The following is a 222,744-nucleotide window of genomic DNA, read 5'->3' on the forward strand; positions in this document are numbered from 1 at the left end:
GCAAGTCCTTGTATTCGGTCTTGATGCCTTCTTTCTCGGCTTCCTCTTCGCTCTTGAGGTATTCCTTGTCGCGCAGGTCGGCGATCACCGCTTCGCGTTCATGAGTCTTCTTGATCGCGGTGCGGGCGCCGTCGAAGTCGTTGACCGCCAGCAGGTTCAGGGCCATCTGCGTGGTCAGCATGACTTTTTCGTAGTCGTAGCCTTCGTAGCGGCGGACCTTGTCGTTGACCAGGAAGCTGCCGAACTGGGCCAGGTACTTGTCGGTGTCGAGCTTGACCGAATCTTCCCACTTGCCCACCACCTGGTCGGCGATGGTCCAGGCATTCTGACTGCCGGACAGATCGCCCTTGGCGCGCAGCAGTTCACCCTTCTCGAAGTAATAGAGCAGGTCCTTGTCCGGGCCGGTGTTGTTCTTTTCCAGCAGGGTCAGGGCGGCGTCGACGTTGCCGGTAGCCAGTTGCTGGTTGGTCTGGGCCAGTTCGGAATCGTAGTTGCGAAACGCCGAACAGCCGGACAGCAGGGTGACAGCGCTGAGCGCGATCAGAGTGGGAGCGCGGAATGCCATGGGGGTACTTCTTCCATGAGTAGCGACAGCCTCGGGTGCGGGTCGGGCTGCTGGGACCGATCGGCAGTGGCGCTGGCCTCCTGCCAATTCCTCATAAAAAGAGGAGCTTTAATGCCGCAACGCGATAGCGCGGGCGCGGCATTATAAGCGGGCGATGCTGGCTATGTAATAGCTTTTTAATTGCATGGTTTAGTTGGGTGCCATTACTTATCCGGCAATCTGGCATTGCCGATGACGTTGGCGACATCTCTCAGAACTCGCAGGTTGACCAACTGGTGATCGCGGTCGATGCGCAGGATGACCGATGACGCTCCGGGCGCATTGGGTGCATTGAATCGATGATCGCCTTTCTTCAGTCTAATGCGTGCCACCAGTGTCTTGTCGGGGAGCGTGCGCCAGGTTCTGGTATCGGCCTCCTCAAAGGGGTCGTGCTCGGTGACAACCAGCGAGGCCTTGGCCGGATTGCGTTCATTTTCCTGGGCCTGGGAAATGGCGGCCATGTTGGCGCGGAACATCGCCCGGGAAATGATCGCCGGCATGTCATCGCGCAGCGTACGAAACGCCATGTCGGTGACGCTGTTGATCACGGTCAGCGGGCGTTTGCGGCCATCCACCAGGATGTGGTCGAACGCCGGTGTGATGGTGTCCGGCACCAGGATGGGAAACGAGATCGGCGCGGTAATGACCAGGTTTTCATTGAGCCGCACCGGGATCGGCACCGTTACCGAGCTGCGGGCCGGCGCCAGACCGCTCTGGACGACGATCAGAACATCGCTTTCATCATCCTTGGCCGGCGGTTTGTCGAGATTGCGCAACGCCTGTTCGAGGAAGGGCGTGTTCGGGCGCAACTCGATCGCCTGGCGATAACCCGGTGCGGCCAGATCCCGTTCACCCAGCGCTTCATAGGTGAATCCGGCCAGGTAATGGCTGAAAGCACTCTGGTAGCCGTTCTTCAGTTCAATCACCGCCGGCGCATCCAGGGTGGTGACGGGATAGCCCTGCAGATCTTTGTATTGCACGATGATGCCTTGAGCTTTGGCCTGTTCCTCGAGCTCTTCATACTGGCGCTCCCGCTGGCGGGCGATCAGTGCTTCACGTTCGTGGGTCTTCTTGATGTCTGCCCGGGCGCCGTCGAAATCACTTTCACCCAATTGGTTGAGGGCCATCTGTGTGGTCAGCATGACTTTTTCGTAGTCATAGCCTTCGTAGCGGCTGAGCTTGTCATTGACCAGCATGGTGCCCATTTCATAGGCAAACCGGTTGAGCAGCTTCATGGGGGCGGAAGGCACGGCTTCTTCACGCTGGAACACCATCCGGTCGGCGCTGCGCCAGGCTTTCTGGCTCTGCGGGCGGGCGTTGGCGAAGCTGAGAATCGAACCCTTCTCGAAGTAGTAGAGCAGGTCCTTGTCTTCCCACGGGTTGTGCCACTCCAGCACATCCAGGGCGCCCTGATAGTCGCCGAGCATCAACCGGTCATTGGTCTGCTGCATTTCCAGATCGTAATTGCGATAAGCCGCGCAGCCGCTCAGTTGCAGGATCGCGCTGATTAATACCGGGAGCAGCAAGCATTGGCGCATGGAGTGCAGCTCTTCCTTGAACAGAGAGGCGATAGGTGACGGATTATAGGGGCGGGCAATGGCCATGTGCCGGGTATTGGAGAGAAAGCTTGAGGGAATCGCGCTCGAAGTGAACAATATGTAACTTCGCATTTCCACTTGAGACTCATTCATGACTGCCGCGTCCCGATTTCTGGCCTGGCTGGTGTTCCCGTTGTGCGCCCTGAGCAGCTTCAATCTGCTGGCCGACACCGTGGAAGGCGCGCCGCAAGCGCTGCACCTGCTCGATTACATCAGCGCCGATTACCCGCCGACGGTTGAGGCAGGCAAGGTCACTGACGACGGCGAATACCGCGAGCAGCTGGAATTCACCCAAGTGCTGCAAGGGCTGATCGCCGGCCTGCCGGCCAAGCCGGAGAAAGTGGCGCTGGAGCAGGGCGTCACTGCCTTGCACGCCGCGATCACGGCGAAACAGGATGGCGCGGACGTCGCCCGTCAGGCCCGGCAACTGGGGGCGAAACTGGCGGTGGCCTATGAAGTCAGCCAGGCCCCGATCATCACGCCTGATCCGACCCGTGGTGCGCCGCTCTACGCGCAAAACTGCTCGGTGTGCCACGGCGACGCGGGTGCCGGCGACGGCCCGGCGGGCCTCGGCATGACGCCGGCACCGGCCAATCTGCGCGACGCTGCGCGGATGGATCACCTGAGCCTGTATGCGATCTACAGCACCCTCGGCCAGGGCGTCGAAGGCACTGACATGCCAGCCTTTGCCGATCAACTGGACGACCGTCAGCGCTGGGATCTGGCGACCTATATCGCGCAGTTCAGCGCCGATCCGGCCACGGCCAAATCCGACAAGACCTACAATATCGCCGACCTGGCCCGCCAGACCCCGGCCGAAGTGCAGGCCGCCGAAGGCCCTGAAGCCGCGGCGATCTTCCGTGTACAACGGGCGCAGCCGCCGCAGGTCAAACGCGGCCCGGCGCAGTTGCTCGACTACACTGCCGCGACGCTGGACAAGAGCCTGGCGGCGTACCGCGCCGGTGAACACGATCAGGCTTACGACCTGTCGGTGGCGGCGTATCTGGAAGGCTTCGAACTGGTCGAGAGCTCGCTGGACAATGTCGACGCCAACGTGCGCAAGGACACCGAAAAATCCCTGATGGCCTATCGGCAATCGCTGCAGGACGGCTTGCCGGTGGAGCAGGCCGAACAGCGTCTTGACGCGGCCAAGGCCAAACTCAAGGAGTCCGCCGGCTTGCTGGGCAGCGACGGTCTGAGCTGGTCCCTGAGCTACATCTCCGGTCTGTTGATTCTGCTGCGCGAAGGCCTGGAAGCGGTTCTGGTGCTGGCGGCGATCCTCGCGTTCCTGCGCAACACCGGCCAGCAATCGGCGGTGCGCAGCGTCAACGTCGGCTGGGGGCTGGCGCTGCTGGCTGGCCTGGGAACCTGGGCGCTGGCGGCCTATGTGATCGATGTCAGCGGCTCCCAGCGTGAGCTGTTGGAAGGCGCCACGGCGCTGTTCGCCAGCGTCATGGTGTTGTGGCTCGGGGTGTGGATGCACGACCGTCGGCACGCGGCGGCCTGGCAGGATTACATCAAGCAGAGTCTGGTTGGCGGAGGCGGGCGTTTCGGGTTTGCGATCCTGGCATTCTTCTCGGTGTACCGCGAACTGTTCGAAGTGATCCTGTTCTACGAAACCCTGTGGCTGCAGGCCGGTCCCGCCGGGCATAACGCGGTACTTGCTGGTGGTGCGACGGCATTGGTGTTGCTGTTCGGTCTGGCGTGGGTGATCCTGCGCGGCTCGGCGAAACTGCCGCTGGCGCTGTTCTTCAGCATCAACGCAGCGCTGCTGTGCGCGTTGTCGGTGGTGTTTGCCGGCCACGGCGTGAAGGCGCTGCAGGAAGCCGGGATCTTCGGTACCCGGCCGGTGGCGTTCTTCGATTTCGACTGGCTGGGGATTCACGCCGATGCGTATTCGCTGACGGCGCAGGCCGTGGCGATCGCGGCGATCATCGTGCTGTACGGTCGCAGTCGGGTGGCTGAAAAGCGCCGAGTGGCGGCTTGAGATGATGCGCGTATGGATCGATGCCGACGCTTGCCCGAAGATGGCCAAGGAGTTGGTGGTCAAGTTCGCCCTCAAGCGCCGCTTCGAAGTGGTGCTGGTGGCGGGGCAGCCGCAGAGCAAGCCGGCGCTGGCGCTCGTCAAGCTGATCGTGGTGCCGAGCGGCCCGGATGCGGCGGACGATTATCTGGTGGAGCACGCGGTGCCGGGTGAACTGGTGATCTGCAGCGACATCCCGCTGGCCGACCGACTGGTGAAGAAGGGTGTGGCGGCGCTGGACCCGCGAGGCAAGGAGTTCGACGCGCAGAACATGGGTGAGCGGCTGGCGACTCGCAATCTGTTCACCGACCTGCGCGAACAGGGCCAGGTCAGCGGCGGCCCGGCACCGTTCGGTGACCGGGAAAAGCAGGCGTTCGCTAATGCGCTGGACCGGATACTGACGCGGCTGGCGCGCCAATCCTGAGTCTTTGATCGTTCCCACGCTCTGCGCGGAAACGATCACCGCCGCCAATCAGGCGTCGTTTTCGTGGGTCAGTTCCAACACCCGATCCACCAGCTTGTTGATCCCCGAAGCCGCCTCGCTGATCGTCTGCGCCAGCATGTACGCCGGGGTGGTCACCAGTTTGCGCGCCTTGTCTTCGACGATATCGGTCACCGCGCAGTCTTCATGGGTGGCGCCCATCTTGTTCATGGCGGCGGCCGTGTCGGCATCGTTGCCGATGGTGCAGGTCACGCCCGGGCCGTAGATCTTCGCGGCCAGTGCCGGCGAGATGCAGATCAGGCCAACAGGCTTGCCCGCTTCGGCAAAGGCTTCGGCCAGCGCCAGCACTTGCGGCTGCACGGTGCAGCCGGCGCCTTCGATGGCGAAGTTCGACAGGTTCTTCGCCGCACCGAAACCGCCAGGCACGATCAGCGCATCGAAGTCCTCGACATCGGCCTCGCGCAGATCCTTGACGTTGCCCCGGGCGATGCGCGCCGATTCCACCAGCACGTTGCGCGACTCGGGCATTTCCTCACCGGTCAGGTGATTGATCACATGCAATTGCGCGATGTTCGGGGCGAAGCACTGTACCTGGGCGCCGCGCTGGTCGAGGCGCAACAGGGTGATGACGCTCTCGTGGATCTCGGCGCCGTCGTAAACGCCGCAACCGGACAGGATCACTGCAACTTTTTTGCTCATGGGTTTCTCTCCAGATTCATGGCGCTAAATGTCCTCTAATTTGTCGTTCGTTGCCATAGGATCAAGCCGCGGCTACACCTAGGATCTGTGCTACAGATTCCGACCAGGGCGCGTCATGAACTTCATCCTGTATGCGGTACCGTTTTTCTTCGTATTGATTGCGGTGGAGCTCATCGCCGACCGTTGGCGCGGGGTGAGCAACTATCGCCTGGCCGATGCGGTGAACAGCATCAGCACCGGGGTGTTGTCGACCACCACCGGGCTGTTGACCAAGGGCGTGGGCCTGGTGACCTATGGGTTTGCCCTGGAGCATCTGGCGCTGTTCAGCTTGCCTGCGGACAGCGTCTGGGTCTGGGTGTTTGCCTTTGTCTTCTATGACTTCTGCTATTACTGGCTGCATCGCATGGGCCATGAACGGAACATCCTCTGGGCGGCGCATTCGGTGCATCACCAGAGCGAGGACTACAACCTTTCCACGGCCTTGCGCCAGACCAGCACCGGGTTTCTGCTGAGCTGGATTTTCTACCTGCCGATGGCGGTGCTCGGGGTGCCGTTGCTGGTGTTCGTCAGCGTTGCCGCGCTGAATCTGCTTTATCAGTTCTGGGTTCATACCCGGCACATTCCCAAGCTCGGCTGGTTCGAGTGGTGCTTCGTCACGCCGTCCAATCATCGGGCCCACCATGCACAGAACGCTCTCTACATGGATCGCAACTACGGCGGGGTGTTCATTATTTGGGACCGTCTGTTCGGCTCGTTCCAGGAAGAGGACGACAGCGAGCCGGTGATTTTCGGCGTGACCACGCCGCTGGCGAGCTGGAATCCGTTGTGGGCCAACCTGCAGTTTTACGCGCAGCTGTGGGACGACGCGCGTCGGGCCGAGCGTACGTGGGACAAGCTCCGGATCTGGTTCATGCGCACTGGCTGGCGTCCGGCGGACGTCGCGGCGAAGTACCCGATGAGCAAGCCGGACCTGAGTCAGTTCCGCAAATTCGAGGTGCCGCTGGACAGCCGTCAACAGTGGTACGTGGGGTTGCAGTTTGCCGCCTATGTGGCGCTGGGCAGTTATCTGATGAATCTGGAACACAGTCTGCCCACCGGAGCATTGGTACTCGGCTGGGGCGCGGTGGCGTTCGGTTTGTTCGTGTTGGGCGTGGCCCTGGAGAATCGCCCGTGGGCGGGTAAGCTGGAAGTGCTGCGGCTGGCATCGAACCTGCCGCTGGTGTGGCTGGCGCCGCTGGTCGGGCTGTGGCCGGCCAGCCCGGGGATATGGGTCGGTTTGCTCTGTTACAGCCTGCTCAGCGGCATCGGGCTGTATGGCTGTCGCCAGCGGCTTAGTCGGCTGGCGTCTTAGGATCGGCGGCGTTGGTCATTTCGGTTTTGTGCCGTTCGGCCTTGGCCAGCAGCTCGGCCTGTTCTTCCTCGTAAACCTTTTTCGCCAGCCGGGCATTCTTGAACCGGCGGCGCAGCCACAGGCCCAGGCCGAGTATCAACAGCGCGCCCAGTACCCACAACTCATACTTTTTGATGCTGCCGAGCATGCCTTCGAGCACGGCGCCGAAGTGGTAGGCGGCAGCAGCCAGTGCGGTGGCCCAGATCGCGGCGCCGATACCGTTGAGCAGCAGATAGCGTCCCGGCGGATAGCCCGAGAGGCCGATTGCCACCGGCATCACCGTGCGCAGGCCGTACACGAAGCGAAAGCTCAAGACCCAGATGTCCGGGTGCTTGCGGATGTGTTCCAGCGCGCGGTCGCCCATCATCTGCCAGCGCGGTTTGCGCGCCAGCAATTTGCGTCCGTGCTTGCGGCCCAGGAAGTACCACAGCTGATCACCGGCGTAGCTGCCGAAGAACGCCACGACCACCACCAGTTTGATGTCCATGTATTCACGGAACGCGAGGAAGCCCGCGAGCACCAGGATGGTTTCGCCTTCGAAAAACGTCCCGAGAAACAGGGCAAAGTAGCCGAAGTCATGCAGAAATTGTTGGAGCATTGTCTGGGTGCTGGCGAAATGAACGCGCAGCCTAACCCTTCGGACACATTCAGGAAAGTGTCGAAATGTGTCTCGACGTGAACATTTCCTACACGGACAATGGAAAGCGACTACCTGTCGCAGGGGTGCACATAACTGTCATACGACCGTCATAATGGCCATCTATAACTGTCACGCTCGCCCGTTTGCGCGGGCTCAGGAGTCTGCCGTGAGCTTTACCCCAGCCAACCGTCTGTTCCCTGCCACCCGCCTGCGTCGCAATCGCCGTGATGATTTTTCCCGGCGGCTGGTGCGTGAGAATGTGTTGACGGTCGATGACCTGATCCTGCCAGTGTTCGTGCTCGACGGTGAAAATCGCCGCGAAGCTGTGGCTTCGATGCCGGGTGTCGAGCGCCTGACCATCGATCTGCTGCTTGAAGAAGCCGCCAAATGGGTCGAGTTGGGAATTCCGGCGCTGGCGCTGTTCCCGGTAACGCCACCGGAACTCAAATCCCTCGATGCCGCCGAAGCCTGGAATCCCGAAGGTATCGCCCAGCGCGCCACCCGTGCCCTGCGTGACCGATTCCCCGAGCTGGGCGTGATCACCGACGTCGCCCTCGACCCGTTCACCACACACGGTCAGGACGGCATTCTCGATGAAGAAGGCTATGTGCAGAACGACATCACCGTCGATGCACTGGTCAAACAAGCCTTGTCCCACGCTGCTGCGGGCGCCCAGGTGGTTGCCCCGTCGGACATGATGGACGGCCGCATCCAGGCGATCCGCGAAGCGCTGGAGCTGGCCGGTCACGTCAACGTGCGGATCATGGCCTACTCGGCCAAGTACGCCAGCGCCTATTACGGCCCGTTCCGCGATGCCGTGGGTTCGGCGGCGAACCTGGGCAAGGCGAACAAGGCCTCCTATCAGATGGACCCGGCCAACAGCGACGAAGCGCTGCACGAAGTGGGTGCGGACTTGTCTGAAGGCGCGGACATGGTCATGGTCAAACCCGGCATGCCGTACCTGGACATTTTGTTCCGGGTAAAAGATGCCTTCAAAGTGCCGACCTTCGTCTATCAGGTCAGCGGCGAATACGCCATGCATATGGCGGCGATCCAGAATGGCTGGTTGAGCGAAGGCGTGATCCTCGAATCCCTGACCGCCTTTAAACGTGCCGGCGCTGATGGCATCCTGACTTACTTTGCTGTCCGTGCCGCTCAATTGTTACGAGAGCAGAAATAGCCCTCCCAGGAACATTCGATGAATACCGAAGGACTCACTGAAGTTGCCGTAAAAGAAGCTCAACCCGTGGTCGAGCAGATTACCGAAACCCCGCCGGAACTGGAGCCTGCGCCACCTGCGCAGGCGGCAGAGCCCGCCGCGGCGGTTCCGGCGATCGCGATTCCCGGCCTGGATGACAGCAGCCTGTACATCCACCGGGAATTGTCGCAACTGCAGTTCAACATCCGCGTGCTGGAACAGGCGCTGGACGAGTCCTACCCGTTGCTGGAGCGGCTGAAGTTCCTGCTGATCTTCTCCAGCAACCTCGACGAATTCTTCGAAATCCGCGTCGCCGGCCTCAAGAAACAAATCACCTTCGCCCGTGAACAGGCCGGCGCCGACGGCCTGCAACCGCATCAGGCACTGGCCCGCATCAGCGAACTGGTGCACGGTCACGTAGACCGTCAGTACGCGATTCTCAACGACATCCTGCTGCCGGAGCTGGAAAAGCATCAGGTGCGCTTCATCCGCCGGCGCAACTGGACAACCAAGCTCAAGACCTGGGTGCGCCGCTATTTCCGCGACGAGATCGCGCCGATCATCACCCCGATCGGCCTCGACCCGACGCACCCGTTCCCGTTGCTGGTGAACAAGAGCCTGAACTTCATCGTCGAGCTCGAGGGCATCGACGCCTTCGGTCGCGATTCCGGTCTGGCGATCATCCCGGCACCGCGTCTGCTGCCGCGGATCATCAAGGTGCCGGAAGAAGTCGGCGGCCCTGGCGACAACTATGTGTTCCTGTCGTCGATGATCCACGCCCACGCCGATGACCTGTTCCAGGGCATGAAGGTCAAGGGCTGCTACCAGTTCCGCCTGACCCGAAACGCTGACCTGGCGCTTGATTCCGAAGACGTCGAAGACCTGGCCCGCGCCCTGCGTGGCGAGTTGTTCTCCCGCCGTTACGGTGATGCCGTGCGTCTGGAAGTCGCCGACACCTGCCCGAAACACCTGTCGGACTACCTGCTCAAGCAGTTCAACCTGAGCGAGACCGAGCTGTATCAGGTCAACGGTCCGGTGAACCTGACGCGTCTGTTCAGCATCACCGGTCTGGACAGCCATCCGGAGCTGCAATACACGCCGTTCACGCCGCAGATCCCGAAACTGCTGCAAAACAGCGAGAACATTTTCAGCGTGATCAGCAAGCAGGACATCCTGCTGCTGCACCCGTTCGAGTCGTTCACCCCGGTGGTCGATCTGCTGCGCCAGGCCGCCAAGGACCCGCACGTTCTGGCCGTGCGCCAGACGCTGTACCGCTCCGGCGCCAACTCGGAAATCGTCGATGCGCTGGTGGACGCCGCGCGTAACGGCAAGGAAGTGACGGCGGTCATCGAACTGCGTGCGCGTTTCGACGAAGAATCCAACCTGCAACTGGCCAGCCGTCTGCAAGCGGCCGGGGCGGTGGTGATCTACGGCGTGGTCGGCTTCAAGACCCACGCCAAGATGATGCTGATCCTGCGCCGCGAGCAGGGCGAGATCGTGCGTTACGCGCACCTCGGCACCGGTAACTACCACGCCGGCAACGCCCGCCTGTACACCGACTACAGCCTGCTGACTTCCGACGACGCCTTGTGCGAAGACGTCGGCAAACTGTTCAGCCAATTGATCGGCATGGGCAAGACGCTGCGGATGAAGAAGCTGCTGCATGCGCCGTTCACCCTGAAGAAGGGCATGCTCGACATGATCACCCGCGAGACGCAATTCGCGCTCGACGGCAAACCGGCGCACATCATCGCCAAGTTCAACTCGCTGACCGATCCGAAGATCATCCGCGCGCTGTACAAGGCCAGCCAGTCCGGCGTGCGCATCGATCTGGTGGTGCGCGGCATGTGCTGTCTGCGTCCGGGCATCGCCGGGGTTTCGCACAACATTCACGTGCGCTCGATCATCGGCCGCTTCCTTGAGCACACCCGAGTGTTCTACTTCCTCAACGGTGGCGAGGAGCAGATGTTCCTGTCCAGCGCCGACTGGATGGAGCGCAACCTCGACAAGCGCGTCGAGACCTGCTTCCCGGTGGAAGGCAAGAAGCTGCTGACCCGGGTCAAGAAAGAGCTGGAGCTGTACCTGACCGACAACACCCACAGCTGGAGCCTGCAATCGGACGGCCGCTACATTCGCAACACGCCAACCGGCAACCAGAACCCGCGCAGTGCGCAGGCGACGTTGCTGGAGCGATTGGGCAGCCCGATTCTGCCGGTGAGCAGCTGACCGCAGGTTTCATAGCCATAAAAAAGGCGATCCATCCGGATCGCCTTTTTTGTGCCTGCCCGTTACTCAATGCACGGTCAGGACAATCCCCACCCGCGTCAGCCATTCGGCCTCAAGCCCGAAATCCGCCTGGGTCAGCTGGTTTTCATCCAGCCAGTTCTCCGGAAACTCCACATCGAGGTTGTCGCCGTTGGCATGCAGCGCAACCTGCGGCATCGCCTGGGTGCCACGAATGTGGTGGAACAGGATGGCGAAACGCAGCAGCACACACAGACGGATCAGCTTGTCGCCGTCGTCTCCGAACTCGGCGAACTTGTCCTTGGGGATGTTGCGGCGGTGGCCACGCACCAGCAGCGCAAGCATCTGCTGGTCTTCGCGGGAGAACCCGGCGAGGTCCGAGTGTTCGATCAGGTAGGCACCGTGCTTATGGTAGTGATAGTGAGCGATGTCGAGCCCGACTTCGTGCACTTTCGCCGCCCAGCCCAGCAGTTCGCGCCAGATACCGTCGTCCAGCTCCCAGTCCACGGCCACTTGATCGAACGCGTGCAGGGCTTTGCGCTCGACCCGCGCGGCCTGTTCGAGGTCGACGTGGTAGCGCTCCATCAGCGAGGTCAGAGTACGTTCGCGCACGTCTTCGTGGTGATGGCGGCCGAGCAGGTCGTAAAGTACGCCTTCACGCAGCGCGCCTTCGCAGTGATCCATGCGTTGCAGTTCGAGGGCGTCGAAGATCGCTTCGAGAATCGCCAGACCGGCCGGGAAGATCGCCCGACGATCCGGCTTGATGCCTTCGAAATCGATCTTGTCGACATCGCCGAGCTTGAACAGGCGACGCTTGAGCCACGCCAGACCTTCGGCATTCACTTCGCCGGTGCCGTGACCGCCGGCCTTCAGCGCCAGGCCGATGGCGCGGATGGTGCCCGAGGAGCCGATGGCTTCATCCCAGGTCAGGCGATGCAAGGCGTGTTCGATGCTCATGATTTCCAGCCGCGCCGCCGTGTAGGCCTGGGCGTAGCGGGCCGGGGTGATTTTGCCGTCCTTGAAATAGCGCTGGGTGAAGCTCACGCAGCCCATTTGCAGGCTTTCGCGCAGCAGCGGTTCGAAACGCTGGCCGATGATGAATTCGGTACTGCCGCCGCCGATGTCGGCGACCAGGCGTTTGCCCGGGGTGTCGGCGAGGGTGTGGGACACGCCGAGGTAGATCAGGCGGGCCTCTTCACGGCCGGAGATGACTTCCACCGGATGGCCGAGGATTTCTTCGGCACGGCGGATGAATTCGCCACGGTTGCGCGCCTCGCGCAGGGCGTTGGTACCGACGATCCGCACGGCGCCCAGCGGCATGCCGTTGATCAGTTGGGCAAAGCGCTTGAGGCAGTCGAGCCCGCGCTGCATGGATTCTTCGTTGAGCTGGCGCTCATCGTCGATGCCGGCGGCCAGCTGAACCTTTTCCCCGAGCCGTTCGAGAATACGGATTTCGCCGTTCTGGGCCTTGGCCACGACCATATGGAAGCTGTTGGAGCCCAGGTCGATCGCGGCGATCAGGGACAGATTCTTGGCTTGGGATTGCGGCATGGTCAGGGGGTCTCGGTCGATAACCCCGACATCGTGCCACGATCAAACGCTGCCGCCAACGCGCATGGTTCAAACCCTTGATTCAGCGCATAAAGTCTCAAGACCGCGGCGCGGCCATTCGCGGGCAAGCCCGCTCCCACAGGTTTTGTGTCGAACACAAAACCGTATCCCGCTAGAGAACCCTGTGGGAGCGGGCTTGGTCCGGGCGGCGATCCGACGATGAGGCCAGAAAAGTCTCTGAGAATCCTTCAGGCAGTCGCTTCCACGGTGCCAATGAAATTCGCCAGTTCCGGCGTCTGCGGATCGGCAAACAGCACTTTCGGATCGCCCACCTCGTGCACCTTGCCCTGATGCATGAACACCAGTTTGTCCCCGACCTCCCGGGCGAAGCGCATTTCGTGGGTGACCATGATCAGCGTCATGCCTTCCTTCGCGAGCTGGCGGACCACGCTGAGCACTTCGTTGACCAGCTCCGGATCCAGCGCCGAGGTGATCTCGTCGCACAGCAGCACCTTCGGCGACATCGCCAGCGCCCGGGCAATCGCCACGCGCTGTTGCTGACCGCCGGAGAGACGCTCAGGAAAGGCATCGAACTTCTCACCCAGACCCACACGTTCCAGCATCCGCCGCGCGAGTTCCTGCGCTTTGGCCTTGGGCACTTTCTGTACCACTTGCGGCGCGAGCATCACGTTTTCGCCCACCGTCAGGTGCGGGAACAGGTTGAACTGTTGGAACACCATCCCGACCTTTTGCCGCAGGCTGCGCAGGTCGGCGCGGGCGGCATCCAGGTATTCGCCGTCGACTTCGATCACGCCGTCGTTGATCGATTCCAGACCGTTGAGGGTGCGCAGCAGGGTGGACTTGCCCGAGCCGCTGCGGCCGATGATCGCCACCACTTGGCCTTCCTCGACGCTCAGGTCGATGCCTTTGAGCACGTGGTGATCGCCGTAATATTTATGCAGGGCGGAAATTCTAAGCAGAGGCATGCAGTCTCCTTTCCAGGTAGCGCGCACTGAGGGACAGGGGGTAGCAGAGCAGGAAGTAGCCCAGGGCGACGAGGCCGTAGACCATGAACGGTTCGAAAGTGGCGTTGGCGAGCATGCCGCCGGTCTTGGTCAGTTCGGTGAAGCCGATGATCGAGGTCACGGCGGTGCCCTTGACCACTTGCACCGAGAAACCCACGGTCGGCGCTACGGCGATGCGCAGCGCCTGCGGCAGGATCACGTAGCGCAGTTGCTCCAGCGGATTCAGCGCCAGGCTCGACGACGCTTCCCACTGACCGTGGGGAATCGCCTCGACGCAGCCGCGCCAGATCTCCGCCAGATAGGCACTGGTGAACAGCGTCAGGGCAATCGCCGCCGCCATCCACGGCGAAATCTCCACCCCGGCCAGCGCCACGCCGAAGAACACCAGAAACAGCTGCATCAACAGCGGTGTGCCCTGAAACAGTTCGATCCAGGTGCGGGCGATGCTGCTGGGCAGCGGGTTTTTCGAGATGCGCATGATCAGGATCAGCAACCCGACGATCCCGCCGCCGATGAATGCCACCAGCGACAGCGCCAGCGTCCATTGCAGGCCGGTGAGCAGGTTGCGCAGGATGTCCCAGAACGTGAAGTCGCTCATTGGCTGCTCCTTGCGCTGCTTTTCGAGAGGTAGCGCCGACCGAGCCAGTTCAGCAACTGCCGGATCAGCAGCGCCATGCACAGATAAATGAGGGTGGTCAGGGCGTAGGTTTCAAAGGCGCGGAAGTTGCGCGACTGAATGAAGTTGGCAGCGAAGCTCAACTCCTCGGTGGCGATCTGCGAACACACCGCCGAACCGAGCATGACGATGATGATCTGGCTACTCAGCGCCGGCCACACTTTGCCCAGTGCCGGCAGCAGCACCACGTGGCGGAACGCTTCGAAACGGCTCATCGCCAATGCCGCCGCAGCTTCCAGCTGCCCGCGCGGAATCGCCTGGATGCCGGCGCGGATGATCTCGGTCGAATACGCGCCGAGGTTGATCACCATCGCCAGCACCGCCGCTTGCCACTCGGAAATCTGCACGCCGAGGGACGGCAGACCGAAGAAGATGAAGAACAACTGCACCAGAAACGGCGTGTTGCGGATCAACTCCACATAAACGCCGAAGATCGTCGAGAACGGGCGGATGTTCCACGCCCGCACCAGCGCTCCGACGATGCCCACGCCAACCCCGAACAGCGCGCCGATGGCCGTTAGCTCAAGGGTGAACAACGCCCCGCGCAGCAGCAGGTCGGTGTTTTCCACCACCGGCAAGAAATCGAACTGATAGGCCATGAAAGTCTCCCGCGTCGCCGATCAGAGATCGGCCGGCAGCGGCTCTTTGAGCCAGGTCTGCGCATTTTTTTCCAGTGCGCCGTCAGCCTTGGCGGTGGTCAGGATCTCGTTGACCTTGCCCAGCAGCGCCGGCTCGTTCTTGTTCACGCCGACGTAGACCGGAGAATCCTTGAGCTTCACTTTCAGCGCGGGCACGCGTTTCGGGTTCTTTTCGCTGATCGCGACCATCACCACGTTGCCGCTGGCGATCAGGTCGACCTGGCCTGCGAGGTAGGCGGCGATGGTCGAGTTGTTGTCTTCGAAGCGCTTGATGGTCACGCCTTCGGGGGCGACCTTGGTCAGCTCGATGTCTTCGATGGCACCACGGGTGACGCTGATGGTTTTGCCCTTGAGATCGTCGAGGGTGCTGACGGCTGCGTCCGGCGGGCCGAACACGGCGAGGTAGAACGGCGCGTAGGCGCGGGAGAAGTCGATGACCTTCTCCCGCTCGGGGTTCTTGCCGAGGCTGGAAATCACCAGATCGACCTTGCCGGTGGTGAGGAACGGGATGCGGTTGGTGCTGTTGACCGGGGTGAGTTCGAGTTTGACCTTGAGCTGTTCGGCCAGCAGTTTCGCGGTGTCGATATCGAGGCCGCGCGGCTTCATGTCCGGGCCGACCGAACCGAACGGCGGAAAGTCCTGAGGCACGGCGACTTTCAAGGTGCCGCGTTTGACCACGTCATCCAGACCGTCGGCATGGGCGGGGGCCTGGCTCAGCATCAGACCGGCAAACAGGGCGGCGAGGAGGGCGCTGTAACGCTTCGTCATGGACAATCTCCGGATCGGCGGGAAGTGAATTCTGCGATCGGACAGAGCACGGGGCGTGCCAAAACGCCGATTTCGCTATGCAAAGCCACGGGTTTAGCGGGTTTGTTCGGTCTTACTGGTCTGAACAGTCAGGTCGGGTTTCGCACTGCGATAGCGCATCGGCTTGCGCCGCCGAACCCCGCTGGGGCACGACTTGCCTGATCCTTCGAATAGCATTACAACTGGCCGCACCTTGGCCTGGTCCGTCTGGAAAACCATGAACTCGATCTCCCGCGCCGTACCCGAAGTGGCGCTGCAAGCGATCCGCAAACTGATTACCGAGCAGGGCTTCGGCCCCGGCGATGCGTTGCCCTCGCAACGGGATCTGGCGGTTCAGCTGGGCGTCAGCCGCGCTTCGTTGCGTGAGGCGTTGTCGTCATTGAGCGCGCTGGGTGTGGTCAGCATCCAGCCGGGCAAAGGCGTGTTCGTGCAGGCACCGGTGGAGCTGCCGCGTGGCGAGGGCGCGCCGGCCTGGCCGTTTGCCGCCCAGGCTTCGCCGCTGGAAATCTTTCAGTTGCGCTATGCGCTGGAAGGGTTTGCGGCCGGTCTGGCGGCGGTGACGCTGAGCACGTTTGATCTGGACGAACTGGAAGACAACGTTGCCGCCATGCGCGAGCAACTGCGCGTCGGTGACTTCGAGGCAGCGGCGAAACTGGATTTCGAATTCCACCGGCGGATCCTGCTGGCCAGCGGCAATCAGGCGATGCTGAGCATCCTCACCGCCAGCGCCGACATCTTTCTGGAGAGCCAGAAACTACCGTTCATCCGCGCCGAGCGGGCCATGGAAACCTGGCAGGAACACCGCAAGATCCTTCGCGCACTGGCCCGTCGGGCGTCAGCCGCTGCACAGAAAGCCATGCAGGAGCACGTGCGCAACGCGGCCCTGCGTACCGGAATTTCCTTCATCGCCCCCGCCAGCGCGTGACTTGAGCTATACCCAAACTCATCGAGTGCCATAGCAAGACTCAATCATCTGCGGCTTCCTGAACAAGGGAAGGGCGGCTATGATGGGCCACGTTTTTTTGCTTACAACCTGGAGAATTCCATGAGCAGCGATCTGATCAAACACGTTAGCGACGCTAGCTTCGAAGCCGACGTACTCAAGGCCGAAGGCGCTGTCCTGGTCGACTACTGGGCTGAATGGTGCGGCCCTTGCAAAATGATCGCTCCGGTTCTGGACGAGATTGCAGAGACTTACAAAGGCAAGCTGACCGTCGCCAAGCTGAACATCGACGAAAACCAGGAAACCCCTGCCAAGCACGGCGTACGTGGTATTCCGACCCTGATGCTGTTCAAGAACGGCAACGTGGAAGCGACCAAGGTCGGCGCTCTGTCGAAGTCGCAACTGGCTGCTTTCCTCGACGCCAACATCTAAGCGTCGCGGTAAAGATTGTCCGCAAAAAGCCCCGCAAATTGCGGGGCTTTTTGCGTATTCAGGGCTAGACGCTCCGAAACTCAGGTGGTACATTCGGCCCCGCACTGGTTTCTCCACTGCCCCCTGCTAGCCGTCGCCGACGCACTCCTTTTCGAATAAGTACGCGATCCTGTCGCCTTCTCCGCGGCGCGGCCTCATTAAGCCAAAAGCTTAATTTCCCCCCCTCCATAAATGATTACGTCATTCCTATATGAATCTGACTGAACTCAAGCAAAAGCCGATTACCGAACTGCTCGAATTGGCCGAACAGATGGGCATAGAAAATATGGCCCGTTCGCGCAAGCAGGACGTGATTTTCTCCCTGCTGAAAAAGCACGCTAAAAGCGGTGAGGAAATCTCCGGTGATGGCGTGCTGGAGATTCTCCAGGACGGCTTCGGCTTCCTGCGCTCCGCTGACGCTTCCTACCTCGCCGGCCCTGACGACATCTACGTCTCGCCGAGCCAGATCCGCCGTTTCAACTTGCGTACCGGTGACACCATCGTTGGCAAGATCCGCCCTCCTAAGGAAGGCGAGCGTTATTTCGCCCTGCTCAAGGTTGACACGATCAACTTCGATCGTCCTGAGAATGCGAAGAACAAGATTCTCTTCGAGAACCTGACCCCGCTGTTCCCGACCGTGCGCATGAAGATGGAAGCCGGCAACGGTTCCACCGAAGACCTGACCGGTCGTGTGATCGACCTGTGCGCTCCGATCGGCAAAGGCCAGCGTGGTCTGATCGTTGCACCGCCGAAAGCCGGTAAAACGATCATGCTGCAAAACATTGCAGCGAACATCGCCCGTAACAATCCTGAAGTTCACCTGATCGTGCTGTTGATCGACGAGCGTCCGGAAGAAGTGACCGAAATGCAGCGCACCGTGCGCGGCGAAGTGGTTGCCTCGACCTTCGACGAGCCGCCGACCCGTCACGTGCAAGTGGCTGAAATGGTGATCGAGAAGGCCAAGCGCCTGGTCGAACACAAAAAGGACGTGGTGATCCTGCTCGACTCCATCACCCGTCTGGCCCGTGCCTACAACACCGTGATCCCGAGCTCCGGCAAGGTGCTGACCGGTGGTGTCGATGCCCACGCCCTGGAGAAACCGAAGCGTTTCTTCGGTGCCGCGCGCAACATCGAAGAAGGCGGCTCGCTGACCATCATCGCCACCGCGCTGGTTGAAACCGGCTCGAAGATGGACGAAGTGATCTACGAAGAGTTCAAGGGCACCGGCAACATGGAGCTGCCACTGGACCGTCGTATCGCCGAGAAGCGTGTGTTCCCGGCCATCAACATCAACAAGTCCGGTACCCGTCGCGAAGAGCTGCTGACCGCCGACGACGAACTGCAGCGTATGTGGATCCTGCGCAAACTGCTGCACCCGATGGACGAAGTGGCGGCCATCGAGTTCCTGGTCGACAAGCTGAAAACGACCAAGACCAACGACGAATTCTTCCTGTCGATGAAGCGTAAGTAACATCGCCGGTTGATTCAGAAAATGGCGCCCCTTTGGGGGCGCCATTTTTTTTGCCTGTTTTTTGTCCGGCCGGCAGGAGGTTTGCGATCTGGTAAGGTCAGTGACTTGGCAAAACAACAAGCAGCGTTCGATGCTGTACAAAAAACAACCATCTGATTGGCATTAGAGATTTATGAGCACACTCGCTTATCGAAGGGATATCGACGGCTTGCGGGCAGTCGCGGTGATTGCCGTGGTGCTGTTCCATTTTGGCGTCCCGGGTTTCACCGGCGGTTTTGTCGGTGTGGACGTGTTTTTCGTGATTTCCGGTTACCTCATCACCTCGATCATCTGGAACCAGCGCCAGACCGGCCGTTTCAGTTTCGTCGAGTTCTGGTCGCGGCGTGCGCGGCGGATTCTGCCTGCGCTGTTTGCGATGATCATCGCGGTGCTGGCGGTGGGCTGGTTTCTCATGGCGCCCAAGGACTACGAAGAGCTCGGGCGCTCGGTGCGTTATCAGGTGATGTTCGTCTCGAACATCCTGTTCATGCGCCAGGACGGCTATTTCGATGTCGCCTCGGACCTCAAACCGCTGCTGCACACCTGGTCGCTGGCGGTGGAGGAACAGTTCTATATCGTCTTCCCGCTGTTGCTGACGCTGATGTCGAGTCGCTTGAAACACTGGCGGCTGGCGTTGTTCGGCGTACTGCTCGTGTCGTTCGGGCTGAGCGTCTGGGCGGTCCATCAGCACCCGGAAAAAGCCTTCTTTCTGTTACCGATGCGAGCGTGGGAGCTGCTGGCCGGAGCGATGCTGGCGATCGCGCCGATGCATGGCTGGCGCCTCAAGCCGATGGCGGCGCAATTCTTGAGCTTGCTCGGCATGGGCCTGATTCTGTTGGCGGTGTTCGGTTTCGACAAACGCACGCCGTTTCCCGGTGCGGCTGCATTGCTGCCGGTGCTTGGCGTTGTGCTGCTGATTCTGGCCAACGGTCATCGCCAGACCTGGGTGGGTCAATTCTTGAGCAGTCGGGCCATGGTCGGCCTGGGCCTGATTTCCTATTCCTGGTATTTGTGGCACTGGCCGGTGTTCGTGTTTTCCAGCTACGCCAGCGTCGAGGAACCGGGCGCCTTCGACAGCGCCGGGATGATCCTGCTGACGCTGGTGCTGGGTTATCTGTCATGGAAACTCATCGAGACGCCATTTCGCGAGCGTCGCGTCTTGGCCGGGCGTCGGCAGATTCTCCTGGCCGGTGCCTGCGGCGTGCTGGTGCTTGGGTTGGCCGGACAAACCCTGCGCTGGACCGATGGGTTGCCATGGCGGTTGTCCGATCAGGCGCTGCAATACGCCAAGGGCCGTGAATGGCGGCCGGAGTTGATGGCATGCCTGGCCGACGACAAGACTCCCGATGACAAGCTGTTTTGCCATTACGGATTGCAAAACCGTGCTTCGCGGGCGCTGGTCTGGGGCGACAGTCATGCCACGGCGTTGATCCCGGTCTTTGATGACGGGGCAAAAGCCCATGGCGTCAGCGTGATGCTCGCCAGTTCGCCGGGCTGCATACCGGTGGAAGGTCTTGAGCATGACGCCCGCTGCGCGCGGTTCAACCAACGAGTGGTGCAGGCAATCAAACCGCAAGCCGTCAGTGATGTGGTGCTGGTTGCGCGCTGGAGTCTCTATCTCTATGGCGATGCCAAAGGTGATCTGGGCCATGTCTTGAGAACGCCTGACGGGCAATACGACCGTGCCGTCGCCGAGCAACGCCTGACTGATGGTCTGCGCGCGCGGGTGGCGCAGTTGCGGGCCGGTGGGCATCGGGTCTGGCTGGTAAAAGAGGCGCCGTTGCAGGACTTCAGCCCGCCATACCGTCTGACGCGCCTGGCGATGCTCGATCGTCCTGTGGACGACGTCGGGTTGAACGTCGCTGAACACCACAAACGCCAGGCTTTCATCAGTCAGCTGTTCGCTGATCTGGCGAAGGATCCGGCGGTACGCGTCATCGATCCGGCGCCGAAGCTGTGCGATGAGAGCGGTCTTTGCCGTGCAGAGCTCGGTGGTTACTCGCTGTACACCGATGACAATCACCTGTCGGAGGTCGGCGCACGTTTCGTGGCACCGATCCTCGAACCCTTGTTTGTTAGCCTGCAGGCCAGGACAAATCTTGGAAAAGGTCAGGCGAATGCAGCCAAGTAAGCAGTGACGGGCTGCCAGCGACCGGCATAGCAGGTAGGATGTACGCCTATTTTGAGGGTGCCATCGTCAATGAAATTCAAGGATCTTCGGGATTTCGTGCAGCAGCTTGAGCAGCGCGGAGAGTTGAAACGCATCCAGATTCCCGTCTCGCCGGTGCTGGAAATGACCGAGGTGTGCGACCGCACGCTGCGGGCCAAGGGCCCGGCGCTGCTGTTCGAGAAGCCGACCGGTTACGACATCCCGGTGCTCGGCAACCTGTTCGGCACGCCCGAGCGGGTGGCGATGGGCATGGGTGCCGAGTCGGTCAGCGAGCTGCGCGAAATCGGCAAACTGCTGGCGTTCCTCAAGGAACCGGAGCCGCCGAAGGGCTTGAAGGACGCGTGGTCGAAGCTGCCGATCTTCCGCAAGATCATTGCGATGGCGCCGAAAGTCATCAAAGACGCGCCGTGCCAGGAAGTGGTCATCGAAGGCGACGATGTCGATCTGGCGATGCTGCCGGTGCAGACCTGCTGGCCGGGCGACGTGGCGCCGCTGATCACCTGGGGCCTGACCGTCACCAAAGGTCCGAACAAGGATCGGCAGAACCTCGGCATCTACCGTCAGCAAGTGATCGGCCGCAACAAGGTCATCATGCGCTGGCTCAGCCACCGTGGCGGTGCGCTGGATTTCCGTGAGTGGTGCGAGAAGCATCCGGGCCAGCCGTTCCCGGTGTCCGTGGCTCTTGGCGCGGATCCTGCGACCATTCTTGGCGCGGTGACGCCGGTGCCGGACAGCCTCTCCGAATATGCCTTCGCCGGTCTGCTGCGCGACAGCCGCACGGAGCTGGTGAAGTGCCGTGGCAACGACCTGCAAGTGCCGGCGACTGCCGAAATCATTCTCGAAGGCGTGATTCATCCGGGTGAAATGGCCGATGAAGGCCCGTACGGCGATCACACCGGTTACTACAACGAAGTCGACAGCTTCCCGGTGTTCACCGTCGAGCGCATCACCCACCGGATCAAGCCGATCTACCACAGCACCTACACCGGCCGTCCGCCGGATGAGCCGGCGATTCTCGGTGTGGCACTGAATGAAGTGTTCGTGCCGATCCTGCAGAAGCAGTTCCCGGAGATCACCGACTTCTACCTGCCGCCGGAAGGCTGCTCGTACCGCATGGCCGTGGTGACGATGAAGAAGTCGTATCCGGGCCACGCCAAGCGCGTGATGCTGGGTGTCTGGTCGTTTTTGCGACAGTTCATGTACACCAAGTTCGTTATTGTCACTGACGACGACATCAACGCGCGGGACTGGAACGACGTGATCTGGGCCATCACCACGCGCATGGACCCCAAGCGCGACACGGTGATGATCGACAATACGCCGATCGACTACCTCGACTTCGCTTCGCCGGTGTCGGGGCTCGGCTCGAAGATGGGCCTGGACGCCACCCACAAGTGGCCGGGCGAAACCACTCGCGAGTGGGGCCGCGTCATCGTCAAGGATGACGCCGTCACCCAACGGATCGATGCCATCTGGAATCAGTTAGGAATAGATTGATGCGTGTAACCCTGCAGCCCTCCGGAGCGGTGCTCGAGATACAGCCCGGAGAGCGGATTCTCGATGGCGCGCGGCGCCTGGGCTACGAATGCCCGCAAAGCTGCCGCAATGGTAACTGCCATGTGTGTGCAGCGCTGCTGGTGGAAGGCCGGGTCGAACAGGCCGGCAAGGTGCACGACCACGGCGAGTTCTACACTTGCATAGCGGAGCCGCTGGAAGACTGCATCGTGCTGTGGGATGGCGTGCTCGCGCTGGGAGAACTGCCGGTGCGCAGCGTGTCGTGTCAGGTCATCGAATGCCGGGACGTCGGTGGCGATACCTTTCGTGTGCGCCTGCGGGCACCGGCCGGCAAGCCGCCGCGCTATCACGCCGGTCAGTATTTGATGATCGAGCGCGAGAACGGCGAGAAATCGGCGTTCTCCATGGCTTCGGCGCCTCACGGCGGGCGTGATCTGGAAATCCATGTGCTGGCGCGCGAATCCAGTGCGCTGAGCCTGATCGATCAGCTCAGGCGCAACCCGATGGTGCGGGTCGAACTGCCGTTCGGCGATACCCACCTGGCGGAACTGCCGGACGGGCCGCTGGTGCTGATCGCCGCTGGTACTGGCATGGGCCAGATCCACAGCCTGATCGAGCATTGCCGGGCCACGGGCTTCGAACACCCGGTGCATCTGTATTGGGGCGTGCGTCGTCCGGAAGATTTTTATGAAATCGAGCATTGGGACGAATGGCTGAAGTTGCCCAATCTTTTCCTGCACAAGGTCGTCAGTGATCAGTGCGGCTGGGAAGGGCGCTGCGGCATGTTGCACGAAGCGGTATGTGAGGATTTCCCTGATCTGAAATCGCTGCACGTCTATGCCAGTGGCTCGCCGGCCATGGTCTACGGCACGCTGGATGCGCTGGTCGAAGCCGGGATGGATGCCCATCAGATGCGTGCGGATGTGTTTGCTTACGCACCCCGCTCCTGAGTTCGTTATAACTCTCCATATAGCCGATCGGTATTTATGTAATTACATAAATGCCGGTAGGTTATATATCCATCTGGCAATCAATTAAGAACTGTGCCATGGCACTCAAATTGCCTTAAAACATATGTGCCTTATTGTTACAGCGGTGCGTTCTATTAAGTAATTCTTCACCCGCGGGGAGCTGAACGCTATTCGCCATGAGCGCCATTGAAAACGCTTTTCTGAACCTGGCTTACCCTCCGCGGCTCGATCTTGGGCCGCAGCTGACGCACGAACAACTTCTCGCTTCCATGCAATCGACCATGGCACGCCACAAGGGCGGGCCGGTGTGGCTGTTCGCCTACGGTTCGCTGATCTGGCGGCCGGAATGCACAGCCGTCGAGCGGGTGCGTGGGCGCGTGCATGGCTATCACCGTGGCTTGTACTTGTGGTCTCACGAGCATCGCGGCACGCCGGAAATGCCGGGTCTGGTCTTTGGTCTGGATCGTGGCGGTTCGTGCAGCGGCTTCGCCTATCGGTTGCCGGAAGAGAACCTGGACAGCGCGCTGTATGCATTGTGGAAACGCGAAATGCCGTTCCCGTCCTATCGGCCACACTGGCTCAACTGCCGACTCGAAGATGGCAGCCAGGTTCAGGCCTTGGGATTCGTATTGGAGCGACACCTGCCCAGCTATGCCGGCAACTTGCCGGATCATGTGCTGAGCCAGGTGTTCGAAAGCGCTTGCGGACGTTACGGCACTACTCGCGATTATGTCGAGCAGACCGCTCACGCCCTGCGCAGCCACGCCATGCCAGACCGGAATCTGGAGGCGCGGCTCAAGCGCTGTAAGTCAAAGGCCGATCAGGCGACCGCTTCACGGCTCTGACTGGCGACTTGCTTGTGCCACAGGGTCGGGGCCAGGAAGGCCATCGACAGCAGGCAAGCGCCCACCAGCAGCACGAAACCACCATCCCAGCCGAAATGGTCCACGGTGTAGCCCATCGCTGCACTGGCCGCGACCGAACCACCCAGATACCCGAACAGACCGGTGAAGCCTGCGGCAGTGCCGGCGGCTTTCTTCGGCGCCAGTTCCAGCGCTTGCAGGCCGATCAGCATCACCGGGCCGTAGATCAGGAAGCCGATTGAGAACAGCGCGATCATGTCGATGGTCGGGTTGCCGGCCGGGTTCAGCCAGTACACCAGCGTCGCGACGGTCACCAGGGCCATGAACACCATGCCGGTCAGGCCACGGTTGCCACGGAAGATCTTGTCCGACATCCAGCCGCACAGCAGCGTGCCCGGAATCCCCGCCCATTCGTAGAAGAAATAGGCCCACGAGGTTTTATCCACGGTGAAACCCTTGGCTTCTTTCAGGTAGGTCGGCGCCCAGTCCAGCACGCCGTAGCGCAGCAGGTAAACGAAGACGTTGGCCATGGCGATGTACCAGAGCATTTTGTTGCGCAGCACGTATTTGACGAAGATTTCCTTGGCGCTGAATTCGTCTTCGTGGCTGGCGTCGTAGCCTTCCGGGTAGTCGTTCTTGTACTTCTCGATCGGCGGCAGGCCGACCGATTGCGGGGTGTCGCGCATGGTGACGAAAGCGAGTACCGCTACTGCCAGGGCGACGGCAGCCGGGACGTAGAACGCTGCGTGCCAGTCGTTGAACAGGCCCATGCCGATCAGGAACAGCGGGCCGATCAGACCGCCACCGACGTTATGCGCCACGTTCCACACCGACACCACGCCGCCACGTTCCTTCTGCGACCACCAGTGCACCATCGTGCGTCCGCTCGGCGGCCAGCCCATGCCTTGGGCCCAACCGTTGATGAACAGCAGGATGAACATCATGGTCACGCTGGAGGTTGCCCAAGGCGCGAAACCGAAAATGAACATCACCCCGGCCGATACCAGCAGGCCGAACGGCAGGAAGTAGCGCGGGTTGGAGCGGTCGGAAACCAGGCCCATGAGGAACTTGGACAGACCGTAGGCGATGGCGATGGCCGACATTGCCAGGCCCAGATCGCCACGGCTGTAGCCTTCGTCGATCAGGTACGGCATGGCCAGCGAGAAGTTCTTGCGCAGCAGGTAGTAACCCGCGTAACCAAAGAAGATGCCGGCGAAGATCTGCCAACGCAGGCGTCGGTAGGTGCTGTCGATTTTTTCTTCAGGCAATGGAGCCTGATGTGCGGCAGGACGAAAGAAAGCAAACATTCAAGAGCTCCAGATTTCTTGTTTTGACTGCGGATGCGAATGTTACAGTTTCGTTACCGAAAATAGCACCGCTTACCATCGGCAAAACAGTGGAAAATGTTGGAAGTCGCACGTTCTTTTACGAACCTGTCGCTCTGCTGTAAGAACAGGGCGTTTTCACTACTTGTGAAGGTGGGCTGGCTTAGACTCGCGATCCGTCGACCGATTGATCAGCAGAGATGAATGATGGCTTTGAAGGTTCGCATGCTCATGCGTCGATTATTGGCGGCGGCGGTTATCGCCGTTGCGGTGCTGGGATTGATTTACGCCGATCACCCGGCCCAGTCCGGTTTGCGTAATGCCACGGTGCTGATCATCCGTCATGCGGAAAAACCGCAAGTTCAGGAGCGCTTGTTGCTGGGAAATGCCGGGACGGCAGCCAGAGAGAGTGGTCTGTCAGAAAAATTACCTGCGAACGTTTACGCAGCGTTTTCGATCAATTTCCCGTCGCAGCTTAGGCAATGTCCTGCATCCAAAGCAGACGCTGCGCCATTCAGTTGAAAGCCATTGCTCCGTAGTCTTTGTGCTGTTGCCGGTTCGGCATTTCAGCTTGAAGGGGTGGGTCATGCGGTGGTTTTTTGCTCTGGTTCTACTGGCGTTGATGGGGATTGCAGGAGCAGCAGAGGTGGTGTTGATCCCCGATAATAATCCGGGTCCGGTTTATCCTCGCGAACTTGCCAAGGCGGGGGGCATGGGTGAGGTTCGTGTGCGTTTCACCGCCAATGCAGATGGCTCGGTGAGTGACATCGCTATTCTGGAAAGTGAGCATCCTGATTTTTCCGCAGCGGTCACTGATGCCCTGCGGCAATGGCGATTCAGGTCATGGACGGTAGAGGCGGGCAAACCCGCAGAAATGGAAGTCATCGCCCCCATGTTTTTTCGACTGGATATTGACTCTCCGATTCATGCAAACCAATGGCTGCGCAGAGTGCGATGTGTCGATCTCCACCAATACGCCATTCGCCGTCCGGTTTCTTCCTGGGTTCACTTGCCGGTCTTTCATTACACGCGGGCGTATTTATCCAGCGTGGTTTATACAAGTCAGCTTTCGAACGAACGTCGACTGGGCTTGATTGCCAAGCTCAATGAGCGTGCCCGCTACATTATTGATCGCTGTGGAAAAAGCCCGAATAGTCGGTATGTGAATTTGTTGCCGGAGGATATTCGCGAATTGCTTTAGTAAAAAGCCAGACAGTGTCGCTGTAGGTGTGACACTGTCTGATTTATGAATTATTCAGCCTTGAATCCGGGCTTGCCGTTTGCCTGGCGCCATTTTTTGATTTCTTCTACTACTCCAGCGGCACTGTCCTCACGGTCGGGTGTCGGTCGGAAAATTACCGCGCGCTTTCTCGGGTGCTCGGTTATTTTCTCAAAATGAAGTGCGAGATTACTTGTGTATGCGCTTAGTGCGTCGCCGGTGAGGCTGTTTGTATTCTCGAAAAACTCCGTTACGAAAAGCAGAAATTCAGTTTCGGTATAATCTTCGATTTTGTCTTTTAATTTCATGGTTCTATACCATTCTTGTGTAGTTCTATATGTGCGCGAGGGGTGATTATGGTTAAGTTGTCAATATTGTAAACTTCGCCACCATCTTTGATGTGATGTATATGGTGGATTTCGTATTTGTCCCTTCGGCCAACAGAGTCTACCTCGTCCGTGCTAGGAGCTGCTCCATTCGTTAATAACTTTAGGTCAGCCTTACCGAACTGTTTTGAAAGTTCCGAGTCAGCAGCGACTGCACGCCAGAACCCTTCCCTGAATCTGTCGAAATTCCTGAAGTCCTTACCACGCAACTTATCTGCGATCTGCGCGGGAATCGGGGCGCCACCTGATTCTGCCGCGCTACCCAACCAATTACCCCCGACCTCCTTACCCCTGCCGATTACCGTACCCGGTTCATTACGCGGGCCGCCGCGGGTGGCCATCATGTAGATGGATTCGATTCCCGACTCGATGGGAAACGTCAGGATGTAGTCATCAGGGTCGTCTATTTCACAGGCAGGGTGCTCGTCTAGCCGGCCTTCAATCTGGGTAACGCGGGCTCCGGAATAAATTCTGGTTCCAGAGTCGGTTGCGGGCAATTCAGTGGTGGCGGGAATGTCGTCTCCAGGAGGCGTCTTGGGCGTCCAGGTCAACGTGATTGGGAACAAACCCTCGGTCGTGAAGGTGTAGAGATTGTCCGAGCGATTAAACTTTGCTTGCCTGACTCTGACCGTTTGACCTGGATCGGCTGAGCGTAAATAGAGCTGCGTGTGCTCTCTCTTAACCGACGATACTGCGCGGGCAGGGAGCCAGTTGGCCTCGGCCGGTCCAGGAAGTGCTACACGCCCATCGTTCTGGGCGAGTTGTGATAAAGGGATCGTAAGAATCAACGGGTTGCGCTGCAGTTCGCCATTGCCGAGTGTCGGCGTATAAAAAAACTGAAGCTAGAAACGTACTGACTGGCCCAGCGGAAATTGCCCCGCGTAGGGCGCCGAGGGTGTCGAGCGCCTTGCCTAAGGTGAAAGGCGAGCCTTCAAGTCCCGTAATTAGTCCGTCAGAGCTGATTACCAAGGGGTAAACAGATGTAACAGTACCGTCAACAGTAGGCAGTTTTATCCTTGTGCTGTTTTTTATCTGTCCTGTTAGCTCACTGATTTCTTTTTGTGAGTCCCTAATCGTTTTCCAGCGTCTTTTCCGTCTTTGAAAATTGTAGAAATTTTTGAATGCGCGCTCGGCTTTTGATGCTTCGACATGCGCGGCATACAGCTTTTGATGGGTTTCCTTTAATCGTTGAAGTTTTTCACTTGAGGCTTCTGGCCGATTTACCGTCAGCTGCTTAAGCACTGCATCGAACCGGTCTGCAGCTTCAGAAGCGGCCCTTTGTGCTCTCTGTTCTTCAATCTGCTTCTCCGCTTCGCGTTGCCTGGCTTGCTCCTGTGCTGCGTGTTCGGCAGCAGCACGCGCTGCCTCTGCTCTTGCCGCTTGTTCAGCAGCCGCTCGTGCCGCTATGGCCTGTTGAACTGCCGCTTGGAGTGCCGCATGTTGTCGAGCCAGCGCAGCCGCGTGAGCAGCGTCAAGCTGTTGAAAACGGTGTGTGAGAATGCGGATAGACTCGGTATACAGCCAGACCGAATAGCCCGCCATATATGATTTTTTCCACTGCCGATGGACTTCTCCAGGCGCCCTCTCATTTCCGATTAAGTGGGTATTGAAAGTATTTATATACTCCTGCGTTGACTTGTGGTGGGGATCACTGCCATAGAAGCTGTTGGCCTGAATCAGGCTACGTTGCCGGCTCTCGTTTTTTAGCTGAATCATCCGAGCTATGGTGTTTTTTTCACGTTCAATAGTGGGGAGATCAGATGGCAGGCTGGATTCGGTGCTCGTCACTCCATTGTTGATCAACTCGGAGTTGATTGCGGCTGGTGTTTCAAGAAGTTTTTGACGATATTCACCATCTAACGTATTTCGAACGCTAAGTGTTTGCTGCGCGGTTGCAGCATTTAATCTATATCCCGGCCTCGGGCCACCATAACCACCACCTTCCAAGCCTTTAAAGTCTTGCTCTTTGTCAGAAATGACGATTGGTGTGTGTATCGTTAGTTTGCCAGGTGTCCAGTCTTGATTGCTCATACAGTTACTCCTTGTGTCTGTATGGCAGAAAACTATCGTGGTTTTTTACAAAGATTGCGGTACATATCTACCGCCAAGTCGTTGAATAAATTTGTGGCTACTTTCCATTGATATAAAAAAGGCCAGAACCGCTAGTTCCGCGATTCTGGCCTTGGGAGAGTTCAGGCTCAGCGCACTTGCACCACGACTTTTCCGACAGCCTTGCGCTGCCCGAGATCATTGATCGCCTGCGCGGCATTGCCCAGCGGATACACCTGTGACACCAGCGGCTTCAGCTTGCCCTCAGCGAACCAGCCGAACAGTTGCTGGAAGTTCGCCGCGTTGTCCTGTGGCTGGCGTTGGGCGAAGGAGCCCCAGAACACGCCGAGTACCGCCGCGCCCTTGAGCAGAGCGAGGTTGACCGGCAGTTCGGGAATGCGTCCGCTGGCGAAACCGACTACCAGCAGGCGGCCGTTCCAGGCGATGGCGCGGATGGCCTGGTCGAACAGGTCGCCGCCGACCGGGTCGTAGATCACGTCGGCGCCCTGGCCGTCGGTCAGACGCTTGATCTCGTCCTTGAGGCTGGTTTCGCTGTAGTTGATCAGTTCGTCGGCACCGGCAGCCTTGGCCACGGCAAGTTTTTCCGCGCTGCTGGCGGCGGCAATCACCCGGGCGCCCATGGCTTTGCCGATTTCCACGGCGGCCAGGCCAACACCACCGGAAGCACCAAGCACCAACAGGGTTTCGCCCGGTTGCAGGTTGCCGCGCTGCTTGAGGGCGTGCATCGACGTGCCGTAGGTCATGCTGAACGCGGCGGCGGTGTTGAAATCCATCGAGGGCGGGATCGGCAGCACGTTATAGCCCGGCACTGCGACCTGCTCGGCGAAGCTGCCCCAGCCGGTCAGGGCCATGACCCGGTCGCCGACTTTCAGGTGACTGACCTTTTCACCCACTTCGCTGACCACGCCGGCGGCCTCGCCACCGGGCGAGAACGGGAAGGGCGGCTTGAACTGGTATTTGCCCTCGATGATCAGCGTGTCCGGGAAGTTGACCCCGGCGGCGTGCACCTCCAGCAGGATTTCGTTCTTCTTCGCGACAGGACTGGCGACGTCTTCCAGCACCAGCGATTCGGCAGGGCCGAAGGCTTTGCACAGCACGGCTTTCATCAGGGCTATTCCTTTGGGAGTGATGGCCGATAAGTGTAGGTGTGTCAGTCAACGGGTCAACGAGCATGCCCGACCCTGATAGTCAGCCATAAGCTTGTGCTTGCGCGGCGGGTCGTTATGCTAGGCCGCAAACCGGATAAGGAGCGAATTGTGAAAGCGTGGATCATGTTGTTGCTGGCCCTGTCTCTGCCTGTGGCAGCCCTGGCCGAAGAAGCCAAAGAAGGCGAGGCGCCGAAGGTCAACTACATCACCCTGAGCCCGCCGTTCGTGGGCAACTACGGGCTGGATGGCACTCCGAAGCTCAAGGTCTACAAGGCCGACGTGGCACTGCGGGTGACCGGCGAAGAGGCGACCAAACTGGTCAAGGCCAACGAGCCGCTGATCCGTAATCAACTGGTGGCGCTGTTCACTCAGCAGACCACCGATGCGATGGGCAGCATCGAGGGCAAGGAAAAACTGCGTCAGGAAGCCTTGAAGCAGACCCAGCAAGTGATGAATGACGAGACCGGCAAGCCGGTGGTCGAGGATCTGTTGTTCAACAACCTGATCATTCAGTAAACGTCGTCGAGGTTGTTCACGACGCCAGGCTCTTGCGAAACCGTGCCAGGGCGATGAAAAAGAACAGTAAACCGATCACGACCAGCGCCAGCAAATCAGGCCACACTACGCTCAGCCCGGCGTCGCGAAACAGGATCGCGGTGCCGAGGCTGACGAAGTGGGTGGACGGTGACCCTTGCATGACCCATTGCAACCACTGCGGCATGCTGTCCAGCGGTGTGCTGCCGCCCGACAACAGCAGCATCGGGATAATCACCGGGATGGCCAGCAGGCCGAACTGCGGTGTCGAACGCGCCAGCGTTGCCAGGAAGATACCCAGCGCGGTGCTGGCGAACAGATAAACGGCCGTGACCAGCAAAAACAGGCTCAATGAGCCGGATAAAGGTACGCCCAACGCTCCTTTGACAATCACTTCCAGTGACAGCCAGGTGCATAGCACCACCACCAGCAGATTGCTCCAGACTTTCGCCAGCATGATTTCCAGTGCGGTCAGCGGCAGCACCAGCAAATGATCCAGGGTGCCGTGTTCGCGCTCGCGCAGGAGCGCGGTGCCGGTCAGAATGATCGCCAGAATGGTGATGTTGTTGACGATCTGAATCACGGCCAGAAACCAGCCGCCCTCAAGATTGGTATTGAACAGGGCTCGAGTCGTCAGTTGTACCGCAGACCCGGTCTGTACATCACCCCGGCCTGAATATGCCAATAATTCACGCTGAAATATTCGGCTGATGTAGCCGGCGCCCATGAATGCCTGGCTCATGGCGGTGGCGTCGACGTTGACTTGCAGGGCTGGCTGGCGACCCGCGAGCAGGTCTGTCTGAAAACCGGCGGGGATATTGATGACGAACGTGTATCGGCCGCTGTCCATGACTTCATCCAGTTGCTCGTAGGGCAGCGTTACCGGCGTCTGGAATTCCGGAGGCTGCAGCGCCTCGGCCAATTGGCGCGAAAGGGCGCTGTGATCCTCGTCGACAATCGCCACGCTGGCGTTATGCACGCCGATCACTGAACCGGCGGCTGGCATATAGATGGCCACGGTGAAGGCGTAGAACAGGAACAGCAGTAACACGCTGTCATGGCGCAGGCTCGTCAGTTCCTTGAGACCCAATCGCAGGATGTGTACGAGTTTGTGCATCAGGCCTCCTGCTTCTTCAGCATGATCAGGCTCAAGCCGGTGAACCCGATAAAAAAGCCGCCCAGCGCCAGACATTGTGGCCAGAGCTGGCGCAGGTCCAGAGCTTTGGTGAACGTTCCTACGGCGATGTCGAGGAAGTGACCGGCCGGAAACAGCAAGCCCATCACGGCGGCGGCTCCTTCCAGCGAAGAACGCGGCACGATCAGACCCGAGAACTGGATGGTCGGCAGGCTGGTGATGATCATGGTGCCGAGGATCGCCGCGATCTGCGTTCGGGTGAACGCTGAAATCAGCAGGCCCATGCTGGTAGTGGCCAGTACATACAGCAGCCCGCCGAACGCAAGGGTCGGCAGGCTGCCCTTGAAGGGCACGCCGAACAGCCAGCGATTCATCGCCACGAGCACGGCGAGGTTGACCAGGCTGACCAGCAGATAGGGTAGTTGTTTGCCCAGCAGAAATTCGAGGCGGGTCAGGGGCGTGGCGTAGAAATTGGTGATCGAGCCCAGCTCTTTCTCGCGCACGATGCCGAGCGCAGTCAGCATCGCCGGAATGAAGGCCAGAATCAGCGCCATCACGCCGGGGCCGATGGCATTGACGCTGACCACATCCTGGTTATAGCGAAAGCGGGTCTGCAGCGTGGCTGGGGCTGACAGGCTCAATGCCGGGCTGCTTTGTTCGGCAAGTTGCTCAAGATTGGCCAGATGGACGGCCTCGACGTAGTTGCGACTGGTCTCGGCGCGAAAGGGCATGCCGCCATCCAGCCACGCCGCGACTTCCGGCCGATGTCCGGCGTACAGGTCGCGGCCGAATCCGGGCGGGATCTCCAGCGCCAGTTTGATTTCCGAACGTTGCAGACGGCGGTGCAGAGCCTGTGCATCTTCGATGGGCGGCTGTTCGGCGAAATAGCGGGAGCCGCGGAAGGCCTCCAGATAGGCGCGGCTTTGTGGCGTTTGATCCTGGTCATACACGGCGAAGGCCAGGTTCTCTACATCCAGGGAAATCCCGAAGCCAAAAATCACCATCATGAAAATGGCACCCAGCAGTGCAAACGCCATGCGCACTTTGTCGCGAATCAGTTCTTTGCCTTCGCGGCGAGCCACTGCCGTCAGACGACCGAAACTGAAAACCCGCTCCCTGACGGAGCTGGCCGGCGCCTTCGGGGCCGGTGACGGCGCGGGAGGCGGGGCGGTTTCGGCGCTACCCTGAGCCTGTTCAAGGCAGGTCACGAACGCCGCCTCCAGGGACTTGCCGCCAAACTGCTGTTGCAGTGCCGTCGGCGTGTCACAGGCCAGCACTTTGCCCGCGTGCATCAGGGAGATGCGGTCGCAACGCTGAGCTTCGTTCATGAAATGGGTGGAAAGGAAAATGGTCACGCCTTGATCACGGGACAGTTCGATCAACAGGCGCCAGAAATCGTCTCGCGCCGCGGGATCAACTCCAGAAGTCGGCTCATCCAGAATCAGCACTTCCGGGCTGTGCAAGACCGCGACCGCCAGTGACAGGCGCTGGCGTATTCCCAGAGGCAATGCCCCGGACGATTGATTGGCGACACCGTGCAGATCGAAGCGTTGAATCAGCGCGTCGATGCGCTGGGCGCTCTCGGTTTTCGGCAAATCGAACAGGCGTGCGTGCAGTTCAAGGTTTTGCCGCACGCTGAGTTCGCCATACAGCGAAAAGCTCTGAGACATGAATCCGACCCGTTTGCGCGTGGCCAGATCCTTCGCATCCACCGGATTGCCCAGCAGCGTTGCGCTACCTTCGCTGGCGGGCATCAGTCCGGTCAGGACTTTCATTGTGGTGGTCTTGCCGCAGCCATTGGAGCCAAGGAAACCGAAAATCTCGCCTCGCCCGATGGCGAAGCTGACGCGATCCACAGCCGTAAAGTTGCCGAAACGCAACGTCAGGTCGTGAGCTTCGATGGCAATATCGGTGTTGCCGGTGTAAGGCGGGATGTGCAGCGGTTGAGTGGCGTGACAGCTTTCACCCTGAAAATGAGTGAAGGCGTCATCAAGCTTGCCGCTGGGCGTGACAGCAGCCAGTTCGCGGCTCAGACCGGTGGCGATCATCCGGCCGCCGTCGAGCATCAGGCAATGCTCGAATTGTTCAGCTTCCTCCATGTAGGCCGTGGCGACCAGCAGGGTCAGCTGCGGTCGTTGGCGCCGAACATCGTCGATCAACTCCCAGAACTTGCGGCGCGAGAGCGGATCGACACCGGTGGTCGGCTCGTCGAGGATCAACAGATCCGGTTCGTGAATCAGTGCGCAACACAGTCCGAGTTTCTGTTTCATGCCACCGGAGAGTTTGCCGGCCGGTCGATCGGCGAACCTCAGCAGATCAGTGGCGAGCAACAGGTTGTGCAGGCGCTGCGCGCTTTCGTCGGCAGAGAGGCCGAACAAGGTGGCGAAAAAAAGCACGTTCTCGCGGATCGACAGTTCCGGGTACAGGTTGCCGCCCAATCCCTGCGGCATGAAAGCGATACGCGCGTACAGCGTGTTGCGGTGGCTGCGATCCTGGATCGGACCGCCAAGCACTTCCAGTTGCCCTTGCTGGAGGGCTTTCACGCCCGCAATCAGCCCCAACAGACTGGATTTGCCCGCGCCGTCAGGGCCAATCAAGCCGCAGCGGGTGCCGGCCGGCAGGCCGAACGCGATGCCATCCAGCGCTTGCCGCTCGCCATAGCGGTGAGTGATGGCGTTCGCGTGAACCGCGACGCTGTTCATTGCAGATGGGCCGGCCAGTCGATCGGTGCGGTACGCACATAGCCCGTGCCGGGCATGCCGGGCTTGGCCTGGGGGACGTCGCCAGGTCGAGTCAGTCGCAGCTTGACGCGAAAGACCAGTTTTTGCCGCTCGTCGCGGGTTTCAACCTCTTTGGGTGTGAATTGCGATTTGGCCGCCACGAAACTGACTTTCGCCGGCAATGCCTGGTCGGGCAGGGCGTCGAGCAGGATCCGCGCTTCATCGCCGACCGCCAGACGCCCGGCGACGGAGGCCGGCAAGTAAAGATTCATGTATTGGTCGCCGGGATCGATCAGCAGCAGGACTCGGCCGCCGGCACCCAGCACTTCGCCGGGTTCGGCCATGCGCAGCTGGATCAGCCCGTCGATCGGCGCGCGCAGACGGCTGTCATCGATCTCGCTGGCCAGTTGCGCAACCTGGGCCTGGGCTGCACCGATGGCCGCGCTGACTGCAGCGACCTGTGCCCGGGCAGCAGTCACAGCAGCGCTAGCGGTGCCGATCCGTGATTGCAGTTGATCGATAACCTGCGCGCTGACAAAACCATGCTTGAACAACGACTGTGAACGGCCAAGTTCTTGCTGGGCCAGCAGTTGCTCGCTCAGGCGCAACTGTACGTTGGCCTGGGCGGCGGCGAGGTTCTCGCGGGCGCGGATAACCTCGGCTTCGGCCTGATTGCGCTGGGCCTCGAGGGTTCGGGTGTCCATTCGAGCAAGCAGTTGCCCTTTGCTGACCTTGTCGCCTTCATCGACCAAGACCTCGGCGAGACGTCCCGGGGTCTTGCTGGCGATCTGCACTTGCGTGGCCTCCAGTCGCCCGTTTGCGCTGTGAAGCCCCTCGGGAAGGCGGTTGCTCATGGACTTCCAGTAGCCGAAGCCTCCGGCCGCCATCAACAACAGGATGAGGGCGCCGGCGTATAACAGAGAGGAGCGTCGGTACGTTGACATGAGGGCATCCTGCGGCTTGGGCGTTCAGTCTGACGGGTAAAGCGATGGCATCGCTTGATGTCTGTCAAATGATCGGCGACGCAGGCAGCGCTGAGTCATGTCAGCCGCAAGGGGCAACGCCTCTCAGCGCAAACCGAGTACTGCCGCCCACTGCTCGGCCGTCACCGGCATCACCGACAGTCGCGAGCCCTTCTGCACCAGCGGCATCTCGGCCAACGCGGTCTGCTGTTTCAGATAATCCAGCTTCAAGACCCGGCTGAAAGTTTCGACGTGGGCGACATCAATCGCGCTCCAGGGGTTTTTATCCGGGGTGGCTTTCGGGTCGTAGTAATGGCTTTGCGGTTCCAGTGCGGTGGGATCCGGGTACGCGGCTTCGATTATTTTGCCGATTCCGGCAATTCCCGGCTCCGGGCAGCTGGAGTGGTAGAAAAAGAATTCGTCCCCCACCGCCATGGCCCGCAGGAAATTGCGTGCCTGATAGTTGCGAACCCCGTCCCAGCGCGCCTTGCCGAGCTTTTCCAGGCCCTTGATCGAGAGCTCGTCGGGCTCGGATTTCATCAGCCAGTAGGCCATGGTGTGTGCTCCTCAAGCGGTCATTGGGCAGGTTGTCCGGCAATTTTATGACAAACCGACGGTCGGTTGACGTCAGCATTTGCGCAGAGGTTCACGTTGTCGCAAAATGCCGGCCTTTAAAGCTTGACGCTGCTGCACGGCCTACGAATGGAAACCGCTGCTGTCATCGTGATGATGTGCCTTGAGGGGGGCAATCGATGAAACGCAAACCGGATTTGCTGTGGACTTTGGTGATTTTGTTCGGTCTGGGCGTCGTGACCACCGGTTATGCGCAAAGTCTGTGGGCCAACAAGGCCGATGCACCGATTGAAGTGGCGCAACAAGTACAACAGTCGACAGCCTTCAAGCGCTGACACTGCCTTTTCGACGCCGCTGATCCGCGCGGCGTCTATCCTGCGAAATACCACGCCTTGTCTGTCACCGTTCCCTGCAACGGTACATCCCAGCTCGCTTGCGCGAGACGTTCGACTTTCTGACATTCATGGGCCAGGCCCAGCAGCGTCGGCTTGCGCCAGTTCTGTCGTCGGGCCAGATACGCCAGGCTGCGATCGTAGAAACCGCCGCCCATACCCAGGCGTCCGCCGACATCGTCAAACCCCACCAGGGGCAACAACACCAGATCCAGCGCCCAGACCTTGCGCTGACGGGCCAGATTGGCGCGCGGTTCAAGAATGCGGAAACGGTTGGGTTTTAGTTTTTCGCCGGGGCGGATTTGCTGAAAGACCATTTTGGTCCGCGGCCAGGCACTGAGCACCGGCAGGTAGGTTTTCTTGCCCCGACGCTGGGCGGCGCGCAGCAACAGGCGCGGGTCGATTTCACCGTCGGTGGGCAGGTACAGGGAAATATGTTTGGCCCGGCGAAAGTGCGGGTCTTGTGCCAGTTGCCTGTACAGGCCTTCGGCGGCCTGGCGTTGCTGACTCGGTGTCAGCGAGCGGCGGGCCTTGCGCAGCAGGCGGCGCAGTTGAGGACGGGGCAGCAGCGCGGGTTCGGTCATGGTTCGGCTTCGGCAGGGTGGGACGAAAACGTACGCATAAAAAATCCGATGCCGGCATGCACCGGCATCGGATTCGAATCAGGCTCCCCGGATGAGCCGCTGTCGACTTAGCCCTTGAACCCGAGAGTTCAAGGTGGAGGATGCAGTAGGCTTTAAGGCTTTCCGTCTGGCGGACATGCACACCAGCCCAACGTGCAACCCCCAGGGTAGTGCAAATCGGCTCAGGGACATCGTCAACTGGCAAGCACCCCAGGGAGTGCGGCGAGTATAACTCAAGCGGCCTGGCGAATCAGCCCTTGCTGATGTCCGGATCGTCGGCCAGCACCAGATCGACACGATCGAGCAAGTCACGCACCTGTTCACGGGTCGAGCCGCTGGCCTGGATGTCCGGGCGCTCTTCTTTGTGCAAGAGATCGTGGGTGATGTTCAGCGCGGCCATCACGGCGATGCGGTCGGCGCCGATGACTTTGCCGCTGCTGCGGATCTCGCGCATCTTGCCGTCCAGGTAGCGGGCGGCGCTGATCAGATTGCTGCGCTCTTCCTGGGGACAGATGATCGAATACTCTTTGTCGAGGATCTGCACGGTAACGCTATTGCTTGAACTCATGAGTCTTGCTCCAGGGCCTTGAGGCGCGAAATCATCGATTCGACCTTACGCCGGGCGATTTCGTTTTTTTCAATGAGGTGCGCGCGTTCCTCGCGCCAGGTCTTTTCCTGAGCAAGTAAGAGTGCATTTTGACTCTTTAGTTGCTCGACTCGGGTAATCAGCAGTTCGAGTCTGGCCATCAGCGCTTGCAGGTCGGTGTCTTCCATTGTGTCCACTGATTCGGTCTGATGGGTTTGGCTGGCGGACAGCCTTTAATGGTCTTGGCGAGTCTGTCGATGTAGGATACAAGGCCTTCATTCTAGACATAGCGCCGTCTGGCGCCTAGCTGCCCATGCCCATTCAGAATTCCCCGTACCAAGGCTTCGCCACCCTGCTGAACTCCAGCGGTCACTCCGTTTCGCCTGCCGAACTGCACGGCCTGTTGCTCGGTCGCAGTTGTGCCGGCGCCGGCTTCAATGCCGAAGAATGGCTGATCGATGCCGCCGAGCTGCTTGAAAGCGAGCCGCAGGACAACGTCCGCAACGCGCTGATCGGTCTGCAGGAGATGGTCAAGAGCGAACTCACTGGCGACGACGTCACCGTGGTTCTGCTGCTGCCGAACGATGACGCACCTCTGGCCGAACGCGCCGCCGCGCTGGGCGAATGGTGCCAGGGCTTCCTCACCGGTTTCGGCCTGAACTGCCGCGACAGCAGCATGCTGAGCACCGAAGCTACCGAAGTGTTGCAGGATTTGGCAGCGATCTCCCAGGTGCAAGACGCCCTGGAAGAATCCGAAGACGGCGAAAGCGATTACATGGAAGTCATGGAGTACCTGCGTGTCGCGCCGCTGCTGTTGTTCTCCGAAACCAAAAAGGCCGACGTGCCGCCAGCGGCCAAGCCGTCGCTGCACTGATCGCGTGCCAGGGAAAGCCATCTGCCCATGATCCATATCCCGAAAGCGGAATACGCCCGGCGCCGCAAGGCGCTGATGGCGCAGATGGAACCCAACAGCATCGCGATCCTGCCTGCCGCCGCGGTCGCCATTCGCAACCGCGACGTCGAGCATGTCTATCGCCAGGACAGCGACTTCCAGTACCTCAGCGGTTTCCCCGAGCCACAGGCGGTCATCGTCCTGATGCCCGGTCGCGAACACGGCGAGTACGTGCTGTTCTGCCGTGAACGCAACGCCGAACGCGAACTCTGGGACGGCCTGCGCGCCGGCCAGGAAGGTGCGATCCGCGATTTCGGCGCCGATGACGCTTTCCCCATCACCGACATCGACGACATTCTGCCGGGCCTGATCGAAGGCCGCGACCGGGTGTATTCGGCCATGGGCAGCAACCCGGAATTCGACCGCCACCTGATGGACTGGATCAACGTGATCCGCTCCAAGGCGCACCTCGGCGCCCAGCCGCCGAACGAATTCGTTGCCCTGGATCACCTGCTGCACGACATGCGCCTGTATAAATCGGCGGCAGAAGTGAAGGTGATGCGCGAAGCGGCGCGGATTTCCGCCCAGGCCCACATCCGGGCGATGCAGGCCAGTCGTGCCGGGTTGTACGAGTACAGCCTCGAAGCCGAACTGGATTACGAGTTTCGCAAGGGTGGGGCGAAGATGCCGGCCTATGGCTCGATCGTCGCTGCCGGGCGCAACAGCTGCATCCTGCATTACCAGCAAAATGACGCACTGCTCAAGGACGGCGATCTGGTGCTGATCGACGCCGGTTGCGAAATCGACTGCTACGCCAGCGACATCACCCGCACCTGGCCGGTCAACGGCAAGTTCTCCGCCGAGCAGAAAGCGATCTACGAATTGGTGTTGGCCTCGCAGGAAGCGGCATTCGCCGAAATTGCTCCGAACAAGCACTGGAACCAGGCGCACGAAGCCACGGTTCGGGTCATCACCGCCGGGCTGGTGAAGCTGGGGTTGTTGCAGGGCGAAGTCGACGAATTGATCGCTACCGAGGCCTACAAGGCGTTTTATATGCACCGCGCCGGTCACTGGCTGGGCATGGATGTGCATGACGTCGGCGAATACAAGGTCGGCGGCCAATGGCGGGTGCTGGAAGTCGGCATGGCGCTGACCGTGGAGCCGGGCATCTACATCGCCCCGGACAATCAGAACGTAGCGAAGAAATGGCGCGGCATTGGCGTGCGCATCGAGGATGACGTGGTAGTGACCAAGAGCGGTTGTGAAATCCTGACCGGCGGCGTGCCGAAAACCGTCGCCGAGATCGAAGCCCTGATGGCGCAAGCACGGACCTGCGCGGCATGAGTCGGGTCAATCTGGCAATCATCGGTGGCGGTCTGGTCGGCGCCAGTCTGGCGTTGGCCTTGCAGGCCGGGGCCAAGGCCCGTGGCTGGAAGATCGTGCTGATCGAACCGTTCGCCCCCGGTGACACCTGGCAGCCAAGCTACGACGCGCGTTCTTCGGCGCTGTCCTTCGGCTCGCGGCAGATTTATCAGCGGCTGGGCGTGTGGCAGGAAATCTCCCGTCGCGCCGAGCCGATCAAGCAGATTCACGTGTCCGACCGTGGACGCTTTTCCACCGCTCGCCTGTCGGCGATGGAAGAGGGCGTCCCGGCGCTCGGTTACGTGGTGGAAAACGCCTGGCTCGGCCAGTGCCTGTGGCAGCACCTCGACAAAGACGTGATCAGCTGGCGCTGCCCGGCGGAAGTCAGCCGCATGGAACCGTTGCCCGACGGCTATCGCCTGACCCTCAATGACGAGACCACGGTCGAGTGCGATCTGGCGGTGCTCGCCGATGGCGGTCGTTCCGGTCTGCGCGAGCAACTGGGCATCAACGTACGCAAGCGTCCGTATAACCAGAGCGCGCTGATCGCCAACATCACGCCGAGCGAAGCGCACAACGGCATGGCCTTCGAGCGCTTCACCGACGAAGGTCCGATGGCGCTGCTGCCGCTGCCGGAAAACCGCTGCGCGCTGGTCTGGACCCGTCTGGGCATGGACGCGCAACGGCTGGCCGACCTGAGCGAACGAGATTTCCTCAGCGAGCTACAAGGCGTGTTCGGTTACCGTCTTGGCACTCTGAAGCAGGTCGGCGCGCGGCATCTGTATCCGCTGTCGCTGGTGGAAGCCGAAGAGCAGGTGCGCTCGCATCTGGCCGTGCTCGGCAACGCCGCCCACAGCTTGCACCCGATTGCCGGGCAGGGTTTCAACCTGTCCCTGCGCGATGCCGATGCGTTGGCCGCCGCGTTGCTGGCCAGCGACAAACCGCTGGGGGATTTTGCGACCTTGCAGGCCTATCGCGAGCGTCAGCGTCTCGATCAGGACCTCACCGTCGGTTTCTCCGATCAGGTTACGCGCCTGTTCGGCAGCACCCAGCCGCTGGTGTCGCTGGGGCGCAACATCGGCCTGCTCGGCCTCGATCTGCTGCCGCCGGCCAAACGCTGGTTCGCCCGTCAGGCCATGGGGCTGGGGACGCGGCCGGATGCGTGAGTGGCTGATCAGACGGTTTGGCAAGGCGCGGCTGATGCGCTGGATCATGACGCTCTACCCGCCGTACTTCGGCGCCGGTGTCCGGGTGCAGCACATCAGCGATGACTTTCGTGACATCCAGGTCTCGATGGGCCTGGGCTGGTACAACCGCAATTACGTCGGCACCCAGTTCGGCGGCAGTCTGTATTCGATGGTCGATCCGTTCTTCATGTTGATGCTCATGGAAAACCTCGGCTCGAAGTACATCGTCTGGGACAAGGCCGCCGACATTGATTTCATCTCGCCGGGCAAAGGCCCGGTGTTCGCCCGGTTCAACATCGACGACACCCTGCTCGACGAGATCCGCCGGCAGACCGCCAGTGGCGAGAAATACCTGCCGCAGTTGCAGGTCGACATTCATGACGGCGCCGGCAACCTGGTGGCGCGGGTCGGTAAAACCCTTTACGTGCGGCTCAAGCCGCCAGCGAGACAGGCTTAAAGCATGGAAATGCGCGCGGATGTGCTGATTGTCGGAGCCGGAATGGTCGGCAGTGCCCTGGCGCTGGCGTTGCAGGGCAGCGGGCTGGAAGTCCTGCTGCTCGACGGCAGCCCGTTGAGCGTCAAACCCTTCAAGGGCGACGCACCGTTCGAGCCACGGGTGAGCGCACTGTCGGCGGCCAGCCAGCGAATCCTCGATCGCCTCGGCGTGTGGGACGGCATCGTCAATCGACGCACCAGCCCTTACACCGACATGCACGTCTGGGACGGCAGCGGCACCGGGCAGATCCACTTCTCGGCCAGCAGTGTGCACGCCGATGTGCTTGGGCATATTGTTGAAAACCGCGTGGTCCAGGATGCCTTGCTCGAGCGTCTGCACGATTGCGACCTGGGCCTGCTGGCCAACGCGCGGCTGGAGCAGATGCGCCGTTCCGGTGACGACTGGCTGCTGACCCTGGCCGATGGCCGCACCTTGCGCGCGCCGCTGGTGATCGCGGCGGACGGCGCCAACTCTGCCGTGCGCCGTCTGACCGGTGTCGCCACTCGCGAGTGGGATTACCTGCATCACGCCATCGTCACCAGCGTGTGCAGCAGCAAACCGCACCGCATGACCGCGTGGCAGCGTTTCACCGATCACGGGCCTCTGGCCTTTTTGCCGCTGGAGCGTGACGGTCAGCAGGACTGGTGCTCGATCGTCTGGTCTACCACGCCGAGCGAAGCCGAACGGCTGATGGCGCTGGAGGAAGCGGACTTCTGCCGTGAGCTGGAGCGCGCGTTCGAAGGTAGCCTCGGCGAGGTCATCAGCGCCGACCCGCGCCTGTGTGTGCCGCTGCGTCAGCGTCACGCCAAGCGCTACGTGGCCGAAGGCCTGGCGCTGATCGGTGATGCCGCACACACCATTCACCCATTGGCGGGGCAGGGTGTGAACCTGGGTTTCCTCGACGCCGCGGTGCTGGCCGAAGTGTTGTTGCAGGCCAACGAACGCGGCGAACGCCTGGCAGACGTGAAAGTCCTGAGCCGCTACGAGCGTCGGCGTATGCCGCACAACCTGGCACTGATGGCGGCGATGGAAGGCTTCGAGCGGTTGTTCCAGGCTGACCCGCTGCCGCTGCGCTGGCTGCGCAACACCGGGCTGAAAATCGTCGAGCAGATGCCCGAGGCCAAGGCGCTGTTCGTGCGTGAAGCATTGGGGCTGACCGGGGACTTGCCGGCCCTGGCCAAGGCCTGACGACTGTCGTGCAACATCTGGTAACTCCTTGGGAAAGTGATCGATTGAGCTGGTAAATGTGAGTCCTTATCATTTGGGCCACTTTTCCCGACCGAGAGACCGCTCCCATGTTGGCATCCAAGCGTGTTCTGACCGCACTGGCCCTGACCCTGATCGGCAGCACTGCCGCCCAGGCCGCCGACGAGGTGGTGGTCTACTCCTCGCGTATCGATGAACTGATCAAACCGGTGTTCGATGCCTACACCGCCAAGACCGGGGTGAAGATCAAGTTCATCACCGACAAGGAAGCGCCGCTGATGCAGCGGATCAAGGCCGAAGGCGAGAACGCCACCGCCGACCTGCTGCTGACCGTCGATGCCGGTAACCTCTGGCAGGCCGAGCAGATGGGCATTCTCCAGCCGTTCACTTCGAAAACCATCGACGCCAACATTCCCCTGCAATATCGCTCGTCCAGCCACGCCTGGACCGGTCTGAGCCTGCGCGCACGGACCATCGCCTATTCCACCGAACGGGTGAAGCCGGGCGAGCTGACGACCTACGAAGCATTGGCCGACAAGAACTGGGAAGGCCGCCTGTGCCTGCGCACGGCGAAGAAGGTCTACAACCAGTCGCTGACCGCCACCATGATCGAAGTGCATGGCGCCGAGAAGACCGAGCAGATCCTCAAGGGCTGGGTCAACAACCTGTCCACCGACGTGTTCTCCGACGACGTCGCGGTGCTGGAAGCGATCAACGCCGGCCAGTGCGATGTCGGCATCGTCAACACTTATTACTACGGCCGCCTGCACAAGCAGAAGCCGGAACTGCCGGTAAAACTGTTCTGGCCGAATCAGGCGGATCGTGGTGTACACGTCAACCTGTCGGGCATCGGCCTGACCAAACATGCGCCGCACCCGGAAGCGGCCAAGGCGCTGGTGGAGTGGATGACCACGCCTGAAGCGCAGAAGATCTTTGCCGATGTGAACCAGGAGTTCCCGGCGAATCCAGCGGTGAAGCCTTCGGAAGAAGTGGCGGCGTGGGGGCAGTTCGTAGCCGATACATTGCCGGTTGAAGTGGCAGGCAAGCGTCAGGCCGAAGCGATCCGGATGATGGATCGGGCGGGTTGGAATTGAGTCTTTCCTGACAGCAATGTTTGATCGTTCCCACGTCGAGGCGTCGAACCGTCTGCGTGGGAATGCAGTCCCCGACGCTCTGCGTCGCATCATCGACAGCGTGACGCGGAGCGTCACAGAATGTGTGCCCACGCAAAACGTGGGCACAATCATTTGAACGAGACTGTTTCCTTGGCCCACCCCGCCCAACGCCGCTGGTACCCCATCGTCTTCGCCATCGCCGCGTTGGTGCTGCTCCCCCTCAGCGTGCTCCTGCTCTCATGGCAAACCATCGACCACCAGATCTGGTCGCACCTGTGGGAAACCCAGATGCCACGCCTGCTGGGCAACACACTGACGCTGGTTTTCGGCGTCGGCGTCGGTGTGACACTGATCGGCGTAAGCCTCGCCTGGCTCACCAGCCTCTGCGAATTCCCCGGCCGCCGCTGGCTCGACTGGGCGCTGATGCTGCCGTTCGCAATCCCGGCCTACGTGCTGGCGTTCGTGTTCGTCGGCCTGCTGGATTTCGCAGGCCCGGTACAAACCCTGCTGCGAGAATGGTTCGGCACCGGCCTGCGCCTGCCGCGAGTGCGCTCCACCGGTGGCGTGATTCTGGTGTTGGTGCTGGTGTTTTATCCCTATGTCTACCTGTTGGCGCGTACTGCGTTCCTGGCTCAGGGCAAGGGCCTGATGGAAGCTGCGCGAGTGCTCGGCCAGTCACCGTGGCAGGCGTTCTGGCGTGTGGCATTGCCGATGGCGCGGCCCGCCATCGGTGCCGGCGTGGCGCTGGCGTTGATGGAAACCCTGGCGGATTTCGGTGCGGTGTCGGTGTTCAACTTCGACACCTTCACCACCGCGATCTACAAGACCTGGTACGGCTTCTTCAGCCTGCCAAGCGCCGCGCAACTGGCCAGCCTGTTGCTGCTGGTGGTGATGCTGGTGCTGTACGGCGAACGTCGCGCGCGCGGCGCCAATCGGGCAAGTAATGAACGGCCACGGGTCAAGGCGCTGTATCACCTGCGCGGGCCCAAGGCCTGGGCAGCGACAGGTTGGTGCGGTCTGGTGTTCGCCTGTGCGTTTGTCATTCCGGTGCTGCAACTGATGGTGTGGTTCTGGCAGCGCGGGCGATTCGATCTGGATGAACGCTATGCGGGGCTGATTCTCCATACGCTCTATCTGGGCGGCATGGCGGCGCTGATCACGGTCAGCGTGGCGATGTTGCTGGCATTCGCCCGGCGTCTGGCGCCCACCCGGGCGATCAACTCCGCAGTTGGTCTGGCCAATCTCGGTTATGCCTTGCCGGGTTCGGTGCTGGCGGTGTCGATCATGCTCGCGTTCAGTTATCTGGACCGGGAGCTGGTGATTCCGCTGTCCGGCTGGCTCGGCGGTGCGGGCAAACCGTTGCTGCTGGGCAGTCTGGCGGCGCTGCTGCTGGCGTATCTGGTGCGTTTCGTGGCGGTGGCCTATGGGCCGCTGGAAAGCAGTCTGGCGCGTATACGGCCCTCTTTGCCTGAAGCGGCACGTAGCCTGGGTGTCAGTGGGCCGCGACTGTTTTTCAAAGTGTATCTGCCGTTGCTGCTGCCCGGCACGCTCAGCGCCGCCTTGCTGGTGTTCGTCGATGTGCTCAAGGAAATGCCCGCGACCTTGCTGATGCGCCCGTTTGGCTGGGACACACTGGCGGTGCGGATCTTCGAAATGACCAGCGAAGGCGAATGGGCGAGGGCGTCGTTGCCGGCGTTGACCCTGGTGCTGGTCGGTCTGTTGCCGGTCATCGGACTTATTCGCCGTTCGGCGCATCGAAACACTTAGTCGTCAGTCCTGAATCATGCGGCTACAATGCGCGGCATTCGGTGCGGTCCGTCTGACAGACCCTGTCGCTGAAATCGGCTGAAAGCCCTTTTTTACAGGGTTTTCCGAACCGTGCAGCAGCGCTCCGCACCTTCGCCACGCCCGGAAGGAGAAACCCATGGGACAGCGTACGCCTCTGTATGACCTGCATCTCGCCCTCGGCGCGAAGATGGTCGATTTTGGCGGTTGGGACATGCCCCTGCATTACGGCTCGCAGGTCGAGGAGCACCACGAGGTGCGTCGCGATTGCGGGGTGTTCGATGTTTCCCACATGACCGTGATCGATGTCACCGGCCCCCAGGCCAAGGCCTGGCTTCAGCATTTGCTGGCCAATGACGTCGAACGCCTGCACAGCCCCGGCCGTGCGTTGTACAGCACCATGCTCAACGAGCGCGGCGGTATCGTCGACGACATGATCGTCTACCGCCTTGAGGACGGTTATCGTCTGGTGGTCAACGCCTCCACCCGCGATCAGGACCTGGCCTGGATGCAGGCACAATTGGGCAGCTTCGATGTTCAGATGACCGAACGCTCCGAGCTGGCGATGCTCGCCATTCAAGGTCCCCATGCCCGGCACAGGATTGCCGAGCTGGTGACCCAGTCCCGCGCCAACCTGATCCAGATGCTCAAGCCTTTCGAAGGCCACGTCGACGGCGACTGGTTCATTGCGCGCACCGGCTACACCGGTGAGGACGGTCTGGAAATCGCCCTGCCGGCCGATCAGGCCCCCGGATTCTTCAACGATCTGGTGGGCGCCGGCATTTCCCCCATCGGCCTCGGTGCCCGCGACACGCTGCGGGTCGAGGCCGGCATGAATCTCTACGGTCAGGACATCCACCAGGACGTTTCGCCTCTGGCCTCGAACATGGCCTGGAGCATCGCCTGGGAGCCGGCCACGCGTCGGTTCATCGGTCGCGATGCGCTGGAGGCGGAAAAAACCGCCGGCGTGCAGCACAAACTGGTCGGCCTGGTGCTTGAAGAGCGCGGGGTTTTGCGGGCCCATCAGGTGGTTCGTATCGCTGATGTTGGCGAAGGGGAGATCACCAGTGGTAGTTTCTCTCCTACGCTTAGCAAGTCGATTGCCCTGGCGCGTGTACCGATGGCGACTGCCGACCGCGCCGAAGTGGAAATCCGTGGCAAGTGGTATCCGGTACGCGTGGTCAAACCGACCTTTGTCCGTCACGGCAAAACCTTGATCTAAACCTTTTCCGGCGGGCACGACCGCTGACAATTTCTTGAGGACACCGAGCATGAGCAACATCCCAGCTGAACTGCGTTTTGCCGAAAGTCATGAATGGGCGCGTCTGGAAGCCGACGGCACCGTCACCGTGGGCATCAGCGATCACGCCCAGGAAGCGTTGGGTGATGTGGTGTTTGTCGAGCTGGCAGAAGTGGGCAAGGTGTTCGCCGCCGGTGATGCCGCCGGTGTCGTCGAGTCGGTCAAGGCCGCTTCCGACATCTACTCCCCGGTCGGTGGCGAAGTGATCGCCGTCAACGAAGACCTGGCCGGTTCGCCGGAAGAACTGAACAACGATCCGTACGCCGCATGGATCTTCAAGCTCAAGCCAAGCGACAAGGCCGAGCTGGACAAGCTGCTCGACGCTGCCGCCTACAAGGCTGCCATCGGCGAATAAGCTGCAGGCGAGCCCCCAAAGCCCCGACCCGTCGGGGCTTTTTTCTGCCCGGGACTTTTGCCGTCGGGGTGGCTGCTATGCTGGTTTGACCGTGTTGCATTGACGCCGAGCCGCCAGCCAAGAGAGAGCCCGTCATGTCCCAGTTGCCATCCCTGAGCCAGTTACGCGATCCCCATGCCTTTCTGCGCCGCCACCTCGGGCCCGATGCCGCCGAGCAGCAGGCGATGCTCGACAGCCTCGGCCTCGGCAGCCGGGTCGAGCTGATCGAACAGACCGTGCCGCCGGGCATTCGCCTCAACCGCGAGCTGGACCTGCCGCCGGCGCTGGACGAACAGGCAGCGCTGGCCAGACTGCGCGGTTATGCCGAACAGAACCAGGTCTGGACCAGCCTGATCGGCATGGGCTACCACGGCACCCTGACGCCGACCGTCATCCTGCGCAACGTGCTGGAAAATCCCGGCTGGTACACCGCCTACACGCCTTACCAACCGGAAATCGCCCAAGGCCGGCTCGAAGCGTTGCTCAACTTTCAGCAACTGACCATCGACCTCACCGGCCTTGAACTGGCCAACGCTTCGCTGCTCGATGAAGCCACCGCCGCGGCGGAAGCCATGGCCTTGGCCAAACGTGTGGCAAAGTCGAAAAGCAATCTGTTCTTCGTCGACGAAAACTGTCATCCACAAACCATTTCCGTGGTGCAGACCCGCGCCGAAGGCTTCGGCTTCGAGCTGATCGTCGACGCTGTGGATAACTTGAAGCAGCACCAGGTGTTCGGCGCGCTGCTGCAATACCCCGACACCCACGGCGAGATCCGCGACCTGCGGCCGCTGATCGATCACCTGCACGCGCAACAGGCGCTGGCCTGCGTGGCGGCCGATCTGCTCAGTCTGTTGCTGCTGACCCCGCCGGGCGAACTGGGTGCCGACGTGGTGTTCGGTTCATCCCAGCGCTTCGGTGTACCGATGGGTTACGGCGGTCCGCACGCGGCGTTTTTCGCCAGTCGCGAGGAGTACAAACGGGCGATTCCCGGGCGGATCATCGGCGTGTCGAAAGATGCTCGCGGCAACGTCGCGCTGCGCATGGCCCTGCAAACTCGCGAGCAGCACATTCGTCGGGAGAAGGCCAATTCGAACATCTGCACAGCTCAAGTGTTGCTGGCCAATATCGCCAGTTTCTATGCGGTCTATCACGGCCCGGAAGGGCTGAAACGAATCGCCCAGCGGGTGCACCGGCTGACCTGCATTCTCGCCGCCGGGCTCGAACGCCATGGCATCCAGCGCCTCAACCAACACTTCTTCGACACCCTCACGCTGGACGTGGGCGGGGCGCAAACCGCGATCATCGAAAGCGCCCAGGCCGCGCAGATCAACCTGCGCATCCTCGGTCGTGGCCAACTGGGTCTGAGCCTCGACGAGGCCTGTGATGAAAACACCGTGGCCAGACTGTTCGATGTGCTGCTGGGCGCCGATCACTGGTTGAGCATCGATGATCTCGACGCCGAAACGCTGGCCTCCGGCATTCCCGAAATGCTGCAACGCAGCACGTCGTACCTGCGCCACCCGGTGTTCAACGCCCACCACAGCGAAACCGAGATGCTGCGCTACCTCAAGCAACTGGAGAACAAGGATCTGGCGCTCAACCAGTCGATGATCCCTCTGGGCTCCTGCACCATGAAACTCAACGCCACCAGCGAGATGATCCCGATCACCTGGCCGCAATTCGCCAATCTGCACCCGTTCGTACCCCGGGAGCAGGCCGTCGGTTACACGCTGATGATCGAGGAGCTGGAGCGCTGGCTGTGCGCAATCACCGGGTTCGATGCGATCTGCATGCAGCCCAACTCCGGCGCCCAGGGCGAGTACGCCGGGCTGCTGGCGATCCGCAAATACCACGAGAGTCGCCAGCAGGGCGGGCGGGATATCTGCCTGATCCCTTCTTCGGCCCACGGCACCAACCCGGCCTCGGCACAGATGGCCGGGATGCGCGTGGTGATTGTCGAGTGTGACGACGCTGGCAATGTCGATCTGGAGGACTTGAAAGCCAAGGCATCCGAGGCCGGGGCCAAGCTGTCGTGCCTGATGGCGACCTACCCGTCGACCCACGGCGTGTACGAGGAAGGCATCAGCGAAATCTGCGAAGTTATCCACAAGCACGGCGGCCAGGTGTACATGGACGGCGCCAACCTCAATGCCCAGGTCGGGCTGGCGCGGCCGGCGGACATCGGCGCCGACGTGTCACACATGAACCTGCACAAGACCTTCTGCATTCCCCACGGCGGAGGCGGGCCGGGCATGGGGCCGATTGGCGTGCGTGCGCATCTGGCGCCGTTCGTTGCCAACCATCCGGTGGTCCCGATCGACGGGCCGCAACCGCAGAACGGAGCGGTCAGCGCCGCGCCATGGGGCAGTGCGAGCATTTTGCCGATCAGCTGGATGTACATCGCGATGATGGGGCCGCAACTGGCGGATGCCAGTGAAGTGGCGATCCTCGCGGCGAATTACCTGGCGCAGCACCTGTCCGGTGCTTTCCCCGTTCTGTATACCGGTCGCAATGAGCGGGTCGCCCACGAATGCATTCTGGATCTGCGCCCGCTCAAGGCTGCCACTGGTATCAGCGAGGAGGACGTCGCCAAGCGCCTGATGGATTACGGCTTCCACGCGCCGACCATGTCGTTCCCGGTGCCGGGCACCTTGATGGTCGAGCCGACCGAGAGCGAGTCCAAGGCCGAACTCGATCGCTTCATCGGCGCGATGCTAAGCATCCGCGCAGAAATCACCGAGGTGCAGAACGGCAACTGGCCGGCCGAGGACAACCCGCTCAAACGGGCACCGCATACCCTGGCCGATATCACCGGCGTGTGGGAGCGGCCGTACAGCATCGAGCAGGGCATCACGCCGGATGCGCACACCAAGGCGCACAAATATTGGCCGGCAGTGAATCGGGTCGATAACGTCTATGGCGACCGCAACCTGTTCTGCGCCTGTGTGCCGGTGGACGATTACCGTTGATCAGCGGACAAAAAAATGCCGCTCGTGTGAGCGGCATTTTTGTCTGTCCGGAAGGTTATTCCGACGCCACGGCGTTCTTCGCCAGAATCGCGTTCGCCAGTTCCATGTCGGTGGCCTGCAGGCCGGGGTTGTCGGCGCGGACTTTCTGCATCGCGGCTTCCAGGTACGGGCCACGGATACCGCCGTCGCTGGCGACGAAGCTGCCGGCATCGTCCTGGGCGGCAACGATCAGTTTGTGATCCTTGAAGGTCAGGTAGGTCGAGCCGGTGGTGGCACCGGACGAAATGACGTTACGCCAAAAGCTGTCGGCCATTGCCGAACCGACGGGCAGAGACAGCAGGGCAAGGGTGGCGACAGCAAGTTTGAGACGCATGTTGGGTGACTCCACTGGTGTTGAATAACCGGTTGGATCGCCGTTTCCCCGATCCGGTTCCGTGAGCACTTATTTCTGCTCGCTCTGTGGTGTCACCCGCAGCACTTCCTCAAGCGTCGTCAGCCCGGCCGCGACTTTCTGCGCGCCGGACAAGCGCAGGCTGCGCATGCCTTCCTTGAACGCCTGCCGGCGGATCGCGGTGAGATCGGTGTCGGGGCTGATCAAGGCCTTGAGGCTGTCGCTCAGTTGCATGATTTCGTAGACCCCGGCACGCCCGTGATAACCGGTGTCGCGGCACTCCAGGCAACCGATGGCCCGTTGCGCATTGCCCGGCAGCGGCGCCTGCCACGGCCGGGTCAGGGTTTGCCAGTCTTCTTCGTCCAGCGTCAGCGGCGCCTTGCAGTGCGGGCAAAGGGTTCGCACCAGTCGTTGCGCCATCACACCGAGCACGGTGGCCTTGATCAGGTAATGCGGCACGCCGAGTTCCAGCAGGCGGCTGATGGCGCTCGGCGCGTCGTTGGTGTGCAGGGTCGAGAGCACCAGGTGCCCGGTCAGCGCCGCCTGGATCGCCATTTCGGCCGTTTCCAGATCGCGGATTTCGCCGATCATGATGATGTCCGGGTCCTGCCGCATCAGCGCACGCACGCCGGCGGCGAAGGTCAGGTCGATGTTGTGCTGGACCTGCATCTGGTTGAAGGCCGGCTCGACCATCTCGATCGGGTCCTCAATGGTGCAGAGGTTGACCTCCGGGGTCGCCAGTTTTTTCAGCGTGGTGTACAGCGTGGTGGTCTTGCCGGAACCGGTCGGCCCGGTGACCAGGATGATACCGTTGGGCTGGCGGGTCATGTCCTGCCAGCGCCGCAGGTCGTCGGTGGAAAACCCCAGTTGATCGAAATCCTTGAGCAGGACTTCCGGGTCGAAGATCCGCATCACCATTTTTTCGCCGAATGCGGTGGGCAGGGTCGACAGCCGCAACTCGACTTCACCGCCGTCCGGGGTCTTGGTCTTGACCCGGCCGTCCTGGGGTTTGCGTTTCTCGGCGACGTTCATCCGGCCAAGGCTTTTCAGGCGGCTGACGATGGCCATCGTCACCTGCGGCGGGAATTGATAGACGTTGTGCAGCACGCCGTCGATGCGAAAACGCACCGTGCCTTGCTCGCGCCGGGGTTCGATGTGGATATCGCTGGCCCGTTGCTGGAAGGCGTACTGGAACAGCCAGTCGACGATGTTGACGATGTGCGCGTCGTTGGCGTCGGGCTCCTGATCGCTGGCGCCGAGGTTGAGCAACTGTTCGAAGTTGCCGAGGTTGCCGCTCTGCGCATCGGCATTGCTGGCGCCGCTGACCGATTTGGCGAGACGGAAGAATTCGACGCTGAAACGCTGAATGTCCGCCGGGTTGGCCACCACCCGTTTGATCGGCAGTTTCAGGACGTGAGTCAGATCGGCCTCCCAGCCGCTGACGTAGGGCTGAGCGCTGGCCACGGTTACTGCATCGCGATCGACCGACACCGCGAGAATCTTGTGGCGCTGGGCGAAGGCATAGGACATCAGCGGCGTGATGGCGGCGACGTTGATCTTCAGCGGATCGATCCGCAGGTACGGCTGGCCGGCCTGCTGCGCCAGCCAGAGGGTCAGGCTTTCCAGGTCGAGGTGTTTGCCCGGACGGCTGAGATCCTCCAGTTGCTGGCTGGCGATGAATTCCAGCGGGTGTTTCTGGCCGTGGGCGGCATGCCGACGCCGGGCATTCAGCGCCTGCTCGGCCGAGTCCTGGCAGATGAAGCCTTGGGCGACCAGTTCACGCAGTACCTCATTGAGATCCAGCCAGCGATCCTGAGTGGCGAGTTGAACGGACATGCGGGCTCCTTTTGAACGACAGTGCGCAAAGGATAGTCGTGGCCCTGCCGACCGTTGGGCCACTACCCGACGAAGACGTTTCGGTTCTTGTCAGCCGGCCGCCTGCGCCGGTGCATCCCACGCCGCGTCGGGGTTTTGCAGGTCCACCGAGCAGACGCTGATCAGGTTACGAAGTTTTTCCGCGATCACCTGGGCGCGGTGCCAGCTCAGGCCACCCATGACGATGTCGATCGACAGCAGATCGTCCAGCCGCTGGACATTGACCTGCTCCGGCGTGAGGCACTGCAAGGCGAACAGGTTCAGCACCCGCACCAGCAAATCCGGCTCGGCCTCGGCCAGGATCTGGTACTGCGCGAGGCAATGCGCGTTGCTGGCGTTCCACACATCGGCACGGGGCGCAGGGGTGTTGACGGCTTCGAGGTGTGGCATGACAGGTCTCCGGAATCAGTGGAGGAATTTTTACATTCGATGCCGGGCATTTCTTGTCTAAGATGAGCCGAACAGGCGATTGAATAGGTATATCAATTCGCCGCTTGATGAATTTGAGGATTATTTATGCACAGCGATCTGGACGGCTACGACCGGCGCATTCTCGCCCTGCTGCAAGAGGACGCTTCCTTGTCCAGCGCACAGATCGCCGAGCAGGTGGGGCTGTCGCAATCGCCGTGCTGGCGGCGGATTCAGCGGATGAAGGAGGAGGGAATCATTCGGGGTCAGGTAACTTTGCTCGATCGCAAGAAAATCGGCCTGAACACGCAGATTTTCGCCGAGATCAAACTCAACGCCCATGGGCGCTCGAACTTCACTGAGTTCACCGAGGCGATTCGCGGCTTTCCCGAAGTGCTGGAGTGTTACGTGCTGATGGGGGCGGTGGATTTCCTGCTGCGGATCGTCGCGGCGGACATCGAGGCGTATGAGCGGTTCTTCTTCGAGAAGCTGTCGCTGGTGCCGGGGATTCAGGAGGTGAACTCGATTGTGGCGCTGTCGGAGATCAAGTCCACGACGAGCCTGCCGGTACTGCGCTGATGATCGTTCCCACGGATGGGAACGATCATCATGCGGGGATTACATGCGCAGCAGCATTTTCCAGGCACGGTTCTGGTACACCGCAATCGCCTGATGCTTGCGCGCATCGAGCAGTTCGTCGGTGATGGTCGGCTCGTTGGCCAGTTGCGCCAGTTTGTTCAGCTCGCCGTACAGTCGATCCATTTCCGGGATTTCCAGCACGTTGCGCGCGTGGTGCAACCAGACCTGGATGCGCTCGATGCGCGGCAGTTGCTCGGCCAGATCTTCCGGCTGCTGCTGATAGCGCTGCAATTGCAGCGAAGTGGCTTCTTCGCCCAGCAGGCGCGGCAGCCAGCTTTGCAACTGCGCGGCACCCTGGCGATTGCCACGGGTGTTGCGGTCGGCAGCCCAGGTGCGGGCCAGCAACCAGCGCGAAGCGTTCAGCGAGAACAGGCCCCAGCGCGGGTCTTCCAGCTCTTCGAGGAACTGTTCCGGCGCGGCTTTGCGCACGTCTTCGTCTTCGATACCGACCTGTACCAGCGGACGCCAGTCTTCCAGCAAGGCATCAAGGGCAACGCGCAGGTCGTGGGTCGACGCACGCGGTGCGGCCTGGCCGAGGCTGCTGAGCAGGGCACGCATTTCCGCGAGGTTCTCGACCCAGTCCTGCAGCAGGCGCCAGTGGCCGTTGAAGCGATACTGTTCGGCCAGACGCTGGCTGCTGCCGAGCAAATGCCAGGCCAGGGCGGCGAAGGCGTCGTCCAGCGGGGTTTCGGCGGTAATGGCCGGCGCCGGCAGGCTCAGCGAGTAGCTGTTGGCGTCGTACAGGCGATAGCCGCGCTCGGCCTTGCTGATATCGCACGGCATCAGGGCCAGGGTTTCGGCCAGTTCGGCGGCCAGCTCCAGCAGCGCGGCAGGCTCGCCTTCGCGCAGTTCCAGTTCCAGCTCGCAGATTTCTTCTTTCTGTTTGCCGACTACCACATGGCCCAGGTCCAGCGCGGCCTCGACGACCACTTTGGTCTTGCCACGGCCCCACGCGATTTCGGCGCGTTCGCGGACGAAATCGGTGGTGAAGATCGGCTTCAGGGTTTTCTTGTCCAGCTCGGCGAGGGACTCGGGCCAGCATTCGCCGTCGAGTTTCTTCACGTCGAGCTTGGCTTTGGGCAGGTTCCAGTCGTACTCGTTACGCTCGGACAGACCGGCGACGCTCTGGCCACGGGTCTTGAGGGTCTGAATCACCTCTTCGCCGTCCTTGCGCAGGCGCAGGGCAACCTTGGCCCGGGCCAGGTCACGCTCAGGCGTGTCGAAGTACTGATTCATCAACTCACGGCGTTCCCAGCCACTTTTGTTGCGTTTTTTCAGGAGAGGGTGCTCGCGCAGGGCGGCGAGGGTTTCGCGGCTGACGCGGAGTTTGATTTCGGTTTCTTTCTGCATGGCCGGAAAATCCAGGATCGGGAGCGCAGCCGGGGGAATGTGTGGCTGCCAAGGCCGTGCAGTGTACAGGACTGAGCCTTCCTACGCTTTGCGGCGGTTTATTCTCGGCGCCGGATGGTTCTATGATGAACCTCAATCCGGGAGTTGGAGTCAGCGATGCCATTGCCGTCCATGCAAGACCAGTTCGCTGCACTGATCGCAGCGCCGTCGGTCAGCTGCACCCAGCCGGGTCTCGACCAGTCCAACCGGGCGGTGATCGATCTGCTTGCGGGCTGGCTCGGCGACCTCGGCTTCAGCTGCGACATCCAGCAGGTCAGTCCCGGCAAATTCAATCTGCTCGCCAGTTTCGGCAGTGGCCCCGGCGGGCTGGTGCTGGCCGGGCACAGCGACACGGTGCCCTACGACGATGCGTTGTGGAAAACCGATCCGTTGAAACTCACCGAAGTCGATGGCCGCTGGGTCGGTCTCGGCAGTTGCGACATGAAGGGCTTCTTCGCCCTGATCATCGAAGCCGTGCAACCGCTGCTCGCTCAACCGTTCAAGCAGCCGCTGCTGATCCTCGCCACCTGCGATGAAGAAAGCTCGATGTCCGGTGCCCGGGCGCTGGCCGAAGCGGGGCGCCCGCTGGGCCGGGCGGCCGTGATCGGCGAGCCGACCGGGCTCAAGCCGATCCGCATGCACAAGGGCATCATGATGGAGCGCATCGATATCCTCGGGCAGAGCGGCCATTCGTCGGATCCGCGCCTGGGGCACAGCGCCCTCGAAGCGATGCACGATGCCATCGGCGAACTGCGCGGCCTGCGCCTGTTGTGGCAGCGTGAATTCAACAACCCGCAGTTCAGCGTGTCGCAGCCGACCATGAACTTCGGCTGTATCCACGGTGGCGACAACCCCAACCGCATCTGCGGCCAGTGTTCGCTGGAGTTCGACCTGCGGCCGTTGCCGGGGATGGACCCGAAAATCTTGCGCAGCGAGATTCTGCGCAAGCTCAACCCGGTCGCCGAACGGCATAAAGTGAAGATCGATTACGCGCCGTTGTTTCCCGAAGTGCCGCCGTTCGAGCAGGCCGAAGACGCGGAGCTGGTGCGAATTGCCGAAAAACTCACCGGCCACACGGCCGAAGCGGTAGCGTTCGGCACCGAAGCGCCTTATCTTCAGCGCCTTGGCTGCGAAACCATCGTGCTCGGCCCCGGCGACATCGCCTGTGCGCACCAGCCGGACGAGTACCTCGAAATGTCACGTTTGCAGCCTACCGTGCATCTATTGCGGCAGTTGATCGAACATTACTGTCTCAAAACTGTATAAATTGCCCATACACCCACCCGTATTCATGAGGAGAACGCGCGTGTCGCCAAGCCTGTTCCGACGATAACCATCAGCCCGCTGTGCGTTTTCCGTTTCGCCCCTTTTCCGGCTGCTATTTATTACAGGCCCAGGTTCATGCCCGAATACGTCAATTGGCTTCGCCACGCGTCTCCTTATATCAATGCTCACCGCGATTGCACCTTCGTCGTCATGCTTCCGGGCGACGGCGTGGAGCATCCGAATTTCGGCAACATCGTCCATGACATCGTATTGCTGCACAGCCTCGGCGTGCGGCTGGTGCTGGTTCACGGTTCCCGTCCTCAGATCGAAACTCGCCTCGCCGCCCGTGGCCTGACCCCGCATTACCACCACGGCATGCGCATCACCGATGCCGCGACGCTGGAGTGCGTGATCGATGCGGTCGGCCAGTTGCGCATCGCCATCGAAGCGCGGCTGTCGATGGACATGGCCTCGTCGCCGATGCAGGGCTCGCGTCTGCGGGTGGCCAGCGGCAACCTCGTGACGGCCCGGCCGATCGGCGTGCTGGAAGGTGTCGACTATCACCACACCGGCGAAGTGCGTCGGGTCGACCGCAAGGGCATCAACCGTCTGCTCGACGAGCGCTCCATCGTGCTGTTGTCGCCGCTGGGTTATTCGCCGACCGGCGAGATCTTCAACCTCGCCTGCGAAGACGTCGCCACCCGCGCCGCCATCGATCTGGGCGCCGACAAGCTGCTGCTGTTCGGCGCCGACCTCGGTCTGATCGACGAAAACGGCAAACTGGTGCGCGAACTGCGTCCGCAACAGGTGCCGGCACATCTGCAGCGTCTGGGCAGCAACTATCAGGCGGAACTGCTGGATGCCGCTGCCGAAGCCTGTCGTGGCGGCGTGGCACGCAGCCATATCGTCAGTTATGCCGAGGATGGTGCGCTGCTGACCGAACTGTTCACCCGTGACGGTGGCGGTACGCTGGTGGCCCAGGAGCAATTCGAACTGGTGCGCGAGGCGGCGATTGAAGACGTCGGTGGCTTGCTTGACCTGATCAGCCCGCTGGAAGAGCAGGGGATTCTGGTGCGTCGCTCGCGCGAAGTGCTGGAGCGTGAGATCGAGCAGTTCAGTGTGGTCGAGCGTGAAGGGATGATCATCGCCTGTGCGGCGCTGTATCAGATTGCCGATTCGGATGCCGGTGAACTGGCGTGCCTGGCGGTGAATCCCGAGTATCGCCATGGCGGTCGCGGCGACGAATTGCTCGAGCGCATCGAGACCCGTGCCCGGGCGCAGGGCCTGAAGACTTTGTTCGTCCTCACCACCCGCACTGCCCACTGGTTCCGCGAGCGCGGTTTCGAGCCGAGCAGCGTTGAACGCCTGCCGGCGGCGCGGGCTTCTCTCTATAACTATCAGCGCAATTCGAAGATCTTCGAAAAGTCTCTGTGATATGCGATTGCCCCCACGGGATGCGTGGGGGCAATTTGTTTACTCCGCTACAAACTTCGCACTGACGTACGGCGAGTAGTCAGGCAAAACGCTTTCGACCTTGCCCTGTTCCTTCAAAAATTTTGCCGTCTCACCAATTGCCTTCGCCGTGCCGCCGTCCAGCAGCGCCGTGGTCTGTTGCGCCTGGGCGTCCGGGAAGGCCGAACCCGCGAGCAGTTCCGGTACGTCGGCAGCATTGGCACCGGTCAGTTTGGCGATTTTTTGTACAGGCACCGAGTCGGCTGTCCAGCTGTCTTTATGGGCGGCGTAATCCGCGAACGAGTCCAGAGTCACCTTGGCGAACTTGGCCACGACTTCAGGATGCTTCTCGGCAAAGTCCTTGCGCGCGACCCAGACTTCGAAGGTCGGCGCGCCCCACTGGCCGACCTGCGCGGCATCGGTCAGGGTCTTGCCGGTCTTGCGGATCTCACCCAGCGCCGGCGACCAGACAAAGGCGCCGTCGATGTCGCCACGTTTCCAGGCGGCCGCGATTTCTGCGGGTTGCAGATTCACCACTTTGACTTTCGAGGTGTCCAGGCCCCAGTGCTTGAGCGCGCCGAGCAGGCTGTAGTGGGAAGTGGAAACGAACGGGGTGGCGATGGTCTTGCCGATCAGGTCTTCGGGTTTGTTGATACCGCTGCCGTTACGCACCACCAGTGCTTCGGCGGCATTGATCTGCGCCGAGACGATGAAGGCAACGATCGGCAGATTGCGCGAGGCGGCGGCTGCCAGCGGGCTGGAGCCGAGGTTGCCGATCTGCACATCGCCGGAGGCAATGGCTGTCACAACTTCCGGGCCGCTGTTGAACCGGCGCCAGTCAATTTTCTCGCCAATGGTTTTCTCGTAGACGCCGTCGGCCTGGGGGACTTTGCTCGGGTCGATACCGGTCTGGTAGCCCACAGTGAGGTTGGCGGCATGGGCTGAAAAAGAAATCAGCGCTGATACACAAACTGTAACAAATTGACTAGATAGTGCGCGTTTGGCCATCATGGCGTCGCCTTTTTGATAGGGATTGACGAATCGGGGTTGCGTCAAAGCTAATCGATCTAAAAAAAGGCTAATAAATACCATTTAGTAATGAGCTTAGTCGCCGATACCTTGTATCCCGGGGAAGATGGCAATTGGCTGGCTATATAGCCGAATGGTATGAAAAAGAATGAATAAATTCTTTTTGGGATTATCAGGAAGTCTTTACCCTGCAGGGACCAAATAACTGCGATTAGACCTTGGTCGTAGACACACAAGGTTACGATTGACTTGTCAGTCACGGTCTGGCGCTAATCGCGCATCTTAGGATCCAGGGGCATCAGACCCCGGACCAGGAACACAAGAATTAGAAACGAGAGGAGCGAAACATGAACAAGTCCACCTTGGCCCTGGCCGTGGCCGTAGGGGTTTTGGCGCAGCAGGCAGGCGCCGCCGGTTTCATCGAAGACAGCAAGGCCACCTTGGGGCTGCGTAACTTCTACATCAACACCGACAACCGCGATGGCGCTGGCGCCAACAAGAACGAAGAGTGGGGCCAAGGCTTCGATCTGCGTTTCATCTCCGGTTACACCCAAGGCACTGTGGGCTTCGGTATCGACGCCATCGGCTTGCTGGGCGTGCGTCTGGATTCGGGCGGCGGCACCAACGGCAACAGCGGCACCGCTTACGGCGGCACTGTGTTCCCGAGCGAGTCCAACGGCAAAGCAGTGGACAACTTCTCCAGCCTGGGTCTGACTGCCAAAGCCAAGATCTCCCAGACCGAACTGAAGCTGGGCACCCTGCAGCCGAAGAACCCGGTCATCGTGACCAACGACGGCCGCCTGCTGCCACAAACCTGGCAGGGTGGTCAGATCACCTCCGGCGAAATCAAGGACCTGACTCTGGTCGGTGGTCAGATCGAAGCCGTGAAAGGCCGTAACTCCAGCAACAACGAAAACCTGTCCATCAGCGGCGCAAACAGCCGTGGCACTGGCTTCCGTGACAGCAACAAGTTCATCTACGCCGGTGGTGACTACAAGATCACCAAAGACCTGACTGCCCAGTACTACTACGGCAACCTGGAAGACTTCTACAAGCAGCACTTCCTGGGTCTGGTACACAACTGGGCCATCGGCCCGGGCGTATTGAAGTCTGACTTCCGTTACTTCAACAGCTCCGACGACGGCAAGAACGGCACTGATCCTGCGTACTTCAGCACCGGTAACTACACCGGCGTGCGTAACGGTCGTGGCGAAGTCGACAACAACCTGTACAGCGGCCTGTTCCTGTACACCGTTGAAGGTCACACCTTCGGTGGCGGTTACCAGGTTTCCAACGGCAGCTCTGACTTCCCTTGGCTGAACCAGGGCGACGGTTCGTCGAACTACACCATCACCGACATGCAGATCCAGAAGTTCGGCCGTGCCGGCGAGAAAACCTGGCAGGCTCGCTACTCGTATGACTTCGCTAAAGTCGGCGTACCTGGCCTGACCGCTGGTGTGGTTTACCTGAAAGGCGATTCGATCGACACCGTTGGCACCAACGGTCGCGAAAGCGCTTCGAACCGTTCCGAGTGGGAACGCGACTTCACCATCGGTTACGTCGTACCGGAAGGTCCTTTCAAGAACGTCGGCCTGATGTGGAAAAACGCTGTATGGCGCACCGACCTGCCGAACACCCGTTCGCAGGACGAAAACCGCCTGATCGTCAGCTACTCGATCCCGCTGTTGTAATAGCGCGCTCCTGCACTGATGTAAAAAGCCTGATGTAAAAAAAGCCCCGTCCGGCATCGCGCCGGACGGGGCTTTTGTGTTTCCGGGTCCGGCTCACCCCCGTAAGCCTTTCCCGATGTTCCCCTCTTTACAGCAACTCAAGGCCTTCTCGAACCTTGAGGGTGATGTTCGTCGCGATGCTGCCGGGCGTCCAGTGAATAGATGTTTAATATTCAATAAAGATATAAATATCTAGTTATTTATTCTTTTTCAGAAGAACGAATCACGAGCTACAGTTGAGGTCTCCAACCACTCATCAGGAGCCGCACCATGAGCCTCAGACTTGGCGATATCGCCCCCGATTTCGAACAGGATTCCAGCGCCGGCAAGATTCGTTTCCACGAATGGCTGGGCGATAGCTGGGGCGTGCTGTTTTCCCACCCGGCGGACTTCACCCCGGTCTGCACCACCGAGCTGGGCTTCACTGCCAAGCTCAAGGACGAATTCACCAAACGTGGCGTGAAAGCCATTGCACTGTCGGTCGACCCGGTGGACTCGCACCACAAGTGGATCGAGGACATCAACGAAACCCAGAACACCATCGTCAATTTCCCGATCCTGGCCGATGCCGATCGCAAGGTGTCCGATCTGTACGATCTGATCCACCCGAACGCCAACGACACCCTGACCGTGCGTTCGCTGTTCGTGATCGATCCGAACAAGAAGATCCGCCTGACCATCACTTACCCGGCGAGCACCGGCCGCAACTTCCACGAGATTCTGCGGGTGATCGATTCGCTGCAGCTCACCGACAACTACAAGGTGGCCACCCCGGCCAACTGGCAGGACGGTGAAGAGGTGGTAATCGTGCCGTCACTCAAGGACGAAGACGAAATCAAACAACGCTTTCCGAAGGGCTACCGCGCGGTGAAGCCGTACCTGCGCCTTACACCACAGCCGAACAAATAACCTACCTCGGATCGTTCCCAGGCTCTGCATGGGGCGATCAGCAAAAACCACGATGCAGGGTTTCAGGCCGTCTTTACGGCCTGTTTTTTTGCCCGCAGGAAAGTGAAATGCATATCTCTATAAAGAATAACCAAATGAATAAATATGATTTATGGATATATAAATCAGCTGGTAAGGTCACTGACATTGAAGCGAGATCGCAACCCGCGAATCGCCTGTAACGCGCAAGGAATTCTCTGAATGCTGGTCGTCTCACTCGGTGGCAGTCCCAGTCAACGTTCCCGCTCCGGGGTGTTGCTGGAACGCTCGCAACGCTGGTTGCAGCAGCAAGGGGTGGAAGTGGTGAGTTATCAGGTGCGGGACTTCCCGGCCGAAGACCTGCTCCACGCCCGCTTCGACAGCCCGAAGGTGCTCGACCTGCTGCAACAGATTGAAAACGCCGACGGCCTGCTGATCGCCACGCCGGTGTACAAGGCGTCGTTTTCCGGCGCCCTGAAGACCGTGCTGGATCTGCTGCCCGAACGTGCGCTGAACCACAAGATTGTTCTGCCGATGGCCACCGGCGGCAGCATCGCCCACATGCTGGTGGTCGATTACGCCCTCAAGCCTGTGCTGTCGGCGTTGAAGGCCCAGGAAATGCTGCAAGGGATTTTTGCCGAGGACAGCCAGATCGCCTACGGCGAAGGCAGTGCCCAGGCGCAGTTGGCACCGGCGCTGGAGCAGCGACTGCATGAAGCGCTGGACCAGTTTGTCAGCGCCATGGCCCGCCGGCCCAAGCCGCTGGAGCCGGGATTGTTGAACGAACGTTTGTTGAGTGCTCGCTGGAGCATTTGAGCCACACCGAAACTTGAAGTACTCACCTTACTCAGCCGCCAACGGCCAAGCAGGTGCAGCCAAAACCCAACAGCAAAAAGGAGAGCGCTATGCGCACTGTATTTTTGCGTCGTGGTCTGGTCGCTCTGTTTGCTGCGGCTGTGTCCTTCGGCGCCATCACTCAAGCTCAAGCCGAGACGCTACGAATCGGTTATCAGAAATACGGCACGCTGGTGCTGCTCAAAGCCAAGGGCACCCTGGAAAAACGTCTCGCCGCCCAAGGCGTCGACGTGCAATGGACTGAATTCCCCGGCGGCCCGCAACTGCTCGAAGGCTTGAACGTCGGCTCGATCGACTTCGGCGTCACTGGCGAAACCCCGCCGGTCTTCGCCCAGGCGGCCGGTGCCGATCTGCTCTACGTGGCTTACGAGCCGCCAGCGCCGAACAGCGAAGCGATCCTGGTACCGAAAGATTCGCCGATCAAATCGGTGGCGGATCTCAAGGGCAAGAAAGTCGCCCTGAACAAAGGCTCCAACGTTCACTACCTGCTGGTGCGTGCGCTGGAAGATGCCGGTCTCAAGTACAGCGACATTCAAACCGTATTCCTGCCGCCGGCCGATGCCCGCGCCGCGTTCGAGCGCGGCAGCGTCGACGCCTGGGTCATCTGGGACCCGTACCAGGCGGCCGCCGAGAAACAGCTGCAAGCGCACACCCTGCGTGACGGCAAAGGCATTGTCGACAACCACCAGTTCTACCTGGCAACCAAGCCCTACGCACAGAAAAATCCCGAGGTGATCAAGACCCTCGTGGAAGAAGTGCGCGCTGTCGGTGAATGGTCCAAGGCCAACCCGGAAGACGTGACCCAACAGGTGTCGCCGCTGCTCGGCCTGCCGGCAGACATCACCCTGACCTCGGTGAAACGCCAGGGCTACGGCGCGCTGTTCCTGACCCCGGAAGTGGTCGCCGCACAACAGAAAATCGCCGACACCTTCTACCAGCTCAAGCTGATTCCCAAGCCGTTGAGCATCAAGGACGTGATCTGGACCCCGCCGGCCGCTGTGGCCCAAAGCTCGGTCACCCAAGCCCAGTAAATCGAATCCCCAAGGAGACCACTCCATGAGCCTCAACATCTTCTGGTTCCTGCCGACCCACGGCGACGGCCATTACCTTGGCACCGCCGAAGGCGCCCGCGCCGTCGACCATGGCTATCTGCAACAGGTCGCGCAAGCGGCGGATCGACTGGGTTTTGGCGGCGTGCTGATTCCCACCGGCCGTTCCTGCGAGGACTCGTGGCTGGTGGCGGCCTCGCTGATCCCGGTGACCCAGCGTCTGAAATTCCTTGTCGCCCTGCGCCCCGGGATCATTTCCCCGACGGTGGCGGCGCGTCAGGCGGCAACGCTGGATCGTCTGTCCGGCGGTCGTGCGCTGTTCAACCTGGTGACCGGTGGCGATCCGGAAGAGTTGGCCGGCGACGGTCTGTTCCTCGATCACGAAGCGCGCTATCAGGCCTCGGTGGAATTCACCCGGATCTGGCGCCGCGTGCTGGAAGGCGAAACCGTGGATTACGATGGCGAGCACATCAGCGTGAAGGGCGCCAAATTGCTCTATCCGCCGATCCAGCAACCGCGTCCGCCGCTGTATTTCGGTGGTTCGTCGGAAGCGGCGCAGGATCTGGCCGCCGAACAAGTGGAAATGGTCCTGACCTGGGGCGAGCCGCCGGCAGCCGTGGCCGAGAAAATCGAACAGGTTCGCGCCAAAGCGGCCAAGCTCGGTCGCACCGTGCGCTTCGGCATTCGCCTGCATGTGATCGTGCGGGAAACCAACGCTGAAGCCTGGCAGGCGGCGGATCGCCTGATTTCGCATCTCGACGACGACACCATCAAGCGCGCTCAGGCTTCGCTGGCGCGGTTCGACTCGGTCGGCCAGCAGCGCATGGCCGCGCTGCACGGTGGCAGCCGCGACAACCTCGAAGTCAGCCCGAACCTGTGGGCCGGCGTCGGTCTGGTGCGCGGCGGTGCTGGCACGGCGCTGGTCGGCGACGGCCCGACCGTGGCTGCACGGGTGAAGGAATACGCGGATCTGGGCATCGATACCTTTATCTTCTCCGGTTATCCACACCTCGAAGAATCGTATCGGGTGGCCGAACTGCTGTTCCCGCACCTCGACGTCGAGCGCCCGGAATTGCCGAAAAGCGCCGGTTACGTCAGCCCGTTCGGCGAGATGGTGGCCAACGACATTCTTCCCAAAGCCGCGTCCCAGAGCTGAGGCGCCGCCATGAAGAAATTTATCCACAGCCTCGCGCCCTGGGCGTTGCCGGTGTTGTTGCTGGCGGTGTGGCAGTTGTCGGTGTTGGCCGGTTGGCTGTCGACACGGATTCTGCCGGCGCCGGTGGCGGTGATCGAAGCCGGCGTGAGTCTGGTGCGCAGCGGCGAAATCTGGACGCACTTGGCAATCAGCGGCTGGCGCGCCGCGCTGGGCTTCACCATCGGTGGCAGCATCGGCCTGGTGCTGGGCTTCATCACCGGCCTGTCGAAGTGGGGCGAACGCCTGCTCGACAGCTCGGTGCAGATGATCCGCAACGTGCCGCACCTGGCGCTGATTCCGCTGGTGATCCTGTGGTTCGGCATCGACGAGTCGGCAAAGATTTTCCTGGTGGCATTGGGCACATTGTTCCCGATCTACCTCAACACCTATCACGGCATCCGCAACGTCGATCCGGCGCTGGTGGAAATGGCCCGCAGTTATGGCCTGTCCGGTTTCAGCCTGTTCTGGCAGGTGATTCTGCCGGGTGCGCTGCCTTCGATTCTGGTCGGCGTGCGCTTCGCCCTGGGCTTCATGTGGCTGACGCTGATCGTCGCGGAAACCATTTCTGCCAGCTCCGGCATCGGTTATCTGGCGATGAACGCCCGCGAGTTCTTGCAGACCGACGTGGTGGTGCTGGCGATTCTGCTGTACGCGGTGCTCGGCAAACTGGCCGACCTCGCGGCCCGTGGCCTTGAACGTGTGTGGCTGCGCTGGCATCCGGCGTATCAAGTGGCGAAAGGAGGTGCGGCATGACCGCTCAACAACCTCCACGCCTGCTGCGCGGGATTCCGCTGGCGGTGCGCAATCTGCAAAAGACCTTCGGCTCGCGGCAAGTGCTGCGCGGTATCGACTTGCATATTCCGGCGGGGCAGTTTGTCGCCGTGGTCGGGCGCAGTGGCTGCGGCAAAAGCACGTTGCTGCGCTTGCTCGCCGGCCTCGATCAACCTACCGGCGGCGATTTGCTCGCCGGGGCTGCACCGCTCAGCGATGCGCGGGATGACACCCGGTTAATGTTCCAGGAAGCACGGCTGCTGCCGTGGAAAAAGATCATCGACAACGTCGGTCTCGGTCTCAAGGGCAACTGGCGTGCGCAAGCCTTGCAGGCGCTGGATGCAGTCGGCCTCGCCGATCGCGCCAACGAATGGCCGGCGGCTCTGTCCGGCGGGCAAAAGCAGCGTGTGGCGCTGGCCCGGGCGCTGATCCATCAACCGCGTCTGCTGCTGCTCGACGAGCCGCTGGGCGCGCTGGATGCGCTGACCCGGATCGAGATGCAGCAACTGATTGAACGTCTCTGGCAACAGCATGGTTTCACCGTGTTGCTGGTGACCCACGACGTCAGCGAAGCGGTGGCGATTGCCGACCGGGTGATTCTGATCGAGGACGGCGAAGTCGGCCTCGACCTGCAAGTGGAGCTGCCGCGCCCTCGGGTCCGCGGCTCCCATCGCTTGGCCGCGCTGGAAACCGAAGTGCTCAACCGTGTGTTGTCCCTGCCCGGCGAGCCGCCGGCGCCGGAACCCGTTTCACCCTTGCCTACGCAACTGCGTTGGGCTCAATAACTCAAGCAAACGACAGGAATCAATGCCATGACTATCAAAGCCATCAACGTACGCAACCAGTTCAAAGGCGCGATCAAGGAGATCGTTCTCGGCGACGTGCTGTCGGAAATCGACGTGCAGACCGCTTCCGGCATCGTCACGTCGGTGATCACCACCCGTTCGGTCAAGGAGCTGGAACTGGAGGTCGGCAGCGAAGTGATCGCCTTCGTGAAATCCACCGAGGTGTCTATCGCCAAGTTGTAAGGGCGTGGAACAAAAACAACCCCGAAGGGTGTGAGCCCTTCGGGGTTTTTTGTTGTTCGCTGATCGCTGATGTTGATCGTTCCCACGCAGAGCGTGGGAACGATCATGTCTCAGCGCTTGGGCAGATACGGCGGCAGATACAGCCCGATATAGGCATCGAACACCCGCATGCCTTCCTCGGCCATGCGCGGGGTGATCTGCCCGTGCTGCTGCACCGATCGGGCATAAACGCGGTCGCCCAGTTCCATGGCCAGCGCGAACACGTCGACGTCATCCGGCAGTCGCGGCAGTTCGAAGTGATGGTCGAACAGCTTGTGCATCAGGTCGCCCAGCTCAAGATCGTGCTGACGGTCGGCCTGGGTGACTTCGGTCAGGCCGTGCTGCGCGAGAATGAGCTGGCGAGCGGCGGCATCCTCGCCGTAGATTTCCAGCATCCGCTCTTCGACCAGCCGTGACAGGTCGCGCCAGTCGCGCAGGGCATCGTGATCGATCGGCGCTTGCAGGCAGGCGCGGAAGGCTGCGTGCACATCTGCGGTCAGCGCTTCGAGCAGCGCCGGGACGCTGGCGAAGAAGTGGTAGACCGAAGAGGGCGGAATCTGCGCGCGCTCGGCCACGCTGTAGATCGACAGGCTCGCCACGCCCTCGGCGGCCAGCAGCGTGCGCGCGGCGTCGAGTATCGAATCGATCCGCGCCTGACTGCGGGCACGGGGTTTGCGGACGGGGGCGGGACGCGTCATGAAAGTCTCCTGCGGGGCAGCGGGCATTGTACGCAGAGCTTGAATGTCTGCCACAGAGGCCAATAAAAAAACGCCGCTGGCTGAGAAGCCAACGGCGTTTTCCTTTGCTGCAGTCCGCTTAAACGGTGTGCAGGTACCAGTTGTACTCGAGGTCGGAGATGGAGTGTTCGAACTCCTCCAACTCGCTCTCTTTGCAGGCGACGAAGATATCGATGTATTTCGGATCGATGTACTTGGCCATCACCTCGCTGTCGTCCAGCTCGCGCAGGGCATCGCGCAAGTTGTTCGGCAGGCTCTGCTCGTTCTGCTCGTAGCTGTTGCCTTCGGTCGGAGCCGGTGGCTCGATCTTGTTGGTCAGACCGTGGTGCACGCCCGCCAGCACCGAAGCCATCAGCAGGTACGGGTTGGCGTCGGCGCCGGCAACGCGGTGTTCCAGACGGACCGCGTCGGCGGAGCCGGTCGGTACGCGCAGGGCCACGGTGCGGTTGTCCAGGCCCCAGCTCGGCGAGTTCGGCACGTAGAACTGTGCGCCGAAACGACGGTAGGAGTTGACGTTCGGGCAGAGGAAAGCCATCTGCGCGGGCAGGGTCTCGAGCACACCGCCGATCGCGTGACGCAGCGCGGCGTTCTGCTCGGGATCCTCGCTGGCAAAAATGTTTTTGCCTTCTTTGTCGAGAACCGAAATGTGGACGTGCAGACCGTTGCCTGCCTGGCCCGGGTACGGCTTGGCCATGAAAGTGGTGTCCATTTCATGGTCGTAGGCGATGTTCTTGATCAGACGCTTGAGCAGGACCGCGTAGTCGCATGCCTTGATCGGGTCGGCGACGTGGTGCAGGTTCACTTCGAACTGCGCCGGGGCACTTTCCTTGACGATGGCGTCGGCCGGAATACCTTGCTCTTTGGCGCCTTCCAGAATGTCCTGGAGGCAGTCGACGTATTCGTCGAGGTCGTCGATCAGGTAAACCTGAGTCGAATGCGGGCGTTTGCCGGAGATCGGCGAGCGTGGCGGCTGAGGGCGGCCGTTCACGTTTTCCTGGTCGATCAGGTAAAACTCGAGTTCGAACGCGGCGCAGATGGTCAGGCCGAGCTCGTCAAACTTTGCAACAACTTGACGGAGCACTTCGCGCGGGTCGGCGAAGAAAGGGTCACCTTCGAGTTCGTGCATGGTCATCAACAGTTGCGCGGTCGGGCGCTTCTGCCATGGCTCGTTGCACAGGGTATCGGGGATTGGATAGCAGATACGGTCGGCGTCGCCGATGTCCAGGCCCAGGCCGGTGCTTTCCACCGTGGAGCCATTGATATCCAGAGCAAATAGAGAGGCCGGCAGGTTGATGCCTTTCTCGTAAACCTTGTGGAGGCTGGTGCGTTCGATGCGCTTGCCGCGCACCACACCATTCATATCCGCAATCAGAAGGTCAACGTACAGAACCTCAGGATGTTCCTTAAGGAACGCGTTCGCTTCGTTAAGCTGAACGGCACGCGGGGGTACCGACATGATGCAACACCTTTGTTGTTAAAAATATCAATCATTGATCTTTTCTGGTTTCAGTCAACCCGAACGGCCTGCCGAAGTCAAGCGAGGCCTTTTGTGCCCTGAAAAAGCGCTGCGAGGGCATTTATGGGGCACTTTGGGGCATTTTTTTATCCGTGAAAGACGCGCCACCCGCAGGCTTGAGCAGGCCGTGTTGTATTTTTTACGGGGGTGTTGTGTAAAAAAATGAACAAGGCTAAGCTCCGATCAAACCCATAACAGCAATAATACCGGGGTGCTTCATGTCTCGCCTGCCGTTAATCGGCGTCACCGACTGCTCTTTGCAGTCAGGTCTGCATGCTTATCACATCAGTGGCGACACGTCCGTCCGCAGCGCGGCCAGCAAGGCCTGCAACGTGTCAGCGATCTCCCAGCCCGTGGCAGATCGAGCGACAGCGTCCGATATTCTGGACGTGTGCGAGGGCATCCTCTTTAGCGGTTCTCCTTTCAATATAGATCTCTTTCCCTCTCCCGGCCTGCACCGCGTCCGTCGTCGTGCCCGTGATTCTGCACGCCCGGGATGTGCACAGGAAATGCAACGCCAGCGTAAAGGGCAGGTAAGCTCCTCCTTCATTGTCTATGCGCGGTGCCGGGCGTAAGCCGGCACTGCGCGCAAGCAAGGCCCTTTAACGCGACGCCTGGTGCGTCAAACATTGCCTGACATCTGTCAGGAGACTCAGCCCAGAGGCATTTATGAGTAACAACCTCGACCAGCTCACCGATTGGTTGAAAGACCACAAGATCACAGAAGTCGAATGCATGATCGGCGACTTGACCGGCATTACCCGGGGCAAGATCTCGCCGACCAACAAGTTCATCGCCGAAAAAGGCATGCGCCTGCCAGAGAGCGTTCTGTTGCAGACCGTGACCGGCGACTACGTCGAAGACGACATCTATTACGAACTGCTCGACCCGGCCGACATCGACATGATCTGCCGTCCCGACCAGAACGCCGTGTACCTGGTGCCCTGGGCCATCGAGCCGACCGCCCAGGTGATCCACGACACCTACGACAAGCAAGGCAACCCGATCGAGCTGTCGCCGCGCAACGTCCTCAAGAAAGTCCTGAAGCTCTATGCCGACAAGGGCTGGCAGCCGATCGTGGCGCCGGAAATGGAGTTCTACCTGACCAAGCGCAGCGACGACCCTGACTATCCGTTGCAGCCGCCAGTCGGCCGCTCCGGGCGTCCGGAGATCGGTCGTCAGTCGTTCTCCATCGAAGCGGCGAACGAATTCGATCCGCTGTTCGAAGACGTCTACGACTGGTGCGAATTGCAGGAACTGGACCTCGACACGCTGATCCACGAGGACGGCACGGCGCAGATGGAAATCAACTTCCGTCACGGCGATGCCCTGTCGCTGGCCGACCAGATCCTGGTGTTCAAGCGCACCATGCGCGAGGCCGCCCTCAAGCACAACGTGGCCGCGACCTTCATGGCCAAGCCGATGACCGGCGAGCCGGGCAGTGCGATGCACCTGCACCAGAGCATCATCGACATCGAGACTGGCAAAAACGTGTTCTCCAATGATGACGGGACCATGAGCCAGCTGTTCCTGCACCACATCGGTGGCCTGCAGAAACTGATCCCTGAGCTGTTGCCGCTGTTCGCACCGAACGTCAACTCGTTCCGCCGCTTCCTGCCGGACACCTCGGCGCCGGTGAACGTGGAGTGGGGCGAAGAAAACCGCACCGTGGGCCTGCGCGTACCGGATGCCGGCCCGCAGAACCGCCGGGTGGAAAACCGCCTGCCGGGCGCCGACGCCAACCCGTACCTGGCGATTGCCGCGAGCCTGCTCTGCGGCTACATCGGCATGGTCGAAGGCATCAACCCGAGCGCGCCGGTCGTGGGCCGTGGTTACGAGCGCCGCAACCTGCGCCTGCCGCTGACCATCGAGGACGCGCTGGAGCGTATGGAAAACAGCGCGACCATCGAGAAATACCTGGGCAAGACCTTTATCACCGGCTACGTCGCGGTCAAGCGGGCCGAGCATGAAAACTTCAAGCGCGTGATCAGTTCCTGGGAGCGTGAGTACCTGCTCTTCGCTGTCTGATACGCCGGGCGCGGTGGCCAGCCGCCGCGCCTTCACCGATAACAAGGAGAATTGGCATGACCAGCAACAACCCGCAAACCCGTGAGTGGCAAGCCCTCAGCAGCGATCACCACCTGGCTCCGTTCAGCGACTTCAAGCAGCTGAAAGAAAAAGGTCCACGGATCATCACCAACGCCAAGGGCGTGTACCTGTGGGACAGCGAGGGCAACAAGATCCTCGATGGCATGGCGGGTCTGTGGTGTGTGGCGATCGGTTATGGACGCGACGAGCTGGCCGATGCGGCCGCCAAGCAGATGCGCGAACTGCCTTACTACAACCTGTTCTTCCAGACCGCCCACCCGCCAGCACTGGAGTTGGCCAAGGCCATCGCCGACGTGGCGCCAGAAGGCATGAACCACGTGTTCTTCACTGGTTCCGGCTCCGAAGGCAACGACACCATGCTGCGCATGGTTCGCCACTACTGGGCGATCAAGGGTCAGCCGAACAAGAAAGTCATCATCAGCCGCAAGAACGGCTACCACGGCTCCACCGTGGCCGGCGCAAGCCTGGGCGGCATGACTTACATGCACGAACAGGGCGACCTGCCGATTCCGGGCATCGTCCACATCGCCCAGCCGTACTGGTTCGCCGAAGGCGGCGACATGACCCCGGAAGAGTTCGGGATCTGGGCGGCCAATCAGCTGGAGGAAAAGATTCTGGAAGTCGGCGTGGACAACGTCGGTGCCTTTATTGCCGAGCCGATCCAGGGCGCTGGCGGCGTGATCATTCCGCCGGACACCTACTGGCCGCGCATCAAGGAAATCCTCGCCAAGTACGACATTCTGTTCGTGGCCGATGAAGTGATCTGCGGTTTCGGCCGTACCGGCCAATGGTTCGGCAGCGATTTCTACGACCTCAAACCACACATGATGACCATCGCCAAAGGCCTGACGTCCGGCTACATCCCGATGGGTGGCCTGATCGTGCGCGATGAAGTGGTGGCGGTACTCAACGAGGGCGGCGATTTCAACCACGGCTTCACCTACTCCGGTCACCCGGTGGCGGCGGCAGTAGGTCTGGAAAACATCCGGATTCTGCGCGAAGAGAAAATCATCGAACGCGCCCATGAAGAAACGGCACCGTATTTGCAGAAACGTCTGCGCGAACTGAACGATCACCCGTTGGTGGGTGAAGTGCGCGGAGTCGGTCTGCTGGGGGCCATCGAGCTGGTGCAGGACAAGGCCACTCGCAAGCGTTACGAAGGCAAGGGTGTGGGCATGATCTGCCGCCAGTTCTGCTTCGACAACGGGCTGATCATGCGTGCCGTGGGCGACACCATGATCATCGCGCCGCCGCTGGTGATCAGCAAGGCGGAGATCGATGAGCTGGTGACGAAGGCACGCAAGTGCCTGGACCTGACCCTGAGTGCGTTGCAGGGCTAAGTGCTAGGCTCTGAGCGATGGAGCTGTTGCGCTGTCGCTCGGAGCTGTCAGAAAGGCTGGTCTTTTCTTGAAAGACCGCCTCGGATCTTGCCAGACTAGTCGCGGTTCCAGTTGTCCGGGTTCGGCCGCTGAACAAAGTGGTTCAAAAAAGAAAAATTTGGAGCATTAACGCATGAAGGCATTAGGCAAAAAGCTCGCTGGCAAGACTCTGCTCGCCATGTCCCTGATGGGCGTGATGGCGGGTGCGGTTCAGGCGGACGACAAGGTGTTGCACGTTTACAACTGGTCCGACTACATCGCGCCGGACACGGTTGCCAATTTCGAAAAAGAGACGGGCATCAAGGTCGTCTATGACGTTTTCGACAGCAACGAAACCCTGGAAGCCAAGCTGCTGGCCGGCAAATCCGGTTACGACATCGTGGTGCCTTCCAACAACTTCCTGGCCAAGCAGATCAAGGCCGGCGTTTATCAGGAACTGGACAAGTCCAAGCTGACGAACTGGAAGAACCTCGACGAAGACCTGCTCAAGGCCGTTGGCGACGCCAGCGACCCGGGCAACAAACACGCGTTCCCGTACATGTGGGGTTCGATCGGCATCGGCTACAACCCGGCCAAGGTCAAGGCTGCCCTGGGCATCGACAAGATCGATTCCTGGGACATCGTGTTCAAGCCTGAAAACATCGAGAAGCTGAAAAGCTGCGGCGTGAGCTTCCTCGACGCACCGACCGAAATGATTCCGGCGGCTTTGCACTACCTGGGCAAACCGACCAACAGCAAAGACAAGGCTGACCTGAAAGCCGCCGAAGACCTGTTCCTCAAGATTCGTCCTTCGGTGGCTTACTTCCACTCCTCGAAGTACATCTCGGACCTGGCCAACGGCAACATCTGCGTAGCGGTCGGCTACTCGGGTGACCTGGAGCAATCCAAGACCCGCGCGAAGGAAGCCGGTGACAAGGTCAAACTGGCCTACACCATTCCGAAAGAAGGTGCCGGTACTTTCTACGACATGGTCGCCATTCCCAAGGATGCCGAAAACGTCGAAGCCGCCTACAAGTTCATGAACTACCTGCTCGAGCCGAAAGTGATGGCCGAAATCACCAACGCCGTGCGTTTCCCGAACGGCAACAAGGCGGCCACCGCCCTGGTGGACAAGGAAATCACCAGCGATCCGAGCATCTACCCTTCGGCTGAAGTGAAGAAGCAGCTCTACGCGATCAGCGATCTGGACGCGGCCACCCTGCGCCTGATCACTCGCAGCTGGACCAAGATCAAATCCGGTAAATAAGCCGGTTTGAAGCAGCCACCGCTGGCCGTCGCCTTCACCCGGGCGGTCAGCGGTGCAATTAAATGACAGAAAGTTTTGCTGGAACGGTTTTTCGAAGGTAAGTTGCGCGCCGGTTTTGTTGCCGGGCAACCGTGACTGTCATGCAGCACGGGGCAACTTGGGCCCAACTAAATCAGAGGACCTCCACTTGCCTATTTTTTCTTCTTTGCGCAATGCCCTGCTGGCCGCTGCCGGCCTGACGTTCGCTGTCGGTGCCCAAGCCGCCGGTACTGTGCATATTTATAACTGGTCGGATTACATCGGCGAGACCACCCTGGCCGATTTCCAGAAAGAAACCGGGATCAAGCCGGTCTACGACGTGTTCGACTCCAACGAAACCCTGGAAGGCAAGCTGCTCGCCGGGCGTACCGGCTACGACGTGGTCGTGCCGTCGAACCACTTCCTCGGCAAGCAGATCAAGGCGGGCGCGTTCCAGAAGCTCGACAAGGCGCAACTGCCGAACTATTCCAACCTCGATCCGGTGCTGCTCAAGCGCCTGGAACAGAACGATCCGGGCAACCTGTACGCCGTACCGTACCTGTGGGGCACCAACGGCATCGGCTACAACGTCGATAAAGTGAAGGCCGTGCTCGGCGTCGACAAGATCGACTCCTGGAGCGTGCTGTTCGAGCCGGAGAACATCAAGAAGCTGCACAGCTGCGGCGTGGCGTTCCTCGATTCGGCCGATGAAATGATGCCGACCGTGCTCAACTACATGGGCCTGAACGCCAACAGCACCAATCCCAAGGATTACGAGAAGGCCACAGCCAAACTGCTGGCGGTGCGTCCGTACGTGACTTACTTCCACTCCTCGAAATACATCGGCGATCTGGCCAACGGCGACATCTGCGTGGCCATCGGTTTCTCCGGCGACATCTTCCAGGCCAAGAATCGCGCCGAAGAAGCCAAGAAGGGCGTGAACATCGCCTACTCGATCCCGAAAGAGGGCGGCGCGCTGTGGTTCGACATGCTGGCGATTCCGAAGGATTCGGCCAACGTCAAAGAGGCCCACGCCTTCATCAACTATTTGCTGAAACCTGAGGTGATCGCCCAGGTCAGTGATTACGTCGGTTACGCCAACCCCAATCCGGGTTCGGACAAGCTGATGGAGCAGTCCATCCGCACCGACGAGTCGGTTTATCCACCGCAGGCCGTGCTCGACAAGACCTACGTGTCGATCGAGTTGCCGCCGAACATTCAGCGTTTGATGACCCGCAGCTGGACCAAGGTCAAGTCGGGTAAATAGCTTCAACGTACAAACTATCCTGGGTTCGTCTTGCGTGGGCGAACTGCACTCTTTTTTTCTGGGAGTTTTGTAAATGGCAGTTGCCTCCGGCGCCTATAAGAAAGCCCTCGAGGGCGACCAGACACCGAAACAGGTGCTGGTCAAAATCGACCGGGTCACGAAGAAGTTCGACGAGACGGTTGCCGTGGACGATGTGTCCCTGGAAATCAAGAAGGGCGAGATCTTCGCCCTGCTCGGCGGTTCGGGATCGGGCAAATCCACTCTGCTGCGGATGCTGGCAGGGTTCGAACGGCCCACGGAGGGGCGCATTTTCCTCGACGGTGTCGACATCACCGACATGCCGCCGTACGAGCGACCGATCAACATGATGTTCCAGTCCTACGCCCTGTTCCCGCACATGACCGTGGCGCAGAACATCGCGTTCGGCCTGCAACAGGACAAGATTCCCAAGGCCGAGATCGACGCCCGCGTGGCCGAGATGCTCAAGCTGGTGCAGATGAGCCAGTACGCCAAGCGCAAGCCGCACCAGTTGTCCGGCGGTCAGCGTCAGCGTGTGGCATTGGCGCGTTCGCTGGCCAAGCGGCCGAAACTGCTGCTGCTCGATGAACCGATGGGTGCACTGGATAAAAAACTGCGTTCGCAGATGCAGCTTGAGCTGGTTGAGATCATCGAGCGCGTGGGTGTGACCTGCGTGATGGTGACCCACGACCAGGAAGAGGCCATGACCATGGCCGAGCGCATCGCGATCATGCACCTGGGCTGGATCGCCCAGATCGGCAGCCCGATCGACATCTACGAAACCCCGACCAGCCGTCTGGTCTGCGAATTCATCGGTAACGTGAACATCTTCGAAGGCGAAGTGATCGACGACGCCGAAGGCCACGCGACCATCACCTGCAAGGACCTCGACCGGCAGATCTACGTCGGCCACGGCATCAGCACCTCGGTGCAGGACAAGTCCGTGACCTACGCGATCCGTCCGGAAAAACTGCTGGTCACCGCCGACCAGCCGACCTGCGAATACAACTGGTCGAGCGGCAAGGTGCATGACATCGCCTACCTCGGCGGTCACTCGGTGTTCTACGTCGAATTGCCGAGCGGCAAGCTGGTGCAGTCGTTCGTGGCCAACGCCGAGCGCCGTGGTGCGCGTCCGACCTGGGGCGATCAGGTCTACGTCTGGTGGGAAGACGACAGCGGCGTGGTACTTCGCTCATGAACATGCGCAAATTCAAACGCCGGCTCAATCGAATAATTCCCGGTGGCCGCCAGTTGGTCATCGGGGTTCCGTTCATCTGGCTGTTCCTGTTCTTCATGCTGCCGTTCTTCATCGTCCTGAAGATCAGCTTCGCCGAAGCGGACGTGGCCATTCCGCCGTACACCGAGATCTACACTTACGCCGAGCAGAAGCTGCAACTGCTGCTGAACCTGGGCAACTACGCGATGCTCGGCGACGACGAGCTGTACATCGCCGCCTACCTCGGCTCGCTGAAGATGGCATTTTTCAGCACGCTGCTGTGCCTGTTGATCGGTTACCCGATGGCCTACGCCATCGCCAGCGCCCGCAAAGAGCTGCAGACGGTGCTGGTGCTGCTGATCATGATGCCGACCTGGACCGCGATCCTGATCCGCGTGTATGCGTGGATGGGCATCCTCAGCAACAACGGCCTGCTCAACGGTTTCCTGATGAGCATGGGGTTGATCGACGAGCCGCTGCAGATCCTCAACACCAACCTGGCGGTGTACATCGGCGTCGTCTACTCGTACCTGCCGTTCATGATCCTGCCGCTGTACGCCAACCTGGTGAAGCACGACACCAGCCTGCTGGAGGCCGCTTCCGACCTCGGTTCGAGCACCTTCAACAGCTTCTGGAAAATCACCGTGCCGCTGTCCAAGAACGGCATCATCGCCGGCTGCATGCTGGTGTTCATCCCGGTGGTGGGCGAGTTCGTGATCCCGGAACTGCTCGGCGGTCCGGAAACCCTGATGATCGGTAAAGTGCTCTGGCAAGAGTTCTTCAACAACCGTGACTGGCCGGTGGCGTCCGCCCTGGCGGTGGTGATGCTGGCGATCCTGATCGTGCCGATCATCCTGTTCAACCGCAGTCAGGCCAAGGAAATGGAGGGTAAAGAATGAAGCGCTTCCGTTTCTCCAGCCTGATGCTGGTGCTCGGTCTGTTGTTCATCTACCTGCCGATGCTGATCCTGGTGATCTACTCGTTCAACGCCTCAAAACTGGTGACGGTGTGGGGCGGCTGGTCGGTGAAGTGGTACGTCGGCCTGCTCGACAACTCGCAACTGATGGGCTCGGTGGTGCGCTCGCTGGAAATCGCCTGCTACACCGCGATTGCCGCGGTGGCGCTGGGTACGCTGGCAGCCTTCGTGCTGACCCGCATCACCCGCTTCAAGGGCCGCACGCTGTTCGGCGGCCTGGTCACCGCGCCGCTGGTCATGCCTGAGGTGATTACCGGTCTGTCGCTGTTGCTGCTGTTCGTGGCGATGGCGCAGATGATCGGCTGGCCGCAGGAGCGTGGCATCGTCACCATCTGGATCGCCCACACCACGTTCTGTGCGGCGTATGTGGCGGTGGTGGTGTCGGCGCGTCTGCGTGAGCTGGACCTGTCGATCGAAGAAGCGGCGATGGACCTCGGTGCGCGTCCGTGGAAGGTGTTCTTCCTGATCACCATCCCGATGATCGCGCCGTCGCTGGCGGCGGGCGGCATGATGTCGTTCGCGCTGTCGCTGGATGACCTGGTATTGGCGAGCTTCGTCTCCGGCCCGGGTTCAACGACCCTGCCGATGGAAGTGTTCTCGGCGGTGCGTCTGGGCGTGAAGCCTGAGATCAACGCCGTGGCCAGCCTGATTCTGCTGGCGGTGTCGCTGGTGACCTTCCTGGTCTGGTTCTTCAGCCGCCGTGCCGAAGAAGCCCGCAAGAAAGCGATTCAGCAGGCCATCGAAGAGGGCGCTGCGGATTCGTGGAAGCAACCGGACGTGCGCCGGGCGCCGACGCCGGAAGCGGCTTAAGTCTGCGGATACAAAAAACCTCGCGACCGGTCACGGCCGCGAGGTTTTTTTATGCCGGTCAGGAAACCCAGGGCGACTGGCGAATCACTTCGACGAAGTTCATCGGCTTGAACCCCGGCGCCTGATCCTTCAGCACATCGGTCTTCACATTGCCGAACGTGGTCTGCGGACGATGACGCAAGCCGTCGGCGAACGCGCAGATGATGCATTCCTTGAAGCCCTCGCCCCGTGGGTGCGCATGCACCACCGCCTCACGCTGCACCGTGGTGAACGCCGCGTAGTCCATGCCCAGCACGTCCATCTCGACGCCTGCGGTCACCAGCGCCACGGTCGGGCGCAGATGCTTTGGCACCCCCGGCGTGGTGTGCAGGGCGATCGACAGCCACACCTGCTCGATGTCGTCGTCACTCAACCCGTACGGTTTTAGAAACGCGGCGGCTGCGTTGGCGCCATCGACCTCGAAGCGCTCGTCGTCGCTGCGGTGGCCTTCGACCAGACCCAGGTCGTGGAACATCGCGCCGACGTACAGCAGCTCCGGATCGTAGGCCAGTTGCTGGCGTTCTCCACTCAAGGCACCGAACAGAAACACCCGGCGCGAGTGGTGGTAAAGCAGGTCGGATTCGATGTCGCGGATGTATTCGGTGGTGGCCCGGGCGAGGGCGCTGTCGGGGATCCGGATACCGGCGATGGTCGTGGTCATGTTGAGCTTCCTCGTCGAAAACGCCGTCACGGCGCTGATGGGGAAAGTCTGTTCCCGGGGGCCAGACCGAACAATCGATCCATGGCTGCGATCCTTGCCATTGCACCTGCAAATCGTGCCAGCTCGCTTCTGCGGCGAGGATTGGCTAGGGTTGGCGCTGATCCGCCATTTCCCGGAGCCCATATCGCCATGAACAAAACCGTCGCCATCGTGGTGTTCCCCGGCGCGCAGGCGCTGGACGTCGGCGGGCCGATGGACGTGTTTGCCGAGGCCAACCGCTTCCTGGCGCCGGAGGATCATTACCGGCTCGACGTGATCGGCGTCGAGCGCGGGCCGATGGCGTGTTCCAACGGGCTGACCCTGAGTGCGCATCGGCACTTCAGCGACGTGCAGGACGCTTACGACCTGCTGCTGGTGGCCGGTGGGCCGCAGTTGCCGTTCCTGGATTTCGGCGAGGCGTTCGATGTCTGGCTGCGCGAGGCCTGTGGACGGGCGCGGCGATTCGGCTCGATCTGCAATGGCGCATTCATGCTAGCCCGTGCCGGGTTGCTGGACGGGCGCACGGTCACCACCCACTGGAACGACGCCGAAGCGCTGGCGCAGTTGTGCCCGTCCAGTCGGGTCGAGGCCGATCGGTTGTACGTCGAGGACGGCCAGCTCTACACCTCGGCGGGGGTGACGGCGGGGATCGATCTGTCGCTGTACCTGTTGGCGCGTGACTACGGGGCCGAGGTCGCGCTGAGCGTGGCCAAGCGGCTGGTGGTGTTCACCCAGCGCTCGGGCGGGCAGTCGCAGTTCAGCCCGTTCCTCACGCCGCATGCCGAGCCGACGTCGGCGGTGGCGATGGTGCAGTTGTATGTGCTGGCCAATCTTACCGGCGACCTGACCATCGCCGACCTGGCGAACGCGGCGAACATGAGTGCGCGGAATTTCTCTCGGGTGTTTGCGAGGGAGGCGAAGGTCACCCCGGCGGAATTCGTCGAGCGAGCGCGGGTGGATGCGGCGCGGGTGATGCTCGAAAGCACCACGGCGCCGCTGAAGACCGTGGCGTATCAGTGCGGGTTTCGCGATGCGCAACATATGCGCAGTGTGTTCAACCGGCGGCTGGGGGTGACGCCGCAGCAGTTCCGGCTGAATTTTGCGGCGATGGTTTGAGCGGCGCTTATTGCGCCGCTCGCGCCGGCAACAGCTTCAAGGTACTGCGCGTATTCGCCGTCACCTCTTCCTCACTGAAATGCGCCTGCACATACATCCCGTCCACATACGCCTCTGCCTGATCGTCATAGTGGCTGTCGAACGGCACGCCGCTCTGGCCCACCGGGTTGATGGTCAGGCTGTGAGCCGGATCAGCGAAGTCCACCAAGCGCCGGGTCGACGGGCCGTAGGTCACCGGCCACGGCGCCGGGCCGATCTTCGCCGAGAGGTTGTTCGGCACTTCATGGGAGCCCGGTGCGGCGAAGGGGCCGACGTTGAAAATGCGATCCAGCGGCTTCTGCTGACCCAGCGGATGACCATGGGTCAGCGTATGCGCCTTGCCCCATTGCCAGCCGGAAGCGTCGTCGCCGAGGGTCGACTTCAGGTGGGCCATGCTCGCCTGCCACGCGGCGCGCACGGTGTCGACGCGGGTCTCCTTGTTCGGCGTGCTGCGGTTGTCCCACCACGGTGAATCGGCATTCGCCGCGAGCCGGGGCAGTGCCGCATCGATCACCCGGGTCGACAGCAGGGTTTCGAAGAAATCATTGCCCAGCTCATCGCGCATTGCCGCGTCGGCGAGGTTGAACAGGAACTGGTTGAACACCGTCGCACTGACCGAATCCAGCGGATAGTCGCCTTGCCACTGGGCCAGTTGCTCGATCAGCTTCTGCTCGGCGGGATTGCCCGCCACTTCACGCAGCACCGGCAGCAACGGCGCCAGCAGACGCGGACCGTAACCGGTGGTGGTGCCCAGTTGCAGCTTCTGGTTGGCCTCGTTGTCCCATTTCACGTTCTTGTCGGCGAGCTGGCGGTTGAGCTGCTGGCCACGGTCGGCGAGGTTGTAATAACCGGGAATCTCCATGCCGGTCGGCGACACGGGCTGGAAGTTGGCCGAGACGATATAGCCCCGCGCCGGGTTCTCTTCCTGCGGGTTGGCGCTGAACGGGAAGTAGCCGTCCTTGTCCGCCTGATTGCCGCTGCCGTCGAGAATGAACCCAGGCTTCACCCCGGCCGGCCGTTTGGGCAGCAGCGCCGAGGCCCACCACGCGATATCGCCCTTGGCGTTGGCGTAGACGATGTTCAGCCCCGGTGCCTGCACCTTGGCCGCTGCGGCGCGGGCCTTGGCCAGGGTGTCGGCGCGGTTGAGCTGGTAAAAACCTTCGAGGATCGGGTTCGGTGTTTCGAGGAACGCCCACCACATCGCAATCGGGGTTTTCCCTGCGGCTGTACCGAGGGCGTCGTTGACGATTGGGCCGTGGGGCGACTGGCGCAACGTGATGGACATCGGGGCCTGGCCTTTCACCGCGATCTGCTGCTCGGTCTTGACCATGTCGGTCCACTGGCCGCGATACCAGACCTGATCCGGGTTGTCCGGATTGACCTTCTCGGCGATCAGATCGAGGTCGTCGTTCTGGAACATGGTCAGGCTCCAGCCGAAATCCAGGTTGTGGCCGAGAAACGCGAACGGCACCAGCGCCTGATGATGGCCGTAGAGTTCAAAACCCGGCGCCGACAACTGCGCCTCGTACCACACCGACGGCACCGAAAAACGAATGTGCGGATCGCCGGCCAGCAAAGGCTTGGCGCTCTTGCTGTGGCTGCCGGCGATCACCCAGGCGTTGCTGCCTTCGAACTGCGGCAGACCGTTGTCGATCAATGCCTGCTCGCTGACGCGGGCGAGGGTGTTCAGGTCTTTCCAGTCTTCGGCAGCGAGGGCCGGTGCGGTGCCGGCGTGGCCCTTGGCGAGCACGCCCTTGGGTTGCCAGTCGAGGTCGAACACGTTGAGGTAATCGGCGCCCAGTTGATCGCGTACGTAGGTCAGGAGCGGTTCGGTGCGAAACGCGGCGGCAAAGCTGTAGGCCATGTAGCCGGCGACGCTGATGCTGTCCTCGGCGGTGAACGGCCGCTTGGGGATGCCCAGCACGTCGAACTCGACAGGGGCGGCGTGCGAGTCCTGATATTGATTGATGCCGTCCAGATAGGCTTGCAGGGCCTTCCACGCCGGTGACTGCTTGTCGAGGGCGGCCACGTAACTGGCGGCCCGCTCGCGGATGCGCAGGCTGCGGAACAACTTGTCGGTGTCGAGCAGTTTCGGCCCGAGCACTTCGGCCAGTTCGCCCCGGGCGAGACGGCGCATGGCCTCCATCTGAAACAGGCGATCCTGGGCATGCACATAGCCGAGGGCGCGATAGAGGTCGGTTTCGTTTTCGGCACGGATGTGCGGCACACCGCGCTCGTCGTAACGCACGGTCACCGAGCCTTGCAGGTTGCGTAACTCCACCTGGCCCTGACGCGTCGGTTGCTTGCTGTAGAGGTAACCGCCGACCCCGATGGCGGGAATGACGATCAGCAACGCAAGTACGGTCAGGCCTTTTTTCATGAAAAATCTGCTCCCTGTCGTTCTATTTATATGAAGGCATTGATGCTGCTGATCTAGTTGAAGATCGCAACCGGGATTTCATAACACAGTATTTCTTGAATAGGAAGTTTCCTTCAGGTTTTCGGGAAGTGCACTACAAGTTTGTTGTTGCTGCGTTTAACGGGGCGGGCCTATAAAAGACCTCGAGAAAAAGCAGAGGAATAAAACGAATTTTGCGAATTCGATACATGGAATAACTGACATGGAGAAGTCGTATGAGTGATATTGAAAATTATCTTGGACCTCACAAGCAGACCGGGCCGGGCAGATATGAACTGGCGCCAATACCCGTCAAGGGGGTGGCGCCAGTTCGATTGGGACAGGGTGGGTTTTTCTCGGGAAGTTGGGGGTTGAATGAAGGGCCGCATAGAGGGACGGGCCAAGGGTCTGGGAAACTTGATCCGTTAACTCCATTCATCTGGAATGATTTGATGCAGGAGCAACAGAATGCTCAGGCATATATTGATCTTGAGTATGCTGGAGTATTCAGCAATATCGGCGCGGCATCAAATAATGAAGTAGAGAGGGCGAGGCAAGCAGCCAGTGCTGGACTTTCTGCGGCTCAGAAGGTCAAGGCTGATCAGGAAATAACCATTCAGGTTATTCATTCAAAGTTGTTGGAGTATCGGGCTCATACCGAGATCGCTTACTCGCTGTATGGACATAATCCATTTTTCCTGATGAAGGATTTGTCCTTCAAGAAGATACGAGACAGTCTGGCATTGCCGGTTCCGGATGTTTCCGTCGCCTATGCGGCCATCGACAGGGCCTATCGCTCGGCAATGGAGCTCCGGCGCCTTTCCTGGGTGATGGCCATTATCGCCAATCAACTTCCGGAACTGGCCGCAAGAAGAAGCCAGGTTGAAGCCGCGACTCAAACCACGAGGGACGCCCAGCAGATTCTTTCTGCCGAAAGGTTATCCGTGGTGAATCTGGAAACGAATATTCGCCTGCATTTCCTGCCGGGTTTTCTGGTTGAAAGAATCGCCGCTGCAGCGGGCTCAACCGGCGGCAGTCTCTCTCAAACACTCACGAATTATAAAATCGCAGCGGACAACATTCGTGCTGTCGAGCAGGCAGCCGTCCGGCCCTATGCAATCGCCAATCCGGCGATCAACGCCCGTTGAGCAAGCCTGAGCTCGAAGCGCTGAAGAACCTGGTCGACTTGCAGGCCACTACCGATCTGGGCAAGCGCTGGCAGGACTATTACGCTTCACTCCTGCACTCGGAAAGTGCCCGGCATATGGCAGCGGCGGCGGACGCATTTGCCGGTCTGATTGCCCGCGCCCAAGAGGCGGAGCGTCTGCAGGAGCAGATACGCATTGCCCGGGAGCTAGAGGCCCGGCATTTGCAGGAGCAGGCGCGTATAGCCGCGGAGGTTGAAGCCAGGCGTGTTGCCGAGGAACAGGCACGTATTGCCGCCGAAGCAGAGGCAAGGCGCCTTGCCGAGGAACAAGCGCGAATAGCGGCAGAAGCCATTCGCAACGCCCATACCTTCCGCGCGCCAGGTGCCGCTTCGGCGACAGGGCCGTTGTTCATGACTTCAGCTGGAGTCGTGGCAGTTGCCGAGGCTGCTGCGGCCAGTCTGCAAGCGGCGGTTCGCAGCGCCATCGCCGGGTTGGGCAGTCTTGCGGCCAGTGTCGGGGCTGGCGCGGTCGTCGGTGTTTCAGCGTTGGTCTACTCGTCGAAACTGGGCAACGGCGAATTGCCGGACCGTTACGCCTTCAGCACGCCGCTGTCGGACCTCGCGCCCGACTTCGCGCCAGATCTGCACGCCATCGCGGCGGCTGGCGGTACGGTTGACATGCCTTTCCGCGTCAGTTCAAAGACCGACGCGTACGGGCAGTCAGAGGTTTTTGTCGTCAAGACCGATGGGCGGAATATTCCGTCGGCGGTCAGGGTGGTGGCGGCTTCCTACGACACCGAACGCAACGTCTACACCGCGACCACCTCCGATGTTCCACCACGCACCCTGACGTGGACCCCGATCGTCAATCCGGGAAACAGCTCGACGACCTCACCGGCCGGGCAGCCGGATGTGCCTGCCTATACTGGGGCGACGGTAGTCCCGGTAGAGGGACGCTTCGATTCGTTCCCGGGCGTTTTCGAAGCCGGATTCGATGACTATGTTCTGGTGTTCCCGCAGGACTCCGGGCTGCCACCGAACTACACGATGTTTCGGGATCGGCGGGAGGATCCGGGTGTCGCATCAGGTGTGGGGCAGGCGGTATCGGGCAACTGGCTCGGAAGCGCATCGCAGGGCGAAGGCGCGCCGGTGCCGGCGCAGGATGCCGATCAGTTGCGAGGGCGGGAGTTCAGGAATTTTCGGGCGTTTCGGGAGGCGTTTTGGAAGGCGGTGGCTGGGGATCCGGAGTTGGCGGCTCAGTTTGATCGCAGCGCCCTAGCTAGTATGAAAGACGGCCAATCGCCTTTTGTTAAAGAGAGTGAGCAAGTTGGAAAGCGTGTGAAAATTGAGTTGCATCACAGGAAATATATTTCTGAAGGTGGCGGGGTTTATGAGGTTGACAACATAGTCGCAATGACTCCACGGAGACATATTGGTATGCATAGAGGGTCAGGTAATGATTAAGTTAATTAACGAAATGTCAGAGTCGGAGTTTCTGAAGTTTGTTACGAGAATTTATGACAACGACTATGAAAGTGAAGAGGAACACATCGATGCTGTTTTCGAGTTTAAGGCCTTGAGTGAGCATCCATCTGGATCGGATCTGATTTTTTATCCGGAGCCAGGAAAAAGTGGGCCGGCAGCTGTAGTTGCAGAGGTCAAGGCGTGGCGTGCAGCTAACGGAAAATCTGGTTTTAAAGAGGTTTGATATTCATAAGTGTGGTTGTGCCCCTGGCAGTTTTGCCAGGGGCTTTTTTACAGGATGGTGGTGGCTTGTTAAATATTTCGGACTATACGGAAAGAGAGTTTTTGGATTTTGTAATCTCAATTTGTGATGCTAGTGCTCGAACAGAGGAGGAAGATGTAAAGCTGGTATTGGAATTCAGGCGGTTAACAGAACACCCGGACGGCTCGGATCTTATCTACTACCCAAGAGATGATAGGGATGACAGTCCTGAAGGGATTGTAAAGGAGGTTAAAGAATGGCGCGCTGCTAATAACAAACCGGGATTCAAGGCGGTTTAGTTTTCAAGTGTCAATATGTCTCTGGCGTCTTTGGTTGATGCGGTTTTTATTGTCAGTGCGAAGCCGTTCACTCCCCACTAATCCACGGGCAATAACACCCTACCGCCAACGTATGAGTCGCATTGACCGGACGATCATCACTCAACGCTTGCAGGATCGGTTCGATAAAACTGTTGCTGGAGTTGCACGTCAGACCTTCGCTGTACGGGCCGAAGTACGCCAGTCTGCCGCTGCGGTCCCAGATCGCCACGGCCGGGCTGGCGGGAATCTGCTCCGAACCGGGCAGCACCGCGATGGTTTTAAGATTGCTTAGGGTGGCGGGCAACTGGCCGTGGCTGCCGGCCTTCTGCACCGCGAAGAATTCCACGCCCTTGGGGCCGAACTGTTCGACCATCTCGGTCAGGTGCTGCTGGTTGCCGACGTTGCATGGGCAGGCCGGGTCCCAGAAGTGCACCAGACGGATGTTGCCGGGGCCAGCGAGGTCGGCGGGCAGGCGCAGCGGGTCGCCGGAAAACACCGCCGTGTGTTCGCTGAAAGCCCTCAGGTAGCGGCCCTGAAACCAGTCGTATGCGGCCCACAGCACGCCGGCGCAAACGATGGCGAGCAGGCTGGCAAACAGTGCGGTGCGGTAGGGCGAACGCATGGTTTTGATTCCTTGGGAGCGCGCTAGCTTGCCATGCTTGCTTCTACAGATGAATATCGCAGGCCGATAAAGTCTGTTTACCCTTCTGGAATTGCCCATGTCTGTTGCCTTCGATCCCGATCATCTGCGTGCGAGCCTCAAGCCTCTGGCCGAGTGGCAGCCGTTGTCCGAGGAGGCGAAGGCGTATCAGCGGTTCTACAAGACCGACTTTCCGGAGCGTGATGTCTGGCGTGGCATGGGCCGGTTCGACATCGATGGTTATGAGCTGGTCAGCCATTGCTGGTGGCCGGCGGAAACGGCCAAGGCCACGCTGTTTCTGGTGCACGGTTTTTATGACCACACCGGGCTTTACCGGCATGTGATCGAGTGGGCGCTGGATCAGGGTTTTGCGGTGATTGCCTGCGATCTGCCGGGGCATGGTCTGTCCAGTGGCGAGCGGGCGAGCATCCGCGACTTCTCCGAGTATCAGGATGCGCTGCAAGGCCTGTTCGCCGAGGCGCGTTCGATTGCACTGCCGCAGCCGTGGCATTTGTGCGGGCAAAGCACCGGCGGGGCGATCATTGTCGATCACGTGCTCAATCATGGCGAAAACAGCCCGGCGCAGGGGCAGTTGATTCTGCTGGCGCCGCTGGTGCGTCCGCGTGCCTGGGGCTGGTCGCAGTTCAGTTATTACCTGCTCAGGCCCTTTGTCAGGGGCATCGCCCGGCGTTTCAGCGAGAACTCCAACGACCCGGATTTCCTGCCGTTCCTGCAGGCTGATCCGTTGCAGCCAAAACGCTTGCCGACCGCGTGGGTCGGGGCGTTGTCACGCTGGATCAACCGGGTGGAATACGCGAAGAAAAGTCCGCGCCGGCCACTGATCGTTCAGGGCCAGGCGGACATGACCGTGGACTGGCAGCACAACCTGCAAGTGTTGAAGTGGAAGTTCGACCGGCCACAGATTCTGTTGCTGGCCGAGGCGCGGCATCACCTGGCCAATGAAACGGCGGAAATGCGCGAGGAGTATTTCGAGTTCTTGAGCAAGCGGATCAAGGGCCGCAACCCCTAGATCACTGGCTGAGGTTCGAGGTGCTCTGGCCCACGGCGAGCCCGGCGCGGATCGCTGCCAGCGCGGCCTGATAGTAGGCCTTGCCTTCGGTGGATTCGGCAAAGGTCGCGAACTCTTCCAGCTCTTCATCCGACAGGTCGCGATAGACGTAGAGCAGCGTGTTGTTCAGGTCGGCGCCGATCTGATCCATCAGGCGCTGGCGTTGACCGTTCAACATGCCCTGGGCCTGACCGCCGCCGAGCAGGCCGGGGATCATCGAGCTCAGGCTGTCCGCCGCCACGCCGGCAATCGCCAGGCTGACTTCGGCACCGGCTTCACGGGCGGGCAGGGCCTGGGCGAGGTGGCCGATGATCAGCAGGCGGCTGTCGCTGGCCGGCATCTTCGGCAGGCCCTTGGCGTTCTTTGCCAATTGATCGCGGCGGGTCGCCAGCAGTTCGGCGGCGACGATCTTCTTGCCCAGCGGTGACTGAAAGAACGACAGGGCCGGTTGCGGATCGGCAAGGTTCTTGCGCAGTTGCGCTTCGGCCCGTTGATCCACAGCCTGAGGGGCGAAGCGCTGGTTGCTGTTGTTCACCAGCGCCTGAAACACCGCCGGCGGCAGGCTGTTCTGGTAACGCTGCTGCGCGGCACTCAGGGCGTCGTTGAAATGCGCGCGTTGTTCTGGCCAGCCGGCGACCTTGTACAGCTGGTCGTGGCCGTCCGCCCAGGCGGGCAAAACGCAGAACATCAACAGTGAAAAAAGCAAACGGCGCATAAGGACTCCTGTCGGCAGCCGACTATTCTCCGTGCGGTGCCAGTACTTGTCGAGAATTCGTATCAAGCCGCCGCGTGGCTCTGTCGGATTTCTTGCCGCAGGCATACTATGCGCGCCATGCAAATATCCTCTGATCACCCGCTGCTGTTACGTATCGTCGACGACCTGGCCGAGCGCGGCTGGTCGCAGCAGAACATTTTCCTGCCTGCGGATTTGACCCGCGCACTGGCGGCCGAGTGCCGCAAACGTGACGCCGAAGGTGAACTGGCGCCGGCGGGGGTCGGACGTGGCCCGTTTACGGAGATCCGCGAGGGGATTCGTGGCGACCATATCCAATGGATCGACCCCGGTCAGGCCGAGGCCAGCGACCGCTACCTGAACCTGATGGACAGCTTGCGCGAAGCGCTCAACCGGGGCCTGTTCCTCGGTCTGGAAGACTTCGAGTGCCACTTCGCCCTGTACCCGCCGGGTGCTTTCTATCGCAAGCATGTCGACCGTTTTCGCGACGATGACCGGCGCATGGTCTCGGCGGTGATCTACCTCAATGACGGCTGGCTGCCGGAGGATGGCGGGCAACTGCGCATGTACCTGGAGCATGATCGCGTTCATGACGTGCAGCCTACGGGCGGTTGTCTGGTGGTGTTTCTCTCCGGCGAAGTCCCTCACGAAGTATTGCCAGCCAGCCGCGAGCGGCTGTCGCTGACCGGCTGGTTCCGCCGCCGTGGCAACGAGCCGTTCTGAGATGCACAGGATTCTTGTGAGCCGCTGCCTGCTGGGCCATCGCGTGCGTTACGACGGTGGGGCCAGCGGGCCGTTCGATCTGCTGGAGCAGTGGATCAGCGAAGGCCGGGTAGTGCCGCTGTGCCCGGAAGTCGCCGGTGGTTTGCCGACGCCACGAGCGGCGGCGGAAATTCCGGGCGGGCAGGGCAGCGAGGTGCTGGACGGGCACGCCTCGGTGATCACCTCCGAGGGCGAAGACGTCAGTGCGCAGTTTCTCGACGGTGCGCGGCAGGCGTTGGCGCTGGTGCAAAAGCACGGGATTCGGGTGGCGGTGCTCAAGGCCAACAGCCCGTCGTGCGGGAATCTGTTGACCTATGACGGGACGTTCAGTGGGGTGAAGGTGAGTGGCGAAGGTGTCACGGCAGCCTTGCTCAAGCACCATGGGGTGCAGGTCTTCAGCGAACTCGAGCTGCCGCAAGCCGCACAGGCCCTCAGCTTGCTCGACTAGTCACGTTCACTTCAGTTTTCCGTAGCCTGCACGCTCAACCATTTTTTCGACAACGCCTCCAGCCGCCCATCCGCCCTGATCCGCTGCAAGGCATTCTCCAGGCTCGCGTGAAACGCCGGATTGCCCTTCTGGAACGGGATCGCCAGTTCAACCGGTGGCCCGATCTTTGGTTTCTCTTCCGTCAGCGTCTGTACCAGCACCATCGGCCGGGGTTGTTCGTCCTTCTTCGCCAACAATTGCGCATTGACCTGCGTGTAAGGCTCGCTGACGTCGAAACGATCCTTGAGTTCCGGGGTCAGTGCTATGTGGTTGAGCGCGACGTCGTACTTGCCGCTTTCAACGCCCTGGAGCAGATCGGCCTCGTCGGTGACGATGAAGTCGGCGCGCACATCCAGTTCGTTGGCCAGCAGTTGCCCAAGCTCGACCTCGAACCCCGTGAGCGTGTCGCCGTCCTTGAAGTTGAAGGGCGGTGTATTAGCCTCAAGGGCTATGCGCAACTCGCCACGGTCGTTGACGTCATCAATCAGTTCGGCGTGAGCCAGAGGGCTCAGAAGGGGAAGCAGGCAGATCAGGCCAGGCAGAAAACGCATGGTCACTCCTTTGAAATCATTGTCGCGGCCTGTTTTCCAGGCTCGCTTTGCTATGGTTGTCGAGTGCCTTCGACAACGAATGGTCATGAAGTTGTCATGACCGTGCGGATTTTACGGAAAAACTGGAGAAGAAAATGAAAAGCTTTATGTCACGTGCAGCGTTGGCCGGTGTGCTGATGGGTGTTTCGGTACTGGCCAGTGCGGCCACACCGGCACCGAAGGGCGCCGAAGTGTTCATCGTTTCTCCCGAGGACGGAGCCACGGTTCAGCAGACCTTCACGGTCAAGTTCGGTGTAAAGGACATCGCGCTGGCACCGGCCGGTGACGTCACCAAGAACACTGGCCATCACCATCTGCTGATCGATGCCAAGGAAATCGTTCCGGCCGGCTCCGTCGTGCCGACCGATGCCAACCACATGCACTTCGGCAAGGCGCAGACCCAGGCCGACATCAAACTCGCGCCGGGCAAGCACACCTTGCAGCTGGAGTTGGGTGACAGCGGCCACATGGCCTTCGATCCGCCGATCGTGTCGAAGAAGATCACCGTCAACGTCGAATGACGTTTTCGCGTGCATTAAAAAGGGAGCCCGAAGGCTCCCTTTTTTTGTCGCTCAGCGACGGATCAGAACAACACACGGCTTCGGATGGTGCCGTTGACGTGTTGCAGCTTCTCTTGCGCCAGTTCCGAGTACTCGGCGTCGACGTCGATCACGACGTAGCCGACCTTTTCGTTGGTCTGCAGGAACTGACCGGAGATGTTGATGCCGTTTTCGGCGAAGACCTTGTTGATCTCGCTCATCACACCCGGGATGTTCTCGTGGATGTGCAGCAGGCGGTGCTTGCCAGGGTGCGCCGGCAGGGCCACTTCCGGGAAGTTCACCGACGATACCGAAGTACCGTTGTCGCTGTACTTGACCAGTTTTTCTGCCACTTCCAGACCGATGTTGGCCTGCGCTTCAGCGGTGGAGCCGCCGATGTGCGGGGTCAGGATCACGTTATCCAGGCCACGCAGCGGGCTTTCGAACTCTTCGTCGTTGGAGCGCGGCTCGACCGGGAACACGTCGATGGCGGCGCCGATCAGGTGCTTGTCCTTGATCGCAGCGGCCAGGTGATCCAGTTCGACCACGGTGCCGCGTGCAGCGTTGATCAGGATGCCGCCCTTCTTGATGGCGCGGATTTCCTTCTCGCCGATCATCCACTGGGTCGCAGCGGTTTCCGGAACGTGCAGGGTGACGATGTCGGACATGCCCAGCAGCTCGTGCAGGTTGCCGACCTGGGTCGCGTTGCCCAGTGGCAGCTTGGTCACGGTGTCGTAGAAGAACACCTGCATGCCCAGACCTTCCGCCAGGACCGACAGCTGAGTACCGATCGAGCCGTAGCCGACGATGCCCAGTTTCTTGCCACGGATCTCGAAGGAGTTGGCTGCGGACTTGATCCAGCCGCCACGGTGGCAGGAAGCGTTTTTCTCAGGGATGCCGCGCAGCAGCAGGATCGCTTCGGCCAGCACCAGCTCGGCCACGGAGCGGGTGTTGGAGTACGGTGCGTTGAACACGGCGATGCCGCGCTCGCGGGCCGCTTCCAGGTCGACCTGGTTGGTGCCGATGCAGAAACAGCCGACAGCGACCAGCTTCTTCGCGTGATCGAAGATCTCTTCGGTCAGCTGGGTGCGTGAGCGAATGCCGATGAAGTGAGCGTCAGCGATCTTTTCCTTGAGCTGGGCTTCCGGCAGGGAGCCTGTCAGGTATTCGATGCTGGTGTAGCCCGCCGCCTTGAGGACGTCGACAGCCGATTGGTGGACGCCTTCGAGAAGAAGGAACTTGATCTTGCTCTTATCGAGAGAAGTCTTGCTCATCTGCGTAAACCTGTATCCCGGAGAAAAATGGCAGGAAATGGTCAACAGACATTGACCTGGACGACAAGAAAGCCGTCACCGCAGAACCGGCCTTGGGCACTGGCCTGCGGGGTCGGTATGCTAGCATAGCCACCCCGCTAAACACTCATTCCTGCGACGTGAAGCGTTCTCAGGATGACCATGAATTGTTCGAGAGTTCCGTCGATGACCAATCCTGCCCTGATTGATGAACTGAAGACCCTGGTCGAGCCTGGCAAAGTCCTGACCGATGCCGACTCCCTGAACGCTTACGGCAAGGACTGGACCAAACACTTCGCCCCGGCGCCCAGCGCCATCGTGTTTCCCAAGACCATCGAGCAGGTGCAGGCCGTCGTCCGCTGGGCCAACGAACACAAAGTCGCGCTGGTGCCGTCGGGCGGGCGCACCGGGCTCTCCGCCGCAGCCGTGGCGGCCAATGGCGAAGTGGTCGTGTCGTTCGACTACATGAATCAGATTCTCGACATCAACCTGACCGACCGCACCGCCGTCTGTCAGCCGGGCGTGGTCACCGAGCAATTGCAGAACGCGGCCGAAGAACATGACTTGTACTACCCGGTGGACTTCGCTTCGGCCGGTTCCAGTCAGATTGGCGGCAACATCGGCACCAATGCCGGCGGGATCAAGGTCATTCGCTACGGCATGACCCGCAACTGGGTCGCAGGCATGAAAGTCGTGACCGGCAAGGGCGATGTGCTGGAACTGAACAAAGACCTGATCAAGAACGCCACCGGATATGACCTGCGCCAGCTGTTCATCGGCGCCGAAGGCACCCTGGGTTTCGTGGTCGAGGCCACCATGCGTCTGGACCGTGCGCCGAAAAACCTGACCGCAATGGTCCTCGGCACCGCCGATTTCGATTCAATCATGCCGGTACTGCACGCCTTTCAGGGCCGGCTCGACCTGACTGCGTTCGAATTCTTCTCCGACAAGGCCCTGGCCAAGGTCATGGGCCGTGGCGATGTCCCGGCGCCGTTCGAAACCGACTGCCCGTTCTATGCCTTGCTGGAATTCGAGGCGACCACCGAAGAAGTGGCCAACACCGCCCTGGAAACCTTCGAACACTGCGTGGAGCAGGGTTGGGTGCTGGACGGCGTGATGAGCCAGAGCGAAACCCAGTTGCAGAACCTGTGGAAGCTGCGCGAGTACATCTCCGAAACCATCTCCCACTGGACACCGTACAAGAACGACATCTCGGTCACCGTCTCGAAAGTCCCTGCATTTTTGCAGGAAATCGATGCGATCGTCGGCGAACATTACCCGGATTTCGAAATCGTCTGGTTCGGCCACATCGGCGACGGCAACCTGCACCTGAACATCCTCAAGCCGGACAACCTGCGCAAGGACGAGTTTTTCGCCAAGTGCGCCACCGTCAACAAGTGGGTGTTCGAAACCGTCGAGAAGTACAACGGTTCGATTTCCGCCGAACACGGCGTGGGCATGACCAAGCGCGACTACCTGACCTACAGCCGCTCACCGGTGGAAATCGAATACATGAAAGCGGTCAAGGCGGTGTTCGACCCGAACGGCATCATGAACCCGGGCAAGATTTTCGCGGTTTGATTGGCAATCCCTGATGAATCAATGAAGGCAGGAGTCGGTAATGAGCTATCAGCACCAGTATGTCGACGGTACGCGGATTCATTTTCCGCTGGGGAAAGTGGTGTGCATCGGCCGTAACTACGCCGAACACGCCAAGGAACTGGACAACCCGGTGCCTACCGAGCCGTTGCTGTTCATCAAGCCCGGCAGTTGCGTGGTGCCGCTGGAAGGCGGTTTCAGCATTCCGACCGAGCGTGGCTCGGTGCATTACGAGGCGGAAATCGCCGTGTTGATCGGCAAACCGCTGTCGACCAAACCGAGCCGTGAAGAAGTGCTGGACGCGATCTCCGGTTTCGCCCCGGCGCTGGACCTGACCCTGCGCGACAAGCAGGCCGAGCTCAAGTCCAAGGGTCTGCCGTGGGAAATCGCCAAGTCGTTCGACGGCGCGGCGGTGATTGCACCGTTCGTGGTCGGCAGCACCTTCGCCGACCTGACCGACATCGGTATCCGCCTGACCATCAACGGCGAAGTGCGCCAAGACGGCAACAGCAGCGCGATGCTCAACCCGATCGTGCCGATGATCCAGCACATGGCCGGCTGCTTCTCGCTGCAGGCCGGTGACGTGATCCTGACCGGTACGCCAGTGGGCGTTGGTCCGTTGAATGTCGGCGATGAGATCGTGCTGGAACTGCCCGGCGCCAGCCGCTTCACCAGCAGCGTTCGCTGACTGCAATTCTGAGTAAAGCAGTGGGAGCGAGCTCGCTCCCACATTTGTTTTGTGTTGCAGCTCGCAAACACATAAGGCATTCCAGCCATTTACCGTTTTTTTCACATCCTGTCCGGATAATTCCGGTCATTCTGGCGTCTGAGCCGGCCTCTTTGTGCTATTACCCGTAGCCTGAATTTTCGGAACGCGTCCTTCGATGTCATCTCAAACTCAGCTCAAACCTGCTCGCCGTTCACGCTTCGCTCTGCGTTGGTATTCCTGGCTTTTGTTGGTAGCCGCCGCTGCGTACGGGCTGGCGTTTGCCATGCATTGGGATGACCGTGGCCTGTTGTGGGTGCTGGAGCGTTTCGAAAGCCCGGCCGAGAAACAGGAAAGCGTCTGGCTCCCGGACTACCGGGTGGTCATCGACGCCAAGCTGCTGCCGGGCATGGAAAAGGACGAAGCTTCGGACCTGTCCTACAATCCGCAGACCAAAACCCTGTTTTCAGTGATGGGCAAGAATCCGTTTCTGGTGGAGCTGACCCTGCAGGGTGACGTGCTGCGCAAGATGCCGCTGGTGGGCTGGAGCAATCCGGAAGGCCTGACGGTGATGGAGAACGGCTTGATGGCGATTGTCGATGAGCGCGAGCACCTGCTCTCCATCGTCAAGGTCGATGCCGAGACCCGCGAGCTGAAGCGTGATGATTTCCCTAAATACGACCTCGGCCCGTCGAAAGATCAGAACAAGGCCTTCGAAGCCATCACCTGGGACGCCCGCAATCAGCAACTGCTGCTGGGCGAAGAGCGTCCGCCCGCACTGTTCACCTGGAAAAGCGACGGCAGCCAGACGCTCAAGGGCGACAAGCAGAAACTCGACAGCGACGAACTGGACCTGCGCAACCTCTCGGCCCTGGCAATTGACCCGCGCACCGGCCACACCCTGGTGTTGTCCGCCGATTCGCATTTGCTGCTGGAACTCGACGAGAAGGGCGAACAAGTCAGCTTCATGACCCTGCTCGGCGGTTTCAACGGCTTGAAGAAAACCATTCCCCGCGCCGAAGGCGTGACCATGGACGAGGCGGGCACGCTGTACATGGTCAGCGAGCCGAACCTGTTCTACCGCTTCGAAAAACAGAAGTAACGACTCTCACAGCAATTGCAGATCTGTGCAGTTGTGGCTTGAGGCAAGTGGCCATTAAGCTTCAGTTCAGACAGGCGTGATATTTCATCCGCCTGTTTTGATACCGAGCCTGCCCCGAATGCGTCGACTTGCCCGTCCCAAGCCCCTGTTCATCATCCTGTCGGTGATTGCCCTGATCGCGCTGATTGCGATCGGCCAATACATGCGTCTGTTCGAGCGTGCCTGGTTCAACCTGCATGCGCTCTGGCAACCGATGAGCAGTGAGGCCATCGGGCTGGATCAATATCGGGTAGAGATCGAAGCGAAGGTCATCGACGGGCTGAACGACGACGTCTCCGCGCTGACCTACGATCCGGTGCGCAAGAGCCTGTTCACCGTAACCAACAAGAATGCCGAACTGATCGAGCTGTCACTGGACGGCACGATCCTGCGCCGTGTCGCCTTGATCGGCTTTGGCGATCCGGAGGCGGTGGAGTTCATCAGTGCCGACACCTACGTGATCACCGACGAGCGCCAGCAGCGGCTGATCAAGATTCGCCTGGAGCACGACACCACGTTCCTTGATGCAGCGGATGCCGAGCAAATGACCCTCGGTGTGCACATGAGCGGCAACAAGGGCTTTGAAGGCCTGGCTTACGACTCGGTGGGCAAACGCCTGTTCGTGGCCAAGGAGCGGGATCCGATGCTGATTTATGAAGTGCACGGTTTCCCGCACTTCAATCCGGAAAAGTCCTACGCAGTACACGTGATCAACAATCCCAAGCGCGATGCCGGGATGTTCGTGCGCGATCTGTCGAGCCTGCAATACGACGAGCGCAGCGGCCATTTGCTGGCGCTGTCCGATGAGTCAAGGCTGATTCTGGAGCTGGATGTGGACGGGCGCCCGTTGAGCACCATGTCGTTGAACGGTGGCCGGCAGGGCCTGAAGAAAACCGTGCCGCAGGCGGAAGGTATCGCGATGGATGATGACGGGACGTTGTATCTGGTGAGCGAGCCGAATCTGTTTTATGTCTTCAGAAAGCCTGCGCAGAACTGACTGATACCCCAAAAAACCAAATGTGGGAGCGAGCAAGCTCGCTCCCACAGGTTTTTCATCCGCCCATAAAAATGTGGGCAGCCTGGTTATTCAGCTTTGAGGGTCTTCACACCTTCGCTGGTGCCCAGCAACAACAGATCCGCCGGACGCGCCGCAAACAGACCGTTGGTGACCACGCCGACGATCGCGTTGATCTGCGCTTCCAGTTCCACCGGGTTGGTGATCTGCAGGTTGTGCACGTCGAGGATGATGTTGCCGTTGTCGGTCAGCACGCCTTCGCGGTAGACCGGGTCACCGCCCAGCTTCACCAGTTGGCGGGCCACATGGCTGCGGGCCATCGGGATCACTTCCACCGGCAGCGGGAACGCGCCCAGCACTGGCACCAGTTTGCTGGCGTCGGCGATGCAGATGAAGGTCTGGGCCACGGCGGCGACGATCTTCTCGCGGGTCAGGGCTGCGCCGCCGCCCTTGATCAGGTTCAGGTGCTCGTCGCTTTCATCGGCACCGTCGACGTAGAACTCCAGGTTGCTCACGGTGTTCAGCTCATACACCGGAATCCCATGGCCCTTGAGGCGCGCAGCGGTGGCTTCGGAGCTCGCGACCGCGCCATCGAAAGCGCCCTTGTGCTGGGCGAGGGCATCGATGAAGCAGTTGGCGGTGGAGCCGGTGCCGACGCCGACGATGCTCTTGTCGTCGAGTTTCGGAAGGATGAAGTCGACGGCGGCCTGGGCCACGGCCTGTTTGAGTTGATCCTGGGTCATGCGGGCTCCGGAAGCGGGCAAGGTAAGAACGGAAAGGCCGGCATTATAGCCTCAGGCCGGGCTAAAACCTCGGGATTCGTGTGGTCGTCCGGCCGAAACCCGGGTTAGACTCGTTGGCCCTGCCCAACCCGCTCAGTGATGCTTTCCGATGCTCGAACAGTACGTCAAGAAGATCCTCACCTCGCGCGTTTATGACGTTGCCGTAGAAACCCCGCTGCAGAACGCCCGCCAGCTCTCCGAGCGGCTGGGCAACGACATCTGGCTCAAGCGCGAAGACTTGCAGCCGGTGTTCTCGTTCAAGATTCGCGGCGCCTACAACAAGCTGACCCAGTTGAGCGACGAAGAGCGCGCGCGCGGTGTGGTCACCGCGTCGGCGGGCAACCACGCGCAGGGCCTGGCCCTGGCGGCGAAAGTGCTGGGCGTGAAAGCGACCATCGTGATGCCCAAGACCACCCCGGAGATCAAGGTCGAAGGCGTGCGCTCCCGTGGCGGCAAGGTCGTGCTGCACGGCGATTCCTTCCCGGAAGCGCTGGCCTACTCGCTGAAACTGGTCGATGAAAAAGGCTACGTCTACATCCACCCGTACGACGATCCGCACACGATTGCCGGGCAGGGCACCGTGGCGATGGAAATCCTGCGCCAGCACCCGCAGCCGCTGGATGCGATTTTCGTACCGGTGGGCGGCGGCGGTCTGATCGCCGGCATCGCGGCGTACGTGAAATACCTGCGCCCGGACATCAAAGTCATCGGCGTCGAGCCCGACGACTCCAACTGCCTGCAAGCGGCGATGGCGGCAGGCGAACGCGTGGTGCTGCCGACCGTAGGCATCTTCGCCGATGGCGTGGCGGTGGCGCAGATCGGCCAGCACACCTTCGACATCTGCAAGGACTACGTCGACGAGGTGATCACCGTCAGCACCGACGAAATCTGTGCGGCGATCAAGGACATCTACGACGACACCCGTTCGATCACCGAACCGGCCGGCGCCCTGGGCGTGGCCGGGATCAAGAAATATGTCGAGCAGCGCGGTGTCAGCGGCCAGACCTTCGTGGCCATCGACTCCGGGGCCAACGTCAACTTCGACCGTTTGCGCCACGTTGCCGAGCGCGCCGAACTGGGTGAAGGCCGCGAAGCGATCATCGCCGTGACCATCCCGGAGAAGGCCGGCAGCTTCAAGGCCTTCTGCGAGGCCATCGGCAAGCGCCAGATCACCGAATTCAACTACCGCTACAACAATGGCAGCGAAGCGCACATCTTCGTCGGCGTGCAGACCCACCCGGACAACGACCCGCGCAGCGCACTGCTGGCGAGCCTGACCGAGCAGGGTTTCCCGGTGCTCGACCTGACCGACAACGAACTGGCCAAACTGCACATTCGCCACATGGTCGGCGGTCGCGCCGCGCACGTGGTCGATGAAGTGGTGCTGCGATTCGAGTTCCCGGAGCGTCCGGGCGCGCTGTTCAACTTCCTCAACAAGCTCGGCGGGCGCTGGAACATCTCGATGTTCCACTACCGCAACCACGGTGCAGCGGACGGTCGTGTGGTGGCGGGTCTGCAAGTGCCCCACGACGAGCGTCATCTGGTGCCCGCAGCCCTTGAGGAAATCGGCTACCCATACTGGGACGAAAGCGACAACCCGGCCTATCAGCTGTTTCTTGGCTGAACGGCTACGCTGATGGGTATGGCCCAAGGAAAGAGAAATTCATGGAAACCCTGACCACCCTGAAAGTCCTTCACGTCGCGGCGACCGTGGTGATACTGGCGAGCGGGCTGGGGCTCGCCGCTGTTTCCTGGCGTAATCGCAGCGAGGGGCCGGCCAGCACGATGCAGCGACCCTGGTTGTTCGTCTGGTGTCTGATGCTGATCGGCGTGCTCAGCATGCCTTTCACCGGCTGGTGGTTGGTGCACCTGATTGGCTGGCCGTTGGGACAGTTCTGGATTCTGGGGTCCAGCGTGATCTATGCCGTGGCCACATTCAGCGCGGTCTGGCTGCTTGTTCGGCTTAATCGGCTATGGACCAGCGGGGTCGGCAACCGGAAATTCAATCTGGCGCTGGCAATTGTCAGCGGCGTCGGATTTCTGGCCATTGCGGCGTTGATGGGGGCGAAGCCGGTTTAAGGCTTGGGACCGCGTCGACCCCGTTCGCTAGCAGGCTCGCTCCCACATTGATCTGAGGCGTTCACAAATTCTTTGTGGGAGCTGGCCTTGCCAGCGATGGCGATATCAGCCGCGCAGACTGATGACGGGCCAACCGCGCTTCTCGGCCTCGGCCCGCAGGTTCGGATCCGGGTCGACTGCCACCGGATTCGCCACCTGCTCCAGCAGTGGCAGGTCATTCATCGAGTCGCTGTAGAAGTAGCTGCCTTCCAGCGAATACCCGGTTTCCTCCAGCCAGCGGTTCAGGCGCGTCACCTTGCCTTCGCGAAAGCACGGCACGTCGGTGCTGCGTCCGGTGTAGCGGCCGTCCTGCATTTCGCACTCGGTGGCGATCAGGGTTTCGACGCCCAGGCGCACCGCAATCGGCGCGGTGACGAAGCGGTTGGTGGCGGTGATGATCACCAGTTTGTCGCCGGCGTCGCGGTGCTTTTTCAGCAGATCGAGCGCCTTGGGCAGAACGATCGGCTCGATGCAGTCGCGCATGTAATCGTTGTGCCATTGCTCAAGCACGGCCATTTCGGTGCGGCCGAGGATTTCCAGGCAGAAGTTCAGGTAGGCCGCGTTATCCAGTTTGCCGGCCAGGTAATCCTGATAGAACTCGTCGTTGCGTGCCTTGTAGGCGATCGGGTCGAGGAAGCCGCGTTCGCACAGATAATCGCCCCAAGCGTGATCGCTGTCGCCGCCCAGAAGGGTGTTGTCCAAATCGAATAAAGCCAGGCGCATTGCAGTTACCCGCTGAAAAGTCAGTAAAAAGGCCACAAGAATACGGTCTTTTCACAAGAGTGCACATAAGCTCGGAACCTTCGTTGCCGCCTTCACAACCTTTGTGGAACAATGCGGCGACATGCGTTTGCGAGGTTGTTGCCGTGATCGACCCCGATGGTTTCCGCCCTAATGTCGGGATCATTCTGACGAATGACGCCGGCCAGGTGCTATGGGCTCGCCGTATCAATCAGGATGCCTGGCAGTTTCCACAGGGGGGAATCAATCCCGAGGAGACGCCGGAAGACGCCTTGTACCGCGAGCTGAACGAAGAAGTTGGCCTGGAACGCGAAGATGTTGAAATTCTCGCCTGTACCCGGGGCTGGTTGCGCTATCGTTTGCCGCAACGTCTGGTGCGAACCCACAGCCAACCGCTGTGCATCGGCCAGAAACAGAAGTGGTTTCTCCTGCGCCTGATCTCCAACGAGCAGCGGGTGCGGATGGATTTGACCGGTAAACCGGAGTTCGATGGCTGGCGCTGGGTCAGTTATTGGTATCCGTTGGGCCAGGTGGTGACATTCAAGCGCGAAGTGTATCGCCGCGCTCTCAAAGAGCTTGCCCCGCGCCTTTTAGCGCGCGACTGACGACGGAGTTCGACCCCGAGCCATGCTCAATACGCTGCGCAAGATCGTCCAGGAAGTTAACTCCGCCAAGGATCTCAAGGCGGCGTTGGGGATTATTGTGTTGCGCGTCAAAGAGGCCATGGGCAGCCAGGTCTGCTCGGTCTACCTGCTTGATCCTGAGACCAACCGCTTCGTGCTGATGGCCACCGAGGGCTTGAACAAGCGCTCGATCGGCAAGGTCAGCATGGCACCCAACGAAGGTCTGGTCGGCCTGGTCGGCACGCGTGAAGAACCCCTGAACCTCGAAAACGCCGCGGATCACCCGCGCTACCGTTACTTCGCCGAAACCGGCGAGGAGCGCTACGCCTCGTTCCTCGGGGCGCCGATCATTCACCACCGCCGCGTCGTCGGCGTGTTGGTCATCCAGCAGAAAGAACGCCGCCAGTTCGATGAGGGTGAAGAAGCCTTCCTCGTGACCATGAGCGCGCAGCTCGCGGGCGTAATCGCTCACGCCGAGGCCACAGGTTCCATCCGTGGTCTTGGCCGTCAGGGCAAGGGCATCCAGGAAGCCAAGTTCGTCGGCGTGCCGGGTTCACCGGGTGCGGCGGTCGGTACCGCGGTGGTCATGTTGCCACCGGCGGATCTGGACGTGGTGCCGGACAAGACCATCACCGACATTGACGCGGAACTGGCGCTGTTCAAGACCGCCATTGAAGGCGTGCGCGCCGACATGCGTGCGTTGTCGGCCAAACTCGCGACCCAGCTGCGTCCGGAAGAGCGCGCCCTGTTCGATGTCTATCTGATGATGCTTGACGATGCCTCGCTGGGCAGCGAAATCACCAACGTGATCAAGACCGGGCAGTGGGCCCAGGGCGCGTTGCGTCAGGTCGTGACCGATCACGTCAACCGTTTCGATTTGATGGACGACGAGTACCTGCGTGAGCGGGCATCGGACGTCAAGGACCTGGGCCGACGCCTGCTCGCCTATCTGCAGGAAGAGCGGCAGCAGAACCTGGTCTACCCGGAAAAGACCATTCTGGTCAGCGAAGAACTGACGCCGGCGATGCTCGGCGAGGTGCCGGAAGGCACGCTGGTCGGTCTGGTATCGGTGCTTGGTTCGGGGAACTCGCACGTCGCGATTCTCGCCCGGGCCATGGGCATTCCGACGGTCATGGGTCTGGTCGACCTGCCGTACGCCAAGGTCGACGGCATCGAAATGATCGTCGATGGCACACGAGGCGAGGTCTACACCAACCCCAGCGAAGTGCTGCGCAAGCAGTTCACCGAGGTGGTGGAGGAAGAGAAGCAACTGGCGCTGGGGCTCGATACCCTGCGCGACCTGCCGTGCGTGACCCTCGATGGTCATCGCATGCCGCTATGGGTCAACACCGGCCTGCTGGCCGATGTGGCGCGGGCGCAGAAGCGCGGCGCCGAAGGCGTTGGTCTGTACCGCACCGAAGTGCCATTCATGATCAACCAGCGCTTCCCGAGCGAGAAGGAACAACTGGCGATCTACCGCGAGCAGCTCGCCGCGTTCCACCCGCAACCGGTGACCATGCGCAGCCTGGACATCGGCGGCGACAAGTCGCTGTCGTACTTCCCGATCAAGGAAGACAACCCGTTCCTCGGCTGGCGCGGGATTCGCGTGACCCTCGACCACCCGGAAATCTTCCTGGTGCAGACCCGCGCGATGCTCAAGGCCAGCGAAGGCCTGAACAACCTGCGGATCCTGCTGCCGATGATCTCCGGCATCCACGAGCTCGAAGAGGCGCTGCACCTGATCCATAGGGCGTGGGGTGAAGTGCGCGACGAAGGCACCGACGTGCCGATGCCGCCGGTGGGCGTGATGATCGAAATTCCGGCGGCGGTTTACCAGACCAAAGAGCTGGCGCGGATGGTGGACTTCCTGTCGGTCGGCTCCAACGACCTGACCCAGTACCTGCTGGCGGTGGACCGCAACAACCCACGGGTGGCCGATCTCTACGACTACCTGCACCCGGCGGTGCTGCAAGCCCTGCAAACCGTGGTACGCGACGCCCATGCCGAAGGCAAGCCGGTGAGCATCTGCGGCGAGATGGCTGGTGACCCGGCGGCAGCGGTGCTGTTGATGGCGATGGGTTTCGACAGCCTGTCGATGAACGCCACCAACCTGCCGAAGGTGAAATGGATGCTGCGCCAGATCCACCTGAGCAAGGCCAAGGATCTGCTGGCGGAACTGATGACCATCGACAACCCGCAGGTCATCCACAGCTCGCTGCAACTGGCGCTGAAGAACCTCGGTCTGGCGAAGATGGTCAATCCGGCGGCGGTCAAACCGCTCTAGAAAGACAAGATCGCAGCCTTCGGGCTGCGATCTTCATAGGTCGATCTCCACTTCCCCCAGATGCCCGCCATACGGCCCGAAACTGCGCTCGATCATCCGCCGCGTCCCGTCCGCCTGCACAATCAGCGCCGTACTCGCCCGAGTCCCATAGCTCTGGCTGGCAATAAACACACTCGACAACAGCGACTCGGTCGCCAATCCCACACCGGTATCCGGTAGATCAGCAAACGGTGCCGTTTGCGCATCACTCAATAAAGCCAACAACCGCTCGGGCTGCGGATCATCCAGCACCGCACTCAATGCCGCCTTGGCCTTGAGCAGTTTCGGCCACGGCGTATCCAGCCCGGCGTTGGACAGACCATAGACGCCGGGCTGCAACATCACCGGTTCCGAAGACCGCGCATTGAAGTGCCACAGCTCGTTGGCATTGCCCAGCAGCAGGTTGAAGCCGGCATAGTCCGGCGAACGGGCGACAACGTCGGACAAATAGTCATCGATCGACAGGTTTCCGGTCAGAAATCCCGCCACCAGCTCGCCCCGAGAACGTCGAGCCGGAGGCTGATGCGGATCGCGAATGTTGGTCAGCGCCGCAAAGCGACCGTTGGCACCCAGTCCGAGCCAGGTTCCCCCGGCCTCAAGGTCCCGTCCGGCATGAACCTGCGGCGACTCGGGCCATTGCGCCAGCGGCAGGCTGGGCCGGGCGTAGAATTCGTCACGGTTGGCCGCGACGATCAGCGGCTGGGCATGCCCCGGCCGCCAGGCGAAAACAATCAGGCACATAAGGTGGTCCTTGTGTGTTTTTTGCCCACTCTACGCAGACATCGTCCGTGCATCCATCGCCAGTGGAGCCGAAGGGTATCCATCCGTTACCATGCCGCTCCGGTTTTGGGGACGCGCCTTGGGAGGCAGTCATGGAATTTCTGCTCTATCTGGCGCTGGGCGCCTGTGCGGGCGTACTGGCCGGGCTGTTCGGGGTGGGCGGCGGGATCATCATCGTCCCGGTGCTGGTGTTCAGTTTCACCTTGCAGGGCTTCGATCCGTCGATCCTGACCCATCTGGCGGTCGGCACGTCCCTGGCGACGATCATCTTCACGTCGGTCAACGCGGTGCGCGAGCATCACCGACGCGGCGCGGTGCGCTGGCCAATCTTCCGCTGGATGACCGTGGGCATTCTGCTCGGCGCCGGTTTCGGTGCATTGACCGCCGAAGCGATCTCCGGCCCGAACCTGCAAAAGATCATCGGTGTGTTCGCCCTGGTGATCGCGGCGCAGCTGGCGCTGGACGTCAAACCCAAGGCCAGCCGAACGGTGCCGGGTAAACTCGGTCTGACCGTGGCCGGCAGTGTGATCGGCTGGGCGTCGGCGATTTTCGGGATTGGCGGCGGCTCGCTGACCGTGCCGTTCCTGACATGGCGCAGCGTGCCGATGCAGCAGGCGGTGGCGACCTCGTCGGCCTGTGGCCTGCCGATTGCCGTCGCCAGTGCCATAAGTTTCATGATTCTGGGCTGGCATGATCCGTTGCTGCCGGCCCATAGTCTCGGTTTTGTGTATTTGCCGGCGCTTTTGGGCATTGCCCTGACCAGCATGGTGTTCGCCCGTCTCGGCGCGCGGCTGGCGCACAGGTTGTCGCCGAAGTTGCTGAAACGGCTGTTCGCGGCTTTGCTGTTTTGCGTGGGCCTGAGCTTTCTGTTCTGAGCCGTCTGTTTTGGCAGGTCGCAATCCTGGCTTAATCCTGAGGTGACAGCGTCGCCTGGGAATTTTTGAAGATTTGAATGCTAACGAGGAGTCGCAATGCTGCCTTACCCGCAGATCGATCCGGTGGCTTTGGCCATCGGTCCGCTGAAAATCCACTGGTACGGCCTGATGTACCTGGTCGGCATCGGCGGCGCGTGGCTGCTGGCATCGCGCCGGCTCAACCGTTTCGACCCGACCTGGACCAAGGAAAAACTGTCCGACCTGGTGTTCTGGCTGTCGATGGGGGTGATTGTCGGCGGGCGTCTGGGTTATGTGCTGTTCTATGACCTGAGCGCTTACCTGGCCAACCCGACGCTGATTTTCGAAGTGTGGAAGGGCGGTATGTCGTTCCACGGCGGTTTCATCGGCGTGATGCTGGCCGCGCTGTGGTTCGGCAAGCGTAACGGCAAGTCGTTCTTCCAGCTGATGGACTTCGTCGCGCCGATGGTGCCGATCGGTCTGGGCGCCGGACGCATCGGCAACTTCATCAACGCCGAGCTGTGGGGCAAGGCCACCGACGTGCCGTGGGCCATGGTATTCCCGCCGTTCAGCGACCCGGCGCAACTGCCGCGTCACCCGTCGCAGCTGTATCAGTTCGCACTGGAAGGCGTGGCGCTGTTCCTGATCCTCTGGCTGTTCTCGCGCAAGCCGCGGCCGACCATGGCGGTCTCGGGCATGTTCGCGCTGTTCTATGGCATCTTCCGTTTCATCGTCGAATTCGTCCGCGTGCCGGACGCGCAACTGGGCTATCTGGCCTGGAACTGGCTGACCATGGGTCAGGTACTCTGCGTACCGATGATCATCGGCGGGCTGTTCCTGATCTGGCTGGCCTACCACCGCGCCCCGGCGGCGCCGGTTGCACCGACAGCTTAAATATTCGAACCCCGGCGATGTCTGCCGGGGCTCAAGGACACAGGTAACTCATGAAGCAATATCTCGATCTGGTGTCGCACGTCATCAACAACGGCACCAAACAGGCCAACCGTACCGGCGTGAACACCATCAGCTTTCCGGGCGCCATGCTGCGCTTCGATCTGCAGGAAGGTTTCCCGGCGATCACCACCCGCAAGATGGCCTTCAAATCGGCCATCGGCGAGATGTGCGGCTTTCTGCGTGGCGTGAACAACGCCGCCGAATTCCGTGCGCTGGGCTGCAAGGTCTGGGATCAGAACGCCAACGAAAACGCCCAGTGGCTGGCCAACCCGTTCCGCCAGGGCGAAGACGACCTCGGCGAGATCTACGGCGTGCAATGGCGCAAATGGCCGGCGTACAAGCAGATCCCGCTGAGCAACACTGCGGCCATCGAACAAACCTTGAGCAACGGCTACAAGCAGATTGCCCAGGGCGAAGAAGACGGCCAGGCCTATGTGGTGCTGTACAAGGCCATCGATCAGGTGCGCCAGTGCGTCGACACGATCATCAAGGACCCGGGCAGCCGGCGCATCCTGTTCCATGGCTGGAACTGCGCCCAGCTCGATGAAATGGCCCTGCCGCCGTGCCATCTGCTGTACCAGTTCCACCCGAATGTCGAGACCAAGGAAATCTCCCTGACCCTCTACATCCGCTCCAACGACCTGGGCCTGGGCACGCCGTTCAACCTCACCGAAGGCGCCGCGCTGCTGAGCCTGATCGGTCGCCTGACCGGCTACATGCCGCGCTGGTTCACCTATTTCATCGGTGACGCCCACGTCTACGAAAACCACCTGGACATGCTCAACGAACAGCTCAAGCGCGAGCCGTTCGCCATGCCGAAACTGAAGATTTCGGATCGCGTGCCGGAGTTTGCCAAGACCGGTGTTTATCAGCCGGAGTGGCTGGAGCTGGTGGAGCCGAGCGACTTCTCGCTGGAAGGCTACGAGCACCATGCGCCGATGACCGCGCCGATGGCGGTCTGAAGCAGGAGTGACAGAACACTGAGGGAGCCAAATGGCTCCCTCCGTTGTTTCTGGCGCTTAATGACCGTGGCTTCTGCCCACATGCGAATGCTCAACCTCCGCCGCCACAACCCCGCCACTGACTTCCAGCCGCTGCAGGATCCCGCACTGATCCGCCTCCGGCCCTTCGCCACAGCGCTGGCGCAAGTCGAGCAGTTGCGTCTGCAATGCCTGTAACCCATCGATTCGCGCCTTTACGTGCTGGATGTGCTCGTCGATCAGCGCATTCACGCTTTCGCATTGATCCTGCGGGCTGTCGCGCAAGGCGAGCAGGCTGCGGATTTCTTCGAGGGTCATGTCGAGGGTGCGGCAGTTGCGGATGAAGGTCAGGCGCTCGGCGTGGGCTTGGGTATAGACGCGGTAGTTGCCGTCGCTGCGGGCCGGTTCCGGCAGCAGGTTTTCGCGCTCGTAGTAGCGAATGGTTTCCACGGCGCAATCGGTCTGTTTCGCCAGTTCTCCGATCTTCATGACGGCAATCTCCAAAAGGGTGCTTGACCCTATAGTGGCTACAGGGTCTTTACTTGGCAACAGGCACCTTCATGGACGCGACCAATGAGCGATTCCCTGCACACCCACAAGCCCGGCGACGGGCACGACCACAGTCACAGACTGCAGCCTGTGCATAAACATGCCCACGCCGGCGATTCCTGTTGCGGGTCGAAAACCGTTACGCCTGCGCCGGTTCATTCGAGTGAAGACTCGTGCTGTTCGTCGAAAGTCGCCGCACCTTCGCTTGTTCAACTGAGTGAGGCAAAAAGCGCCGACGCCCGGTTGAGCAGCTTCCGCATCGAAGCGATGGACTGCCCGACCGAACAGACGCTGATCCAGAACAAGCTCGGCAAACTGGCCGGGATCCAGCAGCTGGAATTCAACCTGATCAATCGCGTGCTCGGCGTGACCCACAATCTGCCGGACACCGCGCCAATCATCGACGCGATCAAATCCCTCGGCATGCAGGCCGAGCCGCTGGAGGCGGGCGTTGAAGCGCCGGTTGCAGCGCCGGTGAAAAAACATTGGTGGCCACTGGCGCTGTCCGGCGTCGGTGCGCTCGCTGCCGAAGTGATCCACTTCACCAGCGCCGCGCCGACCTGGGTGGTGGCAATCATCGCGCTGATTTCCATCCTCAGCGGCGGCCTCACCACCTACAAGAAGGGCTGGATCGCCCTGAAGAACCGTAACCTCAACATCAACGCCCTGATGAGCATCGCCGTGACCGGCGCCGTGTTGATCGGCCAGTGGCCGGAAGCGGCGATGGTGATGTTCCTGTTCACCGTGGCCGAGCTGATCGAAGCGCGCTCGCTGGACCGCGCACGCAACGCCATCAGCGGCCTGATGCAGATGACGCCGGAGCAGGCCACTGTGTTGCAGGCGGACGGCAACTGGGTCGAACTGGATGTGAAAAGCATCGATCTCGGCGCCCGTGTGCGGGTAAAACCAGGCGAGCGTATTGCGCTGGACGGTGAAGTCGTCAGCGGCAGCTCGACCATCGATCAGGCGCCGATCACCGGTGAAAGCCTGCCGGTGGAAAAAACCGTCGGCGACAAAGTGTTCGCCGGCACCATCAACCAGGCCGGTTCTCTGGAATATTCGGTGACCGCAGCGGCGAACAATTCCACCCTGGCGCGAATCATCCACGCCGTGGAGCAGGCGCAAGGCGCGCGGGCGCCGACCCAGCGTTTCGTCGATCAGTTCTCGAAAATCTACACCCCGGTGGTCTTCGTCCTGGCCCTGGCCGTGGCGATCATCCCGCCGCTGTTCATGGCCGCCGCGTGGTTCGACTGGATTTATCGCGCGCTGGTGCTGCTGGTGGTCGCTTGCCCGTGTGCGCTGGTGATTTCCACCCCGGTGACCATCGTCAGCGGCCTTGCGGCAGCAGCGCGCAAAGGCATTCTGGTCAAGGGCGGCGTGTACCTGGAGGGCGGTTTCAAACTCGACTATCTGGCCCTCGACAAGACCGGCACCATCACCCACGGCAAACCGGTACAGACCGATTACCTGTCCCTCGACCCGACCGCCGACGCCACGGCCCCGGCCATTGCCGCCGCGCTGGCCGGTCGCTCCGATCACCCCGTATCGCTGGCCATCGCCAACGCGGCTGTGGATAAAGGTTTCGCGGCTCTGCTTGTGGATAACTTCGAAGCGCTGGCTGGCCGTGGGGTAAAAGGCGAGGTCAACGGTCAGGTCTACCACTTGGGCAACCACCGACTGGTGGAAGAACTGGGCCTGTGTTCGCCGCAACTGGAAGAAAAGCTGTTCGCACTGGAGAAACAAGGCAAGTCCGTGGTGTTGCTGCTCGACAGCTCCGGCCCGCTGGCGCTGTTCGCCGTGGCCGACACGGTCAAGGAAACCAGCCGCGAAGCGATCCGCCAACTGCACGATCTGGGCGTGAAAACCCTGATGCTGACCGGCGACAACGTCCACACCGCGCAAGCGATTGCGGCGCAGGTCGGGATCGATCAGGCCAAGGGCGACTTGCTGCCGACCGACAAACTGCAAGCCATCGAAGACCTTTACGCCAAAGGGCGCCGGGTCGGCATGGTCGGCGACGGCATCAACGACGCACCGGCACTGGCTCGGGCCGAGATCGGTTTTGCGATGGCGGCGGCCGGCACCGATACGGCGATCGAAACCGCCGATGTCGCCCTGATGGACGACGATCTGCGCAAGATACCGGCCTTCATCAGCCTGTCGCGTCATACCGCCGCTATCCTGAAACAGAACATCGCACTGGCGCTGGTGATCAAAGCGATCTTTCTTGGGGTAACCTTCGCCGGGCTCGCCACCATGTGGATGGCGGTGTTTGCCGACATGGGCGTGAGCCTGCTGGTGGTGTTCAACGGTTTGCGCCTGCTGCGCAAATAGAGGAAGAGGGGGCGGTTGTGCTGAGTGCCGAGCTGAAAGCGTTTTACATGGTGGCCCGCTTGGGCAGCATCACGCTGGCGGCGAAAAAGCTCGGCCTCAGCCAACCGACCGTGACCACCCAGATCCGCAATCTGGAAAGCCAGTATTCGGTAGAGCTGTTCTACCGTGGCGGCCGGCGCCTGAGTGTCAGCGACGAAGGTGCGCGGCTGTTGCCGATGGTCAAGGCGTTGTTGCAGCAGGAGGCCGACATCGAATTCTTCCTGCGCAACAGTGGCCAGGTGCAGGGTGCGCTGCGCATCGCCGCCACCGCGCCGTATTACATCCTCGATCTGGTGAAGACCTTCCGCGAGCGCCTGCCGCAGGTGGAGGTGTCGGTGGAAATCGGCAACTCGCAGCAGGTGCTCGAAGCGCTGGAGGATTATCGGGTGGATGTCGCGGCGTCGTCGCAATTGCTCGACGATGCCCGGCTGATCCGCCGGGTGCTCGGCAGCGACCCGCTGGTGCTGGCGGTGCATCGCAATCATCCGCTGGCGGCGCACGACCATGTGACGCTGAGCGCGCTGGCCGGACATACCTTGCTGATGCGCGAACCGGGTTCGACCACTCGACGGCTCACCGAAGAGTTGCTGGCCAGCGCCGGCGTTAGTTTCGGCCCGTTGCTGGAAATCGGCAGCCGCGAATCGATCCGCGAAGCGGTGCTGCGCAACATCGGCATCAGCATCATCGCCCGCCAGGAAGTGCCGCACGATCCGCAGTTGCGGGTGCTGACCCTGGAGAATGCGCCGCAGATTCCCGAATACCTCTACTGCCTCAAGGAACGCAAGAACGCCCGGTTGCCGGCGGCGTTTCTCGGACTGGCGCAGGAAATGTCCCCGGCCTGATCAACCAAAATCCCTGAATACCACTATCGGTCGTTTTTGCCTCACTGCCATATGACCGACGCATTACAACTCTAGGATTCGTCTCATCTGCTTGATGAGGCCTGTCCATGAATCCTGCAATCGCAACTGCCCTGACCAACCCCGGCGCACCGATGAAAGTGCGCGGCGTGCAGAAGCGCTTCGGCGCCTTCACGGCGCTGGATAACGTCTCCCTCGATGTCGCGGCCGGTGAGCTGGTGTGCCTGCTCGGCCCATCGGGCTGTGGCAAGACAACATTGTTGCGTTGCATCGCCGGCCTGGAGAAACAGGACAGCGGCGAGTTGTACCTCGGCGAGCGCGACGTTTCCCACCTCGCGCCCCAGGCTCGTGACTACGGCATCCTGTTCCAGTCGTACGCGCTGTTCCCCAATCTGACCGTTGAAGCGAACATTGCCTACGGCCTCGCCGGCAGCGGTCGCGATGAAGTGCGCCGTCGCGTCGGTCAGATGCTGGAACTGGTCGGCCTCACCGGCAGTGAGAAAAAGTACCCGGGCCAATTGTCCGGCGGCCAGCAGCAACGGGTGGCACTGGCCCGCGCCCTGGCCCCCGCGCCGTCGCTGCTGTTGCTCGACGAACCGATGTCGGCCCTCGACGCCCGGGTCCGCGAGCATCTGTGCACCGAGCTGCGCCAACTGCAACGCAACCTCGGCATCACCACCCTGATGGTCACCCACAATCAGGACGAAGCCATGCTGATGGCCGACCGCATCGCCGTGATGAACAACGGCAAGGTCGAGCAGTACGCCACCCCGCAGGACATCTACAACCGCCCGGCCACTCCGTTCGTGGCCGAGTTTGTCGGCCAAGGCAACTGGCTGCCGTTCCAGCGCAGCAGCGACAGCCACGCCAAGGTCGGCGGGATGAACCTGCGCCTGGCCGACGGCAGCGTCCACAGTCCGTCGGGTCGACTGTTCTGCCGCCCGGAAGCGATCAACGTCAATCCGCTGGTACATGAGGAAAACCTGTTCCCGGCCAAAGTCCGCGAGATCACTTTCCTCGGCAACCGCTGCCGCATGAGCTTCGAGCTCGATCAATTGCCCGGCCACGCCTTGCTCGCCGAACTGGCACCGGAAGCCATGCCGCGCCTCGGCGCCCAGCAGATCATGGTCGCCTTACCGCCACGCTGCTTGCAGGTGTTTGCCTGATGAACAGCAACCTCGCACTGCCGCTACCGCACAAGCACGCGCGGCAGGTGTCCGGGGCCGAGGTCGGCGACCGGATCTTCGTCCTCGGCGGCAAACTCCTGCTGCTGGTGCTGCTCGGTGTGGCGGTGCTGTTGCCATTGCTGGCGATCTTCTGGCGCGGCTTCAGCAGCGAAGCCGGGCAGGGCGGTGGCTGGCTCGCCGCCAAGGAGTTGGTGACCAGCGACAATTTCCACTGGCTGCTCGGTAACAGCCTGAAAGTTTCCCTCAGCGTCGCGGCCATCGTCGTACCGCTGGCCTACCTGTTTGCCTACGCCTTGCAGCGCACGCTGATTCCCGGCAAAGGCCTCTGGCGCGGGATTTCGTTGCTGCCGCTGATGGCGCCGTCGATGTTGCCGGGGATCGCGTTGGTCTATCTGTTCGGCAATCAGGGGATGTTGCGCGGGCTGCTGTCGGACAACATCTACGGTTTCTGGGGGATTGTTCTGGGTGAGGTGATCTACACCTTCCCACACGCCTTGATGATTTTGCTGTCAGCCCTGTCGCTGGCGGACGCGCGATTGTTCGACGCTGCGTCGAGCATGGGCGCCAGTCCTGCGAAAGCCTTCCGCAGCATCACCTGGCCGGCGACCCGTCAGGCCGTGTTTGCCGCGTTCTGTCTGGTGTTCACCCTGACCATCACCGATTTCGGTGTGCCGGTGGTGGTCGGTGGCGACTATCAGGTGCTGGCGCTGGAAGCCTACAAAGCGGTGGTCGGCCAGCAGCAGTTCGGTCGCGGCGCGTTGATCGGCATGGTTCTGCTGCTGCCGGCGCTGTTCAGCTTCGGCGTCGATGCCTGGCTGCGCAGGCGTCACGGCGACGCCATGAGCGGCCGTGCCCAAGTTTTCAAACCGGCGCCATCTAGGAAGCGCGATGCCTTTTATCTCAGCGTGGTCCTGCTGATCAGCGCCGCGTTGCTGCTGGTGTTCGGCATGGCGGTGTTCTCGTCGCTGGTGAAGTTCTGGCCGTACAACCTGTCGCTGTCGCTCAACCACTATCAATTCAACGAGACCGCCGGCGGTGGTTGGCTGGCCTACGGCAACAGTTTGAAGATGGCGCTGGGCACGGCGTTGATCGGCAGCGTGCTGATCTTTACCGGCGCCTACCTGATGGAAAAGACCCGCAGCCAGCGCGGGCTGAATCTGACGCTGCGCATGCTCAGTTTCGTACCGATGGCGGTACCGGGGCTGGTGCTGGGTCTGGGTTATGTCTTCTTCTTCAACCTGACCGGCAACCCGCTGCACGTGCTGTACGGGACCATGACCCTGCTGATCGTCTGCACCATTGCTCACTATTTGACCACTGCGCAGATGACTGCCACCACCGCGCTGCGTCAGCTCGACGCCGAGTTCGAAGCCGCCGCGCTGTCGCTGAAAGCAACGCTGTACCGGCATTACCTGCGGGTCACCGTGCCGATTTGCCTGCCGGCGCTGCTGGACATCGTGCGCTATCTGTTCGTCTCGGCCATGACCACCGTGTCCGCCGCGATCTTCCTCTACAGCCCCGACACCATCCTCGCGGCGGTGGCGGTGCTGAACATGGATGACGCCGGCAACGTCGGCGGCGCGGCGGCGATGTCGACCCTGATTCTGTTCACCTCGGCGGGCGTGTCCTTGCTGCTGGCGTGGGCTTCGCGCGGCTTGCTGCGCCGTTCCCAGGCCTGGCGGCAAACGGCGCCCGGCCACTGATCCACGACTTATCCCTTCAGCCTCAACTCACCGACAGGAAAACGATCATGTTCAAGCCTATGGCTCTGGCCGCTGCTGTGCTCGCTGCTTTCAGCCTGAATGCCTTCGCGGCAAAAACCGAGTTGACGGTGTACACCGCCCTCGAAGCCGAGCAGTTGAAGTCCTACAAAGAGGCCTTCGAAAAGGCCAACCCGGACGTCGAGATCAAGTGGGTGCGCGACTCCACCGGGATCATCACCGCCAAACTGCTGGCCGAAAAGGATCGCCCGCAGGCTGACGCGGTGTGGGGCCTGGCGGCGTCGAGCCTGGCGATCCTCGATCAGCAAGGCATGCTGCAAAGCTATGCGCCGAAGGATCTGGGCAAGATCGGCGCGAACTACCGCGACGCCGCCAACCCGCCAGCCTGGGTCGGCATGGACGTCTGGGCCGCGACCATTTGCTTCAACACCGTCGAGGCCGAAAAGCAGGGCCTGACCAAACCGGTGAGCTGGCAGGACCTGACCAAGCCTGAGTACAAGGGCAAGATCGTGATGCCGAACCCGGCTTCGTCCGGCACCGGTTTCCTCGACGTCAGCGCCTGGCTGCAAACCTTCGGCGAGAAACAGGGCTGGGCCTACATGGACGGCCTGCACCAGAACATCGGCCAGTACGTTCACTCCGGTTCCAAGCCTTGCAAACTGGCGGCGGCGGGCGAATTCCCGATCGGCATTTCCTTCGAATACCCGGCCGTTCAGCTCAAGCGTCAGGGCGCGCCGCTGGACATCATCCTGCCGAAGGAAGGCCTGGGCTGGGAGATCGAAGCGACCGCCGTGATCAAAGGCACGCCGCATGAAGAAGCCGCGAAGAAACTGGCCGACTTCTCCGCCAGCGCCCCGGCGATGGACCTGTACAAGGAAAACTTTGCCGTCCTCGCCCAACCGGGCATCGCCAAGCCGCAGACCGAACTGCCGGCCGATTACGAGCAGCGCCTGATCAAGAACGACTTCGCCTGGGCTTCGAAGAACCGCGACGAGATCCTGAGCGAATGGCGCAAGCGCTATGACGGCAAGTCCGAGAAAGTCGCGGCCAAGTAAGTTCTTCATCGACTGACAGGGCCCCATCGCTGGCAAGCCAGCTCCCACAGGTTTGGCTGCGTTCACACAATGTGTGTTCCGCACCGGGCAATGTGGGAGCTGGCTTGCCAGCGATGGCGGTCTCGCACTTCAGAGCACCTCTCAATGGCACAACACAAAGACTTGCTGATCGTCGGCGCCGGCATCCTGGGCCTGTCCCACGCTTATGCCGCCGCCCGGCGCGGTCTCAAGGTCACGGTTTTCGAGCGCACCGCCACGCCACTCGGCGCTTCGGTGCGCAACTTCGGCCAGGCGCTGGTCACCGGTCAGCCACCGGGTCCGATGCTCGAACTGGCCAAGGCCAGCCGCGACATCTGGGGCCAGTGGGCGCAGCTCGCCGGCCTGCAACTCAAGCGCAACGGCTCGTACCTGTTCGCCCGCACCGAAGCCGAAGAGCTTCTGCTCGAAGCCTTCTGCGCCGGGCGCGCCGTCGAGCACGACTATCGCGTCGAGCTGCTGCGCGGTGCCGCGTTGCGCGATTTGTACGGCGGTCAGTTCAGCCATCACCGCGCCGCGCTGCATGGCATGGACGATCAGCAGCTGTATTCCCGGGAAGCGATTCCGGCGCTGATCGAATACCTGCGTCGCGAACTCAAGGTCGAGTTTCACTTCTCGACGCTGGTGCGCGACGTCGAACCGGGGCGCCTGCACAGTACCGCCGGGATCTTCTCCGCCGAACAGATCATCGTCTGCTCCGGCCACGACTATCAGACCTTGCTGGCCGAGCCGATCGCCGCCCTCGACCCGCAAATCTGCCGCCTGCAAATGCTCCGCGCCCGGCCGCAGATCGACCTGAACTTGCAACACGCCTTGCTCACCGGCCTCAGCTGCGTGCACTACGGCGCCTTCGCTGACCTGCCGGAAGCCGCGGAAGTGCAGGCGCAAATTCTGCGCGAACAACCGCACCTGCAGGCAAACGGCATTCACCTGCTGATCAGCCCGACACCTTATGGCGAGCTGATCATCGGCGATTCGCACCATTACGGCAGCGATCCATCACCGTTCAACGCCGAGCAGGTCGACAACTGGATGCTCGAACTGGCCGAGCAGACCCTCGGCTGCAAGGTGCAAGTGGTCGAGCGCTGGCAGGGTGTCTATGGTTCCCGTGGTCCGGGGCCGTTTTCATTCCTGCGTCCGGCGCCGGGGCTGAGTGTGGCGCTGATGCACAGCGGCGTCGGCATGAGCGTTGGCCCGGCCATGGCCGAGGGCAATGTTGCACAGCTTTTTGGAGAGCGCTGATGTTGATTCACGAGCAAGTCATCGATCGGGTGTTCGGCCTCTATGAGCGCTTCGGCGCCAGCGACTACATCGGCGAACCGGTGTCGCAGATCGAGCACATGTCCCAGGCAGCGCAACTGGCCATTGCCGAAGGCTTTGACGACGAAGTGGTGCTCGCTGCGTTCTTCCACGACATCGGCCATTTGTGTGCCGAAGGCGCGGAGAATATGGGCGGTTACGGCGTGGTCAGCCACGAACGCCTCGGCGCGGATTACTTGCGTGAGGCCGGCTTCAGCGAACGCATGGCGCGGCTGGTGGAATATCACGTCCAGGCCAAGCGCTATCTGACGCTCAGGGATCCGAGCTATTACCACCGCTTGAGCGAAGCCAGCCGCCGCACCCTGGAATATCAGGGCGGAGTGATGACCGAGGCTGAAGCCGATGCGTTCGAGCGCGATCCGTTGTGCGCCGTCAGCCTGCGGATGCGCCAGTGGGATGAGCTGGCGAAGGAGATGGCTGTGCCGGTGATGGATCTTGCGTTGTTGAAGGGCAAGGCTTTTACCGTGCTGTCCCGCGAGGCGCGCTGAACCTTCTTACGCCAAACCGGGAAACGGTGCATGGCGCGTGTTGCCCCTTCGGCCCAGACTGGTTTTTTGCCGAAGGAGCGCACGGATGCGTTTTATGAAAGTGATTGCCCGGGATCGGTCCGGCAGCGGCGCAGGGGACACTGTCCAGTTGCGCTTTCATCACACCGAACAGGATTGGCGCGAAGCCTCTGCCCGTGAAGTCGCGCAACTGCGCAGCTTCACCCGAACCTATCTGAAATGCGCCTGGTTCAACGCGGCCGACGAGGACACGCGACATCTGCGGATCTTCGCTCTGAACCCCGGCAGCGATGGAACGCCGGAATCAGTGAGGCTGCACTTTCACCAGGGCGAAACCATCGCTTACAAAGCCGCCGTCCACGACCTGGATAACGATGGCCGCTTCGAAGTTGTCCTGTGTTCGGATGTCGACAACGACGGGCGCGCCAATCGCACCGATCGCAGCCGGGTGACGGCGCTGGTCAAACAGTTCCTCAAGCTCGGCTGGTTCTAGAGTTCGAGGACCTTGCCGACCAGTTCATCGATCTGTTCCTGACGCTGGGCCTGATTCAGTTTCGGATGCGGGTTGAGCGACGACCATTGCGGGTGGGCCCGGGCAATGTTCAGCGCCTCCGGCAGCTTGCCTTCGCGCCAGGTCTTGTCCTGCGGCGTTGCCACCTGAATGCTGTCCAGCGCCGCATGGCCTCGGGCGTTCAGCGCTTGCAGCAGTTGCCGCTGACGCAGGGCCAGCAGGCGCAACACGTTGTCGTCGACCGTCAGCTCTCGCTGCCCTTTGATCTTGCCGAGCAGGCGGTTGCCGTAGCTGCGGGCAGTTTGCAGGGCGCCGCCGGCAATGGCACCGGCCAGGGCGGCGGCACCCAGGGTGATGCCGCCGACCAGCAAATCCACACCCGCACCGGCTGCGGCTCCGGCGGCAATCCCGCCGCCGACCCGCACGCCGAGTTGCTTGAGGGTTTCCGGGTTGAACAGATCGTCGCCCCAGCGTCCGTCGAGCAGCGGCAGGTCGCTGGCGGCGGCGTCCTGCGGGCGGAAGGCGTAGAGCTTGAGCAGCGCCTCGACGCAGCGTTGTTCGCGCTGGCGCACGGCTTTGCGCAGTTCGCTGATGGCCTGTTGTTCCTGTTCGGCGTTGCTCGCCACACTGCGTCGGCACGCGGCGCAGTCGATCAACAGTTCGGCGATCAAGCGTGCGGCGCTTTGCTCGCGGGCCAGGCGTTGGGCCTGTTGATCGGCGATCAGGCGTTCAAGTTGTGGGCGGGCGTTCTCCAGCAACAGAGCGAGGCTTTCATACAACCGACGCTCACCATCCTCCGGCGGGGCGACGCTGTCGAAACGCACCAGCGCGTGCAGGCCGAGGCGCGCCAGGGCTTCACGCCAGTCCGGTTCGCGATGGTTGGCGCTGCTGACGAAATTCAGCACCGGCAGCAGCGGCTTGCCGCAACTGGCCAGCACTTCCAGTTCGTCGCGGTACTTGGCCAGCACCGGTTCGCGGGCGTCAATCACGTACAGGCCGGCATCGGAATCGAGCAGTTGCCGCAGGACTTTGGCTTCCTGTTCGAAGCGCTGGCGCGCTTCGCTGCCGTCGAGAAACCGCGCCAGCCGTGCCGGGCCGTCGAGGCGTTCGCCGGGACGTTCCAGACGCTCGAGAAAATCCAGCAGGGCGATGGCGTCCTCCAGACCGGGCGTGTCGTAGAGGTCGAGCAACGGTTCGCCATCCACTGACAACCGTGCACCTTCGACATGCCGCGTGGTGCTCGGGCGATGGGAGACTTCGCCGAATCCGACGTCGCGGGTCAGGGTGCGCAGCAGCGAAGTCTTGCCGACGTTGGTGTGGCCGACCACCGCCAGTTTCAGCGGCGCTTTCCAGGCATCAGTCATGTCCGTGCTCCAGCCAGTTCAACGGGGCGCAATCGGCGAACGGCAGTTCCAGTTGTTGCAACGCCACGTGCCAGTCACCGAGGCGTTCGGCGTCCAGCGCTTGTCCTTGCGGCGCCTGCAACAACCAGACACGGGTCGCAGTGGCATTGCGCGCCAGCTCGGCAATCAGCGCCAGGCTGCCGCGATCCGGCGAACGCCGTGGGTCGCAGGCGATCGCGAGGCGCGCCGGCGGAAAACGGCTGAGCTGTTCGAGCAGTTTGTTGCGCGATTCGCGACTGTCGAGGATGCCAGCGTTGCTGACGTTTTTCGGCAGCGTCGGCGGCCATGAGTGTTGGTCGTCGAGTTCGATTGCCACGAGCAGCGCGCCGTCGCTGGCGTGTTCGCCCACGGTGCTTTCGACGCGGTGCAATTGCGCAGGCTCCGGGTCGGTGATGCCGAGGCGTTCGCTGGTCGGCATCAGGCGTTCGCGCAGTTGGGCGTAGCCGGGGAGGTTCAGGTCCAGCCGCAACGCCGCTTTGCCGCTGTTCCAGCGCCAGAAACAAAACAGCGCCAACAGCAGGCGCGGCAGTACGCCGTACACCACCAGCACGCCGACCAGCCAGGTCGCCCAGGTCTGACGGGCGCTTTCGATGTTCAGCGCGGTGTCGCCGCTGGCGCGGATCATGTCCACGGTCGGCACGTTGAAGCCCAGCAGCGCCGGCAATGCGCCGAGGGCCTGGGTCATGTTGATGAACGTGTCGGCGCTGAGAATCGTGGTTTCCCAGACGAAGCCGTAGCGCCGGGTCGCCATCAGCGTCAGCAGCAAAACCAGCGCGCTGAACATCGCCAGTAGCCACAGGCCGTTGACCAGCGTGCCGAGCGCCCAGCGATTGAGCTTCTTGCGTTGCAACATCAACAGCAGGGCCGGCGCCAGTTGGGCAGCCTTGGCATCCCGGGCGAGTTTTTCACTGAGCCACAGCCACAAGCGGCCAAGGGTGGCGCCGTGTTCGCCAGTGAAGATCAGCCCCAGCGACCAGCTCAGCAGCAGAATCAGATTCAACCCCAGCAGACTGCCCAGGGCCCAGAACACATTGACCGGCGTCTGGCCCAGTGCGGCGAAGGCCAGCCCTGCGCCGCTCAATACGGCGAAGATCGCCAGCAGCACCAGCGCCAGGCGCGCGCCTTGCAGCCAGTGCTTGAGCGCAGAGGTCAGGCCATCGCGCTCGGCCAGCCACAGGGCGCGGCGTTGAATGCGTCCCGGCAGGTCGCCGCCGGCCGCGCGGGCCAGGCGATTGGCTTCCAGATCGTCCAGCGGGCCTGCGTGTTCTTCGCGCAGGCGCACGGTTTCGGTGAGCCAGAGGTTTTGCAGTGAAGTCAGTTCAGTCACGCGGCATCCCGTTGCTTGATTGAGCCGTGAGCATAACCGCTGTGGCGCTTATCGGGGTAAGGGCGGCTCTGGTATCCTCGCCGGCATGACTAAATCACTCCCCCTCAGCCTGATTGCAGCCCTCGGTGAAAACCGTGTGATCGGCATCGACAACAGCATGCCCTGGCACCTGCCGGGGGACTTCAAATACTTCAAGGCCACGACGCTCGGCAAGCCGATCATCATGGGCCGCAAGACCTGGGATTCGCTGGGTCGTCCGCTACCGGGCCGCTTGAACATCGTGGTCAGCCGCCAGACCGATCTGGTGCTGGAAGGCGCGGAAGTCTATCCGTCGCTGGAAGCGGCCGTGGTTCGCGCCGAAGCGTGGGCGAAAGAGCAGGGCGTCGATGAGTTGATGCTGATTGGCGGGGCGCAGTTGTATGCGCAGGGGCTGGCGCAGGCGGATCGTCTGTATCTGACCCGTGTGGCACTGAGCCCGGAAGGCGATGCGTGGTTTCCGGAGTTCGATCTGAACCAGTGGAAGCTGGTGTCGAACGTGCCGAATCCGGCTGAAGGCGACAAACCGGCTTACAACTTCGAAGTCTGGGAAAAAGCCTGAATCTGTGGCGAGGGAGCACGCTCCCTCGCCACAACGTCAATCAAGCCTGAGCCAGTTCCGCATGCTCATCGGCATCCAGCAGTGCCTTGTCGGTCTGCTGCATCGCCTGGCTGGTAATCGCGCCAGCGGTGATCGAACCGCTCACGTTCAGCGCTGTGCGACCCATGTCGATCAGCGGCTCTACCGAAATCAGCAACGCCACCAGCGAAACCGGCAAGCCCATGGCCGGCAGCACGATCAGCGCGGCGAAGGTCGCACCGCCACCCACGCCCGCCACACCGGCCGAACTCAGGGTCACGATCGCCACCAGCGTCGCGATCCACAGCGGATCCAGCGGGTTGATGCCGACGGTTGGCGCAACCATCACCGCCAACATCGCCGGGTACAGACCGGCGCAGCCGTTCTGGCCGATGGTCGCGCCGAACGAAGCAGCGAAGCTTGCCACCGATTGCGGAATGCCCAGACGACGGGTCTGCGCTTCGATACTCAGCGGGATGCTCGCGGCGCTGGAGCGGCTGGTGAACGCAAATGTCAGCACCGGCCAGATCTTGCGGAAGAAACGCAGCGGGTTGATCCCGGCCGCCGACACCAGCAAGCCGTGCACCACAAACATCAGGCCCAGGCCGAGGTACGACACCACTACGAAACTGCCGAGCTTGATGATGTCCTGCAGGTTGGAACCGGCCACCACTTTGGTCATCAGCGCCAGCACGCCGTACGGGGTCAGCTTCATCACAAGACGCACCAGACGCATCACCCAGGCTTGCAGGGTGTCGATGGCGTTGATCACTTTCTGACCTTTCTCGACGTCATCCTTGAGCAGTTGCAGCGCGGCAACCCCCAGGAACGCAGCGAAAATCACCACGCTGATGATCGAGGTCGGCTTGGCCCGGGCCAGGTCGGCGAACGGGTTCTGCGGGATGAACGACAGCAGCAGTTGCGGCACATTCAGGTCGGCGACCTTGCCCGCGTAGTCGGTCTGAATGGTTTGCAGACGGGCCATTTCCTGCGTGCCGGCAACCAGGCCTTCGGCGGTCAGGCCGAACAGGTTGGTCAGGCCGATGCCGATCAGCGCGGCAATCGCGGTGGTGAACAGCAGCGTGCCGATGGTCAGGAAGCTGATCTTGCCCAGCGACGAAGCGTTGTGCAGACGGGCCACGGCGCTGAGGATCGAGGCGAATACCAGCGGGATCACGATCATTTGCAGCAGTTGCACGTAACCATTGCCGACCAGATCGAACCAGCCGATCGAGGCTTTCAGTACCGGGTTGCCGGCACCGTAGATCGTGTGCAACACGATGCCGAATGCCACGCCCAGCACCAGCGAGAGCAGGACTTTTTTCGCCAGGCTCCACGAGGTGTGACGGGTTTGCGCCAGACCGAAGAGCAGGGCGAGGAACACCAGCAAGTTGAGAATCAGGGGCAGATTCATGAGAACTCCAGAAAAGACTGTGCCAACAACCTTCCGGGGCTGTTGCGAACCGGCAAGCCTAACAGTTTGATTTCCAATGATTTAATACCGAAATCGAAGGTGATCCGTCGTTTTTGGAATAAGCGGGTGTCGCTCTCGGGGATGCAACTGGCGCGAAACGGACGTGGACGGTCGCTGACAGACGAGGACTGTCACACATATTTGTTAGCGTCGATTTCTTTGACCCAGGGAGAAAGCGCCAATGAAGTTCACACCGAAATTTCTGGCTGTCGCACTGACTGTGGGGATGGGCCTGGCCACTCAGGCATTCGCCACCGACCTGAAACACTGGCCGGCCGATCAGGCCAAGGCGCTGGACGCGATGATCGCCGCCAACGCCAACAAGGGTAACTACGCGGTGTTCGACATGGACAACACCAGTTACCGCTACGACCTCGAAGAGTCGTTGCTGCCGTTCATGGAAAACAAGGGCCTGATCACCCGTGACAAGCTCGACCCCTCCCTGAAACTGATGCCGTTCAAGGACACCGCCGACCACAAGGAAAGCCTGTTCAGCTACTACTACCGCCTCTGCGAAGTCGACGACATGGTCTGCTATCCATGGGTCGCGCAGGTGTTTTCCGGCTTCACCCTCAAGGAACTCAAGGGCTACGTCGATGAGCTGATGGCCTCGGGCAAACCGGTGCCGGCGACCTATTACGAAGGTGATGTGGTCAAGAACCTGGATGTGAATCCGCCGAAGATCTTCACTGGCCAGAAAGAGCTGTACAACAAGCTGATGGAGAACGGCATCGAGGTCTACGTGATGACCGCCGCCTCCGAAGAACTGGTGCGGATGGTCGCGGCGGATCCGAAGTACGGCTACAACGTCAAACCGCAGAACGTGATCGGCGTGACCACCTTGCTGAAGAACCGCGAAACCGGCGAGCTGACCACCGCGCGCAAGCAGATTACCGCCGGCAAATATGACGAGAAAGCCAACCTCGGCCTCGAACTGACCCCGTACCTGTGGACCCCGGCGACCTGGATGGCCGGCAAGCACGCGGCGATCCTGACCTACATCGACGAGTGGAAAAAACCGGTACTGGTGGGTGGCGACACGCCGACCAGCGACGGCTACATGCTGTTCCACGATGTGGACGTGGCCAAGGGTGGCATTCACTTGTGGGTCAACCGCAAGGACAAGTACATGACCCAGATTCAGGGCATGATGGCCAAGCACGCGGCGGCCCAGGCGAAAGAAGGTTTGCCGGTGACGGCGGACAAGAACTGGGTGATCGTCAAACCGGAAGAAATTCAGTAAACCTGAAGGCAAAAAAATGCCCCGCACTTGGCGGGGCATTTTTGTTTCTGCGATTTGACGCTTACAGCCCGTCGAGCATCGCCTTGTTACGCACAGCACCCTTGTCGGCGCTGGTCGCCAGCAGGGCGTAGGCCTTGAGGGCGGTGGTCACTTTGCGTGGACGCTGTTCGACCGGTTTCCAGCCTTTCTTGTCCTGCTCGACCCGGCGTGCCGCCAGTTCTTCGTCGCTGATCAGCAGGTTGATCGAACGGTTCGGAATGTCGATCAGCACCTTGTCGCCGTCCTGTACCAGGCCGATCGCGCCGCCGGCCGCAGCCTCTGGCGAAGCGTGGCCGATGGACAAGCCGGACGTACCGCCGGAGAAACGACCGTCGGTCAGCAGGGCGCAGGCTTTGCCCAGGCCTTTGGATTTCAGGTACGAGGTCGGATAGAGCATTTCCTGCATGCCCGGGCCGCCTTTCGGGCCTTCGTAGCGAATGATGACGATGTCGCCTTCCTTTACTTCGTCGGCGAGGATGCCGCGTACGGCGCTGTCCTGGCTTTCGAAGATCTTCGCGTTGCCTTCGAACACGTGGATCGACTCGTCGACACCGGCGGTTTTCACCACGCAGCCGTCCAGGGCGATGTTGCCGTACAGCACGGCCAGGCCGCCTTCTTTCGAATAAGCGTGTTCAAAGCTGCGGATGCAGCCGTTTTCACGGTCGTCGTCCAGGGTTTCCCAGCGGGTCGACTGGCTGAACGCGGTCTGCGTCGGAATGCCGGCCGGGCCGGCCTTGAAGAAATGATGCACGGCTTCATCGTCGGTCTGGGTGATGTCCCATTTGGCGATGGCTTCTTCCATGCTGCGACTGTGCACGGTCGGCAGGTCGGTGTGCAGCAGGCCGCCACGGGCCAGCGAACCGAGAATGCTGAAGATGCCGCCGGCGCGGTGCACGTCTTCCATGTGGTACTTCTGGATGTTCGGCGCGACCTTGCACAGTTGCGGCACCTTGCGCGACAGACGATCAATGTCACGCAGGTCGAAGTCGATCTCTGCTTCCTGGGCTGCGGCCAGCAAGTGCAGGATGGTGTTGGTCGAACCGCCCATGGCGATGTCGAGCATCATCGCGTTCTCGAACGCCTTGAAGTTGGCGATGTTGCGCGGCAGTACCGACTCGTCGTTCTCGCCGTAGTAGCGTTTGCACAGCTCGACGATGGTACGGCCGGCCTGCAGGAACAGCTGTTCGCGGTCGCTGTGGGTGGCCAGGGTCGAACCGTTGCCCGGCAATGCAAGGCCCAGGGCCTCGGTCAGGCAGTTCATCGAGTTGGCGGTGAACATGCCGGAGCACGAACCGCAGGTCGGGCAGGCGCTGCGCTCGTACTCGGCAACCTTCTCGTCAGAAGCGCTGGAGTCGGCGGCGATGACCATGGCGTCGACGAGGTCGAGACCGTGGCTGGCCAGTTTGGTCTTGCCGGCTTCCATCGGACCGCCGGAGACGAAGATCACCGGGATGTTCAGGCGCAGCGCGGCCATCAGCATGCCGGGGGTGATCTTGTCGCAGTTCGAGATGCAGACGATGGCGTCGGCGCAGTGGGCGTTGACCATGTACTCGACGGAGTCGGCGATGATCTCGCGGCTCGGCAGCGAATAGAGCATGCCGTCGTGGCCCATGGCGATGCCGTCATCCACGGCGATGGTGTTGAATTCTTTTGCAACGCCGCCAGCGCGTTCGATCTCACGGGCAACCAGCTGGCCGAGGTCCTTCAGGTGGACGTGGCCCGGGACGAACTGGGTGAAGGAGTTGGCAATGGCGATGATCGGCTTCTTGAAGTCGTCATCTTTCATCCCGGTGGCGCGCCACAGTGCGCGGGCGCCGGCCATGTTGCGGCCGTGGGTGGATGTTTTCGAGCGGTAATCTGGCATGGAGCACTCCGGGCGGCTAATCAGGTATCAAAGGGGAGTGAGCTTCTATTGACGTCTGGAACACTCAGAAATGGCCGTGTGTCCTGATGTTGCCGATGACGTTGCGGGATCGCCGCTGGTCTCAGCCTGAGCTCATAAACCCGCCGGGGATGAATGGCGATGAATCTCGCGATTCTACACCGCTGGCGTCAGGAGGGAATGGCGCAAAGCGTTGTTCCAGTGCTGACGAAGCGTGCGGGATGACGACCGGCAGGATTAATCGCTGTCCGGTTGCCCCTCGAGATCGTTGCGCCGGCTGATCCGCGCGTTCATTGCCAGTGCCACCCCGCTGAGTATCACGAAGCTGTAGCCCAGCGTGGATTGCAGATTGGTCGGGCTCAGGCTGATCAAGGCACTGATCAAGCCGCCGCAGATGAAAATGATCGTGCTGCCGGCCGAGGCCGAGGTGCCGGCGTTTTCCGGAAACAGACTCATGGCCCGGGACGTGGCCGCCGGCCGGGCAATGGTGGTGCCGGCGGTGCAGATCAGCATCGGGATCAGCACGGTCGCCGGAGCCAGTGCAAAGTTCGACGCCAGGTACAGCATGGCCACGCCGGCGAACAGGATCAGGCTCAGGCCGACGACCATCTGCTGGCCGCTGTTGATACGCCTGCTCAGCACGCTGGCGAGGATGCCCCCGGTGACGTAAGCCGCACCGTAGATCAGCAGGATCAACGAAAATTCGTAAGCGGTCAGTTGCAGCCGATCCATGAAGATCAGCGGCGAGATCACGATGAATGAAAAGTGGCAGGCGAATGCAAACGCTGAAATCAGCCAGTAACCGACGAAGTCGAAATCTCCCAGAACCCGTCGATAGGCCGTGAGGAAGTTCGTACGTGTGCCGCTGGCGCTCGGTCGGGAGTTCTCCAGAAACATCCAGGCCTTGAGCAGCACTGCGGCTGATAATGCGATGAATACCCAGAAACTGCCGCGCCAGCCCAATGTCGCCTGAAGAAAGGTGCCAGCCAGCGGCGATACCGAGATGAAAATCCCGCCGGCGGTCACCATCAGGATCCTCAGGCGATCACGTTGCTCGCCTTCAAACAGGTCCTGCACCAGCGCCTGTGACAGCACGAAGCAACCGCACCCCAGCGCCTGCACCACCCGAAAAATCAGAAACAGCGAATAGTCCGAGGTCATCACGCACCCGAGGGCACCGAGTATGGAAACGCTCATGCCGGCGAGCAGCAGTCCCTTGCGTCCGATCACATCCGACAGCGGCCCGATCAGCAACTGGGCGAAGGCAATCCCGACCGCAAACAGGCTGACCGACAGGGCGATGTCCGCCGGGGTGCGGCGAAAGTGTTCGGCCAGGGCCGGGAACGAAGGCAGCAGGACATCCAAGGGAAAGACACCGAGCAACACCATTGCCAGCAACAGACTGACAGCCCCGCGCCGCTGTCGTCGGGTCACCACAGATTGTCCGTCATCCATCGATCAGTCCTGCCCTGGCAAATAGTGTCTGGTTTTGAGGTTCGGTAAAAAATCCGGCTTTTTTCAATGCGCTCAATGTGGCGAGGCTGCCGGCCCGTGCCCGCTGCCGACGGGCTTGCGCCGTTGTCATCGTGCCGAGAATCTCCCTCACCGTCGTGTTTGCAATACCCGCGCCGCGGAGGCTTTCCTGGAGCCAGTGCTCATCCACGTCGAAGAAGATTTCCAGAATGTCGAGCAAGGTCGTCGCGGTAAACGTTCGCTGTCGCGGGTTCAGGTGCAACCAGAGGTAGTGGAACACTTCGGTGAAATAGCGGCTGTGGCGCGCCTCGTCTGTGAGGTGATCGCGCAACATGTCGTTGACGCCGGAGACGAGACTGTCGCGGCAGACATCCAGCAGTTCACGGGCAATGATGGTTTCCGAAACGAAACCCAGAAGAAAGCACGCCAGCGGACGTTGCTCCTGCCCGGTGCGTGCGATCAGCAGGTTCATCCGGGTGATCCGTCTGGGCATGACCGGGCGCCCGGCGATGGCGTAGAGGCTGGCGATCTGCTCCGCCACCTGACTGGAAAACAGCGCGTGATAGCCCTCGTCGGTGTACAGCTGGAGTGCGGCGGTTTTCATCGACGCCGGCACCGCGACCGGCAGTTCCCCGTGGACGATGGTTTCGACCGCGCGATTGACGATCCGGTGTTCAAGCAACGTGGTGTAGTCGAGAAAATGCACCAGATGCCCGGCAGTAAGCCGATGCAGCATCGATCGGCCCGCTGCTTCAATGGCCGGGTGGGCCAGATAGGGCAGGAACGTTGGCGGAAACCAGTACCGGGTCTCCAGTTGTTCCTGGACGTTGTCCGGCAACCGGTATTCGTGAGGGCTGGTGCGGACCGTGGCGCGGGTGTTCCAGTCACTCAGGGTGAACTGAAAGACCGGTTCCGGGGCGAGGGTGCTCATGGGTGTGTCTCATGCAGCAGGTCGCGCATTTCCTGACACATCGCCTGACCGTCGCTTTCCCCGCAGCCGACGAAGAACAAGGGTTGTTCCGCATTGTTATCGAGCTTCAGCAACGTTTCGACCTGATCATCGGAAAACGCACCCGTCAGCCAGGTGTTCATGCCCAGCGCTGTAGCCACCAGTTGAAACGTCTGCGAAAGGTGCCCGGCTTCGACGAACGCCATTCGATAGGCGCGCGAGTGCGGGTATTTCCACCAGAGCCGGTCGAAGCGGGCGGTGATGAACAGCCCCAATGGCAGGTTATTGATGAAATGCTGGCCCCCCAGCAGATTGCCAGGTGCAGTGTCGGGCAAAGGGTTGATGAAGCTCAGGGCGTGTTCGGCGGGGTGGTAGACATAAACCCCAGGCGTCAATCCGTCGACGTTCTGTACAAACACGAACCCGGCGCAGGCATTGAGCCCGCCCCCGGAAGGGCTGCTGCGCCGCGCGCCAAGTCCGTCGGCGATGCTGTCGTCGAAATCGGCTTCGCGTTCTCGCAGGTAGCCGAGGGACAGGTAAAGCAAGGTGCCGACATCGTCCAGCGACACGGCGGCACCGATGAAGGATCGGCAGGTCTTTCGCCGGATCAGTGCACTCGACAGGCTGTCGTCCTTCAGTGCCAGCGGTTTGGGCAGGGCGATGAGTGGGTTCGGACAGGTATCCGCAGGGATGTCGGCCGACGGTGGAGTGGCAAGCACTGTGTTGCAGTGCTCGAGGTATTGCCTGCACCATTCCTGAATGTTTCGGGGCGTGTGTTCGCACGGAATATTCCGAGTCCCGATATGGTAGATCCTGGACAGTTCATCCCAGCCCCAGACAGGTGTCGGAATTTTTGAAGAAGTCAGTATTCCGGCATTTAATAACTGTGTGTCTATTATGTTGCTGTTGTCATATAGGTCAGGGTCGTGGACAAGTTGCGCCAGTCGGGATGCATATTCAAGATCAAGTTCATGTTGAGTATGGTCTTTGTAATTCCAGACTATCTGGCCGGGCGTTCGTGGCAGTATGAATAAATAAGGGTTTATATGCATGTTGGGGCACGCTGCTCTGGATAGGTGCTTTGTCAGAGGCGCTGGGTAGCCGGCTATACCCAGCGCCCACCTTACTTAACGGGCTTTAGGTGCGACCAGAAAAGCCAGGTTTGCAAGGGTGCGGGATTCCAGAGTAATTGCTTTCATGATTGAACTCCTTGTTCATTGTTGCTTCGTGGTTAGTGGGTGTCACCTCCGTGGTGACGACTTAATAATAGTTTGTAATGGATTAATCGCAAGCAAATATTAAGTAGGAATTGTCCAGTAATTTTGTCGGAGTGATCTTTGGTGGGAATTGAGTTTGTAAGTTGAATTTCAGTAAATAAAGTATTCGCGGAAATATCCTGCACGTCTGCAGGACGATAAATGTAGGAAAGCAAAGTTCAGGACAAAAAGAAGGGGAGCCGTGGGCTCCCCTTTCGATAGCTTCAACGCCGTGCGTCTGTCAGCTGTTGGGCAGCAGGCGGCAGGTGATGCTCTTGATGTAGCGGGTTTCCGGGATGGCCGGGTGTACCGGGTGATCCGGGCCTTGGCCACCACGCTCCAGCAGCTGGATGTTGCGGTCCAGGTGACGGGCGCTGGTCAGCAGGATGTTCTGCAGGTCATCTTCCGGCAGGTGCATCGAGCACGAAGCGCTGAACAGGATGCCGTCCTTGTTGAGCAGGCGCATGGCTTGCTCGTTCAGGCGACGGTACGCGCCTTCACCGTTTTTCAGGTCTTTCTTGCGTTTGATGAACGCAGGCGGGTCGGCAACGATCACGTCGAAGCGCTCTTCGCTGGCCTTGAGTTCCTTCAGGGCTTCGAAGACGTCGCCTTCGATGCAGGTCATCTTGTCGGCGAAACCGTTCAGTGCGGCATTGCGCTCAACGCCGTCGAGGGCGAAACCCGATGCGTCGACACAGAACACTTCGCTGGCGCCGAATGCGGCGGCTTGCACGCCCCAGCCACCGATGTAGCTGTACAGGTCCAGCACGCGTTTGCCTTTGGCGTAAGGGGCCAGGCGGGCACGGTTCATGCGGTGGTCGTAGAACCAGCCGGTTTTCTGACCTTGAACCACCGGCGCTTCGAATTTCACGCCGTTCTCTTCCAGCGCCACCCACTCCGGCACCAGGCCGAAGACGGTTTCGGTGTAACGCTCGAGGCCTTCGGCATCGCGGGCGGCGGAGTCGTTCTTGAACAGGATGCCGCTTGGCTTGAGCACTTGGGTCAGCGCCGCGATCACGTCATCTTTATGCGCTTCCATGGTCGCCGAGGCGAGCTGCACCACGAGGATGTCGCCGAAACGATCGACCACCAGGCCCGGCAGCAGGTCGGAATCACCGTAGACCAGGCGATAGAACGGCTTGTCGAACAGACGCTCGCGCAGCGACAGGGCCACGTTCAGGCGATGCACCAGCAGCGACTTGTCCAGCGCCAGCTTGATGTCGCGCGACAGCAGGCGCGCGCAGATCAAGTTGTTCGGGCTCATGGCGACGATGCCCAGCGGCTTGCCGCCGGCGGCTTCGAGGACCGCCTGGTCGCCGGCCTTGAAGCCGTGCAACGGGGTCGCGGCCACGTCGATTTCGTTGCTGTAGATCCACAGGTGACCGGCGCGCAGGCGACGGTCGGCGTTGGCTTTGAGGCGCAAGCTAGGCAGGGACATGACGTCGCTCCGGAAAAAAGAGCGGGAGTATACCGTGTTGCGCCCTATGCCGGGTTTGGCGTGCGATGAAACGCGGCTGACCTCATCACGAGCGGGCCCGCCCCGTCTCCACGCGTTTATGCCCTATGCCGACAACGCGTCGATCAGCGCATTGCTGAACGCCGGAATATCGTCTGGTTGGCGGCTGCTGATCAGGTGTCCGTCTTTTACGACTTCCTGATCAACCCAGTTCGCCCCCGCGTTGACCAGATCGTCCTTGACGGTCTTGTAGCTGGTCATGGTCTTGCCATTGACCAGCCCTGCCGAAATCAGCAGCCAGCTGCCATGGCAGATCACTGCGATCGGTTTGCCGGCGGAGGTACCGGTCTTGACCAGATGCTGGGCGTCCTGGTCGATGCGGATGGTGTCAGAGTTCTGCACACCGCCCGGGAGCACCACGGCATCGTATTGATCGATGCTTGCGCCTTGGAAGGTCTGGTCGACCTTGAAGTCGTCCGCCGGTTTATCGTGATTCCAGCCTTTGACGCTGCCGGCTTCGGCAGAGAGGATGTCAACCTGCGCTCCGGCCTGCTCCAATGCCTGTTTGGGGCCAGTCAGTTCAACCTGCTCGAAACCATCGGTTACCAAAAAAGCGACGCGCTTGCCGCTGAGAGAAGTCGCCATCGTTAAGCTCCTGAGTCTGTTGGAATTACTGCCCGAGACCGATGCAGATCTGTTCCGGGCACTACAGATTCCGAAGGCTGGGGGAAAGTGAAAGTTCCTGCGAATTGCCCGCTGGTGTGTCGTCCGTCGGTTTTTAGAGGTTAGAATCGCCGCCTGTCCCAGAGTGTGTACTTATGTCCCAAGAGCTGACCACCGAACAGATTCAACAGTCCCTGCAAGGCATCAGCGTGCCCGCGCAGCCGCAGATCATGGTGGATCTGCAAATGGAGCAATACATGCCCGATCCCGACCTAGAGACGATCGCCAAGCTGATCTCCCAGGATCCCGGCCTGTCCGGCTCGCTGCTGAAGATCGTCAATTCGCCCTATTACGGCCTGAGCAACAAGATCACCTCGATCAAGCGCGCGGTGAATCTGTTGGGCAGTCGCTCGATCATCAATCTGATCAACGCGATGTCGATCAAGGGTGAAATGAACGACGACACCATCGTCACCCTCAACCGTTTCTGGGACACCGCCCAGGACGTGGCCATGACCTGCCTGACCCTGGCCAAGCGCGTCGGCACCGAGGCCAGCGACGAGGCTTATGCCTTGGGTCTGTTCCACGACTGCGGCGTGCCGCTGATGCTTCAGCGTTTCCCGGATTACATGACGACGCTCGAAAAGGCCTACGCCAACGCGAGTGCCGAGCGCCGGGTCGTGGACACCGAGAACGACGTCTACAACACCAATCACTCGGTGGTCGGTTACTACACCGCGAAGTCCTGGCGCCTGCCGGAACACGTCAGCGCGGCCATCGCCAATCACCACAATGCCCTGGCGATCTTCAGCGATGAGACTTCGCGCAACAGTCAGATGAAAAACCTGCTGGCGATCCTGAAAATGGCCGAGCACATCTGCGCGTCCTACCGGGTACTGGGCAACCAGACCGAAGACTTCGAATGGCAGGCCGTCGGGCCGCTGGTGCTCGAATACATCGGCCTCTCGGATTACGACTTCGAAACGTTGAAGCAGACGATTCGCGAACTTGGCGCGCACTGATTCAAGAAGCTGATGATTCGAGGAACTGATGCCTGAACTGCCGGAAGTCGAAACCACCCGTCGCGGTATTGCTCCGCACCTGGAGGGCCAGCGCGTCAGCCGGGTGATCGTGCGTGACCGGCGGCTGCGCTGGCCGATTCCCGAAGACCTCGATGTGCGCCTGTCCGGGCAACGCATCGTGCTGGTTGAGCGGCGCGCCAAGTATCTGCTGATCAACGCCGAAGTCGGCACGCTGATCAGCCACTTGGGCATGTCGGGCAACCTTCGGCTGGTTGAGGTCGGGATTCCGGCGGCCAAGCATGAGCATGTCGATATCGAACTGGAGTCGGGCCTGGCCCTGCGCTACACCGATCCACGGCGCTTCGGGGCGATGCTCTGGAGCAACGACCCGCTCAATCACGAGTTGCTGATCCGCCTGGGTCCGGAGCCGTTGACCGATCTGTTCGATGGCGAGCGGTTGTATCAGCTGTCACGCGGGCGCTCGATGGCGGTCAAGCCGTTCATCATGGACAACGCGGTGGTGGTGGGGGTCGGCAATATCTACGCGACCGAGGCGCTGTTCGCCGCCGGTATCGATCCGCGGCGAGAGGCCAAGGGCATTTCCCGGGCGCGCTATCTGAAGCTGGCGATCGAGATCAAACGCATCCTCGCGGCGGCCATTGAGCGCGGCGGCACCACGTTGCGCGACTTCATTGGTGGCGACGGGCAGCCGGGGTATTTCCAGCAGGAGCTGTTTGTCTACGGTCGCGGTGGCGAGCACTGCAAGGTCTGCGGTACGGGCCTGCGGGAAATGAAGCTCGGCCAGCGCGCCAGCGTCTGGTGTCCGCGCTGCCAAAGCTGAGCAAGGCATCCGAAAAAGTCCTACGGTCTATAGTGAGTTGTCTCACTGTTCAGCCCGAAGGATCGTGCCATGAAGTCCTTGCAAACCCTCATCGTTGCACTGCTGCTGTGCTTGAGCCTGACCGTTCAGGCAACGGAAGGCGGCAGCGGTGATCCTCGTTACGCCATCCAGAATCCACCGGCCTACGCCATGCTCGGCGACCTGCTGATTGCCCGACCATTGCTGGTGGTGGCGACAGTGATCGGTGCCGGGGCTTTTGTCGTGTCGTTGCCATTCACAGCGCTGGGGGGCGGGATTGGCGATGCGGGGGAGGCACTGGTGGTGGCGCCGGCGAAAGCGGCGTTCGTGCGTTGCCTGGGCTGCACCGGAGAGGGATTCGAGCAGCGTGAATGACGCGATCGCAGCCGGGAGCTGCGATCGGATTCAGTGGCTCAAGCCTTGCCGGTGATCTTGCGGTACTTCTCCATCAACTGTTCTTCAGTCTCCGGATGGGCTTCGTCCAGTGGAATGCAATCCACCGGACAGACCTGCTGGCACTGCGGCTCGTCGTAGTGGCCGACGCATTGGGTGCACAGGTTCGGGTCGATCACGTAGATCTCTTCGCCTTGGGAGATGGCGGCGTTCGGGCACTCGGGTTCGCAGACGTCGCAGTTGATGCAATCGTCGGTGATGATCAGGGACATGCTAACTCCAGCCGGGGCGGGGAGCCCGGGCGCTATGAATCAATGCGCGCAATTGTGCCGCATTGGCGCCCGTAGTGCACGCGGGCGCCGTTTGAACGGTCGTTACTTCTTGAAGCGCAGGGTCAGGGCGTCGGCCACCGCCGGGTGGACGAACTTGCTGATGTCGCCGCCCAGGGCCGCGATTTCCCGCACCAGGGTCGAGGAAATGAACGAATAACGCTCGGACGGGGTGAGAAACAGGCTCTCCACATCCGGCGCCAACTGACGGTTCATGTTGGCCAGCTGGAATTCGTACTCGAAGTCCGACACCGCGCGCAGGCCACGGAGGAACACGTTGGCGTTCTGCTCTTTGGCAAAATGCGCCAGCAGCGTCGAGAAGCCGACCACTTCCACGTTCGGCAGGTGTTTGGTGACCTCGCGGGCCAGCTCGACCCGTTGTTCCAGCGGGAACAGCGGATTCTTTTTGGGGCTGGCGGCGACGGCGATGATCACATGGTCGAACAGGCGCGAGGCGCGTTCGACCAGATCGCCATGGCCCTTGGTAATAGGGTCGAAGGTACCTGGGTACAACACTCGGTTCATCGCGTCGTCCTGGCGGGAATCCGTTGGGGAGTCGGATGGTATCGCAGCCGTCCCGGTGGGGAAAGTCGCCTGTTGGGTAAGAAAGCACTATAGACGATCAGAAATTTCGTCTTTTTCACGGTTTTCTCAACCGTTCGCCGAGGGATGTCGCCAGTTGCGCCGTCAGACCATACACCGACAACTGCGGGTTGGCGCCGATGCTGGTGGGGAACAGCGAGCCGTCATGAATCGACAGATTGCGCAGTTGATGATGGCGGCCGAGGCTGTCGGTGACGGCGGTTTTCGGGTCCTCGCCCATGGCGCAACCGCCCATGACGTGGGCGCTGCCCAGACGCGTGCGATACAACTCCAGACTCAGGCTGTCGATCAATGAGCGGGCCTCGGCCAGACTGTTCACGTAGCGCGCATCGGCGTGCATCGGCATCACCGCTTTGGCGCCACCGGCGAACTGGATCTCGGCCATGCTGTGGAATGAGCGGCGCAGACCCTCCCAGGTGTAAGGCGACACCTGATAGTCGAGCACCGGCGAGCCGTCACCGCGCAGCTCGACACTGCCGCCCTGACTGTCCGGGTGAAAACCGTCGCGCAGCAGGGCCAGCATCGCATGGGTGTGCGGCAGGTCCGCCATGTGTTGTGCGCTTTCCTGACCAAAACCACCGAGCAACGTGGCGGCCAGCGCCGGGTGCAGCGGCGGCACTTCGAGTTTGTAGGCCATCGGGCCGGTGGTGCCGTCCTTCCACTGGAAATGGTCCGAGTAAATCGACTGCGGCGCACCGTAGAACGGGTTGATGACCTCGTCGAAACGCCCGGCGGACATGTTCACCAGATGCAGGAAGGTGCGCTTGCCCAGGCGTTTGTGCGGATCCGGTGCGTCCGAACGCATCAGCAGCGCCGGGCTGTTGATCCCACCGCCGGCCAGCACGTAATGCCGTGCCTTGACGGTGATCGTGCGTCCAGTCGGCTCGACGCAACGTTCGTCCATCGCCACGCATTGCAGGCCGGTGACCTTGTCGCCGTTGATCAACAGCTTTTCGGCCCGGGCCAGATAAAGCAGCTCGCCACCCTTTTCCAGGGTTGCCGGAATGGTCGTGACCATCATCGATTGCTTGGCATTGGTCGGGCAGCCCATGCCGCAATAGCCGAGGTTCCAGCAGCCGCGCACGTTGCGCGGGATCACGTGCCAGCTGTAGCCGAGTTGTTCGCAGCCTTTGCGGATCACGTCGTTGTTGGCGTTGGGCGGCACCATCCACGGGGCGACGCCGAGGCGCTGCTCCATTTTTTCGAACCACGGCGCCATGTCGGCGGGGCTGTGGCCTTTGACGTTGTGCTCTTTGGCCCAGTGTTCGAGGGTCGGCTCGGGCGTGCGAAAACTCGATGTCCAGTTGATCAGCGTGGTGCCGCCGACCGCGCGGCCCTGAAGGATGGTGATCGCGCCGTCCTTGCTCATGCGGCCGATGCCTTCCTGATAGAGGCTGCTGTAGGCCTGGTCCTCCAGCAGTTTGAAATCGCTGCTGGTCTTGAGCGGACCTTCTTCGATCAGCAGCACCTTGTAGCCGGCGGCGCTGAGGATTTCCGCGGTGGTGCCGCCGCCGGCGCCGCTGCCGATGATGGCGACATCGGCTTCCAGGGTCAGGTCATCGGTGAGTTGCGCGCCGTTGTAGGTTTTCCAGCCACGGGCAAGGCCTTCGCGAAACGGGTCGGGTACGGGCATCGATCAGGTTCTCTTATTATTGTTTTGCGTGGGTCGCCAGGCTCAAACGGCGGGCGGGCCGGGGTAACCGCAATGGGCCCAGGATTCGGCGCGGGTGTACCAGGCCATCATCACCATTTGCAGCAATGAGCTGTGGCCCATGCGCAGCAGGCTCAGCGAGCTGTTTTCCCAGCGTTCGAGGAAATGGCGGATCGCCTCTGGGCTGGCGTTTTCCCAACTGCCCCAGATCCCGGTCAATGGTCCGCGCGTCACCGCCATGCCCAGCACATCGAACAGTTGCCGGGTGAGCTTGAGCATTTCCGGCGACAGGTGGTCGAGGCTGTAATCCAGCGACTTCAGGGTGCCATCGACAGCGGCGGGGATCTTTTCCACCGCGACCGCGCCCTCCAGCATCACTGGAATCAGTGCGCGCAGAAACAGCAGATCGCCGCTGCGCAGGGTGGTGAATCCATTGGCCGATACGCTCGACGAACAGCCGCTGAGACTGGCACCAAGGCCAGCGGTGGCGAGGAAAGCCGTGGCGCCCAGGCTGAATTTCAGCAGGCCGCGGCGCGACAGGGCAGGTGTTTCGGTCAGGCTTGGGTGCATTGTTGTTATTACCCGGCGGTGACGTTAGCGAATGAACAGTTTCTGGATCAGTTTCTGAATGGTTTTGCCGTAGGGCGGGTAGATCAGCTTCGCCGCGTTGAAGCGCTGTTTGACCAGCACGCCCTTGGCCTTGCTGAACGTCAGGAAACCTTCGTGCCCGTGGTAATGGCCCATGCCTGACGGGCCGATGCCGCCGAACGGCATGTCGTCCTGCGCCACGTGCAGCAGCGTGTCGTTGAGGCAGACGCCACCGGAATGGGTTTCGCTGAGCACGCGTTTCTGTTCGCGTTTGTCGTAGCCGAAGTAGTAAAGAGCCAGAGGACGTGGCCGCTGATTGATGTAAGCAAATGCCTGATCCAGATCCTGATACGGCACGATCGGCAGCAGCGGGCCGAAGATCTCGTCCTGCATCACCGTCATCTCGTCGCTGACATTCAGCAGCAGGCTGTGCGGCATGCGCCGGCCCTGGCCCTGGTCGAACAGCGGAATCAGCAGCGCGCCCTTGCTGGTGGCGTCGCTGAGGTAGTTGTTCAGTCGCGCCAGTTGGCGCTCGTTGATGATGGCGGTGTAGTCCGGGTTGTCGGCGAGCGTCGGATAAAACCCGCGCACCGCCTGGCGATAGGCTTCGACGAAACCGCCGATGCGCGCTTCCGGCACCAGCACGTAGTCCGGGGCCACGCAGGTCTGGCCGGCGTTGAGGGTCTTGCCGAAAGCGATGCGTTCGGCGGCGTCCTTGAGCGGCACGTCGTGGGAGACGATGGCCGGGGATTTGCCGCCCAGTTCCAGCGTCACCGGTGTCAGGTTTTCTGCCGCTGCCCGCATCACGTGCCTGCCGACGCTGGTGGAGCCGGTGAACAGCAGGTGGTCGAAGCGCATTTTCGAAAACGCCACGCCGACATCGGCCTCGCCGAGCACCACGCACACCAGGTCTTCGGGGAAGATCCGCGCCAGCAGTTCCTTGAGCAACAGGCCGGTGGCCGGGGTCGATTCGCTGAGTTTCAGCATCACCCGGTTGCCGGCCGCGAGCGCGCCGGTCAACGGGCCGATGGCCAGGAACAGCGGGTAGTTCCACGGCACGATGACGCCGACCACGCCCAGCGGCTGGTACACGACTTTCGCCGATGCCGGTTGGAAAGCGACGCCGACTTTGCGCCGCGAAGGTTTCATCCACTGGCTGATGTGCCGGCTGGCGTAGTGAATGCCGTGCAGGCTCGGCATCAGTTCGGCGAGCAGGGTTTCATCGGCGCTGCGGTGGCTGAAGTCGGAGCTGATGGCGTCGATCAGGGCCTGCCGTTCGCTGCTCAGCAAATCGCGCAGGGCCTTGAGCCATTGCTGGCGCTGGGTTGCAGGCGGCATCGGGTTGGCGGCGTAGGCGGCGCGCTGCGCGTTGAACAGCCGGTTGAGCTCTTCCAGCGGCTGTTGCAGCGTTTGCAGGTAGGCAATATCGGCAGTCATTGTCAGCTCCGTAGGTATTGTTATGACGAGCTTTTTAGAGTCAATGCTCTAGAAAGTCAAATGGCTTCCTTGCGCATCCTGGTTTTATCCCGTTCCGGTTAGGTCGTAAGATGCCCCCCAACGCACTCTGAATTAAAGCTCAAGCCATGGCCCCACGGATCAAAACCAGCGAGCGCATCGTGCAGAACAGCCTCGAGCTGTTCAATCAGCAGGGCGAGCGCAGCATCAGCACCAATCACATCGCCGCCCACATGGAGATTTCTCCGGGCAATCTGTACTACCACTTCCCCAACAAGCAGGCGATCATCGCCGTGCTGTTCAGTGAGTACGAAAGCCTGGTGGACAGCTTTCTGCGTCCTCCCCAGGGCCGTGCCGCGACGGTCGAAGACAAGCGCTTCTATCTCAAGGAGCTGCTGTCGGCGATGTGGCGCTACCGTTTCCTGCACCGCGATCTCGAGCATCTGCTCGACAGCGATCCTGAGCTGGCCGGGCGCTACCGGCGCTTCTCCCAGCGCTGCGTAATCCAGGGCGCAGCGATCTACGAAGGCTTTGTCGCTGCCGGGATCCTGAAGATGGACCGAGTGCAGATCGAATCCCTGACCCTCAACGCATGGATCATCCTCACCTCGTGGGTGCGCTTCCTGTGCACGACCCGGGAGAACTCCAATTACCTCAGTGAACAGGCCATCAAACGTGGCGTGTATCAGGTGCTGGTACTGGAAGCAGGGTTCGTCACCGAGCAGGCCCGCGATGAGGTCAACGCCTTGTTCGAAGAGTTCTACGTGCCGCTGGCCCAGGCCCTCGAAGAAAGACCGTAATTCCATTCCTCACTGGAGTCGTTCGCTATGCCGATTGCGCAACTGATCAGCCCGACCGCACTGGATGCCCGCAAGGCGCAACCGGGGCTGGTGATTCTCGATTGCCGTTTTGCCCTCGAAGACCCGGATTACGGCCAGCGCAGCTACGCCGAGGGGCACATTGCCGGGGCACATTTCGCCGATCTTGAACGCGACCTCAGCGGCCCGGTGACCAAGGGCGTGACCGGTCGCCATCCGCTGCCGGAGCCGGCGGCGCTGATCGAGCGCCTGCAAGCATTCGGCATCAACAATGACAGTGACGTGGTTCTGTATGACGACGGCCCGGGCGCCTATGCGGCGCGGGCCTGGTGGTTGCTGGCGTGGCTGGGCAAGCGCGACGGCGTGTTCATTCTCGATGGCGGGCTCAAGGCCTGGCATGCGGCGGGGCTGCCGTTGAGTCTTGATCCACCGTCAGCGGCCCGGGGCAGCTTCAGCGGCCAGCCGGACATGAGCCTGCTGCTCAGCGCCGAGCAATTGCAGCAGCGCCTCGGTCAGCCGGCCCTGACCCTGCTCGATGCCCGCGCCTTGCCGCGCTTCAAGGGCGAAGTGGAGCCGATCGACCCGATCGCCGGGCACATTCCCGGCGCGCAATGCGCGGCGTTTACCGACAACCTGGGCAGCGACGGGCGTTTCCTGCCGGCTGATCAGCTCAAACAGCGTTTCGCCGCGAAACTCGGCGAGCGTTCGCCGAGCGATCTGGTGGCTTACTGCGGCTCCGGGGTGACGGCGTGTCACAACCTGTTCGCCCTGTGCCTGGCAGGTTATCCGTTGGGTTCGCTGTATGCCGGATCGTGGAGCGAATGGATCAACGATCCTGCGCGCGGTATCGCTACGGGCGAGTAATCGCTCAGCGATCCAGCCGCGCGCTGCGATAGGCCGCCGGCCCCACGCCATAAACCTGTTTGAATTGCCGGCTCAGATGGCTCTGGTCGGCAAATCCCAGCTGCGTGGCGACCTCCACCGGCAGGCAGCCGCTCTGTAACAAGCCCCGCGCGCAGGCGATCCGCTGCTGCATCAGCCAACTGTGCGGCGGCATGCCGGTGGCGCGGCGGAACACCCGGGCGAAGTGGAAAGGCGAGAGATTCACCGCCGCCGCGAGTTCTTCCAGTGAAGGCGGCGCCGCCAGTTGCGCGTGCAGCAGCTCCTTGGCCATCGCTACCGCGCGGTGCTCCTTGCCGGGGTTGCCGCTGATCTGCACCGCTGCGTGACGCTGCAACAGCAGCATCATCATTTCCCGCCACACGGTTTGCTGTTGCAACGCGGTGGCGGGGCTTTCCAGCAAGCGATGCAACTGACAGAAACCGTTGACCAGATCCGGATCGCGATACAGCGTCGCACCGAAGGCCGGCATCGGTGCGGTCGGCAGTTCCAGTTCATTCAGCAGCGCGACGATCTGCCCGGTGTCGGGATAAAACGCCCGGTACAGCCAGCCGTCCTCGGTGCCCTTGTGGCCGTTATGCACTTCGTCCGGATTGATCAGCACCAGCGTACCGCTGCCCGCCAGGTGTTCGGCGCCGCGATAACGGTAGCGCTGGGCGCCGGCCATGATCATGCCGATCACATAACCGTCGTGGACGTGCGGGGCAAAACGATGCTCGATGTAGCGCGCGGTCAACAGCTCGACCCCGGCCAGAGGCGCGGCCTGCCAGAAACGGATCGACTCGCCCTGGTCGCTCATGACTCACTCGCGCCCCGCGTCGGCCAGCCACTGTGGAATCCGTCGCTCCAGGTAATAACCCGGCTGGCGGAGTGTGCCGTCGACGAAGCCGACATGCCCGCCCTTATTCTGCAATTCGAACTGGGTCGTGGCCGACAACTCATTGGCCGAAGGCAGGCTGTGGGGGAACACGAACGGGTCGTCGGCCGCCTGAATGATCAGGGTCGGCGTGCGAATCTCGCCGAGAAAGTAACGGCTCGACGCGCGGCGATAGTAATCCTCGGCATCGGCGAAACCGTGCAGAGGCGCGGTCACCCGGCCATCGAAATCCCAGAAGGTGCGCATGTTTTCCAGCGAGCCGAGGGCCGCCAGTGCAGCGAGACCATCCTCGCGGCCGTCGTGCTGGAACTGGCGCTGCTTGTTCTTGATGTAGGCGACCATCTCGCGCATGAAGTGCGCCTGATAGACCTTCGAGAAACCCTGGCCGATACGGTCGGCGCATTGATCGAGGCGAAACGGCACCGACACCGCCACCGCACCGAGCACGCCGCTGGCGCTGCCGGTTTCCCCCAGATGCTTGAGCAGCACGTTGCCGCCGAGGGAATAGCCGACGGCATACAACGGCGCCAGTGGCCGCTTGGCTTTCAGATGGCGGAGGGTTTCGGCGAGGTCTTCGCTGGCGCCGGAATGGTAGCTGCGCGGCAACAGGTTCGGTTCGCCCGAGCAGCCGCGCCAGTTCAGCGCGACACTGGCCCAGCCTTGCGCGGCGAGCGCGGCTTGGATTCCGGCCACGTAAGGCGAATTGGAAGAACCGGTCAGCCCGTGCAGCACCAACACCAATGGCACCTCGGCGCTGTGCGGGCCATACCAGTCGAGATCCAGGAAATCGCCGTCGTCCAGCCACAGCCGTTCGCGTTGGCGATCAAGGTGCACGGTCTTGCGCCACAGCGGCCCCCACAAGGTTTGCAGGTGCGGATTGCCGAGGCCGAAGGCGGGGGTGAATGGTTTTGGCGAAGGGGACACGATTGCTCTCGATGCAGCGCAGCGAGCCTCGGCTGAGACTCGCCGCTTTTTCAGGCCGGTCGGTTAACCGGCGATCACTGCCATACGTTGCCACAACGCGTAGTACACCCGCCCGGATTTCTGCTCGCGGTGCAGGCGCCAGTTGCCCGGCAGGCCGAGGGTCGATGGCGCGGTTTCGCTTTCAGTGTAGATCCACGAATCATCGGCCAGCCATTGGCGCTCTTCCAGCAGCGTGCACACCGCTGGCAGCAGGTTCTGGTTGAACGGGGGGTCGAGGAATACCAGATCGAACGCGGTTGCGGTCTGGGTTTCCAGGTAGCGCAGCGCGTCGGCGGTCTGCACCTGGCCGTTGGTGCAGCGCAGGGTGCCGAGGTGTTCTTTCAGGCTGGAGACCGCGACGTGGCTGGCATCCAGCGCCTGGCCCATGGCCGCGCCACGGGACAGCGCTTCGAGAAACAGCGCGCCGCTGCCGGCGAACGGGTCGAGTACCTTGGCCCCGGCAACGTACGGCGCGAGCCAGTTGAACAGGGTTTCACGCACCCGGTCCGGCGTCGGGCGCAGACCCGGCGCATCAGGGAAGCTCAGCTTTCGGCTGCGCCATTCGCCGCCGATGATGCGCAACTGGTTCACACCGTTGTGCAGTTTTTGTACAGGTTTCTTTGGACTGGCCATTAATGCTCCGGAACCCCGAGCGGCTGCTCGGCAGGTTTATCAGATGGGGCCGGTAACGGCTTTTGCGGCACGGTCGGGCCAGCGCTGACGATGACCAGTTTATCCGTGCTCAAGTGTTTGTTCAGAACGTCGCGAACCTGCTCGACCGTCAGGCTCTGGGACTGACGCATGAAGTCGTCCAGATAGCTCAGCGGCAGGTTGTAGAACCCCATGGCGCCGAGCTGACCGACGATATCGGCATTGCTTGCGGTGGACAGCGGGAAGCTGCCGGCCAGTTCGCGCTTGGCGTCGTCCAGTTCTTTCTGGGTCGGGCCGGTCTTGAGGTAGTCGGCGAGCACATCCTGCACCAGTTTCAGGGTGCCTTCGCTCATTTCCGCGCGGGTCTGCAGGTTGATCATGAACGGGCCACGAGCCTGCATCGGGCTGAAGGCCGAATACACGCCGTAGGTCAGGCCGCGCTTCTCACGCACCTCGCTCATCAGCCGGGTGCCGAAACCGCCACCGCCGAGGATCTGGTTGCCCATCGACAGCGCGGCGTAGTCCGGGTCGTCACGGTCGATGCCCAGTTGCGCGATCATCAGGTTGGTCTGCTTCGACGGAAACTCGATGTGGCCGATGCCGGCTTTCGGCTCGGTCGGTTGCTCGACTTTCGCCAGCGCCGGGCCTTTTGGCAGCGCAGCGGACACCTGATTGGCAATCGCCTCGGCTTCGCTGCGGGACAGATCGCCGACCAGCGCAATCACCACGTTGCCGGCCGCATAGGCCTTGGCGTGGAACTCACGCAGTTGCGCCAGCGTGATCTTCGGTACGCTTTGCGCGTTGCCGTCGCTGGAATGGGCGTACGGGTGATCGCCGTACAGACGCTTCATCAGTTCCAGGCTGGCGAGTTTGCCGGGGTTCTGTTTCTGGTATTCGAAACCGGCGAGCATCTGGTTCTTGATGCGCGCGAAGGAATCGGCCGGGAAGGTCGGTTTGCCCACCACTTCCGAGAACAGTTTCAGCGCCGGCTCGCGTTTGTCGGCGGCGCTCAGGCTGCGCAGCGACGCGATGGCCATGTCCTTATAGGCGCCGTTGCCGAAATCCGCGCCCAGGCCTTCGAAACCTTGGGCGATGGCGCCGACATCCTTGCCCGCCACACCTTCGTTGAGCATGGCGTTGGTCAGCAGGGCCAGACCTGGCGCGTTGCCGTCCTGGCTGCTGCCGGCGGAAAAGATCAGGCGCATGTCGAACATCGGCAGTTCGCGGGCTTCGACGAACATCACCTTGGCGCCTTCGGCGGTGTTCCAGGTCTGCACGTCGAGCTTGCGGCTGGCCGGGGCCTTGCCGTCGAGTTCGGCCAGCGATTGCAGCTTCTGGCTGGACTTGGCGTTATCCAGCGCTTCGCTGGCCTTGGTGTTGTCGCTCGGCACCAGATAGAACGCAGCCGAGCCGATGATGGCCACGGCGATCAGGCCGAGCAGCAGACGTGGGGTTTTGCGCTCACTCATGAGTCGTCTCCAGAGGCAGGACGTGGGCGACGCTGAGACGTTCGCGGGTGAAATACAGCTTGGCGGCGTTCTGGATGTCTTGCGGGGTGACGCTTTCCAGGTCGGCCAGTTCGGTGTCCATCAGCTTCCACGACAGACCGACGGTCTCCAGCTGGCCGATGGCGGTGGCCTGGCTGGTGATCGAATCACGCTCGAAGACCAGGCCCGCGATGACCTGCGCACGTACGCGTTCCAGCTCTTCGGCGGACGGTGCGCTGGTTTTCAGCTGCTCCAGCAGTTTCCACAGGCCGGCTTCCGCCTGGGCGATGGTCTTTTTCTTCTGGGTGTTCGGCGTGGCCGACAGGGTGAACAGGCTGTCACCGCGGGTGTAGGCGTCGTAACTCGACGAGCCGCCGGACACCAGCTCTTCGCCGCGCTCCAGTTGAGTCGGGATGCGGCCGCTGTAGCCGCCGTCCAGCAACGCCGAGATCAGGCGCAAGGCGTTGACCGAGCGTTTGTCTTCGGCGGTGGCGATGCTCGGGACGTTGAAACCGAGCATCAGGCTCGGCAGTTGAGTCTGCACGTGCAGGGTGATCTGGCGTTCACCCGGTTCGGCCAGTTCCAGCGGCTTTTTCGCCGGCGGCACGTCGCGTTTCGGGATCGGCCCGAAGTAGCGCTGGGCGAGGGTCTTCACCTCGTCCGGTGTCACGTCGCCGACCACCACCAGCGTGGCGTTGTTCGGCACGTACCAGGACTGATACCAGTGACGCAGTTCTTCGACTTTCATCCGCTCAAGGTCAGCCATCCAGCCGATGGTCGGCGTGTGATAGCCGCTGGCCGGGTAGGCCATGGCCTTGTAGCGCTCGTAGGCCTTGGCCATCGGCTTGTCGTCGGTGCGCAGACGGCGCTCTTCCTTGATGACTTCGATTTCCTTGGCGAACTCGTCGGCCGGCAGGCGCAGGTTGGCCATGCGGTCGGCTTCCAGTTCGAAGGCCACGCCCAGACGGTCGCGGGCCAGCACCTGGTAATAAGCGGTGAAGTCGTCGCTGGTGAACGCGTTCTCTTCGGCGCCGAGGTCGCGCAGGATCAGCGAGGCTTCGCCGGGGCCGACTTTCTCGCTGCCCTTGAACATCATGTGCTCGAGGGCGTGGGACAGACCGGTCTGGCCCGGAGTTTCGTAGCTGGAGCCGACCTTGTACCAGACCTGCGACACTACCACCGGCGCGCGATGGTCTTCGCGCACGACGACCTTCAGGCCGTTGTCGAGGGTGAATTCGTGTGTCGGTTGCGGGTCGGCCGCCAGGGCCGAAAGGGGCAGGCAGACTGTGCTGAGCAGCAGGCCTGCGGCGCGGCGGGCTAGAGCATTCATTCGTTTTTAAACCTGTTGGGCTGCCCGCTTGGTCTTAGCGTCGGCGGGCGAGAGGGTGCTAGGATACTGATCCGTTTTACCGGCGACCACGCCTATCCGGTTTTGAAACCTGATCAGGTTGTATGGGTTTGCGGCAGAAGGCTTTGGTTTATCAGCTAAACTTCGCTTTTTCGCCGATTTTGCCGGCCAGTCCTTCATTAAAACGATTCCTTTGAGGTGCCGTTGGTGCCTCGACAAAATGTTGCGCGTGAACAAGCTGGGTGAAACACAGTCTGTTCTGCATCGAATATTTATTTGCCGGGGCGCCCCTGTGGCGCGTCGCTACCGTGAGATAGCCGTCCTCCATGTTTGGTTCCAACGACGACAAGAAGACCCCAGCTGCGGCTGGCGAGAAGAAAAGCCTGTTCGGATGGCTGCGCAAGAAACCGCAGGAACCCGTCGTCGAACAGCCGACTGCCATTCCTGAGCCGGCCCCTGCGCCCGCTCCCGTATTAGAAGAAGCGCCGGCACCGGTCGTGCTGCCGATCGCCGAGCCGGTGCTGCAACCGGTGGCCGAGGCCGAGCCAGAAGCGCCGGCTGCCGCCGAGTTGCCGCTGACCCCGGCCAGCGAACCGTGGCTGACATTGCCGGTGGCGGAAGAGCCGGTGGCGCTGGTCGAAGAGGCCGCGCCGCATGTTACGCCGCCGATTCCTGCGCCGGTGGCGTTCACGCCAGAGCCTGTTCAGGCGCCGGTGGTGGAAGCTGCTCCTTTCATTCCAGAACCTGTGGTTGCTGCTCCGGTTGCTCCGATTGTCGAAGTGCCCGAGCCTGCACCTGCACCTGCACCTGCACCTGCACCTGTCGCCGTAGCGCCAGTGGAATCCCAGGTTGAAACCCAGGTCGAGGCTCCGCGTACCGAGGAAGCCAAGGCCGGCTTCTTCGCCCGTCTCAAGCAGGGCCTGTCCAAGACCAGCGCCAGTATCGGCGAGGGCATGGCCAGCCTGTTCCTCGGCAAGAAAGCCATCGATGACGATCTGCTCGACGATCTCGAAACCCGCCTGCTGACCGCCGACGTTGGCGTCGAGGCGACTTCGGTGATCATCCAGCGCCTGACCCAGAAGGTCGCACGTAAAGAGCTGGCCGATTCCGACGCCCTGTACAAATCCCTGCAGGCCGAGCTGGCCGCAATGCTCAAACCGGTCGAGCAGCCGCTGAAGATCGCTTCCCGGAACAAGCCATTCGTGATTCTGGTGGTTGGCGTCAACGGCGCCGGCAAGACCACCACCATCGGCAAACTGGCGAAGAAACTGCAACTGGAAGGCAAGAAAGTCATGCTGGCCGCCGGTGACACCTTCCGTGCCGCGGCTGTCGAGCAGTTGCAGGTCTGGGGCGAGCGCAACAAGATTCCGGTAATCGCCCAGCACACGGGCGCGGACTCGGCTTCGGTGATCTTCGACGCCGTGCAGGCCGCCAAGGCTCGTGGCATCGACGTGCTGATCGCCGACACCGCCGGTCGTCTGCACACCAAAGACAACCTGATGGAAGAACTGAAAAAGGTTCGCCGGGTGATCGGCAAGCTCGACGCCGATGCGCCGCACGAAGTGCTGCTGGTGCTCGACGCCGGCACCGGCCAGAACGCCATCAACCAGGCCAAGCAATTCAACCAGACCGTCGAACTGACCGGCCTGGCGCTGACCAAGCTCGACGGCACCGCCAAGGGCGGGGTGATTTTCGCCCTGGCCAAGCAGTTCGGCCTGCCGATCCGCTATATCGGCGTCGGTGAAGGCATCGACGATCTGCGTACCTTTGAAGCCGAACCCTTTGTCCAGGCACTGTTTGCCGAGCGGGAGCGTTCATGATTCGTTTCGAACAGGTCGGTAAGCGCTACCCGAACGGTCACGTCGGCTTGCATGAGCTGAGCTTTCGAGTCCGTCGCGGCGAGTTCCTGTTTGTCACCGGCCACTCCGGTGCCGGTAAATCCACTCTGTTACGCCTGCTGCTGGCGATGGAACGTCCGACCAGTGGCAAGCTGCTGCTCGCCGGACAAGACCTGAGCACCATCAGCAATGCGCAGATTCCGTTCCTGCGTCGGCAGATCGGCGTGGTGTTCCAGAACCATCAACTGCTGTTCGATCGCACGGTGTTCAACAACGTCGCGCTGCCGTTGCAGATTCTCGGGCTGTCCAAGGTCGAAATCGCCAAGCGCGTCGATTCGGCGCTGGAGCGTGTGGCCCTGTCGGACAAGGCCGAGCTGTATCCGGGCGACCTGTCCACCGGACAGCAACAGCGCGTCGGCATTGCCCGTGCCATCGTTCACCGTCCTGCCCTGCTGCTGGCGGACGAACCGACCGGTAACCTCGACCCGCGTCTGGCGGCCGAGATCATGGGTGTGTTCGAAGACATCAACCGTCTGGGCACCAGCGTGCTGATCGCCAGTCACGACTTGGCGCTGATTGCGCGCATGCGCCATCGCATGCTGACCCTGCAACGCGGCCGATTGATCGGCGACGGGGAGGCCGGCGTATGAGTGCAACACGCAGTCCGAAGGTTTCCGAGCGCGTGGCCCCGAAGGCCGCCGATCCGCAACCGCCAAAGAAGAAAAAGCACGACGATGACGACGGCCCGGATTTCGCCACGTTGTTCCGTGCCTGGATCGAAAGCCATCGCGCCAGCTGGATCGACAGCCTGCGCCGTCTCGGCAAGCAGCCGATCGGCAGCTTCTTCACCTGCATGGTGATGGCCGTTGCGCTGAGTCTGCCGATGGGTCTTTCGTTGTTGCTGAACAATGTCGAGCGCCTGGGCGGCTCGTGGCAGCGCGCGGCGCAGATCTCGCTGTACCTGGAGCTCGAGGCGACTCCGGCTCAGGGCGAAGCGTTGCGCGACCAGATCAAGGGCATGCCGGGCGTAGCTGATGCCGAATATGTCGGCCGCGACCAGGCGCTGGAAGAGTTCCAGCAGCAGTCCGGATTGGGCGAAGCCCTGCGCGAGCTGCCGGAAAACCCGCTGCCGGGCGTGGTACTGGTGACGCCTAACGAGGTCGACAAGTCGACCCTGGAAGCATTAAGACAAAAACTTTCCGAGCTGCCCAAGGTACAACAGGCGCAACTTGATCTAGTCTGGGTCGAGCGTCTGGCCGCCATCCTCAAGCTCGGCGACCGTTTCGTGTTCGGTCTGACGGTGTTGCTGGTTTCCGCATTACTTTTGGTGATAGGCAATACCATTCGTCTTCATATTGAAAACCGCCGCACCGAGATAGAAGTGATTAAACTCGTCGGCGGCACCGACAGTTATGTGCGTCGTCCCTTCCTTTATATGGGCGCGCTGTATGGCTTCGGTGCGGGGCTGCTGTCCTGGGGTGTTTTGGCGTTCGGCCTGAATTGGCTGAACGACGCGGTGGTCGGGCTGGCCGGCCTGTACGGCAGTGATTTCGCACTGGCCGGCGTGCCGGTTGCCGACGGTCTGTCGCTCTTGCTTGGCGCGGTGCTGTTGGGTTATATCGGTGCATGGATTGCAGTCGCACGTCATCTCAGGGAGCTGGCGCCGAAGTAGAATCTTTTTTTGCGCGTGATTGACCTTTCAGTGGTTAAGGAAACTTTCATTTGAGTTTCCGGTCAATTTTTCGCAATGCTGAAAAGCATGAGTATGTAAGTCGGAGGTTTTTCCGTATGTCCAATTCTTTGCAACCTGCATATGCATTGGTTCCAGGCGCAAACCTGGAAGCCTACGTGCACACCGTCAACAGCATTCCATTGCTGACGCCGGAGCAGGAGCGTGAACTGGCCGAGAGTCTCTACTATGAGCAGGATCTGGGGGCGGCTCGGCAGATGGTGCTCGCCCACCTGCGGTTTGTCGTACACATCGCCCGTAGCTATTCCGGCTACGGTCTGGCTCAGGCTGACCTGATCCAGGAAGGTAACGTCGGCCTGATGAAGGCCGTGAAGCGTTTCAACCCGGAAATGGGCGTGCGTCTGGTGTCCTTCGCGGTGCACTGGATCAAGGCCGAGATTCACGAGTTCATCCTGCGCAACTGGCGGATCGTGAAAGTCGCGACCACCAAGGCCCAGCGCAAGCTGTTCTTCAACCTGCGCAGCCAGAAGAAACGTCTGGCCTGGCTGAACAACGAGGAAGTCCACCGTGTGGCGGAAAGCCTCGGCGTCGAGCCGCGTGAAGTGCGTGAGATGGAAAGTCGCCTGACCGGCCATGACATGGCCTTCGACCCGGCTGCGGAAGCGGACGACGACAGTGCTTTCCAGTCGCCGGCCAACTACCTGGAAGACCACCGGTACGACCCGGCGCGTCAACTGGAAGACGCCGACTGGAGCGACAACTCCAATCACAACCTGCACGAAGCGCTGGAAGTGCTGGACGAACGCAGCCGCGACATCCTCTACCAGCGCTGGCTGGCAGAAGAGAAAGCCACGCTGCACGACCTGGCGCAGAAGTACAACGTCTCGGCCGAGCGGATCCGTCAGCTCGAGAAGAGTGCGATGAACAAGCTCAAGTTGTCGATTGCCGCATAACCGGTAGTCCGGCAATAAAAAACGCCCCGATCAGTGATGATCGGGGCGTTTTTGTTTGCCTGTCAGAACGTCATTGGGCCCAGGGCGCCCGACGTGAATCATTGAGTGTCAGCAGGTAGCTGTCGCCACCCAGCTGGCTCATCTGCTGGCGAATCCAGCCGGCCCGGCGCGACACGTAAGCGGTCGGATGACTGGCGCTCCAGACCCGGGGATTCGGCAGCACAGCCGCCAGATAACTCGCCTGCTGCCGGGACAGCGACCTGGCGCCTACGCCAAAGTGATGCCTTGCCGCCGCTTCGGCGCCGAACACACCGTCATCCCACTCGACGCTGTTCAGGTACACCTCGAGAATCCGCTGTTTGGGCCAGAACACTTCGATCAGCGCGGTAAACCAGGCCTCCAGGCCCTTGCGCAGATAACTGCGGCCGGACCACAAGAACAGGTTCTTCGACACTTGTTGGCTCAAGGTGCTGGCGCCACGGATCGAGCCGCCGAGTTCGTTGTGGGCCAGTGCTGCCTTGATCGCGCTCAGGTCAAAACCCCAGTGCTCGGGGAATTTCTGGTCTTCGCCGGCAATCACCGCGACCTTCAGGTCATCGGAGATCTCGTCCCAAGGCTTCCAGGTGCGTTGCAGATCGATCGGCTCGCCGTCGACCCAGGATTCGATCTTGCGCTCGACCATCAGCGCCGTGCCCGGTGGCGGCACGAAACGAAACACCAACACCAGCAATACGCTGCCGCCCGCGAACCAGAGCAGGGCCTTCGTGAAACGACGGAGAAATAAACGCAGCATAGAGATGGCTTGGCCGAACCGGTTGAGCGGGCCATTATACAGACCCTGCCGATCGAGTCTGACTGGAGTTCTACATGCTGCGTAGCTTTCTGATGCTGGCCGCCTTCTTTGGTTTCACCGGTGTCGGCCTCGGCGCATTCGCCGCCCATGGCCTGAAAAACCGGTTGACACCCGAATACCTGGCGATCTTCCACACCGGCGTCACTTATCAACTGGTGCACGCACTGGCGCTGTTCGGCGTGGCGCTGCTGGCCACGCAGCTTCAGGGGCGTCTGGTCGCCTGGGCCGGCATCTCGTTCACCATCGGCATCCTGCTGTTCTCCGGCAGCCTGTACTTGTTGACCACCCTCGGCATCGGCAAGCTCGGCATCATCACCCCGTTCGGTGGCCTGGCGTTCCTGATTGGCTGGCTGTGCCTCGGACTCGCCGCCTGGCGCCTGCAGCCAACCGCTTGACGCTTGGTGCTGACCTTTAGGTCATGATCGGGCTAGAATGCCACCCCCTAAAAAGTGATGGCGGCGTTGCGCATGCGCATTCAGTTGAACGGTGAATCCTTTGAACTGCCCGACGGTGAAACCGTTGCGGCCCTGCTGACCCGTCTGGACCTGACCGGACGCCGCGTCGCGGTCGAACTCAATCTGGATATCGTCCCGCGCAGCCAGCATGCCGACACCACTTTGAACGACGGCGACAACGTCGAAGTCGTGCACGCGATCGGCGGCGGCTAGTCGCCAGGCCTGCATGGGCCGACAATTCTGCAAGACCCTCACTCCAACAGAGGATTCCCCATGAGCATCGTTCGTAGCGACAAGCCTTTCGTTCTGGCCGGCCGTACTTACCAGTCGCGTTTGCTGGTCGGTACCGGCAAGTACCGTGACATGGAAGAAACCCGCCTGGCCATCGAAGCCTCGGGTGCCGAGATCGTCACCTTCGCGGTGCGCCGCACCAACCTGGGCCAGATCGAAGGCGAGCCGAACCTGCTCGAAGTGCTGTCGCCGGATCGCTACACCTTCCTGCCGAACACCGCCGGCTGCTACGACGCGGTCGAGGCCGTGCGCACCTGCCGCCTGGCCCGTGAGCTGCTCGACGGCCACAACCTGGTGAAGCTGGAAGTGCTGGCCGACCAGAAAACCCTGTTCCCCAACGTGATCGAAACCCTCAAGGCCGCCGAAGTGCTGGTCAAGGAAGGCTTCGACGTGATGGTTTACACCAGCGACGACCCGATCATCGCCCGGCAACTGGCGGAAATCGGCTGCATCGCGGTGATGCCGCTGGCCGGTCTGATCGGTTCGGGCCTGGGGATCTGCAACCCGTACAACCTGCAGATCATCCTCGAAGAAGCCAAAATTCCGGTGCTGGTGGATGCCGGTGTCGGTACCGCTTCCGACGCCACCATCTCCATGGAACTGGGCTGTGACGCCGTGCTGATGAACTCGGCCATCGCCCACGCCCAGCAGCCGATCATGATGGCCGAAGCCATGAAACACGCGATCGTCGCGGGCCGCCTGGCCTACCTCGCCGGCCGCATGCCGAAAAAACTCTATGCCAGCGCCTCTTCGCCGCTGGATGGTCTGATCAAGTAAGAGCTATTGATGACTGAATCGAACGACACGCCAATCCAGACGGAAGAAGGCGACGAGCGCCAACACCGCCGCATCAAGAGTTTCGTGATGCGCGCCGGGCGCATGACCGAAGGCCAGCAGCGTGGCCTGGATCAGGGCGCGCCGAAGTTCGTCCTGCCGCTGGCCGATGCGCCGGTGGATTTCGACCAGGTGTTCGGCCGTTCCGCGCCGCGTTCGCTGGAGATCGGTTTCGGCATGGGCCACTCGCTGCTGGAGATGGCCGCCGCTGCGCCGGAGCAGGATTTCATCGGTGTCGAGGTTCACCGTCCGGGTGTCGGCGCACTGCTCAACGGCGTGCTGACTCAGGGCCTGACCAACCTGCGGGTCTACGACTGCGACGCGATCGAAGTGCTCAACCGCTGCATTGCCGACAACAGCCTCGATCGCCTGATGCTGTTCTTCCCGGATCCGTGGCACAAGAGCCGTCACCATAAGCGCCGCATCGTTCAGGCGTCCTTCGCTGAACTGGTGCGCAGCAAATTGAAGGTTGGCGGCATTCTGCACATGGCCACCGACTGGGAACCGTACGCCGAATACATGCTGGAAGTGATGAACGTCGCCCCGGGCTATCGCAACCTTGCCGAAGACGGCAAGTGCGTACCCCGCCCGGCCGAACGCCCGATCACCAAGTTCGAACGCCGTGGCGAACGTCTTGGGCATGGCGTGTGGGATCTGAAGTTCGAAAGGCTCGCTTAAACGTTACGCAATAAAAAACTGTGGGAGCCAATGGCTCCCACAGTTGTTTTGGGTAGTAGCTGAAAATCAGCGGCGATCCGCGACCACGCCAATCAACACAAGCACCACCAACAACACCGGCGCCAGGCTGTAGTTGTTGAACTGGCTCAGCCCCTTCACCACCCACGGCGTCGCGTAGATCAGCGCCGCGCCGCTGCCGATCATGCACAGCAGGGCCATCAGCGGCACGCGCAGGGCGCCGGCGATGCTGCCCAGGCGTTGCTCGACCCAGCCCTTGAAGTCGGCGCCGAACAGCACCAGCAGGCAGCCCACCAGCGCCAGGGCGATTTCCGAGAGGTTGCTGCGGCTCCAGCGGGAGACGGTGGCGAGCAGGTCGAGTATCAAATCCATGCGTTTTCCCTTGGGACTGAAGTCAGTTCAGAAATTGTTGCAGCAAGTCGTTGAGGAACAGCTGTCCGCGCTCTGTGGTCGCCAGGCGTGACGGTTCGACCTGCAACAGACCGCTTTGTTCGGCCTCGCGCCGACCTTCGGCAAGCGTGTCCAGCGACAGGCCGGTGCGCTCCGGGTACAGGCGCGATTCGACGCCGGCGGTGAGGCGCAGGGCGTTCATCAGGAACTCGAACGGCATCTCGTCGTTGGTCAGGGCTTTCTCGCCGGCCTGGAAGCTTTTGGCCGGGTTGAGGTAGTCCTTCGGCAGGCGTGTCTTCCAGGTACGCACGATGCGCCCGTCCGGGTGACTGAGCTTGCCGTGGGCGCCGGCGCCGATGCCGATGAAGTCGCCGAAGCTCCAGTAATTGAGGTTGTGCCGCGCCGGTCGACCCGGTTGGGCGTAGGCCGAAATTTCGTACTGCGCGTAACCGTGCTCGGCCAGCAGCGCCTGCCCGGCCTCTTGAATGTCCCACAGCGTGTCGTCTTCCGGCAGCACCGGCGGCTGGTTCCAGAACACGGTGTTCGGCTCCAGTGTCAGCTGATACCAGGAAATATGCGTCGGCTTCAGTTCGATCGCCTGGCGCAGATCGCTCAGGGCATCGTCCAGTGACTGGTCCGGCAAGCCGTGCATCAAGTCGAGGTTGAAGTTATCGAACCCGGCCTGGCGCGCCATGCCGGCGGCGCGTACGGCTTCATCGCCGTTGTGGATTCGGCCGAGGGCCTTGAGCTTTTCCTGCTGGAAGCTCTGGATACCGATCGACAGGCGATTGATTCCCAGCTTGCGGTAGGCGACGAACTTCTCTTGCTCGAAAGTCCCGGGGTTGGCTTCCAGGGTGATTTCGATGTCATCGGCAAACGGGATGCGTTGTTTGACGCCTTCCAGCAAGCGACCAAGGGCTTCGGCACTGAACAGGCTCGGCGTGCCGCCGCCAAAGAAGATCGAACTCAACTCACGGCCGTACACCGCGTGCAGATCCTGATCAAGGTCGGCCAGCATCGCGTCGACATACTCCTGCTCCGGCAGCACCGGGCTGGCGGTGTGGGAGTTGAAGTCGCAATAGGGGCATTTGCGCACACACCACGGGATGTGGATGTACAGCGCCAGGGGCGGCAGCGTCGGCAACGGCGCCCGAGGCGAGGAGGCGGCGCCGCCGATAATCAGCGACGACGCGGAGGAGCTATCGGTCATTTCAAGCCCAGACGCTGGCGCAGCAGATCCATTGCACGGGCGCGGTGGCTGATCTGGTTCTTGTCGCTCGGGCTCAGTTCGGCGCTGGACACGTTACGCTCCGGCACCCAGAACAATGGGTCGTAGCCGAAACCGTGCTCACCGCTGGCGGCGGTCAGAATGCGCCCGTGCCACAGGCCTTCGCAGAGGATCGGCAGTGGATCGTCGGCGTGACGTACCAGCGCCAATACGCAGACGAACTGCGCGCCGCGTTCGGCTTCCGGCACGTCCTTCAAGGCGTCGAGCAATTTGGCATTGTTCGCCGCGTCGCCCTTGCCGTCGGCGTAGCGCGCCGAGTAGATGCCCGGCGCACCGCCGAGGAAATCCACCGCCAGACCCGAGTCGTCGGCCAGCGCCGGCAGACCGGAAATGCGCGCGGCATTGCGGGCCTTGAGGATCGCGTTCTCGACGAACGATAGGCCGGTTTCTTCCGGCTCCACGCTGCTGAATTCGCCGATCGAGCGCAATTGCACCGAGTCGCCGAGCATGGCCTGGAGTTCCTTGAGTTTGCCGGCGTTATGGCTGGCCAGTACGAGTTGCTTGAGATTGATCATTGGCCAGGGAAAAGCTCTTGGTTGAAATTGAGGGTGTTGATCTTGTCGCCGGTCTGTACCTTGATTTCAAAGGTGCGGGTTTCCTGCTGCTCCACCGGGTACTGGGCGATGTAGTAGATCGCGCCCTGTTCGGTGATCTGGCGGAAAGTCAGCGGCACGCTCTGGCTGGTCAAGTCCTTGACGGTGCCGGTGACCTGGGCGATCAGCGGCTTGCCGTCCTTGATCACCGAGACATTGATCACGCCCTGGTTCTTGCTGCGGATCAGCTCGGCCGCCTTGGCGATGTCCGGCGTCAGGAAGGTCGAGTTGAAGGTGTTGTAATGCACGGTGACATCACCGAACACTTCCTTGCGTTCGCCCTTGATGGCATCGGCGGCCACGGCCGACAGGCTCAGGCAGGCGGCCAATAGCGCGGTAATCAAGCGTCCCATGTTCGTTCTCCTCGCAATGTCGTGGTTCAGACCGCGATTCTGTGATCCGCAAGCCCCGGGCTGCTGACGCGGTAGATACCGATCTCACCTAACAGATTAGGCCATAGCTTACTGGCCCACCCGTGGCGGTGCTGTTGATCCACGGCAAGCCGATCAATGACCTTCGCCTCACGTTCGCGACAAAGTTCTTCAAAGTCTTCGAAGGTACAGAAGTGGATGTTCGGCGTGTTGTACCAGGTGTACGGCAGGAATTCCGACACCGGCATCCGACCCTTGCTCGCCAGGTACCAGCGGCAGCGCCAGTGACCGAAATTCGGGAACGTGATGATGCACTGGCGACCGACCCGCAGCATTTCGTCGAGGATCTTGTCCGGGTAATGCACGGCTTGCAGGGCCTGGGTCATCACCACGATGTCGAAGCTGTTGCTGGCGAAGTTGCCCAGGCCCTTGTCCAGGTCCTGCTCGATGACGTTGATGCCCTTGGCCACGCACTCGGCGATGTTGTCCGGGTCGTTTTCCAGGCCGTAGCCGGTGACCTGCTTGTGGTCGCGCAGCCAGGTCAGCAATTCGCCGTCACCGCAGCCGAGGTCGAGCACGCGGCTGCCGGCGGGGATCCATTCCTGGATGATTTCCAGATCAGCTCTCATGGCTTTCTCACAACGTAATGCGGTTCATGTAATTGCCGAACGCCTGCAAGTAGCGCGGGATCGGAATCAGGAAGGCGTCGTGGCCCTGGGGCGCGTCGATTTCCAGGTAGCTGACGTCCTTGCGCGCCGCCATCAGCGCATCCACCAGTTCCCGCGAGCGGGCCGGGGAGAAGCGCCAGTCGGTGGTGAACGACATCACGCAGAACTTGGCTTTTGCACCTTCGAAGGTTTTCGCCAGGTTATCGTTGAAGTTCGCCGCCGGATCGAAGTAGTCCAGCGCCTTGGTCATCAACAGATAGGTGTTGGCATCGAAGCGCCCGGAGAACTCTTCGCCCTGATAGCGCAGGTAGCTTTCGACCTGGAACTCGACGCTGTGGAAGTCGTAGTTGAGCTTTTCGCTCTTCAGGCCACGGCCGAATTTCTCGCCCATGGAGTCGTCGGACAGGTACGTGATGTGCCCCACCATCCGCGCCAGCATCAGGCCGCGCTTGGGGATCACGCCGTGTTCCTGGAACGAGCCGCCGTGGAATTCCGGGTCGGTGAGGATCGCCTGGCGCGCCACTTCGTTGAAGGCGATGTTCTGCGCCGACAGCTTGGGGGCCGAGGCGATGGCCAGGCAGTGGCGAACGCGATCCGGATAGGTGATGGTCCATTGCAGCGCCTGCATGCCGCCCAGGCTGCCGCCGATCACCGCGGCCCACTGGCCGATGCCGAGCAGATCGGCCAGACGTGCCTGGCTGTGCACCCAGTCTTCCACGGTCAGCACCGGGAAGTCGGCGCCGAATGGCTTGCCGGTTTCCGGGTTGAGGCTGCTCGGGCCGGTGGAACCGTTGCAACCGCCGAGGTTGTTCAGGCTGACCACGAAGAACTTGTTGGTGTCGATCGGTTTGCCGGGCCCGATGCAGCTGTCCCACCAACCGGGCTTGCGGTCGTCGACGCTGTGGTAACCCGCAGCGTGGTGGTGGCCGGACAAGGCGTGGCAAATCAGTACGGCGTTGCTCGCTTGCGCGTTCAGCGTGCCGTAGGTTTCGTAGATCAGGTCATAATCGGCCAGCGAACGGCCGCAGGCCAGGGCCAGCGGTTCGCTGAAGTGCGCCGTTTGCGGCGTCACCAGACCAACAGAATCGGGGGGAAAGGCAGCTGGCATCGACCCTGCTCTCGTTGAAATGAGGCGTAAGTCTAAAGACCGGTGGGGTTAGCGGCAAGCAACGATCAGGGGCGGCAGAGCCCCGGCAGATCCGGCAGCTTTTTCGGTGCGCTGATGCGCACTCGCTTCTGCCGGTTCAGCTCACCACTGAGCAAACTGACCTGGCTCTTGGAAACCCCAAAAGCCTTGGCCAGGAACCCCATCAGGTACGCATTGGCCTTGCCCTCGACCGGCGGCGCGGTCAGGCGGATTTTCAGGCGATCACCGTGCAGCCCGCAGAAATCATCGCTGCGGGCGGCCGGTTGCAGGTGACATTCCAGAATCAGGTCGTCACCGTCCCAGCGAAACCAGCTCACATCAGCAGGCGCAGGATTTCCGGCATCATCGTCATCGCCGCGAGGTTGTTGATCACCAGCATGTCGATCAGCTTCAGCACGAGGAAGGCGAAGATCGGCGACAGATCCAGACCACCGAGGTTCGGCAGGATGCGGCGGAACGGCGCCAGGGCCGGTTCACAGATCTGGTTCACCAGTTCGGCGCCCGGATTGTGGCTGCCCGGTGCGACCCAGGACAGGATGATGCTGATGATCATGGCCCAGAAGAAAATCTTCAGGAACAGCGCCGTCACGCCGATCAGCGACCAGATCAGCAGTTGCAGCGGGTTACCGGTGGTGCCGTAGGTCAGCAGCAGCGTCAGCGCCATCAGCGCCAGTTGCACGAGGATCGCCAGCACCAGCGACGACATGTCGAGGCCGAACAGGCTCGGGATGATCCGGCGCAGTGGCTTGAGCAACGGCTGGGTGGCCTTGACCACGAACTGGCACAGCGGGTTGTAGAAGTTCGCCCGCACCAGTTGCAGGACGAAGCGCAGCAGCACGATCAGCAGGTACAGGCTGCCGAGGGTTTGCAGCACGTAGACCGCTGCGGTGTTCAATCCAATCATGTAAGGCTCCTTATTTGCCCAATTGTTCGGCCATTTCGGCCGAGCGGTGCGCGGCGGCGCCGAGTGCTTTTTCCACCAGGGCTTCGAAGCCGCCGGCCTGGAACGATTTGATCGCAGCTTCCGTGGTGCCGGCCGGCGAGGTCACGCGGCGGCGCAGTTCGGCCGCGTCGACGTCGCTGGATACCGCCATCTGCGCGGCGCCCAGCGCGGTCTGCAAGGTCAGCTGCTCGGCGGTTTCCTTCGGCAGGCCGAGTTTGACGCCGGCGGCGGTCATGGCTTCGATCAGCAGGAAGAAGTACGCCGGGCCGGAACCGGAGACAGCGGTGACCGCGTCCAGTTGCTGCTCTTCGTTCAGCCACAGGGCGATGCCCACGGCGGACAGCAGTTCTTCAGCCTGTTGACGCTGTTCGGCGCTCACCTTGCCTGTGGCGTACAAGCCGCTCACGCCCTGGCGCAGCAGCGCCGGGGTGTTCGGCATGCAGCGCACGATCGGCTGTTCGCCGAGCCAGGCCGTCATGCTGGCGCAGGTGATGCCGGCGGCGATGGACACCACCAGTTGATTCGGTTTCAGGCTCGGGCGAATCGCTTCGCACACCAGCTTCATGGCTTGTGGCTTGACCGCCAGTACCACTACATCGGCGCCGTCGATGGCCTGGGCGTTGTCGGCGAAGGTTTCGATGCCGTGTTCGGCGCTGACTTTGGCGCGGGTTTCTTCACCCGGATCGCTGGCGCGGATGTGTGCAGCTTCCAGACCCTTGGCCCGCAGGCCGCCGATCAGGCTGGCGGCCATGTTGCCGGCACCGATAAAGGCAATACGTGTGTTGCTCATGTCAGGTCCTTATCTGGAAATGGTCAAGATTGGGAATAGTCACGGGCGCCGAACAGGGCCGTACCGATACGGACCCAGGTCGCGCCCTGGGCAATGGCCGACTCGAGGTCGTGGCTCATGCCCATGGAAAGTGTGTCGAGCGGCAGATCGAGGCCGGCCTGCAACTTCTGAACGGCGGCGAATGCCGCGTCCTGCTCGGCGCGATCTTCGGTCGGCTCGGGAATTGCCATCAGCCCGCGCAGCTTCAGGCGCGGCAGGGCGCTGATAGCCTGGGCCAGGGCCGGCAGGTCTTGCGGGGTGCAGCCGGACTTGCTGGCTTCACCGCTGACGTTGACCTGAATGCAGATGTTCAGTGGCGGCAGATCCGCCGGGCGTTGTTCGGACAGGCGTTGGGCGATTTTCAGACGATCCACGGAGTGCACCCAGGCGAAATGCTCGGCAATCGAGCGGGTCTTGTTCGACTGAATGGGGCCGATGAAGTGCCAGATCAAGGGCAGGTCGGCCAGTTCGAGCTGTTTGGCCAGGGCTTCCTGCAGGTAGTTCTCGCCGAAATCACGCAGGCCGGCGGCATACGCTTCACGCAGGGCTTCGGACGGTTTGGTCTTGCTCACGGCCAGCAGCTGGACGCTGTTTTCATCGCGTCCGGCGGCAGCGGTGGCGGCATGAATACGCGAACTAACCTGGAGAATGTTGTCTGCTATCGTGGACATCAAGAGGCGCCAGCGGTCTGAAGGTTCGCGGCATTCTACTGGAATTGAGGGACGCTATGGATATCACTGAACTGCTGGCCTTCAGCGCCAAACAGGGCGCTTCCGACCTGCACCTGTCGGCCGGTCTGCCGCCGATGATCCGCGTGGATGGCGATGTGCGGCGGATCAATCTGCCGGCGCTGGATCACAAACAGGTGCACGAGCTGATCTACGACATCATGAACGACACCCAGCGGGTGGACTTCGAGAAACATCTGGAAACCGACTTTTCCTTCGAAGTCCCCGGCGTGGCGCGCTTCCGGGTCAATGCCTTCAACCAGAACCGTGGCGCTGGCGCGGTGTTCCGGACCATTCCGTCGAAAGTGCTGAGCATGGAAGACCTCGCCATGGGCGACGTCTTTCGCAAGATCACCGATGCGCCACGCGGGCTGGTGCTGGTGACCGGGCCGACCGGCTCCGGCAAGTCCACGACGCTGGCGGCAATGATCGATTACCTCAACACCCATCGCCATCACCACATCCTGACCATTGAAGATCCGATCGAATTTGTCCACGAATCGCGCAAATGCCTGATCAATCAGCGCGAAGTCCATCGCGATACCCGTAGTTTCGCCACCGCATTGCGTTCGGCATTGCGCGAAGACCCGGACGTGATCCTGGTGGGCGAGATGCGCGATCTGGAAACCATTCGCCTGGCGCTGACGGCGGCCGAGACCGGGCACTTGGTGTTCGGCACCTTGCACACTACTTCGGCAGCCAAGACTATCGACCGGGTGGTGGACGTGTTCCCCGGGGACGAAAAATCCATGGTGCGCTCGATGCTCTCGGAGTCGTTGCTGGCGGTGGTGTCGCAGACGCTGATCAAGAAGATCGGCGGTGGTCGGGTGGCGGCGCACGAGATCATGCTGGGCACTTCGGCGATCCGTAACCTGATCCGCGAGGACAAGGTGGCGCAGATGTATTCGGCGATACAGACCGGCGGCTCGCTGGGGATGCAGACACTCGACATGTGCCTGAAGGATCTGGTGACCAAAGGCTTGATCAGCCGCGAACATGCGCGGGAGAAGGCGCGCACGCCGGATAACTTTTAGGCAAAAAAAACGCAGCCCGTGGGCTGCGTTTTTTTACCTGAACAATCAGCGCTGAACGACGCGCATCTGCCCCGATTCTTTCGGCAATACGCGTTTGGCCACCACGTAATGCTTTTCCCAGTACGGCTTGTTCAGTGTGTCGATGCTCACCGCTTTGCCGCGCCGTGGCGCATGGATGAAACGGTCGTTGCCCAGGTAGATGGCAACGTGATTGACCCGACGGCTCTTGATGTTGAAGAAAATCAGGTCGCCCGGCTTCAGGTCCTTGCGTTCGACTTTCTCGCCGTGACCGCTGGCCATGGCGTTCGAGGTGCGTGGCAGGTCGAACGTGGCGTCGTTGAACGCATACTTCACCAGACCGCTGCAGTCGAAGCCTTTACTCGGGCTGCTGCCGCCCCAACGGTATGGCGTACCGAGGACGTTTACCGCGCGACTCAGGACGTTACTGCTTTCCTTGGTCGCCATCGGTGGCACCAGCTTGCTGCGGCCGGTGCTGCTCAGCGTGGTGTGTTTGACCTGTTTGCCTTTGTTCGAAGGAGCAGAGGCATGGGATTTAGGGGTGAAACCGTTAACGTTGGGAAGACGTTGCTCACGATTGGTGGCGTGGGCGGCCAGTGGCATTAATAGGCAAATGGTTAGCCATGTCTTGAAAAATGGACGCATTAGGCAGGGCTCTTGGTGTGTTAGCGCGCAACTTTATAACAGCTTTTTTGTCACTTCCGAGGCCGTTGGTCGATTCAATCGGGTGCCAACGGAACCAAATAAGCGGCAAAAAGACGCAATTGTCGGACAGAAGTCCGGTGCTATAAGGCTTTGACGGGACACACGGTAGCATTTGCCATACGTCGGCTACCTGTAAAAAAGTCACAAAGAATTAAAGAATATTTATCTATCGCGTGTATCGAGGTCTTAATGAACGGCTATCAGCTGCCCCGTGTGAAGGAAAAAGACACCCATAGCAAGGTGATCGGTTACCTGTTGTGGATTTTCGGTTTCACAGGCTCACACCGCTTCTATTACGGCAAGCCGGTGACCGGCACGATCTGGTTTTTCACTTTCGGGTTGCTGGGGATCGGCTGGCTGATCGACGTGTTCCTGATCCCGGCGATGGATCGCGAAGCCGACCTGCGTTTCGCCGCGGGCCCGATCGAGTACAACGTGGCATGGATTCTCCTGACCTTCCTCGGCGCGCTCGGCGTGCACCGGATGTATCAGGGCAAGTGGATCAGCGGGGTGGTGTATCTGCTGACCGGCGGGTTGTTCTTTCTGGGGGTGCTGTATGACTTCTGGACGCTGAACGATCAGGTGTCCGTGCGTAATGCCGAAGGGCGCGGCGCCTTTCAGTAAGTGATGGCGAGGGAGCTGGCTCCCTCGCCATTTTTTTTACGCCTGATGGCTGATCCGGCCATCCACCAGCGTGTAACGCACAACACCTGGCAGGCTATGGCCGAGGAACGGGCAGTTCTCGCCCTTCGACAGCCAGGTTTCGCCGGCAACGGTCGAAGCCTTCGGATCGAACAGCACGATATCCGCCGCGCCACCCACCGCCAGTTTGCCCGCCGGCAGGCGCAGGGCTTCGGCCGGGCCGGTGCTCAGGCGGGCCAGCAGGGTCGACAGGTCCAGCAGGCCATCCTCGACCAGGGTCATTGCCAGCGGCAGCAGCAGTTCGACGCTGCTGATGCCCGGCTCGGTCGCGCCGAACGGTGCCAGTTTGGCATCGCGCTCGTGGGGCTGGTGATGGCTGGAGATGGCCGAGACCACGCCGGACTTCACCGCTTCACGCAGACCGTCGCGATCCACACGGGTGCGCAGCGGCGGTTGCACGTGATACAGGCTGCTGAAGTCGATCAGCGCTTCGTCCGTGAGGATCAGCTGATACAGGGCGACATCCGCCGTGACTTTCAAACCACGGGCCTGGGCCTGAGCGATCAGGGCCACGCCGCGAGCGCTGGTCAGCTGGCTGAAGTGCGCACGCACGCCGGTCTGCTCGACCAGCAGCAGATCCCGGGCCAGGGCCACGGTTTCAGCGGTTTCCGGGATGCCCGGCAGGCCGAGGAAACTGGCGGTGGCGCCTTCGTGGGCCAGGCCGCCGTCGGCCAGGTCGTGATCCTGCGAGTTGAAAATCACCGTCAGGTCGAAGGTCGCCGCGTAATCCAGCGCCCGGCACAGGGTGCGGGTGTTGCGGAAGCTTTCCAGGCCGTTGCCGAACGCCACGCAACCGGCGTCGCGCAGGGCAACGAGTTCTGCAAGCTGCTCGCCATCCAGACCTTTGCTCAGCGCCCCGATCGGGAACACCTTGGTGTTGCCGGCCTCGCGGGCGCGGTCGAGGATCAGCTCGGCCACGGCGGAGGTGTCGAGCACCGGTCTGGTTTTCGGCGGGCAGCACAGGCTGGTCACGCCGCCGGCCGCCGCAGCGCGGGTTTCGCTGGCGATGGTGCCTTTGCGGCTGTAGCCCGGCTCGCGCAGGGCGACGTTGAGGTCGACCAATCCCGGAGCGGCAACAAGGCCTTGGGCGTCGATGGTTTCGACGGCGGTGAAACCGGCCGGTGCAGCGCCGAGGGCGACGATCTTGCAGGCTTCAACGTGAATATCGGTAATTTGATCCAGGCCGCTGCTTGGATCGATGACGCGGGCGCCGAGAATGCTGAGCTTCACTGGGCGTTCTCCTGCTCGAATTGGCGCTGGGCAGTCTGTCCGCTCATGGCCATCGACAGCACGGCCATACGGATTGCGATGCCGTAGGTGACTTGATTGAGGATCACCGAGTGCGGGCCGTCGGCCACCGCCGACTCGATCTCCACGCCGCGGTTGATCGGCCCCGGGTGCATGACGATGCAATCGGGCTTGGCGCCGGCCAGGCGCGCGGTGGTCAGGCCGAACAGGCGATAGAACTCGCCTTCGCTCGGCAGCAGACCGCCAGTCATGCGCTCACGCTGCAGGCGCAGCATGATCACCACGTCGACGTCTTTCAGTCCTTCGGTCATGTCGGTGTAGACCTTCACACCGTATTGCTCGATGCCGATCGGCAGCAGGGTCTTCGGTGCGATCACGCGGATATCCGGGCAGCCGAGGGTCTTCAGGGCGAGCATGTTCGAGCGCGCCACCCGCGAGTGCAGGATGTCGCCGACGATGGCCACCGAGAGGTTCTCGAAACCGCCCTTGTGACGGCGGATGGTCAGCATGTCGAGCATGCCCTGGGTCGGGTGCGCGTGCCGGCCGTCGCCGCCGTTGATGATCGCCACTTGCGGGCAGACATGTTCGGCGATGAAGTGCGCGGCGCCCGAGTCACCGTGGCGCACGACGAACATGTCGGCGGCCATGGCCTCGAGGTTGCGCAGGGTGTCGAGCAGGGTTTCGCCCTTGCTGGCCGAAGAGGTCGACACGTTCAGGGTGATCACGTCCGCCGACAGGCGCTGGGCCGCCAGTTCGAAGGTGGTACGGGTGCGGGTCGAGTTTTCGAAGAACACGTTGCACACGGTCTTGCCGCGCAGCAACGGAACCTTCTTCACGGCCCGGGCACCGACTTCGAGGAACGAGTCGGCGGTGTCGAGGATTTCCGTCAGCAACTCGCGGCGCAGGCCGTCGAGCGAGAGGAAGTGGCGCAGCTGGCCCTGATCATTGAGCTGCAGCGGGCGCTTGGTATCTAGAGGCGTCATCGCGAGGGGGACTCTCAATAGGGCGGATTAAAGGGCAAGGTCTTGCAGTTCGAGGGCCAGCTCCGGCCCGGACAGCTTGACCCGCTCGTGGGCGGCCAGCGACAGGGTCGCGCCGACCACGTTCGGGCGGATCGGCAGTTCGCCGGCATCCAGGTCCAGCAGGCAGACCAGCGTCACGCTGGCCGGGCGGCCGTAGTCGAACAGTTCGTTCATGGCGGCGCGGATGGTCCGGCCGCTCATCAGTACGTCGTCGATCAGCACCAGATGCTGGCCTTCGATTTCGAAGGGCAGGGCGGACGGGCGCACCTGCGGGTGCAGGCCGTTCTGGCTGAAGTCGTCGCGGTAGAAGGAAACATCCAGCGTGCCCAATGGCGCGTCGCTACCCAGCTCTGCGAGCAGGGCCTGGGCGACCCAGACGCCGCCGGTGCGGATGCCGATGTAACGCGGTTCGCTGATATTACGCTGGGCAAGGTGCGCCTTGAGGCGGGTCGCCATCTGGCTGATCAGATCGGCGGGATTGGGCAGGCTCATGGTTGCTCCTTCTCGGGGTCGAGCCGGTTCTCGCGAACCGGGGCTCGGGTTGTAACCAAAAGAAAAGCGCCGTAGCGCTTGTCAGGATTCAAATAGTGCGGTGTTTTCGTCGAGCCAGCCTTGCAACAGCAGGGCGGCGGCGATGGCGTCCACCGGGTTATCGCGGTAGCTGCCTTTCTGTCCGCCGCGCACCAGTCGTTCGCCCTTGGCTTCGAAGGTCGTCAGGCGTTCGTCGTGGGTATAGAAAGGCAGGTTGAAGCGGCCATTGAGGCGACGGGCGAATTTCTCGGCGCGGGCGCACATCTCGCTGGGCGTACCGTCCATGTTCAGGGGCAGGCCGACCACCACGGCGTCGGGTTTCCATTCCTTTATCAGGGCTTCGACCTGATTCCAGTCCGGTACACCGTTCTGCGCCTTCAAGGTGCACAGTTCGCGGGCCTGGCCGGTAATCACCTGGCCGACCGCCACGCCGATCTGTTTGGTGCCGTAGTCGAAGCCGAGGATCAGGCGCAGGGCCATCAGGCGTGTCCTGCCTGGCTGGTCAGCAGGCTGAGGTTGATCCCCAGGTGCCTGGCCGCCGCTTCCAGGCGCAGTTCACTGCTGGTGTTGAACAGGATGTCGGCGTCGTACGGGCAGGTCAGCCAGGCGTTGTCGGCCAGTTCGGCCTCCAGCTGACCGGCTTCCCAGCCGGCGTAACCGAGGGTGATCACGCTTTTCGCCGGGCCCACGCCGTCGGCGATGGCGAACAGCACGTCCTGCGAGGTGGACAGGGCCAGATCGCCCTCCAGCTCGACGGTCGCCTGGAAAGTCTTGCCCGCCGGGTGAAGGACAAAACCGCGATCGGTCTGCACCGGGCCGCCGATGAAGATCGGCACGTGCTGGCACAGCGCTGGCGGATCGATGTCCGGGCGCAGTTGTTCGAGGATGTCGGCCAGATTCAGCTCTTGCGGTCGGTTGACCACCAGCCCCATGGCGCCATTGGCCGTGTGCTCGACGATGTAGGTCAAGGTGTGGGCAAAGTTCGGGTCGGCCATGTGTGGCATGGCGATCAGGAAGTGATGCTTGAGGTAGCTGGGGCTGACGTTTTTCATGTGCGCTAGTGTGGCGTTCGGGGGGCGAACTGACAAGCTGGAGCGGGCAAAAGATCGACTCAGTTACTGGACAGCCGGTCGCCCCGGGCGAATTTCCAGGTGCGGATGATTTCCAGTCGGTCGATGTCCGACAGGTCCCCGGTAAACGGTGCAAACGGGGCTGCCAGTCGCACGATGCGTTGTGCTGCCTGATCCAGCAGCGGCTGGCCGGAGGACTCCAGCACCAGCACTTCATACAGCGAGCCGTCGCGGTTGATCGACACCATCAGGCGCAGATTGCCGTAGATCTGCTTGCGCCGGGCTTCGTCGGGGTAATTGAGGTTGCCGATGCGCTCGACCTTCTTGCGCCACTCGTCCTTGTACCAGGCGCCCTTGTCGCGCATGGTCGACGCGGCGCTGAGGCGGTGGATGCGTGGGCGCTTGGCATACAGCTGTTGTTCGTTGGCCAGTTCGGCTTCGAGGCTGGCGATGTCGCTGGAGAGCTGCGAGCTGTCGAAGGTCGGGGCGTCGACCGTCGGTTTGGTCTCGGTCTTGGCTTCTTCTTTCTTGGTCGGCGCCTTTTTCGGTTTCGGCGCGACGGTCGTCACTGCTGCTTTGGGTGCGGCTTCCTGCACTTCCGGCTTGGCGGCGGGCGGCGGGGTGACTTTCTTGACTTCGTTTGCCTGGAACGGCGCGACCTCGGTGGTCTTGGGGATCGCCTTCTTGTCGAGGGTGCCGCTGCCTTCCTGGTTTTCCTGGGCGAGGAAATCGGCCTTCGCCGGCTTCTTTTCGCTCTTGAAGGTGGCGAGGGTGATTTCCAGGGTTTTGCTGATCTGCTTGGGCTCGACCATGGTGAAACCCACGCCGAGCAGCAGCGCCAGATGGATCAGCGCCGCGAGAAACAGGGTAAATCCGAGGCGATCGACCGGGCGCACGCCTTTATGGGCGAGTTCAGCGGGCAGATCGGACGGAAGTGTCATGACAAGAAAACCAACATCGCGTTTTTCACAGGCCGCGCATGATAACGCAATGTTGGTTTCACGCCTTTAGCTTCAAGCATCAAGCGACAGGCTGCATGTGATGCACATCAAGCTTGCAGCTTTTTCTCGATCGCATCCATCAGCATCCCGCCGATGTCGGTGCCGAAGGCATTGTCGATTTCGCGGATGCAGGTCGGGCTGGTGACGTTGATTTCGGTCAGGTGCTCACCGATCACGTCCAGGCCGACGAACAGCAGGCCCTTCGCGCGCAAGGTCGGGCCGACCTGAGCGGCGATCCAGCGATCCTTGTCGGTCAACGGACGGGCTTCGCCACGGCCGCCGGCCGCGAGGTTGCCACGGGTTTCGCCCTGGGCCGGAATCCGCGCCAGGCAGTAATCCACCGGCTCGCCGTCGATCATCAGGATGCGCTTGTCACCGTCCTTGATCGCCGGCAGGTAGGCCTGGCCCATGATCTGCTGGGCGCCGAGGGCGGTCAGGGTTTCCAGAATCACCGACAGGTTCGGATCGCCGGCGCGGTGACGGAAGATCGAAGTGCCGCCCATGCCGTCCAGCGGCTTGAGGATCACGTCGCCATGTTTGGCGGCGAATTCACGCAGCACGTCGGCGCGGCGGCTGACCACAGTCGGCGGCGTGCACTGCGGGAACAGGGTGGCGAACAGTTTTTCGTTGCAGTCGCGCAGGCTCTGCGGCTTGTTGACCACCAGCACGCCGGCGGACTCGGCCTGTTCGAGCAGGTAGGTGGAGTAGACGAACTCCATGTCGAACGGCGGATCCTTGCGCATCAGGATCACGTTCAGGTCGCTCAGCGGCGAATCCTGCTCGGTGCCCAGTTCGAACCATTTTTCCGGGTTGGCGAAGACTTTCAGCGGCTTCATCCGCGCCCGTGCCTGGCCTTCACCCTGGTAAAGATCTTTCTGTTCCATATAGAACAGTTCCCAGCCGCGCTTTTGCGCCGCCAGCAGCATGGCCAGCGAGCTATCCTTTTTATAGGAAATGCTGGCGATAGGGTCCATGACAATCCCGACGCGAACGCTCATTGGGTTTTCCTCGAAAATTGGCTACCGGATCGGTATGAAAAAAGTGCCGCCAGAGTGGCGCCGGGCGGGTTTTCGGTCAAGGAAAAACCCGTCGATAGATTGCGTCTGGAGACTGTGCTAAAAAGGCTCCCATCGTGCCAGGGGGCGTTCTCAGTTGGTTTCCCCTCCGCGTTGTCGCCTAAAAACGGCCCAGGCAAGGCGCGGGCCGCAGGGAATGGTTATTCCCTTTCCAAGGCCTGCAACGCAGCCTGGGCCGTTTTTAGGCACAACCCGAAGGGCCGGGCCTGCTGTTGTGCAGGGCTGCGTTGCTCGAAGCTTATTTGGAACGACCAAACCACGCTTCTCGCGCCTTGCCCTGCACAACAGCAGACCCGGCGCGGAGGGGAAACCAGCTGAGAACGCCCCCTGCCCTTGAGCATCAAGGGTTTCCAGCCATCAGTCATCGCAAAACGGACAAATTGATTCGCAAAGGCGACGGTAGAGCCCCCTTATGGAACAGCAGTCCAGCGCCTTGAAGGTCATGGTGATCGACGACTCGAAAACGATTCGTCGCACCGCCGAGACCCTGTTGAAAAATGCAGGGTGCGAAGTCATCACCGCAATCGACGGTTTTGACGCCCTGGCGAAGATCGCCGATCACCATCCCGGAATCATCTTTGTCGACATCATGATGCCGCGTCTGGATGGTTATCAGACCTGCGCTTTAATCAAGAACAACAATGCGTTCAAGGGCACGCCGGTGATCATGCTGTCGTCCCGGGACGGGCTGTTCGACAAGGCCAAGGGGCGGATTGTCGGTTCCGATCAATTTTTGACCAAGCCTTTCAGCAAGGAAGAACTGCTCGACGCGATTTCGGCCCATGTTCCGGGCTTCGCTGCCGCTTTGCCGCAGTAAGACACGCACAGAGACGCTCGGCCAGCGGGCCCGGTGTCGACAAGAAAAATGGGGAAGACCATGGCACGTATCCTGATCGTCGACGATTCGCCGACCGAAATGTACAAACTCACCGGCATGCTGGAAAAGCACGGGCACGAAGTGCTGAAAGCCGAAAACGGCGCCGACGGCGTGGCCCTGGCCCGTCAGGAAAAACCCGATGCGGTGCTGATGGACATCGTCATGCCCGGCCTCAACGGCTTCCAGGCTACCCGTCAGTTGACCAAGGATGCGGAAACCAGCCACATCCCGGTGATCATCATCACCACCAAGGATCAGGAGACCGACAAGGTCTGGGGCACCCGCCAGGGCGCCAGGGACTACCTGACCAAACCGGTCGACGAAGACACGCTGATCAAGACCCTGAACAACGTGCTGGCCGGTTGATCGCGCCGCCATGAGCGAGTCGCTGACCGCGTTCGAACTGTTGTGGCAGATCGACCAGCGCTGTCGCCTGCTGGCGGCGGACCTGCCGTCGCAACCGGCGCGCCAGGATCGCTGGAGCGGCATCGGCTTTCGTCTGGGCGAGCACTGGTACGTCACGCCGATGGGCGAAGTCAGCGAAGTGCTGCCTGAACTGCGCGTCACCCAGTTGCCGGGCGTCAAGCCTTGGGTCAAGGGCGTGGCCAATCTGCGCGGACGGCTGCTGCCGGTCATGGACCTGTGCGGCTTTTTCGGCCATGAGCTGTCACCGATGCGCAAACAGCGGCGGGTATTGGTGGTAGAGCATCAGGATGTGTTTGCCGGGTTGCTGGTCGATGAGGTCTTCGGCCTGCAGCACTTCGAGCAGGACAGTTTCGAACCCGTCTCGATCCGTAAACGGCAAGGCTCCAAGGGCGAGTTCGTCAAAGGGTATTTCCGGCGCGAGCAGAACTGGCGGGTGTTCAGCCTGTTTGCGCTGGCGCAGTCACCGAGTTTCATGCACGTCGCGGTTTAACAGGCGAGGACCGATGATCAAAGCAAAAACAGGCAAGCCCGCAGAAGGCTCGCGCAGCCGCTCGCAGATCATCGTGCTGTTCATCGCACTGATCGTGTTCATCATGCTGCTGTTCGCCAACTTCGCTTACCTCAACACCCAGGCCAACTACGACAAGCAGTACATCGGCCACGCCGGCGAGCTGCGGGTGCTGTCGCAGCGGATCGCCAAGAACGCCACCGAAGCCGCCGCCGGCAAGGCTGCCGCGTTCAAGCTGCTCAGCGATGCGCGCAACGATTTTGCCCAGCGCTGGGGCTACCTGAAGAAGGGCGACCCGGCCACCGGCCTGCCGCCGGCGCCGTCCGTCGTGCGCCCGGAAATGCGCGCCGTGCAGCTGGACTGGGAACGCCTGCTGAAAAACACCGACGCGATTCTCTCCAGCGAACAGACCGTGCTGTCCCTGCATCAGGTGGCCGCGACCCTGGCCGAAACCGTGCCGCAGTTGCAGATCGAATACGAAAAAGTCGTCGAGATTCTCCTGCAACGCGGTGCCCCGGCGGCGCAGGTGGCGATGGCCCAGCGTCAGTCGCTGCTGGCCGAGCGTATTCTCGGCGCGGTCAACACCGTGCTGTCGGGCGATGAAAATTCCCAGCAGGCCGCTGACGCCTTCGGTCGCGATGCCGCGCGCTTCGGTCAGGTGCTCAATGGCATGTTGCAAGGCAACCCGGCGCTGAAAGTCAGCCAGGTCGAAGACCGCGACGCCCGTGCGCGTCTGAGCGAGATTTCCGAGCTGTTCCAGTTCGTGTCCGGTTCGGTGGATGAAATCCTAGAAACCTCGCCGGAGCTGTTCAAGGTTCGTGAGTCGGCCACCAACATCTTCAGCCTGTCGCAGACCCTGCTCGACGAAGCCTCGCACCTGGCCAGCCGTTTCGAAAACCTGGCAGGCGGGCGCAGCACCGACACCATCGGCGGTTATGTGCTGGGCCTGCTGGCGCTGGCCTCGATCATTCTGATCGGCATGGTCATGGTCCGGGAAACCAACCGTCAGTTACGCGAGACCGCCGAGAAGAACGAGCGCAACCAGAACGCGATCATGCGCCTGCTCGACGAGATCGAAGACCTCGCCGACGGCGACCTGACCGTGACTGCCTCGGTGACCGAAGACTTCACCGGAACCATCGCCGACTCGATCAACTATTCCGTCGACCAACTGCGCGATCTGGTCGCCACCATCAACCTCACCGCCGGCCAGGTCGCCGCTGCGGTGCAGGAAACCCAGGCCACCGCCATGCACCTGGCCCAGGCCTCGGAGCATCAGGCCCAGCAGATTTCCGAAGCCTCGACCGCGATCAGCGACATGGCTCAGTCCATCGATCAGGTGTCGGCCAACGCCGCCGAATCCTCGGCAGTGGCCGAACGTTCGGTGGAGATCGCCAACAAGGGCAACGAGGTGGTGCACAACACCATCCACGGCATGGACAACATTCGCGAACAGATCCAGGACACCGCCAAGCGCATCAAGCGTCTGGGCGAGTCGTCCCAGGAAATCGGCGACATCGTCAGCCTGATCGATGACATTGCCGACCAGACCAACATCCTCGCCCTCAATGCCGCGATTCAGGCGTCGATGGCCGGTGATGCCGGGCGCGGTTTTGCCGTGGTGGCCGACGAAGTGCAGCGGCTGGCCGAGCGCTCGTCCGCCGCGACCCGGCAGATCGAGACGCTGGTGCGGGCGATCCAGACCGACACCAACGAAGCCGTGATTTCCATGGAGCAGACCACCACCGAAGTGGTGCGCGGCGCGCGGCTGGCGCAGGATGCCGGTGTGGCCCTGGAAGAAATCGAAGGCGTGTCCAAGACCCTTGCGGCGCTGATTCAGAGCATTTCCAACGCGGCGCAGCAGCAGACGTCTTCGGCCGGGCAGATTTCCCTGACGATGAACGTGATCCAGCAGATCACCTCGCAGACCTCGTCCGGTTCCACGGCCACCGCCGAGAGCATCGGCAACCTGGCGAAAATGGCCAGCCAGTTGCGTCGCTCGGTGTCCGGGTTCACCTTGCCGACGACGCCTGCGCCCGTCGCGGACAAGGCGTGAGGCCTGCGGGCGAGTTCATGTCGAGCGGAGTGGTTATGGGTGACCGGCACGACTACGTGGCCCTCGAATGGGTCAAGGGTGAAATAGCCGAGACGCTGAGGCAGGCGCATCAGGCCATCGAAGCCGTGCTCGACGATCCGCAGTCGGTGCCCGGGCTGGACGAATGCTTGGCCTGCATCCATCAGGTACACGGCAGCCTGCAGATGGTCGAGTTCTACGGCGCGGCATTGCTCGCCGAAGAAATGGAACACCTGGTCGAAGCGTTGCAGAATGACCGCGTCAGCCACCGCGACGAAGCGCTGCACTTGCTGTTGCAGGCGCTGGGCCAATTGCCGATCTACCTCGACCGCGTGCAGGGCGCCCGCCGCGACCTGCCGCTGGTGGTGCTGCCGCTGATCAACGACTTGCGCAGTGCCCGAGGCGAAAGCCGGTTGTCGGAAACCAGCCTGTTCAGCCCGCAGTTGCCCGAACTGGCGCCGTTGGGCGAGGAAACTCTGGCACTGTTGGAGCCGGCGGAGCTGCCGAACGTGCTGCGCAAATTGCGCCAGATGCTGCAAATGGCGCTGGTCGGACTGCTCCGCGAGCAGGATGACCAGACGCATCTCGCTTATCTGGCCAAAGTCTTTACCCGGCTTGAAGCAATCAGCGGTAACTCGCCGCTGAGCCCGTTGTGGCAGGTCGCCTCGGCGCTGGTCGAGGGCATGCGCGAAGGGCGAATCGCCAACAGCCCGGCCCTGCGCAGCCTGTTCAAGGACGCCGACAAGGAACTCAAGCGCCTGCTCGAACAGGGCATGCCCGGCCTCAACCAGCCGCCACCGCCTGAACTGCTGAAAAGCCTGCTGTTTTATATCGCCAAAGCCGAACATCCCACCGGGCAGATGCTGACCATGAAAGATCGCTACTCTCTGGACGACGCGCTGCCCGACAGCGCGATGGTCGACGAAGAACGCGCCCGCCTGGCCGGCCCCGACCGCGATGCCATGCGCTCGGTGCTCGCGGCGCTGTGCGAAGAACTGGTGCGGGTCAAGGAACGTCTCGACCTGTTCGTGCGCAGCGACCGTCAGCACGCCTCGGATCTGGACAGCCTGCTGGCGCCACTGCGGCAGATCGCCGACACCCTGGCGGTGCTCGGTTTCGGCCAGCCGCGCAAGGTGATCATCGATCAACTGGCGGTGGTGCTCAGCCTCGCGCAAGGCCAGCGCGAACCGAACGACGCCACGCTGATGGACGTCGCCGGTGCCTTGCTTTACGTCGAAGCGACCCTGGCCGGAATGGTCGGCACGGTGGAACCGGAGAGCCCGGAAGACTCGCGCCTGCCAACCACCGACCTGACGCAGATCCATCAGATCGTGATCAAGGAAGCACGTATCTGTCTGCAACAGGCCAAGGACATGATCGTCGATTACATCGACGCCGACTGGGATCGCCAGCAACTGCAAAGCCTGCCGGCGCTGCTGACCCAGGTGCGCGGCGCGCTGGCGATGATTCCGCTGGCACGCGCGGCCAGCCTGCTCGAAGCCTGCAATGGATTTATCCGCGAGCATCTGTTGCTCGACCCTCACGAGCCGGGCTGGCAGCAACTCGACAGCCTCGCCGACGCCATCACCAGCCTCGAGTACTACCTCGAGCGCCTGAGCGACGACCCGCAGGCACCCAGCGAGCACTTGCTGGATATCGCGCAGAAAAGCCTCGCCAGTCTCGGTTTCTTTCCTGATGAAGAGCCCGGCGAGCCGCATGTGCCGGTGCTCGATGATGTGCTCAGCCCCAGCGAAGCGCTGGTGATGCAGGATTTGCAGGAGCTGGACGACCCGCAGATCGTGCAGTCGTTGGCCGAAGTGCTGGCCAGTCCGGTGTCAGCGGTCAACCCGCCGGCGCAGACCACGCCGGGCAGCCTGCTGCCGCCACCGGCCGATGAAGAACCGGTGGACGACGAGCTGCGTGAAGTGTTCCTGGAAGAGACCGGTGAAGTGCTCGAGGTGCTGAGCGAATACCTGCCGCGCTGGTCTGCCGAGCCTGATGACCGCGCCGCCCTCAGTGAGCTGCGCCGCGCCTTCCACACCCTCAAGGGCAGCGGCCGGATGGTGCGGGCGTTGGTCCTCGGCGAGCTGGCCTGGGCGGTGGAAAACCTGCTCAACCGTGTGCTGGAAAACAGTGTCGAGCCCGGCCCGGCGGTGCGCCAGTTGCTGGCCGACACACTGCTGTTGTTGCCGGACCTGATCGCCGAATTCGCCACCAACGGCCAGCGTCAGCGCCACGATGTCGATCAACTGGCGGCCCGCGCCCATGCGCTGGCCAAGGGCGACACACCGCTGCCGGCCGAAGACGTGGAAGATGTCGCGGCCCTCGATCCGCTGTTGCTGGAGATTTTCCGCAACGAAGCCGAAACCCACCTCGCCAGCCTCAATCGTTTTCTCGATCAGGCCGCCGAGCATGTGCCGTTGCAGGCCAGCGACGAGTTGCAGCGCGCGCTGCACACCCTCAAGGGCAGCGCCTCGATGGCAGGAGTTTCGCCGATTGCCGAACTGGCGGCGCCGCTGGATAAACTGGCCCGGGAATTCAAGGCCCACCAACTGGCGCTGGACCTGGATGAAGTGGAACTGCTGCTCGAAGCCGAGGGCCTGTTCCGTGTCGGTCTGCGTCAGCTCAAACACGATCCACTGGCGCCGATTGTCGGTGCGCAGTCACTGATCAAACGCACCGAAACCCTGCTCGGCGAGCGTCTGGAATCGATCCTCAATGCCCCGAGCAGTGCGGTGCGGGTCAAACGCGATCCGCAACTGATCAACAACTTTCTGGCCCAGGGCATGGACATCCTGCTCGACGCCGAAAACCTCTTGCAGCGCTGGCAGCAGCACCCCGGCGAACGTCAGGAACTCAGCGCGCTGCTGGATGAGCTGACTACCCTGGGCGAAGCCGCACACCTGGCGGATCTGCTGCCGGTGGATGTGCTGTGTGAAGCCTTGCTCGATCTGTACGGCGCGGTCGAAGAAAGCAGCCTGGCGGTCAGCGAGCGGTTTTTCCATGAAGCGCAGCAGGCCCACGAAGCGCTGATCAACATGCTCGACGAACTGGCCGCCGGCCAGGAAATCACCCCGCAACCGCAGCGCATCCGAGCCTTGCACGAACTGCTCGACGAGAGCCTCGATCCGTCCTCCATGGGCCTGATCCGCAGCGACGGCAGCCGCACCCTGAGCATCCGTGAACTGGGCAGCGCCACCGCCGAACTGCAACAACACAGCGCCGACAGCGGGCCGGACGACGAGATCGTCGAGATCTTTCTAGAAGAGGCGGTGGACATTCTCGACAGCGCCGGGCAAGCCTTGCAGCGCTGGCTGAAAGATCCTGAGAACGGCGCACCGCTGTCGTCGCTGCAACGGGACCTGCACACGCTCAAGGGCGGCGCGCGGATGGCCGAGGTTGCAGCGGTCGGCGATCTGGCCCATGAGCTGGAAGGTCTTTATCAAGGACTGGTGGATCGTCGTTACAGCCAGAGCGAAGCTCTGGGGCGGTTGTTGCGCCAGAGCCACGAGCGTCTGGCGCAGTTCCTCGAACAATTGCACCGGCACCAGACGCTGGATCCGGCGCAGGACCTGATCGAAGCGATCCGCCGCTTTCGCCAGGGCCCGAGCGCCAGTCCCGAAACACCGACAGCTTCCGTCACGCAGGACGGTCCCGGACACGATCCGGAGCTGCTGGAAATCTTCCTCGAAGAAGGTTTCGACATCATCGAAAACTCCGGCGCCGCGCTGCTGCGCTGGCAGGCCGAACCCGGCAATCGCCAGGAAGTGGAAACCCTGCTGCGCGACCTGCACACCCTCAAGGGCGGTGCGCGGATGGTGGAAATCGGCCCGATCGGCGACCTCGCTCATGAGCTGGAAAACCTGTACGAAAGTCTGTCTGCCGGCACCCTGCAAGGCAGCGCCGAACTGTTTGCGTTGTTGCAACGCGGCCAGGACCGCTTGGCGCAGATGCTCGACGCGGTGCGCGCCGGCCAGCCGTGTCCTCCGGCGGATCGGCTGATCAGCGCGATCCAGAATTTCAGCCATCCGCTGGTTGTGCAGACCCCGGCGCCCGTGCCGCCGGTTGCGGTCAAGGCCGAGCCTGCCGCCCCGGCGCCCGAGGCCGGGGCGGACATGGTCAAGGTCTCCGCCGAGCTGCTGGATGAACTGGTCAACCTTGCCGGCGAAACCTCGATTTTCCGTGGGCGCATCGAGCAGCAGGTCAGCGATGCGCAGACCGCCCTGCACGAGATGGAAACCACCATCGAACGCATGCGCGACCAGTTGCGCCGGCTCGACACCGAAACCCAGGGGCGGATCCTCAGCCGTCAGCAAGTGGATGCCGAGCGCCTCGGCTACGAAGATTTCGACCCGCTGGAAATGGACCGTCATTCGCAGTTGCAGCAACTGTCACGAGCGCTGTTCGAGTCCGCTTCCGACTTGCTGGACTTGAAGGAAACCCTCGACCGGAGCACCCACGACGCCGAGAACCTGTTGCAGCAGCAGGGGCGGATCAACACCGAGTTGCAGGAAGGCCTGATGCGCACGCGCATGGTGCCGTTCGAGCGCATGTTGCCGCGTCTGAAGCGCATCGTGCGCCAGGTCGCGGAAGAACTGGGCAAGGACGTGGCGTTCAGCGTCGGCAACGCCGAAGGCGAGATGGACCGCAATGTCCTCGAACGCATGGCCGCACCGCTGGAGCACATGTTGCGTAATGCCGTCGACCATGGTCTGGAGTCCGCCGAAGTCCGGTTGGCGGCGGGCAAACCGGCGCAAGGGCAGATCAGCCTCGACCTGTCCCGCGAGGGCGGCGACATCGTGTTCGACATCCGCGACGATGGCGCCGGCGTGCCGCTGGACGCCGTGCGGCACAAAGCGATCAAGCGCGGTCTGCTGGCGCCGGACGCCGAGATCAGCGACCGCGAGGTGTTGCAGTTCATCCTCCAGCCAGGTTTTTCCACGGCCGAGAAAATCACCCAGATTTCCGGGCGCGGCGTGGGCATGGACGTGGTGCACGAAGAAGTCCGGCAACTGGGCGGCAGCATGAGCATCGATTCGGTGCCGGGGCAGGGCGTGCACTTCCGCATTCGCCTGCCGTTCACCGTGTCGGTCAACCGTGCGTTGATGGTGCAGTGCGGTGAGGATCAATACGCGATTCCGCTGAACACCATCGACGGCATCGTCCGCGTGCTGCCGAATGAACTGGACGGGCATTTCCGTCTCGATCCGCCGAGTTATCAATACGGCGGCCAGCGTTATGAACTGTGCTACCTGGGCGAGCTGCTGAAAACCGCGCCACGGCCAAAACTGTCAGGCCAGAGCCTGCCGGTGCCGGTCTTGCTGGTGCAGTGCAACGACCGGCACATCGCGGTGCAGGTCGACACGATGGCCGGCACCCGCGAGATCGTGGTCAAGAGCCTCGGTCCGCAGTTCGCGTCGGTGCAGGGCGTGTCCGGGGCGACGATCCTCGGCGATGGCCGGGTGGTGCTGATTCTCGACCTGCTGGCGCCGATCCGCGCGATGCAGGCGCGGTTGCCGCAGCGTCCGGCCAGTCATGATATCGAGAGCGAACCGCACAAGCCGTTGCTGGTGATGGTGGTCGACGATTCGGTGACGGTGCGCAAGGTCACCAGCCGTCTGCTCGAACGCCACGGCATGAACGTGCTGACCGCCAAGGACGGGGTCGATGCGATGCTGCTGCTGGAAGAACACATGCCGGACCTGATGCTGCTCGACATCGAAATGCCGCGCATGGACGGCTTCGAAGTGGCGACCCAGGTGCGCCACGACGAACGCCTGCAACACCTGCCGATCATCATGATCACCTCGCGCACCGGCCAGAAACATCGCGACCGCGCGATGGCCATCGGCGTCAACGACTACCTCGGCAAGCCGTACCAGGAATCGGTGCTGCTCGAAAGCATCGCCCTGTGGAGCAAAAAACATGCATGAACGCCAGCACAATCAACGCGCCAGTCAGCTCACCGGGCTGCTGCTGCCGCTGGCGGATCGCAACCTGATCCTGCCCAACGTCGCCGTCGCCGAGCTGATCGACTACCAGTCGAGCGCCTTCGATCTCGATACACCGCCGTGGTATCTCGGTCGGGTGACCTGGCGCGAGCGGCAGATTCCGCTGCTGAGTTTCGAGTCGGCGTGCGGCAACAAGATCGTCATCGGCGAGCGGGCACGGATCGTCATCCTCAATGCCCTCGGCGGGCGGGCTGAGTTGAAGTTCATCGCGCTGCTGGTGCAGGGGATTCCGCGCTCGTACAAGCTCGACAGCCAGTTGAGTTATGTCGACGTGCCGCTGTGTGCGCTGGAGCAGGCGGCGGTGCAGGTCGGGGAGCAGGTGGCGAAGGTGCCGGATTTGTTGGCATTGGAGACGTTGTTGGTGGATGCGGGGCTGGTTTGAGTTCGCTTGAATTTTGAGTTGCCCCGTTTCCCCCTCACCCCAGCCCTCTCCCGGAGGGAGAGGGGGCCGACCGAGGTGTCTTGGATCATCCATCGACCTGAGCCACCGAGTTGATTATGGATTCAGAGCAAATCGTTCATTTCGGTGCATCTCGCTAAGATCCCACGGTCAGTCCCCTCTCCCTCCGGGAGAGGGCTAGGGTGAGGGCAGCTCTTGATCATTACGCTGACCGTAATGATTCACCACCGCGCTTGATTGATGCCCCCACCCGACACTCCTAAGGTAGCTCCACAACAGCGAACCCCGTGGAGTGAGCATGACAACAACCATTTCCCCCGACTCGCGCTGGACGCGGCGGCGTGACGAGAAGCAGCGGCGCCTCGACAAGGTGCGCGGGCTGGCCGACGGTGCGGTGTTGCCTACCGACAAAATCGTCGCGGCACTCGAAGCGCTGATCCATCCGGGCGACCGTGTGGTGCTGGAGGGCAATAACCAGAAGCAGGCGGATTTCCTTTCCCGCGCCCTGGCCAAGGCCGATCCGGAAAAGCTCCACGACCTGCACATGATCATGCCCAGCGTCGGTCGCTCCGAGCATCTGGACCTGTTCGAACGCGGCATCGCCCGCAAGCTCGATTTCTCCTTCGCCGGTACCCAGAGCCTGCGCATCAGCCAGTTGCTCGAAGACGGTCTACTGGAGATCGGCGCGATCCACACCTACATCGAACTCTACGCCCGGCTGGTGGTGGACCTGATCCCCAACGTCGTGCTCTCGGCCGGGTTCATGGCCGACCGTGCCGGCAACATATACACCGGCCCGAGCACCGAAGACACCCCGGCGCTGATTGAGCCGGCAGCGTTCAGCGACGGCATCGTCATCGTCCAGGTCAATCAACTGGTGGACGACGTCAGCGAACTGCCTCGTGTGGATATTCCGGCATCGTGGGTGGATTTCGTGGTGGTGGCGGACAAGCCGTTCTACATCGAACCGCTGTTCACGCGCGACCCCCGGCACATCAAGCCTGTGCACGTGCTGATGGCGATGATGGCGATCCGCGGGATCTACGAAAAACACAACGTGCAGTCGCTGAACCACGGCATCGGTTTCAACACCGCCGCCATCGAACTGATCCTGCCGACCTACGGCGAATCCCTCGGCCTCAAGGGCAAGATCTGCCGCAACTGGACGCTCAACCCGCACCCGACGTTGATCCCGGCGATTGAAAGCGGCTGGGTCGAAAGCGTGCATTGCTTTGGCACCGAACTGGGCATGGAAAACTACATCGCCGCCCGGCCCGATGTGTTCTTCACCGGCCGCGACGGCTCGCTGCGTTCCAACCGGATGTTCTGCCAACTGGCCGGGCAGTACGCGGTGGACCTGTTCATCGGCGCGACCCTGCAGGTCGATGGCGACGGCCATTCCTCCACCGTCACCCGAGGCCGCCTCGCCGGTTTCGGTGGCGCACCGAACATGGGTCACGATCCGCGCGGTCGCCGTCACGGCACCCCGGCGTGGCTCGACATGCGCCACGACGACTCGCAGCAACCGATGCTCGAACGCGGCAAGAAACTTGTGGTGCAGATGGTCGAGACGTTCCAGGAGGGCGGCAAACCGACCTTCGTCGAAACCCTCGACGCGGTTGAGGTGGCGAAGAAAAGCGGCATGCCACTGGCGCCGATCATGATTTACGGCGACGACGTCACTCACCTGCTCACCGAGGAAGGCATCGCCTACCTGTACAAGGCGCGCTCGCTGGAAGAGCGTCAGGCGATGATCGCTGCGGTCGCCGGCGTCACCGCCATCGGCCTGCGGCACAACCCGAAACACACCGAACGCATGCGCCGCGAAGGCCTGATCGCCTTGCCCGAAGACCTCGGCATCCGTCGCACCGACGCCACCCGCGAATTGCTGGCGGCGAAAAGCGTGGCCGATCTGGTCGAGTGGTCCGGCGGCCTCTACAACCCGCCCGCCAAGTTCAGGAGTTGGTAATGCACGCACTCAACCTGCAACCCAAAACCATCACCCTCGCGGAACGGTTGACGGATCTGGCCGTGGACGCCCTGATCGACGAAGCCGACCTGTCGCCGAAACCGGCGCTGGTCGACCGGCGCGGCAACGGTGCGCACACCGATCTGCATTTGGGATTGATGCACGCCTCGGCGCTTGCGCTGTGGCCGGCGTTCAAGGAAATGGCCGAAGCCGCGCTTGAGTTCGGCGAGATCGGCTTGCCGCTGCGAGAAGCCATCGGCCGCATCGGCCGGGAAGGCGAGCAAGCGATGCTCGCCACCACCAATGGCGTGAACACCCATCGCGGGGCGATCTGGGCGTTGGGCCTGCTGGTCACGGCTGCTGCGCTGGATACCAAGTCCACCAGCGCTGGCGCCGTTACTCTGCGCGCCGCACGTCTGGCATTGCTCGATGACCGTTATGCGCCGCGTCCGCTGAGCCACGGCGCCCAAGTCGCCCAACGCTACGGCGCTCGCGGTGCCCGGGAAGAAGCGCAACTTGGTTTCCCGTCGGTGGTGCAACGTGGCTTGCCGCAACTCAAGCGCAGCCGCGCTGCCGGCCATGGCGAACAGAACGCCCGGCTCGATGCGTTGCTCGCAATCATGACCGACCTCGCCGACACCTGCGTCCTGTACCGCGCCGGCGAACAAGGTCTGCACGCCATGCAGCACGGCGCCCGGGCGGTGCTCGACGCCGGCGGCAGCGCCAGCCTCACCGGTCGCCGTCGCCTGCACGAACTCGATCAACAACTCATTGCATTGAATGCCTCGCCCGGTGGCGCCGCCGACTTGCTCGCCGCCAGCCTGCTGCTCGATCGAATCGAGCGCGACGGCATCCTTCAGGGAGCGTTTTGATGGAAACCTTATCCTTTGAATTCCCCGCCGGGCAGCCGCCGCGTGGTCGGGCGCTGGTCGGTTGTGTCGGTTCGGGCGATCTGGAAGTGCTGATCGAACCAGGCCTGGCCGGTAGGCTGACGATCAACGTGCAGACCTCGGTCAATGGCGCCGAGCAGCGCTGGCAGCATCTGTTTGCGCGGATGTTCGACGGCACCACGCCACCGGCGATGGCCATCGATATCCACGACTTCGGCGCGACCCCGGGCGTGGTGCGCCTGCGGCTGGAACAAGGCTTCGAGGAGATCGGCCATGACTGACACCTCAGCGCTTCTACACAAACATTCGTTCGTCGAACTCGGCGCACGGCAGCGGGCGAAAGCCTTGCTCGACACCGGCACCTTCCGCGAACTGCTCGACCCGTTTCAACGCGTCATGTCGCCGTGGCTCGAACGTCAGGGCGTGGTGCCGCAGGCCGATGACGGCGTGGTGATCGCCAAGGGCAGCCTCGACGGTTTGCCGGTGGTGATTGCGGCCATTGAAGGCGCATTTCAGGGTGGCAGCCTCGGCGAAGTCGGCGGCGCAAAAATCGCCGGTGCGCTGGAACTGGCCGCCGAAGACAACCGCGAAGGCATCCCGACCCGCGCCATCCTGCTGCTGGAAACCGGCGGCGTGCGCTTGCAGGAAGCCAACCTTGGCTTGGCGGCGATTGCCGACATCCACGCGGCGATTGTCGATCTGCAGCAGTACCAACCGGTGGTCGGCGTGGTGGCCGGCAGCGTCGGTTGCTTTGGCGGGATGTCGATTGCCGCCGCGCTGTGCAGCTATTTGCTGGTGACCCAGGAAGCGCGCCTCGGCCTGAACGGCCCGCAGGTGATCGAGCAGGAAGCCGGGATCGAGGAATACGACTCCCGCGACCGGCCCTTCATCTGGAGCCTGACCGGTGGCGAGCAACGGTTTGCCAGCGGCCTGGTGGATCGCTATGTCGCCGATGACGTGGCGCAGATTCGCGGGCAGGTCGGCGAGTTGCTGTACCAGGGCCTGCCGGCGCAACCGCGCAGTCAGCGGGCCGAATGGTTCCTGAAACGCCTGACGAGCCTGGACACTGACAAGCAAATCGAGCCTTCGGTGGTTCGCGATCTGTATCAAGGAGAGCGCTCATGAGTGGTTATTCCGTGCGCGGTTTGAACTGGTTCAACGCCTTGAGCGCTGGTGCGAATGCGGTTGAAGGTTTGCCGCCATCGCTGAAGGTCGCTGACGGGGCACTCGGGCGCTTGATCGCGGTGGTCGCCGATCCGCAAAACCGTTTCCCTCGCGCCCGCAACGGCGAAGTCGGATTGCTCGAAGGCTGGGGTCTGGCCAAGGCTGTGGATGACGCGATCACCGCCGACCAAGACAAATCGCAAAAGCGTCCCTTGATCGCCATCGTCGATGTGCCGAGCCAGGCCTACGGTCGCCGCGAAGAAGCCCTCGGCATTCACCAGGCCCTGGCCGGTGCGGCGGACGCTTACGCCCGCGCGCGTCTGGCCGGGCATCCGGTGATTGCGCTGCTGGTGGGCAAGGCCATGTCCGGGGCGTTTCTGGCTCACGGCTACCAGGCCAACCGCTTGATCGCTCTGCGTGATCCGGGGGTGATGGTGCATGCGATGGGCAAGGCGTCGGCGGCGCGGGTGACGTTGCGCAGCGTCGAAGAACTGGAAGCCCTGGCGTCCAGCGTGCCGCCGATGGCCTATGACATCGACAGCTACGCCAGCCTCGGATTGCTCTGGGAAACCCTGTCGGTGCAGCAGATCGAACAGCCGACGGCGGAGGATCAGGCGCGGGTCAGCGAATGCTTGAAGCAAGCGATCAGCGATATTGCGGCGACTGATTTGAGCAATCGTCTCGGCGCGAAAAATCGCGAAGCCTCCAGCCGCGTGCGTGAATTGCTGAGGGCGCAGTGGTGAACACGCCTCTGGCCCACGACCTGCTGTGGGGCATGACGCCGGCGCAGTTGCCGGCGGATGCGCCGCAGTGGGCGATTGATTCGCTGGCTGCCGGGCAACCGGTGGTGGTGCGGCGGGCGTTGAGTGAAGACGGATGCGTGGCGGTGGGCGTGCGCGGTCGGTTTCGCGAGCAGCGGCTGGCGGCGTTTATGTCTGTCGATTCGATTGCTTGCCGGGTCAGCCCGGAAGCGCTTTGTCAGGTCGAGAGCGCGCGTGATCTGCCGGTCATGCAGGCGCTGCGGCAATTGCGGCCGGTGCTCGATGATTGCGGTTGGACCTGGGGTGTCAGTGGCAGTGTCGGGTTTGAGCTGGCCAGTGGATTTACGGCAATGCACGAGCGCAGCGATCTCGACTTGATTCTGCGTACACCGCAACTCATCACCCGTAACCAGGCGCGCAAACTGGTGGCGTATTTTGAACAGGCGATCTGCCGGGTCGATCTGCAATTGCAGACGCCGTTCGGTGCCGTCGCCCTGCGCGAATGGGCCGGGAACGCTTCGCGGGTGCTGTTGAAAAATGCCCGTGAAGCCTGTCTGGTGTCTGATCCGTGGAACCCGCAGGAGCAGGCAGCGTGAGCAGTCTGCTGGTGTTTCCCGGTCAGGGCGCGCAACAGCCCGGCATGCTTCAGCGTTTGCCTCGGGAAACGCTGATCGAGGCCAGCGACAGCCTCGGTGAAGATGTCTTGCAGTTGGATTCCAGCGAAGCGTTGCGCAGCACGCGGGCGGTTCAGCTCTGTCTGTTGATCGCAGGGGTCGCAGCCTCGCGGCGATTGTTGCAGGACGGACTCACAGCGGACTACGTCGCCGGCCTGTCCATCGGTGCCTACCCGGCAGCGGTGGTTGCCGGAGCCTTGAGCTTCAGCGATGCGCTGCATCTGGTCAGCCTGCGCGGCGAGCTGATGCAGCAGGCTTATCCACAGGGCTTCGGCATGACCGCGATCATCGGCCTGCAATTATCCACCGTCGAAACGCTGCTGGCGCAGGTGCATGGCGCAGAAACGCCGGTATACCTGGCCAACATCAACGCCGATAACCAGGTGGTGATTGCCGGCAGCGACAAGGCGATGCAAGCGGTCGCCGAGTTGGCACGCGCTCGTGGCGCCGGTCTGGCAAAACGGCTGGCGGTCAGCGTGCCGTCGCACTGCCCGTTGCTGGATGAACCCGCGCAAACCCTCGCCGAAGCGTTCACCAGGGTTGAACTGAAATCACCAAAAATCGCTTACCTGAGCGGCAGTCGCGCCAGGCCTGTGACCCAGGTAGAAGCGCTGCGCGACGACCTCGCCTTCAACATGTGCCGCGTGGTGGACTGGCGCGGCACCGTACAAAGCGCCTACGAGCGCGGCGTACGTCTACAGATCGAACTGCCGCCCGGTGCGGTGCTGACCGGGCTGGCGCGCCGGGTGTTCGAACAGGGGACTGTCACTGCCTTCGACAGTGCCCGGCTCGACACCTTGCAGGCGCTGTTGCGTGAAGAGGAGGGCCGCCGACTCTAGACCGCTGCGACTCAGGCTTCGAACAACAAAAACAATTCGACGATGCACTTTGAGGACTACAACAATGATTATTTACGGTGTGGCGCTGCTGGCGATCTGTACGCTGGCAGGGGTGATCATGGGTGACATGCTCGGTGTTCTTCTGGGCGTCAAATCCAACGTCGGCGGGGTCGGCATCGCCATGATCCTGTTGATCTGCGCGCGGTTGTGGATGCAGAAACGCGGCGGCATGACCAAGGATTGTGAGATGGGCGTCGGCTTCTGGGGCGCCATGTACATTCCCGTGGTGGTGGCGATGGCCGCGCAACAGAACGTCGTCACCGCCCTGCACGGCGGCCCGGTGGCGGTGCTGGCGGCGATCGGTTCGGTGCTGGTCTGTGGCTGCACCATTGCCCTGATCAGCCGCACCCACAAGGGCGAGCCTTTGCCCGACGAGCCGGCGGAAATCTCCCCGGTCGGCACGCCGGTAGGAGGTCGCTGACATGTGGGATCTCATTGAAAAAGGTCTGGAACACAACGGTCTGATCACTGCCTTTGCCTTCGTCGGCGTGATCATGTGGGTCTCGGTGATTCTCTCCAAACGCCTGACCTTCGGGCGAATTCACGGCTCGGCGATTGCCATCGTCATCGGTCTGGTGCTGGCCTGGGTCGGCGGGACGATGACGGGCGGGCAGAAAGGCCTGGCGGACCTGACGCTGTTCTCCGGCATCGGCCTGATGGGCGGCGCGATGCTGCGGGATTTCGCGATCGTTGCCACGGCGTTTGAAGTGCAGGCGACCGAGGCGAAGAAGGCCGGGATGATCGGCGTGATTGCGCTGCTGCTGGGCACGATCCTGCCGTTCATTGTCGGTGCTTGCATGGCCTACGCGTTCGGTTATCGCGATGCGGTGAGCATGACCACCATCGGCGCCGGTGCGGTGACTTACATCGTCGGGCCAGTGACTGGTGCAGCGATTGGCGCGACGTCGGATGTGATGGCGCTGTCGATTGCCACCGGATTGATCAAGGCGATTCTGGTGATGGTCGGCACGCCGGTGGCGGCGCGCTGGATGGGCCTGGATAACCCGCGCTCGGCGATGGTGTTTGGCGGGCTGGCCGGGACCGTGAGTGGCGTGACGGCGGGGCTGGCGGCGACGGATCGGCGGTTGGTGCCTTATGGGGCGTTGACCGCGACCTTCCACACTGGGCTTGGCTGCCTGCTTGGGCCTTCGCTGCTGTTCTTCATTGTTCGCGGAATCGTTGGCTAGGTTCTGAAGCTCGTTCCCACGCTGAGCGTGGGAACGATCGTTAGGTGGACTGGCGATTGGCATACATCCGACACTCCGCCAACAACGCCAGCAGATTCGGATCCCGCTCTTTAGCCTTCAAAAACACCACCCCGATGTGCTGCTGCAACCGGTATTTCTCCTGCAACGGAATCAGCTTCACCCGGTTCTCGTACACCGCCGCAATCCTCCCCGGCAGCAACGCATAACCGACCCCGGAGCTGACCATGCTCAGCAGGGTGAAGATGTCGTTGACCTGCATCGCCACCTTCGGCTCGAACCCCGCCTGCCTGAACACCCGAATACCGTCCTGATGAGTGGCGAAGCCTTGGGTCAGGGTGATGAAGGTTTCGTCGCGCACCTCGGCCAGGTCCACTTCGCTGCGCTGCGCGAAACGCGAATCCGCCGGGGTGGCGAGGAAGATGTCGTCGGAAAACAGCGGAATCTGCTCGCAGTCCGGGTCGTTGACGGTTTCGTCCAGCGACACCAGGATCGCGTCGACTTCCATGTTTTTCAGCTTGTAGAGCAGGTCGATGTTCGAGCCGAGGATCAGGTCGATATTGAGTTCGCTGCGGCGGATCTTCAGGCCCATGATCAGCTGCGGCACGGTTTTCACCGTCAGCGAATACAGCGAGCCGAGCTTGAAGCGTTCAGCCGAGAACCCGGCGGCTTCGCGGGTCAGGCGTACGCTTTCGACCACGTCCTGAATCAGCTTCTGCGCCCGCTCCTCGAGCACGTAGGCGCTTTCCAGCGGCGTCAGGTTGCGCCCTTCGTGCTTGAACAGCGGACAGCGCAGGGCGCTTTCCAGCGAATGGATCGCGCGGTGCACGCTAACGTTGCTGGTCTGCAGCTCGGCGGCGGCGCGGGCGAGGTTGCCGGTACGCATGAAGGCGAGGAACACCTCGAGTTTCTTCAGGGTCAACTCTTCGTCGATCAGCATGGCGCGGACTCTTCTTGGTATCGCTCGATTGTGCCCAAATATCAGGACAGGTGCAGGCCCGTGTTGAACGGAAACATTGCGCTTTTACGCTCAAGGCCCGAGCCTTGCGCGCTGCGGTAAATGAAATCGAGGTGTGCGACACATGTATCACGGAGAAAAACTGAACGCCTGGACGCATCTGGTCGGGGCGGTGGCGGCGTTTGTCGGAGGCGTGTGGATGCTGGTGATTGCCAGCCTCGACGGCAGCCCGTGGAAGATTGTCAGCGTGGCGATTTATGCTTTTACGTTGCTGGTGCTCTACAGCGCATCCACCGTGTACCACAGCGTGCGCGGGCGCAAGAAAGCGATCATGAAGAAGGTCGATCACTTTTCGATCTACCTGCTGATCGCCGGCAGTTACACACCATTCTGCCTGGTGACGCTGCGCGGGCCGTGGGGCTGGACGCTGTTCGGGATCGTCTGGGGGCTGGCGCTGATCGGCATCCTGCAAGAGATCAAGCCGCGCTCGGAGGCGCGGATCCTGTCGATCGTGATCTACGCGGTGATGGGCTGGATCGTGCTGGTGGCGGTCAAGCCGCTGATCGCCGCGCTGGGGACGGCGGGGTTTGCCTGGCTGGCGTCGGGTGGCGTGCTGTACACCGTGGGGATCATCTTTTTTGCCCTCGACCATCGGTTGCGGCATGCCCACGGGATCTGGCATCTATTCGTGATCGCCGGAAGCTTGCTGCACTTTGTGGCGATTCTGTTTTATGTCCTTTAAGGGCGCATCAGTCGGTCGAGTTGTTCCCGGGCGCGCTGACTGAAGATCTGCAGCAAATCATTCAGGGTGTGCGGCAAAGGTTCAGTGGCGCGGGTCACGGCGTACAGCGTGATCGGTAGCGGCGGGGCGAGAGGGCGGATAGAGGTGGTGGCCGATGAGGCACCCAGCGCGGTGAACGGATCGATTACCGCCACGCCAGCTCCGGATTCCACCATCGCCCGCGCCAGCGAATACGTCTGCACGGCAATCCGCACACGCGGCGGCGGTTCGACCGCTTCAAGATAACTATCGAGGCGGGCGGCCAGCGGATCGGCACTGGACAGCCCGATCAGCGGCGCCCCGGCCAACGCCATCAGCGGCAACGGCTGACCGGCATCTTCCTCCGGCCAATAACCTCTCGGCGCCAATGCCACCAGAACCCCCGAGGCCAATGCCTGGGCCTTCAGCCCAGGATGATCCGGCAACTGTAACGTCAGGGCCACGTCCACTTCGCGCATCAGCAGGTTCTGCATCAGCTCGCGGCTGTGGGCGCTCGACAGTTCGCAGGCGATGTCCGGGAACTGCGCTGTCCACTGCTGGATCGCCGGCGGCAGCAACGACAGCGCAAGCGCCGGGGTCGCGCCGATCCGCAGGCTGTGACCGGGTGCGCGGCGCAGGCTCTGGGCCAGACGCCGCACGCCTTGCAGGCTTTCGGTGACCTTATCGACTTCGCGCTCCAGTTCCAGCGCTTCCGGGGTCGCCTGCAACTTGCCGCGCACCCGCAGAAACAACGGAAAGCCCAGCTGCTGCTCGGCGTGCTGCAGCACCTTGGTCACCGCCGGTTGCGAGACGTGCAGCAACTGCGCAGCGGCGCTGACCGAGCCCGTCTGGCGAATGGCCTGGAAAATCTCGATATGACGAAGGCGCATGACGATTCCATAACCTTTGTTTATAGGTCTGGCATCTTTATTCATTGTTCGGCGCCTGTCACCTCACCCTAACCTCGGCCTCATCTTCAAGAACGATTAAGGACGGACATGGCTCAGCGTGTGTGCATCATCGGCGGCGGCGTGATCGGGCTGGCAACGGCCTGGGCGCTGGTGCGCGACGGCTTCGAGGTGACGGTGGTCGAGGCGCGGCAGTCGCTGGGCAGCGAAACCAGCTTCGCCAACGGCGGCCAGTTGTCCTACCGCTACGTTGCGCCGCTGGCCGATGCCGGCGTGCCGTTGCAGGCAATCGGCTGGATGCTGCGCGGCGACTCACCGCTCAAGCTGCGCCCGCGCCTGGACCCGGCGCAATGGCGCTGGATGGCCTCGTTTCTCGCCGCGTGCCGCACCTCGGTCAACCGCGAAAACGCCGCGCATCTGTTGCGTCTGGCGCTGTTCAGCCAGAGCACACTGAAACGCTGGCGCGAAGACGACGGACTGGTCGGTTTCAACTGGCGGCGCAACGGCAAACTGGTGACCTTCCGCAATGCCGCCAGCTTCGAGCATGCACGCAACGGTCTGGCCGATCCGCAGCAACAACAGGTGTTGTCCGCCACCGAATGTGCACGACTGGAACCGGCACTGGCCGATGCGCCGTTTGTGGGCGCGATCTACACGCCGGATGAAGAAGTCGGCGACTGTCACGGCTTCTGCCAGCAGCTGGCGGCGCGATTGAAGGCGTCGGGTCGCTGCGAGTTTCGCCTTGGGCAGGCAGTCACCGGCATTCGCCACAACCACGGCGCGGTCACGGCCATTGAACTTGGCGACGAAACCCTGCCGGTCGAACAACTGGTGATCGCCGCCGGCCATCGCAGCCCGTTGCTGGCGCTGCCCGGCCTGCGCCTGCCGTTGTACCCGCTGAAGGGCTACAGCCTGACCGTGCCGATCGGCAGCGAGCATCGGGCGCCGGACGTGAGCATCACCGACTACGACCGCAAGATCGTCTACGCGCGTATCGGCGAACAACTGCGCGTGGCGGCGATGGTCGACATCGTCGGTTTCGACCCGGCGGTGGATCCCGAGCGGCTGGCGCTGATCAAACGTCAGGCCCGCGGCACCTTTCCCGACGCAGGCGACTACGATGCGGCCGTCGAATGGGCCGGCATGCGCCCGGCCACGCCCACCGGCGTTCCGCTGCTGGGCGCCACGGCGTATCGCAACCTGTGGCTCAACCTCGGCCACGGCGCGCTGGGTTTCACCCTGGCCTGCGGCAGCGGGCAGTTGCTCAGCGAGCTGATTGGCGAGCAGCGCACATCCATTGATCTGCACGGGTTCAATCCCCGTGCGGCGTGACGGTTTCTGCTAAAACACCCCACCCACAACGGAGAATAACAATGCAAAAAATCACGTTGCTCGGCTGCACTCTGGCGCTGGTTTTCGGCGCTCAGGCGCAGGCCAGTGAAGTGCCGCTGACCGGTACGCTCGGCAAGGTCGCCAGCGCCAACAGCATCACCCTGGGTTATCGCGATGCGTCGGTGCCGTTCTCGTATGTGGGCGATCACACCGGCCAGCCAATGGGGTATTCGGTGGAACTGGCGGACAAGATCGTCGAGCGTATCAAGCAGCAACTGGCGTTGCCGGAGCTGAAGGTGAAGTACAACCTGGTGACGTCGCAGACGCGGATTCCCCTGGTGCAGAACGGCACGGTCGACCTTGAATGCGGCTCCACCGGGGTGACCGCCGAACGGCAGAAGCAGGTCGCGTTCTCCTACGGTTTCATCTACGTCAAAGGGCAGTTGCTGACCGCCAGGGACAGCGGCATCCAAAGCTTCGATGACCTGCGTGGCAAGAACGTGGTGACCACCGCCGGCACCACCAACGAGCGTTATCTGAAGAGCTACAACCTTGACCACAAACTGAACATGTTCGTGATCAGCGCCAAGGATCACGGCGAGGCGTTCCAGATGCTGCAATCAGGGCGCGCGGCGGCGTTCTACATGGACGATGCGCTGCTTTACGGCGAGCGGGCCAAGGCGCGCGACCCGCATAACTGGGTCGTGGTGGGGGAGGAGCAATCGCGGGAAATCTACAGCTGCATGGTGCGCAAGGATGATCCGCAATTTCTCGCGCTGGTCAACGGTGTGCTGGCCGACCTGTACAGCTCGGGGGAGATCAACGGGATCTACCGCAAGTGGTTCGAACAGCCGATCCCGCCGAAGGGCCTGAACCTTGAGTTCCCGATGACCCGCGAACTCAAGGCAATCATCGCCAGACCAACCAGTGATCCGGTGCAGTGACGGGTTAGAAATCACCCCACAGTTGCTGCGCCACCGCCAGCGCCACAACCGGCGCAGTTTCGGTGCGCAGCACGCGCGGGCCGAGGCGGGCGGCGTGGAAGCCGCCGGCCTTGGCTTGCTCGACTTCGGCGTCGGACAAACCGCCTTCCGGGCCGATCAGGAACGCCAGGGTCGATGGTTTTGCATGGCTGACCAGCGGCTCGGCCACCGGGTGCAGCACCAGTTTCAGTTCGGCTTCGGTCTGCTTCAGCCAGTCGGCCAGCAGCACCGGTGGATGAATCACTGGCACTCGCGAGCGACCGCATTGCTCGCAAGCGCTGATCGCCACTTGGCGCCAGTGCAGCAGGCGTTTGTCGGCGCGTTCGTCCTTGAGCCGGACTTCGCAGCGCTCGCTGAAGATCGGGGTGATTTCAGTCACGCCCAGTTCGGTGGCTTTCTGGATTGCCCAGTCCATCCGTTCGCCGCGGGACAGGCCCTGGCCGAGGTGGATCTTCAGCGGCGATTCGACCTGACCGGCGAACTGCTCGTCGATCTGCACCACCACGCGTTTCTTGCCGACTTCCACCAGGGAGCCGCGAAACTCGTGGCCTGAACCGTCGAACAACTGCACCGCATCGCCCTCGGCCATGCGCAGCACGCGGCTGATGTAATGCGCCTGGGCTTCCGGCAGTTCGTGTTCGCCGGTGCTGAGCGGGGCGTCGATAAAGAAGCGGGACAGTCTCATGGTGGTTCTCTAGAAAATTGGATCAGGATCGCTGTTGTGGCGAGTGATGCTTAGCCCGGATCGCGGAACCCGGGATGGAAATCTTTCGGCACCGCCACGCTGACGCTGTCGCGGGTAGCAATGTCGATGCCTTCGCTGGCGACTTCGGCGAGGAAGTCGATCTGCTCCGGGGTGATCACGTACGGCGGCAGGAAATACACCACGCTGCCCAACGGGCGCAGCAACGCGCCGCGCTCCAGCGCATGCTGGAACACCTTCAACCCGCGACGTTCCTGCCACGGATAGGCCTCTTTCGTGGCTTTGTCCTTGACCATCTCGATCGCCAGCACCATGCCGGTCTGACGGACTTCCGAAACATTCGCATGATCCACCAGATGCGCCGTCGCCGAGGCCATGCGTTGAGCCAGCGCCCGGTTGTTCTCGATCACGTTGTCCTGTTCGAAAATATCCAGGGTCGCCAACGCCGCCGCACACGCCAGCGGGTTGCCGGTGTAGCTGTGCGAATGCAGGAACGCACGCAGGGTCGGGTAATCGTCGTAGAACGCGCTGTACACCTCGTCGGTGGTCAGGCACGCGGCCAACGGCAGATAACCGCCAGTCAGGGCTTTCGACAGGCACAGGAAGTCCGGGCGGATGCCGGCCTGTTCGCAGGCGAACATCGTTCCGGTGCGGCCGAAGCCGACGGCGATTTCGTCGTGGATCAGGTGCACACCGTAACGGTCGCAGGCTTCGCGCAGCAGCTTGAGATAGACCGGGTGGTACATGCGCATGCCGCCGGCGCCCTGGATCAGTGGCTCGACGATCACGGCCGCGACGCTGTCATGATTTTCCGCCAGCGTCTGTTCCATGGCCGCGAACATGTTGCGCGAATGCTCTTCCCAGCTCATGCCCTGCGGGCGCAGGTAGCAATCCGGGCTCGGCACCTTGATGGTGTCCATCAGCAGGGCTTTGTAGGTTTCGGTGAACAATGGCACGTCACCGACCGCCATCGCCGCCATGGTTTCGCCGTGGTAGCTGTTGGTCAGGGTGACGAAGCGCTTCTTGTTCGGCTGGCCGCGGTTGAGCCAGTAGTGAAAGCTCATTTTCAGCGCGACTTCGATGCAGGACGAACCGTTATCGGCGTAGAACACCCGGTTCAGGCCTTCCGGCGTCATCTTCACCAGCCGTTCGGACAGCTCGATCACTGGCTGATGGCTGAAACCGGCCAGAATCACGTGTTCCAGCTGATCGACCTGATCCTTGATGCGCTGATTGATGCGTGGGTTGGCGTGGCCGAACACGTTGACCCACCAGGAGCTGACCGCGTCCAGATAACGCTTGCCTTCGAAGTCTTCCAGCCAGACGCCTTCACCGCGCTTGATCGGGATCAGCGGCAGCTGTTCGTGGTCTTTCATCTGGGTACAGGGATGCCACAGCACCGCGAGATCGCGTTGCATCCACTGGTTGTTCAGGCCCATGTTCAGTCTCCTCGAGGCGGCTCGCGTCAGGCGCGGGCAAACAATCGCGCAAGCCTATGCAATGCGTCGCGCCGGAACAACCCATTGTGTCGATTGAGCTACTTTGTATGGGCCGATAGACGTCGCTGGCGGCGTTTTGATGGCTGACGTATTCTTCGCGGTTCTTTGGGTCGTCTGACCCGCAAAACTGCATTTTCCTACGTGTTTTTCCGGAGTTCGCTGAATGTCTGTCGGTTGGCTGCGCGCCTGTGCGCTGGTGGTGTTGGGGCTGTTCAGCGTTACGGCGCTGGCCAAGGATAAAACCGCAATCGTGATCGGCGGCGGCCTGTCGGGCCTGACGGCGGCTTACGAACTGCAGAACAAGGGCTGGCAGGTCACGCTGCTGGAAGCCAAGCCGAGCCTGGGCGGTCGCTCGGGCATGGCCACCAGCGAGTGGATCGGCAACGACAAGACTCAACCGGTGCTGAACAAGTACGTTTCGACGTTCAAGCTGAGCACCACGCCGGCGCCTGAATTCGTTCGGACCCCGGGTTACCTGATCGATGGCGAGTATTTCTCCGCCGCCGACCTGACCACCAAACAACCTGCCACGGCCGAAGCGCTGAAGCGCTACGAGAAAACCCGTGACGATCTGGCGCGCTCGATCGACGATCCGCAGAACCCGGCCGCGACCAACACCCTGCACGCCCTGGACCAGATCAACGTCTCGAGCTGGCTCGACAAGCAGAACCTGCCGGCCACCGCACGTCAGCTGATCAACCAGGACATCCGCACCCACTACGACGAGCCTTCGCGCCTGTCGCTGCTGTACTTCGCACAGCAGAGCCGGGTGTATCGCGGCGTGTCCGACCGTGACCTGCGCGCTTCGCGTCTGGTCGGTGGCAGCCCGGTGCTGGCTCAGGCCTTCGTCAAACAGCTGAAAACCATCAAGACCAACTCGCCAGTATCTGCCATCACCCAGGACAAGGACGGCGTGACCGTCAAGGTCGGCAGCGTTGGCTACCAGGCCGATTACGTTGTGCTGGCGGTGCCGTTGCGCGCCCTCAACAAGATCCAGCTGACTCCGGCGCTGGACGCCCAGCACCTGGCTGCGATCAAGGGCACCAACTACGGCTGGCGTGACCAGATCATGCTGAAGTTCAAGACGCCGGTGTGGGAAAGCAAGGCGCGGATGTCCGGCGAGATCTATAGCAACACCGGTCTTGGCATGTTGTGGATCGAGCCAGCCCTGAAGGGCGGCGCGAACGTGGTGATCAACCTGTCCGGCGACAACGCCCGCGTCATGCAGGCCTTCGGCGACAAGCAGATGGTCGATCAGGTGCTGATCCGTCTGCACGCGTTTTATCCACAGGCCCGTGGCTCGTTCACCGGCTATGAAATCCGTCGCTACAGCACCGATCCATCGACCGGCGGTTCTTACCTGGCCTTCGGCCCTGGCCAGATCAGCAAATACTGGCGTCTGTGGGAGCGTCCGCTGCAACGCATAGCGTTTGCCGGCGAACACACCGACACCTTGTACCCGGGCACGCTGGAAGGCGCACTGCGCACCGGTCAGCGTGCAGCCAGTCAGGTTGAAGACCTGGCGGCGGGCAAATCCTTCGAACCGGTCAAGGTCGGCCCGGCAGCGGCCACCGCCGCAGCGGCGGGTGCGGGTGCGGGCGTGGCGGCGAAGAAAGGCAACTTCTTCACCAACCTGTTCGGCGGTTCGGACGACGACAAGAAGCCAGAGCCAGTGAAAGCGCCAGAGCCGGCACCCGCTCCAGCCGCCCCAGCGCCTGCACCGACTCCGGCCCCTGCGCCAGCCCCGGTGGAAGCACCGAAGCCAGCAGCTCCGGTAAAAGCCGAGCCGGCGAAGAAAGCGGCAGTCAAGCCAGCAGCGAAGAAACCGGCGGCGAAGACCGAAGCGAAAAAAGCTCCGGCCAAACCGGCGGCGAAAAAAGCTGAACCGGCGAAGAAGCCAGCGGCCAAACCGGCGGCAACCACCGAGACCAAAGCGCAGTAAGGCTTTGCGGTGAATGAAAAAGCGCGGCTTTCAGGCCGCGCTTTTTTTTGCCTGAAAGATCGCCATCGCGAGCAGGCTCGCGATGGGATCAATGCGGGCACTGAAATTTGAAGACCTCTCAGCTAACCTCCAGTCACACTTTTGTCTTTAATCTTTCCTTAACTCCCCTGTTCAAGACTCTTGATCGTATTTCTCGATATTTCAAAGCGAAATTTTCCGCTTTAATTCGATAGATAACTCGCTAGTCTTGGTTCGCAGTTCTCACAGGATTTGGGCAATGCAGCTACGTAACTCTTCTTCGCGCTACGGTTGGGTCAGCATCTTCATGCACTGGGGTGTGGCGCTGGCGGTCTTCGGGCTGTTTGCGCTCGGTCTGTGGATGGTGGGGCTGGATTACTACAGCACCTGGCGCAAAGACGCGCCGGATCTGCACAAGAGCATCGGTCTGGTGCTGTTGGCTGTGATGGTGTTGCGGGTGTTGTGGCGCTTTGTCAGCCCACCGCCGCCAACGCTCCAGAGCTACAGCCGCATGACCCGCATCGGCGCCAAGTTCGGCCATGGGTTTCTCTACCTTGCGCTGTTCGCCGTGATGATTGCCGGTTACCTGATTTCCACCGCAGACGGTGTCGGGATTCCGGTGTTTGGCCTGTTTGAAGTTCCTGCACTGGTTTCCGGACTACCGGATCAGGCAGATACCGCCGGTGTGATTCATCTGTACCTGGCATGGGCGCTGGTAATTTTTTCCGGCCTTCATGCGTTGGCAGCATTGAAGCACCACTTTATCGATCGTGATGCGACCCTGACACGAATGCTGGGACGCAAAGCCTGATGTTCAACCTCGACTCCAAAGGAAAACAAAGCATGTTGAAAAAGACTCTGGCCGCTCTGGCAATCGGCTCTGCCGTCCTGTCCGCCAACGTGATGGCCGCTGACTACGTAGTCGACAAAGAAGGCCAGCACGCCTTCGTCGACTTCAAGATCAGCCACCTGGGCTACAGCTACATCACCGGTACCTTCAAGGACATCAGCGGCAAGTTCAGCTTCGACGCTGCCAAGCCTGAAGACAGCAAGATCGAGTTCGACGTGAAAACCGCCAGCGTGTTCACCAACCACGCCGAGCGTGACAAACACATCTCCAGCAAAGACTTCCTGGACGTAGGCAAGTTCGCCGACGCCAAGTTCGTTTCCACCAGCGTCAAATCCACCGGCAAGAACGCCGCTGGCAAAGACACTGCCGACGTGACCGGTGACCTGACCCTGCACGGCGTGACCAAGCCGATCGTGGTCAAGGCCACTTTCCTGGGTGAAGGCAAGGATCCATGGGGCGGCTACCGTGCTGGCTTCGAAGGCACCACCAGCATCAAGCGCTCTGATTTCGGCAAGATGATGGACCTGGGTCCACAGTCCGACAACGTCGACCTGTACATTTCGTTTGAAGGCGTCAAAGCGAAGTAATTTTCGCCTGACACACAAAAACGCCCCCGGTCTTGCGACCGGGGGCGTTTTTTATTGCCTGCCGCCACTTTCGTTTCAGCGGCGCACAAAAAATGCCCCGGTTTTCAGGCCGGGGCATTTTTCATTGCAGTGGAAAAATCAGCGATTGCGGGTCAGCAAGGCCGGTTTTTCACCGCGTGGGCGGCTTGGCAGTTGATCCAGCTGCTCAGGGGTCGGGAAGCGGTCGGCTTTCGATTCCTTGTGCATGATCTTCGGCCCGCTGCTGCGCGGGTTCTGCACGGCCGGTTCAGCGCGTTGCTGATCATCACGGGCCGGGCGGCGGTTGCGCGAGTTTTCATCGCGACGACCCTGGCCGTCACGCGGTGCACCGTTGCGTGGGCCGCTGCGCTTGCCTGGCGGCGTGCCGGTGCTCGAACCGTTGCTGTTACGCGGGCCGTTCTGGCGACCTTGCGACTGACCGCCGCGGGGTGCGCCTGAACCTGCGCCTTGCGCCGGAGCGCCTGGACGACGGTTGCGACCACCGGCCGGAGCCTGCTTCGGCACGTAGTCGACGCGGTTACCGAAGTTATCGATATCGTCGTCGAGGAATTCGTCCGGAGCACGGTCAGCAGCGGCGCGTGGCGGCTGGCTTGGCTGGCGTTGTTCGCGGGCCGGGGTGCCTTCGCGCGGCTTCTGTTGACGGGCTGGACGCTCGCCACGTTCGCCGGCCGGTTTTTCCTTGCCCTTGTCTTTGCCTTTGTCTTTACGACCGCCGCCACCGCCGCCGCCATTCGGGCCGTCACCGCGTGGGCCGCGGGCATTGCGCGGGTTGCGCATGTCCGGACGCTCGCGAACTTCAGGCTTCTCGGCCTCGATGGTACTGGCATCGAAGCCCATCAGGTCGCCGTCGGCGATTTTCTGCTTGGTCATGCGCTCGATGCTTTTCAGCAGTTTTTCTTCGTCCGGTGCGACCAGCGAGATCGCCTCGCCCGAACGACCGGCCCGGCCGGTACGGCCGATACGGTGGACGTAGTCTTCATCGACGTTCGGCAGTTCGAAGTTGACCACGTGTGGCAACTGGTCGATGTCCAGACCGCGTGCCGCGATGTCGGTGGCAACCAGAATGCGCACTTCACCGGCCTTGAAGTCGGCCAGGGCTTTGGTGCGGGCGTTCTGGCTCTTGTTGCCGTGGATCGCCACAGCCGGCAGGCCGTGTTTGTCCAGGTACTCGGCCAGACGGTTGGCGCCGTGCTTGGTGCGGGTGAACACCAGCACCTGTTCCCACGCGCCAGCGGTGATCAGGTGGGCCAGCAGTGCACGCTTGTGGCTGGCTGGCAGACGGAAGACGCGTTGTTCGATGCGCTCGACCGTGGTGTTCGGCGGCGTCACTTCGATGCGTTCCGGGTTGTGCAGCAGTTTGCCGGCAAGATCCGTGATGTCTTTGGAGAAGGTCGCCGAGAACAGCAGGTTCTGGCGCTTGGCCGGCAGACGGGCGAGGACTTTCTTCACGTCGTGGACGAAGCCCATGTCGAGCATGCGGTCGGCTTCGTCGAGCACGAGGATTTCGACATGGGACAGATCGACACTGCCCTGGCCGCACAGGTCGAGCAGACGACCGGGGCACGCCACCAGCACGTCAACGCCACGGGACATGGCCTGAACCTGCGGATTCATGCCGACGCCGCCGAAGATGCACGCGCTGACGAATTTCAGGTCACGGGCGTAGATCTTGAAGCTGTCGTGAACCTGGGCCGCGAGTTCGCGGGTCGGGGTCAAGACCAGCACGCGCGGCTGGCGCGGGCCGTGACGCTGGGACTTGTCCGGGTGGCCGTTGGGGAACAGCCGCTCCAGGATCGGAAGGGCGAAACCGCCGGTTTTACCGGTACCTGTCTGTGCCGCAACCATCAGGTCGCGACCTTGCAACACGGCGGGAATGGCCCGCTGTTGCACCGGAGTAGGCTCGGTATAGCCCGCGTCTTCGATAGCGCGGACCAAAGCCTCGGAGAGACCGAGGGAAGCAAAGGACATGAGTAATCCTGTTTTAGTTAGGGCTTGGCCCAATGGGAGTCTTGCCTGGCGCGAATGGCGTTTGAGAGGACGCAATCCCGTCCGGTCCTGCTGCGGTTCCGAAGGCACGTCCGGAGCGCTCGCGCGGGCTGAAAAGCTGCGCTGTAGCGGGTCGGGAGGCCTGTTACGGTTCCGGGCGTCCGGGCGTGAGCCTGGCGGGAACGCCGGAGTATAACAGAGCAATCACTGCGCGCCGCTTTCCTGCTGCTCAACGGTTTTGCCGCTGGCGGTGGCGTTGCCCAGCGGCGCCGTCAGGGCGGGGGCCGCGCCGTAGCGGGCGCTGAGCTCGGCATAGGCCGGTTCGCGCTTGAAACGCTTCAGTTCGGCACCGAAGCGCTGCACCAGCAAATCCATCCCGGCGTTGCGCCGCACGGCCAGAAACTGGCTCTGGCGGCTGATGACGGTCGGGTTCTCAGTAATCTTGTCGCGAATGCCCAGTTCATCGAGCAAATGCTGACCCACGCGGCGATCGGTGATCAGCAGGTCGATGCGCCCGCGCACCAGTTTGCCGAAATTGGCTTCGTGGGTCGGGGCCGGTTCCCGAGTGAACAAGGTCGATTCGCGAAAATCGGGGCTGTACAGATAGCCCGGTGAGGTGCCGATGGTCAGACCCTTGAGGTCTTCGAGGCTGCGAAAAGGGTGCGGGCGGTCGTTGGCATAGAACATCACGAATTCGACGTCCGACAACGGTTCGCTCGGGTAGAGCAGGGTGGCGTCGCGTTCGTCGCTGTGGAAGATGTCCAGCGCGCCGTCGGCCTGACCGGTTTCGAGCATCGACAGGCAGCGTTTCCATGGCAAAAACTGCCATTCGACTTCGATGCCCAAACGCTTGAACACGATGGCGGTGGTTTCGTAGTCCAGGCCGAGGTTCTTGCCGTCTTGTTCATAGACGTACGGCGCCCACGGCTCGGTGACGATACGCAGCTTCTCGCCCCGAGCGGCAAAGCTCAGGCAAGCAAAAACCAGCACGGCGAATAACTGCGTGATCAAAGGCATGGCTTGAGATTACGACGAGAAACCGGAAAGAGCCAGAAACTGGCCGCAGAAGCTCTGTTTCGGGCGTTAAAAGCAAAAGATCGCAGCGGCGAAAGCGCTGTAGGCGCCGTCGTGGCTGCGATCTTCGGGTTCTGCGTTTACGTCTTTTTAGCGCGGCAGCTTCAGGTTGTTCCAGATCGCCAGGCTTGGTTCGGCCTGGTTCATGGAATAGAAGTGCAGGCCGGGCGCGCCGCCTTGCAGCAGGCGTTCGCACATTTCCGTGACGACTTGTTCGCCAAAGCGCTGAATGCTTTGGCTGTCATCGCCGTAGGCTTCCAGCTGCTTGCGGATCCAGCGCGGGATTTCCGCACCGCAGGCATCGGAGAAGCGCGCGAGTTTGCTGTAGTTGGTGATCGGCATGATCCCCGGTACCACCGGAATGTCCACGCCCAGCGCCTGCAAACGGTCGACGAAGTAGAAGTAGCTGTCGGCGTTGAAGAAGTACTGGGTGATCGCGCTGTCGGCGCCGGCACGGGCCTTGCGCACGAAGTTGGCGAGATCGTCTTCGTAGTTGCGCGCTTGCGGATGCATCTCCGGGTAGGCGGCGACTTCGATGTGGAAATGATTGCCGGTTTCTTCACGAATGAATTCAACCAGTTCATTGGCGTGACGCAGCTCGCCGCTGGTCATGCCCATGCCGGACGGCAGGTCACCGCGCAGGGCGACGATGCGCTTGATGCCGGCGGCCTTGTACTCGTTCAGCAGGCCGCGCAGGTCGTCCTTGCTGTCGCCGACGCACGACAGGTGCGGTGCGGCGGGGATTTTGACTTCGCTTTCCAGCTGCAGAACGGTGTTCAGCGTGCGGTCACGGGTCGAACCGCCAGCGCCGTAGGTGCAGGAAAAGAAGTCAGGCTTATAGGTGGCCAGCTGACGGGCAGTGGCGAGCAGTTTTTCATGCCCAGCATCGGTCTTGGTCGGGAAGAACTCGAAGCTGTAGCGACGGTCTTGGGACATGGAGGAAGCCTCCAGTTACGAGCGGCAAGCTACAAGCTGCGAGAGAAGCGGTGGTGCGCTGATCTATCGAGCGTGAAACCGGCTGCCTGAAACTGTTTTGAAATAGGGGCAGAGCTTTCAAGCTTCGTACGGCAAGTCCGGCTTTTGACCTTGCTTGCCGCTTGAAGCTTGAAGCTCGCAGCTGCTCTTAGTAGCGGTAAGCGTGTGGCTTGAACGGACCTTCGACGGTCACGCCGATGTAGTCAGCCTGTTGCTTGGTCAGTTGAGTGACCACGCCGCCGAAGCCGCGAACCATTTCCAGGGCCACTTCTTCGTCGAGTTTCTTCGGCAGTACTTCAACGGTCAGGCGCTCGGCTTTCTGGGCTGGCGACAGGTCGGCGTACTTCTGGCCGAACAGGAAGATCTGCGCCAGAACCTGGTTGGCGAACGAACCGTCCATGATGCGGCTTGGGTGACCGGTAGCGTTGCCCAGGTTCACCAGACGGCCTTCGGCCAGCAGGATCAGGTAGTCGTCGTTCTGTGGATCGAACGAGCCAGCGCCGGTACGGTGGATCTTGTGTACCTGTGGCTTCACTTCTTCCCATGCCCAGTTCTTGCGCATGAAAGCGGTGTCGATTTCGTTGTCGAAGTGACCGATGTTGCAAACCACGGCGCGCTTCTTCAGGGCTTTGAGCATGTTTGCGTCGCAAACGTTGACGTTACCGGTGGTGGTCACGATCAGGTCGATCTTGCCCAGCAGCGCTTTGTCGATGCTCGCTTCGGTGCCGTCGTTGATACCGTCGATGAACGGCGAAACCAGTTCGAAACCGTCCATGCAGGCTTGCATGGCGCAGATCGGGTCGACTTCGGAGACTTTGACGATCATGCCTTCCTGACGCAGGGACTGGGCCGAACCCTTGCCCACGTCACCGTAACCGATGACCAGCGCTTGCTTGCCGGACAGCAGGTGGTCGGTACCACGCTTGATCGCATCGTTCAGGCTGTGACGGCAGCCGTACTTGTTGTCGTTCTTGGACTTGGTCACCGAGTCGTTGACGTTGATGGCCGGGATTTTCAGCTCGCCCTTGGCCAGCATGTCCAGCAGACGGTGCACGCCGGTGGTGGTTTCTTCGGTCACGCCGTGCACGCGGTCCAGAACCTGTGGGTATTTCTTGTGCAGCAGCTCGGTCAGGTCGCCGCCGTCGTCGAGGATCATGTTGGCGTCCCATGGCTGGCCATCTTTCAGGATGGTCTGCTCCAGGCACCACTCGTACTCTTCTTCAGTTTCGCCTTTCCAGGCGAAAACCGGGATGCCGGCAGCGGCGATGGAAGCAGCGGCCTGGTCCTGAGTCGAGAAAATGTTGCAGGACGACCAGCGTACTTCGGCACCCAGGGCAACCAGGGTTTCGATCAGCACGGCGGTCTGGATGGTCATGTGGATGCAGCCGAGGATTTTTGCGCCTTTCAAAGGCTGCTCGGAAGCGTACTTGCGACGCAGACCCATCAGGGCCGGCATTTCCGACTCGGCGATGATGGTTTCGCGACGGCCCCAGGCAGCCAGGGACATGTCGGCAACTTTGTAATCGTTAAAATCTGCAGGCGTGATAACAGCGCTCATGAGAGCCTCCATTCGTAATGTATGCGAATGGGCGCCGTTGTGCGTTTAGTGTCCGGCCTGAGCCGGTCAACGCCCCATCCGAGCCTGACAGGTTGAACCTGCTGCAGCGCCCCTCGGACAGGTGGCGGGAAAACGGTACCAAGTGAAGGTTACCGTTTTGAAACGGGGGCGATTATAGCCGTCTAGACTGATCTTCCAAAGGGTTTCTGTCGGCCAGATGAAGATCGCCAATCGCGACCATAGTAGAAGCCTCATGGAGCATGACCGCTCAGTCTGCCAAGATGGCCCCATCATTCGGCAAGACGCTCAGGAGTGAAGATGAATTTCCACACCCGCAAGTGGGTAAAACCCGAAGACCTCAACCCCAACGGCACCCTGTTCGGCGGCAGCCTGCTGCGCTGGATCGACGAAGAAGCGGCGATCTACGCCATCGTGCAACTGGGCAACCAGCGCGTGGTGACCAAGTACATTTCCGAAATCAACTTCGTCAGCGCCTCGCGCCAGGGCGACATCATCGAACTGGGCATCACCGCCACCGAGTTCGGCCGCACCTCGATCACCCTGACCTGTGAAGTGCGCAACAAGATCACCCGCAAGAGCATCCTGACCGTCGAGAAGATGGTCTTCGTCAACCTCGGCGAAGACGGCTTGCCGGCGCCGCACGGGCGAACCGAGATCAGGTATGTCAAAGACCAGTTCAAGGATGACGTGCCCGTTACCGAGTAATCGCGTCACACCGGCGAACGGAAGCCGAGCGGCGCGTGTCGTAGCCTTATGACCCCGCCACCGGTTTCCCGCCATGACCACACCAACAGACGGCAAGACCCCCGATCTCTCGGCCAAGGAACAGCACGAAGTCGAGAAAAACCAGCCGCCCCGCGCGGCGGTTCTGCATGAAATCATCCGCAAACAGGGCGACCAGGAACTGGAGCGCAGCATCGCCGCGTTGTGGTGGTCGGCGCTCGCGGCCGGGCTGACCATGGGCCTGTCGCTGATGGGCATGGGCCTGCTCAACTCGCGTCTGCCCGAGGGCGACGAATTCAAGGTGATCGCCAGTTTCGGCTACTGCGCAGGCTTTCTCGCGGTGATCCTCGCCCGCCAGCAACTGTTTACCGAAAACACCCTGACTGCTGTGCTGCCGGTGATGACCAAACCGACCCTGGCCAATTTCGGCCGGTTGATCCGGCTGTGGACGGTGGTGCTGTTCGGCAACCTGTGCGGGACGATTCTGGTGGCCTACGTGATGCTCGAACTGCCGATCTTCGACAGCAAGACTGACGTAGCCTTCCTCGAAATCGGCCGCAAGGTCATGGAAAACCACGCGAGTCAGATGTTCGCCAAGGGCATCGTCTCGGGCTGGATGATTGCCACCATGGTCTGGATGATTCCGTCCATGGAGAGCGCGAAGATGTGGATCATCATCCTCATCACCTATCTGATGGCACTGGGCGATTTCACGCACATCGTGGTGGGGTCGGCGGAGGTGTCGTATCTGGTGTTTGCCGGCGAGTTGCCGTGGAGTGACTTCTGGGCGGTGTTCGCCGGGCCGACCCTGGCGGGGAACATCATCGGCGGCAGTTTCATCTTCGCCCTGATCAGTCATGCGCAGATCCGCAGTGAAAGCGGAAAGCCGAAAGAGTCTGCGGATCAGGCCGAAAAGCCCGATCCGCAGCAGATCAAGAAATGATCAATGGTGCGCGGGCTCGGCAGCGCTCGCCGGCTCGTCGCGCGTTGCGTGCTTGACCAGTTTGCCGATGGTCAGGCCCTGCAACAGGATCGATGACAGCACCACGATGTAGGTGATGCTCAGCAGCAGATCGCGCTCCGGGCCCAACGGCAGGGCCAGTGCCAGTGCCACCGACACACCGCCGCGCAATCCACCCCAGGTCAGGATCCGGATAGTGCCGCGCGGCACGGTGCGCCAGCGCCGCAGCAAGACGATGGCCGGGGCCACGGTGAGCAGGCGCGACAGCAGAATCGCCAGCGCCAGCAGGCTTGCCGCCGCCACGTGCAGCCAGTTGAACGGCAGCAGCAACAGCTCCATCCCGATCAGCGCGAACAGCAGGGCGTTGAGCATGTCGTCGAGCAATTCCCAGAAACCGTCCAGGTATTTGCGGGTCATGTCGTTCATCGCCAGGTTGCGACCCAAGTTACCGATGATCAGCCCGGCAACCACCATCGCAATCGGCGCCGAGACGTGCAGCTCGGTGGCCATCGCCGAACCGCCGATCACCAGCGCCAGGGTCAGCATGACTTCGATCTGGTGCTGCTCGATGCTCTTGATCATCAGGTACACCAGATAACCGATCAGCCCGCCGAACAGCACGCCGCCGATGGCTTCATGGGCAAACAGCATGGCCGTGGCGCCGACGGTCGGGGTTTCGCCCAGTTGCGCGATGCCCAGCAACACGGTGAACACCACCACGGCGGTGCCGTCGTTGAACAGCGATTCGCCGACGATGGTGGTCTTCAGCGGCTTCGAGGCATTGGCCGTACGCAGCACGCCGAGTACCGCGATCGGGTCGGTCGGGGAAATCAGCGCGCCGAACAACAGGCAGTAGAGGAAGCTCACGTGCCAGCCGAACAGGGCGAAGATGTAGTAGGCGAGGCTGCCGATCACGGCGGTGGCGATCAATACGCCGAAGGTCGCCAGCAGGCCGATGGGCCAGCGGTAACTGCGCAGGTCGTTGAGGTTCACGTGCAACGCACCGGCGAACAGCAGGAACGAGAGCATCCAGTTCATCAGCAGATCGCCGAAGTCGATCTGGCCGATCAGTTGCTGTACGCGCTCTTCGAGACCGGGGTAGCCGAGCAGGCTCAGGCCTTGCAGCAACAGGGAAAACATCAGCGCGGTAACCATCACGCCGATGGTCGGGGGCAGGCCGATGAAGCGGAAATTCACAAAGGTGAGGAGGGTGGTGAGGCAGATGAAAGCGGCGACGAGTTCAAGCATCCGGGGTCCTTTGGATGGGGGGTGGAAAGACATCGCGCCCGTTCATGGACGCAAGGGTTGGATGGGCTGACGCCGGGTGGGGACACAATGGTGTCCCCCGGGAATCAGCCGGACACATTGACCGCAGCGACACCCCGACGTTGCAGGTAGATGAAAAACAGCGCCGTCAGCACGGTCAGCACGCCCACCAGCGCGCCGGTCCAGGGCAAGTCCGCGAGATCCGCGCCACTGGCCACCACCAGCCCGCCGATCCAGGCGCCGGCGGCATTGCCGAGGTTGAACGCGCTCTGGTTCAGGGTCGAACCGAGGTTCGGTGCCTCGTGAGCCTGATCGATGATCAGCAGTTGCAGGATCGGGCACAGGGCGAAGGCAAAAATCCCCCACAGCACCAGCGTGATCGCCGCCGGAACCACCGAACGACTGGTCTGGCTGAACGCCGCCAGAATCACCACCACCGCCAGTGCGACACCCACCAGCGACGGCAACAGACGACTGTCGGCCAGGCGTCCGCCGAGCATGCTGCCACCGGTGAGGCCGACACCGAACAACAGTAGCATCACGGTCACTCCGTGAGGGCTGACGCCGGTGATGTCCTGCAGAATCGGCGCGATGTAGGTGAACACACTGAACAGGCTGGTGGACGCGAGCACGCTCATACCCAGCGCCAGCAACACGTTGACCTTGCCCAGCACCTTGAATTCGCTGGCGAGGTTGGCCTTGTCCATCGGGATGTGTTTCGGCAACCACAGCCATTGGGCGAGGGCCGCGATCACTCCGATCACCGAGACCGCCCAGAAGGTCGAGCGCCAGCCGGCGTACTGTCCGAGTGCTGTGCCCAGCGGTACGCCGAGGACGTTGGCCAGGGTCAGGCCGGTGAACATCATGGCAATCGCCTGCGCCCGTTTGTTCGGTGCGACCAGCCCTGCGGCCACCACCGAACCGATGCCGAAGAACGCCCCATGGCACAGCGCGGTGACCACGCGCGCCGCCATCAGTGTCGCGTAGTTAGGCGCCAACGCGCACAGCACGTTGCCGAGAATGAACATCAGCGTCATGCCCAGCAGCGTGGCCTTGCGCGGCATGTTGGCGGTGCCGATCGCGAGGATCGGCGCACCGAACACCACGCCCAGGGCGTAGCCGGTGATCAACAGGCCCGCATGGGGAATGCTCACCGCGAGGTCGCGAGCGACATCGGGCAGCAGGCCCATGATGACGAATTCAGTGGTGCCGATGCCGAAAGCGGCAACAGCGAGTGCAAGCAAGGCGAGTGGCATGCGCAAGGTCTCTGTCGGTAGTCTTGACGCTTTGATCAGGCATACGCAGGCCGGCGACCGGTCTCGGGCGAGAACGGGGCAGGCAGGAATTATTGGAATTTGTCTGTGCGCAACTGAGTGCGGCGTGGTCGCTTGCAGTATAAACAGCTGCTGACACATCGCGAATCAATAATCTGACTAATTGGCTCAGGTTCAACAACAAGAACAAAGGAGTGGCACGTGCTGGCGACAGCTCTGGTGTTGGTGGCGGCGCTGTTGCACGCAGCGTGGAACACGTTGATCAAGTTCAGCGCCGAACGGCTGCTGGTGGTGGCCTGCATGGACAGCGTGGCGCTGTTGTTCGTGGTGCTGGCGATGCCTTTCATCAGCCTGCCGCCGGCGGAAATCTGGCCGTGGATTCTGGCGTCGGCGGCGTTCGAACTGCTGTATCGCTACCTGTTGATCCAGGCCTATCGGGTCGGCGATCTGGGGTTGGTCTATCCGTTGATGCGCGGATTGTCGCCGCTGGTGGTACTGGCGCTGACCCTGATCTTCGCCGGCGAAGTGCTGACCACCCAGCAAATCTTCGGAATCCTGCTGATCCCGCTGGGCATGGCTTGCCTGCTCTGGCAGGGCGGCGGCGGGAAACATTTGCCGTGGGCGATGCTGCCGGTGGTGGCGCTGATCGGCTTGTGCATCGGTTGCTACACCTACATCGATGGCCAGGCGTTGCGGCGCTGGTCGCATCCGCTGGATTACCTGGTCTGGGTCACGCTGTTCAGTGCCTGGCCGTTTCCGATGCTGGCATGGGTGGCCAAGCGTCCGGCGTTCATGCTGTTCTGGCGCGAGCAATGGAAGCTGGGGCTGGCGGTCGGGTTCTGCGTGTTGTTCAGCTACGCTCTGGTGCTGTGGGCGATGCAGTTGGGCTCGATTGCCGAAGCGGCGGCGTTGCGTGAAATCAGCGTGATCCTGGTGGTGCTGTTCGGCATGCGTTACCTGAAAGAACCTTTCGGCCGGCCGCGGCTCTTAGCCTGTGGGCTGGTGCTGATCGGCATGCTGGTCATGAAGTTCTGAGCGCCCGGCAACTCTAAAACTCGAAAGAAGGACGGTGTTATGACGGTGGCTTTGTGGTGTGTGTTGATCGCGATCTTTCTGCCCTATCTGTGCACCGTCGTGGCCAAGGCCTCGGGTGGTTTCAGACTGCGGGACAATCATGATCCCCGGGACTTTCTGGACAGCGTGGATGGCGTGGCGCGTCGTGCCCATGCGGCGCAACTGAACAGTTTTGAAGTGACCCCGGCGTTTGCGGCGGCGGTGATCGTCGCGCACCTGGTGGGCACGGCAGAGCTGGTGACGGTCAATGTGCTGGCGGTGCTGTTCATCACCAGTCGCCTGCTCTACATCATTTGCTATCTGGCGGACTGGGCGGCTTTGCGCTCGCTGGTGTGGTTTGTCGGGATAGTGCTGATTGCCAGCTTCTTCTTCGTTTCGATCTGAACCTGAAAAGATCGCAGGCTGACGAGGCCTGCGATCTTTTGCGTTGCGCTTACGGCTTGTCGGCCACCTGCGGGACTTGCGGCAACGCCGCGCCTTTTGGCCAGAGCATCCAGATCTGCCCCTGCTGTTTCATGTCGCCAGCCAGTTGCCCGGCGGCATCGCCGGTGCCCCAGAACAGATCCGCGCGAACCTCACCGGCAATCGCGCCGCCGGTGTCCTGCGCAGCCACCGGGCGTACCAGCGGCGTGCCGTCCGGGCGAGTGGTCGACAGCCACAACAGGCTGCCTAGCGGAATCACCTTGCGGTCCACAGCCGCGCTGTAACCGGCGGTCAGCGGCACGTTCAGCGAGCCGCGTGGCCCTTCGTTGCTGTCCGGATTGCGGGTGAAGAACACGTAGCTCGGATTGCTCGCCAGCAGTTCCGGAATGCGCGAAGGGTTGGCCTTGGCCCAGTTGCTGATCGCACCCATGGTGACTTCTTCTTTTTTCAGCTCGCCCTGTTCCACCAGCCAACGGCCGATCGGTCGGTACGGATGACCATTCTGGTCGGCGTAGGCGATGCGCAGTTGTCGGCCGTCATCGGTCTGAATCCGCCCCGAACCCTGAATCTGCAGGAATTGCAGGTTCATCGGATCGGTCAGCCACGCCACGACCGGCGCCTTGACGCCCTGGCTCTCGATGGTCGCCGCGTCGTCGTAAGGCTTGAGCACGCGACCTTCGAGGCGGCCGCGCAGGCGCTTGCCTTTCAGTTCCGGATAAATGCTGTCCAGCGAGACAATGATCATGTCCTCGGGCACGCCGTACACCGGCACGTTGGCGCTGGCGGTTTGCGTCAGGCTGCCGGGATAGACCGGTTCGTAATAGCCGGTGATCAGACCGTTGGGGTTGTCGTTCTCGGCGCGCAGGCCGAAGACGTCGAGGTTCTGCTTGAGGAACGCGCGGATGTCGCCGGCTTTTTGCGGCACGTTGGCGGCTGCCGCACAGGTCGCGCCCCAGACCGGGTCAGCCTTGAGCCGGGTGCAGGCGCTGCGCCAGGAACCGAAACCGGCCACCAGATCGCTATCGGACACTGTTGGCAGTGCTTCCCAGGTGGCACTGGAATACGTGGCCAGGGCGTGGGTTTTCGGCTTGGCGCTGTCGCCACCGGTGCATCCGGCGAGGATCGCCAGCAACGGGAGGGTGACGAGGAGCGGATGACGCCAGGCCTTGAAGCGGCTGTTCATGGAGAATTTCCTGTGCCGGTTGCTGAAGTGCTCCATGCGCTCAAGCAACCCTTATTGTTAATAGGGCTATTGGTGTTTGGCGGTGACGCGAGGATACTGGCCGCCGATTTCCGTGACCTGAAGCCACCATGACTCTTAAAAGAATTTCTGTTGTATTGCTGGCCTGTCTGACCTTGTCCGCCTGTGGCGGTGTCGACCCGAATTCCCCGCTGGGTCAGCGCAAGGCAATCTTCAAGCAGATGCTCAAGACCGGCGAAGACCTGGGCGGCATGCTGCGCGGACGCATTGCCTTCGACGGGCCGAAATTTGCGGAAGGTGCGGTCAAGCTCGATGCGTTGTCCCATGAGCCGTGGAAACATTTCCCGCAGGTGCGCGAAGAAGATCACACCAGCGCCAAGGACGATGTATGGCAGAAACAGGCGCGCTTCCAGGAAATGGCCCGCAGCCTTGAAGCGGCTACCGGTGAACTGGTGATCGCCAGCAAGGTTCAACCCTACAAGGCCAGTAACCTGGGGCCGGCCGTGCAGAAAGTCGAAGATGCCTGCAGTGCCTGCCATAAAGAGTTTCGCGACCACTGATGTTCAAGGGATCACGGCTTTCTTACTTGTCGAGTTCGTCCAGCGCGTCCTGCAATTCCTTGCGCGATTCGGCGAGCTTGTTCTTGCGCTTGTCGATCTTCTCCGGATCGCCTTTCTTCATGGCCTTGTCCAGATCGGCCTGACGCTTGCTCACTTCGTGCTTGGCGTCTAGCACCTTGTTTTCGCGCTCTTTCTTCAGGCCTGCGTCGGTGCAGTGCTCGGTGACTTCGCGCAGGGCGGTTTCGAGGCCGGCCTGCTGGTCGGCGTTGCCGCGGGACTTGGCCTGTTCGATCTGATTGATGATGCCCTGCTTCTTGGCAGCACAACCGGTCAGGCCCGGTGCGTCTTCGTCGGCCATCACGGGGGCGGCGAGGACTGCGCAGAACGACAACAGGGCGAGCGGTGCGAGAAATTTCATAAAAGCTCCATGTGCAAAGGCAATCGGGTCGGTAAAGCACTGCGCTGTTGGAGCGCTCCGGCGGACATTGGGTTCCCGGCTGGCCGGGGATTGCGTGTTCAGAAGCCGTCGACGCCGGCGGCTTGCAGGGTTTCACTCAGGGTCAGTACCTGCGGGTCGCGAAAAAAGGCGCTCAATTGCGCCGCGCGACCCGGGCCTATCCCGGCTTCTGCCTGCCATTGTTCGGTGTTGCGTTGTGCCAGCGCCTGCCATGAATCGGCGAGTGTTGCCTGACCGGTCGGTGGCAACCCCAGGGCTTTGAGCCATTGTGCGAACGGCCGTTGGCGGGCGCTGTGAAAACTGTGCAGCAGGCGGGCACTGCTACGCTCGCCGAGACCGGCAATGTTAGCAAGCTCCGGCCCGTCGAGGGTCAACCAATCCAGAAGGCTGTTCAGGCGGCCTGTTTCGAGAAGTTTCTCCCAGGTGCCGCGACCGACATGCGGCAGGGCCAGTCCCTGCTTGCCGCTGAGCCAGGTCAGGCGCGCGAGGAACTGACTCTCGCAGCCCGGTGTCGGTTGCCAGCAGCTCAGGGCGTGAAAATCGCTGGCAAGCGGAACGTTCAGATCGGCGCGTTCGGTACTGCGCAGTACCACGCTGTCGAGGCGCGGAATCGTCAGCCCGGCCAGGCTGATTGCGACCTGATCGCCGGGGCGAATGTCCAGCTCCTGCCAACGCCTGAGCGAACTGACGCTGACCCGTTTGATCTGCCGGTCATCGAGCATCACCGGCGACAGTTCAAGCACCGGCGTAATGCGCCCGGTGCGGCCGATCTTGAAGTGCACCTTGCGCACATCGGCCAGTGCCTGGGCGAACGGGTATTTCCAGGCGACAGCCCAGTAGGGCGGACGAGCCTGCCAGCGCTCGGCGGGCGGTCGCAGGCTCTGGCGCAGAACCACGCCGTCCGTGGCGAATGGCAGTGGCGAGTGATACCAGTGATCGCGCCAGTGTTGCGCGTCGTTCAGGCTGGCGACGGCCTGGGTGTAGGGCACCGTGGTAGGAAAACCGAATTGTGTCAGGGCCGTGATTCGCTCCGGCAAGTCCCTCGGCCCGTGCGGCCAGTCCCAGACAAACAGCCCGATACCGGCGGCGTGTTCCGCGCCGAGATCCTTGCGTCCCAGCAGGCCGGCCACGGTGGCGCGGGCGTTGGCGCTGCCGGCACGTGCCTGCATGTGTCCGTTCAGGCGCCAGTAGAGTTCGCCTTGCACCAGCAGATCCTGCGGTTGCGTCAGCTGTTGCGGAATGGCTCCGATCTTTTTTGCAGATGCCGTCCAGTCCTGCCCGCGAACACCATCCCCGCGACTGATCGCCTGATGCAGTCGGCCGTCGCGATAGATCAGGGTCACCGCCACGCCATCGACCTTGGGTTGCACCCATACGTTTTGGCGGTCGCGCAGCCAGGTGGCGATGTCCGCCGCGTCGTGAAGCTTGTCCAGACCGGTGTGAGCGACCGGGTGCGCAACCGGGCCTGATGCGGTGCGCAGCGTCTCGGGCGGTGAGGGAAGTTTGAAGCACCGACGCCATTGGTTCAGGCGCAAACGGGACTGATCGTAGAGCTCATCGGCGATCACCGAGCGACCTTCGCGATGATAGGCGTCGTCCCAGCGGTGGATCTGTTGTTGCAGGGCGGCGACTTCGCTCGATGCCCGGGCGGCGGCCCAGTCGGGGCAGTCGTCAGCGAAGGTGTTGAGGTGGAAAAACGGCAGGAAAAACAAAAACAGGCGCAGTGTGGCAAGCATCGTGAGCGTCCTTGCTCAGAGAGATACCTGAAGGCTAGCCGGGATTTTGAAGCGGGCCGGGCGGCTGTTTTGCCGGTTGTTTCGCGGCCATGAAAAAGCCCCGCACGGCGAACCGTGCGGGGCTTCTTGTACCGCCAGGAAAATTACAGGCCGGCAGCGGAACGCAGAGCGTCGGCGCGGTCGGTTTTTTCCCAGGTGAACGTGGAGAAGGTGTCTTCGCCAACGGTCTTGGTCTGCGGAGCGCGGCCGAAGTGGCCGTAGGCTGCGGTTTCCTGGTACATCGGGTGCAGCAGGTCCAGCATGGTGGTGATCGCGTATGGACGCAGGTCGAACACTTCACGGACCAGTTTGATGATCTTGTCATCGCTGATCTTGCCGGTGCCGAAGGTGTTCAGCGAGATCGAAGTAGGCTGGGCCACACCGATCGCGTAGGAAACCTGGATCTCGCAACGCTCGGCCAGGCCGGCAGCCACGATGTTCTTGGCAACGTAACGGCCAGCGTAGGCAGCCGAACGGTCAACCTTGGATGGATCCTTGCCGGAGAACGCGCCGCCGCCGTGACGGGCCATGCCGCCGTAGCTGTCGACGATGATCTTGCGACCGGTCAGACCGCAGTCACCTACCGGGCCGCCAATGATGAACTGGCCGGTCGGGTTGATGTGGAACTGGGTGTCTTTGCTCAGCAGTTCGGCAGGCAGCACGTGCTTGACGATCAGCTCCATCACGCCTTCGCGCAGGTCGTTGTACGACACTTCAGGGTTGTGCTGAGTCGACAGAACCACGGCGTCGATACCGACAACCTTGCCGCCTTCGTAACGGCAGGTGACTTGCGACTTGGCGTCCGGACGCAGCCAAGGCAGCAGACCCGATTTACGGGCTTCGGCCTGACGCTGTACCAGCTGGTGCGAGAAGGTGATCGGTGCCGGCATCAGCACGTCGGTTTCGTTGCTGGCGTAGCCGAACATCAGGCCCTGGTCGCCGGCGCCCTGATCTTCAGGCTTGGCACGGTCAACACCCTGGTTGATGTCAGGGGACTGCTTGCCGATGATGTTCATCACGCCGCAGGTCGCGCCGTCGAAGCCGACGTCGGAGCTGGTGTAGCCGATGTCGCAGATCACGTCACGAACGATCTGCTCCAGGTCGACCCAGGCACTGGTGGTCACTTCACCGGCAACGATGGCCACGCCCGTCTTGACCAGGGTTTCCACCGCAACGCGTGCGTGCTTGTCCTGGGCGATGATGGCGTCCAGCACTGCATCGGAAATCTGGTCGGCGATTTTGTCCGGATGTCCTTCAGACACGGACTCGGAGGTGAAGAGGGAGTATTCGCTCATCTCGATGTTTTCCTGAATTTACCGATGGTGAGTGTCGCCAGCCGGTCGCTGAAAATGGCGAACCTGGATCTGGAAACCATTACGTAAGCCTACATAGAGGCTTTCCCCGGGAACGAGTCCCGCAGCGGTGGCCCAACGGGCCAGATCGTCCTGTTCAAACCCCAACCACAGATCACCGCAGGCCTCCCTGGCCCAACTCTGGTTGTGGCTACATAACTCTGTCACGAGCAGGCTACCGCCCGGTTGCAGCAGGCTGGCCATGTGCTTGAGCGCTTCGGCCGGCGCGGCGAAATGGTGCAACACCATGTTCAACACCACGCAATCGGCCTGAAGGCTCACGCCATTCAATGCATCGGCCAATTGCAGGCTGACGTTAGTCAGCTGTTCACGTTCACATACATGGCGGGCCAGTTCGAGCATCGCCGCGCTGTTGTCCAGTGCGGTTACGGTGCCGAAGCGACGCGCCAGTTCCGGCAGGAAAGCTCCATCGCCGGGGCCGACTTCAATGGCCGTGGCAGCGCCGTTGAAATTCAGTTTGTCGAGCAGGGCCAGCACGCTTTCACGGTACTGCGGCAGGCCGGCAATCAAATCCTGCTGGGCGCGGAATTTCTCTGCAACCCTTGCGAAAAAGTCCTGGCTGTTGGCCGCGCGTTGCCCGTGAACCTTTGCGATCCGGGTTTCCACGTCGGCTGGCAGCGCCAGATTGTCGACTTCTTCTAACAATGCCGCATGCAACTTGCCGCCCAGCAACTCGGTGTGGGGCAGGGCGCGGCGATAGAACACCGCATTGCCTTCGCGGCGAGTCGCCACCAGATCCGCCTGCGCCAGCACCTTCAGGTGATGGCTCATGCCGGACTGGCCGATATCGAAAATCTGCGCCAGTTCCAGTACGCCGAACGAGTCGTTGGCCAGGGCGCGCAATACATTCAGCCGCAGCGGATCGCCGCCGGCCTTGCACAGGGCCGCCAGCTCGTCGCAATCGTCATGGCGAATGGAAGGCACGCGTAAGTTCATAGGGCTGGCAGTCTAGTGACGGCCGGAAGGCATCGCAAGGTCTATATCAAAAAGTTTTGATATTGCTCGATGGATGGCGCATTCGATTGCACTTCTCGCCGCCCGGTTAACTCTACAAACGAACAGCGGAAAGGTTTCACCAACCGAAACCGATGTTATCCATGGGAAAAACGCCTCCGGATGACTATCTGTCATTGCCCCGAGGCGCTCGGGTGAGGGAAAATGCCCTCCTTTTTCCGTTTCAATCTATTCACACCCAGGAGATCAGCGATGCCTAGCCGTCGTGAGCGTGCCAACGCCATTCGTGCCCTCAGCATGGATGCCGTGCAAAAAGCCAACAGCGGCCATCCCGGTGCCCCCATGGGTATGGCAGATATCGCCGAAGTGCTTTGGCGCGACTACCTCAAGCACAACCCGAGCAATCCATCGTTCGCCGACCGTGACCGCTTTGTGCTGTCCAACGGCCACGGCTCGATGTTGATCTACTCGCTGCTGCACCTGACCGGTTACGACCTGTCGATCGACGATCTGAAGCAATTCCGTCAACTGCACAGCCGTACCCCGGGTCACCCGGAATTCGGTTACACCCCGGGCGTTGAAACCACCACCGGCCCGCTGGGTCAGGGTCTGGCCAACGCCGTGGGCTTCGCCTTGGCAGAAAAAGTCCTGGGCGCGCAGTTCAACCGTCCTGGCCACAACATCGTCGACCACCACACCTACGTGTTCCTGGGTGATGGCTGCATGATGGAAGGCATTTCCCACGAAGTCGCTTCCCTGGCCGGTACCCTGGGCCTGGGCAAGCTGATTGCCTTCTACGATGACAACGGCATCTCCATCGACGGCGAAGTCGAAGGCTGGTTCACCGACGACACGCCGAAGCGTTTCGAATCGTACAACTGGCAAGTGATCCGCAACGTCGACGGTCACGACCCGGAAGAGATCAAGACCGCCATCGAGACCGCTCGCAAGAGCCCGCTGCCGACCCTGATCTGCTGCAAGACCACCATCGGTTTCGGTTCGCCGAACAAGCAAGGCAAGGAAGATTGCCACGGTGCCCCGCTGGGTGACGCGGAAATCGCCCTGACCCGTCAGGCGCTGAACTGGAACCACGGCCCGTTCGAAATCCCGGCCGACATCTATGCCGAGTGGGATGCCAAGGAAAAAGGCCGCGCCGCCGAAGCCGAGTGGGATCAGCGTTTCGCTGCCTACTCCGCCGCGTTCCCGACCGAAGCCAACGAACTGATCCGTCGCCTGAGCGGCGAGCTGCCGGCCGACTTCTCCGAGAAGGCTGACGCCTACATCGCCGACGTTGCTGCCAAAGGCGAAACCATCGCCAGCCGTAAAGCCAGCCAGAACGCCCTGAACGCGTTCGGCCCGCTGCTGCCGGAAGTGCTGGGCGGTTCGGCTGACCTGGCCGGTTCCAACCTGACCCTGTGGAAAGGCTGCAAAGGCGTCAGCGCCGAAGACGCCAGCGGCAACTACATGTACTACGGCGTGCGCGAATTCGGCATGACCGCGATCATGAACGGCGTTGCCCTGCACGGCGGTCTGGTGCCTTACGGCGCGACCTTCCTGATGTTCATGGAATACGCCCGCAACGCCGTGCGCATGTCCGCTCTGATGAAGCAGCGTGTGATCCACGTCTACACCCACGACTCCATCGGTCTGGGCGAAGACGGCCCGACGCACCAGCCGATCGAGCAACTGACCAGCCTGCGCAGCACGCCGAACCTCGACACCTGGCGTCCAGCCGATGCCGTTGAATCGGCCGTGGCCTGGAAAAACGCTCTGGAGCGCAAGGACGGCCCGTCGGCGCTGATCTTCTCGCGTCAGAACCTGCAGCACCAAACCCGTGATGCCGGCCAGATCGCCGACATCCGTCGTGGTGGTTATGTGCTGAAGGACTGCGCAGGCGAGCCTGAGCTGATCCTGATCGCGACCGGTTCGGAAGTCGGTCTGGCGGTTCAGGCCTACGACAAACTCACCGAGCAGGGCCGCAAGGTGCGCGTGGTTTCCATGCCATGCACCAGCGCGTTCGACGCTCAGGACGCCAGCTACAAGCAATCGGTCCTGCCGTTGCAGGTTGGCGCGCGTATCGCGATCGAAGCGGCTCACGCCGACTTCTGGTTCAAGTACGTGGGTCTGGAAGGTCGCGTGATCGGCATGACCACCTACGGCGAATCGGCTCCGGCTTCGGCACTGTTCGAAGAGTTCGGCTTCACCCTGGAAAACATCCTGGGTCAGGCTGAAGAGCTGCTGGAAGACTGATCCAGAAAAGGTGTCGCCTGAACTGACGCCTTCGCGAGCAAGCTCGCTCCCACAGGGTTATGTATGACTCATGTGGGAGCGAGCTTGCTCGCGATAGCGATGGTTCAGGCGCCATCGCATCAACGGATACACCACGGTAATCGAGAACCCCATGCCTCAACCGCGTCCCTACAAAGTTGCACTCAACGGCTACGGCCGGATCGGTCGTTGCGTCTTGCGTGCGTTGTTCGAGCGAGGCTCGGCGGCAGGGTTTGAAATTGTCGCGATCAACGATCTGGCCGACATGGCCAGCATCGAATACCTGACACGCTTCGACTCCACTCACGGCCGTTTCCCGGGCGAGGTGAAGGTCGAGGGCGATTGTCTGCATATTAATGGCCACTGCGTGAAGGTCCTGCGCAGTGCCACCCCCGAAGGCATCGATTGGGCGTCGCTGGGTGTCGATCTGGTGCTCGAATGCTCCGGCGCCTGGCACACCCGCGCAGACGGCCAGCGTTTTCTCGACGCCGGCGCGCCGCGTGTGCTGTTTTCGCAGCCGATGGCCAGCGAGGCGGATGTCGATGCCACCATCGTCTACGGCGTCAATCAGGATTGCCTGACCGGCGACGAACTGCTGGTGTCCAACGCCTCCTGCACCACCAATTGCGGCGTGCCGCTGTTGCGTCTGCTGGATCAGGCGGTCGGCCTGGATTACGTGTCGATCACTACGATTCACTCGGCGATGAACGATCAGCCGGTGATCGACGCCTATCACCACGAAGACCTGCGCCGCACCCGCTCGGCGTTCCAGTCGGTGATCCCGGTGTCCACCGGTCTGGCGCGTGGTATCGAGCGCCTGCTGCCGGAACTTGCCGGGCGAATTCAGGCCAAAGCCGTACGCGTGCCGACGGTCAACGTGTCCTGCCTCGACATCACGATGCAGACCGCGAGCGACACCGACGCCGGCGAGGTCAACCGGATCCTGCGCGACGCTGCCACCAGCGGCCCGCTCAAAGGCCTGTTGGCCTACACCGAGCTGCCCCACGCCAGTTGTGATTTCAACCATGACCCACATTCGGCCATCGTCGATGCCAGTCAGACCCGCGTTTCCGGCCCACGGCTGGTGAACATCCTGGCCTGGTTCGACAACGAATGGGGATTTGCCAACCGAATGCTGGATGTTGCAGAACACTATCTGCAAACAGCGACTTCAAAAAAACCGTAGGAAGTGCGACCCATGACCGTGTTGAAGATGTCCGACCTCGATCTGCAAGGTAAGCGCGTATTGATCCGCGAAGACCTCAACGTCCCAGTCAAGGACGGTGTTGTCACCAGCGATGCGCGTATCCTGGCTTCGCTGCCGACCATCAAGCTGGCCCTGGAAAAAGGCGCGGCCGTGATGGTCTGCTCGCACCTGGGTCGTCCGACCGAAGGCGAATTCTCTGCCGAGAACAGCCTCAAGCCTGTCGCCGACTACCTGAGCAAGGCCCTGGGCCGCGAAGTGCCGCTGGTGGCCGACTACCTGGGCGGCGTTGACGTCAAGGCCGGCGACATCGTGCTGTTCGAAAACGTGCGCTTCAACAAGGGCGAGAAAAAGAACGCCGACGAATTGGCCCAGCAATATGCCGCCCTGTGCGACGTGTTCGTGATGGACGCTTTCGGCACCGCTCACCGTGCTGAAGGTTCGACCCACGGCGTCGCCAAGTTCGCCAAAGTCGCCGCTGCCGGCCCGCTGCTGGCTGCTGAGCTCGACGCACTGGGCAAAGCCCTGGGCGCCCCGGCCAAGCCGATGGCGGCCATCGTTGCCGGCTCCAAGGTCTCGACCAAGCTCGACGTACTGAACAGCCTGAGCCAGATCTGCGATCAACTGATCGTCGGCGGCGGCATCGCCAACACCTTCCTCGCGGCGGCCGGTCACCCGGTCGGCAAGTCGCTGTACGAGCCGGACCTGCTGGACACCGCGCGCGCCATCGCCGCCAAGGTCAGCGTGCCGCTGCCGGTCGACGTGGTGGTTGCCAAGGAATTCGCTGAAAGCGCCGAAGCGACCGTGAAACTGATCGCTGACGTCGCTGCCGACGACATGATCCTCGACATCGGCCCGCAAACCGCGGCCAACTTCGCCGAACTGCTGAAGTCGTCGAAAACCATCCTGTGGAACGGCCCGGTCGGCGTGTTCGAATTCGACCAGTTCGGCAACGGCACCAAAGTGCTGGCCGAAGCCATCGCAGAAAGCGCGGCGTTCTCGATTGCCGGCGGTGGCGACACCCTGGCGGCCATCGATAAATATGGCGTAGCGGAAAAGATCTCCTACATTTCCACCGGCGGCGGCGCGTTCCTCGAATTCGTCGAAGGCAAGGTGCTGCCGGCCGTTGAAGTCCTGGAAAGCCGGGCCAAGGCCTGAGGCCGCCCGATTGGCCAGGCAAAGGAGTGTTCAGATGGTCAAGTCGTTAGCGCTGTTGCTGCTGACCGGTACGCTGGCGGCCTGCGGGAGTAACCCGAAGGCCGAGCCGACACCGGCACCCGGCGAGGCACAGAAAGGCTGCTACCAGGCCGACTGGCAGGCCGAAACCAACCCGGTGCTGAACAAGCGCTCGGGCCCGGACGGTCTGGACAAATACGAGACGCAAACCCCGGCCAAGGAACATGGTTGTCCTTGACCGGTCTGACTCTTTACTCAAGTCCGGCGGCGTGCGCTGCCGGTAGAGGAACACGGATGAAAGGCTTGATCGCCGTTGCGGCACTGGGATTGTTGGGTGGTTGCGCGCAGTGGAACCCGTTCCAGTCGTCCGCCCCTGTGGATAACTGGACCACCTGGACCTGCGACAGCCAGGCCAAGGTGCTGTGGCGCTTCACCGATGCCGCCCGCAAGGAAGTCGATGTGCGACTGGGCGGCGGGGATCAGGTCTATCGCCTGAAAGAAGAGCCGGGCGCCTCGGGCGCGCTGTACAGCGATGACATGCTGGCGTTTCACATCAAAGGTGAGGAAGGCCTGGTTTACTGGGTCGCCACCAATGATCTGATCGGCCGAGGCTGCAAAGCCGAATAAAACAGAATTTGCTGTATCGAATCACCAGGTCGGGCCTCAACCCCCGATCTGCAATCACTTGAATAGCCGCCGCCGCTCCGGCAGGCTGGCACGATTAACGACCCAAACCGGGAGAGAGACACACAATGGCACTTATCAGCATGCGCCAGATGCTGGACCACGCGGCCGAGTTCGGCTACGGCGTTCCAGCCTTCAACGTCAACAACCTTGAGCAGATGCGCGCCATCATGGAAGCCGCTGACAAGACTGACTCCCCGGTGATCGTTCAGGCTTCGGCCGGTGCCCGCAAATACGCCGGCGCCCCGTTCCTGCGTCACCTGATCCTGGCGGCGATCGAAGAATTCCCGCACATCCCGGTGTGCATGCACCAGGACCACGGCACCAGCCCTGACGTCTGCCAGCGCTCGATCCAGCTGGGCTTCAGCTCGGTCATGATGGATGGCTCCCTCGGCGAAGACGGCAAGACCCCGACCGACTACGAATACAACGTCCGCGTGACCCAACAAACGGTAGCCATGGCTCACGCCTGCGGCGTTTCGGTAGAAGGCGAGCTGGGCTGCCTGGGTTCGCTGGAAACCGGCATGGCCGGTGAAGAAGACGGCATCGGCGCCGAAGGCGTTCTGGATCACAGCCAGATGCTGACCGACCCGGAAGAAGCCGCCGACTTCGTCAAGAAGACCCAGGTTGATGCCCTGGCCATCGCCATCGGCACCAGCCACGGCGCTTACAAGTTCACCAAACCACCTACCGGTGACGTGCTGGCGATCGACCGCATCAAGGAAATCCACAAGCGCATCCCGAACACTCACCTGGTGATGCACGGTTCCTCGTCGGTTCCACAAGAGTGGCTGGCGATCATCAACCAGTACGGCGGCGACATCAAAGAAACCTACGGCGTACCGGTTGAAGAAATCGTCGAAGGCATCAAGCACGGCGTGCGCAAGGTCAACATCGACACCGACCTGCGTCTGGCATCCACTGGCGCCATGCGTCGTCTGATGGCCACCAACCCGAGCGAATTCGACCCACGTAAATTCTTCGGCGAAACCGTGAAGGCCATGCGCGATGTATGTATCGCTCGTTACGAAGCTTTCGGTACCGCCGGCAACGCTTCGAAGATCAAGCCGATCTCGCTGGAAAGCATGTATCAGCGTTATCTGAAGGGTGAGTTGAACGCCAAGGTCAATTGAGACTGGGTGTTTAGCTGAGTTGAAAGAAACCCGCCGTAAGGCGGGTTTTTTATGAGCGACGATATCCTCGGGTCATGAGGCTATCCAAAAGTCAGAGTAAACGGCGCTGCTGCTTGCTCAATGGCACTGACCACATGAGGCGCTTGTTCCCGATATTGTGGATAGCGCGCAAGTACCGCTTCAACCGAGGCAAGCAATCGCTGAATGCGCGCCCTCGGCTGCTCGATCTCACAGGTGTGGGCAAACTCCAGCAATCCCTGTCGCGAGGCAAACATCGACTTGTTGCCCGCCAGATCCAGAGCCAGCACATCCTCCGGAATATAAGCCGTGGTGTTGACGATGTCATAAGCCGGCGCCAGGCGCGCGTCGCGCTGAGTGGGTACGGAGTAAAGCAATCCAAAGTTTTTCAAATGAGCGTCGCCATTCCCGACAATGCAGCTCAAGGCAACGCTATCGAAAAGTTGATCAAGTGATGCGCGTACATGCTCTGCCGGGCAGTACACACGGATGGCCTTGGCAATTGCCGCATAGCTTTTGCTGTACTTCTGGCTGGCCGACAACCCCATCAACACTGCCATGTCTTCAAAACCGATCGGGTTGAGCTGATCGTCGCGGTCAAAACGACGCATGATAAACAGCTTGGCATTGTCGGAAAGGTAAAACGGCGGAACGGGAATACCCGCTTCTTTCGCCATGGACATACAAAGGAATTCGTTGACTGCCAGACCGGGAAATTCGTCTCGGCCACTTTTGATAATCAAGTCTGAGGTTTTCGAGGTCACGCGGGGTAACGCGGCTTCCTGTTGTTCCGGAACCAGCAATTTTGGCTGAACACCCGAAATGCCTGCTCGCAGAATGTAGCGATCCATCAGGCCGGCGAAAATATCTTCCGTGCCGTCCCACGTCAGAATCTCCTCAAGTTTTTCTCCTGGAAATAGTTGTTCTTCCAGCAAGGCATCAACCGTTTCAGAGCGCACTTGAACCCTGCCAATGGGAGAGGTGCTACCGGAGAGCGCCAGCAACAGCATCGGGTCCACATTCACGGTCTTGGCCAGGCGATTACGCAGTTGCTCCAGCACGTAGCCTTCCGGCAGGTTCATCTGAAAAACAGGGTGGAGCTCGCGTCGGCGAAACTCGTCATGCCGCACTGGCATCGACAGGCTGATAGCCACATCTGGCAATGCATCGTCGTGATAACGGAACGTGAAGTCCTCGTCATCGCTGAAAAGCCTGCCACTATGCCCCTCTGGCGTACTGACTTTGAGAGAGGTCATCTTCATTCGAATAAATCCCCAAGCTCTTCAAGGGTTGGCATGGCGGCCGGGACGACAGCGAGTTCGCAATCCAGTGCACCGAGCACGCGCGCATAGGCGATCATGCCAACAGAAAGGGTGCCTTTTTCTACGGCGATGACCTTGTATCGTGTCAGCCCGGCGAGGTCGGCAAGCTGAGCTTGGGTCAGGCCTCGGCGAATACGCTTTTCGCGCAACTGGTCGCCAAGGCGAGCGATCAACAAAAAATAATCCATGTGCTGCTACCGGAACATAAATATATGCATGTTACGTTAACACAACATTCTCGTAGGGGTAGTGTTTCGTAGGCTTACCGCAGACGGATCGTCGAAGGCATCAAGCACGGCGTGCGCAAGGTCAACATCGACACCGACCTGCGCCTAGCATCCACCCGCGCCATGCGTCGCCTGATGGCCACCAACCCGAGCGAGTTCGACCCGCGTAAATTCTTCGGCGAAACCGTCAAGGCGATGCGCGATGTATGAATCGCTCGCTACGAAGCTTTCGGTACCGCTGGCAACGCTTCGAAGATCAAGCCGATCTCGCTGGAATCGATGTATCAGCGTTATCTGAAGGGTGAGTTGAACGCGAAGGTTAACTAAGTCTTAGCGTTTACCGCGACCATAAAAAAACGCCGTGAGGCGGGTTTTTATAGTCGGGATTTATCCGGCCCACTTTCATCGTCGTTAGATGAGAGTCTTTTTCTCTATTGAACAATGAAGCGAAGGTTTTGCGAAATTACGTTATAGGTGCCGCTGGCATTTACTTGTTCAAAATAAACGTCGTAGGTCCCTAGTCGCGGAAATTTATAAAGTGCCTCGAACTCAAAGTGTTCCCGTTTGTTGTTAATGCAGTGTGTCAGATATTGCAGGGTTAGCGTTACGGTGCAAATCGTGACGGTAGGGATGCCCGCCGAAGGGATCGGATAAGTGTAATAGGTAATTACGTCATTTACTCGGGTGTCGGGGTCGAGCAGGTGGTAAAGCACCAAGTAGTTATTGGAAAGTTTGAAGGTTGGCATCACTTGCGGGCCTGTAGCAAACGAGCCGGGCGGTTGCGCATTGTATATTTTTGGTTGTGAGCCGGGGTTGAAGCCGGAAACCGCTGGTTGAAGGATGCTCGTTAACGTTGGCATTTTTTCTCCAGTGTTTATCAAGTGTTTTATGCAGAAGTTTTTTTGAATCGAAGCGGGCCAATGCTTGATAACTTATTGTTGTGGAGTTTTTGGGTGCACCATCATTGTTGGATGGGCGAAAGCGGATTGCCAACTGTCAGTTTTTACAGGTGAGATGATTTATTGAGAATTAGAAAGCAGGTTTTTATTTCGAGTGGAGAAAACGCAGCAAAAGCTCGTGACTTCAGATTTGAAAGAAAACCGCCGAGAGACGGTTTCCTTGTGTAGCCGGTTCCCGGTTACGGCGTCAGCTCAACATGATCCAGCGCCTGATTCACCGCCAACTCCCCAAGCATCACCAATTGCGCAATGCCAATCGCGGTTTTGCGGTCGGCGGGGGTTCGGGAGGCGGCGAAGTTGTTGAGCATTTCGCTGGCGGAGCCGAGCGTTTCGCTGGCGTTGGCCAGCAGGGATTCGGTGTTGTAGGCGGGATTGGCGAAGTACATGCGGTCGGGTTCGTTGACCGTGGCCATGATGCGGGCGCCGGGGCAGAGGTAGTGGTCGAGGGCGCGTTCGGCGGCTTCGTTGAGTTTTTTGGAATCGAGGGATTCGTAGGGGGAGGCCAGATCGATACCTGGAGGATTGGGCGTAGGTTTGAACATTTGGTGGATTCCCTATAGGGCCACAACCAATCCGCTACTACACGAAAGGGTGGCGGCTGTACGCAAGTTAGTAGACCGGGCAACCCCACCAAATCCCGGCGCACCCGAAGGCGCCATGCGCACAGCCACCATCAGGTACAGGCCAGGCCTGACTGAAGGACGCTTGTACGAAGGTGGAGTTGCCGGGCTACTAAACCCGATCACTGCGAATCAGTGACCCGAATCAAGTTACCGATGGCCCTCCAGGCGCACAAGCCGGCGGATTCTGGCGTACCGGTAGGCAGCGACGCAAGCCGTTGTAGGCTTCGGGACGTTACGCGCACTGCCTTTAAACAGAAGCCTTAAACGGTCGCGCGGC

General features: G+C 61.5%; 217 protein-coding genes, 1 other RNA gene, 1 pseudogene and 1 riboswitch (1 of these 220 running past the window's edge). Of the genes and pseudogenes, 122 read left to right on the forward strand and 97 right to left on the reverse strand.

Annotated elements, in window-relative coordinates:
- Both QRN46_RS04100 and QRN46_RS04105 read right to left on the reverse strand, forming a co-directional pair.
- Nucleotides 1–565, reverse strand: partial view of a COG3014 family protein gene (locus QRN46_RS04100; RefSeq protein WP_285354314.1) — the start only. Its footprint begins 830 nt before the window's first position; the window shows 565 of its 1,395 coding nt (coding positions 1–565); its start codon is at nt 563–565; its stop codon lies off the left edge, out of view.
- A gap of 203 nt (nt 566–768) precedes the next feature.
- Nucleotides 769–2,142, reverse strand: a complete 1,374-nt coding sequence (locus QRN46_RS04105) for a COG3014 family protein (RefSeq protein WP_201818828.1) — start codon at nt 2,140–2,142, stop codon at nt 769–771.
- Between the two features lie 151 nt (nt 2,143–2,293).
- Here QRN46_RS04105 and QRN46_RS04110 point away from each other — a divergent pair, with 151 nt between their 5' ends.
- Nucleotides 2,294–4,189: an FTR1 family protein gene (locus QRN46_RS04110; protein WP_285354315.1), complete on the forward strand. Its 1,896-nt coding sequence runs from the start codon at nt 2,294–2,296 to the stop codon at nt 4,187–4,189.
- A gap of 4 nt (nt 4,190–4,193) precedes the next feature.
- The gene (locus QRN46_RS04115; protein ID WP_041475621.1) at nt 4,194–4,649 is read left to right on the forward strand and encodes a YaiI/YqxD family protein; all 456 of its coding nucleotides are present in this window, start codon (nt 4,194–4,196) and stop codon (nt 4,647–4,649) included.
- 48 nt (nt 4,650–4,697) lie between these two features.
- On the opposite strand, the gene elbB is transcribed toward QRN46_RS04115, so the two are convergent.
- Nucleotides 4,698–5,366: an isoprenoid biosynthesis glyoxalase ElbB gene (elbB, locus tag QRN46_RS04120; protein ID WP_197867131.1), complete on the reverse strand. Its 669-nt coding sequence runs from the start codon at nt 5,364–5,366 to the stop codon at nt 4,698–4,700.
- Nucleotides 5,367–5,481: 115 nt separating this feature from the next.
- On the opposite strand from elbB, the gene QRN46_RS04125 reads away from it, so the two are divergent.
- Nucleotides 5,482–6,717 (forward strand): sterol desaturase family protein, encoded by a 1,236-nt coding sequence (locus QRN46_RS04125; protein ID WP_285354316.1) that lies wholly within the window; start codon nt 5,482–5,484, stop codon nt 6,715–6,717.
- Here the strand turns inward: QRN46_RS04125 and QRN46_RS04130 are convergent.
- Complete coding sequence (locus tag QRN46_RS04130; protein ID WP_285354317.1) at nt 6,698–7,354, reverse strand: DedA family protein; 657 nt, start codon at nt 7,352–7,354, stop codon at nt 6,698–6,700. The two genes, QRN46_RS04125 and QRN46_RS04130, sit on opposite strands and share 20 nt — an antisense overlap.
- Before the next feature lie 208 nt (nt 7,355–7,562).
- On the opposite strand from QRN46_RS04130, the gene hemB reads away from it, so the two are divergent.
- On the forward strand, nt 7,563–8,576 hold the full coding sequence (hemB, locus tag QRN46_RS04135) for a porphobilinogen synthase (RefSeq protein WP_007951836.1): 1,014 nt from the start codon (nt 7,563–7,565) through the stop codon (nt 8,574–8,576).
- Nucleotides 8,577–8,594: 18 nt separating this feature from the next.
- Nucleotides 8,595–10,820, forward strand: coding sequence for a polyphosphate kinase 1 (gene ppk1 / locus QRN46_RS04140; RefSeq protein WP_285354318.1), 2,226 nt, complete (start codon nt 8,595–8,597; stop codon nt 10,818–10,820).
- Nucleotides 10,821–10,886: 66 nt separating this feature from the next.
- Here ppk1 and ppx read toward each other — a convergent pair whose 3' ends face one another.
- The 5 genes from ppx to QRN46_RS04165 form a co-directional block, all read right to left on the reverse strand.
- A complete protein-coding gene (ppx, locus tag QRN46_RS04145) occupies nt 10,887–12,389 on the reverse strand; it encodes an exopolyphosphatase (RefSeq protein ID WP_011336492.1) in 1,503 nt (500 codons plus the stop codon).
- Nucleotides 12,390–12,637: 248 nt separating this feature from the next.
- Nucleotides 12,638–13,375 carry an amino acid ABC transporter ATP-binding protein gene (locus QRN46_RS04150; RefSeq protein ID WP_011336491.1) on the reverse strand — a complete coding sequence of 246 codons (738 nt, stop codon included), beginning with the start codon at nt 13,373–13,375 and terminating at the stop codon, nt 12,638–12,640.
- Nucleotides 13,362–14,012, reverse strand: coding sequence for an amino acid ABC transporter permease (locus QRN46_RS04155; RefSeq protein WP_011336490.1), 651 nt, complete (start codon nt 14,010–14,012; stop codon nt 13,362–13,364). The genes QRN46_RS04150 and QRN46_RS04155 overlap by 14 nt, the downstream gene beginning before the upstream one ends.
- Complete coding sequence (locus QRN46_RS04160) at nt 14,009–14,689, reverse strand: amino acid ABC transporter permease (protein WP_011336489.1); 681 nt, start codon at nt 14,687–14,689, stop codon at nt 14,009–14,011. The genes QRN46_RS04155 and QRN46_RS04160 overlap by 4 nt, the downstream gene beginning before the upstream one ends.
- 21 nt (nt 14,690–14,710) lie before the next feature.
- On the reverse strand, nt 14,711–15,496 hold the full coding sequence (locus QRN46_RS04165; protein WP_011336488.1) for a transporter substrate-binding domain-containing protein: 786 nt from the start codon (nt 15,494–15,496) through the stop codon (nt 14,711–14,713).
- A gap of 256 nt (nt 15,497–15,752) precedes the next feature.
- Here QRN46_RS04165 and QRN46_RS04170 point away from each other — a divergent pair, with 256 nt between their 5' ends.
- The 7 genes from QRN46_RS04170 (at nt 15,753) to QRN46_RS04200 (ending at nt 23,960) form a co-directional block, all read left to right on the forward strand.
- A complete protein-coding gene (locus QRN46_RS04170; protein WP_011336487.1) occupies nt 15,753–16,460 on the forward strand; it encodes a FadR/GntR family transcriptional regulator in 708 nt (235 codons plus the stop codon).
- Between the two features lie 120 nt (nt 16,461–16,580).
- Nucleotides 16,581–16,910 (forward strand): thioredoxin TrxA, encoded by a 330-nt coding sequence (gene trxA, locus QRN46_RS04175; RefSeq protein WP_003206727.1) that lies wholly within the window; start codon nt 16,581–16,583, stop codon nt 16,908–16,910.
- Nucleotides 16,911–17,160: 250 nt separating this feature from the next.
- On the forward strand, nt 17,161–18,420 hold the full coding sequence (gene rho, locus QRN46_RS04180; protein WP_011336486.1) for a transcription termination factor Rho: 1,260 nt from the start codon (nt 17,161–17,163) through the stop codon (nt 18,418–18,420).
- A 172-nt stretch (nt 18,421–18,592) separates the two neighbouring features.
- Nucleotides 18,593–20,590 carry an acyltransferase family protein gene (locus QRN46_RS04185; protein ID WP_201818842.1) on the forward strand — a complete coding sequence of 666 codons (1,998 nt, stop codon included), beginning with the start codon at nt 18,593–18,595 and terminating at the stop codon, nt 20,588–20,590.
- A 69-nt stretch (nt 20,591–20,659) separates the two neighbouring features.
- The gene (gene ubiD, locus QRN46_RS04190) at nt 20,660–22,126 is read left to right on the forward strand and encodes a 4-hydroxy-3-polyprenylbenzoate decarboxylase (protein WP_064379935.1); all 1,467 of its coding nucleotides are present in this window, start codon (nt 20,660–20,662) and stop codon (nt 22,124–22,126) included.
- Nucleotides 22,126–23,094 (forward strand): CDP-6-deoxy-delta-3,4-glucoseen reductase, encoded by a 969-nt coding sequence (locus QRN46_RS04195; protein WP_285354319.1) that lies wholly within the window; start codon nt 22,126–22,128, stop codon nt 23,092–23,094. Before ubiD ends, QRN46_RS04195 begins: the two co-directional genes overlap by 1 nt.
- A 197-nt stretch (nt 23,095–23,291) precedes the next feature.
- On the forward strand, nt 23,292–23,960 hold the full coding sequence (locus QRN46_RS04200) for a gamma-glutamylcyclotransferase (RefSeq protein ID WP_064379938.1): 669 nt from the start codon (nt 23,292–23,294) through the stop codon (nt 23,958–23,960).
- Here QRN46_RS04200 and glpT read toward each other — a convergent pair.
- Nucleotides 23,936–25,285: a glycerol-3-phosphate transporter gene (gene glpT, locus QRN46_RS04205; protein ID WP_285354320.1), complete on the reverse strand. Its 1,350-nt coding sequence runs from the start codon at nt 25,283–25,285 to the stop codon at nt 23,936–23,938. The genes QRN46_RS04200 and glpT overlap by 25 nt on opposite strands.
- A 222-nt stretch (nt 25,286–25,507) precedes the next feature.
- On the opposite strand from glpT, the gene QRN46_RS04210 reads away from it, so the two are divergent.
- Nucleotides 25,508–25,825 carry a hypothetical protein gene (locus tag QRN46_RS04210; protein WP_285354321.1) on the forward strand — a complete coding sequence of 106 codons (318 nt, stop codon included), beginning with the start codon at nt 25,508–25,510 and terminating at the stop codon, nt 25,823–25,825.
- 64 nt (nt 25,826–25,889) lie between these two features.
- Entirely contained in the window at nt 25,890–26,504 is a 615-nt protein-coding gene (locus tag QRN46_RS04215; RefSeq protein WP_285354322.1) for an energy transducer TonB, read from the forward strand.
- A gap of 50 nt (nt 26,505–26,554) precedes the next feature.
- Here the strand turns inward: QRN46_RS04215 and QRN46_RS04220 are convergent, their stop codons facing one another.
- The 4 genes from QRN46_RS04220 to QRN46_RS04235 form a co-directional block, all read right to left on the reverse strand.
- Nucleotides 26,555–26,830 (reverse strand): bacteriocin immunity protein, encoded by a 276-nt coding sequence (locus QRN46_RS04220; protein WP_011336728.1) that lies wholly within the window; start codon nt 26,828–26,830, stop codon nt 26,555–26,557.
- A complete protein-coding gene (locus tag QRN46_RS04225; RefSeq protein WP_050761175.1) occupies nt 26,827–27,696 on the reverse strand; it encodes a pyocin-S2/colicin E7-DNase domain-containing protein in 870 nt (289 codons plus the stop codon). The genes QRN46_RS04220 and QRN46_RS04225 overlap by 4 nt, the downstream gene beginning before the upstream one ends.
- Nucleotides 27,587–28,939 (reverse strand): hypothetical protein, encoded by a 1,353-nt coding sequence (locus tag QRN46_RS04230; RefSeq protein WP_285354323.1) that lies wholly within the window; start codon nt 28,937–28,939, stop codon nt 27,587–27,589. Before QRN46_RS04230 ends, QRN46_RS04225 begins: the two co-directional genes overlap by 110 nt.
- Nucleotides 28,940–29,106: 167 nt before the next feature.
- Nucleotides 29,107–30,084, reverse strand: a complete 978-nt coding sequence (locus QRN46_RS04235; protein ID WP_285354324.1) for an NADPH:quinone oxidoreductase family protein — start codon at nt 30,082–30,084, stop codon at nt 29,107–29,109.
- A 150-nt stretch (nt 30,085–30,234) separates the two neighbouring features.
- On the opposite strand from QRN46_RS04235, the gene QRN46_RS04240 reads away from it, so the two are divergent.
- A complete protein-coding gene (locus QRN46_RS04240; RefSeq protein ID WP_007951814.1) occupies nt 30,235–30,642 on the forward strand; it encodes a flagellar basal body-associated protein FliL in 408 nt (135 codons plus the stop codon).
- Between the two features lie 16 nt (nt 30,643–30,658).
- Here the strand turns inward: QRN46_RS04240 and QRN46_RS04245 are convergent, their stop codons facing one another.
- The 4 genes from QRN46_RS04245 to QRN46_RS04260 all read right to left on the reverse strand — a co-directional run bounded on the left by QRN46_RS04245 (nt 30,659) and on the right by QRN46_RS04260 (nt 36,032).
- On the reverse strand, nt 30,659–31,777 hold the full coding sequence (locus tag QRN46_RS04245) for an ABC transporter permease (protein ID WP_285354325.1): 1,119 nt from the start codon (nt 31,775–31,777) through the stop codon (nt 30,659–30,661).
- On the reverse strand, nt 31,777–34,497 hold the full coding sequence (gene rbbA / locus QRN46_RS04250; protein WP_285354326.1) for a ribosome-associated ATPase/putative transporter RbbA: 2,721 nt from the start codon (nt 34,495–34,497) through the stop codon (nt 31,777–31,779). The genes QRN46_RS04245 and rbbA overlap by 1 nt, the downstream gene beginning before the upstream one ends.
- Entirely contained in the window at nt 34,494–35,459 is a 966-nt protein-coding gene (locus tag QRN46_RS04255; protein ID WP_011336474.1) for an HlyD family secretion protein, read from the reverse strand. The genes rbbA and QRN46_RS04255 overlap by 4 nt, the downstream gene beginning before the upstream one ends.
- Nucleotides 35,460–35,582: 123 nt before the next feature.
- Nucleotides 35,583–36,032, reverse strand: a complete 450-nt coding sequence (locus QRN46_RS04260; protein ID WP_011336473.1) for an EVE domain-containing protein — start codon at nt 36,030–36,032, stop codon at nt 35,583–35,585.
- A 197-nt stretch (nt 36,033–36,229) separates the two neighbouring features.
- On the opposite strand from QRN46_RS04260, the gene QRN46_RS04265 reads away from it, so the two are divergent.
- Nucleotides 36,230–36,385: a hypothetical protein gene (locus QRN46_RS04265; RefSeq protein WP_007911192.1), complete on the forward strand. Its 156-nt coding sequence runs from the start codon at nt 36,230–36,232 to the stop codon at nt 36,383–36,385.
- Between the two features lie 35 nt (nt 36,386–36,420).
- Here QRN46_RS04265 and QRN46_RS04270 read toward each other — a convergent pair whose 3' ends face one another.
- The 4 genes from QRN46_RS04270 to QRN46_RS04285 form a co-directional block, all read right to left on the reverse strand.
- Entirely contained in the window at nt 36,421–37,026 is a 606-nt protein-coding gene (locus QRN46_RS04270) for a 5-formyltetrahydrofolate cyclo-ligase (protein ID WP_201818848.1), read from the reverse strand.
- A gap of 80 nt (nt 37,027–37,106) precedes the next feature.
- A non-coding RNA gene (ssrS, locus tag QRN46_RS04275) (6S RNA) lies at nt 37,107–37,285 on the reverse strand.
- 30 nt (nt 37,286–37,315) lie between these two features.
- Nucleotides 37,316–37,633: a cell division protein ZapA gene (locus QRN46_RS04280; RefSeq protein ID WP_007951811.1), complete on the reverse strand. Its 318-nt coding sequence runs from the start codon at nt 37,631–37,633 to the stop codon at nt 37,316–37,318.
- A complete protein-coding gene (locus QRN46_RS04285; RefSeq protein ID WP_007940359.1) occupies nt 37,630–37,839 on the reverse strand; it encodes a TIGR02449 family protein in 210 nt (69 codons plus the stop codon). The genes QRN46_RS04280 and QRN46_RS04285 overlap by 4 nt, the downstream gene beginning before the upstream one ends.
- A gap of 125 nt (nt 37,840–37,964) precedes the next feature.
- Here QRN46_RS04285 and QRN46_RS04290 point away from each other — a divergent pair, with 125 nt between their 5' ends.
- From QRN46_RS04290 to gcvP, 10 genes are all read left to right on the forward strand, one after another.
- Nucleotides 37,965–38,525, forward strand: coding sequence for a YecA/YgfB family protein (locus QRN46_RS04290; protein WP_007951810.1), 561 nt, complete (start codon nt 37,965–37,967; stop codon nt 38,523–38,525).
- Nucleotides 38,526–38,552: 27 nt separating this feature from the next.
- Nucleotides 38,553–39,887, forward strand: a complete 1,335-nt coding sequence (pepP, locus tag QRN46_RS04295) for a Xaa-Pro aminopeptidase (RefSeq protein ID WP_285354327.1) — start codon at nt 38,553–38,555, stop codon at nt 39,885–39,887.
- Nucleotides 39,884–41,071, forward strand: coding sequence for a 2-octaprenyl-6-methoxyphenyl hydroxylase (gene ubiH / locus QRN46_RS04300; RefSeq protein ID WP_011336470.1), 1,188 nt, complete (start codon nt 39,884–39,886; stop codon nt 41,069–41,071). The genes pepP and ubiH overlap by 4 nt, the downstream gene beginning before the upstream one ends.
- Nucleotides 41,064–41,549: a DUF4442 domain-containing protein gene (locus QRN46_RS04305; RefSeq protein WP_011336469.1), complete on the forward strand. Its 486-nt coding sequence runs from the start codon at nt 41,064–41,066 to the stop codon at nt 41,547–41,549. Before ubiH ends, QRN46_RS04305 begins: the two co-directional genes overlap by 8 nt.
- 9 nt (nt 41,550–41,558) lie before the next feature.
- The gene (locus QRN46_RS04310) at nt 41,559–42,776 is read left to right on the forward strand and encodes a 2-octaprenyl-3-methyl-6-methoxy-1,4-benzoquinol hydroxylase (protein ID WP_181457850.1); all 1,218 of its coding nucleotides are present in this window, start codon (nt 41,559–41,561) and stop codon (nt 42,774–42,776) included.
- Nucleotides 42,777–42,883: 107 nt separating this feature from the next.
- A complete protein-coding gene (locus tag QRN46_RS04315) occupies nt 42,884–43,888 on the forward strand; it encodes an extracellular solute-binding protein (RefSeq protein WP_011336467.1) in 1,005 nt (334 codons plus the stop codon).
- A gap of 171 nt (nt 43,889–44,059) precedes the next feature.
- Nucleotides 44,060–45,676, forward strand: a complete 1,617-nt coding sequence (locus tag QRN46_RS04320) for an ABC transporter permease (RefSeq protein ID WP_201818853.1) — start codon at nt 44,060–44,062, stop codon at nt 45,674–45,676.
- 157 nt (nt 45,677–45,833) lie between these two features.
- Complete coding sequence (gene gcvT, locus QRN46_RS04325) at nt 45,834–46,916, forward strand: glycine cleavage system aminomethyltransferase GcvT (RefSeq protein WP_011336465.1); 1,083 nt, start codon at nt 45,834–45,836, stop codon at nt 46,914–46,916.
- A 49-nt stretch (nt 46,917–46,965) separates the two neighbouring features.
- Entirely contained in the window at nt 46,966–47,349 is a 384-nt protein-coding gene (gene gcvH / locus QRN46_RS04330; RefSeq protein ID WP_085689882.1) for a glycine cleavage system protein GcvH, read from the forward strand.
- Between the two features lie 134 nt (nt 47,350–47,483).
- Nucleotides 47,484–50,357, forward strand: a complete 2,874-nt coding sequence (gene gcvP, locus QRN46_RS04335; protein WP_285354328.1) for an aminomethyl-transferring glycine dehydrogenase — start codon at nt 47,484–47,486, stop codon at nt 50,355–50,357.
- A gap of 55 nt (nt 50,358–50,412) precedes the next feature.
- On the opposite strand, the gene QRN46_RS04340 is transcribed toward gcvP, so the two are convergent.
- The 3 genes from QRN46_RS04340 to QRN46_RS04350 form a co-directional block, all read right to left on the reverse strand.
- Entirely contained in the window at nt 50,413–50,730 is a 318-nt protein-coding gene (locus tag QRN46_RS04340) for a DUF2388 domain-containing protein (protein ID WP_007951791.1), read from the reverse strand.
- Nucleotides 50,731–50,799: 69 nt separating this feature from the next.
- The gene (gene tfpB / locus QRN46_RS04345) at nt 50,800–52,584 is read right to left on the reverse strand and encodes a type IV pilus assembly ATPase TfpB (RefSeq protein WP_201818855.1); all 1,785 of its coding nucleotides are present in this window, start codon (nt 52,582–52,584) and stop codon (nt 50,800–50,802) included.
- A gap of 90 nt (nt 52,585–52,674) precedes the next feature.
- A complete protein-coding gene (locus QRN46_RS04350) occupies nt 52,675–53,013 on the reverse strand; it encodes an ACT-like domain-containing protein (protein WP_201818856.1) in 339 nt (112 codons plus the stop codon).
- 126 nt (nt 53,014–53,139) lie between these two features.
- On the opposite strand from QRN46_RS04350, the gene QRN46_RS04355 reads away from it, so the two are divergent.
- Nucleotides 53,140–53,610 carry an Lrp/AsnC family transcriptional regulator gene (locus tag QRN46_RS04355; RefSeq protein ID WP_011336460.1) on the forward strand — a complete coding sequence of 157 codons (471 nt, stop codon included), beginning with the start codon at nt 53,140–53,142 and terminating at the stop codon, nt 53,608–53,610.
- Nucleotides 53,611–53,649: 39 nt separating this feature from the next.
- Here QRN46_RS04355 and QRN46_RS04360 read toward each other — a convergent pair whose 3' ends face one another.
- Nucleotides 53,650–55,020 (reverse strand): CYTH domain-containing protein, encoded by a 1,371-nt coding sequence (locus QRN46_RS04360; protein ID WP_221615782.1) that lies wholly within the window; start codon nt 55,018–55,020, stop codon nt 53,650–53,652.
- Nucleotides 55,021–55,176: 156 nt separating this feature from the next.
- Here QRN46_RS04360 and argE point away from each other — a divergent pair, with 156 nt between their 5' ends.
- Nucleotides 55,177–56,325, forward strand: a complete 1,149-nt coding sequence (gene argE, locus QRN46_RS04365; protein WP_201818857.1) for an acetylornithine deacetylase — start codon at nt 55,177–55,179, stop codon at nt 56,323–56,325.
- Nucleotides 56,326–56,460: 135 nt separating this feature from the next.
- Nucleotides 56,461–57,759: an amino-acid N-acetyltransferase gene (gene argA / locus QRN46_RS04370; RefSeq protein WP_007951778.1), complete on the forward strand. Its 1,299-nt coding sequence runs from the start codon at nt 56,461–56,463 to the stop codon at nt 57,757–57,759.
- Nucleotides 57,760–57,798: 39 nt separating this feature from the next.
- Here the strand turns inward: argA and tauA are convergent, their stop codons facing one another.
- Complete coding sequence (gene tauA, locus QRN46_RS04375) at nt 57,799–58,788, reverse strand: taurine ABC transporter substrate-binding protein (protein WP_409438522.1); 990 nt, start codon at nt 58,786–58,788, stop codon at nt 57,799–57,801.
- Between the two features lie 365 nt (nt 58,789–59,153).
- On the opposite strand from tauA, the gene QRN46_RS04380 reads away from it, so the two are divergent.
- The 8 genes from QRN46_RS04380 to QRN46_RS04415 all read left to right on the forward strand — a co-directional run bounded on the left by QRN46_RS04380 (nt 59,154) and on the right by QRN46_RS04415 (nt 66,361).
- Nucleotides 59,154–60,497 carry an OprD family porin gene (locus QRN46_RS04380; RefSeq protein WP_011336456.1) on the forward strand — a complete coding sequence of 448 codons (1,344 nt, stop codon included), beginning with the start codon at nt 59,154–59,156 and terminating at the stop codon, nt 60,495–60,497.
- Nucleotides 60,498–60,806: 309 nt separating this feature from the next.
- Nucleotides 60,807–61,445, forward strand: a complete 639-nt coding sequence (locus QRN46_RS04385) for a peroxiredoxin (RefSeq protein ID WP_011336455.1) — start codon at nt 60,807–60,809, stop codon at nt 61,443–61,445.
- A gap of 240 nt (nt 61,446–61,685) precedes the next feature.
- Complete coding sequence (gene ssuE, locus QRN46_RS04390; RefSeq protein WP_011336454.1) at nt 61,686–62,279, forward strand: NADPH-dependent FMN reductase; 594 nt, start codon at nt 61,686–61,688, stop codon at nt 62,277–62,279.
- An 89-nt stretch (nt 62,280–62,368) separates the two neighbouring features.
- Complete coding sequence (locus tag QRN46_RS04395; RefSeq protein WP_011336453.1) at nt 62,369–63,349, forward strand: sulfonate ABC transporter substrate-binding protein; 981 nt, start codon at nt 62,369–62,371, stop codon at nt 63,347–63,349.
- Nucleotides 63,350–63,374: 25 nt separating this feature from the next.
- Nucleotides 63,375–64,523, forward strand: a complete 1,149-nt coding sequence (ssuD, locus tag QRN46_RS04400; RefSeq protein WP_011336452.1) for an FMNH2-dependent alkanesulfonate monooxygenase — start codon at nt 63,375–63,377, stop codon at nt 64,521–64,523.
- A gap of 9 nt (nt 64,524–64,532) precedes the next feature.
- Nucleotides 64,533–65,315, forward strand: a complete 783-nt coding sequence (ssuC, locus tag QRN46_RS04405; protein WP_221615781.1) for an aliphatic sulfonate ABC transporter permease SsuC — start codon at nt 64,533–64,535, stop codon at nt 65,313–65,315.
- Nucleotides 65,312–66,118 (forward strand): aliphatic sulfonates ABC transporter ATP-binding protein, encoded by an 807-nt coding sequence (gene ssuB, locus QRN46_RS04410; RefSeq protein WP_201818859.1) that lies wholly within the window; start codon nt 65,312–65,314, stop codon nt 66,116–66,118. The genes ssuC and ssuB overlap by 4 nt, the downstream gene beginning before the upstream one ends.
- 27 nt (nt 66,119–66,145) lie before the next feature.
- Entirely contained in the window at nt 66,146–66,361 is a 216-nt protein-coding gene (locus QRN46_RS04415; RefSeq protein ID WP_007953520.1) for a TOBE domain-containing protein, read from the forward strand.
- A gap of 110 nt (nt 66,362–66,471) precedes the next feature.
- Here the strand turns inward: QRN46_RS04415 and QRN46_RS04420 are convergent, their stop codons facing one another.
- Nucleotides 66,472–67,098, reverse strand: a complete 627-nt coding sequence (locus QRN46_RS04420) for a TetR/AcrR family transcriptional regulator (RefSeq protein ID WP_007953517.1) — start codon at nt 67,096–67,098, stop codon at nt 66,472–66,474.
- A gap of 118 nt (nt 67,099–67,216) precedes the next feature.
- Complete coding sequence (locus QRN46_RS04425; protein WP_011336449.1) at nt 67,217–68,593, reverse strand: glutamine synthetase family protein; 1,377 nt, start codon at nt 68,591–68,593, stop codon at nt 67,217–67,219.
- Between the two features lie 729 nt (nt 68,594–69,322).
- Between QRN46_RS04425 and QRN46_RS04430 the strand changes: the two genes are divergently transcribed.
- The 7 genes from QRN46_RS04430 (at nt 69,323) to QRN46_RS04460 (ending at nt 77,692) form a co-directional block, all read left to right on the forward strand.
- Nucleotides 69,323–70,681, forward strand: coding sequence for a glutamine synthetase family protein (locus QRN46_RS04430; protein WP_011336448.1), 1,359 nt, complete (start codon nt 69,323–69,325; stop codon nt 70,679–70,681).
- 56 nt (nt 70,682–70,737) lie between these two features.
- Entirely contained in the window at nt 70,738–72,102 is a 1,365-nt protein-coding gene (locus tag QRN46_RS04435; protein ID WP_011336447.1) for an aspartate aminotransferase family protein, read from the forward strand.
- Between the two features lie 172 nt (nt 72,103–72,274).
- Entirely contained in the window at nt 72,275–73,387 is a 1,113-nt protein-coding gene (locus QRN46_RS04440) for a polyamine ABC transporter substrate-binding protein (RefSeq protein WP_011336446.1), read from the forward strand.
- A 187-nt stretch (nt 73,388–73,574) separates the two neighbouring features.
- Complete coding sequence (locus QRN46_RS04445) at nt 73,575–74,672, forward strand: polyamine ABC transporter substrate-binding protein (protein ID WP_041475453.1); 1,098 nt, start codon at nt 73,575–73,577, stop codon at nt 74,670–74,672.
- A 73-nt stretch (nt 74,673–74,745) separates the two neighbouring features.
- A complete protein-coding gene (locus QRN46_RS04450; protein WP_007953506.1) occupies nt 74,746–75,888 on the forward strand; it encodes an ABC transporter ATP-binding protein in 1,143 nt (380 codons plus the stop codon).
- Nucleotides 75,889–75,923: 35 nt separating this feature from the next.
- Nucleotides 75,924–76,805 carry an ABC transporter permease subunit gene (locus tag QRN46_RS04455; protein WP_170844921.1) on the forward strand — a complete coding sequence of 294 codons (882 nt, stop codon included), beginning with the start codon at nt 75,924–75,926 and terminating at the stop codon, nt 76,803–76,805.
- On the forward strand, nt 76,802–77,692 hold the full coding sequence (locus QRN46_RS04460) for an ABC transporter permease subunit (RefSeq protein ID WP_007953503.1): 891 nt from the start codon (nt 76,802–76,804) through the stop codon (nt 77,690–77,692). The genes QRN46_RS04455 and QRN46_RS04460 overlap by 4 nt, the downstream gene beginning before the upstream one ends.
- Nucleotides 77,693–77,750: 58 nt before the next feature.
- Here QRN46_RS04460 and QRN46_RS04465 read toward each other — a convergent pair whose 3' ends face one another.
- Nucleotides 77,751–78,392 (reverse strand): HD domain-containing protein, encoded by a 642-nt coding sequence (locus QRN46_RS04465; RefSeq protein WP_039765393.1) that lies wholly within the window; start codon nt 78,390–78,392, stop codon nt 77,751–77,753.
- A gap of 189 nt (nt 78,393–78,581) precedes the next feature.
- Here QRN46_RS04465 and QRN46_RS04470 point away from each other — a divergent pair, with 189 nt between their 5' ends.
- A complete protein-coding gene (locus QRN46_RS04470) occupies nt 78,582–79,547 on the forward strand; it encodes a GlxA family transcriptional regulator (protein WP_285354329.1) in 966 nt (321 codons plus the stop codon).
- Between the two features lie 7 nt (nt 79,548–79,554).
- On the opposite strand, the gene QRN46_RS04475 is transcribed toward QRN46_RS04470, so the two are convergent.
- Entirely contained in the window at nt 79,555–81,966 is a 2,412-nt protein-coding gene (locus QRN46_RS04475; RefSeq protein ID WP_285354330.1) for a penicillin acylase family protein, read from the reverse strand.
- Between the two features lie 254 nt (nt 81,967–82,220).
- On the opposite strand from QRN46_RS04475, the gene QRN46_RS04480 reads away from it, so the two are divergent.
- The 4 genes from QRN46_RS04480 to QRN46_RS04495 are packed head-to-tail and all read left to right on the forward strand — an operon-like array spanning nt 82,221 to nt 85,156.
- Complete coding sequence (locus QRN46_RS04480) at nt 82,221–83,132, forward strand: hypothetical protein (RefSeq protein ID WP_285354331.1); 912 nt, start codon at nt 82,221–82,223, stop codon at nt 83,130–83,132.
- On the forward strand, nt 83,129–84,595 hold the full coding sequence (locus QRN46_RS04485; RefSeq protein WP_285354332.1) for an S-type pyocin domain-containing protein: 1,467 nt from the start codon (nt 83,129–83,131) through the stop codon (nt 84,593–84,595). Before QRN46_RS04480 ends, QRN46_RS04485 begins: the two co-directional genes overlap by 4 nt.
- Entirely contained in the window at nt 84,588–84,839 is a 252-nt protein-coding gene (locus QRN46_RS04490) for a bacteriocin immunity protein (protein WP_064380002.1), read from the forward strand. Before QRN46_RS04485 ends, QRN46_RS04490 begins: the two co-directional genes overlap by 8 nt.
- 23 nt (nt 84,840–84,862) lie before the next feature.
- Nucleotides 84,863–85,156, forward strand: a complete 294-nt coding sequence (locus tag QRN46_RS04495) for a bacteriocin immunity protein (RefSeq protein ID WP_236195744.1) — start codon at nt 84,863–84,865, stop codon at nt 85,154–85,156.
- 67 nt (nt 85,157–85,223) lie between these two features.
- On the opposite strand, the gene QRN46_RS04500 is transcribed toward QRN46_RS04495, so the two are convergent.
- Entirely contained in the window at nt 85,224–85,799 is a 576-nt protein-coding gene (locus QRN46_RS04500) for a DUF6436 domain-containing protein (RefSeq protein ID WP_285354334.1), read from the reverse strand.
- 97 nt (nt 85,800–85,896) lie between these two features.
- On the opposite strand from QRN46_RS04500, the gene bipL reads away from it, so the two are divergent.
- Nucleotides 85,897–86,847, forward strand: a complete 951-nt coding sequence (gene bipL / locus QRN46_RS04505) for a phospholipase BipL (RefSeq protein ID WP_285354335.1) — start codon at nt 85,897–85,899, stop codon at nt 86,845–86,847.
- A gap of 1 nt (nt 86,848) precedes the next feature.
- On the opposite strand, the gene QRN46_RS04510 is transcribed toward bipL, so the two are convergent.
- Nucleotides 86,849–87,601 (reverse strand): DUF2059 domain-containing protein, encoded by a 753-nt coding sequence (locus QRN46_RS04510; protein WP_011336435.1) that lies wholly within the window; start codon nt 87,599–87,601, stop codon nt 86,849–86,851.
- Between the two features lie 108 nt (nt 87,602–87,709).
- Here QRN46_RS04510 and QRN46_RS04515 point away from each other — a divergent pair, with 108 nt between their 5' ends.
- Complete coding sequence (locus QRN46_RS04515) at nt 87,710–88,342, forward strand: 2OG-Fe(II) oxygenase (RefSeq protein ID WP_011336434.1); 633 nt, start codon at nt 87,710–87,712, stop codon at nt 88,340–88,342.
- Nucleotide 88,343: 1 nt separating this feature from the next.
- Nucleotides 88,344–88,829, forward strand: a complete 486-nt coding sequence (locus QRN46_RS04520) for a 2-thiouracil desulfurase family protein (protein WP_011336433.1) — start codon at nt 88,344–88,346, stop codon at nt 88,827–88,829.
- Between the two features lie 11 nt (nt 88,830–88,840).
- On the opposite strand, the gene QRN46_RS04525 is transcribed toward QRN46_RS04520, so the two are convergent.
- Nucleotides 88,841–89,419, reverse strand: coding sequence for a transporter substrate-binding domain-containing protein (locus QRN46_RS04525; protein WP_011336432.1), 579 nt, complete (start codon nt 89,417–89,419; stop codon nt 88,841–88,843).
- 134 nt (nt 89,420–89,553) lie between these two features.
- On the opposite strand from QRN46_RS04525, the gene QRN46_RS04530 reads away from it, so the two are divergent.
- The gene (locus QRN46_RS04530; RefSeq protein ID WP_011336431.1) at nt 89,554–89,979 is read left to right on the forward strand and encodes a DUF4399 domain-containing protein; all 426 of its coding nucleotides are present in this window, start codon (nt 89,554–89,556) and stop codon (nt 89,977–89,979) included.
- Between the two features lie 62 nt (nt 89,980–90,041).
- On the opposite strand, the gene serA is transcribed toward QRN46_RS04530, so the two are convergent.
- Nucleotides 90,042–91,271, reverse strand: a complete 1,230-nt coding sequence (gene serA / locus QRN46_RS04535) for a phosphoglycerate dehydrogenase (RefSeq protein WP_007953487.1) — start codon at nt 91,269–91,271, stop codon at nt 90,042–90,044.
- 204 nt (nt 91,272–91,475) lie between these two features.
- Between serA and QRN46_RS04540 the strand changes: the two genes are divergently transcribed.
- The 4 genes from QRN46_RS04540 (at nt 91,476) to QRN46_RS04555 (ending at nt 95,732) form a co-directional block, all read left to right on the forward strand.
- On the forward strand, nt 91,476–92,870 hold the full coding sequence (locus QRN46_RS04540) for a D-2-hydroxyglutarate dehydrogenase (RefSeq protein WP_285354336.1): 1,395 nt from the start codon (nt 91,476–91,478) through the stop codon (nt 92,868–92,870).
- A 40-nt stretch (nt 92,871–92,910) separates the two neighbouring features.
- Nucleotides 92,911–93,576 carry a fumarylacetoacetate hydrolase family protein gene (locus QRN46_RS04545; RefSeq protein WP_007953483.1) on the forward strand — a complete coding sequence of 222 codons (666 nt, stop codon included), beginning with the start codon at nt 92,911–92,913 and terminating at the stop codon, nt 93,574–93,576.
- 196 nt (nt 93,577–93,772) lie between these two features.
- Nucleotides 93,773–94,696 carry an SdiA-regulated domain-containing protein gene (locus tag QRN46_RS04550; RefSeq protein ID WP_285354337.1) on the forward strand — a complete coding sequence of 308 codons (924 nt, stop codon included), beginning with the start codon at nt 93,773–93,775 and terminating at the stop codon, nt 94,694–94,696.
- Nucleotides 94,697–94,814: 118 nt separating this feature from the next.
- The gene (locus QRN46_RS04555) at nt 94,815–95,732 is read left to right on the forward strand and encodes an SdiA-regulated domain-containing protein (protein ID WP_285354338.1); all 918 of its coding nucleotides are present in this window, start codon (nt 94,815–94,817) and stop codon (nt 95,730–95,732) included.
- An 86-nt stretch (nt 95,733–95,818) separates the two neighbouring features.
- Here the strand turns inward: QRN46_RS04555 and rpiA are convergent, their stop codons facing one another.
- Nucleotides 95,819–96,493, reverse strand: a complete 675-nt coding sequence (gene rpiA / locus QRN46_RS04560) for a ribose-5-phosphate isomerase RpiA (protein ID WP_007953476.1) — start codon at nt 96,491–96,493, stop codon at nt 95,819–95,821.
- A 148-nt stretch (nt 96,494–96,641) separates the two neighbouring features.
- Between rpiA and ilvA the strand changes: the two genes are divergently transcribed.
- Nucleotides 96,642–98,156: a threonine ammonia-lyase, biosynthetic gene (gene ilvA, locus QRN46_RS04565; protein ID WP_011336426.1), complete on the forward strand. Its 1,515-nt coding sequence runs from the start codon at nt 96,642–96,644 to the stop codon at nt 98,154–98,156.
- A 41-nt stretch (nt 98,157–98,197) separates the two neighbouring features.
- Nucleotides 98,198–98,611, forward strand: a complete 414-nt coding sequence (locus tag QRN46_RS04570) for a DUF2269 family protein (RefSeq protein WP_011336425.1) — start codon at nt 98,198–98,200, stop codon at nt 98,609–98,611.
- 105 nt (nt 98,612–98,716) lie between these two features.
- On the opposite strand, the gene QRN46_RS04575 is transcribed toward QRN46_RS04570, so the two are convergent.
- A complete protein-coding gene (locus QRN46_RS04575; protein ID WP_285354339.1) occupies nt 98,717–99,373 on the reverse strand; it encodes a histidinol-phosphatase in 657 nt (218 codons plus the stop codon).
- Between the two features lie 143 nt (nt 99,374–99,516).
- Between QRN46_RS04575 and QRN46_RS04580 the strand changes: the two genes are divergently transcribed.
- Both QRN46_RS04580 and ptsP read left to right on the forward strand, forming a co-directional pair.
- Complete coding sequence (locus QRN46_RS04580; RefSeq protein WP_003229203.1) at nt 99,517–99,996, forward strand: RNA pyrophosphohydrolase; 480 nt, start codon at nt 99,517–99,519, stop codon at nt 99,994–99,996.
- A gap of 22 nt (nt 99,997–100,018) precedes the next feature.
- Nucleotides 100,019–102,298, forward strand: a complete 2,280-nt coding sequence (gene ptsP, locus QRN46_RS04585; protein WP_011336423.1) for a phosphoenolpyruvate--protein phosphotransferase — start codon at nt 100,019–100,021, stop codon at nt 102,296–102,298.
- Between the two features lie 33 nt (nt 102,299–102,331).
- Here ptsP and QRN46_RS04590 read toward each other — a convergent pair whose 3' ends face one another.
- Nucleotides 102,332–103,078 (reverse strand): NRDE family protein, encoded by a 747-nt coding sequence (locus QRN46_RS04590; RefSeq protein ID WP_221615945.1) that lies wholly within the window; start codon nt 103,076–103,078, stop codon nt 102,332–102,334.
- 131 nt (nt 103,079–103,209) lie between these two features.
- On the opposite strand from QRN46_RS04590, the gene QRN46_RS04595 reads away from it, so the two are divergent.
- The 3 genes from QRN46_RS04595 (at nt 103,210) to QRN46_RS04605 (ending at nt 105,926) form a co-directional block, all read left to right on the forward strand.
- The gene (locus QRN46_RS04595) at nt 103,210–103,992 is read left to right on the forward strand and encodes a sulfite exporter TauE/SafE family protein (RefSeq protein ID WP_011336421.1); all 783 of its coding nucleotides are present in this window, start codon (nt 103,210–103,212) and stop codon (nt 103,990–103,992) included.
- Nucleotides 103,993–104,088: 96 nt separating this feature from the next.
- The gene (gene lgt / locus QRN46_RS04600) at nt 104,089–104,904 is read left to right on the forward strand and encodes a prolipoprotein diacylglyceryl transferase (RefSeq protein WP_039767887.1); all 816 of its coding nucleotides are present in this window, start codon (nt 104,089–104,091) and stop codon (nt 104,902–104,904) included.
- Between the two features lie 50 nt (nt 104,905–104,954).
- The gene (locus tag QRN46_RS04605; protein WP_221615947.1) at nt 104,955–105,926 is read left to right on the forward strand and encodes a thymidylate synthase; all 972 of its coding nucleotides are present in this window, start codon (nt 104,955–104,957) and stop codon (nt 105,924–105,926) included.
- 57 nt (nt 105,927–105,983) lie between these two features.
- Here the strand turns inward: QRN46_RS04605 and cadR are convergent, their stop codons facing one another.
- The gene (gene cadR / locus QRN46_RS04610) at nt 105,984–106,433 is read right to left on the reverse strand and encodes a Cd(II)/Pb(II)-responsive transcriptional regulator (RefSeq protein WP_221615948.1); all 450 of its coding nucleotides are present in this window, start codon (nt 106,431–106,433) and stop codon (nt 105,984–105,986) included.
- Between the two features lie 84 nt (nt 106,434–106,517).
- Here cadR and QRN46_RS04615 point away from each other — a divergent pair, with 84 nt between their 5' ends.
- From QRN46_RS04615 to QRN46_RS04650, 8 genes are all read left to right on the forward strand, one after another.
- Nucleotides 106,518–108,827, forward strand: coding sequence for a heavy metal translocating P-type ATPase (locus QRN46_RS04615; RefSeq protein WP_285354340.1), 2,310 nt, complete (start codon nt 106,518–106,520; stop codon nt 108,825–108,827).
- Between the two features lie 17 nt (nt 108,828–108,844).
- Nucleotides 108,845–109,708, forward strand: a complete 864-nt coding sequence (locus tag QRN46_RS04620; RefSeq protein WP_011336417.1) for a LysR family transcriptional regulator — start codon at nt 108,845–108,847, stop codon at nt 109,706–109,708.
- Between the two features lie 107 nt (nt 109,709–109,815).
- Nucleotides 109,816–110,892, forward strand: coding sequence for a putative 2-aminoethylphosphonate ABC transporter ATP-binding protein (locus QRN46_RS04625; protein WP_221615950.1), 1,077 nt, complete (start codon nt 109,816–109,818; stop codon nt 110,890–110,892).
- The gene (locus QRN46_RS04630) at nt 110,892–112,616 is read left to right on the forward strand and encodes a putative 2-aminoethylphosphonate ABC transporter permease subunit (protein ID WP_221615951.1); all 1,725 of its coding nucleotides are present in this window, start codon (nt 110,892–110,894) and stop codon (nt 112,614–112,616) included. Before QRN46_RS04625 ends, QRN46_RS04630 begins: the two co-directional genes overlap by 1 nt.
- 47 nt (nt 112,617–112,663) lie before the next feature.
- The gene (locus QRN46_RS04635; RefSeq protein ID WP_221615952.1) at nt 112,664–113,689 is read left to right on the forward strand and encodes a putative 2-aminoethylphosphonate ABC transporter substrate-binding protein; all 1,026 of its coding nucleotides are present in this window, start codon (nt 112,664–112,666) and stop codon (nt 113,687–113,689) included.
- A gap of 144 nt (nt 113,690–113,833) precedes the next feature.
- Nucleotides 113,834–114,967 (forward strand): TIGR03364 family FAD-dependent oxidoreductase, encoded by a 1,134-nt coding sequence (locus QRN46_RS04640; protein ID WP_285354341.1) that lies wholly within the window; start codon nt 113,834–113,836, stop codon nt 114,965–114,967.
- Nucleotides 114,967–115,533, forward strand: a complete 567-nt coding sequence (locus tag QRN46_RS04645; protein ID WP_236195675.1) for a phosphonate degradation HD-domain oxygenase — start codon at nt 114,967–114,969, stop codon at nt 115,531–115,533. Before QRN46_RS04640 ends, QRN46_RS04645 begins: the two co-directional genes overlap by 1 nt.
- An 85-nt stretch (nt 115,534–115,618) precedes the next feature.
- Nucleotides 115,619–116,044, forward strand: a complete 426-nt coding sequence (locus QRN46_RS04650) for a hypothetical protein (protein ID WP_064380040.1) — start codon at nt 115,619–115,621, stop codon at nt 116,042–116,044.
- Here the strand turns inward: QRN46_RS04650 and QRN46_RS04655 are convergent.
- Nucleotides 116,041–117,426 carry a GTPase/DUF3482 domain-containing protein gene (locus tag QRN46_RS04655; RefSeq protein ID WP_011336410.1) on the reverse strand — a complete coding sequence of 462 codons (1,386 nt, stop codon included), beginning with the start codon at nt 117,424–117,426 and terminating at the stop codon, nt 116,041–116,043. The genes QRN46_RS04650 and QRN46_RS04655 overlap by 4 nt on opposite strands.
- Complete coding sequence (locus tag QRN46_RS04660; RefSeq protein WP_285354342.1) at nt 117,419–118,792, reverse strand: DUF2868 domain-containing protein; 1,374 nt, start codon at nt 118,790–118,792, stop codon at nt 117,419–117,421. The genes QRN46_RS04655 and QRN46_RS04660 overlap by 8 nt, the downstream gene beginning before the upstream one ends.
- Nucleotides 118,793–118,877: 85 nt before the next feature.
- Between QRN46_RS04660 and QRN46_RS04665 the strand changes: the two genes are divergently transcribed.
- The gene (locus QRN46_RS04665) at nt 118,878–119,390 is read left to right on the forward strand and encodes a dihydrofolate reductase (RefSeq protein WP_201816656.1); all 513 of its coding nucleotides are present in this window, start codon (nt 118,878–118,880) and stop codon (nt 119,388–119,390) included.
- 40 nt (nt 119,391–119,430) lie between these two features.
- Here the strand turns inward: QRN46_RS04665 and QRN46_RS04670 are convergent, their stop codons facing one another.
- A complete protein-coding gene (locus QRN46_RS04670; protein ID WP_285354343.1) occupies nt 119,431–120,822 on the reverse strand; it encodes an L-cystine transporter in 1,392 nt (463 codons plus the stop codon).
- A gap of 241 nt (nt 120,823–121,063) precedes the next feature.
- Here QRN46_RS04670 and QRN46_RS04675 point away from each other — a divergent pair, with 241 nt between their 5' ends.
- Nucleotides 121,064–122,125, forward strand: coding sequence for an HAD family hydrolase (locus tag QRN46_RS04675; protein ID WP_011336406.1), 1,062 nt, complete (start codon nt 121,064–121,066; stop codon nt 122,123–122,125).
- A 61-nt stretch (nt 122,126–122,186) separates the two neighbouring features.
- Here the strand turns inward: QRN46_RS04675 and ilvD are convergent, their stop codons facing one another.
- The 6 genes from ilvD to QRN46_RS04705 all read right to left on the reverse strand — a co-directional run bounded on the left by ilvD (nt 122,187) and on the right by QRN46_RS04705 (nt 129,825).
- Nucleotides 122,187–124,028: a dihydroxy-acid dehydratase gene (gene ilvD, locus QRN46_RS04680; protein WP_011336405.1), complete on the reverse strand. Its 1,842-nt coding sequence runs from the start codon at nt 124,026–124,028 to the stop codon at nt 122,187–122,189.
- Nucleotides 124,029–124,283: 255 nt separating this feature from the next.
- Entirely contained in the window at nt 124,284–125,501 is a 1,218-nt protein-coding gene (locus tag QRN46_RS04685; protein ID WP_011336404.1) for a multidrug effflux MFS transporter, read from the reverse strand.
- Nucleotides 125,494–126,450: a diiron oxygenase gene (locus QRN46_RS04690; RefSeq protein WP_221615955.1), complete on the reverse strand. Its 957-nt coding sequence runs from the start codon at nt 126,448–126,450 to the stop codon at nt 125,494–125,496. Before QRN46_RS04690 ends, QRN46_RS04685 begins: the two co-directional genes overlap by 8 nt.
- Entirely contained in the window at nt 126,447–127,520 is a 1,074-nt protein-coding gene (locus tag QRN46_RS04695) for a SagB family peptide dehydrogenase (RefSeq protein ID WP_285354344.1), read from the reverse strand. The genes QRN46_RS04690 and QRN46_RS04695 overlap by 4 nt, the downstream gene beginning before the upstream one ends.
- A 445-nt stretch (nt 127,521–127,965) precedes the next feature.
- Nucleotides 127,966–129,162 carry a class I SAM-dependent rRNA methyltransferase gene (locus tag QRN46_RS04700; RefSeq protein ID WP_011336401.1) on the reverse strand — a complete coding sequence of 399 codons (1,197 nt, stop codon included), beginning with the start codon at nt 129,160–129,162 and terminating at the stop codon, nt 127,966–127,968.
- A gap of 123 nt (nt 129,163–129,285) precedes the next feature.
- Nucleotides 129,286–129,825: a type 1 glutamine amidotransferase domain-containing protein gene (locus QRN46_RS04705; RefSeq protein ID WP_011336400.1), complete on the reverse strand. Its 540-nt coding sequence runs from the start codon at nt 129,823–129,825 to the stop codon at nt 129,286–129,288.
- A 227-nt stretch (nt 129,826–130,052) separates the two neighbouring features.
- Here QRN46_RS04705 and QRN46_RS04710 point away from each other — a divergent pair, with 227 nt between their 5' ends.
- The 3 genes from QRN46_RS04710 to QRN46_RS04720 all read left to right on the forward strand — a co-directional run bounded on the left by QRN46_RS04710 (nt 130,053) and on the right by QRN46_RS04720 (nt 132,099).
- Nucleotides 130,053–130,865, forward strand: coding sequence for an HDOD domain-containing protein (locus QRN46_RS04710; RefSeq protein WP_176247728.1), 813 nt, complete (start codon nt 130,053–130,055; stop codon nt 130,863–130,865).
- Between the two features lie 28 nt (nt 130,866–130,893).
- Entirely contained in the window at nt 130,894–131,706 is an 813-nt protein-coding gene (gene mutM / locus QRN46_RS04715) for a bifunctional DNA-formamidopyrimidine glycosylase/DNA-(apurinic or apyrimidinic site) lyase (RefSeq protein WP_201816647.1), read from the forward strand.
- Nucleotides 131,707–131,775: 69 nt separating this feature from the next.
- On the forward strand, nt 131,776–132,099 hold the full coding sequence (locus QRN46_RS04720; RefSeq protein WP_011336397.1) for a hypothetical protein: 324 nt from the start codon (nt 131,776–131,778) through the stop codon (nt 132,097–132,099).
- 38 nt (nt 132,100–132,137) lie between these two features.
- Here QRN46_RS04720 and QRN46_RS04725 read toward each other — a convergent pair whose 3' ends face one another.
- From QRN46_RS04725 to QRN46_RS04745, 5 genes are all read right to left on the reverse strand, one after another.
- On the reverse strand, nt 132,138–132,389 hold the full coding sequence (locus QRN46_RS04725; RefSeq protein WP_003195146.1) for a YfhL family 4Fe-4S dicluster ferredoxin: 252 nt from the start codon (nt 132,387–132,389) through the stop codon (nt 132,138–132,140).
- A gap of 102 nt (nt 132,390–132,491) precedes the next feature.
- Nucleotides 132,492–132,971: a pantetheine-phosphate adenylyltransferase gene (gene coaD / locus QRN46_RS04730; protein ID WP_003229157.1), complete on the reverse strand. Its 480-nt coding sequence runs from the start codon at nt 132,969–132,971 to the stop codon at nt 132,492–132,494.
- A gap of 115 nt (nt 132,972–133,086) precedes the next feature.
- Nucleotides 133,087–134,682 (reverse strand): GMC family oxidoreductase, encoded by a 1,596-nt coding sequence (locus QRN46_RS04735; RefSeq protein WP_011336396.1) that lies wholly within the window; start codon nt 134,680–134,682, stop codon nt 133,087–133,089.
- A gap of 42 nt (nt 134,683–134,724) precedes the next feature.
- Nucleotides 134,725–135,270, reverse strand: a complete 546-nt coding sequence (locus tag QRN46_RS04740) for a hypothetical protein (protein WP_011336395.1) — start codon at nt 135,268–135,270, stop codon at nt 134,725–134,727.
- Between the two features lie 24 nt (nt 135,271–135,294).
- Nucleotides 135,295–136,725: a coniferyl aldehyde dehydrogenase gene (locus QRN46_RS04745; protein ID WP_201816646.1), complete on the reverse strand. Its 1,431-nt coding sequence runs from the start codon at nt 136,723–136,725 to the stop codon at nt 135,295–135,297.
- Between the two features lie 146 nt (nt 136,726–136,871).
- On the opposite strand from QRN46_RS04745, the gene QRN46_RS04750 reads away from it, so the two are divergent.
- Together QRN46_RS04750 and QRN46_RS04755 are read left to right on the forward strand one after the other, a co-directional pair.
- Nucleotides 136,872–137,543, forward strand: coding sequence for a TetR/AcrR family transcriptional regulator (locus tag QRN46_RS04750; RefSeq protein WP_039767914.1), 672 nt, complete (start codon nt 136,872–136,874; stop codon nt 137,541–137,543).
- Between the two features lie 27 nt (nt 137,544–137,570).
- Nucleotides 137,571–138,425: a sulfurtransferase gene (locus tag QRN46_RS04755; RefSeq protein ID WP_221615960.1), complete on the forward strand. Its 855-nt coding sequence runs from the start codon at nt 137,571–137,573 to the stop codon at nt 138,423–138,425.
- A gap of 4 nt (nt 138,426–138,429) precedes the next feature.
- On the opposite strand, the gene QRN46_RS04760 is transcribed toward QRN46_RS04755, so the two are convergent.
- From QRN46_RS04760 to QRN46_RS04785, 6 genes are all read right to left on the reverse strand, one after another.
- Nucleotides 138,430–139,260, reverse strand: coding sequence for an AraC family transcriptional regulator (locus QRN46_RS04760; RefSeq protein WP_085611989.1), 831 nt, complete (start codon nt 139,258–139,260; stop codon nt 138,430–138,432).
- A 3-nt stretch (nt 139,261–139,263) separates the two neighbouring features.
- Entirely contained in the window at nt 139,264–140,262 is a 999-nt protein-coding gene (locus QRN46_RS04765; protein WP_285354345.1) for a hydrolase, read from the reverse strand.
- 63 nt (nt 140,263–140,325) lie between these two features.
- Nucleotides 140,326–140,934, reverse strand: a complete 609-nt coding sequence (gene rsmD, locus QRN46_RS04770; protein WP_064380079.1) for a 16S rRNA (guanine(966)-N(2))-methyltransferase RsmD — start codon at nt 140,932–140,934, stop codon at nt 140,326–140,328.
- Nucleotides 140,934–142,421 (reverse strand): M16 family metallopeptidase, encoded by a 1,488-nt coding sequence (locus QRN46_RS04775; protein ID WP_285354346.1) that lies wholly within the window; start codon nt 142,419–142,421, stop codon nt 140,934–140,936. Before QRN46_RS04775 ends, rsmD begins: the two co-directional genes overlap by 1 nt.
- The gene (locus QRN46_RS04780) at nt 142,414–143,769 is read right to left on the reverse strand and encodes a M16 family metallopeptidase (RefSeq protein ID WP_285354347.1); all 1,356 of its coding nucleotides are present in this window, start codon (nt 143,767–143,769) and stop codon (nt 142,414–142,416) included. The genes QRN46_RS04775 and QRN46_RS04780 overlap by 8 nt, the downstream gene beginning before the upstream one ends.
- A 151-nt stretch (nt 143,770–143,920) precedes the next feature.
- Nucleotides 143,921–144,115 carry a hypothetical protein gene (locus QRN46_RS04785; RefSeq protein WP_080511029.1) on the reverse strand — a complete coding sequence of 65 codons (195 nt, stop codon included), beginning with the start codon at nt 144,113–144,115 and terminating at the stop codon, nt 143,921–143,923.
- Here QRN46_RS04785 and ftsY point away from each other — a divergent pair.
- The 4 genes from ftsY (at nt 144,114) to rpoH (ending at nt 148,268) form a co-directional block, all read left to right on the forward strand.
- Nucleotides 144,114–145,607 (forward strand): signal recognition particle-docking protein FtsY, encoded by a 1,494-nt coding sequence (gene ftsY, locus QRN46_RS04790; RefSeq protein ID WP_285354348.1) that lies wholly within the window; start codon nt 144,114–144,116, stop codon nt 145,605–145,607. The two genes, QRN46_RS04785 and ftsY, sit on opposite strands and share 2 nt — an antisense overlap.
- Nucleotides 145,604–146,275 carry a cell division ATP-binding protein FtsE gene (gene ftsE / locus QRN46_RS04795; RefSeq protein WP_007953396.1) on the forward strand — a complete coding sequence of 224 codons (672 nt, stop codon included), beginning with the start codon at nt 145,604–145,606 and terminating at the stop codon, nt 146,273–146,275. The genes ftsY and ftsE overlap by 4 nt, the downstream gene beginning before the upstream one ends.
- Nucleotides 146,272–147,297, forward strand: coding sequence for a permease-like cell division protein FtsX (ftsX, locus tag QRN46_RS04800; RefSeq protein ID WP_064380089.1), 1,026 nt, complete (start codon nt 146,272–146,274; stop codon nt 147,295–147,297). Before ftsE ends, ftsX begins: the two co-directional genes overlap by 4 nt.
- Before the next feature lie 116 nt (nt 147,298–147,413).
- Nucleotides 147,414–148,268, forward strand: a complete 855-nt coding sequence (gene rpoH, locus QRN46_RS04805) for an RNA polymerase sigma factor RpoH (RefSeq protein WP_007953393.1) — start codon at nt 147,414–147,416, stop codon at nt 148,266–148,268.
- A gap of 70 nt (nt 148,269–148,338) precedes the next feature.
- On the opposite strand, the gene mtgA is transcribed toward rpoH, so the two are convergent.
- On the reverse strand, nt 148,339–149,061 hold the full coding sequence (gene mtgA / locus QRN46_RS04810; RefSeq protein ID WP_007953390.1) for a monofunctional biosynthetic peptidoglycan transglycosylase: 723 nt from the start codon (nt 149,059–149,061) through the stop codon (nt 148,339–148,341).
- Between the two features lie 74 nt (nt 149,062–149,135).
- Here mtgA and QRN46_RS04815 point away from each other — a divergent pair, with 74 nt between their 5' ends.
- From QRN46_RS04815 to trmB, 4 genes are all read left to right on the forward strand, one after another.
- On the forward strand, nt 149,136–149,516 hold the full coding sequence (locus QRN46_RS04815; protein WP_011336384.1) for a DUF423 domain-containing protein: 381 nt from the start codon (nt 149,136–149,138) through the stop codon (nt 149,514–149,516).
- A gap of 72 nt (nt 149,517–149,588) precedes the next feature.
- Nucleotides 149,589–149,789 (forward strand): sulfur carrier protein ThiS, encoded by a 201-nt coding sequence (gene thiS, locus QRN46_RS04820; RefSeq protein ID WP_007953386.1) that lies wholly within the window; start codon nt 149,589–149,591, stop codon nt 149,787–149,789.
- Nucleotides 149,790–149,849: 60 nt separating this feature from the next.
- A complete protein-coding gene (locus QRN46_RS04825; protein WP_007953385.1) occupies nt 149,850–150,644 on the forward strand; it encodes a thiazole synthase in 795 nt (264 codons plus the stop codon).
- Nucleotides 150,645–150,653: 9 nt separating this feature from the next.
- On the forward strand, nt 150,654–151,379 hold the full coding sequence (gene trmB, locus QRN46_RS04830; protein ID WP_285354349.1) for a tRNA (guanosine(46)-N7)-methyltransferase TrmB: 726 nt from the start codon (nt 150,654–150,656) through the stop codon (nt 151,377–151,379).
- A 66-nt stretch (nt 151,380–151,445) separates the two neighbouring features.
- Here the strand turns inward: trmB and QRN46_RS04835 are convergent, their stop codons facing one another.
- The 10 genes from QRN46_RS04835 to QRN46_RS04880 all read right to left on the reverse strand — a co-directional run bounded on the left by QRN46_RS04835 (nt 151,446) and on the right by QRN46_RS04880 (nt 158,297).
- On the reverse strand, nt 151,446–151,769 hold the full coding sequence (locus QRN46_RS04835; RefSeq protein ID WP_011336381.1) for a DUF3392 domain-containing protein: 324 nt from the start codon (nt 151,767–151,769) through the stop codon (nt 151,446–151,448).
- Between the two features lie 22 nt (nt 151,770–151,791).
- Nucleotides 151,792–152,997, reverse strand: a complete 1,206-nt coding sequence (hemW, locus tag QRN46_RS04840; protein ID WP_260411757.1) for a radical SAM family heme chaperone HemW — start codon at nt 152,995–152,997, stop codon at nt 151,792–151,794.
- Nucleotides 152,994–153,590: an RdgB/HAM1 family non-canonical purine NTP pyrophosphatase gene (gene rdgB / locus QRN46_RS04845; protein ID WP_011336379.1), complete on the reverse strand. Its 597-nt coding sequence runs from the start codon at nt 153,588–153,590 to the stop codon at nt 152,994–152,996. The genes hemW and rdgB overlap by 4 nt, the downstream gene beginning before the upstream one ends.
- Nucleotides 153,587–154,021 carry a DUF4426 domain-containing protein gene (locus tag QRN46_RS04850; RefSeq protein WP_011336378.1) on the reverse strand — a complete coding sequence of 145 codons (435 nt, stop codon included), beginning with the start codon at nt 154,019–154,021 and terminating at the stop codon, nt 153,587–153,589. The genes rdgB and QRN46_RS04850 overlap by 4 nt, the downstream gene beginning before the upstream one ends.
- 26 nt (nt 154,022–154,047) lie before the next feature.
- On the reverse strand, nt 154,048–154,668 hold the full coding sequence (metW, locus tag QRN46_RS04855; RefSeq protein ID WP_011336377.1) for a methionine biosynthesis protein MetW: 621 nt from the start codon (nt 154,666–154,668) through the stop codon (nt 154,048–154,050).
- Nucleotides 154,669–154,675: 7 nt separating this feature from the next.
- Entirely contained in the window at nt 154,676–155,815 is a 1,140-nt protein-coding gene (gene metX, locus QRN46_RS04860) for a homoserine O-succinyltransferase MetX (protein WP_011336376.1), read from the reverse strand.
- 65 nt (nt 155,816–155,880) lie between these two features.
- The gene (locus QRN46_RS04865; protein WP_064600087.1) at nt 155,881–156,171 is read right to left on the reverse strand and encodes a DUF167 domain-containing protein; all 291 of its coding nucleotides are present in this window, start codon (nt 156,169–156,171) and stop codon (nt 155,881–155,883) included.
- Entirely contained in the window at nt 156,168–156,758 is a 591-nt protein-coding gene (locus QRN46_RS04870; protein WP_011336374.1) for a YggT family protein, read from the reverse strand. The genes QRN46_RS04865 and QRN46_RS04870 overlap by 4 nt, the downstream gene beginning before the upstream one ends.
- A gap of 10 nt (nt 156,759–156,768) precedes the next feature.
- Nucleotides 156,769–157,587, reverse strand: coding sequence for a pyrroline-5-carboxylate reductase (gene proC / locus QRN46_RS04875; RefSeq protein WP_011336373.1), 819 nt, complete (start codon nt 157,585–157,587; stop codon nt 156,769–156,771).
- 23 nt (nt 157,588–157,610) lie between these two features.
- Nucleotides 157,611–158,297, reverse strand: coding sequence for a YggS family pyridoxal phosphate-dependent enzyme (locus QRN46_RS04880; protein ID WP_108563470.1), 687 nt, complete (start codon nt 158,295–158,297; stop codon nt 157,611–157,613).
- A gap of 56 nt (nt 158,298–158,353) precedes the next feature.
- On the opposite strand from QRN46_RS04880, the gene QRN46_RS04885 reads away from it, so the two are divergent.
- Nucleotides 158,354–159,388 (forward strand): type IV pilus twitching motility protein PilT, encoded by a 1,035-nt coding sequence (locus QRN46_RS04885; RefSeq protein WP_007953348.1) that lies wholly within the window; start codon nt 158,354–158,356, stop codon nt 159,386–159,388.
- 45 nt (nt 159,389–159,433) lie between these two features.
- On the opposite strand, the gene QRN46_RS04890 is transcribed toward QRN46_RS04885, so the two are convergent.
- Nucleotides 159,434–160,051 (reverse strand): C40 family peptidase, encoded by a 618-nt coding sequence (locus QRN46_RS04890; protein ID WP_108563468.1) that lies wholly within the window; start codon nt 160,049–160,051, stop codon nt 159,434–159,436.
- 249 nt (nt 160,052–160,300) lie between these two features.
- On the opposite strand from QRN46_RS04890, the gene QRN46_RS04895 reads away from it, so the two are divergent.
- Entirely contained in the window at nt 160,301–160,735 is a 435-nt protein-coding gene (locus tag QRN46_RS04895) for an NINE protein (protein ID WP_007953343.1), read from the forward strand.
- A 36-nt stretch (nt 160,736–160,771) separates the two neighbouring features.
- Here the strand turns inward: QRN46_RS04895 and QRN46_RS04900 are convergent, their stop codons facing one another.
- The 7 genes from QRN46_RS04900 to gshB form a co-directional block, all read right to left on the reverse strand.
- Nucleotides 160,772–162,043 carry a dihydroorotase gene (locus QRN46_RS04900; RefSeq protein ID WP_285354350.1) on the reverse strand — a complete coding sequence of 424 codons (1,272 nt, stop codon included), beginning with the start codon at nt 162,041–162,043 and terminating at the stop codon, nt 160,772–160,774.
- Nucleotides 162,040–163,044, reverse strand: coding sequence for an aspartate carbamoyltransferase catalytic subunit (locus tag QRN46_RS04905; protein WP_007913665.1), 1,005 nt, complete (start codon nt 163,042–163,044; stop codon nt 162,040–162,042). Before QRN46_RS04905 ends, QRN46_RS04900 begins: the two co-directional genes overlap by 4 nt.
- Nucleotides 163,045–163,071: 27 nt before the next feature.
- Nucleotides 163,072–163,575 carry a bifunctional pyr operon transcriptional regulator/uracil phosphoribosyltransferase PyrR gene (pyrR, locus tag QRN46_RS04910; protein WP_011336369.1) on the reverse strand — a complete coding sequence of 168 codons (504 nt, stop codon included), beginning with the start codon at nt 163,573–163,575 and terminating at the stop codon, nt 163,072–163,074.
- A gap of 81 nt (nt 163,576–163,656) precedes the next feature.
- The gene (ruvX, locus tag QRN46_RS04915) at nt 163,657–164,094 is read right to left on the reverse strand and encodes a Holliday junction resolvase RuvX (protein ID WP_007953334.1); all 438 of its coding nucleotides are present in this window, start codon (nt 164,092–164,094) and stop codon (nt 163,657–163,659) included.
- Nucleotides 164,094–164,666: a YqgE/AlgH family protein gene (locus QRN46_RS04920; protein WP_011336368.1), complete on the reverse strand. Its 573-nt coding sequence runs from the start codon at nt 164,664–164,666 to the stop codon at nt 164,094–164,096. The genes ruvX and QRN46_RS04920 overlap by 1 nt, the downstream gene beginning before the upstream one ends.
- Before the next feature lie 59 nt (nt 164,667–164,725).
- On the reverse strand, nt 164,726–165,625 hold the full coding sequence (locus QRN46_RS04925; protein ID WP_011336367.1) for an energy transducer TonB: 900 nt from the start codon (nt 165,623–165,625) through the stop codon (nt 164,726–164,728).
- 107 nt (nt 165,626–165,732) lie between these two features.
- On the reverse strand, nt 165,733–166,683 hold the full coding sequence (gene gshB / locus QRN46_RS04930) for a glutathione synthase (RefSeq protein WP_201816631.1): 951 nt from the start codon (nt 166,681–166,683) through the stop codon (nt 165,733–165,735).
- A 490-nt stretch (nt 166,684–167,173) separates the two neighbouring features.
- On the opposite strand from gshB, the gene pilG reads away from it, so the two are divergent.
- The 15 genes from pilG to madM all read left to right on the forward strand — a co-directional run bounded on the left by pilG (nt 167,174) and on the right by madM (nt 184,601).
- Nucleotides 167,174–167,578, forward strand: coding sequence for a twitching motility response regulator PilG (pilG, locus tag QRN46_RS04935; protein ID WP_007953330.1), 405 nt, complete (start codon nt 167,174–167,176; stop codon nt 167,576–167,578).
- A 60-nt stretch (nt 167,579–167,638) separates the two neighbouring features.
- Nucleotides 167,639–168,004, forward strand: coding sequence for a twitching motility response regulator PilH (gene pilH / locus QRN46_RS04940; protein WP_011336365.1), 366 nt, complete (start codon nt 167,639–167,641; stop codon nt 168,002–168,004).
- Nucleotides 168,005–168,014: 10 nt separating this feature from the next.
- Nucleotides 168,015–168,554, forward strand: a complete 540-nt coding sequence (locus tag QRN46_RS04945; RefSeq protein WP_011336364.1) for a chemotaxis protein CheW — start codon at nt 168,015–168,017, stop codon at nt 168,552–168,554.
- Between the two features lie 13 nt (nt 168,555–168,567).
- Nucleotides 168,568–170,628, forward strand: a complete 2,061-nt coding sequence (locus tag QRN46_RS04950) for a methyl-accepting chemotaxis protein (protein ID WP_011336363.1) — start codon at nt 168,568–168,570, stop codon at nt 170,626–170,628.
- 35 nt (nt 170,629–170,663) lie between these two features.
- The gene (locus tag QRN46_RS04955) at nt 170,664–176,579 is read left to right on the forward strand and encodes an Hpt domain-containing protein (protein WP_285354351.1); all 5,916 of its coding nucleotides are present in this window, start codon (nt 170,664–170,666) and stop codon (nt 176,577–176,579) included.
- Nucleotides 176,572–177,039 carry a chemotaxis protein CheW gene (locus QRN46_RS04960; RefSeq protein WP_221615967.1) on the forward strand — a complete coding sequence of 156 codons (468 nt, stop codon included), beginning with the start codon at nt 176,572–176,574 and terminating at the stop codon, nt 177,037–177,039. Before QRN46_RS04955 ends, QRN46_RS04960 begins: the two co-directional genes overlap by 8 nt.
- A gap of 316 nt (nt 177,040–177,355) precedes the next feature.
- Nucleotides 177,356–179,026 carry a malonate decarboxylase subunit alpha gene (gene mdcA, locus QRN46_RS04965; protein ID WP_285354352.1) on the forward strand — a complete coding sequence of 557 codons (1,671 nt, stop codon included), beginning with the start codon at nt 177,356–177,358 and terminating at the stop codon, nt 179,024–179,026.
- Nucleotides 179,026–179,898, forward strand: coding sequence for a triphosphoribosyl-dephospho-CoA synthase (locus QRN46_RS04970; protein WP_285354353.1), 873 nt, complete (start codon nt 179,026–179,028; stop codon nt 179,896–179,898). Before mdcA ends, QRN46_RS04970 begins: the two co-directional genes overlap by 1 nt.
- Nucleotides 179,898–180,197 carry a malonate decarboxylase subunit delta gene (locus tag QRN46_RS04975; protein ID WP_011336358.1) on the forward strand — a complete coding sequence of 100 codons (300 nt, stop codon included), beginning with the start codon at nt 179,898–179,900 and terminating at the stop codon, nt 180,195–180,197. The genes QRN46_RS04970 and QRN46_RS04975 overlap by 1 nt, the downstream gene beginning before the upstream one ends.
- Nucleotides 180,190–181,041 carry a biotin-independent malonate decarboxylase subunit beta gene (locus QRN46_RS04980; protein WP_221615969.1) on the forward strand — a complete coding sequence of 284 codons (852 nt, stop codon included), beginning with the start codon at nt 180,190–180,192 and terminating at the stop codon, nt 181,039–181,041. The genes QRN46_RS04975 and QRN46_RS04980 overlap by 8 nt, the downstream gene beginning before the upstream one ends.
- Nucleotides 181,038–181,823 carry a biotin-independent malonate decarboxylase subunit gamma gene (gene mdcE, locus QRN46_RS04985; protein WP_011336356.1) on the forward strand — a complete coding sequence of 262 codons (786 nt, stop codon included), beginning with the start codon at nt 181,038–181,040 and terminating at the stop codon, nt 181,821–181,823. Before QRN46_RS04980 ends, mdcE begins: the two co-directional genes overlap by 4 nt.
- Nucleotides 181,817–182,437, forward strand: coding sequence for a malonate decarboxylase holo-ACP synthase (locus QRN46_RS04990; RefSeq protein ID WP_011336355.1), 621 nt, complete (start codon nt 181,817–181,819; stop codon nt 182,435–182,437). The genes mdcE and QRN46_RS04990 overlap by 7 nt, the downstream gene beginning before the upstream one ends.
- Nucleotides 182,434–183,354: a malonate decarboxylase subunit epsilon gene (mdcH, locus tag QRN46_RS04995; RefSeq protein WP_285354354.1), complete on the forward strand. Its 921-nt coding sequence runs from the start codon at nt 182,434–182,436 to the stop codon at nt 183,352–183,354. Before QRN46_RS04990 ends, mdcH begins: the two co-directional genes overlap by 4 nt.
- Nucleotides 183,355–183,418: 64 nt before the next feature.
- On the forward strand, nt 183,419–183,835 hold the full coding sequence (gene madL, locus QRN46_RS05000) for a malonate transporter subunit MadL (RefSeq protein ID WP_064380127.1): 417 nt from the start codon (nt 183,419–183,421) through the stop codon (nt 183,833–183,835).
- A 1-nt stretch (nt 183,836) separates the two neighbouring features.
- Nucleotides 183,837–184,601, forward strand: coding sequence for a malonate transporter subunit MadM (madM, locus tag QRN46_RS05005; protein ID WP_007953314.1), 765 nt, complete (start codon nt 183,837–183,839; stop codon nt 184,599–184,601).
- Nucleotides 184,602–184,641: 40 nt separating this feature from the next.
- On the opposite strand, the gene QRN46_RS05010 is transcribed toward madM, so the two are convergent.
- Nucleotides 184,642–185,559 (reverse strand): LysR family transcriptional regulator, encoded by a 918-nt coding sequence (locus QRN46_RS05010; RefSeq protein ID WP_011336352.1) that lies wholly within the window; start codon nt 185,557–185,559, stop codon nt 184,642–184,644.
- Nucleotides 185,560–185,701: 142 nt separating this feature from the next.
- Here QRN46_RS05010 and trhA point away from each other — a divergent pair, with 142 nt between their 5' ends.
- Nucleotides 185,702–186,319 (forward strand): PAQR family membrane homeostasis protein TrhA, encoded by a 618-nt coding sequence (gene trhA / locus QRN46_RS05015; RefSeq protein WP_011336351.1) that lies wholly within the window; start codon nt 185,702–185,704, stop codon nt 186,317–186,319.
- Here trhA and QRN46_RS05020 read toward each other — a convergent pair.
- Nucleotides 186,316–187,227: a LysR family transcriptional regulator gene (locus tag QRN46_RS05020; RefSeq protein ID WP_011336350.1), complete on the reverse strand. Its 912-nt coding sequence runs from the start codon at nt 187,225–187,227 to the stop codon at nt 186,316–186,318. The genes trhA and QRN46_RS05020 overlap by 4 nt on opposite strands.
- Nucleotides 187,228–187,335: 108 nt before the next feature.
- Here QRN46_RS05020 and QRN46_RS05025 point away from each other — a divergent pair, with 108 nt between their 5' ends.
- A complete protein-coding gene (locus QRN46_RS05025; RefSeq protein WP_011336349.1) occupies nt 187,336–188,577 on the forward strand; it encodes a D-amino acid dehydrogenase in 1,242 nt (413 codons plus the stop codon).
- 41 nt (nt 188,578–188,618) lie between these two features.
- Complete coding sequence (locus QRN46_RS05030; protein WP_011336348.1) at nt 188,619–189,521, forward strand: transporter substrate-binding domain-containing protein; 903 nt, start codon at nt 188,619–188,621, stop codon at nt 189,519–189,521.
- Between the two features lie 4 nt (nt 189,522–189,525).
- Here QRN46_RS05030 and QRN46_RS05035 read toward each other — a convergent pair whose 3' ends face one another.
- Both QRN46_RS05035 and QRN46_RS05040 read right to left on the reverse strand, forming a co-directional pair.
- Nucleotides 189,526–190,245 (reverse strand): 16S rRNA (uracil(1498)-N(3))-methyltransferase, encoded by a 720-nt coding sequence (locus QRN46_RS05035; RefSeq protein ID WP_011336347.1) that lies wholly within the window; start codon nt 190,243–190,245, stop codon nt 189,526–189,528.
- A 50-nt stretch (nt 190,246–190,295) separates the two neighbouring features.
- The gene (locus QRN46_RS05040) at nt 190,296–191,702 is read right to left on the reverse strand and encodes an adenosylmethionine--8-amino-7-oxononanoate transaminase (protein ID WP_011336346.1); all 1,407 of its coding nucleotides are present in this window, start codon (nt 191,700–191,702) and stop codon (nt 190,296–190,298) included.
- A 223-nt stretch (nt 191,703–191,925) separates the two neighbouring features.
- Here QRN46_RS05040 and QRN46_RS05045 point away from each other — a divergent pair, with 223 nt between their 5' ends.
- From QRN46_RS05045 to QRN46_RS05055, 3 genes are all read left to right on the forward strand, one after another.
- A complete protein-coding gene (locus tag QRN46_RS05045; RefSeq protein WP_221615973.1) occupies nt 191,926–193,704 on the forward strand; it encodes a flavin monoamine oxidase family protein in 1,779 nt (592 codons plus the stop codon).
- A 277-nt stretch (nt 193,705–193,981) separates the two neighbouring features.
- Nucleotides 193,982–194,533, forward strand: coding sequence for a cytochrome b (locus tag QRN46_RS05050; protein ID WP_011336344.1), 552 nt, complete (start codon nt 193,982–193,984; stop codon nt 194,531–194,533).
- A 32-nt stretch (nt 194,534–194,565) separates the two neighbouring features.
- Complete coding sequence (locus tag QRN46_RS05055) at nt 194,566–195,159, forward strand: YceI family protein (RefSeq protein ID WP_041475619.1); 594 nt, start codon at nt 194,566–194,568, stop codon at nt 195,157–195,159.
- 138 nt (nt 195,160–195,297) lie between these two features.
- Here QRN46_RS05055 and rhlE2 read toward each other — a convergent pair whose 3' ends face one another.
- From rhlE2 to ahcY, 4 genes are all read right to left on the reverse strand, one after another.
- Nucleotides 195,298–197,166 (reverse strand): RNA helicase RhlE2, encoded by a 1,869-nt coding sequence (rhlE2, locus tag QRN46_RS05060; protein WP_197867230.1) that lies wholly within the window; start codon nt 197,164–197,166, stop codon nt 195,298–195,300.
- A gap of 222 nt (nt 197,167–197,388) precedes the next feature.
- Nucleotides 197,389–198,201, reverse strand: coding sequence for a substrate-binding periplasmic protein (locus QRN46_RS05065; protein ID WP_285354355.1), 813 nt, complete (start codon nt 198,199–198,201; stop codon nt 197,389–197,391).
- Nucleotides 198,202–198,348: 147 nt separating this feature from the next.
- Nucleotides 198,349–199,194 (reverse strand): methylenetetrahydrofolate reductase [NAD(P)H], encoded by an 846-nt coding sequence (gene metF / locus QRN46_RS05070; protein ID WP_011336340.1) that lies wholly within the window; start codon nt 199,192–199,194, stop codon nt 198,349–198,351.
- Nucleotides 199,195–199,381: 187 nt separating this feature from the next.
- Nucleotides 199,382–200,791 (reverse strand): adenosylhomocysteinase, encoded by a 1,410-nt coding sequence (gene ahcY / locus QRN46_RS05075; protein ID WP_039767963.1) that lies wholly within the window; start codon nt 200,789–200,791, stop codon nt 199,382–199,384.
- A gap of 22 nt (nt 200,792–200,813) precedes the next feature.
- Nucleotides 200,814–200,912, reverse strand: a riboswitch (S-adenosyl-L-homocysteine riboswitch).
- A 197-nt stretch (nt 200,913–201,109) separates the two neighbouring features.
- Between ahcY and QRN46_RS05080 the strand changes: the two genes are divergently transcribed.
- Together QRN46_RS05080 and QRN46_RS05085 are read left to right on the forward strand one after the other, a co-directional pair.
- Complete coding sequence (locus tag QRN46_RS05080; RefSeq protein ID WP_011336338.1) at nt 201,110–201,517, forward strand: acyl-CoA thioesterase; 408 nt, start codon at nt 201,110–201,112, stop codon at nt 201,515–201,517.
- A gap of 73 nt (nt 201,518–201,590) precedes the next feature.
- Nucleotides 201,591–202,478, forward strand: coding sequence for a formate/nitrite transporter family protein (locus tag QRN46_RS05085; RefSeq protein ID WP_011336337.1), 888 nt, complete (start codon nt 201,591–201,593; stop codon nt 202,476–202,478).
- Here QRN46_RS05085 and QRN46_RS05090 read toward each other — a convergent pair whose 3' ends face one another.
- Nucleotides 202,479–203,744: a cation:proton antiporter gene (locus QRN46_RS05090; RefSeq protein ID WP_011336336.1), complete on the reverse strand. Its 1,266-nt coding sequence runs from the start codon at nt 203,742–203,744 to the stop codon at nt 202,479–202,481.
- 104 nt (nt 203,745–203,848) lie between these two features.
- The gene (locus tag QRN46_RS05095) at nt 203,849–205,018 is read right to left on the reverse strand and encodes an MFS transporter (protein WP_007959692.1); all 1,170 of its coding nucleotides are present in this window, start codon (nt 205,016–205,018) and stop codon (nt 203,849–203,851) included.
- Between the two features lie 219 nt (nt 205,019–205,237).
- On the opposite strand from QRN46_RS05095, the gene QRN46_RS05100 reads away from it, so the two are divergent.
- Together QRN46_RS05100 and QRN46_RS05105 are read left to right on the forward strand one after the other, a co-directional pair.
- The gene (locus QRN46_RS05100) at nt 205,238–206,071 is read left to right on the forward strand and encodes an EamA family transporter (protein ID WP_221615976.1); all 834 of its coding nucleotides are present in this window, start codon (nt 205,238–205,240) and stop codon (nt 206,069–206,071) included.
- Nucleotides 206,072–206,110: 39 nt separating this feature from the next.
- A complete protein-coding gene (locus tag QRN46_RS05105) occupies nt 206,111–206,494 on the forward strand; it encodes an MAPEG family protein (protein WP_011336334.1) in 384 nt (127 codons plus the stop codon).
- Between the two features lie 49 nt (nt 206,495–206,543).
- Here the strand turns inward: QRN46_RS05105 and mltA are convergent, their stop codons facing one another.
- Nucleotides 206,544–207,716: a murein transglycosylase A gene (gene mltA, locus QRN46_RS05110; RefSeq protein WP_041475449.1), complete on the reverse strand. Its 1,173-nt coding sequence runs from the start codon at nt 207,714–207,716 to the stop codon at nt 206,544–206,546.
- A gap of 128 nt (nt 207,717–207,844) precedes the next feature.
- On the opposite strand from mltA, the gene QRN46_RS05115 reads away from it, so the two are divergent.
- Nucleotides 207,845–208,294 (forward strand): c-type cytochrome, encoded by a 450-nt coding sequence (locus QRN46_RS05115; protein WP_011336332.1) that lies wholly within the window; start codon nt 207,845–207,847, stop codon nt 208,292–208,294.
- A gap of 22 nt (nt 208,295–208,316) precedes the next feature.
- On the opposite strand, the gene QRN46_RS05120 is transcribed toward QRN46_RS05115, so the two are convergent.
- The 4 genes from QRN46_RS05120 to QRN46_RS05135 form a co-directional block, all read right to left on the reverse strand.
- On the reverse strand, nt 208,317–208,712 hold the full coding sequence (locus QRN46_RS05120) for a DUF1090 domain-containing protein (RefSeq protein ID WP_007959697.1): 396 nt from the start codon (nt 208,710–208,712) through the stop codon (nt 208,317–208,319).
- Nucleotides 208,713–208,810: 98 nt separating this feature from the next.
- Nucleotides 208,811–210,487: an NAD-dependent DNA ligase LigB gene (gene ligB, locus QRN46_RS05125; RefSeq protein ID WP_285354356.1), complete on the reverse strand. Its 1,677-nt coding sequence runs from the start codon at nt 210,485–210,487 to the stop codon at nt 208,811–208,813.
- Nucleotides 210,488–210,630: 143 nt separating this feature from the next.
- Entirely contained in the window at nt 210,631–211,821 is a 1,191-nt protein-coding gene (gene metK / locus QRN46_RS05130; protein ID WP_011336330.1) for a methionine adenosyltransferase, read from the reverse strand.
- An 18-nt stretch (nt 211,822–211,839) separates the two neighbouring features.
- On the reverse strand, nt 211,840–212,835 hold the full coding sequence (locus tag QRN46_RS05135) for an ArsR/SmtB family transcription factor (protein WP_285354357.1): 996 nt from the start codon (nt 212,833–212,835) through the stop codon (nt 211,840–211,842).
- 270 nt (nt 212,836–213,105) lie between these two features.
- Between QRN46_RS05135 and tkt the strand changes: the two genes are divergently transcribed.
- From tkt to fba, 6 genes are all read left to right on the forward strand, one after another.
- Entirely contained in the window at nt 213,106–215,103 is a 1,998-nt protein-coding gene (gene tkt / locus QRN46_RS05140) for a transketolase (RefSeq protein WP_085608891.1), read from the forward strand.
- A gap of 151 nt (nt 215,104–215,254) precedes the next feature.
- On the forward strand, nt 215,255–216,307 hold the full coding sequence (epd, locus tag QRN46_RS05145; RefSeq protein WP_011336327.1) for an erythrose-4-phosphate dehydrogenase: 1,053 nt from the start codon (nt 215,255–215,257) through the stop codon (nt 216,305–216,307).
- Between the two features lie 12 nt (nt 216,308–216,319).
- Entirely contained in the window at nt 216,320–217,483 is a 1,164-nt protein-coding gene (locus tag QRN46_RS05150; protein ID WP_011336326.1) for a phosphoglycerate kinase, read from the forward strand.
- A gap of 34 nt (nt 217,484–217,517) precedes the next feature.
- Nucleotides 217,518–217,739, forward strand: a complete 222-nt coding sequence (locus tag QRN46_RS05155; protein ID WP_007959706.1) for a hypothetical protein — start codon at nt 217,518–217,520, stop codon at nt 217,737–217,739.
- Nucleotides 217,740–217,795: 56 nt separating this feature from the next.
- Entirely contained in the window at nt 217,796–218,128 is a 333-nt protein-coding gene (locus QRN46_RS05160) for an MliC family protein (protein ID WP_011336325.1), read from the forward strand.
- Between the two features lie 125 nt (nt 218,129–218,253).
- A complete protein-coding gene (gene fba / locus QRN46_RS05165; protein ID WP_007959708.1) occupies nt 218,254–219,318 on the forward strand; it encodes a class II fructose-bisphosphate aldolase in 1,065 nt (354 codons plus the stop codon).
- Between the two features lie 80 nt (nt 219,319–219,398).
- Here the strand turns inward: fba and QRN46_RS05170 are convergent, their stop codons facing one another.
- Nucleotides 219,399–220,598, reverse strand: a complete 1,200-nt coding sequence (locus QRN46_RS05170; RefSeq protein WP_285354358.1) for a type II toxin-antitoxin system HipA family toxin — start codon at nt 220,596–220,598, stop codon at nt 219,399–219,401.
- Nucleotides 220,595–220,846, reverse strand: coding sequence for a helix-turn-helix domain-containing protein (locus QRN46_RS05175; protein WP_039767977.1), 252 nt, complete (start codon nt 220,844–220,846; stop codon nt 220,595–220,597). Before QRN46_RS05175 ends, QRN46_RS05170 begins: the two co-directional genes overlap by 4 nt.
- Nucleotides 220,847–220,933: 87 nt before the next feature.
- On the opposite strand from QRN46_RS05175, the pseudogene QRN46_RS05180 reads away from it, so the two are divergent.
- Nucleotides 220,934–221,212: pseudogene (locus tag QRN46_RS05180) on the forward strand (class II fructose-bisphosphate aldolase); the annotation flags it as partial.
- A gap of 104 nt (nt 221,213–221,316) precedes the next feature.
- On the opposite strand, the gene QRN46_RS05185 reads toward QRN46_RS05180, so the two are convergent.
- Together QRN46_RS05185 and QRN46_RS05190 are read right to left on the reverse strand one after the other, a co-directional pair.
- Nucleotides 221,317–221,745 (reverse strand): hypothetical protein, encoded by a 429-nt coding sequence (locus QRN46_RS05185; RefSeq protein ID WP_285354359.1) that lies wholly within the window; start codon nt 221,743–221,745, stop codon nt 221,317–221,319.
- A 278-nt stretch (nt 221,746–222,023) separates the two neighbouring features.
- Nucleotides 222,024–222,386, reverse strand: a complete 363-nt coding sequence (locus QRN46_RS05190; RefSeq protein WP_285354360.1) for a DUF6124 family protein — start codon at nt 222,384–222,386, stop codon at nt 222,024–222,026.
- Nucleotides 222,387–222,744: the final 358 nt, after the last annotated feature.

The organism is Pseudomonas sp. lyk4-R2A-10 (assembly GCF_030209075.1).
Lineage (GTDB): Bacteria > Pseudomonadota > Gammaproteobacteria > Pseudomonadales > Pseudomonadaceae > Aquipseudomonas > Aquipseudomonas glycinae.

Excerpts from the sequence above, each read along its gene's own strand:
- QRN46_RS04165 (WP_011336488.1), bottom strand. The coding sequence starts at position 15,496 with ATGACGAAGCGTTACAGCGCCCTCCTCGCCGCCCTGTTTGCCGGTCTG.
- ssuC (WP_221615781.1), top strand. The coding sequence starts at position 64,533 with ATGAAGAAATTTATCCACAGCCTCGCGCCCTGGGCGTTGCCGGTGTTG.
- QRN46_RS04870 (WP_011336374.1), bottom strand. The coding sequence starts at position 156,758 with ATGATTGGATTGAACACCGCAGCGGTCTACGTGCTGCAAACCCTCGGC.
- QRN46_RS04605 (WP_221615947.1), top strand. The coding sequence starts at position 104,955 with ATGAAGCAATATCTCGATCTGGTGTCGCACGTCATCAACAACGGCACC.
- QRN46_RS04150 (WP_011336491.1), bottom strand. The coding sequence starts at position 13,375 with ATGCCTCTGCTTAGAATTTCCGCCCTGCATAAATATTACGGCGATCAC.
- QRN46_RS04850 (WP_011336378.1), bottom strand. The coding sequence starts at position 154,021 with ATGGGACGCTTGATTACCGCGCTATTGGCCGCCTGCCTGAGCCTGTCG.
- QRN46_RS04160 (WP_011336489.1), bottom strand. The coding sequence starts at position 14,689 with ATGGCCTATCAGTTCGATTTCTTGCCGGTGGTGGAAAACACCGACCTG.
- ubiD (WP_064379935.1), top strand. The coding sequence starts at position 20,660 with ATGAAATTCAAGGATCTTCGGGATTTCGTGCAGCAGCTTGAGCAGCGC.
- pepP (WP_285354327.1), top strand. The coding sequence starts at position 38,553 with ATGATCCATATCCCGAAAGCGGAATACGCCCGGCGCCGCAAGGCGCTG.
- QRN46_RS04590 (WP_221615945.1), bottom strand. The coding sequence starts at position 103,078 with ATGTGCCTGATTGTTTTCGCCTGGCGGCCGGGGCATGCCCAGCCGCTG.
- QRN46_RS05155 (WP_007959706.1), top strand. The coding sequence starts at position 217,518 with ATGGTCAAGTCGTTAGCGCTGTTGCTGCTGACCGGTACGCTGGCGGCC.
- metW (WP_011336377.1), bottom strand. The coding sequence starts at position 154,668 with ATGAGAGCTGATCTGGAAATCATCCAGGAATGGATCCCCGCCGGCAGC.
- QRN46_RS04530 (WP_011336431.1), top strand. The coding sequence starts at position 89,554 with ATGAAAAGCTTTATGTCACGTGCAGCGTTGGCCGGTGTGCTGATGGGT.
- serA (WP_007953487.1), bottom strand. The coding sequence starts at position 91,271 with ATGAGCAAGACTTCTCTCGATAAGAGCAAGATCAAGTTCCTTCTTCTC.
- QRN46_RS05090 (WP_011336336.1), bottom strand. The coding sequence starts at position 203,744 with ATGCTTGAACTCGTCGCCGCTTTCATCTGCCTCACCACCCTCCTCACC.
- QRN46_RS04570 (WP_011336425.1), top strand. The coding sequence starts at position 98,198 with ATGGAAACCCTGACCACCCTGAAAGTCCTTCACGTCGCGGCGACCGTG.
- QRN46_RS04130 (WP_285354317.1), bottom strand. The coding sequence starts at position 7,354 with ATGCTCCAACAATTTCTGCATGACTTCGGCTACTTTGCCCTGTTTCTC.
- QRN46_RS04740 (WP_011336395.1), bottom strand. The coding sequence starts at position 135,270 with ATGCACCCAAGCCTGACCGAAACACCTGCCCTGTCGCGCCGCGGCCTG.
- QRN46_RS04905 (WP_007913665.1), bottom strand. The coding sequence starts at position 163,044 with ATGACGCCTCTAGATACCAAGCGCCCGCTGCAGCTCAATGATCAGGGC.
- QRN46_RS05160 (WP_011336325.1), top strand. The coding sequence starts at position 217,796 with ATGAAAGGCTTGATCGCCGTTGCGGCACTGGGATTGTTGGGTGGTTGC.
- QRN46_RS04490 (WP_064380002.1), top strand. The coding sequence starts at position 84,588 with ATGATTAAGTTAATTAACGAAATGTCAGAGTCGGAGTTTCTGAAGTTT.
- QRN46_RS05135 (WP_285354357.1), bottom strand. The coding sequence starts at position 212,835 with ATGAACTTACGCGTGCCTTCCATTCGCCATGACGATTGCGACGAGCTG.
- thiS (WP_007953386.1), top strand. The coding sequence starts at position 149,589 with ATGCGCATTCAGTTGAACGGTGAATCCTTTGAACTGCCCGACGGTGAA.
- QRN46_RS04655 (WP_011336410.1), bottom strand. The coding sequence starts at position 117,426 with ATGACTGATGCCTGGAAAGCGCCGCTGAAACTGGCGGTGGTCGGCCAC.
- QRN46_RS04685 (WP_011336404.1), bottom strand. The coding sequence starts at position 125,501 with ATGGATGACGGACAATCTGTGGTGACCCGACGACAGCGGCGCGGGGCT.
- QRN46_RS04675 (WP_011336406.1), top strand. The coding sequence starts at position 121,064 with ATGAAGTTCACACCGAAATTTCTGGCTGTCGCACTGACTGTGGGGATG.
- QRN46_RS04350 (WP_201818856.1), bottom strand. The coding sequence starts at position 53,013 with ATGCCACACCTCGAAGCCGTCAACACCCCTGCGCCCCGTGCCGATGTG.
- ppk1 (WP_285354318.1), top strand. The coding sequence starts at position 8,595 with ATGAATACCGAAGGACTCACTGAAGTTGCCGTAAAAGAAGCTCAACCC.
- QRN46_RS05115 (WP_011336332.1), top strand. The coding sequence starts at position 207,845 with ATGACTCTTAAAAGAATTTCTGTTGTATTGCTGGCCTGTCTGACCTTG.
- QRN46_RS04755 (WP_221615960.1), top strand. The coding sequence starts at position 137,571 with ATGCCGATTGCGCAACTGATCAGCCCGACCGCACTGGATGCCCGCAAG.
- QRN46_RS04360 (WP_221615782.1), bottom strand. The coding sequence starts at position 55,020 with ATGCAGAAAGAAACCGAAATCAAACTCCGCGTCAGCCGCGAAACCCTC.
- QRN46_RS04665 (WP_201816656.1), top strand. The coding sequence starts at position 118,878 with ATGACTAAATCACTCCCCCTCAGCCTGATTGCAGCCCTCGGTGAAAAC.
- QRN46_RS04760 (WP_085611989.1), bottom strand. The coding sequence starts at position 139,260 with ATGAGCGACCAGGGCGAGTCGATCCGTTTCTGGCAGGCCGCGCCTCTG.
- QRN46_RS04340 (WP_007951791.1), bottom strand. The coding sequence starts at position 50,730 with ATGCGTCTCAAACTTGCTGTCGCCACCCTTGCCCTGCTGTCTCTGCCC.
- QRN46_RS04885 (WP_007953348.1), top strand. The coding sequence starts at position 158,354 with ATGGATATCACTGAACTGCTGGCCTTCAGCGCCAAACAGGGCGCTTCC.
- QRN46_RS04925 (WP_011336367.1), bottom strand. The coding sequence starts at position 165,625 with ATGACACTTCCGTCCGATCTGCCCGCTGAACTCGCCCATAAAGGCGTG.
- QRN46_RS05055 (WP_041475619.1), top strand. The coding sequence starts at position 194,566 with ATGTTGAAAAAGACTCTGGCCGCTCTGGCAATCGGCTCTGCCGTCCTG.
- pilH (WP_011336365.1), top strand. The coding sequence starts at position 167,639 with ATGGCACGTATCCTGATCGTCGACGATTCGCCGACCGAAATGTACAAA.
- bipL (WP_285354335.1), top strand. The coding sequence starts at position 85,897 with ATGTCTGTTGCCTTCGATCCCGATCATCTGCGTGCGAGCCTCAAGCCT.
- gcvH (WP_085689882.1), top strand. The coding sequence starts at position 46,966 with ATGAGCAACATCCCAGCTGAACTGCGTTTTGCCGAAAGTCATGAATGG.
- QRN46_RS05040 (WP_011336346.1), bottom strand. The coding sequence starts at position 191,702 with ATGGGCCTGAACAACCAGTGGATGCAACGCGATCTCGCGGTGCTGTGG.
- QRN46_RS05045 (WP_221615973.1), top strand. The coding sequence starts at position 191,926 with ATGTCTGTCGGTTGGCTGCGCGCCTGTGCGCTGGTGGTGTTGGGGCTG.
- argA (WP_007951778.1), top strand. The coding sequence starts at position 56,461 with ATGCCCGAATACGTCAATTGGCTTCGCCACGCGTCTCCTTATATCAAT.
- ftsE (WP_007953396.1), top strand. The coding sequence starts at position 145,604 with ATGATTCGTTTCGAACAGGTCGGTAAGCGCTACCCGAACGGTCACGTC.
- QRN46_RS04720 (WP_011336397.1), top strand. The coding sequence starts at position 131,776 with ATGAAGTCCTTGCAAACCCTCATCGTTGCACTGCTGCTGTGCTTGAGC.
- QRN46_RS04650 (WP_064380040.1), top strand. The coding sequence starts at position 115,619 with ATGCGTTTTATGAAAGTGATTGCCCGGGATCGGTCCGGCAGCGGCGCA.
- QRN46_RS04970 (WP_285354353.1), top strand. The coding sequence starts at position 179,026 with ATGCACGCACTCAACCTGCAACCCAAAACCATCACCCTCGCGGAACGG.
- ilvD (WP_011336405.1), bottom strand. The coding sequence starts at position 124,028 with ATGCCAGATTACCGCTCGAAAACATCCACCCACGGCCGCAACATGGCC.
- QRN46_RS04420 (WP_007953517.1), bottom strand. The coding sequence starts at position 67,098 with ATGACGCGTCCCGCCCCCGTCCGCAAACCCCGTGCCCGCAGTCAGGCG.
- QRN46_RS04425 (WP_011336449.1), bottom strand. The coding sequence starts at position 68,593 with ATGTCGGTACCCCCGCGTGCCGTTCAGCTTAACGAAGCGAACGCGTTC.
- QRN46_RS04110 (WP_285354315.1), top strand. The coding sequence starts at position 2,294 with ATGACTGCCGCGTCCCGATTTCTGGCCTGGCTGGTGTTCCCGTTGTGC.
- QRN46_RS04880 (WP_108563470.1), bottom strand. The coding sequence starts at position 158,297 with ATGTCCACGATAGCAGACAACATTCTCCAGGTTAGTTCGCGTATTCAT.
- mutM (WP_201816647.1), top strand. The coding sequence starts at position 130,894 with ATGCCTGAACTGCCGGAAGTCGAAACCACCCGTCGCGGTATTGCTCCG.
- QRN46_RS04705 (WP_011336400.1), bottom strand. The coding sequence starts at position 129,825 with ATGGCGACTTCTCTCAGCGGCAAGCGCGTCGCTTTTTTGGTAACCGAT.
- QRN46_RS04380 (WP_011336456.1), top strand. The coding sequence starts at position 59,154 with ATGAACAAGTCCACCTTGGCCCTGGCCGTGGCCGTAGGGGTTTTGGCG.
- QRN46_RS04220 (WP_011336728.1), bottom strand. The coding sequence starts at position 26,830 with ATGAAATTAAAAGACAAAATCGAAGATTATACCGAAACTGAATTTCTG.
- QRN46_RS04825 (WP_007953385.1), top strand. The coding sequence starts at position 149,850 with ATGAGCATCGTTCGTAGCGACAAGCCTTTCGTTCTGGCCGGCCGTACT.
- rhlE2 (WP_197867230.1), bottom strand. The coding sequence starts at position 197,166 with ATGTCCTTTGCTTCCCTCGGTCTCTCCGAGGCTTTGGTCCGCGCTATC.
- QRN46_RS05105 (WP_011336334.1), top strand. The coding sequence starts at position 206,111 with ATGACGGTGGCTTTGTGGTGTGTGTTGATCGCGATCTTTCTGCCCTAT.
- QRN46_RS04890 (WP_108563468.1), bottom strand. The coding sequence starts at position 160,051 with ATGCGTCCATTTTTCAAGACATGGCTAACCATTTGCCTATTAATGCCA.
- pilG (WP_007953330.1), top strand. The coding sequence starts at position 167,174 with ATGGAACAGCAGTCCAGCGCCTTGAAGGTCATGGTGATCGACGACTCG.
- ppx (WP_011336492.1), bottom strand. The coding sequence starts at position 12,389 with ATGCCGCAATCCCAAGCCAAGAATCTGTCCCTGATCGCCGCGATCGAC.
- ssuB (WP_201818859.1), top strand. The coding sequence starts at position 65,312 with ATGACCGCTCAACAACCTCCACGCCTGCTGCGCGGGATTCCGCTGGCG.
- ruvX (WP_007953334.1), bottom strand. The coding sequence starts at position 164,094 with ATGGCCCTGCGCCTGATCCTCGGCTTCGACTACGGCACCAAACAGATC.
- QRN46_RS05095 (WP_007959692.1), bottom strand. The coding sequence starts at position 205,018 with ATGCCACTCGCCTTGCTTGCACTCGCTGTTGCCGCTTTCGGCATCGGC.
- QRN46_RS04540 (WP_285354336.1), top strand. The coding sequence starts at position 91,476 with ATGACCAATCCTGCCCTGATTGATGAACTGAAGACCCTGGTCGAGCCT.
- coaD (WP_003229157.1), bottom strand. The coding sequence starts at position 132,971 with ATGAACCGAGTGTTGTACCCAGGTACCTTCGACCCTATTACCAAGGGC.
- QRN46_RS05150 (WP_011336326.1), top strand. The coding sequence starts at position 216,320 with ATGACCGTGTTGAAGATGTCCGACCTCGATCTGCAAGGTAAGCGCGTA.
- madL (WP_064380127.1), top strand. The coding sequence starts at position 183,419 with ATGATTATTTACGGTGTGGCGCTGCTGGCGATCTGTACGCTGGCAGGG.
- lgt (WP_039767887.1), top strand. The coding sequence starts at position 104,089 with ATGCTGCCTTACCCGCAGATCGATCCGGTGGCTTTGGCCATCGGTCCG.
- QRN46_RS04550 (WP_285354337.1), top strand. The coding sequence starts at position 93,773 with ATGTCATCTCAAACTCAGCTCAAACCTGCTCGCCGTTCACGCTTCGCT.
- QRN46_RS04245 (WP_285354325.1), bottom strand. The coding sequence starts at position 31,777 with ATGCACAAACTCGTACACATCCTGCGATTGGGTCTCAAGGAACTGACG.
- QRN46_RS04815 (WP_011336384.1), top strand. The coding sequence starts at position 149,136 with ATGCTGCGTAGCTTTCTGATGCTGGCCGCCTTCTTTGGTTTCACCGGT.
- QRN46_RS04125 (WP_285354316.1), top strand. The coding sequence starts at position 5,482 with ATGAACTTCATCCTGTATGCGGTACCGTTTTTCTTCGTATTGATTGCG.
- QRN46_RS04635 (WP_221615952.1), top strand. The coding sequence starts at position 112,664 with ATGTTCAAGCCTATGGCTCTGGCCGCTGCTGTGCTCGCTGCTTTCAGC.
- QRN46_RS05080 (WP_011336338.1), top strand. The coding sequence starts at position 201,110 with ATGAATTTCCACACCCGCAAGTGGGTAAAACCCGAAGACCTCAACCCC.
- QRN46_RS04975 (WP_011336358.1), top strand. The coding sequence starts at position 179,898 with ATGGAAACCTTATCCTTTGAATTCCCCGCCGGGCAGCCGCCGCGTGGT.
- rbbA (WP_285354326.1), bottom strand. The coding sequence starts at position 34,497 with ATGAACAGCGTCGCGGTTCACGCGAACGCCATCACTCACCGCTATGGC.
- QRN46_RS04460 (WP_007953503.1), top strand. The coding sequence starts at position 76,802 with ATGAAGCGCTTCCGTTTCTCCAGCCTGATGCTGGTGCTCGGTCTGTTG.
- QRN46_RS04440 (WP_011336446.1), top strand. The coding sequence starts at position 72,275 with ATGAAGGCATTAGGCAAAAAGCTCGCTGGCAAGACTCTGCTCGCCATG.
- glpT (WP_285354320.1), bottom strand. The coding sequence starts at position 25,285 with ATGTTTGCTTTCTTTCGTCCTGCCGCACATCAGGCTCCATTGCCTGAA.
- tfpB (WP_201818855.1), bottom strand. The coding sequence starts at position 52,584 with ATGTCCGTTCAACTCGCCACTCAGGATCGCTGGCTGGATCTCAATGAG.
- gcvP (WP_285354328.1), top strand. The coding sequence starts at position 47,484 with ATGTCCCAGTTGCCATCCCTGAGCCAGTTACGCGATCCCCATGCCTTT.
- metX (WP_011336376.1), bottom strand. The coding sequence starts at position 155,815 with ATGCCAGCTGCCTTTCCCCCCGATTCTGTTGGTCTGGTGACGCCGCAA.
- QRN46_RS05025 (WP_011336349.1), top strand. The coding sequence starts at position 187,336 with ATGGCTCAGCGTGTGTGCATCATCGGCGGCGGCGTGATCGGGCTGGCA.
- QRN46_RS04230 (WP_285354323.1), bottom strand. The coding sequence starts at position 28,939 with ATGAGCAATCAAGACTGGACACCTGGCAAACTAACGATACACACACCA.
- madM (WP_007953314.1), top strand. The coding sequence starts at position 183,837 with ATGTGGGATCTCATTGAAAAAGGTCTGGAACACAACGGTCTGATCACT.
- QRN46_RS04920 (WP_011336368.1), bottom strand. The coding sequence starts at position 164,666 with ATGAAAAACGTCAGCCCCAGCTACCTCAAGCATCACTTCCTGATCGCC.
- QRN46_RS04750 (WP_039767914.1), top strand. The coding sequence starts at position 136,872 with ATGGCCCCACGGATCAAAACCAGCGAGCGCATCGTGCAGAACAGCCTC.
- QRN46_RS04555 (WP_285354338.1), top strand. The coding sequence starts at position 94,815 with ATGCGTCGACTTGCCCGTCCCAAGCCCCTGTTCATCATCCTGTCGGTG.
- rdgB (WP_011336379.1), bottom strand. The coding sequence starts at position 153,590 with ATGATCAATCTCAAGCAACTCGTACTGGCCAGCCATAACGCCGGCAAA.
- QRN46_RS04955 (WP_285354351.1), top strand. The coding sequence starts at position 170,664 with ATGGGTGACCGGCACGACTACGTGGCCCTCGAATGGGTCAAGGGTGAA.
- QRN46_RS04700 (WP_011336401.1), bottom strand. The coding sequence starts at position 129,162 with ATGTCCCTGCCTAGCTTGCGCCTCAAAGCCAACGCCGACCGTCGCCTG.
- epd (WP_011336327.1), top strand. The coding sequence starts at position 215,255 with ATGCCTCAACCGCGTCCCTACAAAGTTGCACTCAACGGCTACGGCCGG.
- QRN46_RS05085 (WP_011336337.1), top strand. The coding sequence starts at position 201,591 with ATGACCACACCAACAGACGGCAAGACCCCCGATCTCTCGGCCAAGGAA.
- QRN46_RS04285 (WP_007940359.1), bottom strand. The coding sequence starts at position 37,839 with ATGGAAGACACCGACCTGCAAGCGCTGATGGCCAGACTCGAACTGCTG.
- QRN46_RS05050 (WP_011336344.1), top strand. The coding sequence starts at position 193,982 with ATGCAGCTACGTAACTCTTCTTCGCGCTACGGTTGGGTCAGCATCTTC.
- QRN46_RS04690 (WP_221615955.1), bottom strand. The coding sequence starts at position 126,450 with ATGAGCACCCTCGCCCCGGAACCGGTCTTTCAGTTCACCCTGAGTGAC.
- QRN46_RS04355 (WP_011336460.1), top strand. The coding sequence starts at position 53,140 with ATGCACAGCGATCTGGACGGCTACGACCGGCGCATTCTCGCCCTGCTG.
- ligB (WP_285354356.1), bottom strand. The coding sequence starts at position 210,487 with ATGCTTGCCACACTGCGCCTGTTTTTGTTTTTCCTGCCGTTTTTCCAC.
- QRN46_RS05065 (WP_285354355.1), bottom strand. The coding sequence starts at position 198,201 with ATGCCTTTGATCACGCAGTTATTCGCCGTGCTGGTTTTTGCTTGCCTG.
- QRN46_RS04475 (WP_285354330.1), bottom strand. The coding sequence starts at position 81,966 with ATGAAAAAAGGCCTGACCGTACTTGCGTTGCTGATCGTCATTCCCGCC.
- mdcE (WP_011336356.1), top strand. The coding sequence starts at position 181,038 with ATGAGTGGTTATTCCGTGCGCGGTTTGAACTGGTTCAACGCCTTGAGC.
- elbB (WP_197867131.1), bottom strand. The coding sequence starts at position 5,366 with ATGAGCAAAAAAGTTGCAGTGATCCTGTCCGGTTGCGGCGTTTACGAC.
- ptsP (WP_011336423.1), top strand. The coding sequence starts at position 100,019 with ATGCTCAATACGCTGCGCAAGATCGTCCAGGAAGTTAACTCCGCCAAG.
- QRN46_RS04510 (WP_011336435.1), bottom strand. The coding sequence starts at position 87,601 with ATGCGCCGTTTGCTTTTTTCACTGTTGATGTTCTGCGTTTTGCCCGCC.
- gshB (WP_201816631.1), bottom strand. The coding sequence starts at position 166,683 with ATGAGCGTTCGCGTCGGGATTGTCATGGACCCTATCGCCAGCATTTCC.
- QRN46_RS04215 (WP_285354322.1), top strand. The coding sequence starts at position 25,890 with ATGCGGTGGTTTTTTGCTCTGGTTCTACTGGCGTTGATGGGGATTGCA.
- QRN46_RS04435 (WP_011336447.1), top strand. The coding sequence starts at position 70,738 with ATGACCAGCAACAACCCGCAAACCCGTGAGTGGCAAGCCCTCAGCAGC.
- hemW (WP_260411757.1), bottom strand. The coding sequence starts at position 152,997 with ATGACCGATAGCTCCTCCGCGTCGTCGCTGATTATCGGCGGCGCCGCC.
- QRN46_RS04415 (WP_007953520.1), top strand. The coding sequence starts at position 66,146 with ATGACTATCAAAGCCATCAACGTACGCAACCAGTTCAAAGGCGCGATC.
- trmB (WP_285354349.1), top strand. The coding sequence starts at position 150,654 with ATGACTGAATCGAACGACACGCCAATCCAGACGGAAGAAGGCGACGAG.
- QRN46_RS04545 (WP_007953483.1), top strand. The coding sequence starts at position 92,911 with ATGAGCTATCAGCACCAGTATGTCGACGGTACGCGGATTCATTTTCCG.
- QRN46_RS04785 (WP_080511029.1), bottom strand. The coding sequence starts at position 144,115 with ATGGAGGACGGCTATCTCACGGTAGCGACGCGCCACAGGGGCGCCCCG.
- QRN46_RS04670 (WP_285354343.1), bottom strand. The coding sequence starts at position 120,822 with ATGAATCTGCCCCTGATTCTCAACTTGCTGGTGTTCCTCGCCCTGCTC.
- QRN46_RS04980 (WP_221615969.1), top strand. The coding sequence starts at position 180,190 with ATGACTGACACCTCAGCGCTTCTACACAAACATTCGTTCGTCGAACTC.
- QRN46_RS04210 (WP_285354321.1), top strand. The coding sequence starts at position 25,508 with ATGATGGCTTTGAAGGTTCGCATGCTCATGCGTCGATTATTGGCGGCG.
- metK (WP_011336330.1), bottom strand. The coding sequence starts at position 211,821 with ATGAGCGAATACTCCCTCTTCACCTCCGAGTCCGTGTCTGAAGGACAT.
- trhA (WP_011336351.1), top strand. The coding sequence starts at position 185,702 with ATGTATCACGGAGAAAAACTGAACGCCTGGACGCATCTGGTCGGGGCG.
- QRN46_RS04115 (WP_041475621.1), top strand. The coding sequence starts at position 4,194 with ATGCGCGTATGGATCGATGCCGACGCTTGCCCGAAGATGGCCAAGGAG.
- QRN46_RS04450 (WP_007953506.1), top strand. The coding sequence starts at position 74,746 with ATGGCAGTTGCCTCCGGCGCCTATAAGAAAGCCCTCGAGGGCGACCAG.
- QRN46_RS05175 (WP_039767977.1), bottom strand. The coding sequence starts at position 220,846 with ATGGATTATTTTTTGTTGATCGCTCGCCTTGGCGACCAGTTGCGCGAA.
- QRN46_RS05120 (WP_007959697.1), bottom strand. The coding sequence starts at position 208,712 with ATGAAATTTCTCGCACCGCTCGCCCTGTTGTCGTTCTGCGCAGTCCTC.
- QRN46_RS04950 (WP_011336363.1), top strand. The coding sequence starts at position 168,568 with ATGATCAAAGCAAAAACAGGCAAGCCCGCAGAAGGCTCGCGCAGCCGC.
- QRN46_RS04315 (WP_011336467.1), top strand. The coding sequence starts at position 42,884 with ATGTTGGCATCCAAGCGTGTTCTGACCGCACTGGCCCTGACCCTGATC.
- QRN46_RS05030 (WP_011336348.1), top strand. The coding sequence starts at position 188,619 with ATGCAAAAAATCACGTTGCTCGGCTGCACTCTGGCGCTGGTTTTCGGC.
- QRN46_RS04195 (WP_285354319.1), top strand. The coding sequence starts at position 22,126 with ATGCGTGTAACCCTGCAGCCCTCCGGAGCGGTGCTCGAGATACAGCCC.
- tkt (WP_085608891.1), top strand. The coding sequence starts at position 213,106 with ATGCCTAGCCGTCGTGAGCGTGCCAACGCCATTCGTGCCCTCAGCATG.
- rpoH (WP_007953393.1), top strand. The coding sequence starts at position 147,414 with ATGTCCAATTCTTTGCAACCTGCATATGCATTGGTTCCAGGCGCAAAC.
- QRN46_RS04625 (WP_221615950.1), top strand. The coding sequence starts at position 109,816 with ATGAATCCTGCAATCGCAACTGCCCTGACCAACCCCGGCGCACCGATG.
- ubiH (WP_011336470.1), top strand. The coding sequence starts at position 39,884 with ATGAGTCGGGTCAATCTGGCAATCATCGGTGGCGGTCTGGTCGGCGCC.
- QRN46_RS04170 (WP_011336487.1), top strand. The coding sequence starts at position 15,753 with ATGAACTCGATCTCCCGCGCCGTACCCGAAGTGGCGCTGCAAGCGATC.
- QRN46_RS04155 (WP_011336490.1), bottom strand. The coding sequence starts at position 14,012 with ATGAGCGACTTCACGTTCTGGGACATCCTGCGCAACCTGCTCACCGGC.
- QRN46_RS04430 (WP_011336448.1), top strand. The coding sequence starts at position 69,323 with ATGAGTAACAACCTCGACCAGCTCACCGATTGGTTGAAAGACCACAAG.
- QRN46_RS04945 (WP_011336364.1), top strand. The coding sequence starts at position 168,015 with ATGAGCGAGTCGCTGACCGCGTTCGAACTGTTGTGGCAGATCGACCAG.
- trxA (WP_003206727.1), top strand. The coding sequence starts at position 16,581 with ATGAGCAGCGATCTGATCAAACACGTTAGCGACGCTAGCTTCGAAGCC.
- QRN46_RS04525 (WP_011336432.1), bottom strand. The coding sequence starts at position 89,419 with ATGCGTTTTCTGCCTGGCCTGATCTGCCTGCTTCCCCTTCTGAGCCCT.
- QRN46_RS04265 (WP_007911192.1), top strand. The coding sequence starts at position 36,230 with ATGAAACGCAAACCGGATTTGCTGTGGACTTTGGTGATTTTGTTCGGT.
- QRN46_RS05035 (WP_011336347.1), bottom strand. The coding sequence starts at position 190,245 with ATGAGACTGTCCCGCTTCTTTATCGACGCCCCGCTCAGCACCGGCGAA.
- QRN46_RS05020 (WP_011336350.1), bottom strand. The coding sequence starts at position 187,227 with ATGCGCCTTCGTCATATCGAGATTTTCCAGGCCATTCGCCAGACGGGC.
- QRN46_RS04835 (WP_011336381.1), bottom strand. The coding sequence starts at position 151,769 with ATGGATTTGATACTCGACCTGCTCGCCACCGTCTCCCGCTGGAGCCGC.
- QRN46_RS04520 (WP_011336433.1), top strand. The coding sequence starts at position 88,344 with ATGCACAGGATTCTTGTGAGCCGCTGCCTGCTGGGCCATCGCGTGCGT.
- QRN46_RS04105 (WP_201818828.1), bottom strand. The coding sequence starts at position 2,142 with ATGCGCCAATGCTTGCTGCTCCCGGTATTAATCAGCGCGATCCTGCAA.
- mltA (WP_041475449.1), bottom strand. The coding sequence starts at position 207,716 with ATGAACAGCCGCTTCAAGGCCTGGCGTCATCCGCTCCTCGTCACCCTC.
- QRN46_RS04385 (WP_011336455.1), top strand. The coding sequence starts at position 60,807 with ATGAGCCTCAGACTTGGCGATATCGCCCCCGATTTCGAACAGGATTCC.
- cadR (WP_221615948.1), bottom strand. The coding sequence starts at position 106,433 with ATGAAGATCGGAGAACTGGCGAAACAGACCGATTGCGCCGTGGAAACC.
- QRN46_RS05010 (WP_011336352.1), bottom strand. The coding sequence starts at position 185,559 with ATGCTGATCGACGAAGAGTTGACCCTGAAGAAACTCGAGGTGTTCCTC.
- QRN46_RS04470 (WP_285354329.1), top strand. The coding sequence starts at position 78,582 with ATGAACAAAACCGTCGCCATCGTGGTGTTCCCCGGCGCGCAGGCGCTG.
- QRN46_RS04200 (WP_064379938.1), top strand. The coding sequence starts at position 23,292 with ATGAGCGCCATTGAAAACGCTTTTCTGAACCTGGCTTACCCTCCGCGG.
- QRN46_RS05185 (WP_285354359.1), bottom strand. The coding sequence starts at position 221,745 with ATGCCAACGTTAACGAGCATCCTTCAACCAGCGGTTTCCGGCTTCAAC.
- QRN46_RS04500 (WP_285354334.1), bottom strand. The coding sequence starts at position 85,799 with ATGCGTTCGCCCTACCGCACCGCACTGTTTGCCAGCCTGCTCGCCATC.
- QRN46_RS04465 (WP_039765393.1), bottom strand. The coding sequence starts at position 78,392 with ATGACCACGACCATCGCCGGTATCCGGATCCCCGACAGCGCCCTCGCC.
- proC (WP_011336373.1), bottom strand. The coding sequence starts at position 157,587 with ATGAGCAACACACGTATTGCCTTTATCGGTGCCGGCAACATGGCCGCC.
- QRN46_RS04185 (WP_201818842.1), top strand. The coding sequence starts at position 18,593 with ATGAGCACACTCGCTTATCGAAGGGATATCGACGGCTTGCGGGCAGTC.
- ftsX (WP_064380089.1), top strand. The coding sequence starts at position 146,272 with ATGAGTGCAACACGCAGTCCGAAGGTTTCCGAGCGCGTGGCCCCGAAG.
- QRN46_RS04310 (WP_181457850.1), top strand. The coding sequence starts at position 41,559 with ATGCGCGCGGATGTGCTGATTGTCGGAGCCGGAATGGTCGGCAGTGCC.
- ssuE (WP_011336454.1), top strand. The coding sequence starts at position 61,686 with ATGCTGGTCGTCTCACTCGGTGGCAGTCCCAGTCAACGTTCCCGCTCC.
- QRN46_RS04960 (WP_221615967.1), top strand. The coding sequence starts at position 176,572 with ATGCATGAACGCCAGCACAATCAACGCGCCAGTCAGCTCACCGGGCTG.
- QRN46_RS04630 (WP_221615951.1), top strand. The coding sequence starts at position 110,892 with ATGAACAGCAACCTCGCACTGCCGCTACCGCACAAGCACGCGCGGCAG.
- QRN46_RS04280 (WP_007951811.1), bottom strand. The coding sequence starts at position 37,633 with ATGAGTTCAAGCAATAGCGTTACCGTGCAGATCCTCGACAAAGAGTAT.
- QRN46_RS04745 (WP_201816646.1), bottom strand. The coding sequence starts at position 136,725 with ATGACTGCCGATATTGCCTACCTGCAAACGCTGCAACAGCCGCTGGAA.
- rsmD (WP_064380079.1), bottom strand. The coding sequence starts at position 140,934 with ATGGCCAGTCCAAAGAAACCTGTACAAAAACTGCACAACGGTGTGAAC.
- argE (WP_201818857.1), top strand. The coding sequence starts at position 55,177 with ATGCCATTGCCGTCCATGCAAGACCAGTTCGCTGCACTGATCGCAGCG.
- QRN46_RS04395 (WP_011336453.1), top strand. The coding sequence starts at position 62,369 with ATGCGCACTGTATTTTTGCGTCGTGGTCTGGTCGCTCTGTTTGCTGCG.
- QRN46_RS04270 (WP_201818848.1), bottom strand. The coding sequence starts at position 37,026 with ATGACCGAACCCGCGCTGCTGCCCCGTCCTCAACTGCGCCGCCTGCTG.
- ssuD (WP_011336452.1), top strand. The coding sequence starts at position 63,375 with ATGAGCCTCAACATCTTCTGGTTCCTGCCGACCCACGGCGACGGCCAT.
- pyrR (WP_011336369.1), bottom strand. The coding sequence starts at position 163,575 with ATGAGCCTGCCCAATCCCGCCGATCTGATCAGCCAGATGGCGACCCGC.
- QRN46_RS04735 (WP_011336396.1), bottom strand. The coding sequence starts at position 134,682 with ATGCCCGTACCCGACCCGTTTCGCGAAGGCCTTGCCCGTGGCTGGAAA.
- rho (WP_011336486.1), top strand. The coding sequence starts at position 17,161 with ATGAATCTGACTGAACTCAAGCAAAAGCCGATTACCGAACTGCTCGAA.
- gcvT (WP_011336465.1), top strand. The coding sequence starts at position 45,834 with ATGGGACAGCGTACGCCTCTGTATGACCTGCATCTCGCCCTCGGCGCG.
- fba (WP_007959708.1), top strand. The coding sequence starts at position 218,254 with ATGGCACTTATCAGCATGCGCCAGATGCTGGACCACGCGGCCGAGTTC.
- ftsY (WP_285354348.1), top strand. The coding sequence starts at position 144,114 with ATGTTTGGTTCCAACGACGACAAGAAGACCCCAGCTGCGGCTGGCGAG.
- QRN46_RS04895 (WP_007953343.1), top strand. The coding sequence starts at position 160,301 with ATGAACGGCTATCAGCTGCCCCGTGTGAAGGAAAAAGACACCCATAGC.
- mtgA (WP_007953390.1), bottom strand. The coding sequence starts at position 149,061 with ATGCTGCGTTTATTTCTCCGTCGTTTCACGAAGGCCCTGCTCTGGTTC.
- tauA (WP_409438522.1), bottom strand. The coding sequence starts at position 58,788 with ATGATGGCCAAACGCGCACTATCTAGTCAATTTGTTACAGTTTGTGTA.
- QRN46_RS04515 (WP_011336434.1), top strand. The coding sequence starts at position 87,710 with ATGCGCGCCATGCAAATATCCTCTGATCACCCGCTGCTGTTACGTATC.
- QRN46_RS04260 (WP_011336473.1), bottom strand. The coding sequence starts at position 36,032 with ATGGCCTACTGGCTGATGAAATCCGAGCCCGACGAGCTCTCGATCAAG.
- QRN46_RS04575 (WP_285354339.1), bottom strand. The coding sequence starts at position 99,373 with ATGCGCCTGGCTTTATTCGATTTGGACAACACCCTTCTGGGCGGCGAC.
- QRN46_RS04255 (WP_011336474.1), bottom strand. The coding sequence starts at position 35,459 with ATGTCAACGTACCGACGCTCCTCTCTGTTATACGCCGGCGCCCTCATC.
- ahcY (WP_039767963.1), bottom strand. The coding sequence starts at position 200,791 with ATGAGCGCTGTTATCACGCCTGCAGATTTTAACGATTACAAAGTTGCC.
- ilvA (WP_011336426.1), top strand. The coding sequence starts at position 96,642 with ATGCTCGAACAGTACGTCAAGAAGATCCTCACCTCGCGCGTTTATGAC.
- QRN46_RS04775 (WP_285354346.1), bottom strand. The coding sequence starts at position 142,421 with ATGAGTGAGCGCAAAACCCCACGTCTGCTGCTCGGCCTGATCGCCGTG.
- metF (WP_011336340.1), bottom strand. The coding sequence starts at position 199,194 with ATGTCCCAAGACCGTCGCTACAGCTTCGAGTTCTTCCCGACCAAGACC.
- mdcA (WP_285354352.1), top strand. The coding sequence starts at position 177,356 with ATGACAACAACCATTTCCCCCGACTCGCGCTGGACGCGGCGGCGTGAC.
- QRN46_RS04695 (WP_285354344.1), bottom strand. The coding sequence starts at position 127,520 with ATGCATATAAACCCTTATTTATTCATACTGCCACGAACGCCCGGCCAG.
- QRN46_RS04615 (WP_285354340.1), top strand. The coding sequence starts at position 106,518 with ATGAGCGATTCCCTGCACACCCACAAGCCCGGCGACGGGCACGACCAC.
- QRN46_RS05190 (WP_285354360.1), bottom strand. The coding sequence starts at position 222,386 with ATGTTCAAACCTACGCCCAATCCTCCAGGTATCGATCTGGCCTCCCCC.
- QRN46_RS04645 (WP_236195675.1), top strand. The coding sequence starts at position 114,967 with ATGTTGATTCACGAGCAAGTCATCGATCGGGTGTTCGGCCTCTATGAG.
- QRN46_RS04595 (WP_011336421.1), top strand. The coding sequence starts at position 103,210 with ATGGAATTTCTGCTCTATCTGGCGCTGGGCGCCTGTGCGGGCGTACTG.
- QRN46_RS04725 (WP_003195146.1), bottom strand. The coding sequence starts at position 132,389 with ATGTCCCTGATCATCACCGACGATTGCATCAACTGCGACGTCTGCGAA.
- QRN46_RS04780 (WP_285354347.1), bottom strand. The coding sequence starts at position 143,769 with ATGAATGCTCTAGCCCGCCGCGCCGCAGGCCTGCTGCTCAGCACAGTC.
- QRN46_RS05170 (WP_285354358.1), bottom strand. The coding sequence starts at position 220,598 with ATGAAGATGACCTCTCTCAAAGTCAGTACGCCAGAGGGGCATAGTGGC.
- QRN46_RS04480 (WP_285354331.1), top strand. The coding sequence starts at position 82,221 with ATGAGTGATATTGAAAATTATCTTGGACCTCACAAGCAGACCGGGCCG.
- rpiA (WP_007953476.1), bottom strand. The coding sequence starts at position 96,493 with ATGACCCAGGATCAACTCAAACAGGCCGTGGCCCAGGCCGCCGTCGAC.
- QRN46_RS04235 (WP_285354324.1), bottom strand. The coding sequence starts at position 30,084 with ATGAAAGCCGTGCTGTGCAAAGCCTTCGGCCCTGCCGAATCGCTGGTG.
- QRN46_RS04640 (WP_285354341.1), top strand. The coding sequence starts at position 113,834 with ATGGCACAACACAAAGACTTGCTGATCGTCGGCGCCGGCATCCTGGGC.
- QRN46_RS04305 (WP_011336469.1), top strand. The coding sequence starts at position 41,064 with ATGCGTGAGTGGCTGATCAGACGGTTTGGCAAGGCGCGGCTGATGCGC.
- QRN46_RS04290 (WP_007951810.1), top strand. The coding sequence starts at position 37,965 with ATGCCCATTCAGAATTCCCCGTACCAAGGCTTCGCCACCCTGCTGAAC.